Annotated in this window: 180 protein-coding genes, 1 pseudogene and 1 riboswitch (1 of these 182 running past the window's edge); of the genes and pseudogenes, 82 read left to right on the top strand and 99 right to left on the bottom strand. The window is 43.4% G+C overall.

Annotated features, from left to right (window positions below; genetic code table 11):
• The first annotated feature begins 530 nt into the window (after window positions 1–530).
• Entirely contained in the window at window positions 531–1,928 is a 1,398-nt protein-coding gene (locus L4C38_RS08805; protein WP_428797165.1) for a glycoside hydrolase family 1 protein, read from the top strand.
• Between the two features lie 82 nt (window positions 1,929–2,010).
• Here L4C38_RS08805 and L4C38_RS08800 read toward each other — a convergent pair whose 3' ends face one another.
• Genes L4C38_RS08800 through L4C38_RS08775 form a run of 6 tightly spaced genes read right to left on the bottom strand, consistent with a single transcriptional unit; the run spans window position 2,011 to window position 6,704 of the window.
• Window positions 2,011–3,177 carry a hypothetical protein gene (locus L4C38_RS08800; protein WP_428797164.1) on the bottom strand — a complete coding sequence of 389 codons (1,167 nt, stop codon included), beginning with the start codon at window positions 3,175–3,177 and terminating at the stop codon, window positions 2,011–2,013.
• Window positions 3,161–3,841 (bottom strand): energy transducer TonB, encoded by a 681-nt coding sequence (locus L4C38_RS08795; protein ID WP_428797163.1) that lies wholly within the window; start codon window positions 3,839–3,841, stop codon window positions 3,161–3,163. Before L4C38_RS08795 ends, L4C38_RS08800 begins: the two co-directional genes overlap by 17 nt.
• On the bottom strand, window positions 3,816–4,217 hold the full coding sequence (locus tag L4C38_RS08790) for an ExbD/TolR family protein (protein WP_428797162.1): 402 nt from the start codon (window positions 4,215–4,217) through the stop codon (window positions 3,816–3,818). Before L4C38_RS08790 ends, L4C38_RS08795 begins: the two co-directional genes overlap by 26 nt.
• Window positions 4,201–4,704, bottom strand: a complete 504-nt coding sequence (locus L4C38_RS08785; protein ID WP_428797161.1) for a MotA/TolQ/ExbB proton channel family protein — start codon at window positions 4,702–4,704, stop codon at window positions 4,201–4,203. Before L4C38_RS08785 ends, L4C38_RS08790 begins: the two co-directional genes overlap by 17 nt.
• Window positions 4,705–5,994: a MotA/TolQ/ExbB proton channel family protein gene (locus tag L4C38_RS08780; protein ID WP_428797160.1), complete on the bottom strand. Its 1,290-nt coding sequence runs from the start codon at window positions 5,992–5,994 to the stop codon at window positions 4,705–4,707.
• Complete coding sequence (locus L4C38_RS08775; protein ID WP_428797159.1) at window positions 5,991–6,704, bottom strand: DUF3450 domain-containing protein; 714 nt, start codon at window positions 6,702–6,704, stop codon at window positions 5,991–5,993. Before L4C38_RS08775 ends, L4C38_RS08780 begins: the two co-directional genes overlap by 4 nt.
• Before the next feature lie 300 nt (window positions 6,705–7,004).
• Here L4C38_RS08775 and L4C38_RS08770 point away from each other — a divergent pair, with 300 nt between their 5' ends.
• The 3 genes from L4C38_RS08770 (at window position 7,005) to L4C38_RS08760 (ending at window position 14,066) form a co-directional block, all read left to right on the top strand.
• Entirely contained in the window at window positions 7,005–9,479 is a 2,475-nt protein-coding gene (locus tag L4C38_RS08770) for a TonB-dependent receptor plug domain-containing protein (RefSeq protein WP_428797158.1), read from the top strand.
• Between the two features lie 68 nt (window positions 9,480–9,547).
• On the top strand, window positions 9,548–11,230 hold the full coding sequence (locus L4C38_RS08765; protein WP_428797157.1) for an ABC transporter ATP-binding protein/permease: 1,683 nt from the start codon (window positions 9,548–9,550) through the stop codon (window positions 11,228–11,230).
• A 4-nt stretch (window positions 11,231–11,234) separates the two neighbouring features.
• Window positions 11,235–14,066 carry a M16 family metallopeptidase gene (locus tag L4C38_RS08760; RefSeq protein WP_428797156.1) on the top strand — a complete coding sequence of 944 codons (2,832 nt, stop codon included), beginning with the start codon at window positions 11,235–11,237 and terminating at the stop codon, window positions 14,064–14,066.
• 76 nt (window positions 14,067–14,142) lie between these two features.
• Here the strand turns inward: L4C38_RS08760 and L4C38_RS08755 are convergent, their stop codons facing one another.
• From L4C38_RS08755 to L4C38_RS08735, 5 genes are all read right to left on the bottom strand, one after another.
• Window positions 14,143–15,777 (bottom strand): FGGY-family carbohydrate kinase, encoded by a 1,635-nt coding sequence (locus L4C38_RS08755; protein ID WP_428797155.1) that lies wholly within the window; start codon window positions 15,775–15,777, stop codon window positions 14,143–14,145.
• A gap of 11 nt (window positions 15,778–15,788) precedes the next feature.
• Window positions 15,789–16,748: an ABC transporter permease gene (locus L4C38_RS08750; RefSeq protein ID WP_428797154.1), complete on the bottom strand. Its 960-nt coding sequence runs from the start codon at window positions 16,746–16,748 to the stop codon at window positions 15,789–15,791.
• Window positions 16,748–17,746 carry an ABC transporter permease gene (locus tag L4C38_RS08745; protein ID WP_428797153.1) on the bottom strand — a complete coding sequence of 333 codons (999 nt, stop codon included), beginning with the start codon at window positions 17,744–17,746 and terminating at the stop codon, window positions 16,748–16,750. The genes L4C38_RS08750 and L4C38_RS08745 overlap by 1 nt, the downstream gene beginning before the upstream one ends.
• Window positions 17,739–19,232 (bottom strand): sugar ABC transporter ATP-binding protein, encoded by a 1,494-nt coding sequence (locus L4C38_RS08740; protein WP_428797152.1) that lies wholly within the window; start codon window positions 19,230–19,232, stop codon window positions 17,739–17,741. Before L4C38_RS08740 ends, L4C38_RS08745 begins: the two co-directional genes overlap by 8 nt.
• 71 nt (window positions 19,233–19,303) lie before the next feature.
• On the bottom strand, window positions 19,304–20,278 hold the full coding sequence (locus L4C38_RS08735; RefSeq protein WP_428797151.1) for an autoinducer 2 ABC transporter substrate-binding protein: 975 nt from the start codon (window positions 20,276–20,278) through the stop codon (window positions 19,304–19,306).
• Between the two features lie 545 nt (window positions 20,279–20,823).
• Between L4C38_RS08735 and L4C38_RS08730 the strand changes: the two genes are divergently transcribed.
• Window positions 20,824–22,140: a ferredoxin reductase family protein gene (locus L4C38_RS08730; RefSeq protein WP_428797150.1), complete on the top strand. Its 1,317-nt coding sequence runs from the start codon at window positions 20,824–20,826 to the stop codon at window positions 22,138–22,140.
• Between the two features lie 50 nt (window positions 22,141–22,190).
• Here L4C38_RS08730 and L4C38_RS08725 read toward each other — a convergent pair whose 3' ends face one another.
• The 3 genes from L4C38_RS08725 to L4C38_RS08715 all read right to left on the bottom strand — a co-directional run bounded on the left by L4C38_RS08725 (window position 22,191) and on the right by L4C38_RS08715 (window position 25,473).
• A complete protein-coding gene (locus tag L4C38_RS08725; protein WP_428797149.1) occupies window positions 22,191–23,177 on the bottom strand; it encodes a cytochrome-c peroxidase in 987 nt (328 codons plus the stop codon).
• Window positions 23,178–23,712: 535 nt separating this feature from the next.
• Entirely contained in the window at window positions 23,713–24,252 is a 540-nt protein-coding gene (locus L4C38_RS08720; RefSeq protein WP_428797148.1) for a GNAT family N-acetyltransferase, read from the bottom strand.
• 57 nt (window positions 24,253–24,309) lie between these two features.
• Complete coding sequence (locus L4C38_RS08715) at window positions 24,310–25,473, bottom strand: MerR family transcriptional regulator (RefSeq protein ID WP_428797147.1); 1,164 nt, start codon at window positions 25,471–25,473, stop codon at window positions 24,310–24,312.
• Between the two features lie 222 nt (window positions 25,474–25,695).
• Here L4C38_RS08715 and sodC point away from each other — a divergent pair, with 222 nt between their 5' ends.
• Window positions 25,696–26,208 (top strand): superoxide dismutase [Cu-Zn] SodC, encoded by a 513-nt coding sequence (gene sodC / locus L4C38_RS08710; RefSeq protein ID WP_428797146.1) that lies wholly within the window; start codon window positions 25,696–25,698, stop codon window positions 26,206–26,208.
• A gap of 68 nt (window positions 26,209–26,276) precedes the next feature.
• Here sodC and L4C38_RS08705 read toward each other — a convergent pair whose 3' ends face one another.
• On the bottom strand, window positions 26,277–27,755 hold the full coding sequence (locus L4C38_RS08705; protein WP_428797145.1) for a glutathione synthase: 1,479 nt from the start codon (window positions 27,753–27,755) through the stop codon (window positions 26,277–26,279).
• Between the two features lie 389 nt (window positions 27,756–28,144).
• Between L4C38_RS08705 and L4C38_RS08700 the strand changes: the two genes are divergently transcribed.
• Window positions 28,145–28,891: a phosphatase gene (locus tag L4C38_RS08700; RefSeq protein ID WP_428797144.1), complete on the top strand. Its 747-nt coding sequence runs from the start codon at window positions 28,145–28,147 to the stop codon at window positions 28,889–28,891.
• Window positions 28,892–28,991: 100 nt separating this feature from the next.
• Here the strand turns inward: L4C38_RS08700 and L4C38_RS08695 are convergent, their stop codons facing one another.
• Genes L4C38_RS08695 through L4C38_RS08685 form a run of 3 tightly spaced genes read right to left on the bottom strand, consistent with a single transcriptional unit; the run spans window position 28,992 to window position 32,015 of the window.
• Window positions 28,992–30,053 (bottom strand): DUF4056 domain-containing protein, encoded by a 1,062-nt coding sequence (locus L4C38_RS08695; protein ID WP_428797143.1) that lies wholly within the window; start codon window positions 30,051–30,053, stop codon window positions 28,992–28,994.
• A gap of 9 nt (window positions 30,054–30,062) precedes the next feature.
• On the bottom strand, window positions 30,063–31,187 hold the full coding sequence (locus L4C38_RS08690) for a BamA/TamA family outer membrane protein (RefSeq protein WP_428797142.1): 1,125 nt from the start codon (window positions 31,185–31,187) through the stop codon (window positions 30,063–30,065).
• Between the two features lie 12 nt (window positions 31,188–31,199).
• Window positions 31,200–32,015, bottom strand: a complete 816-nt coding sequence (locus L4C38_RS08685; protein ID WP_428797141.1) for a TonB-dependent receptor — start codon at window positions 32,013–32,015, stop codon at window positions 31,200–31,202.
• Between the two features lie 603 nt (window positions 32,016–32,618).
• Between L4C38_RS08685 and L4C38_RS08680 the strand changes: the two are divergent.
• The 3 genes and pseudogenes from L4C38_RS08680 to L4C38_RS08670 all read left to right on the top strand — a co-directional run.
• A pseudogene (locus L4C38_RS08680) lies at window positions 32,619–33,281 on the top strand (CDP-alcohol phosphatidyltransferase family protein); the annotation flags it as partial.
• 118 nt (window positions 33,282–33,399) lie between these two features.
• Window positions 33,400–34,332 (top strand): phosphatidate cytidylyltransferase, encoded by a 933-nt coding sequence (locus L4C38_RS08675; protein WP_428797140.1) that lies wholly within the window; start codon window positions 33,400–33,402, stop codon window positions 34,330–34,332.
• Window positions 34,333–34,341: 9 nt separating this feature from the next.
• Window positions 34,342–34,986, top strand: coding sequence for a lysophospholipid acyltransferase family protein (locus L4C38_RS08670; RefSeq protein ID WP_428797139.1), 645 nt, complete (start codon window positions 34,342–34,344; stop codon window positions 34,984–34,986).
• Window positions 34,987–35,090: 104 nt separating this feature from the next.
• On the opposite strand, the gene L4C38_RS08665 is transcribed toward L4C38_RS08670, so the two are convergent.
• From L4C38_RS08665 to L4C38_RS08650, 4 genes are all read right to left on the bottom strand, one after another.
• Window positions 35,091–35,567, bottom strand: a complete 477-nt coding sequence (locus tag L4C38_RS08665; protein ID WP_428797138.1) for a GNAT family N-acetyltransferase — start codon at window positions 35,565–35,567, stop codon at window positions 35,091–35,093.
• 52 nt (window positions 35,568–35,619) lie between these two features.
• Window positions 35,620–36,249, bottom strand: coding sequence for a LysE family translocator (locus L4C38_RS08660; RefSeq protein WP_428797137.1), 630 nt, complete (start codon window positions 36,247–36,249; stop codon window positions 35,620–35,622).
• 106 nt (window positions 36,250–36,355) lie between these two features.
• Window positions 36,356–36,781: a lipoprotein gene (locus tag L4C38_RS08655; RefSeq protein WP_428797136.1), complete on the bottom strand. Its 426-nt coding sequence runs from the start codon at window positions 36,779–36,781 to the stop codon at window positions 36,356–36,358.
• A 258-nt stretch (window positions 36,782–37,039) separates the two neighbouring features.
• Window positions 37,040–37,519, bottom strand: a complete 480-nt coding sequence (locus L4C38_RS08650) for a YehS family protein (RefSeq protein WP_428797135.1) — start codon at window positions 37,517–37,519, stop codon at window positions 37,040–37,042.
• A gap of 137 nt (window positions 37,520–37,656) precedes the next feature.
• Here L4C38_RS08650 and L4C38_RS08645 point away from each other — a divergent pair, with 137 nt between their 5' ends.
• Window positions 37,657–38,043, top strand: coding sequence for a universal stress protein (locus L4C38_RS08645; protein ID WP_428797134.1), 387 nt, complete (start codon window positions 37,657–37,659; stop codon window positions 38,041–38,043).
• A gap of 79 nt (window positions 38,044–38,122) precedes the next feature.
• On the opposite strand, the gene L4C38_RS08640 is transcribed toward L4C38_RS08645, so the two are convergent.
• The 5 genes from L4C38_RS08640 to L4C38_RS08620 form a co-directional block, all read right to left on the bottom strand.
• Window positions 38,123–38,497, bottom strand: coding sequence for a SpoIIAA family protein (locus tag L4C38_RS08640; protein WP_428797133.1), 375 nt, complete (start codon window positions 38,495–38,497; stop codon window positions 38,123–38,125).
• A gap of 145 nt (window positions 38,498–38,642) precedes the next feature.
• Window positions 38,643–39,452 (bottom strand): sugar-phosphatase, encoded by an 810-nt coding sequence (yidA, locus tag L4C38_RS08635; protein ID WP_428797132.1) that lies wholly within the window; start codon window positions 39,450–39,452, stop codon window positions 38,643–38,645.
• A 131-nt stretch (window positions 39,453–39,583) separates the two neighbouring features.
• On the bottom strand, window positions 39,584–41,788 hold the full coding sequence (locus tag L4C38_RS08630; RefSeq protein WP_428797131.1) for an FUSC family protein: 2,205 nt from the start codon (window positions 41,786–41,788) through the stop codon (window positions 39,584–39,586).
• An 8-nt stretch (window positions 41,789–41,796) separates the two neighbouring features.
• Window positions 41,797–42,702 (bottom strand): HlyD family secretion protein, encoded by a 906-nt coding sequence (locus L4C38_RS08625; RefSeq protein ID WP_428797130.1) that lies wholly within the window; start codon window positions 42,700–42,702, stop codon window positions 41,797–41,799.
• 17 nt (window positions 42,703–42,719) lie between these two features.
• A complete protein-coding gene (locus L4C38_RS08620; protein ID WP_428797129.1) occupies window positions 42,720–42,935 on the bottom strand; it encodes a DUF1656 domain-containing protein in 216 nt (71 codons plus the stop codon).
• Window positions 42,936–43,109: 174 nt separating this feature from the next.
• On the opposite strand from L4C38_RS08620, the gene L4C38_RS08615 reads away from it, so the two are divergent.
• Window positions 43,110–44,000 (top strand): LysR family transcriptional regulator, encoded by an 891-nt coding sequence (locus L4C38_RS08615; RefSeq protein WP_428797128.1) that lies wholly within the window; start codon window positions 43,110–43,112, stop codon window positions 43,998–44,000.
• Between the two features lie 141 nt (window positions 44,001–44,141).
• Window positions 44,142–44,798: a CatA-like O-acetyltransferase gene (locus L4C38_RS08610; RefSeq protein ID WP_428797127.1), complete on the top strand. Its 657-nt coding sequence runs from the start codon at window positions 44,142–44,144 to the stop codon at window positions 44,796–44,798.
• A 40-nt stretch (window positions 44,799–44,838) separates the two neighbouring features.
• On the opposite strand, the gene L4C38_RS08605 is transcribed toward L4C38_RS08610, so the two are convergent.
• Window positions 44,839–45,345 carry a GNAT family N-acetyltransferase gene (locus L4C38_RS08605; RefSeq protein ID WP_428797126.1) on the bottom strand — a complete coding sequence of 169 codons (507 nt, stop codon included), beginning with the start codon at window positions 45,343–45,345 and terminating at the stop codon, window positions 44,839–44,841.
• A gap of 132 nt (window positions 45,346–45,477) precedes the next feature.
• On the opposite strand from L4C38_RS08605, the gene L4C38_RS08600 reads away from it, so the two are divergent.
• The 3 genes from L4C38_RS08600 (at window position 45,478) to L4C38_RS08590 (ending at window position 47,823) form a co-directional block, all read left to right on the top strand.
• Window positions 45,478–46,062 carry a TetR/AcrR family transcriptional regulator gene (locus tag L4C38_RS08600; RefSeq protein WP_428797125.1) on the top strand — a complete coding sequence of 195 codons (585 nt, stop codon included), beginning with the start codon at window positions 45,478–45,480 and terminating at the stop codon, window positions 46,060–46,062.
• Between the two features lie 99 nt (window positions 46,063–46,161).
• Window positions 46,162–47,193: an NADP-dependent oxidoreductase gene (locus tag L4C38_RS08595; RefSeq protein ID WP_428797124.1), complete on the top strand. Its 1,032-nt coding sequence runs from the start codon at window positions 46,162–46,164 to the stop codon at window positions 47,191–47,193.
• A gap of 9 nt (window positions 47,194–47,202) precedes the next feature.
• Window positions 47,203–47,823 carry a glutathione S-transferase family protein gene (locus L4C38_RS08590; protein ID WP_428797123.1) on the top strand — a complete coding sequence of 207 codons (621 nt, stop codon included), beginning with the start codon at window positions 47,203–47,205 and terminating at the stop codon, window positions 47,821–47,823.
• An 86-nt stretch (window positions 47,824–47,909) separates the two neighbouring features.
• On the opposite strand, the gene L4C38_RS08585 is transcribed toward L4C38_RS08590, so the two are convergent.
• The 11 genes from L4C38_RS08585 to L4C38_RS08535 all read right to left on the bottom strand — a co-directional run bounded on the left by L4C38_RS08585 (window position 47,910) and on the right by L4C38_RS08535 (window position 63,654).
• On the bottom strand, window positions 47,910–51,056 hold the full coding sequence (locus tag L4C38_RS08585; protein ID WP_428797122.1) for an efflux RND transporter permease subunit: 3,147 nt from the start codon (window positions 51,054–51,056) through the stop codon (window positions 47,910–47,912).
• A 12-nt stretch (window positions 51,057–51,068) separates the two neighbouring features.
• On the bottom strand, window positions 51,069–52,214 hold the full coding sequence (locus tag L4C38_RS08580) for an efflux RND transporter periplasmic adaptor subunit (RefSeq protein ID WP_428797121.1): 1,146 nt from the start codon (window positions 52,212–52,214) through the stop codon (window positions 51,069–51,071).
• A gap of 800 nt (window positions 52,215–53,014) precedes the next feature.
• A complete protein-coding gene (locus L4C38_RS08575; protein ID WP_428797120.1) occupies window positions 53,015–54,892 on the bottom strand; it encodes a propionyl-CoA synthetase in 1,878 nt (625 codons plus the stop codon).
• Window positions 54,893–55,013: 121 nt separating this feature from the next.
• Window positions 55,014–56,213, bottom strand: coding sequence for a 2-methylaconitate cis-trans isomerase PrpF (prpF, locus tag L4C38_RS08570; protein WP_428797119.1), 1,200 nt, complete (start codon window positions 56,211–56,213; stop codon window positions 55,014–55,016).
• Window positions 56,214–56,225: 12 nt separating this feature from the next.
• Window positions 56,226–58,835 carry a Fe/S-dependent 2-methylisocitrate dehydratase AcnD gene (acnD, locus tag L4C38_RS08565; protein ID WP_428797118.1) on the bottom strand — a complete coding sequence of 870 codons (2,610 nt, stop codon included), beginning with the start codon at window positions 58,833–58,835 and terminating at the stop codon, window positions 56,226–56,228.
• Window positions 58,836–58,970: 135 nt separating this feature from the next.
• On the bottom strand, window positions 58,971–60,098 hold the full coding sequence (prpC, locus tag L4C38_RS08560; RefSeq protein ID WP_428797117.1) for a bifunctional 2-methylcitrate synthase/citrate synthase: 1,128 nt from the start codon (window positions 60,096–60,098) through the stop codon (window positions 58,971–58,973).
• Window positions 60,099–60,217: 119 nt separating this feature from the next.
• Complete coding sequence (prpB, locus tag L4C38_RS08555; RefSeq protein WP_428797116.1) at window positions 60,218–61,114, bottom strand: methylisocitrate lyase; 897 nt, start codon at window positions 61,112–61,114, stop codon at window positions 60,218–60,220.
• Between the two features lie 12 nt (window positions 61,115–61,126).
• On the bottom strand, window positions 61,127–61,831 hold the full coding sequence (locus L4C38_RS08550) for a GntR family transcriptional regulator (RefSeq protein WP_428797115.1): 705 nt from the start codon (window positions 61,829–61,831) through the stop codon (window positions 61,127–61,129).
• A gap of 251 nt (window positions 61,832–62,082) precedes the next feature.
• Window positions 62,083–62,652 (bottom strand): SOS response-associated peptidase, encoded by a 570-nt coding sequence (locus tag L4C38_RS08545; RefSeq protein ID WP_428797114.1) that lies wholly within the window; start codon window positions 62,650–62,652, stop codon window positions 62,083–62,085.
• Between the two features lie 149 nt (window positions 62,653–62,801).
• Window positions 62,802–63,179 carry a hypothetical protein gene (locus L4C38_RS08540; protein ID WP_428797113.1) on the bottom strand — a complete coding sequence of 126 codons (378 nt, stop codon included), beginning with the start codon at window positions 63,177–63,179 and terminating at the stop codon, window positions 62,802–62,804.
• 169 nt (window positions 63,180–63,348) lie between these two features.
• On the bottom strand, window positions 63,349–63,654 hold the full coding sequence (locus L4C38_RS08535; RefSeq protein WP_428797112.1) for a monooxygenase: 306 nt from the start codon (window positions 63,652–63,654) through the stop codon (window positions 63,349–63,351).
• 138 nt (window positions 63,655–63,792) lie between these two features.
• Here L4C38_RS08535 and L4C38_RS08530 point away from each other — a divergent pair, with 138 nt between their 5' ends.
• A complete protein-coding gene (locus L4C38_RS08530; protein ID WP_428797111.1) occupies window positions 63,793–64,698 on the top strand; it encodes a LysR family transcriptional regulator in 906 nt (301 codons plus the stop codon).
• Window positions 64,699–64,858: 160 nt separating this feature from the next.
• Here the strand turns inward: L4C38_RS08530 and katE2 are convergent, their stop codons facing one another.
• On the bottom strand, window positions 64,859–66,295 hold the full coding sequence (gene katE2, locus L4C38_RS08525; RefSeq protein WP_428797110.1) for a catalase KatE2: 1,437 nt from the start codon (window positions 66,293–66,295) through the stop codon (window positions 64,859–64,861).
• A gap of 468 nt (window positions 66,296–66,763) precedes the next feature.
• On the opposite strand from katE2, the gene L4C38_RS08520 reads away from it, so the two are divergent.
• Together L4C38_RS08520 and L4C38_RS08515 are read left to right on the top strand one after the other, a co-directional pair.
• Window positions 66,764–67,933 (top strand): amino acid permease, encoded by a 1,170-nt coding sequence (locus L4C38_RS08520; protein WP_428797109.1) that lies wholly within the window; start codon window positions 66,764–66,766, stop codon window positions 67,931–67,933.
• Between the two features lie 328 nt (window positions 67,934–68,261).
• Window positions 68,262–69,257 carry a transporter gene (locus L4C38_RS08515; protein WP_428797108.1) on the top strand — a complete coding sequence of 332 codons (996 nt, stop codon included), beginning with the start codon at window positions 68,262–68,264 and terminating at the stop codon, window positions 69,255–69,257.
• Window positions 69,258–69,461: 204 nt separating this feature from the next.
• Here the strand turns inward: L4C38_RS08515 and L4C38_RS08510 are convergent, their stop codons facing one another.
• The 4 genes from L4C38_RS08510 to L4C38_RS08495 are packed head-to-tail and all read right to left on the bottom strand — an operon-like array spanning window position 69,462 to window position 71,695.
• A complete protein-coding gene (locus L4C38_RS08510) occupies window positions 69,462–70,019 on the bottom strand; it encodes a hypothetical protein (RefSeq protein ID WP_428797107.1) in 558 nt (185 codons plus the stop codon).
• A 2-nt stretch (window positions 70,020–70,021) separates the two neighbouring features.
• Window positions 70,022–70,669, bottom strand: coding sequence for a C39 family peptidase (locus L4C38_RS08505; RefSeq protein ID WP_428797176.1), 648 nt, complete (start codon window positions 70,667–70,669; stop codon window positions 70,022–70,024).
• A gap of 31 nt (window positions 70,670–70,700) precedes the next feature.
• Window positions 70,701–71,051, bottom strand: a complete 351-nt coding sequence (locus L4C38_RS08500) for a carbon storage regulator (protein WP_428797106.1) — start codon at window positions 71,049–71,051, stop codon at window positions 70,701–70,703.
• A gap of 14 nt (window positions 71,052–71,065) precedes the next feature.
• Window positions 71,066–71,695, bottom strand: coding sequence for a hypothetical protein (locus L4C38_RS08495; protein WP_428797105.1), 630 nt, complete (start codon window positions 71,693–71,695; stop codon window positions 71,066–71,068).
• 558 nt (window positions 71,696–72,253) lie between these two features.
• Between L4C38_RS08495 and L4C38_RS08490 the strand changes: the two genes are divergently transcribed.
• Entirely contained in the window at window positions 72,254–72,889 is a 636-nt protein-coding gene (locus L4C38_RS08490) for a helix-turn-helix transcriptional regulator (RefSeq protein ID WP_428797104.1), read from the top strand.
• A gap of 98 nt (window positions 72,890–72,987) precedes the next feature.
• On the opposite strand, the gene L4C38_RS08485 is transcribed toward L4C38_RS08490, so the two are convergent.
• A complete protein-coding gene (locus L4C38_RS08485) occupies window positions 72,988–73,344 on the bottom strand; it encodes a YibL family ribosome-associated protein (protein ID WP_428797103.1) in 357 nt (118 codons plus the stop codon).
• Between the two features lie 325 nt (window positions 73,345–73,669).
• Here L4C38_RS08485 and L4C38_RS08480 point away from each other — a divergent pair, with 325 nt between their 5' ends.
• Entirely contained in the window at window positions 73,670–74,455 is a 786-nt protein-coding gene (locus tag L4C38_RS08480; RefSeq protein ID WP_428797102.1) for a DUF4344 domain-containing metallopeptidase, read from the top strand.
• A 204-nt stretch (window positions 74,456–74,659) separates the two neighbouring features.
• The gene (locus L4C38_RS08475) at window positions 74,660–76,321 is read left to right on the top strand and encodes a methyl-accepting chemotaxis protein (protein WP_428797101.1); all 1,662 of its coding nucleotides are present in this window, start codon (window positions 74,660–74,662) and stop codon (window positions 76,319–76,321) included.
• Window positions 76,322–76,417: 96 nt separating this feature from the next.
• Here L4C38_RS08475 and L4C38_RS08470 read toward each other — a convergent pair whose 3' ends face one another.
• Window positions 76,418–76,987, bottom strand: coding sequence for a copper resistance protein NlpE (locus L4C38_RS08470; RefSeq protein WP_428797100.1), 570 nt, complete (start codon window positions 76,985–76,987; stop codon window positions 76,418–76,420).
• 264 nt (window positions 76,988–77,251) lie between these two features.
• Window positions 77,252–78,424: a p-hydroxyphenylacetate 3-hydroxylase oxygenase component gene (locus L4C38_RS08465; protein WP_428797099.1), complete on the bottom strand. Its 1,173-nt coding sequence runs from the start codon at window positions 78,422–78,424 to the stop codon at window positions 77,252–77,254.
• 192 nt (window positions 78,425–78,616) lie between these two features.
• On the opposite strand from L4C38_RS08465, the gene hpaA reads away from it, so the two are divergent.
• On the top strand, window positions 78,617–79,498 hold the full coding sequence (gene hpaA, locus L4C38_RS08460; RefSeq protein ID WP_428797098.1) for a 4-hydroxyphenylacetate catabolism regulatory protein HpaA: 882 nt from the start codon (window positions 78,617–78,619) through the stop codon (window positions 79,496–79,498).
• A gap of 42 nt (window positions 79,499–79,540) precedes the next feature.
• On the opposite strand, the gene L4C38_RS08455 is transcribed toward hpaA, so the two are convergent.
• From L4C38_RS08455 to hpaH, 9 genes are all read right to left on the bottom strand, one after another.
• Window positions 79,541–80,989 (bottom strand): NAD-dependent succinate-semialdehyde dehydrogenase, encoded by a 1,449-nt coding sequence (locus L4C38_RS08455; protein WP_428797097.1) that lies wholly within the window; start codon window positions 80,987–80,989, stop codon window positions 79,541–79,543.
• A 3-nt stretch (window positions 80,990–80,992) separates the two neighbouring features.
• Window positions 80,993–81,850 carry a 3,4-dihydroxyphenylacetate 2,3-dioxygenase gene (hpaD, locus tag L4C38_RS08450; protein WP_428797096.1) on the bottom strand — a complete coding sequence of 286 codons (858 nt, stop codon included), beginning with the start codon at window positions 81,848–81,850 and terminating at the stop codon, window positions 80,993–80,995.
• Between the two features lie 134 nt (window positions 81,851–81,984).
• A complete protein-coding gene (locus L4C38_RS08445) occupies window positions 81,985–82,947 on the bottom strand; it encodes an AEC family transporter (RefSeq protein WP_428797095.1) in 963 nt (320 codons plus the stop codon).
• A gap of 42 nt (window positions 82,948–82,989) precedes the next feature.
• Complete coding sequence (locus L4C38_RS08440; protein WP_428797094.1) at window positions 82,990–83,388, bottom strand: 5-carboxymethyl-2-hydroxymuconate Delta-isomerase; 399 nt, start codon at window positions 83,386–83,388, stop codon at window positions 82,990–82,992.
• Window positions 83,389–83,482: 94 nt separating this feature from the next.
• A complete protein-coding gene (gene hpaE, locus L4C38_RS08435) occupies window positions 83,483–85,003 on the bottom strand; it encodes a 5-carboxymethyl-2-hydroxymuconate semialdehyde dehydrogenase (protein ID WP_428797093.1) in 1,521 nt (506 codons plus the stop codon).
• A 19-nt stretch (window positions 85,004–85,022) separates the two neighbouring features.
• A complete protein-coding gene (locus L4C38_RS08430; RefSeq protein ID WP_428797092.1) occupies window positions 85,023–85,790 on the bottom strand; it encodes a fumarylacetoacetate hydrolase family protein in 768 nt (255 codons plus the stop codon).
• Window positions 85,787–86,434 (bottom strand): fumarylacetoacetate hydrolase family protein, encoded by a 648-nt coding sequence (locus L4C38_RS08425; protein WP_428797091.1) that lies wholly within the window; start codon window positions 86,432–86,434, stop codon window positions 85,787–85,789. Before L4C38_RS08425 ends, L4C38_RS08430 begins: the two co-directional genes overlap by 4 nt.
• A 33-nt stretch (window positions 86,435–86,467) precedes the next feature.
• On the bottom strand, window positions 86,468–87,271 hold the full coding sequence (gene hpaI / locus L4C38_RS08420) for a 4-hydroxy-2-oxoheptanedioate aldolase (protein WP_428797090.1): 804 nt from the start codon (window positions 87,269–87,271) through the stop codon (window positions 86,468–86,470).
• Between the two features lie 9 nt (window positions 87,272–87,280).
• Complete coding sequence (gene hpaH / locus L4C38_RS08415; protein ID WP_428797089.1) at window positions 87,281–88,084, bottom strand: 2-oxo-hept-4-ene-1,7-dioate hydratase; 804 nt, start codon at window positions 88,082–88,084, stop codon at window positions 87,281–87,283.
• 479 nt (window positions 88,085–88,563) lie between these two features.
• On the opposite strand from hpaH, the gene L4C38_RS08410 reads away from it, so the two are divergent.
• The 4 genes from L4C38_RS08410 (at window position 88,564) to hpaR (ending at window position 92,024) form a co-directional block, all read left to right on the top strand.
• Window positions 88,564–89,589, top strand: coding sequence for a TRAP transporter substrate-binding protein (locus L4C38_RS08410; RefSeq protein ID WP_428797088.1), 1,026 nt, complete (start codon window positions 88,564–88,566; stop codon window positions 89,587–89,589).
• Window positions 89,590–89,594: 5 nt separating this feature from the next.
• Window positions 89,595–90,122, top strand: coding sequence for a TRAP transporter small permease (locus tag L4C38_RS08405; RefSeq protein ID WP_428797087.1), 528 nt, complete (start codon window positions 89,595–89,597; stop codon window positions 90,120–90,122).
• Window positions 90,123–91,421 (top strand): TRAP transporter large permease, encoded by a 1,299-nt coding sequence (locus L4C38_RS08400; protein WP_428797086.1) that lies wholly within the window; start codon window positions 90,123–90,125, stop codon window positions 91,419–91,421.
• Between the two features lie 177 nt (window positions 91,422–91,598).
• A complete protein-coding gene (gene hpaR / locus L4C38_RS08395) occupies window positions 91,599–92,024 on the top strand; it encodes a homoprotocatechuate degradation operon regulator HpaR (protein ID WP_428797085.1) in 426 nt (141 codons plus the stop codon).
• Window positions 92,025–92,145: 121 nt separating this feature from the next.
• On the opposite strand, the gene hpaC is transcribed toward hpaR, so the two are convergent.
• Window positions 92,146–92,652: a 4-hydroxyphenylacetate 3-monooxygenase, reductase component gene (hpaC, locus tag L4C38_RS08390; RefSeq protein ID WP_428797084.1), complete on the bottom strand. Its 507-nt coding sequence runs from the start codon at window positions 92,650–92,652 to the stop codon at window positions 92,146–92,148.
• Between the two features lie 658 nt (window positions 92,653–93,310).
• On the opposite strand from hpaC, the gene L4C38_RS08385 reads away from it, so the two are divergent.
• Window positions 93,311–93,907: a chromosome partitioning protein ParA gene (locus L4C38_RS08385; RefSeq protein ID WP_428797083.1), complete on the top strand. Its 597-nt coding sequence runs from the start codon at window positions 93,311–93,313 to the stop codon at window positions 93,905–93,907.
• Window positions 93,900–95,411 carry a hypothetical protein gene (locus tag L4C38_RS08380; protein WP_428797082.1) on the top strand — a complete coding sequence of 504 codons (1,512 nt, stop codon included), beginning with the start codon at window positions 93,900–93,902 and terminating at the stop codon, window positions 95,409–95,411. Before L4C38_RS08385 ends, L4C38_RS08380 begins: the two co-directional genes overlap by 8 nt.
• 124 nt (window positions 95,412–95,535) lie before the next feature.
• Here the strand turns inward: L4C38_RS08380 and L4C38_RS08375 are convergent, their stop codons facing one another.
• The 3 genes from L4C38_RS08375 to L4C38_RS08365 all read right to left on the bottom strand — a co-directional run bounded on the left by L4C38_RS08375 (window position 95,536) and on the right by L4C38_RS08365 (window position 96,892).
• Complete coding sequence (locus L4C38_RS08375; protein WP_428797081.1) at window positions 95,536–96,252, bottom strand: YebC/PmpR family DNA-binding transcriptional regulator; 717 nt, start codon at window positions 96,250–96,252, stop codon at window positions 95,536–95,538.
• 84 nt (window positions 96,253–96,336) lie between these two features.
• Window positions 96,337–96,546 (bottom strand): DUF3283 family protein, encoded by a 210-nt coding sequence (locus tag L4C38_RS08370; RefSeq protein ID WP_428797080.1) that lies wholly within the window; start codon window positions 96,544–96,546, stop codon window positions 96,337–96,339.
• Window positions 96,547–96,694: 148 nt separating this feature from the next.
• Window positions 96,695–96,892: a PA3496 family putative envelope integrity protein gene (locus L4C38_RS08365; protein ID WP_428797079.1), complete on the bottom strand. Its 198-nt coding sequence runs from the start codon at window positions 96,890–96,892 to the stop codon at window positions 96,695–96,697.
• Window positions 96,893–97,261: 369 nt separating this feature from the next.
• Between L4C38_RS08365 and L4C38_RS08360 the strand changes: the two genes are divergently transcribed.
• The 3 genes from L4C38_RS08360 to L4C38_RS08350 are packed head-to-tail and all read left to right on the top strand — an operon-like array spanning window position 97,262 to window position 99,509.
• Complete coding sequence (locus L4C38_RS08360; RefSeq protein ID WP_428797078.1) at window positions 97,262–98,110, top strand: ABC transporter ATP-binding protein; 849 nt, start codon at window positions 97,262–97,264, stop codon at window positions 98,108–98,110.
• Window positions 98,107–99,039: an ATP-binding cassette domain-containing protein gene (locus L4C38_RS08355; RefSeq protein WP_428797077.1), complete on the top strand. Its 933-nt coding sequence runs from the start codon at window positions 98,107–98,109 to the stop codon at window positions 99,037–99,039. Before L4C38_RS08360 ends, L4C38_RS08355 begins: the two co-directional genes overlap by 4 nt.
• Window positions 99,036–99,509, top strand: coding sequence for a transcriptional regulator (locus tag L4C38_RS08350; RefSeq protein WP_428797076.1), 474 nt, complete (start codon window positions 99,036–99,038; stop codon window positions 99,507–99,509). The genes L4C38_RS08355 and L4C38_RS08350 overlap by 4 nt, the downstream gene beginning before the upstream one ends.
• Before the next feature lie 369 nt (window positions 99,510–99,878).
• Here L4C38_RS08350 and L4C38_RS08345 read toward each other — a convergent pair whose 3' ends face one another.
• Window positions 99,879–101,849 (bottom strand): replication initiator protein RctB domain-containing protein, encoded by a 1,971-nt coding sequence (locus L4C38_RS08345; protein ID WP_428797075.1) that lies wholly within the window; start codon window positions 101,847–101,849, stop codon window positions 99,879–99,881.
• Window positions 101,850–103,109: 1,260 nt separating this feature from the next.
• Between L4C38_RS08345 and L4C38_RS08340 the strand changes: the two genes are divergently transcribed.
• The 8 genes from L4C38_RS08340 (at window position 103,110) to L4C38_RS08305 (ending at window position 111,653) form a co-directional block, all read left to right on the top strand.
• A complete protein-coding gene (locus L4C38_RS08340) occupies window positions 103,110–104,327 on the top strand; it encodes a ParA family protein (protein WP_428797074.1) in 1,218 nt (405 codons plus the stop codon).
• Between the two features lie 7 nt (window positions 104,328–104,334).
• Window positions 104,335–105,306 (top strand): ParB/RepB/Spo0J family partition protein, encoded by a 972-nt coding sequence (locus L4C38_RS08335; RefSeq protein ID WP_428797073.1) that lies wholly within the window; start codon window positions 104,335–104,337, stop codon window positions 105,304–105,306.
• Window positions 105,307–105,493: 187 nt separating this feature from the next.
• A complete protein-coding gene (locus tag L4C38_RS08330) occupies window positions 105,494–107,473 on the top strand; it encodes a tRNA(Met) cytidine acetyltransferase TmcA (protein WP_428797072.1) in 1,980 nt (659 codons plus the stop codon).
• A gap of 313 nt (window positions 107,474–107,786) precedes the next feature.
• Window positions 107,787–108,086, top strand: coding sequence for an STAS domain-containing protein (locus L4C38_RS08325; RefSeq protein WP_428797071.1), 300 nt, complete (start codon window positions 107,787–107,789; stop codon window positions 108,084–108,086).
• A gap of 9 nt (window positions 108,087–108,095) precedes the next feature.
• Entirely contained in the window at window positions 108,096–109,793 is a 1,698-nt protein-coding gene (locus L4C38_RS08320) for an ATP-binding SpoIIE family protein phosphatase (RefSeq protein WP_428797070.1), read from the top strand.
• Window positions 109,794–110,079: 286 nt separating this feature from the next.
• The gene (locus L4C38_RS08315) at window positions 110,080–110,619 is read left to right on the top strand and encodes a GNAT family N-acetyltransferase (RefSeq protein WP_428797069.1); all 540 of its coding nucleotides are present in this window, start codon (window positions 110,080–110,082) and stop codon (window positions 110,617–110,619) included.
• A gap of 58 nt (window positions 110,620–110,677) precedes the next feature.
• Window positions 110,678–111,292, top strand: coding sequence for a LysE family translocator (locus tag L4C38_RS08310; RefSeq protein WP_428797068.1), 615 nt, complete (start codon window positions 110,678–110,680; stop codon window positions 111,290–111,292).
• Window positions 111,293–111,359: 67 nt separating this feature from the next.
• The gene (locus L4C38_RS08305) at window positions 111,360–111,653 is read left to right on the top strand and encodes an antibiotic biosynthesis monooxygenase family protein (protein WP_428797067.1); all 294 of its coding nucleotides are present in this window, start codon (window positions 111,360–111,362) and stop codon (window positions 111,651–111,653) included.
• 89 nt (window positions 111,654–111,742) lie between these two features.
• Here the strand turns inward: L4C38_RS08305 and L4C38_RS08300 are convergent, their stop codons facing one another.
• Window positions 111,743–111,913 carry a hypothetical protein gene (locus L4C38_RS08300; protein WP_428797066.1) on the bottom strand — a complete coding sequence of 57 codons (171 nt, stop codon included), beginning with the start codon at window positions 111,911–111,913 and terminating at the stop codon, window positions 111,743–111,745.
• A 97-nt stretch (window positions 111,914–112,010) separates the two neighbouring features.
• Here L4C38_RS08300 and L4C38_RS08295 point away from each other — a divergent pair, with 97 nt between their 5' ends.
• From L4C38_RS08295 to L4C38_RS08265, 7 genes are all read left to right on the top strand, one after another.
• Entirely contained in the window at window positions 112,011–112,883 is an 873-nt protein-coding gene (locus tag L4C38_RS08295; RefSeq protein WP_428797065.1) for a LysR family transcriptional regulator, read from the top strand.
• Window positions 112,884–113,018: 135 nt separating this feature from the next.
• Complete coding sequence (locus L4C38_RS08290) at window positions 113,019–113,552, top strand: dihydrofolate reductase family protein (RefSeq protein ID WP_428797064.1); 534 nt, start codon at window positions 113,019–113,021, stop codon at window positions 113,550–113,552.
• A 93-nt stretch (window positions 113,553–113,645) separates the two neighbouring features.
• Entirely contained in the window at window positions 113,646–114,434 is a 789-nt protein-coding gene (locus tag L4C38_RS08285) for a phosphotransferase enzyme family protein (RefSeq protein WP_428797063.1), read from the top strand.
• Between the two features lie 280 nt (window positions 114,435–114,714).
• A complete protein-coding gene (locus L4C38_RS08280; protein WP_428797062.1) occupies window positions 114,715–116,391 on the top strand; it encodes a flagellar assembly protein A in 1,677 nt (558 codons plus the stop codon).
• Between the two features lie 336 nt (window positions 116,392–116,727).
• Window positions 116,728–117,453 carry an IclR family transcriptional regulator gene (locus L4C38_RS08275; protein WP_428797061.1) on the top strand — a complete coding sequence of 242 codons (726 nt, stop codon included), beginning with the start codon at window positions 116,728–116,730 and terminating at the stop codon, window positions 117,451–117,453.
• 5 nt (window positions 117,454–117,458) lie between these two features.
• Window positions 117,459–118,289 carry an arginase family protein gene (locus L4C38_RS08270; RefSeq protein ID WP_428797060.1) on the top strand — a complete coding sequence of 277 codons (831 nt, stop codon included), beginning with the start codon at window positions 117,459–117,461 and terminating at the stop codon, window positions 118,287–118,289.
• Window positions 118,290–119,036: 747 nt separating this feature from the next.
• Window positions 119,037–119,189 carry a hypothetical protein gene (locus L4C38_RS08265; protein ID WP_428797059.1) on the top strand — a complete coding sequence of 51 codons (153 nt, stop codon included), beginning with the start codon at window positions 119,037–119,039 and terminating at the stop codon, window positions 119,187–119,189.
• A gap of 74 nt (window positions 119,190–119,263) precedes the next feature.
• On the opposite strand, the gene L4C38_RS08260 is transcribed toward L4C38_RS08265, so the two are convergent.
• Window positions 119,264–120,175, bottom strand: a complete 912-nt coding sequence (locus tag L4C38_RS08260; RefSeq protein WP_428797058.1) for a LysR family transcriptional regulator — start codon at window positions 120,173–120,175, stop codon at window positions 119,264–119,266.
• A gap of 215 nt (window positions 120,176–120,390) precedes the next feature.
• On the opposite strand from L4C38_RS08260, the gene L4C38_RS08255 reads away from it, so the two are divergent.
• A complete protein-coding gene (locus L4C38_RS08255) occupies window positions 120,391–120,810 on the top strand; it encodes a hypothetical protein (protein ID WP_428797057.1) in 420 nt (139 codons plus the stop codon).
• 8 nt (window positions 120,811–120,818) lie between these two features.
• On the opposite strand, the gene L4C38_RS08250 is transcribed toward L4C38_RS08255, so the two are convergent.
• Window positions 120,819–121,178 (bottom strand): HMA2 domain-containing protein, encoded by a 360-nt coding sequence (locus L4C38_RS08250; protein WP_428797056.1) that lies wholly within the window; start codon window positions 121,176–121,178, stop codon window positions 120,819–120,821.
• Window positions 121,179–121,319: 141 nt separating this feature from the next.
• On the opposite strand from L4C38_RS08250, the gene L4C38_RS08245 reads away from it, so the two are divergent.
• The 7 genes from L4C38_RS08245 (at window position 121,320) to L4C38_RS08215 (ending at window position 127,421) form a co-directional block, all read left to right on the top strand.
• Complete coding sequence (locus L4C38_RS08245; protein ID WP_428797055.1) at window positions 121,320–121,652, top strand: HMA2 domain-containing protein; 333 nt, start codon at window positions 121,320–121,322, stop codon at window positions 121,650–121,652.
• Window positions 121,649–122,419: a YtxH domain-containing protein gene (locus tag L4C38_RS08240; protein WP_428797054.1), complete on the top strand. Its 771-nt coding sequence runs from the start codon at window positions 121,649–121,651 to the stop codon at window positions 122,417–122,419. The genes L4C38_RS08245 and L4C38_RS08240 overlap by 4 nt, the downstream gene beginning before the upstream one ends.
• Window positions 122,416–122,727 (top strand): magnetosome protein MamC family protein, encoded by a 312-nt coding sequence (locus L4C38_RS08235; RefSeq protein ID WP_428797053.1) that lies wholly within the window; start codon window positions 122,416–122,418, stop codon window positions 122,725–122,727. Before L4C38_RS08240 ends, L4C38_RS08235 begins: the two co-directional genes overlap by 4 nt.
• On the top strand, window positions 122,714–123,013 hold the full coding sequence (locus L4C38_RS08230) for a YtxH domain-containing protein (RefSeq protein WP_428797052.1): 300 nt from the start codon (window positions 122,714–122,716) through the stop codon (window positions 123,011–123,013). The genes L4C38_RS08235 and L4C38_RS08230 overlap by 14 nt, the downstream gene beginning before the upstream one ends.
• A complete protein-coding gene (locus tag L4C38_RS08225) occupies window positions 123,010–125,073 on the top strand; it encodes a heavy metal translocating P-type ATPase (protein ID WP_428797051.1) in 2,064 nt (687 codons plus the stop codon). The genes L4C38_RS08230 and L4C38_RS08225 overlap by 4 nt, the downstream gene beginning before the upstream one ends.
• 94 nt (window positions 125,074–125,167) lie before the next feature.
• Window positions 125,168–125,265: riboswitch (TPP riboswitch) on the top strand.
• Between the two features lie 93 nt (window positions 125,266–125,358).
• Window positions 125,359–126,183, top strand: coding sequence for a bifunctional hydroxymethylpyrimidine kinase/phosphomethylpyrimidine kinase (thiD, locus tag L4C38_RS08220; protein WP_428797050.1), 825 nt, complete (start codon window positions 125,359–125,361; stop codon window positions 126,181–126,183).
• Between the two features lie 485 nt (window positions 126,184–126,668).
• Window positions 126,669–127,421 carry a phosphatase PAP2 family protein gene (locus L4C38_RS08215; protein WP_428797049.1) on the top strand — a complete coding sequence of 251 codons (753 nt, stop codon included), beginning with the start codon at window positions 126,669–126,671 and terminating at the stop codon, window positions 127,419–127,421.
• 77 nt (window positions 127,422–127,498) lie between these two features.
• On the opposite strand, the gene L4C38_RS08210 is transcribed toward L4C38_RS08215, so the two are convergent.
• On the bottom strand, window positions 127,499–128,533 hold the full coding sequence (locus L4C38_RS08210; RefSeq protein WP_428797048.1) for a permease: 1,035 nt from the start codon (window positions 128,531–128,533) through the stop codon (window positions 127,499–127,501).
• 201 nt (window positions 128,534–128,734) lie between these two features.
• Between L4C38_RS08210 and L4C38_RS08205 the strand changes: the two genes are divergently transcribed.
• Together L4C38_RS08205 and sigZ are read left to right on the top strand one after the other, a co-directional pair.
• Window positions 128,735–129,031 carry an ArsR/SmtB family transcription factor gene (locus L4C38_RS08205; protein ID WP_428797047.1) on the top strand — a complete coding sequence of 99 codons (297 nt, stop codon included), beginning with the start codon at window positions 128,735–128,737 and terminating at the stop codon, window positions 129,029–129,031.
• Complete coding sequence (sigZ, locus tag L4C38_RS08200; protein ID WP_428797046.1) at window positions 129,015–129,587, top strand: RNA polymerase sigma factor SigZ; 573 nt, start codon at window positions 129,015–129,017, stop codon at window positions 129,585–129,587. Before L4C38_RS08205 ends, sigZ begins: the two co-directional genes overlap by 17 nt.
• A 78-nt stretch (window positions 129,588–129,665) precedes the next feature.
• On the opposite strand, the gene L4C38_RS08195 is transcribed toward sigZ, so the two are convergent.
• Entirely contained in the window at window positions 129,666–129,968 is a 303-nt protein-coding gene (locus L4C38_RS08195; protein WP_428797045.1) for a hypothetical protein, read from the bottom strand.
• Window positions 129,969–130,109: 141 nt separating this feature from the next.
• Here L4C38_RS08195 and L4C38_RS08190 point away from each other — a divergent pair, with 141 nt between their 5' ends.
• The 3 genes from L4C38_RS08190 (at window position 130,110) to L4C38_RS08180 (ending at window position 131,320) form a co-directional block, all read left to right on the top strand.
• A complete protein-coding gene (locus L4C38_RS08190) occupies window positions 130,110–130,418 on the top strand; it encodes a helix-turn-helix transcriptional regulator (RefSeq protein ID WP_428797175.1) in 309 nt (102 codons plus the stop codon).
• A 202-nt stretch (window positions 130,419–130,620) separates the two neighbouring features.
• Entirely contained in the window at window positions 130,621–130,860 is a 240-nt protein-coding gene (locus tag L4C38_RS08185; protein ID WP_428797044.1) for a hypothetical protein, read from the top strand.
• 46 nt (window positions 130,861–130,906) lie between these two features.
• Entirely contained in the window at window positions 130,907–131,320 is a 414-nt protein-coding gene (locus tag L4C38_RS08180; protein ID WP_428797043.1) for a GFA family protein, read from the top strand.
• 159 nt (window positions 131,321–131,479) lie between these two features.
• Here L4C38_RS08180 and L4C38_RS08175 read toward each other — a convergent pair whose 3' ends face one another.
• The gene (locus tag L4C38_RS08175; protein WP_428797042.1) at window positions 131,480–133,573 is read right to left on the bottom strand and encodes a methyl-accepting chemotaxis protein; all 2,094 of its coding nucleotides are present in this window, start codon (window positions 133,571–133,573) and stop codon (window positions 131,480–131,482) included.
• Window positions 133,574–134,098: 525 nt separating this feature from the next.
• Here L4C38_RS08175 and L4C38_RS08170 point away from each other — a divergent pair.
• The 3 genes from L4C38_RS08170 to nqrM all read left to right on the top strand — a co-directional run bounded on the left by L4C38_RS08170 (window position 134,099) and on the right by nqrM (window position 135,774).
• Complete coding sequence (locus L4C38_RS08170) at window positions 134,099–134,734, top strand: 3'-5' exonuclease (protein WP_428797041.1); 636 nt, start codon at window positions 134,099–134,101, stop codon at window positions 134,732–134,734.
• Window positions 134,735–135,103: 369 nt separating this feature from the next.
• A complete protein-coding gene (locus L4C38_RS08165) occupies window positions 135,104–135,574 on the top strand; it encodes a NifB/NifX family molybdenum-iron cluster-binding protein (protein WP_428797040.1) in 471 nt (156 codons plus the stop codon).
• The gene (gene nqrM / locus L4C38_RS08160; RefSeq protein ID WP_428797039.1) at window positions 135,571–135,774 is read left to right on the top strand and encodes a (Na+)-NQR maturation NqrM; all 204 of its coding nucleotides are present in this window, start codon (window positions 135,571–135,573) and stop codon (window positions 135,772–135,774) included. The genes L4C38_RS08165 and nqrM overlap by 4 nt, the downstream gene beginning before the upstream one ends.
• Window positions 135,775–135,820: 46 nt before the next feature.
• On the opposite strand, the gene L4C38_RS08155 is transcribed toward nqrM, so the two are convergent.
• The gene (locus L4C38_RS08155) at window positions 135,821–136,096 is read right to left on the bottom strand and encodes a DUF134 domain-containing protein (protein ID WP_428797038.1); all 276 of its coding nucleotides are present in this window, start codon (window positions 136,094–136,096) and stop codon (window positions 135,821–135,823) included.
• A gap of 31 nt (window positions 136,097–136,127) precedes the next feature.
• Between L4C38_RS08155 and L4C38_RS08150 the strand changes: the two genes are divergently transcribed.
• The 4 genes from L4C38_RS08150 to L4C38_RS08135 all read left to right on the top strand — a co-directional run bounded on the left by L4C38_RS08150 (window position 136,128) and on the right by L4C38_RS08135 (window position 138,392).
• Window positions 136,128–136,529, top strand: a complete 402-nt coding sequence (locus L4C38_RS08150; protein WP_428797037.1) for a PaaI family thioesterase — start codon at window positions 136,128–136,130, stop codon at window positions 136,527–136,529.
• A 65-nt stretch (window positions 136,530–136,594) separates the two neighbouring features.
• Entirely contained in the window at window positions 136,595–137,278 is a 684-nt protein-coding gene (locus tag L4C38_RS08145) for an MOSC domain-containing protein (RefSeq protein WP_428797174.1), read from the top strand.
• A gap of 90 nt (window positions 137,279–137,368) precedes the next feature.
• On the top strand, window positions 137,369–137,878 hold the full coding sequence (locus tag L4C38_RS08140) for a MerR family transcriptional regulator (protein WP_428797036.1): 510 nt from the start codon (window positions 137,369–137,371) through the stop codon (window positions 137,876–137,878).
• 127 nt (window positions 137,879–138,005) lie between these two features.
• On the top strand, window positions 138,006–138,392 hold the full coding sequence (locus tag L4C38_RS08135; protein WP_428797035.1) for a VOC family protein: 387 nt from the start codon (window positions 138,006–138,008) through the stop codon (window positions 138,390–138,392).
• On the opposite strand, the gene L4C38_RS08130 is transcribed toward L4C38_RS08135, so the two are convergent.
• Together L4C38_RS08130 and L4C38_RS08125 are read right to left on the bottom strand one after the other, a co-directional pair.
• Complete coding sequence (locus tag L4C38_RS08130) at window positions 138,386–139,024, bottom strand: helix-turn-helix transcriptional regulator (protein WP_428797034.1); 639 nt, start codon at window positions 139,022–139,024, stop codon at window positions 138,386–138,388. The two genes, L4C38_RS08135 and L4C38_RS08130, sit on opposite strands and share 7 nt — an antisense overlap.
• Window positions 139,025–139,218: 194 nt before the next feature.
• Window positions 139,219–139,785: a MarR family winged helix-turn-helix transcriptional regulator gene (locus L4C38_RS08125; RefSeq protein ID WP_428797033.1), complete on the bottom strand. Its 567-nt coding sequence runs from the start codon at window positions 139,783–139,785 to the stop codon at window positions 139,219–139,221.
• A 153-nt stretch (window positions 139,786–139,938) separates the two neighbouring features.
• Here L4C38_RS08125 and L4C38_RS08120 point away from each other — a divergent pair, with 153 nt between their 5' ends.
• From L4C38_RS08120 to L4C38_RS08100, 5 genes are all read left to right on the top strand, one after another.
• Entirely contained in the window at window positions 139,939–140,691 is a 753-nt protein-coding gene (locus L4C38_RS08120) for a hypothetical protein (protein WP_428797032.1), read from the top strand.
• Window positions 140,692–141,530: 839 nt separating this feature from the next.
• A complete protein-coding gene (gene megL / locus L4C38_RS08115) occupies window positions 141,531–142,724 on the top strand; it encodes a methionine gamma-lyase (protein ID WP_428797031.1) in 1,194 nt (397 codons plus the stop codon).
• Window positions 142,725–142,831: 107 nt separating this feature from the next.
• The gene (locus L4C38_RS08110; RefSeq protein ID WP_428797030.1) at window positions 142,832–144,118 is read left to right on the top strand and encodes an SLC5/6 family protein; all 1,287 of its coding nucleotides are present in this window, start codon (window positions 142,832–142,834) and stop codon (window positions 144,116–144,118) included.
• Between the two features lie 312 nt (window positions 144,119–144,430).
• Complete coding sequence (locus L4C38_RS08105; protein WP_428797029.1) at window positions 144,431–146,311, top strand: methyl-accepting chemotaxis protein; 1,881 nt, start codon at window positions 144,431–144,433, stop codon at window positions 146,309–146,311.
• Window positions 146,312–146,766: 455 nt separating this feature from the next.
• Window positions 146,767–148,329, top strand: a complete 1,563-nt coding sequence (locus tag L4C38_RS08100; protein ID WP_428797028.1) for a sigma-54 interaction domain-containing protein — start codon at window positions 146,767–146,769, stop codon at window positions 148,327–148,329.
• 207 nt (window positions 148,330–148,536) lie between these two features.
• Here L4C38_RS08100 and pflB read toward each other — a convergent pair whose 3' ends face one another.
• The 12 genes from pflB to L4C38_RS08040 form a co-directional block, all read right to left on the bottom strand.
• Window positions 148,537–150,846 carry a formate C-acetyltransferase gene (gene pflB / locus L4C38_RS08095; protein ID WP_428797027.1) on the bottom strand — a complete coding sequence of 770 codons (2,310 nt, stop codon included), beginning with the start codon at window positions 150,844–150,846 and terminating at the stop codon, window positions 148,537–148,539.
• A 15-nt stretch (window positions 150,847–150,861) separates the two neighbouring features.
• Window positions 150,862–152,058 (bottom strand): propionate kinase, encoded by a 1,197-nt coding sequence (gene tdcD / locus L4C38_RS08090; protein WP_428797026.1) that lies wholly within the window; start codon window positions 152,056–152,058, stop codon window positions 150,862–150,864.
• Window positions 152,059–152,515: 457 nt separating this feature from the next.
• Entirely contained in the window at window positions 152,516–153,760 is a 1,245-nt protein-coding gene (locus L4C38_RS08085; protein ID WP_428797025.1) for a phosphopentomutase, read from the bottom strand.
• Window positions 153,753–154,934 carry a YhfX family PLP-dependent enzyme gene (locus L4C38_RS08080; RefSeq protein ID WP_428797024.1) on the bottom strand — a complete coding sequence of 394 codons (1,182 nt, stop codon included), beginning with the start codon at window positions 154,932–154,934 and terminating at the stop codon, window positions 153,753–153,755. Before L4C38_RS08080 ends, L4C38_RS08085 begins: the two co-directional genes overlap by 8 nt.
• Window positions 154,935–155,061: 127 nt before the next feature.
• Window positions 155,062–156,363, bottom strand: coding sequence for a YhfT family protein (locus tag L4C38_RS08075; RefSeq protein WP_428797023.1), 1,302 nt, complete (start codon window positions 156,361–156,363; stop codon window positions 155,062–155,064).
• Window positions 156,364–156,373: 10 nt separating this feature from the next.
• Window positions 156,374–156,733 (bottom strand): DUF2620 domain-containing protein, encoded by a 360-nt coding sequence (locus L4C38_RS08070; protein WP_428797022.1) that lies wholly within the window; start codon window positions 156,731–156,733, stop codon window positions 156,374–156,376.
• A gap of 33 nt (window positions 156,734–156,766) precedes the next feature.
• Entirely contained in the window at window positions 156,767–157,642 is an 876-nt protein-coding gene (locus L4C38_RS08065; protein WP_428797021.1) for a phosphotriesterase family protein, read from the bottom strand.
• Window positions 157,643–157,645: 3 nt separating this feature from the next.
• Window positions 157,646–158,011: a hypothetical protein gene (locus L4C38_RS08060; protein WP_428797020.1), complete on the bottom strand. Its 366-nt coding sequence runs from the start codon at window positions 158,009–158,011 to the stop codon at window positions 157,646–157,648.
• 9 nt (window positions 158,012–158,020) lie between these two features.
• Window positions 158,021–158,917: a GntR family transcriptional regulator YhfZ gene (yhfZ, locus tag L4C38_RS08055; RefSeq protein WP_428797019.1), complete on the bottom strand. Its 897-nt coding sequence runs from the start codon at window positions 158,915–158,917 to the stop codon at window positions 158,021–158,023.
• Between the two features lie 136 nt (window positions 158,918–159,053).
• A complete protein-coding gene (locus L4C38_RS08050; RefSeq protein WP_428797018.1) occupies window positions 159,054–159,944 on the bottom strand; it encodes a LysR family transcriptional regulator in 891 nt (296 codons plus the stop codon).
• Window positions 159,945–159,980: 36 nt separating this feature from the next.
• Window positions 159,981–160,601 (bottom strand): SGNH/GDSL hydrolase family protein, encoded by a 621-nt coding sequence (locus tag L4C38_RS08045; protein ID WP_428797017.1) that lies wholly within the window; start codon window positions 160,599–160,601, stop codon window positions 159,981–159,983.
• A gap of 267 nt (window positions 160,602–160,868) precedes the next feature.
• Window positions 160,869–161,621, bottom strand: a complete 753-nt coding sequence (locus L4C38_RS08040; protein WP_428797173.1) for a class I SAM-dependent DNA methyltransferase — start codon at window positions 161,619–161,621, stop codon at window positions 160,869–160,871.
• A 263-nt stretch (window positions 161,622–161,884) separates the two neighbouring features.
• On the opposite strand from L4C38_RS08040, the gene L4C38_RS08035 reads away from it, so the two are divergent.
• Window positions 161,885–163,276 (top strand): MATE family efflux transporter, encoded by a 1,392-nt coding sequence (locus L4C38_RS08035; RefSeq protein WP_428797016.1) that lies wholly within the window; start codon window positions 161,885–161,887, stop codon window positions 163,274–163,276.
• A gap of 311 nt (window positions 163,277–163,587) precedes the next feature.
• Complete coding sequence (locus L4C38_RS08030; protein ID WP_428797015.1) at window positions 163,588–164,214, top strand: LysE family translocator; 627 nt, start codon at window positions 163,588–163,590, stop codon at window positions 164,212–164,214.
• 113 nt (window positions 164,215–164,327) lie between these two features.
• On the opposite strand, the gene L4C38_RS08025 is transcribed toward L4C38_RS08030, so the two are convergent.
• The 10 genes from L4C38_RS08025 to L4C38_RS07980 all read right to left on the bottom strand — a co-directional run bounded on the left by L4C38_RS08025 (window position 164,328) and on the right by L4C38_RS07980 (window position 170,946).
• On the bottom strand, window positions 164,328–165,467 hold the full coding sequence (locus L4C38_RS08025) for an iron-containing alcohol dehydrogenase (protein ID WP_428797014.1): 1,140 nt from the start codon (window positions 165,465–165,467) through the stop codon (window positions 164,328–164,330).
• A 294-nt stretch (window positions 165,468–165,761) separates the two neighbouring features.
• Entirely contained in the window at window positions 165,762–166,103 is a 342-nt protein-coding gene (locus tag L4C38_RS08020; protein ID WP_428797013.1) for a hypothetical protein, read from the bottom strand.
• 37 nt (window positions 166,104–166,140) lie between these two features.
• Complete coding sequence (locus L4C38_RS08015; protein WP_428797012.1) at window positions 166,141–166,944, bottom strand: hypothetical protein; 804 nt, start codon at window positions 166,942–166,944, stop codon at window positions 166,141–166,143.
• 137 nt (window positions 166,945–167,081) lie between these two features.
• On the bottom strand, window positions 167,082–167,399 hold the full coding sequence (locus tag L4C38_RS08010) for a cupin domain-containing protein (protein ID WP_428797011.1): 318 nt from the start codon (window positions 167,397–167,399) through the stop codon (window positions 167,082–167,084).
• 24 nt (window positions 167,400–167,423) lie between these two features.
• Complete coding sequence (locus L4C38_RS08005) at window positions 167,424–168,038, bottom strand: HAD family hydrolase (protein WP_428797010.1); 615 nt, start codon at window positions 168,036–168,038, stop codon at window positions 167,424–167,426.
• Window positions 168,039–168,050: 12 nt separating this feature from the next.
• Entirely contained in the window at window positions 168,051–168,428 is a 378-nt protein-coding gene (locus L4C38_RS08000; RefSeq protein WP_428797009.1) for a hypothetical protein, read from the bottom strand.
• A 12-nt stretch (window positions 168,429–168,440) separates the two neighbouring features.
• The gene (locus L4C38_RS07995; RefSeq protein ID WP_428797008.1) at window positions 168,441–168,761 is read right to left on the bottom strand and encodes a MazG nucleotide pyrophosphohydrolase domain-containing protein; all 321 of its coding nucleotides are present in this window, start codon (window positions 168,759–168,761) and stop codon (window positions 168,441–168,443) included.
• Window positions 168,762–168,845: 84 nt separating this feature from the next.
• A complete protein-coding gene (locus L4C38_RS07990; RefSeq protein ID WP_428797007.1) occupies window positions 168,846–169,664 on the bottom strand; it encodes an arylamine N-acetyltransferase family protein in 819 nt (272 codons plus the stop codon).
• Window positions 169,651–170,208, bottom strand: coding sequence for a flavodoxin family protein (locus L4C38_RS07985; protein ID WP_428797006.1), 558 nt, complete (start codon window positions 170,206–170,208; stop codon window positions 169,651–169,653). The genes L4C38_RS07990 and L4C38_RS07985 overlap by 14 nt, the downstream gene beginning before the upstream one ends.
• Before the next feature lie 111 nt (window positions 170,209–170,319).
• The gene (locus L4C38_RS07980) at window positions 170,320–170,946 is read right to left on the bottom strand and encodes an HAD family hydrolase (RefSeq protein WP_428797005.1); all 627 of its coding nucleotides are present in this window, start codon (window positions 170,944–170,946) and stop codon (window positions 170,320–170,322) included.
• 442 nt (window positions 170,947–171,388) lie between these two features.
• Here L4C38_RS07980 and L4C38_RS07975 point away from each other — a divergent pair, with 442 nt between their 5' ends.
• On the top strand, window positions 171,389–172,093 hold the full coding sequence (locus tag L4C38_RS07975; RefSeq protein WP_428797004.1) for a lipoate--protein ligase family protein: 705 nt from the start codon (window positions 171,389–171,391) through the stop codon (window positions 172,091–172,093).
• 33 nt (window positions 172,094–172,126) lie between these two features.
• On the opposite strand, the gene L4C38_RS07970 is transcribed toward L4C38_RS07975, so the two are convergent.
• The 5 genes from L4C38_RS07970 to L4C38_RS07950 all read right to left on the bottom strand — a co-directional run bounded on the left by L4C38_RS07970 (window position 172,127) and on the right by L4C38_RS07950 (window position 178,255).
• Window positions 172,127–173,371, bottom strand: a complete 1,245-nt coding sequence (locus tag L4C38_RS07970) for a quaternary amine ABC transporter ATP-binding protein (RefSeq protein WP_428797003.1) — start codon at window positions 173,369–173,371, stop codon at window positions 172,127–172,129.
• Entirely contained in the window at window positions 173,364–174,263 is a 900-nt protein-coding gene (locus L4C38_RS07965) for an ABC transporter permease (protein WP_428797002.1), read from the bottom strand. The genes L4C38_RS07970 and L4C38_RS07965 overlap by 8 nt, the downstream gene beginning before the upstream one ends.
• Window positions 174,264–174,362: 99 nt before the next feature.
• Window positions 174,363–175,352, bottom strand: coding sequence for an ABC transporter substrate-binding protein (locus L4C38_RS07960; protein WP_428797001.1), 990 nt, complete (start codon window positions 175,350–175,352; stop codon window positions 174,363–174,365).
• Window positions 175,353–175,615: 263 nt separating this feature from the next.
• Window positions 175,616–177,364: an SgrR family transcriptional regulator gene (locus tag L4C38_RS07955; protein WP_428797000.1), complete on the bottom strand. Its 1,749-nt coding sequence runs from the start codon at window positions 177,362–177,364 to the stop codon at window positions 175,616–175,618.
• 288 nt (window positions 177,365–177,652) lie between these two features.
• Window positions 177,653–178,255, bottom strand: coding sequence for a DedA family protein (locus tag L4C38_RS07950; protein WP_428796999.1), 603 nt, complete (start codon window positions 178,253–178,255; stop codon window positions 177,653–177,655).
• A 394-nt stretch (window positions 178,256–178,649) separates the two neighbouring features.
• Here L4C38_RS07950 and potE point away from each other — a divergent pair, with 394 nt between their 5' ends.
• The 6 genes from potE to L4C38_RS07920 all read left to right on the top strand — a co-directional run bounded on the left by potE (window position 178,650) and on the right by L4C38_RS07920 (window position 187,854).
• Complete coding sequence (gene potE, locus L4C38_RS07945; RefSeq protein ID WP_428796998.1) at window positions 178,650–179,972, top strand: putrescine-ornithine antiporter; 1,323 nt, start codon at window positions 178,650–178,652, stop codon at window positions 179,970–179,972.
• 54 nt (window positions 179,973–180,026) lie between these two features.
• A complete protein-coding gene (adiA, locus tag L4C38_RS07940; protein ID WP_428796997.1) occupies window positions 180,027–182,318 on the top strand; it encodes an arginine decarboxylase in 2,292 nt (763 codons plus the stop codon).
• An 860-nt stretch (window positions 182,319–183,178) separates the two neighbouring features.
• Complete coding sequence (gene gadC, locus L4C38_RS07935) at window positions 183,179–184,699, top strand: glutamine/gamma-aminobutyrate antiporter GadC (protein ID WP_428796996.1); 1,521 nt, start codon at window positions 183,179–183,181, stop codon at window positions 184,697–184,699.
• 16 nt (window positions 184,700–184,715) lie between these two features.
• On the top strand, window positions 184,716–185,690 hold the full coding sequence (gene glsA / locus L4C38_RS07930) for a glutaminase A (protein ID WP_428796995.1): 975 nt from the start codon (window positions 184,716–184,718) through the stop codon (window positions 185,688–185,690).
• Between the two features lie 15 nt (window positions 185,691–185,705).
• Window positions 185,706–187,100, top strand: a complete 1,395-nt coding sequence (gad, locus tag L4C38_RS07925) for a glutamate decarboxylase (RefSeq protein ID WP_428796994.1) — start codon at window positions 185,706–185,708, stop codon at window positions 187,098–187,100.
• 139 nt (window positions 187,101–187,239) lie between these two features.
• Window positions 187,240–187,854: a trimeric intracellular cation channel family protein gene (locus tag L4C38_RS07920; RefSeq protein WP_428796993.1), complete on the top strand. Its 615-nt coding sequence runs from the start codon at window positions 187,240–187,242 to the stop codon at window positions 187,852–187,854.
• Between the two features lie 62 nt (window positions 187,855–187,916).
• Here L4C38_RS07920 and L4C38_RS07915 read toward each other — a convergent pair whose 3' ends face one another.
• Window positions 187,917–188,438, bottom strand: coding sequence for an NADPH-dependent FMN reductase (locus L4C38_RS07915; RefSeq protein WP_428796992.1), 522 nt, complete (start codon window positions 188,436–188,438; stop codon window positions 187,917–187,919).
• 123 nt (window positions 188,439–188,561) lie between these two features.
• Between L4C38_RS07915 and L4C38_RS07910 the strand changes: the two genes are divergently transcribed.
• Window positions 188,562–189,473: a LysR family transcriptional regulator gene (locus L4C38_RS07910; protein ID WP_428796991.1), complete on the top strand. Its 912-nt coding sequence runs from the start codon at window positions 188,562–188,564 to the stop codon at window positions 189,471–189,473.
• A 95-nt stretch (window positions 189,474–189,568) separates the two neighbouring features.
• Here the strand turns inward: L4C38_RS07910 and L4C38_RS07905 are convergent, their stop codons facing one another.
• A protein-coding gene (locus L4C38_RS07905) for a PTS fructose transporter subunit IIABC (protein ID WP_428796990.1) crosses the window boundary here: on the bottom strand, window positions 189,569–189,960 show its final stretch. The gene runs 1,528 nt beyond the window's last position; the window shows 392 of its 1,920 coding nt (coding positions 1,529–1,920); the start codon falls outside the window, past its right edge — the gene reads right to left on this strand; its stop codon occupies window positions 189,569–189,571.

Here is a 189,960-nt window from a genome sequence, read left to right as displayed (position 1 = left end):
GCGCTCACTTTCTTCCAACGCTTGTAATCGCTCTTGTTGCGCTTGTTCAATTTCATTTTTTGCGTTGGGCGAAATAGGCGCAGCATTGGTGGGCATTGAGAATACGAAAACCAACAACAACCAGATCGAGTAGCTTACATAGTGCATAAATACAATAATTAATTATGTAATTATTGCGAACGTGTCAAATTCAAGACTTACGTGCAACAACAGTACTATGCTTTGCGACTCACAGCTGAGTTATATGTAACTTACAGAATTGGTTGTATTTCATAAAATTTAGTGGTTTTAGGTAGAGACAAGAATGGGTGCTGCTACTGCCGGAATTTCTAATGGGTGACCCTTTGGGTTTTGCCATTTGCAATAAACCCAAGCATTTCATGAATTATCACCCTAGTTCACTTTCTCGCCATTTCGCACTGTATCTTGGGGTTAGCAGGCGCATAATCAAAATTGCGTCAAGATAAAGAGAGTCACAACGTGGTGGGTCACCACCGAAATTTTCGTATTCAAACAATCGGGAATTACCAATGACAAACACAAGATTTCCAAATGATTTTTTATGGGGCGGCGCCATTGCTGCAAATCAAGTTGAAGGGGCTCACACGCTCGGTGGCAAAGGGCTATCTACTTCAGATATGCAGCCTAACGGCATCTTAAGCCCGCACCAAACTCGCGAAGAACGCACGCCTGGCATCAAAGACGTGGCGATCGATTTTTACCATCGCTACCCAGAAGACATCGCGTTATTTAAAGAGATGGGCTTCACTTGTTTACGCCTGTCGATTGCATGGACACGCATATTCCCCAATGGTGATGAGCTAGAGCCAAACCAAGCTGGCTTGGAATACTACGACAAGCTCTTTGCCGAACTCGCCGCCCATGATATCACCCCATTTGTCACGCTTTCCCACTACGAAATGCCGTATGCTCTGGTCGAAAACTATAATGGTTGGGGAAGTCGCCAACTGATTGAGTTCTTTACCCGCTATGCTCGTACTGTTTTTGAACGCTACAAAGACAGCGTAAAACTATGGTTAACGTTTAACGAAGTTAACATGTCACTGCACGCGCCGTTTACTGGTGTTGGCTTAGCAGAAGACGCCAGCGAGCAAGACATTTTCCAAGCCATTCACCATCAGCTTGTCGCCAGTGCTCAAGCCGTTCAGCTATGTCACCAAATCATTCCTGATGCGAAAATAGGAAACATGCTTCTCGGTGCAATAACCTACCCACACACCTGTCATCCTGATGATGTTATCGCCACTATGCATGAGAACAACCAATGGCTATTCTTTGGCGATGTGCAAACTCGTGGTCGTTATCCGGGATATATGTTGCGTTATCTGCGCGAAAACAACATTACCATCGAGATGGCGGAAGGTGATGTTGAAACATTAGCGGCTGCAAGTGTCGATTTTATCTCGTTCAGCTATTACGCTTCGGGCTGTGCTAGCGCACGCGAGCAAGAAAAGGAAGTTGGTAATATTTTGGCAGGCGTACCAAACCCATACCTTGAGAAAAGCCAATGGGGCTGGTTAATCGATCCCCAAGGTCTGCGTGTTTTACTCAACTTCCTGCACGATCGTTACCAAAAGCCGCTATTTATTGTAGAAAATGGCTTAGGAGCGCGTGATGAGATAACCGCTGACGGTGAGATTATTGACGATTACCGCATTGCTTACTTAAATGATCACTTAGTACAAGCACGTGAAGCTATTGAAGATGGCGTAGAACTCATGGGTTATACCACATGGGGACCAATCGACCTCGTCGCAAACTCAACCGCTGAGATGACAAAACGTTACGGCTTTATTCATGTTAACCGCGACAACGAGGGCAACGGTGACTTAACGCGTATGCGTAAGAAGAGCTTCTATTGGTACCAAGAAGTGATCCGAACTCAAGGGGCGAGCTTGAAAAAATAAACCGATAAGGGTTAGCAAAAGCTAACCCTTTTTACCTCTATCAAAGCATGCACATCCCAATCACAGTTTGATGCTTGCGAGCCTACCCACGCGTTAAATATTCAATTTGGCTTAACCACTGCTTAGATAAAGCATCATATTCCGTTCCGGATAAACGCTTAAATGCACTTCTAGCCTCTGCCCAACGTTTCAATTCAAATTCACTAATTGCAGACAACAAAAACCAATAGTGGTTGCTTCTTTTATTGGTATCTAAGTGGCTAAATTGCGCAATTGCTTGTTGCCAATGACCTTGCTGATAGGCAATCAAACCCTGCGTTATCTGGCTGTCCTTTTTACCCGATTTAGCCAGCCATTCCGCGGCTTTTACCCTATCTTTTGACAGTAAGTAACCTTGTGCCAATAACGCGGCATAACTTGGAGTCGATAACAATTCAGGATGAGCTTCTAATACTTGCACTGCACGGTTTGGAGCTTGAAAACGCATTAGCATTTGAACATATAAAATAATACTTCTCTGTGGTAATCGATGAGATTTATACGCACTTCCCAATACATTTAATGCTTGATGATCTCGTTCTAACTTAAGAAATGAATAGGCGTATTTTTCCCAATAATCGGCATTATTTGCATAACCAGTAACAAGCATGGCAAGCACCCGGTTTACGTTTACCCAATCATCAAGCTGTTGATACACGCCCATCATAAAACGTTGGCGTTGCTCAGTTGCTTGGTGGTTCACCGCGCGCTCCATTTCATTAACAGCCAAACGGAGATGTTGTTGATTGTACAAGCTGTAGGCTTTTAAAGAATATAACTCAGCGTATATCCCAGCCTCAGGTTTCACCTCCGCCGCACGACTAACCGCAAGCCATTGATCAACCCGATCAATCACCACTTGATGATTTTGGATCTGATAATGTAATTGCGCAGACAATTTCAGTAGTTCCGACTGCCTATCTGCCTGTTGGTTAAGCAATATCAACGCATCAGCGGCGCGCGCTGCACAAGCATAGCGATTAAGCGCAATACAGGCTTGTAAGTGTAAATAAGCAGCCATCTGCTTTGATTGAGGTTGTGCCGATTGCACTTGTTTCTCAAACAATTCAATTGCTTCTAACGCAGCCAATGGGTCTTTTTGCAGTTGCATCTGCAACCGCTGGTAGGTTTGATGGTGTCTTGCATCTGTACTAGCCCACGTGACCGAGGAGATCAACCACAGAACAATAAGACTATTTTTCCAGTTCATATCGAATTGTTATCCTTTGCCATTGGTTTTCTTTAGGGGCAATAAATCTCCAGCGAATAACGGCGCGTTTGGCCGAGCGGGAAAAGACCCCTTCCGGGCTTTCCGCAACCACTTTTATCTCCTCCGCTTTACCCTCGGCATTAATATTGAGTTCCAAAGTCACGTACCCTTCCACGCCATTTTGTTTGGCTCTAAAAGGGTATTGAGGTGGAATTTGAAACACTGGTTTCGCTTGCGCCATTGCACTACTCATTACACTACCCGGTCCGGTACCTTCAGGGCTAAACGTCAAACTCACCATTTGCAAATTTGGCTTAGAACGATCCAAGGGTATTTTGATATTCGGTATTGAGACCGAGGAATCAAAATCCAATGCTGATAGTGCTACCACCATTGGTGGAGGCGGCATAGAGGCGCTTTTTGGCGCTTGGCTCAACTCAAACAATTGCTCTATTTCAGGCTCAATATTCTCCTCTTGATGGGCATGAAATACCGTCGATAAACTCACCGGTTTAACTCGCGCTACTGTCTGGTTACCAACCGTTAGCCAATACATCAACCAAACCAACAACAGGTTAATCATCACGGCAATCAACAACGGTTGTTGATACCACCGAGAGCGAATTGCGTTATTTGAACTAAGATTCTGTTGCAACAGCGACATTATTCACTCCGGCAATACGCACCTTGTCGATCACTTGAATTAAGCGACCACTATCTACGGATTTATCTACATCAATCACCACCGAGACATTGCTTGCTTGAGCCGATTTTTGCTTAACTCGAGTCGTTAACATCGCTACTTCAATGGCTTGATTATCTAGCCAAATCTGCCCTTGATCATCCACTGAAACCGTAATCGAAACGCTTGAGATCGAATCGGTTACTTGGCTACTCGGTCGCTCGACTCGAATTTGATTTTGCTGTTGAAATGAAGCCGACAAGATAAAGAAAATCAGCAATATAAACACCACATCAATCAATGGTGTCATATCTACGCTCGCTTGCTCCGCCGAGGCATCATTATGACGAAAACGCATGATTTACCTCCAATTGGCTGCGAAAAGTGGCGTAATAGCGACGCTTTCTCTGATTCAAATTATGCACAAAGTACAAACCAGATAATGAAGTAACTAGACCTGATAGAGTGGTTAATAACGCTTGTGAAATTCCGCCAGAAAGCTGACGTTGAATATCTAATTGATCAAGCTGTTGAAAGCTATCAATCATGCCATCAACTGTGCCCAGCAAGCCAAGTAGCGGCAGCAGTTTGACCAGCACCGTAATCCACTCAATGCCTTGGTTGAGTTGCTGTTCGGCTTGGTTTAACCACGCTCGACAAATGTGTTGGTAGGCTTTCATTGAAACGCGCTCATGCTGTTCACGTTGTGAATTCAAAGAGGACTCGAAACTGATGCGGCATCGTGTTTGATTCTGATACGCACGCGCAATCAACCACCACATCACCATAGAAAACCCAATAATGCCCCACACCAAAGGACCTGCCGCATGCAAGAAATCAAACATTTACGGATTCCTATGTTGTGCTTGTTGACGAAGCACGATCAAACCGGCGCTTTGCTGTTCCAAGACCTCAATCAAATGGGTACTTTGGGCCTTCAAACCACAATGTAACAACAATAATGGCACCGCGACCATTAAGCCTAATTCGGTGGTCAAAAGTGCTTGTGAAATTCCTCCAGAAAGAAGTTGGCTATCGGCACTGCCATGTTCAGTAATAACCCTAAATGTTTCTATCATGCCGCCAACGGTACCCAACAAGCCGAGAAGAGGAGGAATGCTCGCAAATACGGCTAGACTACCTACGCCCATTTTGAAGCGTGGGACTTCTTTCAACACCGCCTCATCGATAACGGCTTCAAGCTGTGCATTTTGGCAAGATTGTGTGGCAAGAATCACGCGCCCCAACCCATTGTCCATATGCGCCTGTTTGTCGTTCATTTGCGCGTAAATTTTACGTTTTTCCTTGCGCAAGACGATGCTCCGCACCAACGCAATACCCAGCCCGATTAAGCCAATTAAACCAATCAATACCCCCACAATACCGGCAGGTGCTAAGCGCTCGAACCAACTTGGTGTTTGCGCTTGTTTTTGCAGTAATACGCCAAAAGCAGGGTCAATAATGGTTTCAACTGCACCAATCTCTAGTGTTGGCTGAGGAGCCATTACCATCCATGATTTCTCACCGGGAAGGTAAGTCATCCAAGTGGGCATATCGAGTTGAGCATAAGCATTAAAAGGGCCAAACTGAGTCACCGTTGCTGTTAATGGCTCACCATTCGCCAATACAATGGACTGCTCACTTCGTAAGGTTTTACCACTGACGATAGTTTGCTCAAGTAACGCAACCCAAAGCTTTTTAATATGAGCAATATCGACGGATTGTTCATCGCTTGATACAAAACCTGATTGGTCAAACGCCCAAAGACCATGTGGCGATACACGTTGCAGCATTAAATCACCATGCTCGACAACATGCCTGAATACACTAGTCATCGCCTCACGCTGAGATTGGTATTGTTGCCTTCTGAGCTTCAGCTTCTCTTGTAAGACTAAGATTCGGTCTTCCAATTCAATATTCATTGTATTGGTCTTAGCCAACTTTTCCTGTACTAAAACTAACGTCTTCGTTGCCTGTTTTAGATCCTTTTTTGCGTTTTTTACATTCAAGTCCGCTTGTTGTTTTTCGATCAAAGAACCTTGTATTACTTGCTGTAAAACCTTGTCTAACTCTGATGCAAAAACACCGCTGTGCCAGCTCAACGCTAACACCAAAATACACCACACAGATTTCATTGCTTCGTCTCGATAGCCATTGGAGGAAGAGTAATAAGGCTAGGCAGTTGTTTACCCGCTGACATTTCTGCCGCTTGCTTAAGTGGCGCAACCCAATCTACCGCGAGCGGTTGCCAACTCTGCACCCACATGCCCGCTTTCATTTCATCTGGGGTGAAATAGTAAAAACCTAATCGCCCAACACGAACATAAGTAACCAAGACGCCATCCAACTTGCCTTGCCAGCTTTCTGTTGTGTAGCCGTAGCTCAACTCCACTTGATAAGCATCAAGAATTGAGAGGATTTTGTCACTCTCAGAAAGACTCGCATCCACCATCCTCTGCTGCAAATTAGCAACCCGCGCGCGGCGCTCTTCAATCAAAAATGGCGCATCTGCTTCAACCAGCATAGTCAACGATTGCACCATCTCATCCATGAGCGGACCAAGCATCATTCGCGTGGTTCGTAATTGGGACTGCTTCGCTTCAATTGCTCCCATTGCGACTTCCAACTGTGCGATTTGCTTAGTAAGCAATTGATTATATTTGTCTGCTAATTGCTGTTCCCTAAGTACCTGTCGATACTGCTCGACAACGTCTAAATTTCTATCGTCGAGTGCTTCAACTTTAATTTGAGATTGCTGACTTGCTTTTAAACCTGATAGATCCGCTTTGTTAATTTCACTTATTTCATTCGACAACGCTCTGTTCGAGAAAAATAGAAAACACATTACCAAACCCAACAGGTAAGTATATTTCCCTCGATTTATAATTATTAAGAACAACCTTAAATCTCCAATATCACCATTATTTTTCACAATTTAACAACACAAGAACACCTTCTCTTATTGCTATACAAGAGCCGCTTCGCATCGTGAAAATCGTAGTGAGGATATTATCATCAACCACTAATGATAACAATTGCCATTTAGATTCGCATTGTGATATTGTGCCGCCAAATGGTTGATTCAACCATTTAAAATAAAAATAACAGAACAATTAAAGTAACTTAACAACATGGACAGAATGAAATGAAACCCGCTACTGCTCTCCTATTAGGGCTCTTTTCGACTTCCAGCGTCTATTCAAATGACGAATTACCCGAACAAGAAGTCATCGTTAGAGATAAAATTGAAGCACCTTTAACCAGTAAAGAAACATTAACTTCAGAAGATATTAAAAAAAGACCAACCGGCGACGGTAATATCACGGATTTATTAAAAACAAACCCTGCGGTGCAGTTCTCAAATAGTGGAAATAATGGCTTGAGCCAAGGTGAAATAAAACCATCTGATATTTCCATTCACGGTTCTACTGCTTATCAAAACTCATTCACACTCGATGGAATGAGTATAAATAACGATATAGATCCCGCTGATAATGGTTTGGGTGTGACCAATTCCAATTTATCTTCGGATGAACAAGGGTTTTATCTTGATAGCCGTTTGATTGAAAGCGTCACCGTTTATGATGCCAACGTCCCTGTTGAATTTGGCGGTTTTACTGGCGGTGTGGTTGAAACAACAAGTCGCAGTTGGCAAGGTGCCACATCAGCGAACGTCTATTACCGTCAAACCGATTCTTCATGGAATAAAACCCATGTCGATGACAAATTAGAATTCAATTCCAGCAACAATGATGTCAGCAACCCAGCACGCTTTCAGCCCGATTACGTTAAACGTAGTTACGGCGTCACATTTGAAACAGGTATTACTGACGACTTAGGCTTTGTTGCTTCGATATCGCGCCGTACTTCATCGATTCCTATGGCCCAAGTAGGTGGTCGTAGCATTGTTCTGGAAGGCGATAAACTCGCTGGCTTTGAATACGACGATAGCATTAAAGATCAAACCCGCCTCTCCGATAATGCCTTTGCCAAATTTACTTGGTATGCATCAGCTCGTACGACCGCAAACTTAAGTATTGCGCTATCACAATACGAATCCGAACTTTTCATGAACGGGGTCGCGAACTCAGATTACACCGAAGAACACAATGGTTTAGCCACCACTCTACAAATTGAACATATGCTTGATGCCGGTACGCTTGACGTATCACTAGGGCATCAGGCGATGGAAGATATTCGAACCGGAGAACAAAATTACTTTGTTCAGCTGGAAGACTTTACCGATTGGCAAAACCCCGTCACGTTTGCTTCTGGTGGTCCGGGTAACCTACGTACAGAACAAAACAACACGTCACTTAAAGGCAAAATGTCGTTCAATCCTGAACGAGTCGGCAAAACCACGCATCAGTTTGTCGTCGGTGGCGAAGCGACTCACACCAATGCCAAATACATTCGTGAAGAGACCTACTTTAGAAACGGTTATCGTGGTATGTGGGATTTTATGGCGAGTGCAAATTATGCCAATCAGGTCGATGCGTTCTTCGCTGGAACCTATACCACCAAATACACCAACGCCGCTCTATTCGCTGAAGATACGATTAAAGTAGATGACTTCACAATCCGCCTTGGTTTGCGTGCCGAGCGGGATGATTTTGTTGAAAACAACAACTTTGCCCCTCGCTTCACCGCTAGTTGGGATGTGTTAAGTAATGGCAATACTGTACTGACAGCCGGTGCTAATCGTTACTATGGTCGTTCAATGCTGACTTACGCTCTATATGAAGGTCAAAATGCCGGATTGAAGCACTGTTACATGATGTGTGATCCCAACAGTGAACAGCAAGACAGTTGGACATCGACCTCAGATTACGAGGGTATGTCTGATCTGAAAACCCCCTACAACGATGAGCTGTCTCTCGGGTTACAGCAAATGTGGCGCAATAGTATTTGGTCGCTCAACTATGTGCATCGTTTAGGGCGTGACGAAGTACGAAGCCGTCCTAAATACCCAGGCACTTCTGATCCAAATGAAGCACGTATCCGCACCTTTGACAGTGGTGGTGAGACTAAGCACGACTCGGTATCACTAACGGTGCGCAACCGCCTACCTGTGATGATTGAAAACGTACGTAACCAACTCAGCGCCTCGCTGGTTTGGCAACAGACTCAAAGCAATACCCCAAGCGATATGGGCTACGCGTTCTTCGACCCCAATACCAACCTTGACTACGACAAGGTGTGGTATGACGGCAAGATCATTAATGCGGCAGATCTTCCAAGTACCGATTTCAACTCGCCATTACGCGCTAACGTCGAATGGATTGCCGAGCTACCACAATATGGCACGACACTTTACAACCTATGGCAATGGCAAGACGGACGTGCTCAAGCAACTCGTCATGAGAATGACTACGCCGTCGACCCTTCGACTGGTAAACAAGTGCTCAAATACCAACGCGTTGATTTTGAAGACACCTTCCGTTGGGATTTAAAAGCGGAATGGAAACCAAGCTTTGCAAAAGGTGCGGCGGTGTCAGCTGAGATCACCAATCTACTCGACAACAAAAACGCCACCGATTCATTCGTGCACGAAGCTGAGGTTTACCGCATCTACGAAGCCGGTCGTCAATTCTGGTTACAAGCCAGCTACGACTATTAATGTACTCGGTTGGTTCTTTTCTATAAGGGCAGGCTCACCTGCCCTTTGATCTTATAGCAATAATAATTATGAATTTTCTCTCTCAATACTGGCAACTAGTGAAACCATTCTGGGTTTCAAAACAGCGCCTACCGTCCGTGGGGCTTTTGCTGATCATCATCAGCATGACTTTTGGTTCGGTTTGGCTAAGTGTGCAATTTAACCAATGGAACGGTGATTTTTACAATGCACTGCAACAATTGGATGGCTCGACGATTTACCGATTGCTCGGGCAATTCTGTTTACTCATTGGCTCGTTAATTTTAGTCAGTGTCTACAGCAGCTATCTGCAAAAACAATTACTTATCGACTGGCGCACTTGGATGACAAGCCAACTCACCGCGAAATGGCTATCTGACGACCATCATCATTTGCATATGAAATTAGCGCAAACAGAGCCAGACAACCCTGATCAACGCATCGCAGAAGACATTTACCTATTGATCGATCTGTCTCTTGATTTATTGCTCTCTTTCTTACGTTCGGTGCTTACTCTGGGGTCATTTCTCACCATTTTGTGGAATCTTTCCGGTGAGATGAGTTTTAACTGGTTAGGTGAGCAGTGGGATATTCCCGGCTATATGGTTTGGATGTGTATCGCTTATACCCTTGTTGGTACAGCCATTACGCATTGGATCGGTAAACCACTTCAACGCCTAAACTTCAACCAGCAAAAACGTGAAGCTGATTTTCGTTCAGCACTGATTGAACGACGTGAAAACAGTGAAATGATTGGTGCTCAAAACGGTGAAAGCATCGAACGAAGTGTGTTGGGAGACAAATTCAGTTGCGTCGCTAAAAACTGGTACAAACTCATGGTTAAAGAGCGGAATCTGGGCTTCTTTACTGTTGGTTATGCTCAAGTTTCTAGCTTGGCACCAATCTTTTTTGCTCTGCCGCAGTTCCTTTCAGGGGTAATTCAACTTGGTGGTCTTATGCAAATTAAGATGGCCTTCATGCAAGTTTCAGGATCGTTAAGCTGGTTTATCTACTCATACCGTGATTTAGCCAAATTAAGCGCAACCGTTGAGCGTTTGACCACGTTTACCCAGAAGTTGGCTGATATAGAACCACCAAACGCTGCGGAAAAGCCAATGTCGCCAAACGCGTTAAGCGCTAACATTCGCGTATTGCTCAGCGAAGACCAACCACTCTTGGCAATCGAAAATTTGAGCGTGGCGCAAGGTCAATTGGTGATGCTTAAAGGGCGTTCAGGGCTTGGTAAATCGAGCCTACTACGAGCATTAAGCGGTTTTTGGCCACACTATATTGGTGAATACCAACGCAGTGATTCCATTTGGATTCCGCAAAAACTCTATCTAACAACCACCAGTATCAAAGCCTTGATTTGCTACCCGAAATCGGCTGAAAACATTGATGACCTAGCATGTACTCAGGCGCTACTTCAAGTTGGGCTCACTTCACTAACCGATCAACTCGATCGTATTGAATCTTGGTCAACACAACTCTCAGGCGGCGAACAACAACGCTTGATGTTTGCACGCCTATTAATCAATAAGCCAGAGCTGATTTTGTTGGATGAAACGACATCTTCGCTTGATCAGACCGCCGCATCCGACATGGTTCGTACGTTAAAACAATCGCTCCCTGACAGCGCGATTTTGATGGTTACCCATCAATCCCAGCTTTGGTCCTTAGCGGACACATTGATCGATCTAGACCACACATCACCCGTTACAACAGGAGCTTAATGACATGCTAAAACCCACTTTCCTTTCCATCGCCATGGCATTGGCGATTGGCTTGACGGGTTGTCAATCTACCGCCTTTAATCAGCCGACAGCGGCTGAGACCAGCCAATATCAACCACTACCAATACGTGATGATATTTTCCGCTACTGGTTGGACAATGGTATGCAAGTGATTTTGCAACCCCGTAAAACACCGGGAGTAGAAATGCGACTCGTGGTTCATTCGGGATCGTTGCAAGAAGAAGAACAGCAACGAGGTTTAGCGCACTTCGTGGAACATATGGCATTTAAAGGCACAACCCATTTTCCTGATAGCCAAAGCTTCAAGGCGTTAGAATCACAAGGGATTAATTTAGGTTCTCACATCAATGCCGTAACGAGTTACAACAGCACAATCTATAAGTTGTCGCTACCGAACTCCTCAAGCAACACCACCGACTTAGGTCTGCGTATCCTGTCCGATTGGGCAAGCGAAATAAGCTTTGATCCACAAGCGTTTGAGCGCGAGCGTGAAGTCATCGTTGAAGAAAAGCGGCTACGCCAAGGTGTCGGATCTCGCATCAACGATCAACTGGAAGCCCTACGCTATCAAGGTAGCCGCCTTGCGGAGCGAAATGCGATTGGCACCATCGATGTTATTCGTCAAGCACCCGTAGAAGAAGCGATAGCGTATTATGAAAAATGGTATCAACCTCAGCGCATGACCATCATCGTTAACGGATCTTTCGATAACTTTACCGTACGAAGCCAAATTGAAGCACTTTTTAGCATCAAACAAAAGGGCACAACGCCTGTTGATCCTAGGGAATGGCAGCAATTCGAATCACACCAGAACCTGCGTATAGCGACTGTTTTTGACGCCGAGAATAGCCGCAGATTCATGCAGCTATTATTGCAAACCAATACCGAAGTTCCACTCAATACAGTAGAGGGGCAATGGCTTGAAACCCTCGATAGCATTTGGCTATCGGTATTGAACCAACGCCTGTCAATATTAGTTGCAAATGGCAAATTGAAAGCAGCCACCGCTGCTCCACAAAGCAATCTACTTAGCAACCAACGTGCACAGTTTTTACTAATTGCTCATCCATTCCGTCACCAATACGATGAGGCATTCACCCAACTCGCGACTGAGCTGCAACGTCTTGCTACACAACCAGTGAGCAAATCTGAGCTACAACAAGCGAAGCAAAGCATGCTGAGTAAAGTTTCACAGCAGGCGAAGCATCGAGCCGGATACTCAAACCAATATCTAGCCGATCAATTAGTTCAATCTGATAGCTACCAACTACCAATGATGGACAAAGCTCAACAGTTAGAAATAGTTGAAACATTCTTAAGCTCTTTGTCTGCACAAGATCTGCAACAACATGTTGCTAGCATTCTCGCTTCCGCTTCACCAAAACTCGCGCTTGTTGGTCCTGACAATGACAAAGCGAAAGTTGAGCTAGCGGAAATCCCTCTACAATGGCAAAGCATACGAGCTTCAAATCCACAGCCATTCACCTTAACCAAACCTGAAATCAATTTGACGGTAAAACCACAAGCCAGTGGTGAAATCATCGCGAAACATTCAACCGTTAATTTTGGTGAGCGACCAGTTTACGAATATCAATTAAGCAATGGCATGAAGGTTGTGGTCGTCAGCAAATCCGATCTAAAAGGCGGAACTCAAGTTAATCTCAGATTACTAGGAGGTCGCTCACTGGAGAACCACGGTCAGCTCGGTATTGTTGATTGGGCGGGTAAGTTAGCCGAGCAATGTGGCTATGGTGATTACACCGCACACCAACTGGCGCAATGGAGCAAACAGCACAGTACCAATGTATCACCATACAGTGAACTGCTGCATCATGGCTTTAGCGTAACTACTGATACCGAAAAAATGGATGATGCGCTCGCTTTACTCCACTTAAAACTCACTCAAGCAAACAGCTGCGAAAACAAACTGATTGAGATGAAACAATCAACCTTAGAGAACTTAAGCAAAGTGCCCGCTGAACGTATCTTTATGGACCAGATCAGTATCAGCGCTTTCGATCATGGTGAACGTTTAGTGGCGGCAGTTGATGGTGATTGGAACCAATTTACCCTAGAACAATTAACGGATTGGCGCCAAAAGTTAGTCGGCGACCCAGCGCAGATGATTACCACGATAGTAACCAATGCTACGGCAGAGAGCATTGAGCCAAGTATCGAGCGTTGGTTAGCATCACTGGCGAAGAATCCTCAACCAAAACTAGAAGCTATCGATAGAAACGTACGCCCTAAATCAATAGAAGAACAGCAGGTTTTTGCCATCGGTTCGAGTGATAAAGCCATGGTTCAGATTCAGTACAGTGAGATCCATCCATGGTCACTAGCAGAGCAAATGCAAATTCAATTACTTGAGCAAATCACTAACAACCGCCTGCGTGAAGCAGCTCGTGTACAAGCATCCGGTGTGTACGTGATCAACATGTCACAAATGCTAGCTCGAGATCCTTCACCGTATTACTTAGCTAGGCTGAACTTTACAACAGCCCCTGATCGAGCAGATGAGATAGCAGAGATCGCCAAGCGAGTGGTACAAAAAATCAAGCACAATGGTGTTACCCAAGCGGAATTAAACCAAGCGAAAAAAGCATGGGCAGTGAACCAAAGTCAGCAACAGCAATACAGTGATTATTGGGTTACCGCCTTCAGCCAAGATAGCTTCTCTGCGCATCCATACCAAGCCGTAACGCGGAGTAACGATGTTCTTCAAGCTGCCACTTTAGTTGACATCAATAAGCTGGCAAAAGAACTTCTCGGCAAGAATCAAAAAACCTTTTATTTGCTACCTAAGGCAACATAATTATTAGCGACAAATACAACAAAGGCCTCGAATGAGGCCTTTTTACTGATTGAATCTTGTTAGCGAAATAACAAGGTTAAAACTCTTTCATCAAGCGTTTGTATTCAACATCGTCTTGATACATTTTATGGAAGATTTTGTACTTCACATCATAGAAATGTTTAATCTTCTCGGTTTGCGGCATCACACTTTTGCTGATACGGCTCATGGCATTCATCGCATCAGGAATATCACTGTAGAAACCCGCAGCAACTGAACCTAGCATAGCCGAACCTAAAATCACCGCTTCACTCTCTTCTGGTAAGACGATCACACAGCTGGTCGCATTAGCATGTTCTTGTAGGAACACCGTATTCTTGGTGCCACCACCACACGCCATAATGGTATCAATTTCATAACCGGCATCGTTCATTACTTCGATGATATGGCGAGTACCCAAGGCGATACCTTGAATGGTGGCTAAGTATTGCAACGCCATATCATCCAAGGTTTTCGACATCTTCAGCCCTGACATCGTACCGGTTAAGTGCGCGTTAGCACGTGGAGAACGGTTGCCATGGAAGTAAGGCAATACGTGAATATCTTTGGTCAAAAATGCGATGTCTTCTTTACTGCCCGCCAACTGCAATAGTCGGTTGTTTAGCAACTCATACACCGTTTGCCCAAGCTTACTCGCCTGCTCTTTGGCACTTTCATATAGTGGATGAGAAGTGATGATATGGTCGATCAACGCCCCCGTTGCCGATTGCCCACCTTCATTGAGCCAATAATCAGGGATCATTGCGCCGTAGTAAGCGCCCCACACACCATCAATGAAACGAGCAGTTTTTGATGCCGCCATGTGGCAAGACGATGTGCCACCAATCAGCGCTAAACGCTTGTTGAAGTCGGCTTTTTCGCCCGTCATTCCTGCTGCGCCCAACACACCGATACCACCTGCGTGTGCATCAATAATTGAGGTGCCGACTGCAGTACCAGGCATCAAGCCCAGATCGTCCGCCGCATGAACCGTTAAACCATCACCCACTGGCTGACCCATAGGCAAAATGCGATCACCGATGGTTTTAGCGTTGTCTTCTAACAGGTCTTCAAGACCAATTAATTCAAAGAAGCTCTTGTCCCATTTGTTCTCATGTCCAAGGTAGGTCCACTTACAAACGGTTGAGCACAACGAGCGGCTATCATCAAACGTCGCTTTCCAAGTCAGAAAGTCTGGCAAATCAAAGAAGTAGCCTGCTTTTGACCAAGTATTGGGCATATTCTGCTTTAGCCACAACAACTTAGGCGTCTGCATTTCAGGAGAAATACGATTGCCAACATACGCCAATACAGGGTGCTCAGTTTTGTTGATGCGATCCGCTTGCGCAATAGCGCGGTGATCCATCCACATCACGATATTTTGCTCGCTACGACCGGTTGGGCTAACCGTTAACGGTTGACCATTTCTATCCAAAACGACCAATGAACAGGTTGCATCAAAACCGATACCTTTGACTTGAATCGGCTCGATGTTGGCTTGCGAGACTGCATCTTTGACAGCCAAACAAACACATTGCCAAATATCATCAGAAGATTGCTCAACGAAGTCAGCTTGAGGTTTAAACATCAATGTATCGCGTTTGGCTTCGCCGACTTTACGCCCAAGAGCATCGAAAACTCCCGCTCGTGCGCTGCCACTGCCTACATCAACGCCGATAAAATAAATACTCATATACTACCCCGTTAAGCCTTATTTTTTTGTAAGAAGATAAATAGGATCAAGATGGCACCCCAAAGTGCCATAGTGAGATAGCTGCTCACTCCCAGCAAGTTAAGACCACTTTCCAGTGTTTGTAGCACTACCAACGCAAGACCAATACCGATGATGCGACCAAAGCCTCCATCAGGGTTAATACCACCTAATACCGAAGCCAAAATCGCAATCAGTAAGTAAGATTCACCATAACCCGCTTTAGCTGAGTTAAATTTAGCCATCATAACGATTGCGGCTACCCAACAAAGCATTGAAGAAATAATGTAGACATACAGCGTGGCTTTTTGCGTGTTAATGCCTGAGAAGCGCGTGGCTTTCTCATTCGAACCCATTAGATATATGGTACGTCCAAGGCTTGTGTGTTCAAGTAACCCCCATAGACCAATGGCAAAAGCAACGAACAGGATCAGTGGCATTGGGATGCCCAGCACCGAACCGTTACCCAGTACCAGAATCGCCTCTGGGAAACCAGAGATAACACTACCGCCGGATATCAAGACATTTAGACCGTTGATCAGCGTCATCATACCTAACGTAGCAAGGATGGGAGAAACACCCACATAAGCGATTAACGCGCCATTAAGCAACCCAATAATAACCGCAGTAACCAAACCACCCGCTAACGCCATCACTAACATTGCCGAACTATCTGGCGCTATGGTGATAATACTCGCCATCACCAAGCCACATGCGTTAGTCGTGGCTATGATTGAGAGGTTAATACCACCTGTCAGCATACAGACAGCCATTGCTAGAGCTAGCAAGCCCAGTAGCGGCATTTGCGATGACATTGATTGTAAGTTGTCGATGGAGAAGAACGCTTGTCCGCTAGAAAATCCCATCACCGCCAAAATGCCAGTTAAGATCACCAACAAGTAACGAATGTTCTTATCGGTTGGCAATTTCAAACTATTAAGTATCTGTTCCATTATGCCCCCTGCGCCGCTTGTTTTTTCTCATTAATCGCTGTCATGCTGATACTGCAAACAATAATCAAGCCGGTCACGACCGTGTGCCAGTACGAAGGTACGCCAAGTAACGTCAAACCATTTTTCACTATCGCTAGCAAAATCACGCCGAGCACGACGCCAAACAGAGTACCTTTACCACCGCTCATGCTGGTGCCTCCGAGTACTACTGCGGCTAGAACCGTTAGTTCAAAGCCCATTAAAGAGTTAGGCGCAACAGACTGAGTGATTTGAGTTTGCACCACTGAAGCGATGCCCGCTAATGCCCCCATGTAGCCATAAACAAACAGGTTGATGCCAAACAAGTTGATGCCAATACGGCTCGCTGCGTCAGCGTTGCCACCCACAGCGTAAATCTGACGACCTAAGCGTGTTTTTAACATCAAAAAGGAAGTCAGAGCAATCATGGCAAGTAGCGTTAAAATGGGTAAAGACAGACCATAGTCATAGCCATCACTGCCAGTGAAAGTAAACAGCTCTACCCCATCCATAAACCAATCCGGGAAGCCGTATAACCACTCACCATTGCTAAAGTAAATCAGCAAACCAAAGAACAAGTTAAGAGTAGAAATGGTGATGATGATTGCCGGCACTTTGAGTTTGTACACTAGCGTAGCGTTAATCATACCCAGCAGCACACCCACAACTGTGGCGATACCGAAGGCAATCATAAAGTTGCCACCGACACTCAAAATGTAAGTCGCCGCCACATATTGGGCTATCGCTGCCGTCGCAGGAAACGAGATATCGATGCCACCAGCAATCAATACCACAAACAAACCACATGCCATTATGCCCAGTATTGCCGAACTGACTGACATATCGAACACATTGCCTAGGGTAAGGAAATCTTCTGATGTGAAGGCTAATACGCCCACAATCAAAACAATCATCATCGAAAGATAAAACTCGTGTCGCTTGGCAAACGAAGACAGAGCACAACGAAATTGACTAAGCATTGACTGCCTCCATAATTTCTTGCTCTGTACATTGAGTTGGCTGGAAGTCATGAGTAAAACGTCCTTCTTTCATCACAATCACACGGTGACTGTTATAAAACACTTCTGGGATTTCATCGCTAACCATGATGATCGCGATGCCTTGTGCGGCAAGGTCTTTGGCAATGTTGTAAATTGCCTCTTTGTTGGCAACATCAACACCGACGGTAGGTGAATCCAAAATCAACACGTCTGGTTCTGCGGCAATCCATTTAGCAATCGAAATACGCTGCGCGTTACCACCCGAAAGGCTGGTAACAGGCAATTTTGGATCCGCTACCTTAATCGACAATGATGAAATGAGTGTCGCGACCAATTTGTTGGCGCGGATGTGGTCAAGAAAGCCAGACGGCTTTTTCAATCGAGTCAGAACCGACGCGGTAATATTGTCTTGAATAGCTTGTTCCATCACAAGCCCTGTCGACATGCGATCTTCTGATACATAACCAATACCTTGGGCAATCGCATCACGATTTGATGCAAATGAAGTCACTTGGTTGTTAACCAAAATCTCACCACTATCTGGCTTCGTCATACCAAACAGTGCCATACACAATTCTGTTCGACCCGCGCCTAACAAACCTGTGATAGAAACAATTTCCCCTTTACGTACAGAGAAAGAAATATCGTTGAACTGACCTTTTTTAGTCAGGTTTTTAACTTCTAGTTTTACGTCGCCTTGCAGTTGATAAGGTGCCAGCGGAGCAAACTCAAAACGCTGCCCTGTCATTAAAAATGCCAGCTCATCACTATCAACTTCGTCAGCTTGATAAGTGCCGACGGTGCGACCATCACGGATAACAGTAATGCGATCTGAGATCTCCATTACTTCATCCAGTTTGTGGCTAACAAACACCACAGTAACGCCTTTCGATTTCAGATCCGCCACCACTCCAATCAGGTGGTTTACTTCGGTGCGAGTAAGTGATGCCGTTGGCTCATCCATGATCATTAGTTTTGCATCTGATGCCATAGCACGGCAGATTGCCACCAATTGACACTCGGCGATGGAAAGTTGCTCAACACGTTTTTCTAGTGGTAATTTTACGCCCACTTTTGCCATGGCTTTGATTGCAATTTCTTGAATACGTTTTTGCTGAACTAATCCTTTTGTCCACTCAACATGATCTTGAATTGCAATGTTCTCTGCGACGGTCAGGTTAGGAAATAGCGAGAGATCTTGATAGATAACCTGAATGCCGTGCTCAATCGATTGCTGAGGGTTTAAACGTTGGTAGCTCTTGCCACCAAGAATGATTTCTGCGCCTTTCTCAGGAGCATGAACACCAGAGATCACTTTAAAAAGCGTGCTCTTACCGCAACCGTTCTTACCGGCTAAACAGTGAACTTCGCCTTGATTGAAAGTGAGGTTTACGCCATCCAGTGCTTTCACAGAGCCAAAGTGTTTCGACACCTGCTTGAGTGTAATAAAAGGAGTACCAGACATGAGAATTTCCAGAAGTCAGGGGGCGGCGTTGCACCGCCCCAAAATTAGAACAAGAGTAGAGCGTCTATAGATTAAAAACCTAGCTCGCGAGCATTGCTTTTATCTACTTCTAAGATTTTGTTGAACTTGATAACACGATTTTCAGTATCAATTTCCGCATCACCCAAACCTTTAACGTTAACACCTTTAGTTACGTCTTGACCTTCTAGCATCTGCTTAGCAACTGCTACCATTGCGTAACCAGCATCGGCAGGGTTCCAAAGGAAGCCTTTATCAATTTCGCCACGCATTAAGTAAGGTGCAGCTTGGCTTGGCATCATAATACCAACAACACTCATCTTATCTTTTGCACGCTTCTTCTTGATTGCTTCACCCGCACCAATACCGCCCAAAGAACCGTAAGAAACAATACCAACCATATCAGAGTGGGCTTTCATCAGATCGTTTGTCGCCGCGTAAGATTGGTCGATACTTTCTGCAACAGGCATACGGCTGGTTACTTCATACATACCTGGGTATGTGTTCTTTTGATAATCAATCGCAAGATTTGCCCAGTTATTGTGTAGTGGTACGGTTAGCGAGCCAACGTATACTGCGTAACCACCTTTCTCACCCATGTTTTTCGCCAATTCATCCATGGTCGCTTTTGCGTATGCTTGGTTATCGATCGTTTCGATATCCCAATCTGCGCCATGACCATCTGGTGATTCGTGAGTCAGTACGATGATGCCTTTCTCACGTGCTTTTTTAAACACAGGCTCTAGAACCGTTACATCATTAGGTACCACTGTAATCGCATCCACACCTTTTGCGATCAAGTCTTCAATGATTTTCACTTGTTGTGCTGGATCTGGTGTTGAAGGACCAAGCTGACGCGCGTTAACGCCAAAATCAGTCGCCGCTTGCTCAATACCTTTATTCATTTGGTTAAACCAAGGAATGCCCGATACTTTAACAACGTTAACGATTTCATAATCTTTAGCTTGTACACCGGCAGCAGCAAGCGCAAGCGTTAAAGCCGCAGCTTTCAGTAAGACCTTTTTCATCTTCATCAATCCTTTTATCTATGTATTAGTTATGTGTAGGGTTAAGGTGAGTCGATGAGGAGATGGTAAGCCCCAACAGAAGCAACTTACGGGAGATGTCGCAAAAAACGTGATCAAGGCACGTTAGTGATAAATTACATAGTAAACGCCGTTATCAGAACGTTAACATGGAAGTGTTACGTAATTTTTAGATCAACAGGGAGAGATTAAAGGCACTAAAATGGAACAATTAAGGATCAATTCAATAACAAGTTTTTATGCCATTTCGGCATGCAAACGATTTCCTCATCCATTTACGACTTACATCGCGTCTTGAATTAATAATAATCGGATTTTGATCACTTTTTACGTGTAACAGAATGCCCTTTAAATAATGGATGAGAGTGGAAAATTCAATTTTCGCGATAATAACTGATAGGTGTGGCAAATTTGTTTGTCGTTAAGTTACATCTTTAGTCATCCAGATTAGCTTTACACTGCTTTACGTAGCTTGACCGCAGCTTACAGTAGAACAACTAAAGTATAAGCTCTATAGGAGCTTAACCATGAACCGACTTTATCGTTACATTCTACTTTTGGTGGCAGCTTGCTGCTTTATCTGGTTTCAAGCTGAGCCTAACTTTTTTAGCTACGACAATTTTATGCAGTGGCGCAGTGCGCTCATCCAAGCGACTGGAATCATCTCGCTACTATTGCTAACCATAACAATGCTACTCGCACTTCGTCTGCCGTTTGTCGAAAAGCTCACCGCTGGGCTCGACAAATCTTATCGGCTGCATAAATGGACGGCAATCTATGGTGTAGTCATTGGCGCTGTACATTGGTTGCTAGCAATTGTACCGAAAAAGTTGGTTGAACTTGGCATACTAGAGCGTGCTGGACGCAATCGTCCTCAGTTTGATGCTGACTCTTTGCAAGCCATCGTCATGAGCCTACGAGGTGGTGCAGAATCCGTGGGAGAGTTAAGCCTGTACCTATTTATCGCACTAACACTCATCGCCCTATTTGCACCGATTAAATACAAGAGATTTCGTATTACCCACAAACTGATGGCTTTGATGTTCATCGTTATTGCCTATCACTCTGCGGTATTAGTTAAACCTGCTTATTGGGATAACCTAATCACGCCATTGGTGATAAGCTTAGCCATGGCTGGCACAATCAGTGCTGTTATGAGCCTATTGGGGCTAATTGGTAAACGCCGAACTTTTCAAGGAAGTGTTAAGAACGTTGAGCATGACGAGCTTAACCAGACCACCAAAGTACAAATAGCTCTCCCACGTTGGCAAGGGCATAAAGCGGGACAATTCGCTTTTCTGAAAGTCGCAGGAGAAGAGCCACACCCATTTACCATCACCTCTTCAAGCCAAGCACCTTTGGTTGAATTTACCATCAAAGCACTCGGTGACTTTACCTCGATCTTGCACCAACAATTGAAAGTGGGTGACCAAGTAGAAATTGAAGGACCTTATGGTGACTTTAAATTTGATGATAACAAGCCACAAATATGGATTGCCGGAGGCATTGGTTGCGCGGCGTTTAAAGCGCGTTTGGCAGAGCTAAAACTGAACAACGACCATTCACCAGTGACTTTTTACTACTGTACTCAAGCACCCTCGCCCTCTCTTATCAGAGAATTTGAACGGGCAGCTGCCGAGGCTAATATAGAATTTCATGTGATTGATAACCGCCTGATGAGCTTTCTCACCATTGATGAAATTAAACAGCGCAAAGGTGATTTGAGTAATTCAAGTATCTGGTTTTGCGGACCCACTGGATTTGGTGAGTCACTGAAAAATCAGCTTAAATTGCAACGATTTAACCTTGCCCACTTCCATAACGAACTGTTTAACTTTAGATAAAAAAAGGAGCTCATTGAGCTCCTTAGCACCTCAAGTTTAAGTCAATATAATTAAATATTTGGACGTGCTGTCTCTATACTAGACGGCGGCAAGTGAGGCAATGTTACTTCAGGCAAATCACCGGTTAGAGAGCGTAAGAACTCGGTGATTTTTGCCGACTCTTCTTTACTTAGCTTCTGCCCAAGTTGCAAATCAGCCATCATTGAAACGGCTTCTTCGAGATCCCACACTGAGCCATCATGGAAGTACGGGTAGGTCAGGTCGATATTGCGCAGTGTCGGCACTTTAAACACGAACTTATCGAAATCATTACCAGTAATAGCTTTGCGCCCAATATCTGGATTATCGGTGGCAAATGGTTTCACTAAGCCCATTTTTTGATACATCTGCCCACCAGCAAGCGGACCTGCGTGACACGCGGTACATCCTTTTTCTTTAAACAGCTTATAACCTTCAACTTGCACGACGGTCAAAGCACTGTCATCACCTTTTAGCCACTTATCAAACGGCGCGTTCGGGGTGCGAAGTGTTTTCTCAAAAATGGCGATGGCGTCGGTTACTTCATCAATCGTAATGGTTTCAACGCCATAAGAGTCTTTAAACCACTGACGATATTGAGGGATAGACTGAAGCGTATCAATGGCTAGATCATGGGTAAATGCCATCTCTAATGGGTTAGCAATCGGACCTGCGGCTTGCTCTTGTAGATCTTTTGCTCGCCCATTCCAAAACTGAACAAAGTTGAGATCCGAGTTAAATACCGTTGGTGAGTTGATAGGACCAATCGCCCACTTGTGACCAATTGAGGTTGGTAGGTTATCTACTCCACCTTTGGCAATATTGTGGCATGAGTTACATGAAATGGTGTTTGATGCCGAAAGACGCGGTTCAAACCATAAGGTTTTTCCCAGTTCTACTTTCTTTGCATCTAAGCCGATTATAGGCTCGATTGCTTTAATGGGTTCTTGGTTTTGACGTTCGGCATACGCGCCAAACGAAAGAGCCGACAATACACAAACTGCTACTATTGTTTTCATTGAGACTTCCTCTCTCAGAGATTCAACAAACCTCACTAACGTGGCGCTTTTCTTACTTGAAGCGCTCTCTACCCAAGTGCCTTCGAGATACGAAGTTACTTAAGCCAAATTCAAACTAAAGCAAACGTTAAACTGGTTAAAATGTAAAAAATCGATAGAGGTGATGGTAATAATCGATGTTAAAAGTGATTAATATTTGAACACCTTGCTGTGTCTATCCTTATGGTCTTATTGTTACTTTTCGTTTACAAATTCATCAAAAATCTGATCGGTCAATTGATTGATTTAGGTCAATTCCACTTTTTCTATACCCAAGAAACTTGAAGGTGCAGGTAGGCGGCAAGTAAGAAAGCCCCCTGAGCATAGGTGAACTATGTGATTGGGGCGCACGAACACAGCCAACACCGCTGCAACTTCAAGTATGACGGGTATAGCAACATAAAAAAAGAATGGAATATATCCATCCTTCACTCACATTAGTCACATCAAGCTGGCGAATTTATCACTACTCAACGAGAACTTGCTAAACCCACCATTACCAATATTTCTGATGATCAAGCGCAGCGACGCAAGATGTCCCACCTGCAATAGCGGCAAATTTTAAACCATCTAACTTTTGACCTAACCATCCAAAAGGGTGGCTTAATACTAATGGCGCTTTAACTTGCTCTTCAGTAATTTGCTCAAAACCCACTTTGGCATAGAAGTTGGGATCGCCATAGGTCAAAACCATTTCAACGCCATTCTCTTTCAGCGCCTCTATACCAAACTGAATCAACTTTTGTCCAACACCCTCACCTTGCGACGCGGTTGCTACCGCTGCTGGCGAAAGAATATAAGCACTCACAGCGCTTTCAGCGAATTTGAATTTACTGAAAATAACACACCCGACCATGATTTCATTTTGGCTTGCTGCAACAATCAATAGATCTTCATTGGGTGTTGTGTTCACTAATTCATACGCCAGAGAGCCGACCATTTCACCTTCTTCAACACTTTCAGACGCAGTAAATGTGTTGAGAAATAACGCTTTGATTTCGTCTTTTTGAGAGTAATCTACAATTGAATATTTCATGTTATTCATCGTTTTCCTATTCTTCTACTTTGCTTAAACAACCACTTAAACCGCAGCTTAAGCCTTAATTAAAATAAACATCTGGTAATCAAACTGATGGTTACGCTGTCCATAGGCATGCAATTCACGCTCTATATCTTTTATTGCTTGCGAACCTGGCAATTGATCTTTTAACTGAGCAACTTGCTCAGCTAAGGGTTGGTAATAGGCTTCCCATGCAGCATCGCTAATTGGGAAGGTATCAATCACTTGATAGCCTGCCGCTTTGGCTTGCGCTACTCGTGCTTCTGCCGTGGTCATATCTGGGTATTCACTGCCCCAAAATGCTTTGTTGATCTCGCTTGGCTCATTCGTCGACCACACCAAATCACTCAGTACCAGCACCCCGCCGTCGCTTAACAATGGTCGCCACTGTTTAAAAGCATTGTTTACGCCCATGATGTAAGCGCTGCCTTCTGACCAAATCAAATCGAAAGACTCAGCAGCGTAAGGCAAGTCCGTCATGCTGGCACATTCAAAATGCACCTTATCGGCATAGGCTTGATTGTTTGCCTGCAAATCTTTGATTGCCTCTTCATCATTATCGATAGCAATGATTTGTGCATCGCACTGATCGGCTAACAATCGAGTGGCAATCCCTAACCCACAGCCAATTTCTAGAATATTGCGCGCGTCATGGGGCATTTTTGCCAATGCCGCCAATGTATCGGCTTCACTACCTGGACCACGCCTTTCAAGCACATCGAAGATGCGATAAAAGTCAGCCATATAGGCGTCATGAGTATTCATATCTTTAGATAACCACCGTAATCTCTGTGCGTCAGTCTCACTAAAACCTTGTTTGATTAACCAATCAATATGAGCATCTGGTGCAACTCTATCTAGCATTTCATGCCAATCATTGAGTGATTTTTCACCCAATAGTGCCGCCAATAAATCACGTGATTGCTGTTTCTGCGCGATCTCTTGATCAAGCTGATCAAGCCGCTCAACCAACAACGACCTCTCTACTTTGGCTTCAAGACAAGCTTTACACTCTTTGAGCGTTAAGCCTCCACTTTGCAGTTGCTGGATCAACCTTAGGCGTTGCAGGTCCATCTCACTGTATGCCCTGTAGCCATTGCTCATACGCTTACCATTTATCAAGCCTAGCTTCTCGTAATACAAAAGCGTGGTACGCGAGAGACCTACCTGTTCACCCAGCTCTGATATTCGGTACATATTGGCAACCTCGTTAATCCATTGTCATTGTAGAAGCGATCCTAAACTGTAGAGCCATAGACAGGTCAATCAATTTTTTTCAAAGTAGCAAAAATTTGTGTTGCTATGCTTCAGTCTATTTCACTAACGAGAAATACGAGCAAATTTCGAACAAACATAAATTTCATCACCATACTTACGGGGCGTATTAGGACTTGTATTCGAACAACAAAGGAAAGAGCAATGAAACAAAAACTGCTATTTGTTGCGCTATGCTTAGCATCCGCTAACGCTGTCGCAGCAAATCTACAAGTAGAGATGATTGATCTAAACAGTGGACAATCAGCGGGGACCATTACTGTAATGGAAAACCGATATGGCACTGTATTTACACCACAGCTCAAAGGATTGACTAGCGGACTCCATGGATTTCATGTTCACACCAACCCTTCATGTGATAGTGCGAAAAAAGGCGATAAAACAGTACTTGGCGGTGCCGCTGGCGGGCATTATGACCCAGAAAAAACGGGGAAGCATGGCACGCCATGGAGCAATGATAACCATCTAGGGGATTTACCGGCACTGTTTGTCGACGCTGATGGGACTGCGAGCCAAGCAGTATTGGCACCAAAAGTAAAACTCGCTGATCTAGATGGTCGTGCTTTAATGATTCACGCCGGAGGCGATAACCACTCAGATCATCCTTCGCCACTGGGTGGTGGCGGTGCACGCGTAGTATGTGGTGTGATTAAATAACGTATGTGTCATCATGCATTCAAAGCCGAGCGACTCTTCTGCTCGGCTTTTTTTGGGGGGGGATCGTTCTAATTTACTAGCACCAACGAATCTAAGATCCCCTTACCACTGTGGATGCCACCTTCATTTTCACTCGCTGGTTTACTGCGAATTAAATACCCAGCATACCCTTCAAAATCCGTCACCGGCTGACCTTGATAATGGGCGGTGAACAAACCAATTTCGCTAATCAAATCGTGAATAATACTTTGTTTACCATCGCGTATCGCTAGCGTTGGCTTTTCTCGCTCATGTGGATACAAACGCTGCATCAATGCCCAAGCATCGTATTCTTGTGGCTCTAACGTTTGTAGTTTTTCACTGATTTCCTCACCAAAAATACAGTGACCGCCACCCTCACCTTGATTTTTTAATACCCAGCCACGTTTATTAGCTTCACGGTTAAACCACTCAATCGTATTAGTGTTTACAGGCTTCATTTCAGCTAAAACGCTTTTCACCAACTCCGCTTCTTCAACAGAAAGCCCCCAGCGAAGATACTCTTGCGCGGGCAACATGGTTAAGACCATCTGCATGGTTTTACTGGTTGCGAGTTGCTGGCTGATTGTCGCATTCATAGCAACGTAGTGTTGCTCGATGAAAACCCGAGTTTGGCTCAATGTATGGCAACAAACCGCCTCGTTAAGCTCTGGTGCACAGTAATCTGAATATTGATAACCAGCGCGTAAGTACACCGCATCAATAGCACCAACACCATCAAGCATGAGGCGTTGATTACTACCACTAGAAAGCTGATGACTAAGTTGTGCAAAAGTACGTCTTACCGTGCGTATCCCTAATTTTTGCAGTTCAACTTCTAAAAGATGCTGGTCATACACATTGTCTTCATTTGGCTGAACCACCATCAAAAACGTCGCTTTGCCACCATCAGAGAATTGTTGTTTGATCTTGTTGGCTGCGGTAGCAATCCCCAAAGCGAGTTGCTCCATTCCATGGTTCTCCGCGGCTGTAGCCGTTAGCTCAACTGACCATTGCTGGTAATCCTCGCTCCACTGATCTTTGAGATAACGATGCAGTTGAGTTGCACGCTGACCAAAGGGAGCCATGCCCGCGGCAATGCCATTGAATTCGATCACCTTTGCTCCTAGATCTCGGTCATCCATAAAGTCGGTACGCATTAATAACAATGGCTTACGGGTGGATTTCAATCTATGTTCATCATCGCCATGAACTTGTTTATGCATCGACATAAGCAACCCAAAGAAGGGATCAGCCTTAGACATGTCATTTAACGATTGTTGCAAAAATTCATGATCTTCCGACGCGTTGCTAATCAACTTAGCAATCAACGGCGTCACTTTTAGTAAGTGCTGATACATATGACGTTCAAGTGTCGTCGGTGCAATACTAAATGGGCAATGCCTTGCGGTGTTGTCTGCTTGCTTAAAAGCAACACCATGCATGAGCGCCCACTCACAGGCATCTTCAATCACTTGCTGGGAAAGCAAAGGCTTAATTAAATCCAAGGTTTCTGGGGTGTTTTTCATTAATTCAATTCACACAATATTGATCGATGTCTTATCTACTAAGACGAACCTAGTTTGGAAAAGACGGCGCGAGTGTAAGGATTTTTTCATCCGCTTGATATAAAAATTTCCCGCAGCTGATTTCCTAGGAATTGGCTCCATTAAAGGGGAAACACCCAATCCAATAATTGACCGCTTTTTGAACAGGGGAATGGCTTGCAACTGCGTGAGTTAAGTCGCAATATATGGTCATATTATACCCAAACGATTGGAAGGTGCTGGTAGGCTACGCTGCTGCAACTTTAAGTCAGGCAGGTATATCATCCGTTATTCTCAGCAACTGATAACGAGCACTAGCGACATCCGCTCATCCATTTTAATCAGTTGCCTTGCATTTTCCGGAGGGAAAAATGGAAATCGTGGTTGATACTCACACCCATACTCTTGCCAGCGGGCATGCCTACAGCACTATTACTGAAAACGCAGCCGCCGCTCAACGTAAAGGGCTTAAGATTCTTTGCACTACCGATCATGCGCCTAAAATGCCCGGAGCGCCACACTACTGGTTTTTCCACAATCAGATTGTACTGCCACGCTTTCTCAGCGACGTGGGCATTATTCGTGGCGTGGAAGCAAATACGCTCAACATTCAAGGCGAGATCGATCTCTTTGATGAATCTCACCAGTATTTAGATTGGATAATGACAAGTTTCCACGAGCCGGTTTTTCGACCTGCTACTGAAGCTGAGCACACTGAAGCGCTAGTTAATGTGATTAACAGTGGTAAGGTTGATGCGCTTGGGCACTTGGGTAACCCTAATTTTAAGTTTGATATTGATACTGTATTGCGCTGTGCCAAACAACACAATGTCGCGATTGAAGTGAACAACTCATCTTTGACCGGTAGAAGCCGAATTGGTAGTGATGTTAACTGCGACGAAATTGTGCGAATTGGTAAAGAGATCGGCGTCTATTTCACTACCGGATCAGATGCGCATTTTAGTGAAGATATCGCGAATCTCGATCATGCCATCGAGTTACTCGATAAATACGAAGTGGACCCAGAGATGGTAATCACCTCCAGCCCTAGCCGCTTCTTAAACTTTTTACTTCTACGAGGTAAAAAGCGTATTGCTGAATTTGAACATTTGTATTAGTTAAAATCCGTTAGAGACACTAAAAAGCCCTTAGCGTTTAACTAAGGGCTTTTTAGTTGATGTGGGTAACATCAATAAACGAATCTAGTAATAATCAAATCTAGTTATGAGGATGAATACGAGTATCCCAAGCTTGGGCAAAATCCGCTAGCAACTGAAACTGCGCTGAGCGCCAAACCGGCATCGATTTTAACGATTCTGGTAACTCGCTAAACGACTTCTCTTTATCACTTACGTGAAGCTCTAACTGTACCCAATCTTCAATACTCTGCTGGTCAGAAAAACGTTCGTCGATATTAAGCCTAGTGGTTGATTCCGGAAAATTAGGGGTAAGATTCAGTGCTAGGTGATAGTCGCGAAACAACACCACCCATTTATCTGGTAAACGACGACTGCTATCCCACCATTTACCATCCAATTGTTTCATCTTCTCTCTTGTTACTGATTTTGGTTGAACCTTTAGCTGCATGAGGGCCTGTTGAAAAGAAACATCCATCGCCTTAGAAAAACCATCTTGGCAAATATCAGGTTGCTCCAATAAAATCGCCTCAGCTAGCAAGGCACCCAACATATTTGAATAAAGATCTTCCGAAGAAAATGCCGAGGCAAACTCTTTAAAACCACTGACAGACACCATGCCAAACCATTGCGCTATTTCATGCCATTGCGCCATTCGATATGCAATAAGAGCAGCGGCTTGAGCACTGCGCTGTATACGCTCTTGGCCTGTAAATGGCATATCTTGTTCAAACCACTCAACTCGACGGACACGAAGCTCTGAGGGAAAATCTACGGTTGTGCTTTTACCCAGATTGTCACGATTTAACTGAAATAAGTAATAGGTATTGTCGGCGGTATCACGCACATGCGCTGTATCAATAAAGCCACCTTGTTGGGTAAAAATGATGCCATTCATCTCATCATTAAACCCCAATAGGCTACCCGACACAGACTCACTGCCATCATTGTAGTGATGAGTACCAATATCACTGCTGTCTAAGACATTTTCGAGTGAGAAAAAAGGCACAGGTACACTACCCAATTGTGCTTTTAAATCCATACCAAATGCGCAGCACGGTCTCACGCCAATCGGAGCTTTTAGCTCTTGTGAGTGAACCCAACTACTACATAGACTCAACACTAACAATACGGTTTTTTTCACTCTCCACTCCTAGAACGCTTCGTTAATCTGGAAGTAAAAACCGGTGCTGTCTTTACCAACACCTAAATCAACTCGCACGTTTATGCGAGCCTTAAATGCAAAGCGATAGCCAACCCCAACGGTGGGTAACCAATCACTTTCAAACAGTTCACTGTAGCTTGGCGCTACGTTCCCTGTCCCCAACCAAGCTACCACACCATGACGGTTAGATAAGGAGTGTCGGGCTTCAATTTGAGTTGAGAGTTGATGTTTGTCGCGGTACTGACCTTGGTAGTAACCTCGCATTCGCTGATCATCACCCAATTGGGCATAGTCAAACCAAGGCGCGTCACCAATAATCGATTGCGAGTATATCTCCATCGCGATAATGGTAGAGTCCGACCATGGTTGGTAGTGGCGAATATTAGCGATCACATTGTCGTAATTGCTGTCACTGCCAACACTCTCTCGGTTGGCAATCCATTCAATATCAATAAATTGACCTTGCATTGGGTTGGGCTCGAAATCTCGCGTGTCGTACTCAAAACCCAGTACGACTCCGCTTGCTGTTGCATCTTGCATTTCAGAGGGAAGAATATCGCCATCAACACCTTTGACTTCACGGTACGATTGCCATTGCCAACCAAATTTAAGGTAAGTATCGGGCAGCACTTCTAGCGCGATTTTAGGGTTAATCTGTAAACGCTGAGCCTCATATTGTACTTTGTTACTGTCATTTTCTGCAGCGGATGCACCTATCCCCCAGTAATAACCCGGTGTGTGGCTGATCCACGCTTCGCCTAATAGGCGTACTTTGTCACTGTTTAGGTAAGTGCGGTTATTAACGCCAAGACCATAAGAGCCTGAAGTAGAACCGTAAGACGTAACCGTCAGGGTTGAATAAGGATCGTTTTTTTGCCAATCGTACGGCGTATAAAGACCAACCGCTGCCACGCCAATACCAAAACCTTGCTCTGGGTTAACGAATGGTCCCGGAAGTACCCCCCAATCAATCAGCTTCGACTCATCAACCGTTTCACTTGACCCTAATTGGGTAAGCAGATTGTCCAGCCAATTTGACTGCTCGTCTTGAGCCAATACAACCGGAGATGATAGTAACGCTACTATCATAGTTGCAGTGCCTATGCGCTTCATCGTTACACCCCTTTAGAAACGACGATCAATCGAGAAGAACAAACTTTCGCGCTCGCCAAAGCCCATCTCACCCAATAAGTACCAATTTTTATTTATCTCGTATTGCAAACCCGCGATGGTGTTCCACTCAGAGGCTAAACTCTGCTTAACCTCAAAATCACCGTCAAGTGGAATGCCTAGATCGCGAATTGAACCTGAAAGTTCTTGCTCAACATTTTGGTACATCGCGCCAACCCAAAACCTTAAGGGGACACCGTGGGTATGGAAGTCATAACCGATACGTGGTGAAACAACGATTGCATCTATCGCCCCATCAATAACCGTCAGCTCTGTTTGGATATAGCTCGCATCGACCAAAGCAAACCACTGCTCATAACCACCAGCAAGCACGAAACCTGCGCCCTTAATGTCACCATCAAGATCAAGACGAAAATCTTCGATTTTTGTTGTGATAGGTCCTATAGGTCCTAGTTTAACGCTAACATTTACGTCCGTTTCTGAGTAACCTTCAAGCTTACCCACCAAGGCATACAGGTTGAGGAAAGGAAACAGCCAAACATCTGCGCGCAGCGTGATTACGTCTGTCACTTGTTTACCCGGCTCGGCTTCCATTTTTAAATCGAGTGGATCTAATCCTTGCAGCGCGATGGAATCTACATTGATCCCTTGCTCCAAAGTCATGTAGCTAAGATTAAGACCAAATGCTTTTGGCAGATCGTAGCCGAGCGCTTCCGCTTCTTTTTTCCAAATTGGTAAAGAGAAGGATTCAGCATTCGCCGCACTGGCAAAAATATAAGATGTAGCAAGCAGCAAAAAACGTAATTTCATTAGTTAATTTCGTTGAGCGTGGCGATCAAAAATTCACCCAGTGAATGGTTTCATCTGAGGAATAGGAACCACAATTAATACAAGCTTCATCATGAAGATAAAGCACTACTGTATACGGTGAGGCAGGTAAGAATTGTTGTTATATTGGGTGCTCTCACTGAAGTGATTGGCATAATATCTTGTCAATCACCAATAGTAAACTCAAGAGTTTACTATTGGCATGTAACCCATAAACGAAGAAGAACTATTAGAGAAAGAAAACAGCGCAATACTCTGCATCAACGGCTGCACGAGCGTAAGTTTCCACTAACTTATGAGCGTATAACACTCGCATTTTTATTAGCAATAGCTCAAAAAACGACCTCACAATTACGCTGTAAATCGATCGCAGGCGTTTTAAATCACGTATTCGATGTTTGCCCTATATGTCTAACTTCAAGTATGACGGGTATATTGCTAGGCGAATAGAAGATGACGGAAGAATACTAAGTTTGATCAGATACACGCAGATTTACGACGTATACATCAAACTGTTACTACATTATTTCTTATTGGTGTGGAGCAGTTATAATGCAACCAAATTCATTTAAGGATATTGGCTGCATGGAACATCAAGAAGAGTCGAATCGTCGTCCTCTCGCTGTGCGTAATATTTCAGTAACCAAACGCATTGCCGTTTGGCTTAGCCAGAAAAATATTACCCCCAATCAAATCTCACTGATGAGCATGGTTTTTGCGGCGTTTGGCTTAGCCTGTGCTGCTGCTTACCATTTCTGGCCTTCGCCGATTTGGTTGCTGTTGTTCGCCGTGGCGATTCAACTACGTTTGTTGTGTAACTTATTTGATGGCATGGTCGCCGTGGAAGGAGGCAAGAAAACCCCAGCCGGTGAATTGTTTAACGACGTGCCTGATAGAATTGCTGATCCATTACTGATTGTGGCAGCAGGTATGGTGACTTACTCCGAATTTGGCATGCCACTCGCTTGGATTGCAGCTTTGCTGGCTGTGTTCAGTGCCTATATTCGTGTACTGGGTGTCAGTATGACATGCCCAGCGGATTTTCGCGGACCAATGGCGAAACAACATCGCATGGCACTGTTAACCTTTACATTATTGGTCATTGCCTTCAACCAATGGTTTGAATTTCTACCTAGTTTTAGTCTCTACCTGATGGACTCGGCTTTGGCGCTGATGGTACTAGGCTGCGCATTAACCTGTTGGCGTCGTCTGGTGTTTATTTATAATTACAAAGCGCAACAAGCGACACAAATCTGCAAGAACACCAACGAGGCTACCAGCGCAAATCAACCACAAAACCAAACTCACACAGAGACAGATCCCGCTCCTAGCGAGCAAGTGTCAAACGTAGCCCGCGAGACAACACATGACTAACATTCCCATTCATTCACTACATATGATGGCGGCGATCACTTTAGTACTGATTGTCGGTACCTTGGTCTATCTGTATTTGTCGCGCCGCCACCCAGACAAAGACTACCACGAGTTAAAACTGCGCATCCGCTCTTGGTGGTGGATGATTGGCGTGGTATTTGTCGTGCTTTATCTACCAACGCAATACACGCTAGTTTTTGTCGCCTTCTTAAGTTTTATGGCGCTGAAAGAGTTTCTTTCGATCGTGCCAACGCGCATGACCGACCGAAGAGTGATCTTCTGGGCTTACCTTTCCATCCCGTTCCAATATTATTGGCTGTCGATCGGTTGGTATGGCATGTACATCATCTTTATTCCGGTCTTCATGTTCCTATACTTGCCGATGGTGGCAGTATTAATTGGTGACACTAAAGGTTTTATTCGTTCCGCGGGGATCATTCATTGGGCGCTAATGCTGACCGTATTCTGCGTCAGCCACATGGCTTACTTACTCGTACTGCCAAGCAAGAACCCGGATGCAGGATCGATGGGCATGCTACTGTTCTTGTTGGTCTTCACCCAATTTAATGATGTATGCCAATACGTCTGGGGTAAAAGCTTTGGCAAACACAAAATTGTGCCAAAAGTCAGCCCTAACAAAACTTGGCAAGGCTTTATTGGCGGCGCAGCTACCATCATTATTACCAGCTATTTTGTTGCCCCTTACCTCACGCCCCTCACCTCACTTCAAGGCTTAGTTGCTGGCATGATCATCGCCTTTAGTGGCTTTATTGGTGACTTGGTAATTTCATCGGTCAAACGCGATTTGCAAATCAAAGACACCAGTCAGTTCATCCCTGGGCATGGTGGCATTCTTGATCGTATCGACAGCCTGATGTTCACTGCACCTCTATTCTTCCACTACATTTATTACCTTTACTACTAAGAGGACTGCATGAAGATACTCAAAGTTTTGTTCGTGTTGTTGTTTGTAAAACCACTGGTATTTATTGGCTTAGGAATCAACATCATCAATCGGCAAAACCTGCCGCTTAATGGTCCTATGGTTGTCGCCGCCAATCACAACAGCCATTTAGATACCTTGGTGCTGTTGGCACTATTCCCCATCAGCATGGTGCATAAGGTACGCCCGGTAGCCGCTGCCGATTATTTCTTAAAAAATAAACTATCATCATGGTTATCACTCAATGTACTGGGCATTATCCCCATCCATCGCTCACCGAGTAAAAGTAACCGTCACATGGTGTTTGATGAGTGCCATAAGGCGCTCGAGCAAGGTGATATTTTAATTATCTTCCCTGAGGGTAGCCGTGGTGAACCAGAAACCATGAGCGGATTAAAAAAAGGCATTTATCACTTAGTGGATGAGCATAATTCCTGCCCTGTCATCCCGGTAGTAATGCGAGGATTAGGTCGTGCATTACCGAAAGGTACTGCGATGTTTGTGCCATTTAACTGTGATGTGATATTGGGCGCACCCATTGATAAGTTTACTGACTCAGATGATTTTCTTGTCACCATGCAAACGAGCTATCAGCACCTAGCTCAAGCCTGCATTGTGACTCAATACGAAGAGTAACCACTCGCACTCGAGCGTATCACTGCCATTGAGCAACGTTAAAAAGCGAAAGTGAGACGAGCTTATTCGACTCATGACCTTAAAAAATTAACTGTTCCTGCTGGTTAGTCCCTGCTGGTTGGATGAGAAAATGCTTGTCTTGTGACCATCCCCCATTTTTCATCTTGGTAGCTGTCTTCACAGTAGCTACCATTGGTATAATCTCCAATAACATCTCGCCAAAAATTCACAGCGTGCTCAGCACCGGCAACTTGTTTGATTTCCCAGCTTCCGCCAAGCTTTTTGAATAGCTGAGTAATAAAACGTTTACCGACTTTGTTCTTGCGAAAATAAGGCACTACATAGAAATCACACACTTCAAAGAGATCGTTTTCTTGCTTGGCGATAGCAGTATGCCCCGCTGGCGCACCATCCACATAAAGAAGGTATCCGCTGACATTACCGCCTAACACGGTATCTAGCGGAAATAGACCATTTTCATCTGGTTTCTTCTGCATTATTTTTGAAAACTCGGCTTCATAAGCTTGCGCCAAATTCATGTAGATATGTTGGTTGCTAGGGTCAACTTTAATAATTTGCATAGTCTATCTCGTCTTTAGAGGTTATCTCTAGCTTAGTTTGTTTCTCTACTGTCTAGCTTTTAGCGGCTAAAACCACGCCACATAAGGCGAGAAAACTGCCCGACAATTTGTTTAGCCACTGGCGAGCCTTGCGCCCTTTAAAAACAAAACGACTTTTCGATGCCAAACAAGCATAAAAGCCTAATACCCCACCCACGGCAACTGTCGAGATCAGCAAAATAGTAATAACGCCCTGAGCAGTCACAGAGGTAACATCAACGAAAGCTGGGAAAAAACCCATATAGAACAAAATCGCTTTAGGGTTAGCGAGTGTCACCAAGGTTCCAGTCAACAAACTGGATGCTTTATCTCTGCCTTGCGCTGCTTTGCCATGCATAGCTTGTTCATCCAAATTCATCACTGGTGAATTCCAAGTTTGATAAGCGAGCCAGAAGAGATACGCAATACCGATATATTTAATAATCGCAGCAAACTCACCCATGATCACCGACACAGCCGATAGTCCAGAAAGCGCTAGGAAAATAAAAATATAATCAGCTGTTAACACACCAAGCACCACTAACAAGCCTTGCTGCCAACCATGGGATATTGACCGAGACACTACAGTTAAAACACTGGGACCGGGTATAGCAGAAGATAGTACCAGCGCAAAAAATAGCGCAATTGCCGAAGTCGTCGTCATCGTTCCTCCTTGAATCTAACGTCTTTTATCTCTAAACATCTGCCCTTTAGACACCTTAGTGGGGAAAAAGCCTGCTAGCTTATGCTCGCAAGCCGCATAGATATAATTACATCACACACTTTTGTGCCGATTTAGCTTTCTCAATGCCTTTTTCCACAAGAGACTGAGCTTCTTGATTACTGATGGTCGCGAGTACTTTATCCAACAATTTTTCCGCGGTCGATTCTGACGTTGCATCAACTAAACAAGCATAAGTATTGGCAATGTTTTCTTTCATTTGCGTCAACGCTTCTGGGTTAGTGAAATCGGCGTTTAATGCCTCTTCAACAGACAGTGCAAATTCTTTTGCCGACTCTGTCGCGTCACCAAATTGATCGAGGTTCAACTTGCTTAGATCAACTGATTCCATTTGTTCTTGAATGGTGTCGACGGCTTTGTTTGCCGCTTCTTGCGCTTGATCTATTGCTTTAGTTGCATCTTCACAACCTGCAAGAGCGGCGACAAGTACTAATGCTGTTACGTATCTTTTCATTGTTAACCCTTCAAAAAAATCTGTTCATGCACACGCTAAAGTGTATTAAGCCCACGTATACCCAAGTGACTTCAAGATGCAGGATTCAGAGCCTTGAGGTTACTTGGGGATATAATAAATCAACACTGGCAGGTTAAAGAACAGAAATATCGTCACTTCATGTGAATATACCCAAGTGACTTCAATATGCAAAAACGCCCAAAGTAATTAGCTTTGGGCGTTTCTTCTAAATTACCGCTTTAGCGTACTTGCGATGATTTAAGCTTCTAAATCGCTGTCATTTGGGCGAAGCTGACGCTGAACACCCAATAAAAAGTTGCGTAAGATTTGAGATTTACACTCACGGTAATGCTTGTTGTCCGGCTTGCGGAAAAACGCACTTAACTCATGCTTACTTAGGCTAAAATCAACAAGTTGTAGGATTTCAATGATGTCTTCAGCCTTCAGGTTCAAAGCAATACGTAACTTCTGGAATACCATATTGTTATTCAAAAATTCTTCTGGCTTTGGCTGCTCGCCTTCACGCTTACCGCGTTTTAAATTAATAAATCCATTTAGAAACGCCGCCAATTCGGTACCGCTAAGTTCAATAAAAGCTTGGTCGTCTTCTTTCTTCAACCAACCTGCAACTTGTTGTTCAGTTGCGTTGAAATCCGCTAAAGCGAAAATTTCAACCATTGCATTATCTTTTAAATCAAACGTATAACGTACACGGCGCAAAATATCATTATTAGTCAAAATAGATCCTAGTCTTAGGTAAACCCAGCGCTATCAACACGATTGCTGGAGAGCTACGATTTTACCAGACTTACGACCTAACCCCTATCAAATGCTAGACTTAAAGTAAGCTTTCAAAAAATCATTAGGAGAACATAATGAGTTATAAGCATATATTAGTGGCTGTTGATTTATCTCAATCGAGCCAAGTGGTGATTGATAAAGCCGTCTCGTTAGCTAAAGGCGATAATTGTAAACTGTCATTTGTTTTTGTGGATGTTGATAAAGTTGTTTTAGCGCCAAAGGAAGAGCAAACATTAAAGGGTGAATTACACACGCTGGCAGATCAGACTGATTATCCAATTACAGATCTCTTAGTCGTAATCGGTGATTTACATATAAAACTTGCGGGAATAGTCAAAGACATGCATGCCGATCTCGTGGTTTGTGGCCATCACCATAAGTTTATAAGTCGTTTATTCTCATCGGTCCCCAAATTGGTCAATGCTGTTGAGGTCGATTTATTAGTGGTCTATCTTGATTAGGAAATAAACGCGCTAAATCACTTCAACGCGAGTTAACGGGACTTAAGAAGGCTAATGCGAATTATATGCCTTACTCGCATTATTCAATCAACCATGCTAATGCCTCATCATAGTTATCAAAAGATTGGATTTCACCGCTAATAAACCAACTGCCAACCTTAGCAGCCCACACTTGCCACTCATGAGGACCATACAGAGCAACGCGACCAAAATGGGAACCATGGCTTAAGCCGAGTTTGAGATCATCCCATGCCGCTCTTAATTCCCAACCTTTAAACTCTGTCGCATCAAATAGTACGTTAATTTTAGGTTCGTTCACCTTTGCTAATGCGGAATCCAGCACTGGAACGATGCGCAGATAGTCTTCGTGGGTTAGCTTGCCTGAAGCCTTAATCGAAACAAACAGCGTATCATTAACTCGCTCAAGACCAATAGAAATGCCGTGTCTACTCATTGTTCATCCCTCAATCAGATCGAAAACCTCATTCAGTATAGTGCAGCCTGCTCAGGACCCACCGGTCATAACCCAGAGTTGCTACTTTTAGCCATAAAAAAACACCCAGCGAAATCACTGGGTGCTTTTAAAAAATGGTATGGCATTACGCGTTGAGAATGAATTGCTCTATAACAACGGCTACGCCATCTTCGTCGTTACTTAGAGTGGTGTGATCAGCCAATGCTTTAGTTTCTTCTGTCGCATTACCCATTGCCACACCAAGACCTGCGTACTTGATCATGTGGTGATCATTACCAGCATCGCCCATGCAAATAACTTCACTAGCATCAATACCCAAATACTCAGCAAGCATTGCAACGCCAGTGCCTTTATTGCTGGTTGGGTTCATTAGCTCAAGGAAGAACGGCGCACTTTGAACAACCGTATAGTTGCGGTGTAACTCTTCTGGAAGTTGAGCAATCGCCGCACTCAAGATTTCAGCTTCTGCCACCATCATTACTTTGATGATCTCTTCTTCATCTGATAGCTCGGAAAAATCTACCACACTGCTCTCTACACCGTTGATGTCAGCTTCATGTTTGGTGTACGGATTATCTTCTGGGGTAATCAAGCCACGCTCTGGCGAAAACGCATGAACATACGTACCCAAATCACGCGCTAAACTGGCAATATTTTTAGCATCCACACCGGTTAAAATCTGTTTGCGAATCACGGTTTTGCTCGCCACTCGTTGTACCAACGAGGCATTGTAGCTCAATACATAATCTTGCTCTGAATCCATACCTAACTCTTCTAGCGAGTTGAGCATTCCTTCCAGAGGTCGACCTGATGCAAGAACAACGTAAATGCCCTTATCACGAGCGGCTTGAATCGCTTGCTTGGTACGCGGGCTTATGGATTTCTGCGAGTTCAGTAACGTGCCATCCATATCTAATGCAACCAGTTTGTACATGTGAAATTCCGTGGGTAACCAATCATAGTGTGTGTATCTTAAAGAATTTTTGTGACTAACTCGACAATATTTACTGTTAACTTCATGTGATTTCATTTCAAATTGATACTTATCAACTCTGCCTTTTGCACTTAAATAGCAAATGGCGACAAGCGCAAAGTATAAAAATCTTTCAAATTAGTATCTTGCTGTAATTGCTGTAATGACTCGATCAATATCTGCAATGAGATCAACAATTGATAACTCTGATCTGCTTGTTGTTGGCTGAAAGTAAACTGCAATAATGAATGATGTTCAAAGCCATACAGATAAGCTTGTAAATGCTGTTGAAGTTGCTGCAACTCTTCCCCGTGAACCGCAGTCACTCCGCTGATCATGCTTTTATCAAGTAATCTAACCATATCGCTAATTGAGCGTTGGATTTGCTTATCTATCGCGCTGCAATAATTGGTTTTTAACCATTGTTGATAGTTATCAATAAACGCTTTGTAATGCAGGCACAGGCTATAACCTCTGCTGATCAACTGCTGCGCATCGGCTTGTGTTAGATCAGGAAAGGCACGCCAGTCTATCACTGCGCATGCAGTTTCTGCCGTGGCAATATTTCGTATAAATGAAGGTCGTACAAAAGAGACGATTTGCTTGGATCGATGATCTAACAAGCTTTGCAAGCTAAGCTGAAGACTGCGGCGGAAATGGTCAAAATTACGCAAGAAAACACGTTCCGGATTAGCGGAAAAAACACCGTAATTCACAAAGAAAATAACCAACATCGCAATCGACATCAGCATTAAAACCAATATCGCCGAACGAATATCGTAGGTGGGTGACAACTGCATCACGCTTTTGGTCATTAACACCAAGCTCATCGTGCCAATCAAGCGGTGGAAAATATCTTGCGGCTTACAGTAAACAAACCAGATAGCAAAGGTATTTAAGAAGTAAAACGCACCTAACTGCCATACTTCGCTTAAGTGAGGCAACATAAATGTGTATTGCACTAGTATCAAACTCGCCCAACCAATCACATACAGCGAAAGTGAGCGCATGTTTGCGAATGGCATGGAAAGTACTACAGCACCTAAATTGGCACCAAATACCACGATCATCGCGCCACTTGGCATTGGCACATATAGCCACAGTGCAATTGAAATCCCAATGATGATACTCGCTTTAAAGGCATGAATGACACGTTCAGGATCAAGCGTAATTCGTAGCGACCATCGACTTTTCCCACTGACAGTGTGCGCTGTTTGAGAGGTTGTGCTCTCTGTTTTCACACCCACTGCCATCAACAAGGATTCATGCATTGCATAGTGGAGAGCATCCATCTGGCTCAAGATATTCTCAAGCAATCGCAGTGCACCATGAGGTTGAGCACCGCTCTCGCGACTCAAAACGGTTGGTAGCAGTAACATAATACGCTCAGCGATTGGGTTCTCTAGCCAATACTCATTGTCTTGAAATTTATCGTAAGAATTTGTCTTAAGGCATTGATTAAACAATGCCACCGAATGGTTTGCTCGTTGCTTGAGGTGCATCAGCATTGAACGAATTTGCTCACGTTGTGATGCCGTAAAAGAGGCATCAAGAAGGCGTGTAGCTTCATATAAGTGCCCGCACAATAACGCCCACTCATTTTGTTGACGCAGCCATTGCTGCCATAGAGGGTAAGCACTACTTACTTCGTAGCTATCCGCATTTGCAGCTTGGATCAGATCATCAAGGCGAGTTAATCGCCCAACGCTATTGCCTAGCGAGTAGTCACGCTTGAAACTGTTTACTTGATCCAGATCGTTCAAGATCGCTTCTACTTGGTGTCCTTGCTTTTCATAGTAACTTTTCAGCGTGGTAAGCAATACCACACGGCTTGAAGCGGGCCAAAACAATGATAAAACCACTGAAAAACAGATTACACCCAGCAAAGTCTCTTGAATACGCAGTATCGCTACTTCAAATGTTTGGGTGCCAGATAAGCCCCCCATAACTAACACTATGGTGGTGATCATAATACTGATGGACCAAGCGTAACCATTACGTCGATTGGTTTGTTGATAGACACAGATCGCCGCATACAAGGTGTAGCTCAGCAACATCAACGACGGTTCTTGAGCAAAGTGTCCAGCTAATATAAATGCAACCAACACGCCGCTGACCGTGCCGATAATTCGATGGCGACCTTTTTTTAGTGAATGACCAGTGGTTTCGGTTACCGCCATTACGAGTACAGAAAATGCCGCCCAATAAGGTCTATCCCAACCGAGCCAAAGCGCAGTAACAATAGCAAGTGTTAACGCGAGCGCCACTTTAAGAGGCAACTGATAACGTGTGCTCATGGTTAAACTCACTCCAAGTGGCTGGTCAACAGTGCATCAATATTGATGTCGCTTTTCTTGTGAATAATGATTGAAGCCGTTGAGCCGACACGTAATTGGATATTTTTTGGCAAGGAGTCCAATTTGATGCGTACTGGTATACGCTGCGCTAAACGGATCCACTGAAACGTCGGGCTAACATTTGGTAGCAACGAAACTCCCGTGCTGCCATCTTTGTGTGCAATACCATAGCCAATGCTTTCAACATGACCAGACAATGGTTGGCTACCATACGCCATCAGTGTAACAGCAGCTGGTGTGCCTGATGTCACATCACTGATGTCAGTTTCTTTGAAGAATCCTTCTATCCAAAAACTACTTTTATCAATCAAGGCAACCATTGGCTGATTAGCCACCACTTGGCTACCAATACGCAAATTCAGGTTGGTAATATAACCATCCACAGGGGCGCTGATTTTGGTGAAGCTCAAATTAAGTGTTGCCTCTTCCACCGCTGCTTTTGCCACCATGACGCCTGCTTTAGCCGATTCCACCGCATTAGTCTGTTGAGTTAAAATCAATTGTGAAATAGCCCCTGGCTGACGACGAGCTAATCTTTGACCGCGATGGGCTTCATCACGAGCACGCTGCAATACGGTTTCTGCTTGTGCCAAACTTGCCGCCGCCTTTTCAAGCGCAGCTTGATAAGTTCGGGGATCCACTTCAAACAATGCCTGACCCGCCTTAACTTCAATATTGTCTACCACATGAATAGCAACTATTGGTCCTGTTACTCGTGGGGTAACCTGCAAAACTTGAGCGCGGATTTGACCGTCTCGTGTCCAAGGGTTTGTGATGTATTGCTGGTACTTCCAACCTACGGACCCTAACGCCAAGATCACAATAATACTGGTAACATAAACTCGCTTAATCACTTCAAAACTCTCAACGTTTAACTCGGTAAAACAAAAGTACCAATCAGGACGGTATAAATAACGACCATTGACAACTCAACCAACGGCGGGCTTACAACATATCGATGCCAGCGCAACGTATTTAGCAGCCTAGCAGTAAGCGAAGTGCAAATGACGCCTAGGAAACCTGCTACCAATAGCGGTGGCAAATAGATATCTCCTATCGCTATTTCTTTAGGGATAACACTGAACAAAGTGATGGCTCTCTTTGGCTAGATAGAACAGGCTCTACGCGCCTAACAATGAATGCAGCGTGATGTTAATCGCATTTTTTTGTGGGATAAATGCACCTAAAGGGAATACACTCAAAACTGAAAGTTTCGAATAAATGAAAAATTTAAATCTGATTAGTTTTTAATGAGGATGAAATGGATCGAATTACTAGCATGGAGATTTTTATCAGGGCGGTAGAGCTGGGTTCATATGCGGCTGTCGCCGATGAGCGTGGCATCAGTGCACAGATGGTTGGCAAGCATGTGCGGGGATTAGAGAATAGTCTTGGTACGAAATTGTTAGATAAATCGACCCGTTTCCAAAGCTTAACGGCGGCAGGTGAGCAATATCACCAACGCTGCCTTACGATCCTTGCAGAAATTAAGGCGGCAGAAGAAGATATTTACCGCCACATCAATGAGCCGAGAGGAACACTAAAAATCTCGACAGGAGTGAATTTTGGTATCAAAGTCCTCGCGCCTAACCTCGCTCGATTCATGCAGTTATACCCAAAACTTGAGATTGATCTTGTGGTCGACAACAAGTTGCCTGATATCAAAAAAGAAGGCTTTGAGATCATTTTTCGCGATAAAATCGATGGCTATGAAAACCTCATTGCACACCGGCTACAAAGCTACAAAATGGTGGTCTGCGCTTCTCCAGAATACCTTGCTTTACACGGCACACCTTCTCACCCGAGTGAGCTTTGCCATCATCAATGCTTACAATCTGGCACGCATTATTTAAACCACAATTGGAGCTTTTTTGATGGCAAACAGCAGGTCAAACCGGAGGTCTCATCAAGGCTCACAATCAATAGTGGTCAAGCGATGATGGCTGCGGCTATGGAAGGTGTGGGGATCACAATGCAACCAATATTTCAGGTGCGAGAGGCACTAAAAGAAGGTCGCCTTGTACCGCTGCTCTCGAATTACAGCTTACCAGAGGTAGACCTATACATGCTCTACCTTCCGACATTACGTAATACTGCGCGACTGACATTGCTCAAAGAGTATCTACAACAACAATTAAACCCAAGTACATAACACTGATACCCAAATGAGTTGAAGTTGCAGCTTGACGACAAACGGCAAAGCCTCACCGCTTAGATGTTCTATGCAATGAAATTTGCCAGAAATCGTTTCCCTGCAAGTTCAAGTGGTGTGGGGATAGAAAAGGAACAAAGAATGGCATATACAGTGCTAAATGTAGACCAATGGTCACGAGCAGAACACTTTAAGTTCTATCAGGGATTTAGCCATCCTTGGTACAACATCTGCTCTCATATTGATATCACGGCGGTATATCAATACTGTAAGCAATATAATCATCGCTTTTTCCATGCTTACCTCTACCTTACCCAGCAAGCGCTAAATCAATGTCAGCCTATGGCGATTCGTCTAGTAGAAGAAGAAGTCCGAATCTATTCACCGATATGTGTCAGCGTGGCGCTATTGGCAGAGGATGAAACAGTACGTTTTTGCGATTTGCCCTACGCAGGGAGCTTTTCCGCCTTTTGTCATAGTGCCACAGAGACGGAAGAGCGAATTAAAAATACGCCATTTATTTTGGAGCAGTTTATCGGTCAAGAGATGCGCCAAGACACGATTCATCTAACCGTTCTACCTTGGGTTGATTTCACCAGTATGAGCCATGCCCGCGATACCAACTTCCCCGATAGCGTGCCAAAAATGGCGTATGGAAAACTAACCCAACAAGGTGAAAGCTGGCGCATGCCATTATCAATTGAAGTACATCACGGTTTAGTGGATGGCTTGCATGTGGGACAGTTTATTCAAACACTACAAACCCTATTCAATCATCCAGAGTTGCTTGATAGTTAGAATCGATACTCCCGCCACACAAGATAATTTGGTGGGAGTCTTACAGTGCTTTCTCCATCAATTCCAGATCCCATGATTCCCCTTTAAAAATTCGAGTCCCCTTTTCTACCGATATGAGCTGGAAGCCTAATGCTTGGTAACAGCGCTTTGCGGCATGATTATGAGCAAACACTGCTAAGGTAATGAGCTGGGCATTAAATTCTTTTTGAGCTTTTTCAATCAATAATTCAAGCATAGGCATCGACAGTTTTTGCCCGCGATAATCATCAGAGATAAACACTCGACAGATACGAAAACAAGAAGCGGATTGCCGATACAATTCCACATACCCTGCATTACACTCATCAACAGTAAACAGATAAGCAAAAACTTCTGGTTGTATGCAGTGCGCTTGAATTTGCGCCTGATCGAGTGGGAAATTAAACTTGGGACCACCCCACAAATAGTTAAGCATTTCTGAATCAACCCACTCAATAAGCTGCTCATAATCCTGTGGTTCAAATGCCTTCAACTTCCAGTGTTCACTGTCCCATTTCCTTAATTGCATTGTATTCCTTACCTGTACAAATACGGTCTGTTGCTAAATATAAGGTGCCTTCTTTCACAGTAGATAGCAACCCGTATGCGTTTGCTACAAAGCAACTAGACGACTGGTCTAATTTAATTTATAGTGCATTCTATGAATACAAAAACCAATGACACTCGCCAGCACATTTTGGATGTTGGCTACCAGCTTATCGTCAACAAAGGCTTCACGGCAGTTGGGTTGTCTGAACTGCTAAAAGTAGCTGACGTGCCTAAAGGATCGTTCTATCACTACTTCAAATCCAAAGAACAATTTGGTGAAGCTTTGATAGAAGACTATTTCCACGGCTATTTACAACGCATTGATAGCCTATTTTCTCAGCCCGATTTGTCTGGTTATGAACGCTTAATAAAATATTTCTCGCTGTGGCTAGAGCAAAGCAATGGCGTATGCAATGCCAATAAATGCTTAGTAGTAAAACTAAGTGCCGAAGTTTCTGATCTCTCTGACTCTATGCGCCTGTCATTGGCGAAAGGCGCACAACAGATCATCACTGCAATAGAAAAATGTCTCGAGCAAGGGATCCAAGACGGAACTATTCACGTACAAGATAGTAATCGCATTGCTTCCCAGCTGTATCAGCAGTGGTTAGGTGCTAGCCTGCTTAACAAACTGTTGCAAGATCAAACGCCCCTTGAGCAAAGTTTGATTGTTACCAAGCAGCTTTTAACAGCTTAAAAGTCTCCCGCCATATGCTTAAATTATGTGGCGGGATTTTTTTGAAACCAAAACTAGACGACTGGTCTATTTTACAGTTTATGACAAGGAGTACACTAAATGACTGATTCAGTTAACCGCCGTATCGTATTGGCTTCACGCCCAGTAGGTGCACCAACAGGCGAAAATTTTCGCCTAGAAAACAGCGCAATGCCAACACCTAATGATGGTGAAATACTACTGAGAAGCGTCTATTTATCTCTTGACCCATACATGCGCGGCAGAATGAGTGATGCTAAATCGTATGCCGATCCAGTCGCGATTGATGAATCCATGGTAGGTGGCACAGTTTGTCAGGTTATCGAATCAAAAAATCCTAACTTCGACGCTGGAGAATGGGTGCTCGCATTCACAGGTTGGCAAGATTACGGTATTTCGGATGGCGAAGGCTTAATTAAAATGGGCACCAATCCCGTTCACCCTTCCTACGCATTGGGTGTAATGGGCATGCCGGGCTTTACCGCTTATATGGGACTACTTGATATCGGGCAGCCAAAACAAGGCGATATTCTGGTCGTCGCTGCTGCAACTGGCGCTGTCGGTTCGATGGTAGGTCAAATTGGTAAACTAAAAGGTTGCCACGTGATTGGTATTGCGGGTGGCGAAGAAAAATGCCGCTACGCTATAGAACAACTCGGTTTTGACGCCTGTATTGATCACAAAGCAGAAGACTTTGCTGAGCAACTTGCCGCAGCTTGTGACAACGGCATTGATATTTACTACGAGAACGTGGGCGGTAAAGTGTTTGATGCCGTTATGCCACTGCTCAACACGGGTGCTCGTATTCCTCTATGTGGCTTGATTTCACAATACAACGCGACCGCGCTGCCTGAAGGTCCTGACCGCATGTCAATGCTGATGGCTCAGCTTTTGATTAAACGTATCAAGATGCAAGGCTTCATCATTTTTGATGACTATGCACACCGCTATGGTGAGTTTGCCGCTGAGATGTCGAAATGGCTGACTGAAGGCAAAATCCACTACCGTGAACACCTAATTGAAGGGCTGGAGAACGCCCCTGAAGCTTTTATTGGTCTGCTTGAAGGTAAGAACTTTGGCAAACTTATCATCCAAACTAACCAACCAATATAGGATGCGTTAATGATCAAACTACATCACTTAAACCAATCCCGTTCAAAACGTATTATTTGGCTACTAGAAGAGCTAGAGCTTGCTTATGAGATAGTGCCTTATCAAAGAGATAGCCTAACCTTTTTAGCCCCACCAGAGCTAAAGAGCGTACATCCACTGGGTAAATCTCCGCTGATAGAAGAAGATGGTAAAGTGATTGCGGAGTCTGGCGCGATTACCGAATACCTGATTGACAAATACGCAGCCGGAAAGCTCGCTCCCGAATGCGGCAGTGATGATTACACGGATTACTTACAATGGCTGCACTTTGCTGAAAGCTCAGCTGCACTACCAGTGCTATTGAAAGTTTTTGTGGCGAAAGATGGCGCCAAAACTAACTTTCTTGCTGACTATGCCGAGGCAGAATTAGACAAGGTAATGAGTTATGTTGATGCGCGTTTACAAGGTAAGCAATACTTGGTAGCAGACAAACTAACCGGCGCCGACATTATGATGTCATTCATTGTCGATATCTTGGCGAAGTTTGCTTTGTTAGCGAAATATCCAAATATTGCCCGCTATGCTGATCAACTCGCAAGCCACCCTGCATTTCAAAAATCAGAACAGTTAGAAGTACAATTTAACACTTAACTATCTATGGCTTTTAGCCTGTTCTACAGGCATTAAAAAAGGGTCGACTAAGTCGACCCTTTTCAATTTCTCATCACTAAATCAGATTATTTCGTTTCTAGTGATAATTTGCGTTGGCGATGTTCGTCACGCTCACGCTTACTGAAGAACCGCTCTACTACTACGAAGAATAGTGGAACAAAGAAGATGCCTAGGAAGGTAGAACCCACCATGCCACCTAGTACGCCAGTACCGATTGCGTTTTGCGCACCAGAACCAACACCAGAGCTGATAGCTAGTGGCACAACACCCAGACCAAATGCTAGTGATGTCATTAGGATAGGACGCAGACGAACACGTACCGCGTGCAATGTCGCTTCCTTCAGACTTGCGCCTTTTTCATAGTACTCTTTAGCAAACTCAACGATCAGAATCGCGTTCTTAGTTGCTAGACCAACGGTAGTCAGAAGACCAACTTGGAAGAATACATCGTTAGGTAAGCCGCGTAGGTTCATTGCGACAATCGCACCAACCACACCCAAAGGCACGACTAATACAACCGCAATTGGTACAGACCAACTTTCATACAGCGCTGCCAATACTAGGAATACGACTAGGATAGACAGTGCGTAAAGTGCCGGAGCCTGGTTGCCTGACAAACGCTCTTCATAAGAAAGACCATTCCACTCGATACCAAAGCCAGGTGGCAATTTTGCCGCCAAGTCTTCAACGATATCCATCGCTGCACCTGTACTGTAACCTTGTACCGCTGCACCTTGAATGTTCACTGCTGGCAAGCCGTTGAAACGCTCTAGACGAGGTGGACCGTACACCCAACTACCTGTTGCGAATGCTGAGAATGGTACCATTTCGCCTTTATTGTTACGTACGAACCATTTATCAAGATCTTCTGGCTGCATACGGTATTGGCTTTCACCTTGTAGCATTACCTTTTTAATACGGCCACGGTCGATAAAGTCATTGACGTACGAACCGCCCCAAGCAGAAGACAACACTGAGTTAACTTCTGCAATGTTAAGGTTAAGTGCACGCAGTTTAGAGTGATCAATATGCACTTGATAGATAGGCGCATCTTCTTGTCCATTTGGACGCACACCCACTAGGTTTGGATTTTGCCCAGCCATACCAAGTAGTTGGTTACGCGCTGCGATTAGTGCATCGTGCCCTTGACCACTACGATCTTGTAGGTAAAAGTCAAAACCACCCGCTGTACCCAATTCAATTACCGCTGGTGGCACGAATGCAAACACCATCGCTTCTTTGAACTGCATAAACGCACCCATTGCGCGACCCGCAACAGAGTGAACGTCGGTACCCGGTTCTGTGCGCTCATCCCATGGTTTTAGGTTGATAAACGCCATACCCATGTTCTGGCCCATACCAGCGAAACTAAAGCCTGCTACGGAGAAGACTGATTGTATTGATTCAGATTCTTCTTCGATCAAGTATTTCTCTAATTTCTCTAATACTTTAACCGTACTTTCTTGCGAAGAGTTTGCTGGCAAAATTGCTTGAGCAAACATAATACCTTGGTCTTCTTCTGGTAGGAATGCCGTTGGCATACGCAAGAACAAGAAAGCCGTACCTGCAGTGATGGCAAGGAAAATCATAAACATACGACCTGTACGTTTAATGATACTTGCTACACCTGACTCATAACGGTTAGTACAGCTATCGAACCAACGGTTAAATGCGCCAAAGAAGCCTTTGTCTGTATAGGCGTGACCTTTCTCTACTTGCTTAAGCATAGTGGCACAAAGTGCTGGTGTTAGAACCATCGCTACCAATACAGACAGAGCCATCGCAGATACGATGGTGATCGAGAACTGGCGGTAAATAACCCCTGTAGAACCTGACATAAATGCCATCGGTACGAATACCGCTGAAAGCGTTAAACCAATACCAATCAATGCGCCAGTAATTTGCCCCATCGATTTACGCGTCGCTTCTAAAGGCGTACAGCCTTCTTCCGACATAATACGTTCAACGTTTTCTACCACAACGATAGCATCATCCACCAGCAAACCGATGGCGAGTACCATTGCAAACATCGTTAGCATGTTTACCGAGAAGCCCGCTACCGCCAAAATGCCGAAGGTACCTAAAAGTACGACAGGCACAGCAATCATTGGAATCAAGGTTGCGCGGAAATTCTGTAGGAATAGGTACATGATAACAAATACCAGTACAATCGCTTCTAACAGTGTTTTTACTACGCCTTCAATCGAATTGCTGACAAATGGGGTGGTATCGAATGGTATAACCATTTGAAGACCGGCAGGGAAAAATGGTTCAAGTTCAGCAATTCTGGCTAGTACCCCTTCCTTAGTTGCCAGCGCATTACCACCTGCTGTTAATTGAATAGCAATACCTGACGCCGCTTTACCGTTATAGAAACCACGGGTCATGTAGCTTTCAGCACCAATCTCTACTTTCGCCACATCGCTCAGTAATACTTTTGCACCGGTTGAATCCGATTTTAGTACAATGCCACCAAACTCTTGAGGTGTTTGAAGTAAGGATTGAGACGAAATCGTTGCATTGAGCTGCTGCCCTTGCACCGATGGTGTACCACCAAGTTGACCAGCAGAAACCTGAGCATTTTGCTCACGAATCGCACCCATGACGTCATTGGTGGTTAGGTTGTACTGGTTGAGTTTTAACGGATCTAACCAAATACGCATCGCGTATTGAGAACCAAACAACTGGATATCACCTACACCAGCAACCCGGCTCAATGGTTCTTGAATATTAGCTGCAACATAGTCACCTATATCCGCTTCATCCATCGAACCATCTTCAGATACAAAGCCAAGTACCATCAAGAAACCACTACCGGCTTTACTGACACTTACACCCTGTGCCTGTACAACTTGAGGCAGCATTGGCATCGCCAACTGTAGCTTGTTCTGTACTTGTACTTGCGCAATATCAATATCCGCTTCGGAATTGAAAGTCAGTGTAATTGTTGCATTACCAAAACTGTCACTCTGCGCTGAAATGTAACGTAAGTGGTCAAGACCAGTCATACGTTGTTCAATGACCTGAGTAACCGAGTCCTCTACCGTTTTTGCAGAGGCGCCTGGATAGTTTGCATTGATAACCACCGTAGGTGGTGCGATGCTCGGGTATTGTGATACCGGTAGACTGGTAATCGCAAATACACCCGCAAGCATGATGATGATCGCAATTACCCAAGCAAAGATAGGGCGATCAATAAAATAACGAGCCATGTTTATTTCCTATTAACTTGCTTGAGCATCAGTCAACACTGAAGGAGCAACGACTGCACCCGGACGAATTTTCTGTAGCCCTTCGACAACGATTTTGTCACCCTCTTTCAGACCCGAAGTAACCAACCATTGGTGATCGATTGCTTCAGCTGTAGTAACAATACGCGCTTCTACTTTGTTCTCTACATCGACAACCATCGCGATCGCTTCACCACGAGGGTTACGGCTGATGGCTTTTTGTGGAACCAGAATTGCCGAAGGTGATGTACCCACGGTCACAATAGTGCGTACGAACATACCTGGTAGCAAAATGCCGTGTGGATTCGGGAATTCAGCACGCAGTGTTACTGCACCAGTCGTCTCGTTAACGGTTACTTCCGCAAATTTCATTGAGCCTTTGTGGTTGTATACATTGCCATCTTCTAGAACCAATAGAACTTCCGCTGATTCTGGTTGGTGAAGTTGACCACTAGCGATGCGCTGTTTAAGACGTAGCATCTGTGTGCTTGATTGCGCGATATCAACATTGATAGGGTCAAGCTGAGAAATCTTAGCAAGTGCTTGAGCCTGGTTCGCTGTAACAAGAGCACCCGGCGTAACGCTAGATTTGCTGATTTGGCCAGAAATCGGCGCAGCCACTTTAGTGTACGCTAAGTTAATCTCAGCATTGTTGATTGCTGCTTTCGCAACCGCAACACTAGCTTTTGCTTCTAAGTATGCCGCTTGCGCTTGATCAAAATCTTGTTGGCTGATCGCCTTAGTTTTTAAAAGTTCTTGGAAACGTTTCGCTGTAGCGCCTGTTGATGCCAATGCCGCTTGCGCACGTTGTAGTTCCGCTTTAGTGCTGATCAGTGCCGCTGTATAAGTTGCATCATCAATTTGGTACAGAGATTGACCTTGCTCAACATAACCGCCTTCGGTAAAGCTACGCGCAAGCACGATACCATTTACCTGTGGGCGAACTTCAGCTTCCACGTACGCTCGGCTGCGACCAGGCAATTCCATTGTAATTGCTTGTGGTTGGCTCTTAAGTTCAATAATGCTGACAGGAACAGCCGGTGGTGTTTGGTTTTCAGATGCTGCGTGTGACGACATATCACAGCCAGACAACCACAATGCGAGTGAAATTGCAGAAGCAATCCTAAGTTTATTGTTCATTTAATCTCCATTGAAAAATTTTCAACTTAAACGCGGAATCTTGCCGCTTACTTGGTTAATAAAAATCACCAAAGTAGCGTGCTTTTTATTAGATATATGCTTCCATCTTCGAGTAAAAAAACACTTTTACTATCCAGATGGTAAATAAGATATGCAATATGCCACAAATAGTGGCAGCAATGTAGATAAAAATACTGAATTAATAAATAAAAATCGATTCAATAAGTAACTAAGCCTATTCATTACAATATTCTTTGATATCGATTAAAATAATCTACTTATACAATTCGCCAATTAAAACCAATAAATTTAACATATAGATACAAACTACACCTTCAGCATATCAATCACTGGGTACGCGAACCCATTTAAAGCCGGACATAATTGCCAATTTAAAACAAAGCCTTACGACCAATACCCCAACTTAAGCATATTGATTTATATTTGCAATTAGCTAATAACAAATGAGGTTTTTAGATAATACTGGAATAATAAACGTAAAATAAATGTTATTACCCGCAAAATTAAAAGTTTGCAATTTAGATGAAAACATGAACACTCAATCATACTACTAGTGCAATTCCCAATATTGATAATGGTCCGTTTAGTAATTAAATTCCTTCCTTTGTGTCGCACGACTTTTACTAGTTGAAAGCAAAAACTTGGCTGCAAAATTTCTATATAGATCGGCTAGGAAGATGATCAATCGGACAAATACCCATCAATTAACGGGCAAAAAAAGAGCAGCTTTCGCTGCTCTATCATTTCAATTTTAATCAACTGCTGTTAACCACAAAACACTAACTACGCAGCACTCGTTCTATCTCATTAATGCTCGTAGGGTCATCAATAGTAGAAGGTACTGTGTAAGACTCGCCATCCGCTATTTGGCGAATTGTTCGACGTAAAATCTTACCCGAACGTGTTTTTGGTAAACGTTCTACTACCAGCGCATGTTTAAAGCAGGCAACGGCACCTATTGAATCTCGCACTTTACTGACTAGTTCACCTTCTAGAGTCAAATCATCAATGCTGACACCGTCTTTTAGAACCACAAAGCCAAGTGGCAACTGACCTTTGAGATCATCATGAATACCGACAACCGCACATTCGGCAATCGCTGGATGTGCACCTACTATTTCTTCCATTTCACCGGTGGAAAGCCTGTGACCAGCAACGTTAATCACATCGTCGATACGCCCCATGATGAATAGGTATCCATCGTCATCGAAGTAACCACCATCACCTGAAATATAATAGCCCGGAAATTGGCTCAAATAGCCAGTTTCAAATCGATCATGATTACGCCACACAGTGGGTAAACAGCTGGGTGGTAGTGGACGCTTAAGAGCAATAAATCCTTGCTGGTTGGCAGCTACTGGTTCACCTAACTCATTGAGAATTTCTACTTGATAGCCCGGGATAGGCTTGGTTGAGGAGCCCGCTTTTACTGGCATCATTTCAATACCCATTGGATTCCCTGCAATGGCCCAGCCCGTCTCGGTTTGCCACCAATGATCAATAACTGGCTTGCCAGTATGTTCTTCTACCCACTCTAATGTTGGTGGGTCCAACCTTTCACCCGCCATAAAAATAGTTTTCAAGTTAGAAAGGTCGTATGACTTCAAACATTCGCCTTGAGGATCTTCTTTTTTTATCGCGCGAAAAGCAGTAGGTGCGGAGAATAGTGCGTCGACTTTATATTCTTCACACACACGCCAAAAGGCACCGGGATCTGGAGTGCGTACCGGCTTACCCTCATAAAATAGCGAGGTACAGCCATGAATAAGCGGACCATAGACAATGTATGCATGCCCCACAACCCAACCCACATCGGAAGCCGCCCAAAAGACACCATCTTGTGCAACGTTATAGATGGCTTCCATCGAGTACTTCATCGCAACAGCATGCCCGCCATTATCGCGCACTACTCCTTTAGGTTTACCTGTCGTGCCCGACGTATAGAGGATATAGAGTGGATCGGTTGCTAACACAGGTACGCAAGCATGCGGCTGTGCATATTGATACGCTTCCCGCCAATCTATATCTCGCTCTTGATTTAGATCCGCTTCACACTGAGGTCTTTGCCAAACAAACACTTTTTCTGGTTTCCAGCGACTGTCCATAATCGCTTTATCAACCAGTGGCTTATAGGGGATGACCTTGTTCACTTCAATACCGCAAGACGCCGTCATGACAACTTTTGGCTCCGCATCTTCAATTCTCACCGCTAGTTCGTTAGGTGCAAAACCACCAAATACCACCGAGTGAATGGCACCCAAGCGTGCGCAAGCCAGCATCGCCATTGCCGCTTCAGGGATCATCGGCATATAGATAACCACGCGATCACCTTTGGAAACGCCTTGCCCCGCTAGCATACCCGCAATGGTCGCCACCTTTTCAAGCATCTCCTGATAGCTGTAACTCTGCTTAACCCCAGTTACTGGTGAGTCATAAATCAACGCCGTTTTGTCACCGCGACCTTGCTCACAATGGTAATCCAAAGCCAACCAACAGGTGTTAAGGATCCCATCAGGAAACCAACGTTCAATGCCATTTTCATCATTGGCGATGATGGTTTTCGGTGCTTCAAACCAATCAATATGCTTGGCTTGCTCTTGCCAAAACAGTTCCGGTTGGGTCTGCGCCCATTGATATTCTTTTTGATATGCAGACATATTGCTTCCTCCAGTATGTCCTGACATTGCACCGTTCAGCGTTAACTAAAGGCAATGCCATCGATTTAGATCTTGCGCTTACTTAACCGAATGGAATAAGCAAACTCATTCATTCCGTTATTTAGGCGAAGACACCGGAGGGGACTCGAACAAAGCCCTCCATCAGAACCCTTGCACTACGACTCATCGAGACTTTCTTTATCACCCAATCACCACTCATTAAGCTGGCTTGAGCCCCCACTGTCAACGTACCGGACGGGTGACCAAAGGTGACGCAGCTTTTCTCACCGCCTCCTGCAGCAAGGTTGACCAAAGTCCCCGGGACACTTGCCGCTGAAGCAATCGCGACAGCCGCTGTCCCCATCATCGCGTGGTGTAATTTCCCCATCGACAACGCTCGAACCAACAGATCAATCTCTTCCTCTTTGATGGTTTTCCCACTAGAAGAGACACACTCTTTCGGTGGTGAGACAAATGCCACTTTGGGTGTATGCTGGCGATTTTTAGCTTGCTCAAGATCATCAATTAAGCCCATTTTCAATGCACCATATGCTCGAATGGTTTCAAACATTGCAAGGGCTTTCTCATCGCTATTAATCGCTTCTTGTAACTCAGTGCCTTGATAACCTAGTGACTCAGCATCAATAAAGATGGTAGGAATACCGGCGGTAATTAAGGTGGCGTTAAACCTACCCACACCGGGCACTTCTAAATCGTCAATCAGGTTACCTGTTGGGAACAAGCTGCTATTGCTAGCGGCTGGGTCAACAAAATCCACTAAGATCTCGGCAGCAGGGAATGTGACACCATCTAGCTCAAAATCTCCGGTTTCTTGCACGCGCCCACCAACCATTGGTACATGCACAATAATGGTTTTCTTGATGTTGGCTTGCCACACTCGCACTTCAGCAATGCCATCACGTGGGACGCGCTCTGAGTCAACCAAACCAGCTTGAATAGCAAATGGCCCTACCGCAGCAGAAAGATTGCCGCAGTTACCACTCCAATCAACAAATGGTTGATCGATTGACACCTGTCCAAATAGATAATCAACATCGTGACCATCCCGACGGCTTTGCGCCACAATCACCGTTTTACTGGTACTGGATGTCGCCCCCCCCATACCATCGATTTGCTTGCCGTAGGGATCGGGGCTACCAATCACCCGCATTAGCAAATTGTCACGCGCTTTACCAGCAGCTTGCGCCTCTGGCGGAAGATCGTTGAGGCTAAAGAATACGCCTTTGCTGGTACCGCCACGTATGTAAGTAGCTGGTACTCTTAGCTGCGGTTTTAACTGGTTCAAAGAAGCATTTGTCATACTTATCACCTCCTATTGTGCTAAGAAATCTTGCGCGAAACGTTGCAATACGCCGCCAGCTTGATAAACCTGAACTTCGTCAGCTGTATCTAATCGACAAGTCACCGCTACATCGACTTTTTCACCGTTAGTTCGAGTGATCACCAACGCCAGATCAGCCCCCGCAGCAATGTCACCGATGACGTCATAGAGTTCCGTACCATCTAGCTCAAGTGTTTCACGGTTAGTCCCAGCTTTAAATTGCAGCGGTAAAACCCCCATACCAACTAAATTGGTGCGGTGGATACGCTCAAAACCTTCAGCCGCAATCGCTTCTACACCCGCAAGGCGTACACCTTTTGCCGCCCAATCACGTGATGAGCCTTGCCCATAGTCAGCACCTGCGACAATAATCAATGGCTGCTTGCGGTTCATGTAGGTTTCAATCGCTTCCCACATACGAGTCACTTTGCCTTCCGGCTCAATGCGCGTCATTGAACCCTGGACGACTTCTCCATTTTCCTTAACCATTTCATTAAACAGCTTAGGGTTAGCAAAAGTGGCGCGCTGCGCAGTTAGGTGGTCACCTCTGTGGGTTGCGTAGGAGTTGAAGTCTTCTTCTGGCAAGCCCATTTTGGCAAGATATTCGCCTGCCGCGCTGCTTGCCATAATTGCATTGGAAGGCGAAAGGTGATCAGTGGTGATGTTGTCACCTAATATCGCCAATGGGCGCATGCCTGACAGAGTTCTCTCACCAGCAAGCGCACCCTCCCCCTCTTTTTGCCAATAGGGAGGACGGCGAATGTAAGTACTCATTTCGCGCCAATCATAAAGTGGGCTTGGGCTGCGTTCGCTATCATCAAGTTTAAACATCTGAATGTAGACTTGTTTAAACTGTTCAGGTTTAACCGATTTGCCCACCACTTCATCAATCTCTTCATCACTTGGCCACAAATCATTTAAGTAGATCAGTTCACCTTGTGCATTGGTGCCTAACGCATCGCGTTCAATGTCAAAGCGAATTGTGCCTGCCAATGCATAGGCAACCACTAAAGGCGGCGAAGCAAGAAACGCTTGTTTAGCATACGGGTGAATTCGACCATCGAAGTTTCGGTTACCCGAAAGCACTGCGGTTGCGTAAAGATCGCGATCAATGATCTCTTGTTGAATGTCTGGATCCAAAGCACCACTCATGCCATTACAGGTAGTGCATGCATAAGCAACGATACCAAAGCCTAGCTTTTCCATCTCGCTTAACAAACCCGCTTCTTCTAAGTAAAGCTTGGCCACTTTTGAACCTGGAGCAAATGAAGATTTCACCCAAGGTTTGCGAACTAAACCGAGTTCATTGGCTTTTTTCGCCAACAAGCCGGCCGCCACGACGTTACGTGGGTTACTGGTGTTGGTGCATGACGTAATAGCAGCAATAATGACTGCGCCATCGGGGAGTTCATCAGGATTTTGTGAATCGGTTTGTTGCCATTCACCAGCAATGCCGCGCTCTGCCAGTTCTGAAGTTGGTAAGCGGCGATGTGGATTAGAAGGACCGGCCATATTGCGAGTTACGCTTGATAGATCAAATTCTAGTACCCGTTCATATTCGGCAGCTTCCAGATCATCCGCCCACAAACCTGTTTGTTTAGCGTAATTCTCTACCAGTGCAACTTGCTCATCATCTCGACCGGTTAACTTAAGGTAATTTATGGTTTGCTCATCGATATAGAACATACCCGCAGTGGCGCCATATTCCGGCGTCATGTTTGAGATGGTCGCTCTATCACCAATGGTTAAAGCTCGTGCTCCTTCACCATAAAACTCAAGGTAACTAGAGACCACTCGTTCATTACGTAAGAATTCGGTAATCGATAACACAATGTCAGTGGCGGTAATGCCCGGCTGACGTTTACCCGTCAGTTTCACGCCAACGATATCTGGTAGGCGCATCATTGATGGACGACCAAGCATGACCGTTTCTGCTTCGAGCCCACCAACTCCAATCGCTATCACGCCCAACGAATCTACGTGCGGTGTATGACTATCAGTACCAACGCAGGTGTCTGGATACGCTATACCTTGCTTGGACTGAACCACCGGTGACATTTTTTCGAGATTTATCTGATGCATTATGCCGTTGCCAGCAGGGATCACGCTGACGTTTTCAAACGCAGTTTTACACCATTCGATAAAATGAAAACGATCTTCATTACGACGATCTTCAATCGCACGGTTTTTTTCAAAAGCATCAGGGTCAAACCCACCATGTTCAACGGCAAGAGAATGATCGACAATCAGTTGTGTTTCGACTACTGGGTTTACTTTTGCCGGATCGCCACCTTGGTCAGCAATTGCATCGCGCAGACCCGCTAAATCAACCAACGCGGTTTGACCAAGAATGTCATGGCACACTACTCGTGCTGGGTACCAAGGAAAATCGAGATCACGTTTGCGATCAATCAACTGTTTAAGGCTCGCTTCCAGCATATGTGGCTCGCAGCGGCGAACCAACTGCTCAGCAAGTACGCGTGAGGTGTAAGGCAGTTTTCTATAGGAATCTGGGGTAATCGCATCTACCGCTTCACGCGCATCAAAAAAATCAAGCACAGTACCCGGTAGAGGTTTACGATGTTGGCTGTTAATACTCATGGGCTTACTTCCAATATTGTTGTGTTTTTACCCGAAGATAGTCTTTTCATCAAAGCAATAAGGGGTTGTTCCCAACTTCAATGATTTAGATATCACTGCCTCTCAAAATGTGATTAAGAGGCAGCCTGAGCGAATTTATCGCTGCTCGATCGGTACCCACTCTTGATGCTCGGGGCCGGTATAATCAGCACTTGGACGAATAATGCGGTTATTTTCACGCTGTTCGAATACATGTGCAGCCCAACCGGTTAGTCGACTCATAACGAAAATTGGTGTAAACAGCTTGGTTGGAATATCCATAAAGTGATAAGCCGATGCATGAAAGAAATCGGCATTACAGAACAAGCCCTTCTCGCGCTTCATCACTGCTTCAACACGATCAGAAACAGCATATAGGTGAGTGTCACCCACCGCCGCTGCCAACTCTTTGGACCAACGTTTAATTAACGCGTTGCGTGGATCACTTTCACGATAAACAGCATGACCAAATCCCATTATCTTGTCTTTGTTCTCCAGCATTTGCATGATGTTGGCTTCTGCTTCATCCGGCGTTTGCCAGTTTTCGATCATCTCCATCGCAGCCTCATTCGCACCACCATGCAAAGGACCTCGCAAGGTACCAATGGCACCGGTAATACAAGAGTGAAGATCCGACAAAGTTGAGGCACAGACACGCGCAGAAAACGTAGAGGCATTGAATTCATGCTCTGCATATAAGATTAATGAGCAATGCATAACTTGCTTATGCAACTCACTTGGCTCTTTATCAGTTAACAGCTTAAGAAAGTAGCCACCAAGGCAGTCTTGTGAGTGATCTTCAGTATCAACTCGCACACCATCATGGCTGAATCGGTACCAGTAGCAGATAATCGCAGGGAAAAGAGCTAACAAACGTTCTGTCGCGTTTAGCTGCTGAGAAAAGTCATTCTCTTGCTCTAAGTTACCTAAAAACGAACACCCGGTGCGCATCACATCCATTGGGTGCGCATCAGCAGGAATCAGCTCTAACGCATGCTTAAGCGGTTGTGGTAACCCACGTAAATTCAGTAGATGTGTTTTATAACTATCGAGCTCTTGTTGATTAGGAAGATGCCCACGCAACAAAAGATGCGCGACTTCTTCAAACTGAGCATTATTGGCTAAGTCAGTAATATCATAACCACGATAAGTTAGACCTGTGCCCGATTGACCGACAGTGCATAATGCAGTGCTACCAGCGCTTTGGCCACGTAGACCTGCGCCACCTAATTCTTTCGACGGCATGTTGAACTCCTTTTCTGTCTGACTGCTTGCTCTCTTGTGAAGCGATTTTTTGCAGTGATGACTTTTTCACGTTAGTTAAGATTAATTAGATAAAATATCTCTTAGGCTTCCTGAGGTTATTACTTCCCTTGCGAAAACAGCTTATCTAGCTTGTTTTCGTAATCGTGATAATTCAGATGTGCGTAAAGCTCGTTGCGAGTTTGCATCGAGTCTATTAGCGCTTCTTGATTTCCTTCTTGAAGCAGATGCTTATAGACCATCTCCGCGGCTTTATTCATCGCGCGGAAGGCACTCAGTGGATAGAGCACCATATCCACATTCACTGCCGCCAACTCTTCACTTCCATAAAGAGGTGTTTGACCAAATTCGGTGATGTTGGCGAGAATAGGCACATGCTTTCCTGTCGCTTTTGCCAGTGCGTTTGAGAATTGAGCATATTGTCCAAGCTCAATCATTGCTTCAGGGAATATCATATCAGCACCCGCTTCCACGCAAGCAATTGCACGTTCAATGGCTTGGTCCATACCTTCAACCGCTAGCGCATCTGTACGCGCCATGATGACAAAGCTGTCATCGTTGCGAGCATCAACCGCAGCTTTAACGCGATCAGCCATCTCTTGCTGGCTAACAATCGCTTTGTTTGGGCGGTGACCACAGCGTTTCTGCGCAACTTGATCTTCAATATGTACCGCAGCTGCACCGGCTTTCTCCATTGCTTTAATGGTGCGAGCAATATTAAATGCTCCACCAAAGCCAGTATCGATGTCGACCAATAGCGGTAAGTCACAGGCGTTTGAAATACGGTCAACATCCACCAAAACATCGTTTAGTGTCGTAATACCTAAATCGGGTAAACCGTAAGAAGCATTGGCGATACCACCACCAGAGAGGTAAACGGCTTGGTGACCGACATTTTTCGCCATCATGGCGCAATATGGATTGACCGTACCGACAATTTGTAGCGGGTTATTGTTTTCTACAGCGAGTCGAAACTTCGCCCCCGGAGATAAACTCATGACGATTTCCTTCTAGTCATTTTCAACAAGTAAGATTTGTTGCTCGATAAGTTTGCGGCTGCCTGAAATGTGGCGACGCATTAGCATTTCTGCTAATTCTTCATCGCGATTACGTATCGCCTGAAGAATATATTTGTGCTCATTTAGCGCCTCTTTGGGGCGAGATTGAGCGCGAGGTGATTGGTAACGGTACATACGCAGCAAGTGGTATAACTCATCACACAACAGTGAAATGAGTTTTTGATTACGGCTGGCTTTGATAATTCGATAGTGAAAGTCGAAATCACCTTCTTGATGAAAGTAAGAAGCCCCTTCAACTTGATCGATATGGTTGGAATGCTTAGCAAGCAGAATTTCTAATGTGAGGATCTCATCTTGACTAATATGGCGAGCGGCAAGACGAGCGGCCATTCCCTCTAACGATTCGCGCACCGCATATAGCTCAATCAGTTTCTCCGGCGATAAAGAAATAACGCGTGCACCAACGTGAGCAATACGCTCAATCAGGCCAAGACCTTCTAAACGCATCATGGCTTCACGCAAAGGACCGCGGCTTACTTGATACCGTTTGGCTAACTCTGGCTCTGATATTTTACTACCTGAAACCAACTCACCGCTGACTATGGCTTCGACCAATACTTCTGCAAGAGTGACTGACTTGGTGCTTTCCTTGTCGTTAAGTCGATTTTTCAATTCGAATTTGGCTTCACTATTCATATTTAGTTCTCGATTGGCACACGGTAATGCGACATCCTCTCGCATACAACATGTCAACAATTTATTAACTTAAATATAAAATAGACCATGATATTGTCGACAATCAAGTAGATTGTCGACAATTTAGACTAAGGTATAATACCTAAAAAGGCGGATGGCAGGATGAAAACCAAGCTTGTTCTCGCCAATTACAACAAGCCGATTGATAGTCGAGAACCGCTAGATAGAAAAGAAAAAAACCAACAGGACAATTAGCCTTGCAACTCAATTCTTACAAGGGATTGATGCGGAATTGATAGGTAGTTCATTGCCTCTTCTTCAGCCGCTGTCAACCATTGGTAAATTCCGATCTCCGGTACTAAAAATGGCATGCGATGGTGGTACTGAGCACATTGTAAGTTGGGTTTTGTTGTTAAGGTTACTAAGTTGTTACTGTTGACAATCACACCTGCAATATACAAAGGCGAATTATCCGGATTGCGGAATAAATATTTTTCTTTGATGCCAGAGCCTGCTCTTTCTCGCCATTCATACCAGCCAGAACAAGGCACAACCACTCTTTGATGAGCAAAGCCGTACTTAAAAGTCGCCTTATTCGCCACACTCTCAACTTGAGCATTGATGATCAACCTTTTCGCCCAACTGGGTTTGATTCCCCATGGCACATCCCATTGCTGATAACCGCCATTTTGGAAAATAATGGTTGAAACGGTTTCACTGGGCTTTAAGTCTGCACTCAGGTGAGGGACAAAATGAATACCTAACAACTGCGACACCAGTCGAGTGAGAGGATCATCGGTGATATTAAGCCGTCCACACATATTGCCTCCCACTTTGTCTTCAGTGATTAAGCCTAATTAAGAATTCAACATATAAAATCAGTGTAGTGCTCAATAATCTCGGGGTATAAAAAAGCCTCAATACATTGAGGCTTAAAATGCAAAATCGTGAATAGGTCGATAATCGTTTATCAGTTCGTCTGCTTTTTCAGTTGTAAAAACGTAATCACACTCAACAACAAAAAGAATGCAGGGTCACTCCAACCCAATCCAACAAAAATTCCTGTTACACCGGCATAAGTTGTGATCACCACACCAAGCACGTTGGTAATTAACAATGCTTTGATTATCTGCGTCATAGCTTGACCGGATTCGATACCACGCATCATCAAGCTCACAGCCGCCACACCACCAAGGAATATAGAGGTGTGTTGTGAGAGGAAATACGCATACTTATCGTTAATTTCCACACCATACACAGGCCACATCAGGCTAGGAACGAAAAAAAGTGCCAATGCAAACACGGTGTAGATAGCACCATGTATGGTTAAGAATGTTTGGTTGTTCATAATTTTAAATCCATACCCAAGAAACTTGAATATGCAGGTAGGCGGCAAGTAAGAAAGTCCCCTGAGCATAGGTAAACTATGTGATTGGGACGCACGAACACAGGCAACACCGCTGCAACTTCAAGTATGACGGAGATAGTAATTTACACTGTTAATTGAGAATACTACTTTATTGTAGTGGGGCTTGGTTAATTGCGCTTAGTGGCTGATTAATATCAAAAATCACACCACGAATATTGCTGATACCCATCTGAGTTAAGCGCTCGGTATGCATTGCCAAATACGCAGTCGCTGTTGCTTCGTCTTCGAACAAATAAATCCCTCCACCAAGCTTGTCTTTCTCACTCAACGTCCAAATTTTCCAGATGACTCCCGGCTCTTGATTGATTGACTCAGCCAAGCCTGTCATTGCTTGTGTCATCTCTTCGCCGAACGGTCCTTGAAAATCAAAATCAACTTGTAATAGTTTTACCATGGTCGTTATTCCTCAATTTGTCTAATACGCCTTAACAACGAATGCCAACTGGCTTGTTGTCGATGAGATGATTATCACCTTTATATTTTCGACAAAAAAGTTCATAATTTTGCCATTAACTGTCAAGAAAACTGACCAATGAGACTTAAAACGACTTTAGAACAGTGGCAAACGCTGCATTACATCGACCAAGCTGGCAGCATACAAGCTGCCGCTCAGGCGCTGAATAAAAGCCACACCACGCTGATCTATTCGGTTAAAAAGCTCGAACAGCAACTAGGCATTGAGCTGATCGCGATACAAGGAAGACGCGCAGTATTGACTGAGCACGGTAAAACTTTGTTGCGACGCGCCGATTCAATGCTTGAACAAGCCCATGAGTTGGAGATGATCAGCACACAACTAAGCAGTGGTATTGAATCGCAAATTACCATCTCCATTGACCACTTATGCAACCCCTGCTGGCTTTACCAACCAATGCAGTGCTTCTTAGCCGATAATAGTGCAACTTCCATTCAGATAGTTGAAACGTCGTTGAGTAAAACCACCGATATGGTGGTGAGTGAGCAAGCCGATATTGCCATCATCAACTTACCGATCACCAATTACCCAGCGGAAGCTTTTGGCACAACAACCATGGTCCCGGTGGTGGCTAGCCACCACCCTCTCGCTGGAAAAGAATCACTGTGCTTGGCTGATTTTGCGACTACTTGCCAAATTGTGGTACGTGACTTGGGCAACTCAGCCACCAACAAACGCGATGTGGGTTGGTTGAAATCAAGACAACGTATAACGGTGGATAATTTTGATCATGCCCTTCGTGCTGTTGAGCAAGGTGTTGGATATTGCCGCTTACCAATGCACATGATAAATGAGCGGAAAAATCCCAATATAACCGTAGTGAACATCGAACAATCAGAGCGTTATCAAGTCTCGTTGCACCTCACTCTCCCTAAAGGTGCCAACACTGGCCCAGCAGCCCATGCGTTTTATCAATTGTTGCGTACTAACGCTCAACAAAGAATATATACTCGTCATACTTGAAGTTGCAGCGGTGCTGGCTGTATTCGTGCGCCCCAATCACATGGTTCTACCTATGCTAAGAGGGCTTTCTTACTTACCGCCTACCTGCACCTTCAAGTATCTTGGGTATAAACCGTAAAAAAGGCGCATAAAGCGCCTTTTTGAGTGCTGTCACTCGGCATTATTTTTTAATGCCCAGAGCTTTCTCTAAACCTTTTCCGTAGGCTTCATCCGCTTGGTAAGCATGAGTTATATGGCGTTGTATAATAAACTCTGGCACACCATTTAATGAGCTAGCCGTATTACTAAATAACTGTTGGCGCTGATCTTCACTCATAAGGCGGAATAGATCGCCTGCTTGGCTAAAGTAATCTTCATCGACACTATGGTCGTAGTGATCTGCATTGCCTGAAATACGCATTGGTGGCTCAGAGTAATCAGGTTGCTCTGCCCATTCTTGTTGGTAGTTCGGCTCGTAGCCAATGGTTGAACCATGGTTATTGTCGACACGCATGGCACCATCACGATGGTAACTATGTACCGGACAACGTGGTGCATTAACTGGAATTTGATGATGGTTGACGCCCAAGCGGTAACGTTGTGCATCACCGTAGGCAAAGAGACGACCTTGCAGCATTTTATCCGGTGAGAAACTGATACCAGGAACGACGGCGGCTGGATTAAATGCTGATTGCTCCACTTCCGCATAGAAGTTTTCAGGGTTTCGATTTAACTCAAATTCACCGACAGGAATTAATGGATAGGTTTTTTGCGACCACACTTTGGTCAAATCAAATGGATTGAAGCTAACCTCATCGGCTTCCAACTCTGGCATGATTTGTACGTACATTTTCCATTTAGGGAAATCTTGACGCTCAATCGCTTCATATAGATCACGGTGATGGCTTTCACGATCTTGACCTACTATCTTTTCTGCTTCTTGGTCAGTCAGGTTTTTGATTCCTTGCTGAGTTTTGAAGTGGAACTTAACCCAGTAACGCTCATTGTCAGCATTAATCAAGCTGAATGTATGGCTACCAAAGCCATGCATGTGGCGATAAGAAGCCGGAATACCACGATCACTCATTACGATTGTTACTTGGTGGAAAGCCTCTGGTAGCGATGTCCAGAAATCCCAGTTATTGGTTGCGCTACGCATGTTAGTACGAGGGTCTCGTTTTACTGCGTGATTCAGATCGGGGAATTTTAATGGGTCGCGAAGGAAGAAAACTGGCGTATTGTTACCAACTAAATCCCAATTACCCTCTTCGGTATAGAACTTCAGTGCAAAACCACGAATGTCACGTTCAGCATCGGCTGCACCACGCTCACCAGCAACGGTAGTAAAGCGAGCGAACATTTGAGTTTTTTTCCCTATTGCAGAGAAAATTTTCGCTTTTGTATACTGGGTGATGTCTTCAGTAACTGTAAAAGTACCATAAGCGCCCGAGCCCTTGGCATGCATACGGCGCTCAGGTATAACTTCACGATCAAAATGCGCTAGTTTTTCCAAAAACCACACATCTTGTAGTAATTGTGGTCCTCGAGGACCGGCAGTCATCACATTTTGGTTGTGTGCAACAGGACAGCCAGCAGCAGTAGTCAGTTTCTTACTCATCGCTTTATTCCTTCCAGAGAGATTATTGGGTATTTTTTTGGCAATCGCCTTATCTACCTCTGAAGATTAGACCCACTTGAACAATTTATATAATCACTTATGCGTATTGTTACAATAGGTTTTTACGATGGTTTTAATTCATTTAAAAACAAAGGGGTAAGCTAATTTTCGGTATTTGTCTAACCAATCTATTACATAAAACAAGCACATACTGGTGATGACTTTTTTAACAGATTAACCGTTAAATTTACCAAAACAACAACGGGAAATAATTAACTGATTGATTTAACACTAGTTAAGTACTTTTAGGTTGAATTTAATCCCGAATTGCTCATAATGCATTAGAAAATTTATCTCCAAAGATAAAATTTTTTTATGCGGTTTTTAGAGAATTATTTGCTAGTCTTGGCAACAAATTTTTACACGTTGTTCTGGAATTATTTTCAGTAAGGGTCTTTTCTTTTGAACATGAAGTTGTTCGGCAGCTCGCTGATTTTGTCAGGAACTGCATTGGGTGCAGGTATGTTGGCGATTCCGATGGTGTTGGCTCAGTTTGGCTTTTTTGTCAGTGCTGGGTTGATGTTCGTGATCTTCTTCGGCACCACTTATGCGGCTTTACTATTAGCCGAAGCGTGTACAAAAACCAAACAAAGTACCGGCATGAGCAGCATTGCTTATTTCACTCTAGGGCGTAAAGGCATGCACTTTATGAACCTACTCTTTTATTTGCTGCTAGCTTGCTTGATGATCGCTTACATAATCGGGATTGGTGACTTACTCCATAGCATGTTGCTTGAGGTAGGGATCAATCTATCCCCCTTTGCAGGCTACACAGTCTTTAGCCTAGTTATGGGCTTAGTCGTGGTTGCGGGCAAATCCTACATCGATAAGCTCAATCGCGGTCTATTTATCTTGATGGTCGCAATGTTATTTGTGGTTATTTTTTCTCTGTTTAACCATATTGAGTGGGCAAATTTAAACCAAGAAAGCGACTTCACAGCCAATGATGTAGTGCAATACAGCGCCGTAATATTTACCAGTTTTGCCTCAATGGTCGTGATCCCATCATTGGTTAGCTATAACCAAGACGCCACGACCAAGCAAATCCGCAACATGGTACTACTCGGCTCGATTATTCCTCTAATTTGTTATTTGACTTGGCTATTTGCTGTCATCGGCAACTTAGGTGTTGATGCCGTCAGCCAGTTTGAAAATATCTCGCAACTCATTGCGGCTTTTGACGCTGAGACAACGATGCTTAAAAGTGTCGTTGCTATATTCTCTGCGCTTGCCCTGATCACCTCATACTTGGGGGTATCAATGGCGCTATACGATCAAAACAAAGACGCTGTAACCAATAACTCAGCACTGGCATACGTACTGACATTTATCCTGCCATTGATACTAGCAACACTATTTGCCAATCAGTTTATTAGCATGCTGGATTACGCAGGTATGGTATTGGTCTTCCTCGCGATATGGGGACCACTTGCAATGGTCATTAAGGTGCGTAGACCCGATTTTGCCCATGCTCACCATAGCGAGGAGCAAACTTACACCGCAAGTGGTGGGCAGCCTGCATTAGTTGCCACCTTTATGTTTGGTGCACTAATATTTGTTTCTTGGTTTATGGGTTAACCAGAATCAAACTTTGCTTTATTAAGAGAGCCTTATGGCTCTCTTTTTTTATCAAACATTTAGCTATACGCGAACATATTTAAAAAACCAATATATGCTAACAATTAGTCTCACTAATAAGACGCACAATAAATAGAACTCTTCCTAAATTTGAGCGAACTGACTGTTCAATACTTCTCTGTATAGAATCTTCTTTTTTATCAGTCACAAGCGAGTAATCCTCAAAAAAAACATATGCACTCATGAAAAATAACCTTACAACCAAGGTGGCAAGAGTGATATTCCTGAACTAATTAAAAGAGGGGCCAAAGAAAAAAAGGACGATAAAATGGCAAAACCTCTACTCTACTCGCTTCCACTTCTGTTACTTGCTCAGCCACTTTTTGCAGAAACGCAAGACCCTGCAACTGATGCAAAAAGAGCACAAACAGTCGCCGATGTTATTGACAGACCAGGTGTATTAACTCCAGCGGGTCAATTTGGTGTAGAAGCATCACTCAATTACTCACAGAACTCATCCAATAAAGTCAGCATTGTGGGTTATACCGTATTGCCCGCACTTGTAATTGGACTTATCGAGGTGAGTGATTCAGACCGAACAACCATTACTGCAGGCTTTACTGGTCGCTATGGCTTAACCAATGCAACAGAACTGGAAGTGCGGATACCCTTTGTGTATCGAAATGACCAAATTTCAGCACGTCCAATCAGTAGTGGCGCATCAGATGAAACCATCAACAAGGATTTGGATGGCGGTGGTATCGGTGATGTTGAGCTCGCTATCAGGCATCAATTTAACTTCGAAACCGCCCCCTACTGGATAGGTAGCTTGCGAGTTAAATCTGATACGGGTAAATCACCTTATGAGATTGATGTTGACCCACTTACAAACGTGTTGAACAAGGCGCCGACAGGTTCTGGCTTTTGGAGCGTTGAACCCGGTGTATCAATGATTTACCCTACCGACCCAGCAGTTTTGTTCGCCAGTCTTTCTTATATTTATAATTTTGAAAACGATTTTGATATAAGCGGTGAAAATGCAAAAATCGATTTAGGTGATACTATTTCTCTAGGTGCAGGCTTAGGTTTCGCCATCAATCGGGATCTGTCGCTTTCTATTGGTCTAAGCCATCAAACTATCCTCAAAAGTAAGGTTAATGGAAGGACAGATGATGAGGCGAAGTTGCTGCAACTTGATTCTCTAACCTTTGGTATTAACTATGCACTTTCACCTACTACCGCTCTAAACATCAGTGCACAAGCAGGGTTAACCGAAGATACTCCTGACTTCCAACTAAACGTTCGTATCCCATTTAGCTTCTAACTTCTAGTATACCCAAGGAACTTGAAGATGCAGGTAGGCGGCAAGTAAGAAAGTCCCCTGAGCATAGGTGAACTATGTGATGGGGCGCACGAACACAGCCAACACCGCTGCAACTTCAAGTATGACGGGTATTGAGCTTGCGTAGCTGTGCCAGCGGTTATCGAATCGCTGGCACATGTCATATTGAGGGGTTATGTTTAAGGATTAGTTAAAGTTAAATTGAAGCGATTGCTGAAGTTTATTGCTTCTCTCCAAACGTCTTAAAGTACCATTCACTTGAGCATCAATGTTGATCATTGTTTCAAAGCCAATGACAGTATCATCCAACGAATTTTGAATAACACGGTTGATTGCCGTTTGAGTAATGCTTGGTAAGGGTACCGTTATTTGACTTACATTGATCTGAGGTTGCGTTGTCTCAGGGGTTTGAACCAGAGTACTGTTTGGTAGAGAGACTGAGTTCCCTCCCCCTACCTGAACAATTGTAGTCGTCGGTTCTACTACCTCAGGCTGGGTCGCAACTAATCGTCCATTTTGAAAAAACAGATTGGCTATGCGGTTATTAAACAGCGTTTCACCATTGATTGAGGTTGCTATATCTAGCCCAATATTGACCATGAAGTCATCACCTAAAAAACCAGCTCGATAGCTCGATAGTTCTTGGTTCTCAAGTGGCTTAAGACTATCTAGCTGATAAGAGGCGTACGCCGGAGCGGTTAAGCACGCGCATACAGCGCTTATCACCCATGTTTGTCTGAACATGTCTAATACTCCCCACGTTCGGGTAGTGTTGTACTAAATACCCCCAAAGAGTCCCGTACTACACCAGATTCAACAGGAGAGGGGGCATATAGTGAGTAATTGTCGTCAGATACGTAGCTGTTTCTGGCAACTTTTACGTGGCTACGAATCAAAAGTACAATGCCTGAATAGTACTGCTCAAATTCAGCAAACTTCATCTGAATGGTTCCCCGAGAAGGGTCGCCTAATATAACTGAGTGACTATTCATCCCTTTGATAACCACGAAGTGCATATAGCCATCAAAGTTAACTAATGTAATGCCGGGTACGCCCAATTGCTGCATTTTTGCCAATGGTACTTTAAACCCATCCGCTTTGAAGCCTTGTGTTTCCAAATACTCTTTCATATCGAGCAGCGAGAAGCCGCTTTTTTTGATCTTTTCTTGGTCACCAAGATCGTACATAACTTTGAAAATAGTATCTTCGTTTGCTGGGTGTTCATAGTGGTAGGTAAGCAAAGACGCAACAGCCGCCGAGCCACAGCTAAAATCATATTGCTGGCGGATAACATCTCCGAACAATACTTCTATATAGCTTTTAACCGGAACGTTGAACGCACCTCGGCTAGGCATGTAAGTTAATGCATTAGAGGATGCTGATATAATCAGCATCCACATTGCTAAGATTCGCAAAAAAACCATATCATTTTAGTGTCAGGTTAACGACTGTAGAGTTTTGAATCAGTACATTGTTACCCGTGTTTTGTATCACATTGGTAACACCAGAAGTGGAGGCTAATGCACCAGCGCCAATATGGTTGTTACCGTTTATGGTATTGGTAGCAACATTGCCTTGGCTTAAACCATTCACTTCCGAAGATGCGGAAATACTATCGAGATCGATATTATATTGGTCACCTTCAATTATATACTGACCACCTCGTGAGCTATCCATGGAATCCATAGATAGCTCATAGTCGTCTGCCAGCACCAGATCTTCAGCATAAGCATTAACAACGAGTAAGCTGCTTATTACTATTAGTGCTAAGCGCATGACATTCTCCAGAGTTAGTTAGTTTGCACAGTCGCGTTGGTAACAACAGATTGTTGAACCATTGAGTTTGCACCTGCAGATTGACCAACAGTCGTAATACCAGCGGCATTATTGAAGCCTTTCATAGTGTTAGTGTTATTCACTTTCACACCCGCACCAGCGCATTTATTGCAACCTCTGTGGTGGTAACCCGAACTTGCTGATTCACCATATTTAACAGATGTATTTGAAATATGACCGTCTAGATCAGACTTAGCCAAAACCATATCAACTTCGAAGCTTAAATTATGACTAGCATCGAGCATGTTGTTACTGTTTCTCCAAGTATTATCATCGTTACCGTTATTAGAAGTAAATTGGTTGTCATCATTACCGTCATTAGACTTTTTGATCACAACAAAAGTGTTATCATCATTACCATTGTTGGTATCGATATCATTATCATCATTACCGTTATTGGTTGTGATATCGTTATTATCATGACCAGGACCATTACCAAGATCATTGTTGCTCAATACATCAATATCCGTATCAGTACCACCACCGCCGTGACCACCACCGTAACCACCGCCACCAGCCAATACCGCACCGCTCATCATCATTGCTGCCATTGCAATCGCAATACCTGTTTTTTTAAGATTCATAACATTCACTCCGTTGTGTATCCGTGTCTGAATTAGTTTTTAATGCTCTTTAAACGCCCTTGAGCAACTCGATTATAGGTAGGCATCCAGAAGCACAAGTCTCAAAATTGAGACAAGCTTTAGGAAACAGATTGAGGTTTGAAAAATGAACATAAACACAAGATATTTATCTTGCTATTAAACATGCAGTTACAGATGAAATAAGGCGTTTAGATGAGTAAAGTATGAAGCTCATATCGGTATTCGTATTACATAAAGCTCCATCCTTTATGGAGCCTAAACCAGACTTTTTCACGCAGCAAAAAACTGCAAAAAATATCTAAGATATAAAAATAACTATAACTCAAGAGATTAGTTAAATAGTAATGAAACTATGTTTAGCACACTCTGTAACAAACTAAACCAAATGCTTAGGCTTTATTGATATTTAAGTAAGTAAATCTTATGAAATGGCTAACTAAACCGTAAATCTTGAATATACTTTACGTGTTCTATGCTCGAACCTCGTTCAGTTATGGGCTGAGATACTATGTGTAATTACTCTCGGAGGCAGTGGTAATGTCGAATGAACACGTCGTGATTTTGTCTGAAAAAACATTGCAAACAAGTTTGATGGAACAGCAACTTACTCAAAATCTCGACATTCATCTCGACGTTGTTTCAGTATTACAATCTGAAAAATCTACCATTGCTCTGGTATTAGTCGATTTTGAGCAGTTGCAGCCAATGATCGCCAGTAATACTTTACCTAATTTCGACCTTCTCAAGCTTGATATTTTGATTTACAACATGCCACCGGAGTCAACCCAATGCGAATTTGCCTACTGGCAATCTCTCAGAGGAATATTATTGAATAGTGCCCCTATCGAACATCTCTACAAGAGCGTTAGATACATACTAAATGGGGGATTATGGCTACCAAGAAAATGCTTAGAAAATTTGGTGATGCTAAGAAGGAACCCAAATCTTGAAAGATGTCAGTTGTACAAAACGCTCACATCAAGAGAAAGGCAGATACTGGATCATGTCGCATCAGGAGAATCAAATAAACAAATCGCAAACTCACTCTATCTTTCCGAAAGTACAGTAAAGTCACATGTTTACAAGATATTCAAAAAGCTTGATGTGCATAAACGCAAAGATGCAATGCACATAACCAAAGCTATGCATAACAATAACTCGCCGTCAGAATAATTTGCTCTTTGCAGGGGAAATCAGCAGTTCTTTAGAAGATTAGGGGTGAAACAAAGCGATAACACCATTGCCTCGCTCTGCATCAGTAACCGATAGATTTAGAATTTCTTAGGAGCAAAACCCGTCATTGCGTCTAGGCGCAATTGCTTACCTATTTTTGTCATTGGATGAACAATGACTAAGCCTTTGACTGATTTTTTCAGTTTGCCTAGATCCGCTTGCTCTTCTTTGGTGATTTCACGTGAAAATGGCATATCTTGCAGAGTACGACGCTCTTTGTTGTCGCTGTAATCTTGCTTACCACGTAGTGAATTTAATTTCTTCGAGAGTGTATCTACATCATTAGTAAACTTAGTAATCATGCTTTGATCACCACGACCTTTAGCTGCCTCAAGTTTGTGCTGTGCAGCATCAAGACGGTTGTGAAGTTGTTGAAGTTCCTGCTTTAGGCTCATAGCGATTTGTCTCTCTCGAATATTGAAGGGCGGCGAGTGTACCACACCCAATTGTACCACCCTAATTATAATCTAACGCCCTATTTTTGAGCTAGTTTGTCACCTCGCAAACACAACATTCAATATACTCAAGAAACTTGAAGGTGCAGGTAGACGGCAAGTAAGAAAGTCCCCTGAGCATAGGTGAACTATGTGATTGGGCCGCACGAACACAGCCAACACCGCTGCAACTTCAAGTATGACGGGTATAGATGTTGTTCCTCAGCTAAACTGGCATGGTTAGATATCGCAAATTATATTCTTGTTAGATAAAGAAGGCCAGACTATGAATAAGTGTTTGCTTGCATTTAAGCAGGTCATCGTCGCTTGGTGTTTGTTCGGTGTGTTCTCCGTCAGTGCCGCTGTACACGTTACCTACCTACCTGCAGATTCAAAAAATGATGCTCACGCAAAGCAGGCTATCGTTGATAGTGAAATCAATTCGCTGATCATCGAACTTGCTAAAGAGCATTTTCCATTCAAAAACAATCTCACTATTCAATATGGCGGCGAAGAAGGACCCTTGTATGATCCTGAAATCCACACGGTGCTCATACCCTACAGCTTCTATACCGAAGCTTTTAATTACTTTAAGAAAAACAACTATGAAGACAAATTCAGTCGCACTGCTGAATTAGGAGCGATCGATACAATTCTGCACACGCTACTTCATGAGACCGGACATGCGTATATAGAAGATCAAGCCATCCCTGTATTAGGTAAAGAGGAAGATGCCGTCGATAATTTCGCAGCCATAATCATGATTGAGTATGTCGACAATGGCGATGACTCGACCATTAGTGCCGCAGATATGTTCGCGTTTGAATCTCAAGACAGACCTGATTATTACCAAGCGGATGAATACATTGATGAACACAGCTTTGATTTGCAACGCTACTTTTCAACACTTTGCTTGGTTTATGGTAGCAACCCTGAAAAATACGCCGAGTTACTCGATGAAATTGAACCAGAACAACTAATCGAACGAAAAGAATTTTGCGTGTATCACTTTCAAACCATTAGTAAAAATTGGCATCACTATTTAACAAGTGAAAATGCATCATATTTTTAACAAAGCACTTTCTGTGATACTTGTTTTATTTAAACACCACTCATAGCCAAGCCCTACAACAAAAGGTTTCTTAAGATAAAATTTAAAGTTTAAGCCTTAAGCTTCACAGTTCTCTGCCGATAAAACACTTAACATAATAGAAAAGATAACAATACATATGCGCAATGTATGTACTGAGTAGAATAACTAACCGCAGAGAGTAATATGAGCCTAACTATAAAAACTCGTCTTTATATATTGTCATTTGTACCTTTGCTTTTGATTGCTATTGGAGTAATGGGGGTCTCTTATGTGAAGACGACCAAGCTAACTACTCAGCAAGTAGAAGTCACAAGCAGTACGATGATGTTACAGAAAAAATCTGAACTAAAAACTTACGTGCAGATGGCAAAATCAGCCGTACAACCCTTTCTTGATCGTGGGGCATCTCTAGAAGAAGCACTTCCTACGCTAAGAGAACTAGAATATGGCGACAATGGCTATATCTTCGGTTATGACTCTAAAGGTATTCGTATTGTCATCGGAAAAAACACGAAAGGTATTGGTGAGAACTTCTTTGGCTTGCAAGATAAACAAGGCAATTACATTATTCGTGAACTTATTGCCAATGCCAAAACAGGTGACTACACCACTTACTACTTTCCAAAACCCGGTGAGACCAAAGCCCTACCGAAACTCAGCTACTCTGTCTACATTCCTGAGTGGGATTTAATGCTAGGTACCGGATTTTATACCGATGATGTTGATGCCGTCATCGCCGACATGCATACCAATGCCAACAAAGCCTTAGAAAACACATTGATAGCAATTGCAGTTTTCTGCTTTGCCATTTCACTAATTGTTGCAATGTTCGCCATCACGGTTAACCGTTCAATAATGAAGCCGTTGGAACAGTTTGATCTATCCATTCAGTCCTTTGCTGATGGTGATGCCGATTTAACCGCACGCATGGAGCCATTCAAAGCGCCTGAATACGCGCGACTAAGTAGAAACTTCAACACTTTTGTTGAAAGCCTACAAAATATTATTAGCAACGTCAGTAGTGTTGGACAACAAGTGGTCTCGGAGACCAGCAATATGTCAAGCCGCGCTGCACAAGTCGATGAATTGGCGACTGGTCAACGTGAAGAGACAGAGCAAGTGGCAACCGCGATGACGGAAATGACCACCACCGCACAAGAAATATCCAACAACGCATGCCAAGCAGCGGACTCGGCGAAGGAAGCTGATGACAATGCACTTGAAGCACAGCAGATCGTTAACTCTGCTGCCAACTCCGTAGGCGCGCTGGCTGACGAAGTACAAAAAGCAACTGATGTTATCTCCCGCTTAGAAGGTGATGTGCAAAATATTTCATCTTCACTTGAGGTGATTCAAGACATCGCAGAGCAAACCAATCTATTGGCGCTTAATGCCGCGATTGAAGCCGCACGCGCTGGTGAACAGGGTCGTGGTTTTGCGGTTGTTGCAGATGAAGTTCGTAAATTGGCTAGCCGTACCCAAGAAAGTACTGGTGAAATTCATCAAATGATTCAGCAGTTGAAATCAGCCTCAGATGATGCAGTAAAAGCAATGGAAAGCAGTCAGTCCCGCAGCTCTGATACTGTAAATGAGGCCAATGCAGCCGCGGAAGCACTGATTAAAATCCAACACTCGATTGCCACTATCATGGATATGAACTCATTGATTGCAACAGCAACGGAAGAACAAAGCTTAGTTGGACAGGAAATATCTCAACGAATCGTGATAATTTCCGATCAAAGTTCTCAATCTGCCGCATTGGCCAACGAGAACCGCTCTGGTAGCCAAGAGTTAAATAGCCGAGCGAATGAGCTGTATACCTTGGTCAATCGCTTTACAGTGTAAAATGTATAGGGAATGGAGCTATATCGCCAACGGCATACTGCTTCAATCCAAATAAAAAAAGTGACCGATGGTCACTTTTTTTATTTTTGAGAACAACTACTCCTGTTGCACCAAGTTGTAGTTCTGCGCCATTTCACCTTGCACTTTATTACCGTCAACATCGAGCATCATTAATACATTTTCACCGACAAAAAATTGTTGCGAATCATCTTGTTTAGACAGCATCACCGTATCGCCTTTGCTGTTCCAAATATACTCTCCGGTGGATTTGTATTCGCCTTCTTTGCCTTTACCCAAATAATTTTGCTCATAAACATAAGTACCATCAAAATTCAGTGTTAATGACGTAGCAATGCCTGAACAATCTGCGCATGGCAACGTTCCCATGTAGAGACCTTCCCAATCTAATGAGTTGCGGGCACTATGCTCCAAACGTTGTTGATCTGACTCTTGCGGGGTATCAACTCGCACCTCAGTGCTACTTGCCGCTGAAATAGTTGCCACCGCTTGAGACTCAACCGTTTCTATACCTTCTGTAATTTTAACAGTTTCACTCTCCGTTACCTGTTCAGGTGGTGTTTGAGAAAGAGGTTTATCTGGTGCTTCATCCTGGCAACCCGCTAATACGAATACGGTACTGGTGAGTATTAATAGCGTTTTATTCATCTTCATTCCTTAGTCAACTAATCAGATATTGTTTCTCAATATTAGAATCGTTTTGGACTTTTACGTCAGAATAAACACAAGTTACTGATCTGCACTTGTCAGGAAACTTAAAACGAGTGAAATATTTGTCTTTAATTAATAGGTAATTAGCGGCTCGAACTCTGCTACTCATTTCGACTTTAGCTACTGAAACAAAAAAACCAACAGTCGCTCAGTGTCATAACTGTTGGTTCTCTCTAATTCAAACACGAGGTTTTCGTTTATTTACACCATGCTTGGGTCAGGTTCTAACCCCATCAACTGACGACCGAGAATCTGTGCACATACATCATAATCAGTGTACGCATGTGCACCTGTCATATGTGAATCTCGGAATAAACGCTGCCCTTCGTTATCACTAAACCAAGCCATACCACCCATAGCTTCAAACAATCGGTCCACCGCTGCAATACACATCTTCACAGCGTAGGCTTGATTGGTGCGCCAATTAGTTAATGTCTCTGCATTCGGGTACTCTTTACGCTCACCATGCTCTTTGTGGTCTTGCCAAGTCTTCTCTAGCAAGGCACGCGCTGCCGCAACTTGGTGGGCAGACTCAGCTAAACGCATTAATGCTGGTGTTGAAACTCCCACATTCGCCCCCGTATAGGCACGTACACGATTTCTCTGCTTCTCTTTGAAAACTTCTAACATGCGCTCAGCAATACCTAAACTAATGGCAGCAAAGCCACACGCGAAGTATGGGCGATAAGGTGTATAGAAAATATCACTCCCAGGGTACAGATCAAAACCGGCAGAATGCCCTTCCATCATACCTTTTGCGGTTTCTATGCGGTGTTCTGGAATAAAGATATCTCTCAACTCCAGAGTCTTAGTACCGCTTGATTTCATCCCAGCAGAATGCCAATCATCAATTATTTTATATTCATGACGCGGCACAACACCGAAGCAGTAGACTTTATTACCCTCGTTATCAAAACGGTTGAAACCAAGAATCGACCAATCTGCATGGTCACAACCACTACTCCAACGCATGTCACCATTAAAAATCACACCACCTTCGGTTTCTTCTGTTTTACCAAATGGGGCAATACTGCTGCTGGCGGTTGCCTCTGGGTTAGTCCCCCAAAATTCTTCTTGAGCTTGTTTTGAGAACATCGCCATCTGGTGGCTATGCGTTGCTAACAGACTTGCGCCCCAAGCAGTACCGCCACATGCACCAGCCAACGCAGCAACACAATCCGTAAACTCAGGTAATGAAATTTCTAATCCACCGTAAGCTTTAGGCTGAAAGGCACGGAAAAAGCCAATTTCACGCAGCAAGCGGATGTTTTCTTCTGGTGGTGTTCGGTCTTGTTCTGCCTGTGCAGCGTTGCTGGCAATTATTGGCAATAGAGGCTGTAGCTTTTCAAGTAGAGGATTATGTTGTTTCATCATCGATTCCTTTTGACGGTAAGCCCTGTTGTAGTTTTCTAATTGGGCGATGAACTCATTATTACCACTCTGCTCTTAGTGTTAAATGGATGTTACTTACATTCACTTGCACTTTTCATGGGTATAGCTAATATGTTAACTATAATTTAGTTAGATCATTGTTGAGATGCTTATCGTCATGGAGGAAATGTTCTAATGGAAGCGGCTCCCATTCCCAACTTAGATATCGGTAAGGTCTATGACTCTCGCTATGACAATAGTGAGTTCCACATTGAAAGGTTAGATAGTTTAGCGCTGTTTTTTGGGCGCAACATGCCCACCCACTACCATGACCGTTACTACCAAATTCATTGTATTTTAGAAGGCACAACCCACGTATTACTGGATGAAGCACACTACTTTAAAACCGGTACGACGCTATTTTTCACCCCACCGACAGTCCCTCATTCCTTTGTTACTGATGATCATGCCAATGGCTTTGTGATCACAGCGAGCCAGCCGTTAGTTTGGCGTTTACTGGATATAGAAATAGGGCGTAATGACGTTGCATCAACCGCGCTACAACCGTTTTGTACTCAGCTAGATAAAGGCTCGCCATTGATTAGTCAGCTAGAAATGTTAGTTAGCGAGCAACACAACCCACAGTTTATGAGTGACGTCGCCAGCCAAGCATTGCTACAGCTCGCGTTAATCGAAGTGCTACGCCATGCCAACACTCAACCGGTTACTGCAGCATTTCGCAATAATGATGTCCACGTATTCAACCGTTTTAACCAACTGATTGAAGCCCATTACAAGCAACATTTAACCCTACCGGAATACGCAAAAACGTTAGGGCTAACCACAGCAAGGCTGAATGATATCTGTCGAAGAATCAGTGGATTATCGTCAAAAAGACTCGTAGCCGAGCGGGTAATGCAAGAGACACGACGTTTGTTACTACTCACCTCGATGCCGGTTTCAAAAGTGGCGTATGAATTGGGCTATCACGACCCAGCCTACTTCGCTCGATTCTTTAAAAAACAAACTGGCGAAACCGCTTCAGAATTTCGTGAGCGTAAAAAAAGAGACAGCTAATGCTGTCTCTAGATTAAGGGAAATACGCCAGCAAAGGCGCGTCTATTGGTCAAGACCACCCATAAACATGTACTTCATCTCTAGGTACTCTTCCATGCCATGACGCGAGCCCTCGCGACCTAGCCCTGACTCTTTAACACCACCAAAAGGCGCAGCCGCGGTTGAAATCAGCCCTTCATTAATTCCGACCATCCCCACTTCAAGTGCATCGCCAACACGCCAAGCTCGGCCAAGTGAACGAGTATAGAGATAAGCCGCCAAACCTGATTCGGTATCATTCGCACGCTCAATCACTTCGGCTTCATCATAAAAACGGAACAGCGGTGCCAACGGACCAAAGGTCTCTTCTTGTGCCACCAGCATGTCATCGGTCATTTGCGTTAAAACGAATGGGTCAACAAACAGCCCACCATCCTTAGCAAAAGCACCACATAAAACCTCAGCCCCCTTAGCGACGGCATCTTCAACATGCGCTTGCACTTTTGCTACCGCACCCGCGTTGATAAGCGGTCCAATTACAACATTGTCAGCAAAGCCGTCACCAACTTTCAGTGCTTTAACCTTTTGCGCCAGTTTTTGCGCAAACTGATCATAAACAGCGTCATGAACAAATAAGCGATTAGCACACACGCAGGTTTGCCCAGCATTACGGAATTTAGCAATCATTGCGCCTTCAACAGCGGCATCAATATCCGCATCGTCAAAGACAATAAATGGTGCATTGCCGCCCAGCTCCAGCGCCATTTTTTTGATCGTCGATGCCGACTGATTCATCAAAATTTTACCGACATTGGTAGAGCCAGTAAAAGAGACTTTGCGCACCCGTTTATCTGCGGTAAACACACCACCAATGGCAATAGCGTCACCAGTTACCACATTAAACAAGCCTTTCGGTAACCCAGCATCTTCTGCCAATTTGGCTAACGCTAAGGCAGTAAATGGAGTCTCCGGCGCAGGTTTTAACACCATCGCACAACCCGCCGCAAAGGCAGGGGCACATTTACGGGTGATCATTGCCGCAGGAAAGTTCCAAGGCGTAATCGCCGCTACCACACCAATTGGCTCTTTAGTCACTACGATTTTGCCATTGGGTCTATGGCTAGGGATCATCTCGCCGTAAGCACGGCGAGCTTCTTCGCTATACCACTGCACAAAACTGGCGGCATAAGCAATTTCACCTTTGGCTTCAGAAAATGGCTTACCTTGCTCAAGGGTTAAAATAGTGGCTAAATCATCGCTATGCTCAACCATAAGCTCATACCATTTGCGTAGAACATTGGCACGATGATCAGCCGTGGTCAGCTTCCACTCGCTAAAGGCTTTATGTGCTGCATCCACGCACTGCTCGGCTTCATTTTGCCCCATAGTGGGCACATGACCAATAACTTCACCATTCGATGGGTTAGTGATTGCTTCTACTTCACCACCCGTTAGCCATTGCCCATTGATGTAGCATTGCTGTTGAAACAATGCAGGATACTTTAGCTGCATACTTTACTCCGTAACTTCAAAAACCACGTTAACTTGCCCAGTACCTGAGCTTGGGAAGTATTCAGTTACCACGGTACTTTCACCTTGGTATTCATCCCAACCTAACGCACCGAACAGCATTGCAGTATCGTGCATGCCACCTTCCCCAGAACACAGCGCAGCATAATCTGGCAACATCTCAAGGAACGTTTTGTAATCACGATTTTTCCACAGTTCAAGCACTCGCAAATCAACCTGACGGTTAAACTCTTTCGAAATAGTGAAGGTGCCATTGTTGGCTTCATACTCGTCATTATCCCAAATACGGTGCGATAATGACCCTGATGCCAACAACATTACACGGCTATCGCTCTGCTCTACCGCTTCGCGGATCGCTTTGCCAAGAATACGAGATGATTCGATACTATGAACTGTACACCAAGCGGCTACCGATACTACTTTGAAGTGCTTATCTTCATTCATAAATCGCATCGGTACCAAGGTGCCATATTCAAGATCAAGAGAATCTACTTGATGTGAGAGAGTAAATACTCCCTTCTCAGTGGCTTTTTCTGCAATCAAATCACCTACAGCGCGATTACCCGTGTATTGGTATTCTAAATTTTGAATAAAATGTGGGAATTCATGGCTGGTGTATTTCCCGGTAAACGCATCGTTTGAGTTAACGTGGTAACCGGCATTAACCAGCCAATGAGTGTCCAATACGATAATCGTATCAACATCCATTTCTTTCGCCATCTTGGCGATTTCCTTGTGCCCATCAATCGCGGCTTGTCGGCAGCCAAACAAACGCCCAGGCTGCTGCGACATGATCATGGTCGGGACATGCGTAATTTTCGCTGCGATACAAAGTTTACCCATTTTCATTTCCTTTTGAGTTCTGCATTCTTATTTTGTGTTGCTTCCTAGAGGCTAATTTTGTCCTTGAAGCTATGTTATTGCTTGAATGCATGGTTATTGGTTAGTAATTACTCACTTTGCTTGCAAAGATTGAATCAGTGGCTAAATATCATCAGTGTTAAGGTTGTCACTAAGCTTACGGTTAACATGGCAATTATCGTGGTCGGCAACAAAACCGCAGCGCACATTGCGCCAAGATCGTATTTTTGACCTATCACCGCATACACACCAAACATCGGCATACTGGCTAAAATCACCGCCACCGCGCTCATGGTTGGGTCCAGTTCAAACCAGCCCAGCATCAGCAATAAAACCATCAGCGGGTGCAGCAATAATTTAGACAGCATCACCAAGCTAATTTCTTGCCGCATACCAGATAACTTAACCCCAACCAATCCGCCACCAATGGTAAACAGCGCTACACCAGTGACTGTGCTAGCCAGCATATCGATAATACGCGTTGCGGTATCGGGGGTGGTGATACCCAAACCAGAACAAGCCATCCCCAGCACTATCGACAATACAATCGGATTTTTGGTTAAGTTACGTAGTGTCTCAGTCAACTTGGCCCAGACATTAATGTGGGTTTGACGATTTGAGACATCCGCTAGCGTTAGCAATAGCGGAAGCATGATCAAGTTCTCCACCACCAATGTCAGTGAAAATGGGATCAAGGCTTTGTTGCCAAATAGAAAGTAAATGATTGGAAATCCAATCAGTAAACTGTTGGAAAAACTGCCACCCAGACCTAAAATCGTCGCATGCGCGGCGGTTTTTTTCAGCTTCAGCATCGCATAGAGCGCCACCAGCGCAAAGGCGAGCAGAGAGCCCAAGGTATACGCGATCACGTAATCCGCATGCCAAATTTCATTGAGAGATTTACTGCTCAGTGCACTAAAAATGGCTGCTGGCAGACCAAAATTAAACACAAACGCCGCCAGAGCTTTATGTCCATTTTGCGGGATGATTTGACGCTTAAACGCAAGGTAGCCAACACCAATCACCACAAATACTGGCAATATGGTCATGACGACATAGCTAAGCTGATCAACCGACATCCGCGTTCCTCTTATGAGCGAAAAATAACATCACAAATACTGCTATGAACCCGACGCTTGTTGCGCCAGCTTTTGATGAATATTATTTTTCTTAAAATTCAATTGCGGATGAAGCTCGATCATCTCAAAGCCAATACTTAGATAGTGTTTTTCAAACGTTGGCTTGAGAAATTCACAATAGACATCAAATACCCGTTGCGCAGCTTGTTTGAGCGTATCCATATCCCGCCCCACACCGACTTTAGCGGTCAGGTGAATAAAGCGGTTATCCGGATCTTCATCAGCGACTAGATAGTAATCACACTTGACTGCGCGAGTACGAATCCCCCCTTTAGGGAACACGCCAGTGGCGATCGCTTCGCGATGGATCACTTGCATCAATGCTGGAATGTCTACGTCAGGCTCGACGTTAGGTGAGTATTCCATAATAAAATGTGGCATGGTTTGGCTCCTTTTCGGGCTCAAGACTAACAGCCCGAATTGTTCCTCTACCCGTATCGTAACGAATAGATATCAACGTGATTGTCTAACTCTATTACTTACCGAGGCTCGGGACTTGGTGAATGTCATGAGCAATACAAACGTTCTTCGTTTCCATATAGAAATCAAAGCTCCAATCACCACCATCACGGCCAACACCCGACATTTTCACCCCACCAAACGGCGAAGGTAGGTTACGGTTATTTTCGGAGTTCACCCATATCATTCCCGCTTCCACTTTGGTTGCCATGCGCATTGCACGCCCAGTATTTGAAGTCCAAATGTAACCAGATAAGCCATACTCTGTATCGTTAGCGATTTCTAGCGCCTCTTCTTCACTGTCAAAGCCAATACAAGTCAGCACAGGGCCAAAGATCTCTTCACGAGCTACGCGCATGGTGTTATCTGCGTCAGTAAACAGGGTTGGCGTTAGGTAGTTACCATTACCTTTCTCAGGCAATGCTCTACCACCAACGGCGATGGTCGCGCCATCTTCTTGTGCCGCAGTCATGTAGCTCAATACCTTGTTGTAGTGAGATTGATGGACCAGCGGGCCCACTTCCGTCTCAGGATCCAATGGATGACCAACTTGCAGAGATTCAACACGCTGCTTTAACGCTTCGATAAATTTAGGCTTGATACCGTTTTGGATCAGCAAACGGCTTGAGCTAGTACAACGCTGACCATTTAAGCTGTAAATCATAAACACCACTGCATCTAACGCGCGCTCAAAGTCCGCATCATCAAATACGATTACTGGGTTTTTACCGCCCAGTTCAAAGTGAACACGTTTCAGAGTCGGTGCGCCTTGCGCTTGGATCATTGAACCAGTCACCGTCTCGCCAACAAATGCGACCGCTTTAATCGCTTTGTGCTCGGTCAGTGCTTTACCTGCCACTTCGCCAAAACCATTGACCATGTTCCATACGCCATTAGGCAGCCCTGCTTCTTCAGCACATTCCGCCAAAATAGCCGCAGTTAATGGGCTAAATTCAGCGGGTTTGTGCACCACGGTACAGCCCGCAGCCAAAGCAGGAGCAATCTTCCATGTTGAAAGCATGAAGGGTGTATTCCATGGTGTGATAACCCCAACCGGACCAATTGGGGTACGAATGGTGTAGTTAGTGTGTGTATCTTGATGCAGTGACAAGCCATTTTTCGCTTCTGGTGACTTATCAGCAAAAAAACGGAAGTTCGCCGCACCACGGATCGCAGCTTGACGCATAAAACGCAGTGGCTGACCACAATCCATCGACTCAACTAACGCAATTTCTTCTGCACGCGCTTCAATCTTATCCGCTAATTTATGCAGGATTTTTTTACGCTCAGCACCTGAAATGTCAGCCCAAGCTTGGAAAGCGTTTTGCGCCGCATTACAAGCAACATCAACGTCTGCCACTGAGGCTTTGACCACTTTACCCAGCGAGGTATTGTCGGTTGGAGTGAGGTTATCAAATGTGTCACCTTGTGAGCCAAGCGTCCACTCACCATTAATAAAGTGACCTAAAGTGTTATCGCGAAAGCGTGCCAAATACTGCTCTGCGGTTTTTTGATTAAGTTCTAACTGTTGAGCCATGATCATTTCCTTCTAATGCTTAGCGACGCGCGTAAAATTCATTTTCTGATAACACTGGGTTTTCCAAGCTACCAATGCCTTCAATTGAGCAGCGAACTACATCACCCGGGTGAATGTCTTTCAGCCCTTTTGGTGTGCCTGTCGCGATCAAATCACCCGGTTTAAGCGTCATGAAACTGCTGAGGTACTCAATCAAAAATGGCACATCAAAAATCATGTCAGAGGTATTGCCTTCTTGAGTTAGCTCGCCATTCACATGAGTGGTCAGCTTGAGGTTATCGAGTTCTTTAATATCAGCGGTATCGACAATCCAAGGACCCAAAGGGCATAGTGAATCTCGGCTTTTCACGCGTAGATTTGGGCGATAGTAGTTCTCTAAGTAGTCGCGAATCGCGTAGTCATTACAGATGGTAAAACCGTCGACATACTCAAGGGCTTGTTCACGTTTGATATTCTTAGCTTCTTTGCCAATCACCGCCACCAGCTCGCATTCATAGTGCATAAACTCAATATCATTCGGGCGGTAAGAAGGCTGCTGATGAGCGGTTAAAGTATTACTACCTTTTAGGAAAACCAGTGGCTCTTTGGGTGGCTCAAACGCCAGCTCTGAAGCATGATCCGCATAGTTCAAACCCAAAGCGAAAATGGTGCCTGGGTTTTCGATTGGAGATAGCCAAGTAAATTGCCCTTGAGGGATCTCTTGATTATCTTGTGTTAGCGCATTGCCACCATCGTTAATAACAACGGACAACACATCTCCCATGTATTCAATACGTGCGCGTTTCATGCAGTTGCTCCTTCAACGTTATTGTGCAGTTTGATTGATTCACCCAATTGAGAGCGAACTTCATCACCCTGTGATAGCGGGGTACGTTCCCCAGCAAAACCGATCGCAATCACATCGCCTTGTTCTAAGGTCATAATGTGTGAAATGCTTTCGATAAGTTGCTCGGCAGAGCGTTGAAGGTTTGCTAATGGCAGAGATTGCGCTAGTCGGTCATTAACAAACGTTTGTAAGGTTTGTTGCTGCAATTGACCAATATCAGACACCATCACCGCGTCACTGAGCGTGGCAGAGTTATCAAGGCACTTACCTTTGATATCTGGGCGGTAGTAGCTGTTCTCAGGTAGCGAAAAGTCGTGTAGTAGCGCGATACCCGCCACATAGTCCATTGCGCTTGCTGCATTGACGCGGCAGCACTGTTTACCCATCACTAAGGCAACACTGGCACCGACAACAAGTTCATCATCTGTTGGATAGGCGATAGCAGCCTGAGTATGGTTCCAAGTATTGTGCGGCTTGAAATAGAGTACCGGTTGAGTTGGCATCGCTTTATATGGTGCCTGTTCAAAAGTAGACTGCATCGCGTCAAGTTGCTGCGAATCATTCAGTGCTACGCACACCACTTTTCCTTGTAGTTGTGTATTCATTTTTACTCTCTACTTATCAGTAGTTAATTGAATTTAATAAACGTTATCAACGAATTTCGCTGGCTCGGCTTGCGGTTGTTTTAGCTGGTTGGCTAACGACTCCGCCCCGGCTCTAAGCAGCAAGGTATCCACTCCGGCACCTATAAATTTCACCCCACGCTTGGCGTACTGCTGCGCTTGTTGCGGATCCAAACTTAAAATGCCGGCCGCTTTACCTGATGCTTGAATGACATCAATCGCGTGATCGATCGCTGCGACCACTTCTGGATGAGAAGGATTACCGATATGCCCCATTGAACCAGACAGATCCGATGGACCAATAAAAATGCCATCAATGCCTTCAACAGAGGCTATTTGCTCGATGTTTTCAATGGCTTGTTTGGTTTCAACTTGCACCAATACGCACACCTCTTCATTGGCACGCTGTAGATATTGCGGAATTCGGTTCCACTGTGATGCGCGCGCTAAAGCAGCACCGATACCACGTTGACCAATCGGTGGATAAAACGCCGCTTGTACCGCCAATTCAGCTTCTTGCTGGGTGTTGATCATCGGCAGCAACAAAGTTTGGGCACCGATATCCAATAGGCGTTTAATTAAGGTCGGATTCGCTTCTTCAGCTCGTACAATAGGCGAAGCCGAATGGGCAGCGAGCGCTTGAAGATGAAGCTTAATACTGGTGAGATCAAACGAGGCATGCTCGCCATCAATAAGCACCCAGTCAAAACCGGCACTACCGCAGATTTCTGCGCAGCTGGTATCGGGCAGCCCTAACCACAGTCCCCAAAGCGGCGCGGGTTGGTTGAGCTGTTGTTTGAATTGATTGATTGGTAGCATCATTTTCCCCTAGACGAAATTAACCGAAACGCCACCCAGTGGCCCAAAATCAGCGTGAATCGTATCGCCTGCTTTCACCGCGACAGGGCGAGTAAAGGAGCCTGCAAGGATCACCTGCCCCGGCTCTAAAGAAACACCATGCGGGGCAAAGCGTTTACATACCCAGCAAATCCCGTTGGCAGGGTGCCCTAATACGCCCGCCGCTAAACCCGTCTCTTCAATTTGACCGTTGAGGTAGAGCATCGCCCCAGCCCAACGCAGATCCATTTCGGTCGGTTTGATTGGGCGGCCCCCAAGAATGATGCCGCCATTCGCCGCGTTATCGGCAATGGTGTCATACACTTTGCGTGTATAACCGGTCGTTGGGTCAGTACGGTGACAACGCGCCGCAATCAACTCTAGCGCAGGGATAACGTAATCTGTTGCGTTAAGTACATCAAAAATAGTGACATTGTCACCTTCCAGTTTGTCTTTTAGTACAAACGCCAGTTCGACTTCAATTCTTGGGTCAAGAAAGTCATCCGCTTTGATCTGGGCGCCATCTGGAAAAAACATCTCATCAAGTAACACGCCATAGTCTGGCTGATCAATATTGACTGCCATTTGCATCGCTCGCGAAGTTAACCCTATCTTGTAACCTTTTACTTCAGCACCTTCGCTAACTTTACGCCCTACCCACTCACTCTGAATGTTATATGCGTCATCCATGGTCATTTCTGGAAATTCCAGAGTTAAAGCGGAGATTTGCTCGCGCTGTTTCTCTGCGTGGTACAGCCTTTCAGCGGCATTCTGCAACTGTTCCTTTGTTAGCATTATGTATTCCTTTTGTTTTGTACCGACATGACGCGAGCTATTTTTGCTTTATTTATCGCGCTCTAATCTGAGCAGTCTCTCGCAACATTTAATTAATATGTTAAATACTTTATTTAATATGTTAACTATTGTCCAGCTTTGCAAAACAAGTGAAATTAATCATACAAAACAAATAGATATATAGATAAGTAGCTTTTTAAATGAAAGGAGACTTAGATAGTTACACAAATACAGTGACCAGCATCACTAAAACAAGCCTGTCTAGTGAGCGTTTAGATAGTAAAAACCATGAAAACTGCGAGGAATTAGAGAAATTAATTGCCAATTATTGATCTAATTAACATATTAAGTATTTGCAACACACGTTATTAACAATTCGCGTTGCATTTCTTCGTGATTAGTTAATATATTAAGTAAATATTCAAACGACTCACTCAGTGAGCAATCCAATCTAACGTGAACGAAAAAGGACTAGCGTTATGCGACTAAATAAAATCGCCGCCATTACGACATCCGCTCTGCTACTCATGGGATCAATGTCAGCCAATGCAGCACCAGAGAAAGTAATTAAAGTCAGCACTTGGGGCTCGCCAAACCATGGCATCAACAAAGTAGTATGGCCAACTTGGGGCGAGTGGATTGAAGAAGCAACAGAAGGTCGTGTGACTTTAAAAGTGGAATACGATCTTGCACCTCCACATACTCAAATCGATGTGGTTACCGATGGCATAGGCGATGTAACTTGGATTTTTCATGGGCATAAAGCCGGTCGTTTCAAATTGACTCAACTACCAGAAATTCCAACATTTATCGAGGGAACCAGCTCTGAGTTAATGTCACAGGCTTACTGGCGCACATTTGATAAGTACCTAAAAAATGGTCGCGAACACCGTGGAGTTGAAGTAATGGGCTTGAGTGTTCATGGTCCGGGTCAACTAATCACCAAAATGCCTGTTGATTCACTCGATGACATTGAAGGTAAGAAAATTCGTGTTGGCGGTGGGGTTATCTCTACCATGGCAAAAGACATGAAGGTCACGCCCGTTTTTATCCCTACCACCAAGGTGTATGAATCTCTATCACAAGGTGTTGTAGAAGGAGCTTACTTACCATTTGAGGCACTTAGCTCATTTCGTTTAGCGGAAGTAGCGGATAACACGCTCGTTATTCCTGGGGGTTTATACCGCGGTAGCTTCGCGATCATCATGAACCGCGATACGTTTGCTGATCTTTCCAAACAAGATCAAGAGGCAATCCGCGCAGTGTCGGGTGAAAAGCTATCACGCCTATTTGGCCAAATGTGGGACAACGCCGATCAAAATGCTTACCAACAAGCACTTGAATCTGGTCACACCTTCACACCTGCATCTAAAGAGATGCTGGCACAGCTTAAACAAGCAAGCGAGCCGTTGGTTGCCGATTGGTACAAAGTTGCTGAGAAGCGCAAAGTGGATGGTCCGGAAGCTTATCAATACTTTAATGCTCAACTAGAGCAAGGGATGTAAAGCCTATGACTGGTTTTAGTTTCGCTAAGACCATAGAGCGAGGGCTTGGCTCCCTCGCTGCTTTGAGTCTATTCCTGATGATGGTCATCACCTTTGCTGATGTAACGGCGCGAAACCTATTCAATGCCCCTATTATGGGCTCAACTGAAATGGTTGAAGTGCTATTAGCAATAATGGTGTTCATGGCATTTCCTTTGGTCTCTTGGCAAGAAGAAAACATCTGCGTTGACCTTTTAGACAACTACTTCCCCAGTAAATGGGTAGGTATACGTCAAATAGTGATTAACCTGATCTGTTCTTGCTCACTGATCTTAGTCGCTGCAACAAACTGGAAGCTCGCAGGTCGCTCAATGGAATATGAAGAAGTGACAGAGATACTTGAATTACCACTTGGGTTTGTTACTTACCTCATCGCTATTACTGGCTTTATTGGTGGTGCGCTGACTTTGTTTAATGCTGGCTACTACACCAAAAAACTTTTCTCTCGTACTGACTCTTCTTCAGACGTAAGCATCAAAAGCAAGGAGGCTTAGATGATTGAGTCAATTATTGGTTTTACAGTATTGATCACACTGATCTTGCTGCGCTTGCCCCTCGCGTTTGCTATGGGTGTCGTGGGGTTTGTTGGATTTTGGTATATCAATGATTACAACTGGACAGCCGCGATGTCGATGGCGGCGCGACGTATCATTGATACCGGTCAAGACTACGGACTCTCGGTCATTCCACTCTTTATCCTGATGGGGAACTTTGTCACCAAAGCGGGCATCTCTAACGAGCTTTATCGGGCCTGTAATGCCTTTGTCGGGCATCGCCGCGGTGGTCTTTCTATGTCAACCATATTAGCCTGTGGTGGCTTCTCCGCCATTTGTGGATCAAGCCTTGCAACATCTGCAACCATGTCTAAAGTTGCAATGCCACCGATGCGAAAATATGGCTATTCAGATGGCTTAGCCTCTGCGTCTATCGCGGCTGGTGGTACTCTTGGGATTTTGATCCCACCCAGCGTGATGCTGGTGATCTACGGTCTATTGACTGAAAGTAGCATCCGAGAGCTATTCGCTGCTGGCTTCTTACCTGGCTTACTCGGTATTGGTCTCTATCTCGCGGCGGTACAATGGGTTGTGATGCGCAAACCAGAAAGTGCGCCACCGGGCGAAAGAGTGAGTTGGAAAGATCGCCTAGTGGCTCTGAAAGGGATTTTTTCAACCTTGCTGCTGTTCGTCATCGTTATGGGTGGCATCTACATAGGCGCATTTACGCCTACTGAAGCGGCAGGTATTGGTGCTTGTGGTGCATTTGCATTGGCAGCAGTTCGCGGCAAGATAAACTACACCGTGTTGCGCGAAATTTTGATTGATACCGCGAAAACATCAGCGTCTCTCTTCGCGGTGGTTATTTCCGCGCTGATTTTGTCTAACTTCGTTAACCGAGCAGGCTTACCGACCGCGCTGGTTGATTTGATCCAAACTGCCAATGTCACGCCAATGATGGCTCTCGGCATTATCTTGCTAATATACATCATCCTTGGCTGTGTCTTTGAAAGCATGTCGATGATGCTACTCACGGTACCGATTTTCTTCCCTGTTGTGGTAGAGCTAGGTTTTGACCCAATTTGGTTCGGCATTATCGTGGTGGTGGTCACTGAAATCAGTTTAATTACACCGCCTGTCGGTTTGAATGTTTTTGTCCTTTCCGGGCTAATAAAAGACATCAATACCGCAACCATTTTTAAAGGCGTCCTTCCTTTTTGGGTCGCTGATATGGTTCGTTTAGCACTGATTGTGATGATACCCGCGATTGCGCTGTATTTGCCAAACATGCTCTATTAACTGCCTTTTAGGCTCCTTAGAACATTTAGGAGCCTTTTTTATCTATTCATCATAAGACGAAACAAATTACTATAAGACGTAGCCATGTTTTGTAGTAGCCTATAGCTAGGGATGCCCAACGGATGAGTCGCATGATCCTGCAATATTATTGGCTTAATAATAAACAAGGTTAGCTCAATGACTAAATACGAAAATTCTCTGCCAATTCAGCTAATTAAGGCTAGAGATGTTGCAATGCAATACTTTCGTCCTGTTCTTGCAGAGAATGATCTCACAGAGCAACAATGGCGAGTGTTGCGTGTGCTTGAATCGAAAGGTCCAACCGATTTTTCAACCCTTTCTCAAGAGACGTGTATTTTGAGCCCAAGTTTAACGGGTATTATTAGCCGCCTAGAGAAACAAGGTTTTGTAACCAAGCAAAAATCACCGCATGATGGTCGTCAATTCTATATCCATATCACTGATAAGACCCAAGCGCTAGTCGAGCAGTTAAGACCACAAATAGAACAACAATACACAGCGCTTAAGAAAGCGTTAGGTGAGAAAAAATATCAGCAGCTTTCGCAATTACTCAATGAATTGATCGAACTGCCGACCAAATAGGCAAGTTTCTAGAGATATAAAAACACCCACTCTCGTGGGTGTTTTTATATCTAATGATTAACTGATGTCATAGCGCCATTTACAGCGGAAACGCCGATGAGCTATCACTTAGCCACTCCAACTAAGCCACTTCGGCAATTGGAGCCTTCGCGTCTACAGACTTAAACTCGCGATCAAAGTAGATCAAACCATCTTTATCTTCAGTGCGAATAGTATGCAATTCAACGAAAAACACCGAGTGAGTGCCTACTTCTTCTATAAAAGCTACCTTGCCTTCTAATGTTGCCAGTGCTCCTTTCAAAACAGGTACTGTATCTGCGTTTTTCTGCCAGCCTTTTAGTTGGAATCGCTCTTCCATTGAAAGCCCTGTCATACCCGCAAAGTGCATCGACATTTCTTGATGTTCACTAGCACAAACGTTAATGCATACATTGCCATTCTTCTTGATGATCTCGTTAGAAGCGCTATTGCGATTGACACACACAAGCACTGTAGCCGGTGTATCCGTCACTGAGCATACGGCTGTCGCAGTAATGCCTATAGTGCCAGCTTCGCCACCTGTGGTGACAATACTAACCGCAGCAGCGAGTTTAGACATAGCGTTACGAAAATCCTGTTGTAGAGACATGTTATCTTCCTTATGAGCTGACTTATGCGAGGGCTTCTTTGGTATGGTTTTTTTAAAGCCTCATCAATTTACGTCACTATAGTGACTGACTCTCACGGTCGAAAACATAGACTCTTCTTTTAATCGCTTGTACTTTTCGTGGCTTAATTAACCAATACCTGCTGGCTAGCAATGAGAAGAAATTGGATGTTTTTGTACCACCTCGTTCTCCGTTACCTATTCAGCTAGTGTCTGAGACAGTGGTTTATCTGGTGCTGCATCCTAGTAAGCCGATAATTCAAATACAGCACTAGAAGGCACTAACTCACAGCATTAAATCCATTAATTAATATGCCGTTATTTGGGGAGTTATATTCAATAGCATCCTTGGTTTCTTACAAACAAGAATTTTTTCCCTATTTAATCTTGAGTTTTATTAGCTCACTCTATCTTCACTTAAAAAGAAAACGCCAATCAACACATCCCATTGATTAACCATCATTTCACGCATAATTTCGATGCTATCTATTACCCAAGAAACTTGAAGATGCAGGTAGGCGGCAAGTAAGAAAGTTCCCTGAGCATAGGTGAACTATGTGATTGGGGCGCACGAACACAGCCAACACCGCTGCAACTTCAAGTATGACGGGTATAATGACAAACACCTAGGATACGCATCATGAATAAACTCTGTTTGGTTTTTATACTGCTCCTCGCGGGGTGTAAAACCTCATCTGAAGACAAGACGTCTTCCCCTCCCCCGAGCCCAATCGCCCCTGTCGTCATAGAAAAAACACCCGAGCTGATCCAAGAGCTAAAAGCTCAACCCACAATTGATGACCAATTTGGAGTTATCTATGAAAACTTCGAGCATCTGCTTGACCGAAGTGAGTCATTAACTGGTCCTGATGGAAACAACAATGGGATACGTGATGACATTGAAGCCTTTATTGACGCTTTGGAAATCACAGAGCCGGTTCGTAATGTGCTTAAACAAAATGCCCATTATCAACAAGAAAACTTAAATTATGACTTCAGTGATAAGAGCGATGCAAACGCCAGAATAGCTTTGGAAATTAGCCGAAAATATGACAAAGTTATCGCCTGTAAAGCGTTTCTAGGAATTTCAGTTGATGACATAATTGATACCTCAAGAACAATCGTAGCGTTAACCTACAATACTAAAGCGCGCACCATGGCATATTTGGCTTACAACCGCATTCTTGATGGAACAATATCTACTGCTCTCGCGCATGAGGAGCAATATTGTGAATAGTATTAAAGTATTTATTATTCCATTTTTTCTTTTATTCTTTCCACCTAAAATCAATGCCAACTCATGTGAAATAAAAGGCTATACGATTGGTTTTTTTAATGGTGTCGCAACCACAATTGATGACGCAAGAAATGGTAGGTATAAACTTAAATCGACTATTAATATTGATAGCTATAATGGGGAGCACGTCGAATATCAACTTTTCTACAACGATTCTTATATTGATGAAGGCATGATTAATGTACTTGGCGACTTCGCAGAAACCTTTGATCAACGAACTAAAGAAATGCAAAGTGAACAGTTTAATCGCTGGGAGGGATTCTGGTATATTATAAGTGGACAAAAAAACCACAGCATTATTAAAAAGATAGAAAGTATATATGCTGGTTTTTTTGTGTTTCTTCATGAAGAATTTAGTCAGTATATGAACTTCACCATCAGTAGTTTTTTAGAATTATTAGCAACTCTCTCTGGTAGCACACCAAATACTGCAGAAGTTCGTATGAAGCACAATTTAATCAACGACACTAAAACATGGAAAGGAAAGAAACTGATTTATATTGCGCATTCGCAGGGAAATTTATGGATGAATGAGTCTTTTGACTATGTTTTATCTCAACGGGGTTATGATACTTCCAATATAGAGGTAATTCACATAGCCCCAGCATCATATATTACCAATGGCGACTACATATTATCAAACAATGACCATGTTATTAATGGGCTTCGATTGACTGGCATCGTTTCCGTACCATTTTCTAACTTTGTGGCAGCAATAACAGAAAAAGACATGACTGGACATGGATTAATTGAAATTTATCTTTCATCCAGTAAATCCATCAGTATGCTTAAAACATCCGTGGGAAAATCATTTTCTAACTTACAAAAGCCAGATATGGAAGATTTCTTATTTCAAATTGAATATGAGTATAGCCCGAATTTTAGGTCTCAACATGACACACCTCAATATTCTTTTGTTGATAGTAAAGAAGACTTACACTTAAAATATGATCGACCAGATGAATATGCTCAATACCGACCTAATAGTTTACGTCGATTGTCGCGCTACCTAGTTCCGAAAAAAAATATTCAAACACTCCCTTTTTCACTCAAAGATGATGAGGTTAATATTGATGAGGTAACTATTAATTCTTGCTATAGTTTGCATGAAAATGAAGCTAAAACAAGTACGATTCCAAGCAATACCTCTTTCTTGTTTGCAGATTATTCAAATATAAAAAGACTTAGGTCACCATTGGATATGACAGTCACTAAGAAAGTAATTGATCGTTATGGTGAAACTTGGGTCAATCATGAATACGATGCCAGCCCTGAATACGATGATGGATATGCTAGTTGCCTTGGATTCGGAACCTTTATCGACCTAGTTGCCGACCAAAAAATATATTCCAAACAAGAACAAGATTATTTAGGCAACTCGGAATTGTCTGGAACATTTATACTTAGTTCTTTTTTGGATAGCAAATATTGCGAGGGTCATTAGGAATAAATATCTAACTCATTGTTTTGAAAATAGTCTCCATTGCATAAGCCTATTTCAGGACTGGACATCTTACAAAAAAAGGGCCTCGCCATAGCGAAGCCCTTCTTATCTTTTAACGCCGAAATTATTCTTCAGCGTTATGGTATACCTGTTGAACGTCATCACAGTCATCTAGAAGATCAAGGAACTTCTGGAACTTCTCAGCATCATCCGCTGGGATTTCAGTATAAGTCTGTGGAACAAACGTGATTTCTTCAACGTCTAGAGTCAAGTCTGCGTACTCTGCATGTAGAGCCGTTTTCACTTTGAAGAATTCTGTGTGAGGCGCGTAAACAGTGATCACACCGTCTTCAAGCTCAATATCAGCTACGTCACAGTCAGCCATCATTAACGCTTCTAGCACTGCTTCTTCGTCGTCACCTTTGAACTGGAATACAGCTTGGTGATCAAACATATGAGACACAGTACCCGGACCGCCGATCTTCGCACCCGTTTTCACGAAGCACTGACGAACATCTTGGAATGTACGGTTACCGTTATCAGTTAGACAGTCAACAATAACGCTTGCGCCACCAGGAGTGAAGCCTTCGTAACGCGCTGGTTGGTAATCTTCACCGCCACCGCCAGTTGCTTTATCAATCGCTTTTTCAATTACGTGCGCAGGAACTTGGTCCTTCTTCGCCTTCGTGATCAGGTGACGCAGAGACAAGTTCATGTCTGGATCTGGACCACCATTTTTTGCACTCATGTAAATTTCTTTACCGTACTTGGAATAAACTTTAATTTTTGCGCCTGCTGTTTTCGCCATTGAGGCTTTGCGCACTTCAAAACTTCTTCCCATTGGGACGTTCTCTCTAATTTCAATTTAATGCGAGGGATTTTAGCAAAAAATGAGGGCTTTTCAATTTTGCCTCATCGCTTTGGGTCACGCGATGCCCATCATTCGTTTGTATTTATCAACACTTTGCATGAACCAAGTGCGTTCGGCTTCATCGACTAATTGGTTAGCTTGTTGAACAATTACTTCAGGACCTGATTTCGCCTCTTTAAGCTTCCACACCAAAAATGAGGCTTGCTTATCTAGCTCAACCTTATTCTTCTCGCTTGCGGGTAGCAACGACAAATTCACCGACATAGTAAGATCTCGAACCAAAAAAATACAAAGCGGAAATATACCACACCAAAAGGAAATGTAGGGAGAAGAAAACAGGGGTTAGATCAAAAACAGCAAAGGGTGGCTTACAGAATAGCCACCCTACGTGCAAGTATTTACAGCCTACTTCTCAATGAAGAAGACCAAGTTCCTTCGCTTCTTCAATCGTTAAGCCACTTTCACGAATCTCACGCAACGCTTCAATGCGACGGCGAGCTTCAGCGGATTTAACCATTGATGTGGGATTATGTGATTCAACTTCTTCCGTGAAATCCCACTTGTTTGCAATACTTGTCATTTCATCATGGTCGAGTGAATTGATGGACATAAAAACCTCCGAGAAAACCATGCAAGGGACAGGTCCATTCTTAGCAAATCATCCCCTACCTTGTTAAGTACATTCAGTCGAGAATGTGATGGCGATAATAGTTCAAAAAGCTTGTTAAAATTTGCGCTCAATTTCCTTTGCACCACGGTGAAATGCGGATTACATTTAAAAATTATCCTCGAAAAACCTACCTTGCTCTAGATCACTTAAAGTTCATTATGTCACCACTTAGATCCCTAGCGACTCGTCTTCTTCATTGAGACACAGAGACTATTTCTCGAGCAGGTTCACCTTTTTCTCTTAGACTTCTTTTCTCATTCGAATTAAGGGTTAATGATAATCATTATCCTTTACTAATTGAGTGTCGTTATGAGTGAAAATTTCTTGCAGCATGCCTTTCATGCACAACCGATAATTCAAATACGCGATTTATGTGTTGATTACATCACCGACCATGGGGATTTCAATGCGGTTAAGTCGGTCAGTTTTGATATCGGCAAAGGGGAGATGTTTGGATTAGCCGGTGAGTCCGGCTGTGGGAAGAGCACCCTTGCCTTCGCTATCAACCGCTTACATAAGCCGCCCGCGCTCATATCAGGTGGACAAATTCACTTTGAAGACCGCAACCTACTCAAGCTATCGGAAAATGATTTTAATACCATTCGCTGGAGCGAAATCGCGATGGTGTTTCAAAGTGCAATGAATTCATTGAACCCTGTCCTTCCGATCAAAGAACAATTTTTGGATGTACTACGCCACCATAAAGGCATGACTAACCAGCAAGCAACAAAGCGGGCGGAACAATTGCTTGATTTGGTCAATATTCCACGGGAAAGATTGAATGAATACCCTCACCAATTTAGTGGTGGTATGCGTCAGCGTCTGGTTATTGCTATAGCGTTGTCTCTTAATCCAAAACTGATCATCATGGATGAGCCCACTACCGCACTTGATGTGGTGGTACAGCGAGAGATTTTGCAGCAGATCTACCAACTGCGTGAAGAATTCGGTTTTTCGGTATTGTTTATTACTCATGATCTGGCGCTGATGAGCCAACTCTGCGACCGCATTGCCATCATGCGCCATGGAGAAATTGTTGAAGTAAATACCGCTAAACAAATCCGCTCTAACCCACAACACCCTTACACACAAAAACTATGGGCCTCTTTCCCTAATATTCACCAAGGAAAACACCAAGCAGAAGGAGTCTTGGCATGAGCGAAGTGATTATCGAACTGAATAATATTGTTAAAGAGTTCACTATCGGCGGAGGTTTCTCCTCTGTAGAGCGCTTTAAAGCGTTACAAGGCGTCAGCTTTAGTCTGCGCAAAGGTCGCACTTTGGCGTTAGTGGGTGAATCGGGTTGTGGCAAAAGTACCTGCGCTCGATTGATCACCAAGGTTTACCCTTCAACGAGTGGTGAGATCTTTTTTAAAGGCAGAAACATTCAAGAGATCCAAAGCCGCAAAGATCTGCTTGATTACCGTAGTAAAGTACAAATGGTGTTCCAAGATCCCTTCGGCTCGCTTAATCCCACCCATACCATTGAACATCACCTGACTCGCCCGCTTAAGATCCACAAACAAGTGGAAAACAAGCACGAGATCCCAGCAAAATTGCAAGAGTTGTTAAAGATGGTGGAGTTGGATCCGGATACATTGCAAAAATTCCCCCACGAGCTCAGTGGCGGACAACGCCAACGCGTTAACTTAGCCCGTGCCCTTGCGGTCGGTGCGGAAGTGATTCTTGCGGATGAACCAACATCAATGCTTGATGTTTCTATTCGTCTAGGTGTGCTGAACTTGATGCAAAGAATGAAAAAGGAGCTGGGCATTGGTTTTCTCTACATCACACATGACTTAGCAACCGCTCATTACATCGCAGAGGAAACAGCAGTGATGTACAAAGGTCAGATAGTAGAATGGGGAGATACCCAGGCAATCTTAACCAACCCACAGCACCCTTATACTAAATTGCTCATCTCCGCGGTGCCTGATCCGGATCTACCATTTGGTCATTTAGTTGAAAGTGAACCAAACTATTCACAACAAGCCGACCAGATTCGCTCTACTAGTGCAGTTGTTCACCATAACGTAGAGCAGGTAGGTCCTAATCATTTCGTAAAACAATGGGATAACGCAGCATGATCCAACTAGAATCGTGGGTGGAAGAGATCAGTCATTGGTATCAAAACCGAAAGCATGATCAAGACGAATCATTGCGTAACTTGATCCTTTCCGTTCCCGATTCTGTTTGGGGTCCAAAAGTGACTGACTTGCAAAGCAAAGCGATCGCTTGCTGGCTTGATGGATGCTTGCGAGTCTTTCATGGGTTGCGCTACAAAGATCCAGTGACAGCGTATCAATATCTACACCTGGCAAGCGGAAAATTGCAAGCCAGCGCAATCCAGCCTGTCGCGGATATTGAATTGAAAGATTGGTCAATGAAGCGTTTACAACACCTGACCGTACTCGCACTTGAGTTTTGCAATCAGCAAGAACAAAGGCGATGGGAGAAAGAATCCCACAAACTGATCGAGTCTCATGTTCAGTTTATGGCAGCACTAAGATGGAACGAACCACGAAAGCATGATCAAGGTAGCGCGACTTTTCATTGATCCAGTCATGATAACTTAGCCCTCACCTTGATCATCTTTCCGTATTTCGAATCATGTGTCCGATGCTTTAAAGGCGTAGCGCGCTATTATCAACGCGGCAAATTAAAGATTAGTCCACTCAAAGAAGCTTAAAACTAGTTCAATTTTCGGACAATTGATAAAAAAAAAGCGAGTTCCGAAGAACTCGCAAAAAATTCAGAATGAATCTAACAATATGAGCCAATCTCTAGGATAGGGCGTATCCTAATTTCATCAGAAAGGACAAAACCTTGTCTATTCAGGAATAATAATAGCCTTTGCCCTGTGAGTATTGTCAGTGCTTTGTCAGCTTACGGTAGTAAAACTGTCTGTTTATTGAGCAGTCATATCTTAGATAGCAACTTCATCGAGTGCCCTAAACACCATCTCATCTAAATGACCATCCATCACTTGTTTACACACCTTACGGCGTACAGCTAAGCCGGCTATCAAGCGTTCAATCGATAGATGCTTATTGATACTTTGGCTATTGTAGAGCTCGATCATCTTACTTAATGTTTCATATGGGATCGGTGTTTGATCAACACGGAGCCAATCAAGCTTGTCAACGAGCTCCTGACACTCTTCTCGGATTGATCCTTGGGAATGCCCTGTCATTGCTGCTAAAGCCGCTATACTGCGCTCTAGAGCCTCTTCAGAGGTATATTTAGATAGCGTTATGGTAATTTCGTCCGCATTAATCTCAACTAGATGCTTGCGCTGCTTAACACGACGACCTAAGTGCCCTTTTGGCGAGCGCTCTTTACGCTGTATTGGTTCAAATTCACCATCAATAATTTGAGATAGCTCATCAAGCTGCTGACGAGTCACCATTTCATTGCGTAATGGATTTGGCAACGTTGGCGCCATATTGCGTTTTCCCGCATTGGTAGTGCGAGCGCGCGAGTAACGTAGAACTTCTTCCACGTCGCACTTAATATCTACCTGATAATCTTTGATCTTATCTTTTTCGCTGACGGTGGTGATCGTCAGATGATAACCCCACAAATTCACCACAAACAACTCATCTGCTCCTTTACCGTCTGATAGACGCTTTAATTCACGGATCAGATCCATTGAGAAACGACGCCACTCAATGTTACGTGCCAATTTTTGGTTCAACTCGCTCAATAGCATCACATCAGTATGACGACGGGACATCCTGCTACGAAAGTAACTGTAAAGTTGGAAGACTAAGGTATGTTGCTTCAGAATTTCTGGCGGAAATAGGAAGAAATAATCACGCGTTAATAGCTCTTCATAGAATGACGGCTCCCAGACCAAGATATATAGGTTCGGTTTAATGCGTATTTCGCCGTCAGCGCCCTCTGTAGGTGCCTCTTCCGATGCAGTAATGGTTCTGGCTATAAAACGGAAACGATCGCTCTTAAAGCCTTCTGGCATGTTCTCACTGAGCCAACGCCCTGTCAGTTCATGTAATTGGAAATCGGTGAATTCGATTCGATCGATACTGTCTCGTATTGAGTCACGTGCTGGTCCACTATCCTTTTTGCCACGCAATGACAAAATATCAGTGATATACAACGGTGTTTTGTTAGGAACGTGTTTCGCATCAAGTTGGTATTGGTGCTGATGATGATCGTGATATTGCACTGTTAGTGTGAACAGGGCGAATAACGTCATAAGATCATCAACTGTCATGATATTTTTCGATGATCGAGTTTCGATCACTGCTCGTGTGCCCGAGATCGAAACCATAGATTTTTGATAACTTTTTCGAGTACGTGGTGGGGCTAATGCTTGGTCGATAATACCTGCCCAGTTTGTTGGCGATACCACAAATTGATCCGCTTCATCCTTCATCGCTGGTGGCGTATTTAAACCATATTCGTTTAATAAACGTTTGTTTACTTGCGTTTGAGCCAACGCTTTAGAGCGTTTCTTTTTCTCTGTTTGCTTGACGCTTTCAGTCACTAAACTGGTCGCACCAAGTGCTGAGATCAATTTGCTTGGGTTAACAAACTTATGCAGCATGGTTTTACCAGCTAACCCCTCTTCAAACTTCACTGGAATTTGGTCGAATAAACCAACACTTACAGCTGCGCGTAAACGCTGTTGAATTGCTGCACGTGTAATTTGTCCATCGGTCGCTTCGATTAACTCTGTTGTTGAAACAAGACCATCTTTGCTGCGAAAACCACGTAATGAAATTAAATTCAGAAGTTCTACTATGCTTTTCGTCACACCTTTGAAGTGCTGGTATTGTTCGATCCAGTCAACTGCTGCTTCAGAGACTTCAAACAGATGTCCATCTTTGTGACTGCGTGGGTTGTTGATCAGTATTTTTTGTTCTGAATTCATTTTTGGATCCGTATCACAGAAGCCGTAATATCGTCATAGTTCCTGAAGAATAAAGAAAAAAAGATCAGAAAGAAAGAAAAAAATTACTGCTCTTTTAAACTGATCTTTCTGATTAAGATGATCTATATTGATAATATGATCTATTGATCTGAAGGTGAAATTGCCTGTAAGGCACTGAAAGTAAACATGTATTTTTTTACATCGCTGAAAGCATGATCATGACTTTAACGAAACGATGATCATTGCATTAATGAAAGCATGATCAAATTTATGAGAAACGATGATCATCATAACTTCGAATGAATGATCATTGCTTTTCGAGAAGCATGATCAACGTTGCTACACATCTTATCCACAAGACGGAGTATGATGTTGATAAGTCATTAGCTAAATTTTGAACAACGTTAAGCGATATTTCATTTTTACCCGCAACGATGATCAAGGATATCCTCCAGTTTTAGATATTCGATCATTATCTCAGCACTTATTGAATCGAAAATCACGATGACGTTATATTAATTGTCGATATTCATTCAATCTGGCTATGGTGAAAGCATGATCAAGGTTTTTCCGTTTTTTGCCCCCAAAGCCTCATGTTTCCTCAATTTGACTCAATTTTATTGATAATCCTCCGTTAGGCTAGTGTTCATCTGCATTGCGCCGTAATCCAGACAACAATTTACATGCTTCCGACAGTTCTAATTCCTTGATCATTGATCCAAGTTTTGATCATCTAAGTGGTGGAAATTAAAAGGTAGTTTATTTATTGATTTTACCTTGATCATTTTTCCATACAGGGGGAATTACATTGAAAGCATGATCAAGGAAAACATCATGATCATGCTTTCGAGAGCGCTCTGTTTATTTGGGAGCTGTTGTAAAGATGTTTTCATTTTGCCATTGTAAAAATAGTATCAGTGAGTATTGAAACTGGTGTTCTTCAAAATCCATTTGACACCACCCGTAGTTTAACGGTGAAAACTAATCGTTCCGTGTAAACTGAGCCAAATTCAGCTGATTTGAAGTTTTTTACAATGTAAATTGGTGACGTGGTAACATTTGAAATCTATCTTAGTTTGTCATGTGTTAGTTGAAAGAAGAGAGTCTAAAAATTAAGCTGGTTTTCTCATATTTCACTAAATTGGTTATTATGTATCATTTTATTGTGATGCTTATCGATTGGTTTGGGTTCACCTTTTTATTGTGAAAGGCATTAAATGCTGTACAATAATTGCAGGTTACTAATTACGGAATTTGGCAATGAAAAGAGAACAGACGATCGAGAATCTCATTCGGCTAGCGGAGCAAACAGCACAGGTTCAAGCAGACCGTATTGAGATTGTGTTGGAAGAGCGAAGTGATGAACATTTTCCTCCAATGTCTAAAGCATTGATGGAAACTCGTTCTGGTTTGACTCGTCGTAAATTAGACGATGCAATCAGCAAAATTGAAGCTGATGGACATCAATTTACTAAGAACAATGCTAACCACTATTCTATTTCGTTACAAGAAGCGCATATGCTAATGGATGCGGCGGGTGTCCCGAAGTTTTTTGAACGCAAGCAGCCAGCAGTGAGCAAGCCTTGGATTATCAATGTGCAAAACCAAAAAGGTGGCACAGGGAAATCGATGACAGCAGTACATCTTGCTGCTTGTATGGCTCTAAATCTCGATAAGCGTTACCGCATTTGTCTTATCGACTTGGACCCACAAGGGTCGTTACGTCTGTTTCTCAATCCACAAATCAGTTTGACTGACCATGACAACATTTATTCTGCTGTTGATATCATGCTTGAGAATGTGCCGGAAGGGGTTGAAATTACATCTGAATTCCTACACAAAAATGTATTATTACCAACGCAATACCCAAATTTAAAGACCGTTTCAGCTTTTCCTGAAGATGCGATGTTTAATGCGGAAGCCTGGCAGAACTTATCTCAGAATCAATCACTTGATATCGTTAAGTTACTCAAAGAAAAGTTGATTGATAAAATTGCTGATGATTTTGATGTGATTATGATAGACACAGGTCCACACGTCGATCCATTGGTGTGGAACGCTATGTATGCTTCAAATGCTTTGCTGATCCCTTGTGCTGCTAAGCGCTTGGATTGGGCATCGACTGTTAACTTTTTCCAGCACTTACCAACGGTTTACGAAATGTTTCCCGACGATTGGAAAGGGCTTGAGTTTGTGCGCCTGATGCCAACGATGTTTGAAGACGACAACAAGAAGCAAGTATCTGTTCTTACTGAAATGAACTATCTGCTTGGTGATCAAGTCACAATGGCGACAATTCCGCGTAGCCGGGCATTTGAAACTTGTGCAGATACTTACAGTACCGTATTTGATCTAACAACCAGTGACTTTGAAGGTGGTAAAAAGACCCTTGCAACGGCACAAGACGCAATACAAAAGGGCGCACTCGAGCTAGAACGTGTATTGCACAGTCATTGGAATTCACTAAACCAAGGGTAAACAACTCATGGCAATTAAAACTTCAGATTTGAACGCTAGATTATTTGGAAAAACCAATAAGCGCCGCGCGACCACGCCGCAAGAAGCGCAACAAGCAGCGAAAGAACAAGCGCAAGTGATTGAGCTCGCCGTTGCTGGTGAAGAGATGGTTGCGTTTGAATTGATACGTATTGAAGCGGAACAAGTTGAAAACGAAACAGTGGTGTTTGCTGAGAATGCTCGTGAGCAATCCTTTTTAAATCAGCATGCTTTGTCAGACGTTCTCGTCACACTTCGTGAACGTGGTCAGCAATATCCGGCTGTCGGACGTATGCGTGAAGATGGCAAGATTGAAGTACTCGACGGTAGCCGTCGTCGTATGTCTTGTATTCTGGCAGGTAAACCATTTCTGATTTATGTGGCGCAGAACATAAATGCAGAACATGCTAAATTTTTGTCTGATGTTGCAAACGCACACAAGCCTTTATCTCTTTATGAAAAGGGTAAAGAGATGCAAGCCAAACTTGAGAGCGGTGAAGCAGAAGATCAAAAAGCGCTAGCAAAACTGTTTCAGTGCAGTGAAGCACTAGTCAGCGGGGCTTTAAAAGCGGCAGATTTGCCACTTGAGTTGTTGCAAGCGTACCCAAATGTTGCTGATCTTGGTCGTCCTACAATAGTTAAGCTGCACAAGCAATTTAGTCAGTTGAGCCATGCTGATAAAGGAATGCTTCTAAAGAATTGTCGTGATAGCGATGGTTTTGCTTGGCAACGTAGTGAAGCACAAGGTGTTGCGCGCATAACTAAAGATGTCTCAGAGATGATTGAAGGATGGGTCGAAGAGCTTTCACCAAGTAAACGCAAGGTTAGTAATAAAGTAGATTTGGTCAAAGGGCGAGTTAGTTATAGCCGAAAAGGAACGAATCTAGCGTTAACCATGAAAAAAGTTGACGACGAAGTTATGAAAGATATTCTTGATTATATCGAGAATATTTTGAAATAATCCCTTAATAGACTGTACCAAATTCATAAGCCGCTTTCCGCGGCTTTTTTATTGTCTACATAACTCCAGCCGAAATCTCACCAACCTAAGCATATTTTTTCCAACGATGGCAGTTTTCATTCATAACACAGTATACTAGTTGGAAATTACTATTCGTTTCTAAGTTATGTTATCAAATCAGAAATTTTTGACCCAATTATTCAAACTAGCCCTTTTGCGCAAGCATCGCTTTGGCATCGTTCTTCAAGGTGAGGACAATTGGCAAGACCAGTTTTGTCAAATGGCTGCAGAACTGTCTTCTGGCGAATGTTTCAAGCTTGGCGGTGTTGATTGCCACTATTCAACTCAATGGCGCGCAATGGGTAAAGGACAACAGTTACTGGGGCAAGAATGTGGTCTATTGGTGATAGATCTTCGCAATGACGTCGATGCCAATAGTTTAACGGCTTTGATTGGTACATTGCGCGGTGGTGGATTGGCTATTTTCCTACAAGGAAAATACCAGCAAGCTAACTTAGCTAACCAGTGGCTCTCTCGTGCTCTAGGTTATTTGCTGGTAGTAAAGCAGCATCATGCGTTACCTGAACTACCATCACTATTTGATGGGGGCAGTGCTGCGTCTCCTTTTGAGATGCAGAACAAAGCGATTGAGCATATCCACAAAGTAGTGACAGGACACCGTCGACGTCCTTTGGTTTTAACAGCGGACCGCGGTCGAGGGAAAACCAGTGCATTGGGTATTGCAGCTGCTGAGTTAATGATGCAAAGGAAAATGAGAATTTTGGTCACTGCGCCAAACGTGGGTAATGTAACTCCTTTGTTTGATCATGCTCAACAACGTCTAGTAGGCTCAGAAAGAACTAAGTTTAGAATAGATTGGAATGGCTCCTCTATTGAGTTTGTTGCACCTGACGAGTTAGTGCGAGGTTCTTTAGAGTGTGACCTTGTATTAGTTGATGAGGCTGCTGCAATGCCTTTGCCTATCTTGATTAAGATAGTAGAACGCTATCACCGCGCTGTTTTCTCGACAACTATTCATGGCTATGAAGGTTGTGGACGAGGTTTTACGCTAAAGTTTCAAACGTGGTTATCAGACAATCGACCAGGTACTCGTTTCTATCATATGGAAACCCCTATTCGTTGGTCAGCTAATGATCCGTTGGAGCTTTGGCAGTATCAGACCTTTTTGCTTGAATGCGAATTAGCTCAGTTCGATAGTGTTGCTGAAGCGTCGGTGGAGCTAATTAAATTAAATCAAGCCACGTTGTTTGAATCACCTGAGATTCTGACTCAATGTTTCGCGTTGCTGGTCAATGCTCATTATCAAACAACGCCAAATGATCTGTTCTTGTTACTTAGCGATTCAGCGATGAAATTCTTTGCTGTATTCGATGGAATTAACTGCATAGGGTGTATTGTTGGCGTTGAAGAAGGGGGACTAGACAAGGATACTGCTGAGCAAGTTTTGCTTGGTAAACGGCGACCAAAAGGTCACTTGGTCGCTTCATCACTTGTCAGTCATTTAGCTGTTGAACAAGCAGCAACGGATTCAAGCCTTCGAGTAATGCGGATTGCAGTCCATCCTCAGTGGCAAGGACAAGGTATAGGGACTCAAATGTTGAGTCGGTTGAAAGAGCTAACCAACTATTGTTTCTATTCGACTAGTTTTGGTGTGACAACGGATCTTCTTAACTTTTGGCTAAAAAATCGATATCAAGCAATTAAGCTGGGTAGTACGAGAGATCAAGCCAGTGGTTGTCACTCATTGATTATGGTTGATGGTGATGCAGACTGGATTGAGCGTGGGGTTAATCTATTGTCTTCAGGTTTGAATTATCATTCTAAACAGATTTTTCGAGATCTCGACATAGATTTGATGTGTTGTCTAGCTGACTCGGTCAAAGGGACACAGCAAAAGATGCAACCAATTGAAATACGACTATTGAGCAGTTATTCCCTTGGCGGGACAAACTATGAGAATGTGGCGCCGATTATTGAAAGAGCGGTTTGGCTAGTCGGGCTGAATAAAGATTTTGCATTGCTGTTTAGAAAAGCTGTGCAGCAATGGAGTTGGAGCGAATGTGCTAGTGAGTTTGGTTTAACCGGTCGTAAACAGCTAGAAGTTGTAATGCGTAAACAGGTGTCCCAAGTTCTTGAACGGTTATAATGTCAATTTACAGTGTAAACACAGTGAGAGTTTACACTGTAAATTTTAAAACAAATTACCGACTATCCTATCTATCAGGACGTCTCTGTCCTCAAATGATTCAGTGCAACGTGGTCGCTTTCTTAAATTGCCCTTGTGAATTTTGACATGTCATAACAAGCGTCTACCGTACGGCATATTCTTGTATTGAAGGTTTGCGTAATAGTAATTTCTTCCTACACTCATCAATAAGCAATTAATTTCACTTGGTTAGGTTTGATGAAACCAACCTTCAAGTACTTGCCGTTTTGGCAGCCTAAAGGGGGGAAGAGTCATGTCTGTAAGGGCCGAAGTTAATACGGAGTCGAAGCAAATAATCATCTTTGTAAAAGGAGCCTTTGGCTTCAATTTAATTCACGAGTTTAAACGCTGCTATTCCGACAAGCGTGACTATCAATTTACTATAGATTTACGCAAAGTTGATTACATTGACAGTGCTGGCTTAGGCATATTAATTAATATGCAGAACTATTTGGAACACAATGACGGAGCGATAAAATTAGTTAACACTCTGCCGCAGGTACGTAAGATTCTCGCGATCTCTCGATTCGATAAAAAGTTCAGGATTGAATAAGGCTCTAGTATGCGAATCATGATTATTGACGACCAAGCAACAAATAGAGAATTGTGTCGATTGATGCTCAGTCATATCACATCTCGAATCGATACTTTTGAGAGTGGTAGAGATGCTGTTAGAGCGATGAGTAAAATGCAGAACCTACCTGACATTGTATTGTTGGATGTCATGATGCCGGAGCAAAATGGCTTCATGACGGCGCAGCAAATCCGGCAATCTTTTCCTGAACAGCATATTGCAATCATCTTCCTTACTGTGTTGGACGATCACGATTCGTTTGAGCGCTGCCTTGCATTGGGCGATGATTTCGTCCTTAAACCAGTCGAAAGCAGCGTGCTGCTTGCTAAAGTCCAAGCGCACCATCGTATTGTTACCATGCACAATGAAGTGATGGCACAACGCGATGAATTAAGTTTGTTTCATGAACAAGTAAGATATGACTATGCCATAGCCGAATCGATTTTTTCAAACTTGAAAGATGAGATGAGCGACCAAGTGAAACATGTCTACGGTATTGATTATATATCGACACCATCGACCATTTTTAATGGCGATCTTATTGTTGTTGCAAATCGACCACATGGCGGCGTCTATGTGATGATAGCGGACGCTACGGGGCATGGTTTGCCTGCCGCTATTTCGGCAATTCCAGCAACTCGCGCTTTCTTTTCGATGGCAGTGAAAGGTTTGGCTGTCGGTGAGATAGTGGCAGAGATCAACGAAGTCCTGAATCGTTTTCTTCCTACGGGGATGATGCTAGCTGCAAGTATTTTCGAGATTCGAGCCAATGGACTTGAAGTGTCTTGGTGGGGCGGTGGGTTACCGGATGCGTATATTCTCGACCCAGATGGGACAATTTCGCAAAGGCTTGAATCGAAGCATATGCCTTTAGGGGTATTAGGCCCTAAAGAATTTGAAGCAAACTTAATGCATTTAAAACTTGAGCCTCATCAGAGGATTATTGCTTATACAGATGGTCTAATCGAAGCTGTCAATGAGCTCGGAGAATCATTTGGGCAGTCTCGCTTAGAAGCGGTATTACAGGCAGGTAAATTTGCGATACCGACGTTGTATCAATCTGTACGTGAGTATGCCTATAAGAATGCCGATGATGACCTATCTATACTGGCAATGGAGTTTCCAATTTCAAGCGATAAAAGTGCAGTTGAAGTAAAACTAGAGGATTTTGTGAGTACTTTACCGATACAATCTAGGTTGCACTTTCAAGCTGATGTGATTCGCAAAGCTAGTTTGTTGAGTGATATCCGTCGCTATCTGGCAGGGATTATTTTTGGCAGCCCACATCTGGATCTGGTTTGTTCAATTCTATCGGAGCTGGTGACTAATGCTATCGATCATGGTTTATTAGGCATGGATAGCGCGATCAAAGAACAGCCTGAAGGTTTCTTTTTGTTTTATCAAAAAAGGGAAGAAAGGCTGGCTCAATTGAACAACGAAGCATGGTTAAAGCTAGATATTGATTACATACCTTTGGAACAGCGTTTAATAATGACATTAGAGCATAATGGTGAGGGGTTTGATTATCGCTCTCATCCCAAAGAAAAATCTAATGGTTTAACCTACGGTCGAGGTATCGTTCTTGCCACGGAACTTTGTGATTCGCTTCACTATTCAAAACAGGGTAAGCAAGCTACGGCAACTTACCGGTTTGATGCCCCTCATCGCTTCCCAAGCTCTCGTTAATATTTACATTGTAAATTGGTCGCCGTAAGTGAAAGCGGTGTTCCAATTTATCCATAACAGCATTTTTGTCCCCCCGCCAATATTACACTGTAAAATTAAAGCAGCATACATATCGCTTTTTCCATCATAAGAATGGGCCATTTTATGCTGCTTAACTTTTGTTGGCTCAATTGCGACGTAGTTGAAAAGCTGGCATAGTTTCAATAGACACGCTGAGAAGGCGTGGTACTTTTGGGGCAGTTTTACTTTCAAGCAGTTTAATGTGCCAATCTGAATAGGGGAGTGGATGTTTAAGATAGAAACCAAGCATCTCATCTTGCGTGATATGCAAATGGAAGATCAAACGGCATTTGTCGAGTTGTCTCAAGATGCAAAGTATCAACGCTTCTATAGCGAAGAGGATTGCGACGCCGAAAAATATCGCCATCTGACACAACTCTTTATCCATCAAGCAAACGAAAAACCAAGACGTAACTATCAATTAGCCATTGAGCATAAAGTAACTGAGAAATTTATAGGTACGGTTTGTTTACGTTTGGAAAATGACAAGCAAGCTTCAATCGGGTGCGGTCTGTCTCGTGCATACCAGGGAAGAGGGCTTATTTTTGAAGCGGCTCGCGCATTGGCTGATTACGGATTTATGGATCTTGGTGTACATAGGATGTATGCGGAAACCATCAGTAAGAATAGACCAGCCATCAGACTGTGTGAGTCATTAGGTATGAAGCAAGAAGGATATTTTTGCCAGCATAGATACTTCAAAAACAAATGGTGGGATACCGTTGTGCTCGCCGTGTTGAGGGACAATTGGCGAATGACCACTTAGGTCGTTTGTCTTAAGGTATACGATTTACAATGTAAAATCAGACAACAAGGAAGTTGGTTTGGAATTTTGGACGTTATTATTTTTTATACCGGCGTGTTTTGCTTTAAATATGACTCCGGGACCCAATAATTTATTGGCGATGAACAATGCGCGTTGTTATGGATTTAAAGTGGCACTGCTGGCTGGAATGGGGAGAATCGCTGCGTTTAGCGTAATGATATCGTTGACCGCTTCAGGCTTAGCCATGGTTCTATATGCCTCTGAAACCTTATTCTTGGCAATAAAACTATGTGGTGCAATTTATCTTATATGGATCGCTTTTAACCTTTGGCGCTCGGCAGCAAGTCCGATCTCTTCTGTTCTCCAGTCTTTAAGCCTATTTGCCCTCGTTCGACAGGAATTTACTTTGGCGGCAGGAAATCCCAAAGCAATTCTTATTTTTACGGCATTTCTTCCGCAATTTATCGACCCTGCAATTGATATCGACAAGCAGTTTTTTGCACTGGGTACTACATTTTTACTGCTTGAAACACTGACGATCAGCATTTACGCCATTTTTGGTCTGTATTTAAGGCATTGGTTTTCCAAGCCAAAAATGGCCAAAATATTCAATAAAGCATGTGCAATTTTTCTCACAGCTTCCGGAGTTAATCTGTTGCTGAGCCGGCAGTGATTTACTATCTTATGATAAAGCTAAATGTGGTCTTGAATTTAATGGAATCAATGACAAGGAGGAGTGTGTGTTTGCTGTGATTTTTAGGGCAAAAACTGGCGAGCAAGATGCTGAATATGGCAACATGGTCGGTACTATGCGCGAATTAGCTTTCGATAAATACCATTGCCAAGACTTTATAGCGGTAACAGAGGGAGAGCAAGAAATCGCAATATCCTATTGGAATAACGAAGAGGATATTCGTAATTGGCACAACGACAGTAAACATGCTACTGCGCAACAACTTGGCAGAGAAAAATGGTATCAGTCCTATTTGGTTCAAGTTGTAGAGATAAAACGACAGTATAGCTTTGGTGAATAAAACACAGTAAGACAACCGTCTTGCACTGTTGGTCTTACTGCGGTGTTCTAAATCAGCAACGCCAAGATTGTTTCAAGAACATCTCAGGGTTAGTTTTTCTCGAAAGTAGCGGTACTTTTAATAACTAACGACAACAATTCCTGTGAACTCGCTTTGGATGCAGATGTTTGCATCGTTTGGCTGTTTTGACGTAAGCGCTCTCTAAGTGCTTTCAATTCTGCTTGGGTATCACTGGATTGATTAGATGCACTATTTTTCATGGTAGTAACCTTTACTGCTATTGGTTTGAGGTAGCTAGTATCATCTGAGTTTTGGATAAGTTACAGTTAGTTACTATCTGATTATTTGATACTTTGTATGTTCAACCTTCAACAACTTGAAACACTTATACTGTGCGTCGAATGTGGTTCATTCTCTAGCGCCGCTAGGAGGCTAGGTAAAGCTCAATCGGCCGTCAGCACAACTATTGCGAATTTAGAGGTCGATACAGGAATTGACATTTTTGATCGATCTACACGCGCACCTACACTCACGGCTAATGGTAAGTTGCTGTACTCACATGCGCAGGATCTGCTTTCCCACGCTAACAATGTTAAGGCAATGGTAAATGCGCTAAATGCAGGTGTTGAAGACTGCGTGACAATAGTGATCTGTGACTTATTGCTAACATCCAATTTTTACAATGTCATCAATCAGTTCTATCAGCGTTTTCCTCACACTGAACTGATTATTCAAGTAGTGGAAAATAAATATGTCGCTCAACTAGTATCGGATAATGAAGCGTCGATAGGGCTTAAAATATGGGATAGTTTTAACCTTACTGAGGTTGAATTAGGATTGGTTGGCTACTTACCGATGTCGATTGCTGTAAGAAACTCACATCCATTGCTTTGTAAAGAGTCGGTAAAACCAAGCGACTTGTCGACCTATATGCAAGTATCTTTGCTAGAAAATTCTGGTCTGCTCGATATCAAATTGACCTCAAACATTACTAAGACTAATCAAATCAATGTGCTGTTGAGTATCCTTGAATTACAGCATTGTTGGGGTATTGTGCCTAATCACCTTATTGCAGGGCGAGATTCGCTAGAAGTGATCAAGCTTGATGCTGAAGAGAAAAACTTTTTGCTTCACGTTGATCGAGTGACGCGTAAAAATCAGCAGTTGGGACCAGCGATTTCTTGGTTCTATAAGCAATGTGTCGAGATTTATGATGTTGGCCCGCTATAGTTTTGAATATATCCCGATTGCACGACAATCGAGTGCTGTTACTATTTTTATACCTAAAGCGTCACTAGTGCTATTGAATCAATATTTCAAGCAGTACCCATTTTAAAGAAACAGGGTATTAACTGGAGAAATCTCATGTCAAATATCGTCTATATTGCAACAAGTCTCGATGGCTATATTGCAGATAAAAATAATCAAATTGACTGGCTGCACAGCATTCCGAATCCTGAAGGTTCCGATTTCGGCTTTGCTGACTTTATGAGTGATATCGATGCTTTAGTCATGGGAAGGAACACATTTGAAATGGTCGTGAGTTTTGATTGTGAATGGCCCTATACCAAACCAGTCTACGTATTGAGCAATACAATGAAATCAGTACCGGAAGGATACCAAGAAAAGGCTTTTTTGATTAACGGAGAGATTGAAGATATCGTTGAGCAGCTAAACAGGCGAGGGCTTAATCGCTTGTATATTGATGGAGGAAAGACGATCCAAGGTTTCTTAAAAAAAGATCTTATTGACGAATTGATCATCACCACTATTCCCATCGTTCTTGGTGGCGGAATCCCATTGTTTGCTGATCTTGTCGCTCCGTTACAATTCAAACATCTATCTTCAACGCGATATGTAGACAGTTTGGTTAAAAACCATTTTATCCGTCAGAAATAGAAATGCACACGGTCGTTGCAACAAGACCCTACAGCTTTACATTGTAAATCTAGATAAATTGTCTATTGTTGGAATGCTTTAATAGGAATAAAAATGGAAAACCTGTCAGGTGGACGTGAAGGTGTCATTTTCAAAAGGGGTGAATTTGTCGTTAGACCTTTAAATCCTTGGTCTAATTCGGTTCATCAATTATTGGACCACTATAAAAATAATGGTGTGATAGGCTGCCCTCAATTTATCGCGATCGAAGATGGTGATAAAGAAGTGCTGACCTTTGTGAAAGGGGATACTTACAACTATCCGTTGCGAGGAGCAATTGCGAGTGATGTAGCTTTACTTTCTGCGGCAAAGATTTTGCGCGTATTACATGATGTATCGAGCGACTTTCTGGCTGAAAATCGGTTTCAAGCATTGCTATGGATGCTGCCTGAAAGAGAGCCACAAGAAGTTATATGCCATGGTGATTTTACGCCTTATAACGTTACCCTTGATGGTGAAGTTGTGACAGGAGTATTCGATTTTGATACTGCGCATCCAGCGCCAAGAATATGGGATTTAGCTTATTCGATTTATTGTTGGGCGCCATTCAAAACGGATTCAATCGATGCATTGGGTGATCTTCACCAGCAAACGGACAGGGCCATAAAATTTTGTGACGCTTATGGTGCAACTGCCGAGCAACGATGTCAACTCGTTACAAATATGGTCGAAAGATTGAATGCTCTGGTTGACTATATGCAGCAACAATCGAAGCAAGGAAATGAAAAATTCATTAGCGATATAGAGAATGGACATCATTTAAGTTATTTGGCGGATATCGATTACTTACTTAAGAACCAGAAATTTATAACGTCAGGTTTGCTAAACGGTGCCCAATTCTAGTCTTTTAATTGTCGCTGACGTGATCGCTTCAGCGGTAAATATAGTTATTTGGGTGTTCAATAATTCCTCGCATAAAGCAAAGAAACACACTGCAACTAGGGTGATATTAATTCCATCATTTCATTGTAATATGTACAACATTCGCACATTTGATACACATTTTGTTGCTTAATTGAGAGAAAATTACTCGACATAAGCCGGAAAATGCTAGCGCTTTCATACTTATATCAGGTGAACTTAGATACACTGCTTACAAGGTTAATTCCAAAGTAGGTGAAGCATGTGGAAAGAGATCGTATCTCTGTCTGATGATAAGAAACAAGTGATTGCTATACTTCCTAACGAAATGTTGCTGCCGCGAGATTTTGATTATGACGGGCTGACTGAGGCTATTGCGGCTCTCGAGGCTGAACTTTACTTTGTTTATGAAGAGGAAGTACTGCGTTTTATCACCCTTGGAAAAGAAGGTAAATCCGAATCTTTTCAGGGTATTGTGATTGCCGAGAAATTGGATGCGACAGTAGAACTCGTCATATCAGAAAACGATATGTTAGCCAGTATGGTGGTGACTGGTGCCTACGGCGGAAAACCACTGAGTGGTCCCCAGCTTGTACATGCTTTGGCTAGTGGTTCCATTACCAAAGGTATTAACAAACTCGCGTTAAAAAAAGTATTAGTAGTGAGCGCTCAGCTCAAACCGGGTAAACAATTTACTCAACCAATCGCCACCGGAAGACGACCTGTGGAAGGCAAAGATGCCCAATTCATTCCCCTCGTAAAAGATATAACTAAACAAGTACTTGCCCCAGTAGAAGATGAAACCGGTAAAGTGGATATGCTTAACCTTGGTGATACCGTGAGTGTTGCCAAAGGGCAACCTTTGATGCGTCGAATACCACCAACACTTGGAGAGCCCGGCTTGACTGTGCAAGGAAAAGAGATTCCTGCAGGTGACGGAAAAGATCTGCTTCTTAAAGAGGGTAAGGGATCCGCTATATCCGAGAAAGATCCTAATGTTCTTATCGCGACATTAACCGGAATGCCAATTTTACATGAGTTCAGTGTCGATGTGGATGATGTACTTGTTTTGGATTCAATCGGTGTCGCCACTGGGCATGTAAAGTTCAAAGGTAATGTACTGGTTAAAGGTAATGTTGAGTCTGATATGATGGTGCGAGCCACAGGCAATATCACTATCGGTGGTTTTGTTGAATCGGCGAACATTCAGGCACAAGGTGATATTGAAGTAGCCAAAGGTATTATTGGTCATAACGTTTCTGACAACCAAAAAAAGTCTTGCGTACTTAAAGCTGGCGGAACGATTAAAGCAAATTACGCGCAGTTTGCTGAACTGCAAGCTGGACATAATATCGAACTCGCGATTCATTGTATGAACAATGAAATTCGCTGTGGTAACAATCTCACTATCTCAGACAAAACGGGTCGACAAGGCACCTTAAGTGGTGGTCATGCTAAAGTTGGCGGTAAGGTTGCCTGTGTTAACTTGGGAGTGGAAGGTGACACCGCAACCTATGTGCATGGTTTTGCTCGTTATAAAATGCATAAAGATCGTCAAAGTAAGTATCGTGAACATTATCAACTGGCTCAAGAAGCCACTATGAATGTCGTGAGGCAAGAACTTGAATTTAAGAAACGACCTAAAGCTGATCGCACAGAAGAAGAAGAAGACCTAATCGGGCATAGTAAAGTCGCGGCGAGTGCTAATTTAGAGAGAATCAAACTAGCGCGAGATGCACATGTTGAAGAGTTCGATCGTTTATTGCGTGAAAATACCATCCAAGCGAGCAAAAAAGTATACACGCGAGTAATAATCCAATATGGAGAAGACAAAGTTACAACTAAACGCGTTCATGGCGCCGCCGTTTTTTCTTACGATCAGTACAATATTAACTGTACTTCAATGCTTGATGAGGAAATGCTGGAGGAAGATTTCTAGCCAGTGAAATTGTACGTCAATTTTTTTGAAAGAAAGAACACAGCTTTCTCGCTAATCAAGAATTATGTCATTACTCGGATGAGAATGTCGCCTAGATAGAACATCGTACAGCCTTTCTGTCATTTCATGCTGTGCAAACCTAGCATTACAGCATGCTCACCTTTAAACCTACATCGCTTTTTAAACCAATTTTACCTAACTTATTGTGAGACAATAAAAAACCAATTATTCTTACCATGTGAGAATGAATGGTTCTTTGTGTTTATAAATTCCCACCTTTTAGGAATACAATTTGGTCAATCTAACTAGAGGCGTTAAAACGTCAGTGTGAATTCGATGAAGCAGAACTCCGGTCAGGTCAACGAAAAATTACTACAACTGCTTATGCAAGTTGCGGTGAACGATGAGCCTGTAACAGCTAAGACACTCAGCGATCTATTAGGGACGCCGATAAGCAGTCTTTATCGTCACCTAAAGTTACTGAAAGAATGGAATTTGATTGAAGAGAGTCCAAGCGACAAGACTTTGATCATCGGTCCGGCTGCTTTGCTACTAATGCGCAGTTACGAGACGAGCCAACATGAATTGGATGCGGTTGATGCCGTACTTAACCGCCTTCAAAAACAGACTGGCGAAATGGCCGCCTACATGGTACCGGTGGGCTATCGAGCACTATGTGTAAGCAGGAAAGAGAGTATGCAAGCACTGCGCTGTAGTTATGTACAAGGACAAAGCCAACCACTATTGAGAGGAGCTTCGTCAAAAGTGATGTTGGCATTCATGCCAAATCAACGCCGAGACAAGATTTTGCGTTATTTTGGTGAAGCACACCGAATCAATGAGTGGCACGAGAATCTTGATGTGATTCGTGCGCAAGGCTATGCATTTAGTACATCTGAGATTGACCCTGGTGTATCTGGTATCAGTGCACCAGTAATGAAAGGGTCAAAACTCGTTGGTGCAATCTCCGTAATGGCACCGGCACATCGTGTTCAACAAAATCAACAACGGATAATCCTTCACGTTCTTCAAGCGGCTAGGGCTCTGCCCCCAGAAAGGTAATGCATATGTTCGGCTTATTTCGACGTAACAAAACTCGCAATAGTATCAGTTCTTCTGCTTTTTCAATGGTATTGATGAGTATTGCTCAATCAATCAAGCCAATGAAGCAGGTTGAGTTCGAAATGGCTGATCAAAGCTTACAGGATGTCTTCGATTGGCTGGCTGAACAAGAACATAGCCGTTGGTTAAATGGCGGTCACTATATGCTGTCAGAACAGATGATAGGGCACTACCAGCTAAATCTAAATCGTTACCTTGGTTCGAACACGCTTCCCGTCGTGTTTAGCAATTGTACAGAAGGGGTACTCCACGCATTACCATTGCTTAATAGCGGCAAAGCGTTGGGCATTATTCATATAGGTAGTCAATTTGAAATCAGTCCAACATTGGAGCCAGAACTGGGCTCGGCGTATCACTTTGCTTTAGCGCGGTTTAGTGAATTGCACTTATTCTGTATGGGCATTAATGGTGCTCGTCAGAATGACAAAACTCTAGAGTATGCCGAAGATCTGGGTTGTGACTGGTTGACGCTGTCTGAATGTCAGTTTGAACATCGCTTTTATGTCAAAGAACAGCTTACCAGTTACCTTGCGCATTGTGATCAGGTGGTACTGAATATTGATCTCGCTTCATTATGCCCTCAGTCATATTTAGGCTCTGAGCGTCATTTGGAGGTGCACATGGTCAGCCGAATTATTCGTCAAAGTTTAATGTCAGGTAAAGTGGCTATGGTTCAGCTAGTGGGGTGGAAAGACAAGCATATATTTGCTAAGTCAACGTTAAGCATTTTGCAAGAATTGGCAGGAATAGTCCCGACGAACGACAAAGTGGCGTAACTAAAAAATTAGAAGATTATCGAGCTAAGTGGTTCATCGCTTGAAGCATAAACTCTGTCGGACTATATAGGGGGAAATTATAGTTCTCCAAAAAGAACTAAAGCTGGCTAAAGAGCCAGCTTAGACGTTGCAAATTTGCACTTTACTGTGTTTTCGTTTCTTGTTTACTTACTTCTTTCCAGTATTGAACACGAATACGGTGTAATTGTGCTTTTCTCATTTTCTTCATGACATTTCCTCACTTAATTCTTACTCGGATATGAGCATATGTGAATACAGTTCCTCATGAACTATTCGAATGTAGCCTCGTTTTGTTTGTATAGCTAGGACTTTGATCACATTTTTGTGCCGAAATTCTGTTGTCTTTAACTCTTAATATGGCTGACATCTCACTATAATCTTAGTGACAAAAAAACGTAAAGAAAATACCACTAAAATTAAATGTAAATAAAACATATATTTAACGTGCTTCTTTCCTGTTTATTGTATAAGGCATGTTTAATGCCAAGTTATTCTATCTGCCACGTCAATGATGACGGGCATTGATGCGTGATGAATGTCATGTTTATGTAGGGAAATGTGATTCGTTTCTAAGCCTATAGAATTGAATGAATAACCATCGCAGAGCGGATTGGTTTTTGGCATGTATTTTGTGACCTTGTATCGATTTTGTTATTCACCTGATTGACTAGTGTTTAGGCTGGGCGTAAATTGGTGTTATCTACAGAGCCAATGAGAGGTAACGCAATGTTAGTTTTAGCATTTATAGCAATCGCTATAGGCGTGTTTTTTTGCTCTTGGGTATGTCACCATGGGTTACCCATGATGGGGCTTCATGTCGATACCTATGACGCATTACTTCTTTCAGAGGTAACAGGACAAGACGTGCTAGAAGCATAATTGCCAGTGTGTATGAAAAGAGAGCCTAACGGCTCTTTTTCATTTTTTGGACGTAGAATATTTTGCAGGTAATGTTAGCTGTTTGTTTGGCTATCTTGACGTAACAATACGCACTTAATCTGTTCAATGATAGTTGTAAATCTCAGTGGCATACTCGCTCGTTGTTTGGTGATTAAATAGAGCATTTCAGATACTTCATTCTTTGCTTGGTAAACAGTAATATTTTCCTTATCAGGAAAATTTTGTAACGCACTCAACGGTAAAACTGTAAAGCCCAACCCTTTGGATACAGGTAACAAAATCTGACTTAACTGATTCACATACCCCGAGACGGGTAGTTTGTCGAAACGAATGTCTGCAAGCCAATCCTCATCACAGTTATCGCAATACAAAGCCCAACAATTCCCCACATCTGGATGAGTGATTATCCCAAGCTGCTGCAATTTTTCTAGATTAATATTGGCAACATTAACCGAGGCGGGGAGCATCAGACATAAAGGCTCAATACTAAGCTTTTGAACTAACAGGCGTTTATCTGAAGGTTTGCTAGCGACGATGCCTATGTCAGCTTCTCCTGTGAGAATATCAGCGAGCACTTTTCGCTTAGGTGCAGCTTCGATGTGAGTAACTAGGTCGCGATGTTTACATTGTAAATCTAGTAAAGGAGGGTAGAGAAGTAACGCTAATGACCCCGAACAGGCTAGTTTAACCGTCCCTTTAAATGGAGAATCGGGTTGTAAGCTGCCAATAAGGTGAGATTCGCGTAGCTGCAATTCTTTTGCATAATCGTAAATGATTTGACCTTGGGGGGTAATATCGAAGCTTTTGTTATTGCGTTCTATTAGTGGATAACCACAGACATTCTCAAGTTTTTTGACGTGCTGGCTGACGCCAGGCTGTGTCATAAACAGCTTTTCTGCAGTGCGAGTAAAGTGTCCCGTTTCAATGAGAGTGACAAATGTTTTGAGCCATAAAGGGTTTAGCATACATAAACTAGCTTAGATAACGAATAATTATGAAAATAAGCATAGAGCATAACGTTACATGCTCAAAGCTCGGGTTGACGATTTAATTATAAAAGCATGATTTATTTTATTAATAAAAGCTAGTAATTCAAATGTAAATAAGATGTATTTTTAATCGCATTACTGGTAGTCTCGCTATTCATTATCCAATTCTGCTAATGGTAAAAGAGCACTATATGGGCGCAAAGCACGCTTTAAAGAAGTTGAAAAAAAACGTATCTAAGGCTCCGTCTAAATCCTTAAAGCAATTGCAAGCATTACCACTAGCCAGAGCCGAAGAAGAACAGCAAAACAATCCTAGATCGTCTTATTGGAAATCTGAGTTTAAGCAAATATCTCAACAAACACTTGTTAATGTCGCTAGTGAACTCGCAGCACCCTTCAACCCAGTTTTATCTTGGTTTGACGGAGGGGAGACGGCTTCGGTTATTCGCCCTTCAGCCAAAAGTGCAGATATAAAAAAGGACGCAAATATGCGACCTAGTGTTAAATCTATTGTTCATCTTCCATTTAAGTCCCCACCTTGCAAGCGCTGCCCCGCATTAAGTCATGGGGTATGTAAGTGTGCGGCGAAAAAACTGAAAATGTCAGCTTAGCGGTCCGATTATAAGCTCATTATTACCCTGCTGATTGAAGGACCAACTAGACGAGATAGGGCAACTCCTGCCATGCCTTTCGCAAATGTCTTGGTTCCACTTACGACGGCGTTCTCAATAAAAGACGGTTTTGGATTACTGCGTAGCCACCCATGACCTTCTAAAATTTCTAATACACTATCGCTATCCAGTTCGTTTTCATCGAAGGTAATCGCAACCGAGCCTGCGTATTTTTTATATTTCACACTTGTAATAGCATCTATTTTCTCAAGTTGAGATATCAATAACGACACTTCATTATCATTCTCTTTTATAAAATCAGAACGAACTCTAACTCTTTGATTTGTAGTGTGAATGTAAGTGTTCATAACAATCCCAATGAAAATGATAATAATTACTATTTTCAAAAGATAGCATTCTATAAGGTTGATCGCAAAAAAACTTAACGCAGTCCGCAATATCACCATATTTAACGTGGTGATATTGAGGAAGTTCGATATATTTTTTGTATGAAACAACACATATCTACGGCCTTAAAACTTAGAAAATGGGTAGTGATTGGCCATCATATTCCTGGGCGTGTTCGGCTGAAATATAAAATGGGTATTGTGGCTCATTTGGCTAAATACAAAGTGCAAGATATTGAGTGTGCCCTCGCATCAATTCCGGCATTCAAAAACTGTAAGCTGAACCATGTTACTGGCAGTATTTTAATTGAGTACGACGCATCGTTAGTATGCCCTCAAAGGGTTGAAGAGCTGTTCTCCGATTCAGAGCAACAGGCGGAACAAGCTTGTCATGCTATTGCTGAGAGCTTGAACTTAAATGGAGTGAACGGATGAGTGAAAATAACCCACAAGGTTATGGTAATGCAGAGCAAGCAAATACTGCTTCTGCTCAAAGCGCGCAAGATAATCCCCAACAAGCACCTTATGGTGGTTTTTATGGCTACCCACCTCATATGGTACCGCCACAATTTTCTCATCACGCTCAATCGATGGGACAAGCGCACTTTCCTCCTCACATGGGACACATGCCACCGCCAATGTGGCACCACCCAATGTGGATGAATCATCCTGGATACTGCCATCCATCAATGATGCCACCACCTCATTGGCAATCACATCCACATATGCATCCCTCTATGCACCCACCAGCGCAAGAGCAAAGCCAGGGGCAAGAAGAAGTAAACGATGCACTATTTGAACAAGCTCAAGCGATGTTAGAAGGCGCATTGGGTGAAGACGCAGGTATGTTTAAAGAATTATTAGGGAGTTTTGGAATGAACGATAAAGAATTTTGGAAAGGCGCAATGGTTGGCGCTGCAGCTGCATTATTGTTAAGTAATGAGAATGTACGCGGTAAATTGATGGGCATGGTTTCTGGTGCTGGCGATATGCTGAAAACGGGCGGTTGTGCAGTGAAAGATGGTGCAACCAGTACAGCAAAGAACGTCAAAGAGAATGTGTCCACTAGTGGTGAGATTTTCCGCGACACTTATGAAGCAGGTAAGCAAGGATTTCATGATTCAGTTGAACGCCATCAACAAGAAACCCAAGAGCCAGAACAAGTTGAACCTTTAGAAAATGATGCTGTAAAACCGGCGTGAGTAATTCATCTGACAAACTAAGCGCAGCCAGCCGAGCGATGATTATTGGCGCCATGGCTGGTGGTAGTGCCTCTTTGGTAAGTAACTGGCAGCGTCATCAACAGGGTGATTTAGCGACTAATGATTTAGTGGCTCAAGCATCACTTTCTGCTTTGAAAGCTGGAGCCGTCAGCGGTGCATCGACCTATGCGGCAGAAAAAATGGCCGGTCGACCAGTGCTTTCTTTATTAACAATTTTAAGTGTTGGTGCTGCAGGGGTTTACCTTGTGGATCAGCTATCGGAAGAGTCTAACGATGAACAACAATAACCCGTATTACTATGGTTATCCGCATTACGGTCAGCAAGCTCAGGCTGGCAACCAAGAACAACCATACAAAAAGCAAAACACTAAAACACATTTTGCCATGGGCTTAGTCGCTGGCGCGGCTGTTGCTTACGTTATTAGCAATAAAAAGTTTCAGCAGGGTGTGACGGCAACAGGTGAGAAAGCTTGGTCTACTGTGCGTGGTGAAGTGGAAGAGTTGAAAGAACGTTTGGAAGATACCCAAGCAGAGCTAGAGTATTACCGCAATCTACATAAAGGCGAAGAATGATTGGCTTGCAGGTCAAACATCACTTTCCAGGACGGGTTCGTTTTAAGGTTACTGCGTTAAAAGAACATCAAGCTATCGGTGAATGGATCAAGCACAGTTTGCTTGCGATTCAAGGTATTCGAGATGTAAGAGTCAACGAGGTGGCTTGTTCAGTTGTGATTGAGTACGACCAAACGATATTGAGTCGAAAAGTGCTCGAATCGCGCTTAGCGCAGCTTGATTTCTCTCACGCAGAAACCCATGACAGTGAGCATCAATACACGCGTGGTGATATTGCCATGAATGTTATTGGAACGTTAGCTGCGGTATTCCTCCCTAACAAATGGGGGGCAGTAACGACGGCAACTTTAATCGCACCGACATTGTTAGAAGGTGTCAGTGAGCTAAAAGATAAGCGTGTATCTGTTGAAGTGTTAGATGCTATTGCTGTGGGTTTATCTGCTTGGCGTGGCGATTACCGCACTGCGATGATGACACAAAGCCTAATTAGTCTTGGCGAATATATGGAGCAGAAAACCAGCCGCAATAGCGATCAATTGTTGGCAGATTTAATGCACCCACAAGACTGCTTAGTTTGGGTCGTGAAGGCTGATGGCTCTAAGCTGCAAGTAAACTCTAATGAACTAGTACCAAATGACATCATTGAGTTAACACCGGGTAGTGCCATTCCAATTGATGGTGTGGTAATCGAAGGTGCTGCATTGATCAATCAATCTACGCTCACTGGTGAAAATGTACCAGTGAGGCGTGAGCTTGATGCTGTTGTCTATTCTGGTACTAGCGTCCACGATGGAAGCATTAAGGTTCGCGTAGACAAAATTGGCAGTGAAGCAACAACCGCTAAAATCGCAAAATTGATTTACGACTCTTTAAGTGAGAAAAGTGAAACTCAGCAAGTTACTCAAGATATGGCGGATCGCAGAGTCAAGATCACTTTGGGGATTGGCGCAGCGGTATTTGCTTTAACGCAAGACCTTAATCGAGTTGCGTCTGTTTTTTTGGTGGATTATTCATGTGCGCTAAAACTCAGTACGCCAGTCACTTTTAAGTCAATTATGTATCGCGCTGCGCAACAAGGAATCTTGTTTAAAGGCGGTAGTGCGATTGAAAAGTTGGCAAAAATTGATACTTGCGTGTTCGACAAAACAGGTACGCTTACTTATGGGGATATGGAAGTCACTGATGTGATACCGCTATGCCCAAAAAATAGCGCACGTGATTTACTCGCAATGGCGGCTTCAGTAGAAGAGCACAGTAATCATCCACTATCACAAGCGGTGGTTGATGCGGCGCAAAATCATCAGTTACCACATATTGAGCACGGTGAAGTGGAATATGTGATTGCTCACGGCTTAAGAAGCACGTTGAATGGCCACTGTTTGGTGATGGGTAGCCGACATTTCTTAGAAGTACATGAGCAGGTTGACTTTACTGAAGTTGAAGAAGATATCCGCCATTATGAAGAGATCGGTCGTCACTTGATCTTTATATCATCAAAGAAAAAACTCATTGGCATGATTGGTCTACGTGATCATTTGCGTGAAGATGTTCATCAAACCTTGGCTGATTTGCGTCATTTGGGGATCAAGCATTTAGTGATGATCTCTGGTGATAGCGCATACAAAGCTCATATGTTGGGAGATGAATTGCAACTTGATCGAGTCTTTGCTGAGGCGTCACCAAAAAGCAAATCAGCGATCATTGAAGAGCTTCAGCAAAATGGTCACAACGTCATGTTTGTTGGTGATGGAGTGAATGATGCTCCAGCCCTAACAAAAGCGGATGTTGGTGTTGCCATGTGTCGTGGTACAGAGCTTGCTCGTCAGGCTGCGGATGTGGTTCTGCTGCAAGATAAGTTGTTAGGTGTCTCCCATACTGTGCAACTTGCTAATATCGCGATGAAGATGATTAATCAGAACATCAAGATAGCAGAATATGTCAACAGTGGAATCATGTTAGCAGCAGCGTTGGGCATGTTGAATCCAACGATGAGTGCGTTACTCCATAATGGCACGACCTTGGGTATTCTAGGGCGTTCCGTTGCGCTTAAGAATGCTTAGCCTTGCTTAACTAAGCTTCCATGCTAGAAATGCCTGCTTTCACAAAGCAGGCATTTTTTCATCCCATCGGACAACAATTGTTGTTACTATTCCCGCTACATAGTCGGGGGGCCATGAGGCTGAGATCGCTACGCGAGACCCGTTGAACCTGATTCAGTTAACACTGACGTAGGGAACTATAATTGCTGGTATCGATTGATCCTTTCCAGTAATACTCACCTTACTGCGAAGTTGGTTTTCCTAGGTTGAGTCAGTTCCTTACGTTGCGAGTAGGAGTGACACAACATGATTTATCAACCTTCACATGCAACTCCCATTATTTTGACCATCGCCGGTTCAGACAGTGGCGGCGGCGCAGGCATTCAAGCCGACATCAAAACAATCTCTGCTACTGGTGGATACGCTTGTTCTGCCATTACGGCTATTACGGCACAAAACACACTCGGTGTTTCAGCTATTTTCCCTATTCCTGTTGAGCACATAGCCAAGCAACTTGATGCTGTTTTTAGCGATCTCAATGTGGTTGCGGTTAAAGTCGGTATGTTGGCGGACAGTGGCATTATCAATGTAGTCGCGGACAAAATTGAGCAGTATCGACCGAAGTTTTTGGTGGTTGATCCTGTGATGGTTGCAACCAGCGGCGATATGCTGCTTAAGGCAGAGGCAATTGCGACCATGAAAGAGCGTTTGTTGCCATTGGCTGATCTGATTACCCCCAACTTGTCTGAAGGTGCAGCGCTTATTCAATGCAATGTTCCAATAATCGAAGCGCAGATGGGATTTATGATTGCTGATTTGCGCGCTCTGGGCGCCAAAGCTGTATTGCTCAAAGGTGGTCACTTGGAAGGCAATCCATTTAGCAATGATTTGTTAATAGAAGAAAAATCGATTCAGGTCATACGAGCCAAACGAGTGAATACCAATAATACGCATGGCACGGGTTGCACTTTATCTTCTGCTATTGCTTCGTATCTTGCTCAAGGTGAGCCGTTACTAGCTGCGGTTGAAAAAGCCAAAGTGTATATCTCATCGGCAATAGAGCACGCTGATCAATTGAATATTGGTTCGGGGCATGGTCCTGTTCATCATTTCTATGCGTTAACTCAGTAAGAATAAATTGAGTTAACACGGCAGGAACTAAGAAAAAAGCTGCTTTTCTAGCTTTCCTTTGGAGTATGGGGATGAGTTTTAAGCGCTTACAACCCAAGACTTCGTCTTGGAAGTTATATACCCGTCATACTTGAAGTTGCAGCGGTGTTGGCTGTATTCGTGCGCCCCAATCACATAGTTCACTTATACTCAGGGGACTTTCTCACTTGCCGCCAACCTGCATCTTCAAGTTTCTTGGGTATACTTCTGTATTTTTTGCGATACAGAGGAACATTTTTTCACCAAATTGACATCAACTTGATAATGTTAATAGTCACGGTCGGTTAGTATTAGCAGTCTCAGGTGACAAAGGTACTCCTCCTTTGCCTACATTTCTTTGTCAAGCAGCCTGTTGATTATTAACAGGTTTAGCCTTTTGCGTGCCTTAACTTTTTGAACAACAGTCTAGGCACCGCATGATAGCCTTATTGAATGAGATGATGGTTATGAAAAATTCCCTACAAGCCAAACGTAATGGGTTAGTGTTGTTGGTGCTATTGTTATTGGGTATTGCGCCAATGACGCTGCTGGTTAGCCACATTGAACTATTGGCATCAGTGTCAGATTTTGAAGGCGCTATGTTTACTTTGCTGACAAACTCGGCTGGTAGTAGTGGTTTTTTGGTTACGCTTGCTATTTTAGTGGCTGCTGGCACTACTCTGAAAATGACACCAAAGCAACAATTGGGCAAACTCATTCAACTCGCGTTAATTTTAATGATAGGTTTTGCTGCAAAAACAGGATTGAAGCATTTAACGGAAAGCCCTCGCCCTTACACGGCTCTTTTGTCACATCAACTACTGATACCAACCCCCGATCACTTCTATCAACTCTCTAGTGAGCAGCGAGAGAGTGTGATTACGACTGTGTCTGAGAATGTGAGTCACTGGCGCACGCAGCATTGGATGGGGGAAACAGATTATTCATTTCCTTCAGGGCATACTATCTTTGCTGCAATATGTGTGGCATTTTTTGGTGGTCTATTTATTGAACAGAAACGCTATGCAATGACGGCTGTCTTAATGTGTTGGGCATTAGGTGTTGCCTACAGTCGTCTATGGTTGGGAATGCATCGCCCAGTTGATCTGCTTGGTTCAATCTTTTTCATTATGGCGGTATACGCAATGATACCGAGTATGGAAGGCTTATCGGCAAAGATTGGTAGCAGGTTGAATCTTAGCAAACGTTGCTTTTATTGAATCCTCTTGAACAGGCTAAGGTAAAAAGCAACAACTCAGCACCTGTAGTACGAGTTGTTGCTTTTTACCTGGTTTGATTAACCAAAAATCACGCTATATAGGAAGCCAGCTCCGATAGCCATACTCAAAATTACCACGAGAAATGCTGCAATCATCTGATTTTTGAAGATTGATTTTAGCAGGATAACCTCAGTCAAACTTGCCCCAGCGCTACCAATGATCAATGCCATTACTGAACCTAGCGCCATTCCTTTTTGAACCAAAGCTGCACTTAGTGGTATGACCGCTTCAGCGCGAATATACAATGGAATACCAATCACAGCCGCCACAGGGATTGCGTACCATTTACCTGCGCCAGCGTATTCAGCTATCAAATCCGTTGGAATAAAACCGTAGATAAATGATCCAATTGCGATACCCAACATTAAGTAAGGCAATACTTGCTTGAAATCTTTCCAAGTGGATATCCATATTCTCATCCAGCGGCTTGGTTGTTTGGTTGCAACAATCGTCGCTGTTGCTGTTCCGTCTGTTGAGCAGCAAGATACCTTTACTTCTGGTTCAGGCTTAGTGCAGCAAGCGCTAGGAGCTTCTACTGCTGGTTGAGCACTGTCACCACAGCTTGTTTTGGTTGAGCAGCTTGAAGGTGTTGTTGATTGATAAGCTTCAGCTTTTACGTAGCGTTCAAAGCCCAATTTTTCTAGTACAAATCCAGAGATGACGGATACGGTCATTGCAATAGCAAAGTAGAACAGCGCGACTTGCCAACCAAATGTCACGACAAATAAACCAATAATTATTGGGTTAAGCAATGGGCTTGCGAATAAGAAGACCATCATCGGACCAAACCCTGCTCTTGCTCGTAGTAAACCTTTTAAGAAAGGGATGGTCGAGCATGAACAAAACGGTGTAATGGAGCCAAGTAAGGCTGCTATAAAATACCCTTTGCCGTTACGTGAGCTTAAGATCGATTGAATTTTTTCTGGAGTCAAAAATTCTTGAAGTACACCGACGATGTAGCTAATAGCCAAGAACAGTATGATTAACTCAACTGCCAAGAAAGCGAACATGTCGAGCGCGTTGCGTGCCATAGTTATTAATTCATTACTCATGTGAGCCTCAAATATCATTTAATTTCGAATATTCTCGAATTATAGAAATAAAAATAGAATGATCAAGCTTTATTTCCACAGTTGTCGAAATGAGATTGGTCATTATCTTTAGCGTGATTGTTGCGTTACTAAGGAGAGAGATGATTGCTTTTTTATGATATTTCGATTATTTTGGAAATATATCATGAGTTGGAGAAAACAATGGAACTTGAAGCCGTTGCGAAAGCGTTGAAAGAATTAGGTCATACAACTCGATTGTCGATCTATAAAAGTGTAGTAAAAGCCGGTTATCAAGGTATTGCAGTGGGGGGCTTACAAGAGCAGTTGGACATTCCAGGCTCAACGTTATCACACCACATTGCCAGCTTGGCTTCGGCTGGTTTGATTAGCCAACGTCGTGAAGGTCGTACCCTTTATTGTGTGGCTGAATACCAGTGTTTAGAAGGTGTGATCGGTTTCCTTCAAGCTGAGTGTTGTGCTGATGAAAAGTGCCAATAACACACTTAATCTTGATGAGGTTTGGCGTCGTTATCAACAATCTCTAAAAGCATTTCTTCGCAGTAAAGTTTCGAATGAAGATGATGTTGAGGATTTACAGCAAGATATATTGCTCAAGACTTATCAAAATCTCGGACAAATTCAGAATCAGTCCAGCGTAAAAGCTTGGTTATTTCAGCTTGCTCAACGCACCATTATTGATTTTTATCGTAAGCGTGGGCGTATCCAACGCGATAGCCAGTTACAAGCTGAGGACCTATGGTTTGAGCAACCATTGGAGACAATAGAGCAAGAGTTGTCCCAATGCATTACCCCTTTTATTCAGACATTGCCACATGAAAGCGCAGTATTACTTGGTTCTATAGAGCTAGAAGGAATGAGCCAAAAAGCATTGGCTGAGCAGCAAGGGATAAGTTATTCAACCCTTAAATCTCGAGTGAAAAAGAGCCGCAGTGAACTAAAAAAACTGTTTGAAGAGTGTTGTGAGCTTACTTTGGATAAGCACGGTAACGTGATCGATTTTCAACGAAAATTTGCGGGCTGCTCGCGCTGTTAAACCTCGAGCTTGAAGCTAAGATCATTGGCAATGAAGCCCTGCGATAGCAGGGCTTTGTGCTTTGAGAGCTGTTAGTACTTACTCCAGCGCATCAATGGTGATTGATAATGCTTGCACCCCAAGCTTAGCAATAGACTTTTCAATTTTTGAAAGCTCTATATAGCTAAGGAGTAACTCACTTTCTTCAATATGCGATTCATGCAGTAATAGCTCTTTGTATTTGAGAAGACGCAGTTGCGATTGACGCAATGCGGTTGCCCTATCGAGCCCTTTACCCTTCGCTTTTACTTCTACATACCCAATCAAATCTGCAATCATTTGTTGCAGATTGCGAAGATAACTTTCGCAATCTGCATCGGTGTTGTTTTTTTCTCTGTCCATGTTTCGCCAACGACTCAATGTTAAGTGATTAAAATGCTGGGCTATTTTTGGGCGGCTGTAGGGTGGCGTAAATATGACCTAGTTAACATGGTCTACTTATTGCCTTATTTAGGTCAAATGTGTCCAATTAAGGTGGTGGCTATGATTGATCCTATCGTTCAAGTGATTATGGATAGACGTAAATTAGCGAAGCTGACAAGGCAGCAAGTCGCCGAAATAGCCGGAATGAGTTTAAAAACTTATCAACGTATTGAGCGAGGGGAATCTGATATGAAGATATCTCAATATCGTTCAATTATTCGAGCCTTGCATGTGACCGATCTTGATATTGTGCTAGACGTTAAAAATATTCAGCCTGTTACGAATGCAGATTTAGCGGCGGCAGCGAGATTACTTAGCCCGGAAGCTCAGGCAATGTTGGTACGTTTTATTATACATGTGACCAAGTAACTCTTGATGTCAGTCATCTAACGCGAATGCTGCAACTCAATCAAAAATCCGATCATTAACATTAACGGCGCTTCCTATTTGACCAAGGTCACTTAAATTTGTAGGCTGGCTGTTACATAAGCTATTGAAACTAGATAGCGTTCAAGAATTTGGGCGGTGAATGCTCATGTTTATCCTGTTGTATTGAGTTATGGAGTCATCCATGTCGGATAGTTTTTGCTCAAATTGTGGTCAAACCTGTGAACACCGAGAGATCATCAAACAGAAAAAATCCCCATATGGCAAAAGCCGTAAGGAACAGTTTAAAGCTTTCTTATCGGGCTTTTTTTCTGGTGTGATGGTAGGTGGGGCTTTAGCCTCTTTAGAGTTGATTGATCGTTATGTGCAGTGCACAAATTGCGGACATAAAACCTTAGATAATAAAGGCGAAGAGTTTCAATGATGCTGTGAGCGAAGGAAGCTTTCAGTGGTATAACAAGGAGAAAGCAATGAGTTACCCATTAGAAGGGAAGTGCCAATGTGGGCAAGTTTCTTATCAGCTAAAAGCCGCGCCGCAGATGGTTGCCGCGTGTCATTGTACTGAGTGTCAGAAGCTTGCTACAGCGCCGTTTAGTGTGACAGCAATCGTTAAAGCGGAAGATATTGATTTTAGTGGTGAGATGAATGAATGGAGCCGCCCAGCTGAAAGCGGTAATGTGAACGCTGCTAAATTTTGCCGAGGTTGCGGTAACCGTATCTATCATTTTGACCCTAAACAACCTGATCTTATCAAGCTTAAACTCAAGCCTGTTGATCTAGAAGATGATGCGATCTTTGAGCCGAAAGCGCACGTGTGGGTAAAAGAAAAAGTCTCTTGGTATGCCCTTCCTCAAGGTGTAAAAGTGTTTGACGGTCAACCGTGATAGCGAGCTAGTTGATTATGCAGAATAGAAACTAAGCCATGACTTAATAGAAGTTGATTTTAGGCAATGAGTTACCTTGAAACGATAGATGTTAGTGATGTTCTTGATAAAAAAAACAGCGCCCAATTGGACGCTGTTTGCAGATCATATCAGTAGCACTTAGATTTTGAATTTATTCAGCTCATGATGTAGGTCTGTGGCACTGCCTGATAACTCATGGCTGATGTTGACCGACTGCGTCATGGTCTCCATTACGTCGACTGCGGTATCATTGATGATGACGACGTTTCGGTTGATTTCTTCGGTCACTAAGCTCTGTTCTTCTGCGGCAGAGGCAATCTGGTTATTCATGTCATTTATTACTTCAATTGCCTTATTAATCTCGGTCAAAGCATGTTGCGCGGCTTCGGTTTCATCTTTGGTCTCTGCAGCTTGTTGTTGGCTTCTTTGCATTAGATTAACGATTGATTGAGTGTCTTGCTCAAGACGCGCTAACCGTGCACGAATTTCTTCGGTTGAACTCTGGGTTCGGTTCGCTAGGTTACGCACTTCATCAGCTACAACAGCGAAACCTCGCCCTGCTTGACCAGCGCGCGCCGCTTCAATCGCCGCATTAAGTGCGAGCAAGTTGGTTTGCTCAGCAATGCCGCCAATTTCGGACAAAATACCTTGGATATTGGTACTTGATTCAGCAAGGCACAGGGTCTGAGCTTGAGCGTCGTTGACTTGATGCGCTAATGTTTCCATTGCTAGCGCCGCATTATCCATACGTTTCATTCCACTGAGGCTGCTTACTTGTACTTGCCCCGCAGCCGTTGCGGCTTGAACAGCAGAGCCAGCAACTTCTTGCGCCGCTGCCGACATTTCATTGATTGCAGTCGCGAGTGAGTTCACTTCATTTAGTTGTGAGTTGAGTTTATCTTTAGATATTTGAGCGCTTTTTTGACCGGCTCCGGCATGAGTTTCGACTTGTAGCGCCGTTTCTTTTGCCGTGGTTAGCATTTCTTGCATACGGGTTAAGAAGGCGTTAAACCAATGGGCGAGTTGTGCTGATTCATCTTTACCTTTTACTTCAAGGCGGTAAGTCAGATCACCATCACCTTGAGCTACATCTTTAAAGCGTTCGACTAAGTTACTTAATATGCGTCCTAAAGATGTTGCGATAACACCCATAGCAAATATGCCAGCGAGCATAGCGATAACACCTGCCAGTACACCTTGCTCAATTGCTTGGCGATTCATTGTGGTGTTCCAATCGATGAAATTGGTAATGTCTTTCTGCAGTACATGCGTCGGGACAGATACAATCACAACCCAAGGAGTACCAGAGGTTGCAACAGAAGTGATCGCATACTCTTGACCCTTGTGTGTCATCATGCCGATGTCTGACCGAGTTGCTAGCTGTTGGACTTTTGACCATTGCAGATAGAGTTCACTCGGTACCTTTTTACCTACGGTTGCAGGTTGGTGACTGTTAGCAAGGGTTGCTCCTTTCCAAGAAGCAATAATGATATTGCCCTGATCATCAAAGAGGTTTCGCGCAAGTACTTCGCTTTGACCTTGAAGCTCTTCAAGCGAAAGATCTAAACCAAGAGAACCAATGATTTTACCATTAACTTTGATTGGTTGGCTGATGGTAGTGATCAGCTCTTGCTTGCCCCTAACTGGGTACATGTAAGGTTCCATAACGAATGGACGCCCAGTTTCGTAAGGCGCTAAATGCCATTCGTCTTTACGTTCACCGTTGTTGTTAATTTGGCTACTGGAGAAGCTCTCCATGCCTAAAGCATCAAAGCCACCGTTGTTGTTTGGTGAAAAGAAAGGCGCAAGATAACCGTCTTGGTTAAAAGCATTCGTCACCGTTGCCTCACTCTCTAAGGGCCAAGTATTTTCTTCAAACACCATATAGCCTGCAAATACCGCTTCGTCTTGGGATTTTAACGCTGCGATGAAGTTGTTAACTAACGCATCTGCACCTGCTTGGCTATCGGCGCTTTGTTCTAAAATTGAGCGCAATTGACTCAAGCTTTGAGTGACAGGTGAAACTTGATTGGCAATGGTTTTGCTTTGCTCAGAAGCGGTAAAACGTAAGTGAGAGGTGCTGGCTTCGGTAAGCTGAGTCGTGACTCTATCGGAAATCTGCTGATTGACATCAGTAAATGCATTGGTAGTTATGCCCATGGCTATTAATAAGGTAAAACCCATGGCCGCGCCTGCGGTGACTGCAATTCGCGTACGAATACTATTAAACATACTTAGTTGACCCTCATGGAGTGTAATTATTATTCTGGTTATACCCGTCATACTTGAAGTTGCAGCGGTGTTGGCTGTGTTCGTACGCCCCAATTACATAGTTCACCTATGCTCAGGGGACTTCCTTACTTGCCGCCTACCTGCATCTTCAAGTTTCTTGGGTATATATGAAATTGGCGGCGATTATAGCCAGAAGGTTTGAACACAATGCTTTGTGTTATGAAAGGTTATTAATGAATGATTTCTCTATGTGAACAGGGGGCGATTAATGTCTAAAAATTGGCAGGGTGGCTATGTCGGTAACAGATTGGATAACGTATTTAACGCTTTGTTTTATTATGTCTATGTTTGGTCGCTGGATGAATGATGGCGGAAAGTTGACAGTTTTGTCATCGAAATGATTGTTGAGAATTAATTTTATAATTAATTCGTCAGGTCATTTTTTTACCGAACTTAACTCTTACTTTGATCCTTCTGGCTTCCATAGTTACACTCTCCACTTTGTTGCTTTATATTAGGTGTTTTGTGTCTATTCCATCTTCCGCTGACTCGATTATTGTTCTCGACTTTGAAACTACGGGTCTTTCACCACAACAAGGTGACAGAGCAATTGAAATTGGTGCAGTAAAACTGCATCAAGGTGAAGTCGTTGACCGCTTTCAAAGCCTGATGAATCCAGGGTTCCGCGTAAGCGGTTTTATTGAAAGCTATACTGGGATCACCAATAGTATGTTGCTTAATGCGCCCAGTTGCGATGAAGTGATGGATCAGTTTGCTGATTTTATTGAGGGATGCAATTTACTTGCGCACAATGCTTCATTTGATCAGCGCTTTTTAGATGCAGAATTGCGTCGGATAGATCGCTACTATTCTGGTCAGTTTGCATGTTCTTTGCTTGTTTCGCGAAGAATTCATCAAGAGTCGAGTTCTCACAAATTAGGCGATTTGGTTCAGTATCACCAAATTGAAAATGATGGTGTGTTTCACCGTGCCTTAGCTGATGCCGAAATGACGGCTCGTTTATGGCAAGTCCAACTGAGTGCTATAAAGGACAAGTTTGATATCCAACAACCAAGCTTTGAGTTGATGCTTAAAATTGCGAAAACACCTAAAGCCTCAGTAGAGCAAATGTTGAGAAAAGAAGCTTCTATACCCAAGTAACCTCAAGATGCTTAGTTCAGCGAGAGTTGTTAGGTTTACAGGCAAGGCTTCGATTTGAAAATCTAGTCGATCTAAATTAAGAATCGATAACGTAGTCTGCGAACCTAACAAACTCGCCCTTTGGGAGTCTGTCACTGGAACCATTTTTACGTCAAACAACTAGGAAATAGATGGCTATTCCACGTCGTTGTTTTCCTTGAACTGGTACTAGTGACAAGACTCTGAATCCTGCATCTTGAAGTCAGTTGGGTATAAGTAGGCACACTCTTAGGCATTTAGATCGAAATCTAAGATCTCGCTGCTAGTTATTGGCATATGCCAGTAACTAGACATATAGTGTGGTGGTTACTCACAACTTATTGAGCCATCATGATATACGCAATTCCTAGCAGCAACTTTCAAGTTGCCAATCACTTTTCTCGTTCACCTCAAGTGACGATTGTCGATGACAAACTCAACACCCAACACCATATCGTTTTAGTTGAAACTCCCTCCCAATGCGGCAAAAAAAAACAGTGGATGGAAATCATTGAAGCCCACAATGTTGAGGCGGTCGTTGTACGTTCTATCGGCAAAAAAATGCTTAAGCGCTTGTTTGATCATAAGTTAAAGGTGTTGGCATCGCCGGCAAAAGCGATAGTGAAAGAGTTGAACTTCGCTTCTCTTACAGTGGTTGAGAGTATTGAATATGGCAGAGAGCCTAAGAATAAAAGCACTTGTTGCAGCAGTAAAAAAGCGACAAAAACACCATCTGTTCTTCTCAGCCAGCCACAACCAATCTGTGATCCAACAAAAAGCGATACGATCAAAATCGGTTCGATAAAGAGGATTGGCCAATGACATTGGTTTTAACTCTAGCGGTATTTATTGGTTTTATTGCGTTGATGGCTATAGGCGTGATGTTTTCGCGTAAACCGATAGAAGGCAGTTGCGGAGGCTTGGCTCTGCTTGATATAGAGCGTGAGTGCAATTGCGAAGAGGTTTGCGCCGAGCACAGTAAAGTGCTCTATCAAATTCAAGAACCAGCACGACCTATTTGATGTGGTTGTATTTGCGACATTATTTTTTGAATTTAGCTTTGAAGTGTTATTTGAGCAGTAACAGCGCATGCCCGTTTATCAAACATTGCGCGACTTTACTTCGTGCTCGCTTAACAATGTTACCGAACGTCTGGCGAGATACTTGCATTTGGGCTGCGGCATCGAGCTGACTCAATCCTTCCTGATCAGCCAGTCGCAGCGCTTCTAATTCTTCAGGCAGCAACTCAATCTGTTGCAACTCGGGCATTGGTACACCATTTGGCTTAAAACAAGAATAAGGTGCTCGAGAACAGATTTGTCGATGAATTTTTGGGCGAGCCATAACATTATTCCAATCAGGCGAGAGTTTATCTATGCCAATTATTATTCCACACAATCACACTCGATGTGTCATTTGCCAACAGCCATTTTTTAATGATCAACCGCTACAGTTTGAAATGCTCGATACTGGGGCTGTACGTGCCGAGATTGTAGCAACTCAACGCACGCAGGGCTACGATGAAGTAATGCAAGGCGGGTTAGTGGCTGCGCTACATGATACTGCCATGCTTCATTGCTTATTTGGGCAAGGCATAAAGGCGATGACTGTAAAACTTGAAATGCGTTACCATTTTCCGGTTGTTCTCGAAAAGCTGTTGGTTATTGATGCTGCGCTCCTAAAATCAAAACATGGTGTCTATTTTCTGGAAAGCCAAGTTTCCATTGATGGCGTTATTTGCTCATCGGCCAAAAGCCAATTTATGTCAATTGCTTGAAACCAAAGCTGACAAAGATTTAGTATTGAGCAGATTATATGCAAACTCAGATGGCAGGATTAGTAATGACTCAGCAGTATTCTTTGAAAGGCGTATTTATAGGTAAGGTAGCCGAGCGCTATGGCATGACAACGGCAATGGACAAATCGCCAGTTGAAAAGCCTATATACCTATCAGCAATGGGTTTGGAAGGCGATGAATGTGCAGAAACCCGTTTTCATGGTGGAGTAGAGCGAGCGTTGCACCAATATCCAGCGGAGCATTATGAGTACTGGGCGAGCAAATATCGTAGTGACTCGGAGTGGATAGCACCTGGTATGGGGGAAAATATCAGTACTGTTGGCATGAGCGAATCAAATGTGTGTATTGGAGATCGTTATCAATGGGGCGAGGCGATCATTGAAGTCAGCCAACCACGCTCTCCATGTATGAAGCTTAGCCAACGGTGGGGTGTTGAAGGTTTTTCGATTGATATGCAAGACGTCAGTCGTTGTGGTTGGCTCTACCGGGTGATCCAGCCGGGGTTGGTGAGTGTGAATGAGCCCTTGGAATTGATTGAGCGTGTTGAGCAGCCCCTATCGATTCTTTCGGTTTGTGAACGATATTTTGGTGATCCATTAAACACACAAGGTCTTGAGCAATTATTCGCCCAGCAGCGTCTTTCAAAAAGTTGGCGTTCGAATGTTGAAAAGCGTTTAGATACTGGTGAAGTTGAAAACTGGAATTTCCGGCTTTTAGGACATGCGTAAATCGGAATAGATTGAATAATTAATATCAATTGTTGACCCGTCTATCAGTTAAGGGTTGAAGATGGTCTCGAACAGCAAAGAGGCAAGTAGATGTTAACAGTTACCCAATTGGCGAGAGAGTGCGGTATTTCACGTACCACGGTCCTATATTACGAGCGAGAGCAGCTATTAGTGCCCGCCTATCGTTCGGATAATGGATATCGCTGGTATGGAGAGATCGAAATGGAGCGGCTTAAAGCCATTTCATCGTATCGTTCATATGGGTTGCCAATAACAAGTATTCGCATTTTGTTGGATCGAAAAGATCAATCTCAAGCTCAAATCTTGAAAGAACATTTTGAGGACTTAGAGCGAGAGATTCAAACATTGCGATCGCAGCAAAAAGCCATCGTGGTGCTCCTTCAAGAACCAAACTTAATAGAGGATACGATTGTGACTAAACAGCGTTGGGTAGAAATTATGCAAGCGGCCGGTTTCACTGAATCAGACATGATTAAATGGCACCAAAAATTTGAGGAGATAGAACCGCAAGAGCATCAAAAATTCTTAGAATCTTTAGGCATTGAAGCTCAAGAGATCGACCAGATTCGCAAAATTTAGTAGAGAAGCCAGCCTTAGGGTTGGCTTTTTTAATGTTGGGAATTCAGGTATCTATGTCGCAAATCTTCAAGACTGCCACAGAGTCGCAAAGTAGGCTTGAGGCACAAGCAACTTTAAAGGAATCGATATGAAACTGAAATACACCATTATGTACGTTGAAAATGTGGCTGAGACATTAGAGTTCTACCGAGATGCGTTTGGCTTTGAGATCAAATTCTTGCATGAGAGTGGGGATTATGGCGAACTGAAAACCGGTGAAACGACGCTTTCATTTAGCTCGTTAGAGTTGATGAATCAGCTTGGTAAAGGAGCGGTAAAGCCGATGTCTTCAGCACCAACATTTGAGATTGCGTTTGAAACCGAACACGTTGAACTGCATTTGAAGCAAGCATTGGAGGCAGGAGCTAAATTAGTTCAAACAGTGGAAGAGATGCCTTGGGGTCAAACCACCGCTTATGTGCACGATCTTAATGGTTACCTTGTTGAGATATGCTCGCCTGTTCGAGTTCAGTAACCGGGGCTAAGTAGTTGGCTAGCGATATCTAAACGTTGATGCAGTTGTTTTGGCGTCACACCTAGCCAATGCCTGATTTCACGACTCATGTGTGCTTGATCTGAGTAATGGCATTGGTAGGCAACCTGACCTAATGATTGTTGAGCTAGTATCATTCTTGCCGCGCGTCGAACACGAGCTAAACGAAGCCAAAACATAGGCGAGTAACCAGTTTGAGATTTGAGCAATCTTTGTAACGTTCGGCTCGAAACACCTAATGTTATAGCAGCACTTTGAATACTGAGTGGCTCAGATTGCAAACAAGACAACACTTCTTCAACTTGATGAGTCTCTTGATGGGCTGAAGATTCAATCGCAGCGACCAACTCGCTAGTATTATGAATATGATGGTGGAGTTGACCTATGTTGAGTGAGTTGGTATTGAATCCTGCCGTTAGCCTAAGCCCCATCATCTGCTCGTTAGGTTGAAGTATAACGGGTGTCGCACAGGTATGTAGTGATGAGATCACTATACTCGGGGGAGCTTTTTCGTTAAATGTCACGATGACGTCTTGGCACCCGTCGGGCATTACCCACGTCGTGCGGAGCTGATCACTGTCACTATGCCAGATATCAATAACTACGTTATTCACACTCAGTCTCCTTCGACAATAATTCTACCCCAGTAACGTAATATATACCCAAGTGACTTCAAGATGCAGGATTCACAGTGTAAATTAGTGTGGCTTAAGGCAATAGAGCAAGCTGCGTTACTCAAGTCGCTTGCCACCGAGCTAAACTTATTTCTACTCAATATGATTGATAAATAGTATTTAATATCAATTCCTTACATTTTTCCGTCATGCTCTCTACAAATCAATTCACCGAAATCGCGTGTTAGCGTCATTTGCGTCAACTGACAGAAAAACTCTTTATCAGAGCGAATGTCGTGATGTCGACAAGTCTTACATACCCCAAAACTGACTTTATCGTTATCTTGTTGCATGTCGCTCAGTAGTTGTTTGAGCGTGGTTATCAGCTCTGGAGACTTGGTTTCAATGCCCTTTAACAACGGCACAAAGTGCGCTGGTGGACAAACCTGATGCACTAAGGTTTGACCCTGATCAGTTAGCTTAAGGTGTGAAATGCGTTTATCTCGCAGATCTTTGCTCTTGGTTATGAAGCCTTTATTTTCCAATAGCGTGATGGATTGAGAGGTTGTCCCTTTAGTGATCCCTAGAAACTCAGTCACTGCTGCGGGGGTATCACTGAATAAGTTGCAACGTTGTAGATAGTGTAGGATCTCAATATGTACAGGGTGCAAGCCATACTCGTTTCCCATTTGACGAGCTTCATTTCGAAGTAAGTTGCCAATTCTTTCTAGCAATTCATAGGTTTCGAATTGACTGACCATGTGTCCTCCCTTGTGATTATTCAAAAGCAGAATAGATTAAATTAGTTTTTAGTCGAAACTATGTTGACAACTATAGCTGATAGACTAATTTAAATATAGTTTCGACACAAAACTATATTGTGGAAAGAAGAATTTCAATACAAGGAGACAGTGATGAAAATGTCTATTCGGATCCTTAATAGCGTAGTTCTATGCATCAGCACAGGGCTAATGGGCAATGTTGCATTGGCTCATGAAAAAGAGCACCTAGTCGCTGATAGCAATAATGATATCGTAGCCAGCTTTGATGTGGTTCATGCCAAGGTAGTGAAAAAAAAGAACCACCTGATTTTTCAAACCGCAGTGCGCGATTCAATTGGTAAAGTGAAACCGCAAGCTATTGGTCAATTAGCCGGGGCGGAAGTGTTTAGCTATGTTTGGCCTACCACACTAAATTCAGCGGATATTGGATTTGATTCTGATAAAGGCATTGTGGCTTTGGCTGTTACTTCTCACCCTGATTTTGATGACACACCAAAGTACGATGAAAACGGCGATGGCGATTTATCAAACGATGGGGCGCAGTGGCATTCACACTGGGTGGTTTTGACTGAAGATGCTCAGTGTCCCGCTGGATTAACAGTGCGTGATATTCCAGCGGGTACAACAGTAAAAGTCCCTGCGACTTGGCCTGAGCTACCAATTTACATTGATAGCCCAGACTATGTGCCTAAATTTACTTCGACAGAACTGCGTGTGGAAGTACCTAAGGCGGATATCGGTTTAAACGATGCGTTTAATTTTGATGCGCTTACTGCGGTGTTGAAGGTCAATGAAAGTATTCATGCGCCGTTACTGTGCGTGACAGGTGTGTATGACATTGCTTCAGGCGATTTGTCTCTACCAGGTAACGTTAGTACCAAATAGCGACTAGAACGCAAATGAAAGAAAAGCCTCAAAGCGAAAAGGGGGCTTTTCTTCTCGGGATGTGTTCCGCAGCTGGTTGATCTTGTTAGTTAGGCGTGGCAACCCGTTGGTGCTTGGTGGTAGTGACGCTGTAACCAAGCCTGAGGTTGGTCATATGGTAAATATGATGAACAGCCTGTCTGTTGGCAGACTGTTTATAGACGCGATCGTATTCAGCGTATCAACAGTATTACATCCATTTTGAGAGTAGTTAAACCGTGCATATTCCCTCTTGTTTGCGCAACCCCTTCAATGATGCGTTTTAAGGTAGATTGAGTCGCATCCATCTATTTATTAGTGCCGAGGTTGCAGTCAATAACCTCACCGAACTTATCAATTGCACGGTAATATCAAAACCATCCCTTTTCCCTTCTGATTTTCCGCCGGTTGATGGTTGCTTGGTTGACTTTGACTCGGCGCTTCAATTGTTCCCCTTCAATTTCACGATACCTGAGTTTGTAAGCAAGGTAGTAGTAAGCAGTTTCGAGAATAAATTCGTAGGAAAGTGGCAGCCTTTAAATAAGAGAAAACGTGTGAATAAAAAGCAGTGTTGAGATTAATAGAAGCAGTTAAATATAGCGATAACCCTTCTTTTATCTTTAATGTGATATAGCGCATTTTTTTGATAGAGCCTGTCAACTTTATTTCCACTTTTGGTGCTATTATTTACAAAAAATTTTATGCAATTCTATATATTTCAATGACTTACAAGTTGGCACGGCTGTTGCTATATTATGGATGAATAATTAATTTTTTAATTAATAAAACTAATAAACAATATACTAATAGGAAACAAAACTATGAACCTACATGATAAAGGCTACAACACTAAAATCATCCACGCTGGCCAACACCCTGATGAAACGACTGGTGCACTTGCTACCCCTATCACTCAAACTTCTACGTTTGTTTTTGAAAGCGCTCAACAAGGTGCAGCTCGATTCGCACTTGAAGAGCCTGGCTATATTTACACTCGTATCGGAAACCCGACTCAAGCAGCGCTAGAAGAAAAACTTGCAGTGTTAGAAGGTGGCGAAGCGGCACTCGCGACAGCATCAGGCATCTCTGCTATTTCTACCACTTTATTGACTCTATGTGGGCAAGGCGATCACATTGTCTCTTCAGGTGCAATCTACGGTTGTACGCATGCTTTGTTATCACACAGCCTGCCTAAATTTGGTATTGACGTTGATTTCGTTGATGCGTCAAATGTCGACAATATTAAAGAAGCGATCAAACCAAATACCAAAATTGTTTACATCGAAACTCCAGCTAACCCAACACTAGCTATCATGGATGTTGAAGCATGTGCGAAACTAGCCCACGAAAATGGTGCCTTGTTGGTTGTTGATAATACCTTTATGTCGCCTTATTGCCAAAACCCACTTAAATTGGGTGCTGACATCGTAGTACATAGCTTGACTAAATACATCAATGGTCACGGCGATGTTGTTGCTGGTGCAATTATCGGTAAGCAAGACTTCATCAATCAAGCTCGCTTTGTTGGTGTAAAAGACATTACTGGTGGTGTTATCAGCCCATTCAACGCATGGCTAACATTACGTGGTATGAAAACTCTAGCAGTACGTATGGAGCGCCACTGTTCAAACGCGATGAAAGTTGCTGAATACCTAGAACAGCATCCAGCAATTTCAAAAGTTAACTACCCTGGTTTGCTTTCACATCCAAACCATGAATTAGCTAAAAAACAGATGTCAGATTTTGGCGGTGTGATCAGTTTTGAAATCCATGGCGGAGTAAAAGAAGGTCAAACCATCATGAACTCGGTTGAGCTTTGTTTACTAGCCGTAAGTCTTGGTGACACTGAAACATTGATTCAACACCCAGCTTCAATGACTCACTCTCCACTAACTCCAGAGCAAAGAATGGCTGCCGGTATTCCTGACGGATTAATCCGTATCTCTGTTGGTCTTGAAGATGCTGAAGATATTATCGCTGACCTTGATCAAGCATTCAAAAAAGCTATTGCTTAACTTTAATTAGTGTCCCCTATCAGTGCATGCGTGTCTGATAGGGGTACAGCTGGATACTCAAAAAATAAAAAAGACAATTTTCTAATATTGTTTATACGGAGTAGTTCATGTCCACGATTACAGCTACAAACGAAATAGATAAACATCAATACAAAAAAACTCCCCTGACCGCCTATGATGCAGGCTGGATTCTCTTAAATATCGGTATGGCCATTGGTGCTGGCACGGTGGTTGTTCCAGTGCAAATTGGTTTAAAAGGGCTCTGGGTTTTTGTTGCAGCTTTCTTAATTGCTTACCCTGCGACCTATATGTTGCAGAACCTCTACATGAAAACGTTATCCGAAAGTGATATATGCGAGGATTACTCGAATATCATCTCCCAGTATCTTGGGAAAAACTGGGGGATGATGCTGGGGATACTGTATTTCATCATGCTTGTTCATGGCATGTTTATTTATTCCACTGCAATTATTTATGATAGCGCCTCTTATTTAAACACTTTTGGGGTAACAGAAAGCGTATTATCCGATTCAGTCGCTTACACATTAATTGTTTTGACAGCGTTAATATTTGTTGCGTCCAGAGGTGAGAAGCTGCTCTTTAAAGTTTCAGGTCCATTGGTTGTGCTTAAAGTCAGTATTATTGTGGCGCTGGGTGTGATTATGGTTCCGCATTGGGATTTTAATAACATTAAGGCATTCCCTGGTATTGGTGATTTTACACGTGACGTATTGTTAACAATACCGTTTGCATTTTTCTCTGCGGTGTTTATCCAAATATTGAACCCAATGAACATTGCCTACAGAAAAAGAGAAGAGAATAAGGAGATTGCCACTTATAAAGCTATTCGTGTACATCGCATTGCTTATATTACACTAATAAGCATTATTCTATTTTTCTCATTTTCATTCTCACTTTCAATTACCTACGAACAAGCACTTGAAGCATTTAACCTGAATATTTCCGCCCTTGCTATGGCCGCGAAAGTTATTCCTGGAGAGCTCGTTAACGTCATGACGGTACTGCTAAATGTATCGGCTGTAGTAACGGCATTCTTTGGTATCTATTTAGGTTTCCAAGAAGCAGTGAAAGGTATTTTGGTTAATATCATTCAACGTTTTATTCCAGAAGAGAAAATCAACCACAAGGTGCTAGGTGCTAGTGTCTATGTATTTATTGTTCTGTTGCTGACTTTCTGGGTATCGCTAGGCTTCTCTGTGGTTATCTTCTTCCACATTGCCAGTCCACTTTATGGGATTGTGTCTTGTATTATCCCGTGCTATCTCATTTATCGAGTGCAGAAACTGCACAAGTTCAAAGGACTGCAAGCGCAGTGCGTGCTTTTCTTTGGTCTGTTGTTGGTTATTTCCCCGTTCTTCAAGTTCTTTGAATAGGGGAGCTTATGTCGCGGTGTAGTGATTGTACTATACTATACGGCGCTGTCCGGTAGGTTGCCTTTCCTGCCGGACAAAACATTGTTCATGTGGCACTCAACGTTATGAATTTAATGATTAATTCGAGTGCCCATGGATTCTCCAGTTAGCATTACCCATCTGATATCACTCTTCAAATATCCAAATATCCAAATATCCAAATATTAAAGTAACCAAATATTAAAATATTAAAATATTCAAGTAACCAGTCACGACTTAATGGAACGACGTCTGGTATATTTAAGGATAATTACAAATATCGAGCAGAGGCACATGGCAAACTTATCAATAAAAGCAAAACTAACCATCGCGTTCATTGTGGTCATAGCCATAATGACCGCCGTGCAGACCACTATTACCGGGAATCAGATCTCAGAAGAAACAACGCGTTCAATAACTCAACATGCTAATACCATTTTAGAAAGCAACGCGAATCGTATGTCGTACTGGATAAGCGATAAAATCAATATTGCCAGTGTATCTACCGAAGCTTTTAAGCATCCGGGAAATGAAGAGTCCTATTTGGCGACCACCACCAAAGCTGGTCAATTTAGAGTAGTTTACGCATCCGTAGATGATGGTCGGTACCTACTCGGCGCTAAGGTTGATGTACCCGAAGGATTCAACCCTAAAACGCGATCTTGGTACATAGAAGCTAAGAAAAAGAACACGGCACACTTAACGCAACCGTATCTTGATGCATCATCAAAGCAACTTGTGGTGACGATTTCAAAAGCCTTTTCAGTCGAAGGTGTGTCTGGTGTCTTAGCTGCTGATGTTGAGATAAGCGCTCTAGTAAACAACGCGGTCGACCTCAACGAGGAAGGGGTTATGGCGTTCATTACAAATAGCGATGGCGTGGTTGTCGCTCATCAAGACCAAAACCTAGCATTAAAAAGCATTAACAATATTACAGATGATCTAACCGCAGCAACAATAGAAGAGTTGGCGCGTAGCAAGGAACTTGTCGAAGCGACAGTCGCAAATAGAGAAGTATTATTGACTTCGCAAAGAGTCGCGAATACAGACTGGTTTTACACCGTTTTGATAGACAAAGAGTATGCGTTCACAGCTCACAGCAAGCTAATTGCTCAGTCGGTGACTATGGGCATTATCCAAGTGTTAATCATCGCTACGATCGCACTCGTGATTGTTAAAAAAGCACTTTTACCACTAACACGCCTAACCGAGTCTATGAAAGATCTTGCGGAGGGGAACGGTGACCTAACTAAACGTATCGAGGTGAAAACTAACGATGAAATTGGTCAATTGGCGAGTCAGGTCAACGCATTCATCAGTAAGCTGCAAGAAATAGTCAATGATATAGCCGGTTCATCACAAAATCTAGGTAACCAATCAGAGGTCAGTACGGATTTAACCGTGCAATTAAGTGACGCGTTAACAGCACAGCAAAATGAGGTTTCACAAATCGCTACCGCGGTTCACGAAATGTCAGCAGCGGCAGAAGAGGTGGCGACAAACGCTAGACATACAGCCGATTCAGCATTGAGTTCAAAGGAGCATTGTGACGAAGGTAAGCGCGTCATTAATCGAAACCAAGACTCCATCACCAACCTAGCACAGCAGCTTGATAATGCAGCGAAAACAGTTGGCGATCTGGAGCAAAATGCTCAAGACATCGATACCATCATATCAACCATTAGTAATATATCTGAGCAAACCAATCTGTTGGCTCTAAATGCTGCGATTGAAGCGGCTAGGGCTGGGGAGCAAGGACGCGGTTTTGCAGTCGTTGCGGATGAAGTCCGAGTGCTTTCACAGCGTACACACAGCTCTACGGTTGAAATTCGAGACATGATTGAAAGTCTTCAGCAAAATAGTACAGAAGCGGTTGAGTCTATGACGAGAAGTCGTGATCTTGCGTCATCAAGTGTGGATGATGCAAATGATGCAACTGCCGCGTTGGAAAAAATTACCCTCTCGATACAAGAGATTTCGGACATGGCATCGCAGATATCGAATGCCGCCTCCGAACAAAGAACGGTTACTGAGGAGGTAAGCGTAAACATCCAGCAAGTTAGTGATATCTCAACGTATCTAACAGATGAAGCGTCAAAATCAAGAACACTGTCAGAAGATTTAAGGAAAATTGCGGTGTGTCTCAACGAACAAGTCAATCAGTTTAAGCACTAGGCAAAAGGGCGCATTTAATGCGCCTTTTTTATTACTTCAAGTAATGACAAATTACGAAAGTGGTACTGTTATTATATGTTATATAAATTGTTTCCAAATTATGTCCAATTTGTTGGGTGTGGAAATCGTTTCATTGGCATGCTCCGAAAAGATTAGTTGTCTTGGGTCACATATTTCGTTAACCATTTTCGATTTATAACCACTATATTTTTAGACTATTGTCTGGTTTGCCGGTAATTAATTTATTATTAACCTTGGGCTCATTACTTTCTCGCCATATTTACATCTGAAATCAGCATATTTGCATCGACCAGTAAATTTGCGACAGAGCCCTCAAAGTACACCGAAAATTAAGGCAAAAGTTTCGCACATTCAGCGTATTTACCAAATTTCGATTTAACTCAAACAATTACTATTTTATGTTCGATTATTATAATTTAATTATAGTGGTTATCATGCTTGTTGTTGAATGGAATATAGAAACTATTGATCGTACTGCGATGATTTCTGATATCATCGAGGAATTTATAAAATTTGATATTTATATTGATACCTTGCGTGTATCACCCTGTAACATCTTTATCCGATTTAACATTACTCCTGAGTTTAAATTGGAATGCTTACTTTATAAACTTCTGAGCTTTCATGATATTCTAAGTGTGTGCCCTACTAAAGATGCAATGTCGACGCTATCTCCCTCTGATTGTGGACACATTATTATAACAAATCAAGGTGTTATCACTCAATTTAATCACATAGCAGAAGAAAATTTTAACTTATCAAGTTGTGACATTATAGGGGAAAACATCTCATCAATTTTAGTTTGGGATGAAATTAAAGATTTTCTCGCTGGGGATATATATCGAAAAGAGATAAAGAATAAAACCAGTCATACTCAACTTAACTGTACTATTCGCCCTATTTTACAGCGGAGAAAAGTTACAGGTGCGATTGTTATTATTAATAATAAAACTATCAATTCCAACTGTAATAAAAAATGTTCACCAAAGCTACAAAATGGAAAATCAGGTTCACCAATAGACGACATCATCTATTCTAGTCTTAATATGTCAACCTGCCTGACTTCTGCTAGAAAGATAGCAAAAAGCAAATATGCGGTTCTCATCCGTGGAGAGACGGGAACAGGGAAAGAATTAATTGCTAGAGAAGTTCATAATGCTAGCGATCGAAAAGACTGCGCATTTGAAGCAATAAATTGTGCTGCAATCCCTGAGCCATTGGTTGAAAGTGAGCTCTTCGGCTATGAAGGCGGTGCTTTTAGTGGCGCACTTAAAGGCGGCAAGATGGGGCTGTTTGAAAGCGCTAACCATGGCACTATTTTTCTTGATGAATTTGGTGAGCTCTCACTTTCATTGCAAAGTAAATTATTACGAGTGCTGCAAGACGGTATGATTAAACGAGTTGGAGGACTGACTGATCGATACGTGGACGTACGAATCATCGCTGCCACCAACCAAAACCTAGAGTATTTAATAGAGCAAAAACAATTTCGTGAAGATCTCTACTATCGCGTGAATATTCTTCCCATCAATATTCCGCCATTGAGAGAACGCCCAGATGATATTATTCCGCTAGTGAACTACTTTACCCAAAAATACTCTCTCGAGTTGAACAAAAAAATCATACTGTTGCCAAGTGCTCTTGAGGTATTGTCGGCTTATTCATGGCCAGGAAACATACGAGAGCTAAAAAATGTTTTGCTCAGAACGATGCTATTAACTGAAAACTCTGAGATCTCGGGTACAGATATTTTCCTTCCAGCGGATAAATGTACTGGCGCTATTAAGAAAGATGGCAGTATTAAGAAAGATGGTAGTATTAAAGTGATGATCGAAAATCAAGAGCGAGAAATGATCAAGCAATCTCTGATCTCACTGGGCTCTGCAAGAAAGGTCGCTAATCAAGTCGGGTTGTCACACACCACGGTACTCAATAAAATTAAGCAATATGATTTGGAGTATCTTCTATCAAGTAAAAAGAAAGCAGTAGTCGCTTAGGAATCAATGAAAGGGTACAACTACGCGTTTGCTGCCTAATTGTATCTGAACTTTTTGTATCTAAAAGTTAGCGAAGAGCGGATTTCAGCCACCAATGCGACTGAAATCCGAGTGGTTTATTTTGCTATCTCAACGTCCATTTAAATAAACGTTGAGATAACTCTAGCAGCAACGTTGTTAGTACCGATGACCATTACGGCTAAAACGTTACAGCTGGTTAGTAAAGGTACGGCTTATTACCTCTTGTTGTTGTTCACTCGTTAGTGAATTAAAGCGAACAGCGTAACCCGAAACACGAATAGTCAGCTGAGGGTATTTCTCTGGGTGATCAATCGCATCAAGCAGCATTTCGCGGTCAAGTACATTCACGTTAAGGTGCTGACCACCTTCAACCTCATGCGCTGAACCTTCGCCTTCATAATGGAAATAACCATCAATCAAACCAACTAGGTTTTTCTTCTGACCATCATTATCTTTTCCTAATGCATTCGGTACGATAGAAAATGTGTATGAAATTCCATCTTTCGCATACGCAAAAGGCAGTTTGGATACTGATGTTAATGACGCTACAGCGCCTTTTTGATCGCGACCATGCATTGGGTTTGCACCTGGTGCAAATGGAGTTCCCGCACTACGACCATCTGGCGTGTTACCGGTTTTCTTACCATATACTACATTGGAAGTGATGGTTAAGATTGACTGAGTTGGTACCGCATTGCGATAAGTTGGTAGCACTTTAAGCTTTTTCATAAAGCGTTCAACTAAATCACTGGCAATGTCGTCAACTCGCGCATCATTATTACCAAATTTAGGGTAATCACCTTCAATAATAAAATCAGTCGCAAGACCAGATTCATCTCGAATTGGGCGCACTTTCGCATATTTAATGGCTGACAATGAGTCAGCTACTACTGATAAACCGGCTAAGCCACACGCCATGGTACGAGAAACATCACGATCATGAAGAGCCATCAATGACGCTTCGTAGCTGTATTTATCGTGCATGAAGTGGATTAAATTCAATGCACTCATGTATTGAACAGACAACCAGTCCATGAATTGATCTAGGCTTGTCATCACGGTGTCATAGTCTAGTACTTCGTCCATTAGTGGTGCTGTTTTAGGACCCACTTGGATTTTTAGCTTTTCATCGACGCCGCCGTTGATGGAGTAAAGTAGTGTTTTCGCTAGGTTGGCACGAGCACCAAAGAACTGCATATGTTTACCCAGCACCATTGGGCTAACACAACAAGCAATACCGTAATCATCACTGTCGAAGTCGGTACGCATTAGATCATCATTTTCGTATTGCAAAGAAGAAGTGACGATAGACATTTGTGCCGCATAATTTTTAAAGCAGATCGGTAATTGTTCAGACCAAAGAATAGTTAAGTTTGGCTCTGGTGATGACCCCATCGTATGCAGTGTATGGATATAACGGAAAGAGTTTTTACTAACAAGCGTACGACCATCAAGACCTGTACCGCCAATAACTTCCGTTGCCCAAATAGGATCACCAGAGAACAGATCATCAAACTCAGGTGTACGTAGGAAGCGTACCATACGAATTTTCATGATGAAGTGATCAATGAGTTCTTGAGCTTGAATTTCTGTTAAACGACCGGCTTTCAAATCTCGTTCGATGTATATATCTAAGAACGTTGCTGTTCGTCCTAATGACATAGCGCCGCCATTTTGTGATTTAACCGCAGCAAGGTAAGCAAAGTACAGCCACTGCACCGCTTCTTGTGCATTCATCGCTGGACGTGAAATATCAAAACCGTACTTAGCAGCCATTTCTTGAATTTGCAGCAAGGCACGTTTCTGCTCTGCTAGTTCTTCACGTGAACGAATAATATTTTCAAGGTCAATACCAGCTTCTAAATCCGCTTGAAGAGAGGCAAATTGCAATTTACGCTCTTCTACGAGGTAATCCATACCATACAAAGCAACACGACGGTAATCGCCAATAATACGACCACGACCATAGCCATCGGGTAAACCGGTTAATACGCCTGATTTACGGCAACGTAAAATATCAGGTGTATAAACATCAAATACCCCTTGGTTGTGCGTTTTACGTATATCGGTAAATAGGTGCTCAAACTCTGGGTCCATTTCTTTGCCGTAAGCTTCAAACGAGCTGCGGATCATCTTGATACCGCCGTAAGCATGAAGCGCACGCTTTAATGGTTGATCCGTCTGTAGACCAACAATGGTTTCTAATCCTTGATCAATATAACCAGGTCCGTGAGCCGTAATGGTTGTGGCTACATTGATATCAAAATCAACAGGGGCGTGAGTGGCATTTTCTTGCTTGATGCCGACCATGACTTTTTCCCACAGCGTTTTTGTTGCTGGAGTTGCCTCTGCTAAGAAACTTTCATCGCCTTCATAAGGTGTATAGTTTTGTTGAATAAAGTCACGTACGTTGATGGAGCTTTTCCATTCTGTGCCTTTGAATTCACTCCATGCATCACTGTACGGTGATGCTTGTGTATTTATTGATAATTTCATGAATATTTTCCTAAATTAAACATTGAACGTCGCAAGGTTTATATCGCTTAAACGAATTGCATCGAGTGCTATCATTTTTTCTTCATTTGTCGGGATCACTGCGCAGGTTACGCAAGAGCTTTCTGTGCTGATGATCCGCTCTCCAAAGCGGTTAGATAGATCGTTCTTTTCTTCGTCTATTTCTAACTTAAATACTTGTAAGTGCTCGAGAACTAAGCGGCGAATAAGTGATGAGTTTTCGCCAATACCGCCAGTAAATATAATTCCATCTAGGCGTGATAAAGACGCGGCATGACCAGCAATATGGCGAGCAATACGATGAACAAACGTTTTGATTGTCAAAATCGCACGTTCATTACCTTTATGCCATTCTTGTTCTAGATCGCGTAAATCTGATGAAATTCCTGATAACCCTAAGAGACCGGATTCTTCGTTCACAACGCGCTCTAATTCATCAAGTGACTGGTTTGTTTGTTTCGCAATCCGGACCATGGCACCAAAATCGACATCGCCACAACGGGTACCCATCATTAGCCCTTCAAGTGGTGTCATCCCCATGGACGTATCGACACTTTTTCCGTTGCTAACCGCACAAATGGATGAGCCATTACCTAGGTGGGCGATAACAATGCCGCTATCTTGTTTAGGCTTTTTCACCAATCCATATGCCTGATTAGAGACATAGCGGTGTGAGGAGCCATGGAAACCATAACGGCGAACATGATGCTTCTCGTAGTACTCCCAAGGCAGCGCATACAGATATGCTTCAGGAGCAAGCGTTTGGTGAAAGCTGGTATCAAATGCAGCAACTTGTTGCGCTGAAGGAAATAACTTCTGAGTCATTTCGATACCCATTAGATTGGCTTTGTTATGTAAAGGGGCAAGGTCGGAGACAGAACGGATTTCTTCAATCACTCTATCTGTAATTAAGGTTGAATCTTTGAAGATATTTCCCCCGTGAGCCACGCGGTGACCAACGGCAACAACACTATTAGTGAGATCTCTTTGTTCTAATTCCAATGCAATGGCGTTGAATGCAGCTTCATAGCCTTTATGAAGCAGCACCGTTTTAGGACCGCCATTAACAGAGAAACAAGCACTATCGCTATTGATGTTCTCAATAACACCCAATAGTAATTCATCGCTGCTTTCCACATCGATGACAGAAAACTTCACCGAAGAAGAACCACAATTAATCACCAATACAATCATTTATATACTCGCTTATTTCATTAAAATAGTTTGTAAACTATATTTAAGATGGTTCCATAATTTTGTTTATATATGATAACCATCAAAAATGAATGGTATTTCTCTACCTAGATAGCAAACTTTAAGCCAACTTTTATCTTGTTGAAATATATGGTTTTTGTTTTATCTCCATCGCATTATGGAAAGATATAACACGGAAAGTGGAAATAAAATTTACAATAATTGAATGAGGAGTGATGTCATTGAGCCATATTTCATGGCATCACTTGGATATAATATCCTGAGCTTGTTCTGGAAAGGTCTAATAAAATTAGATGGATTAAAAGAATGCTCTATGGCTATAGAAACACAGAGTACTTCTTTTTAGATTAAAGCGGCTATCGCTGGAAAAAACTCACTGAACCATAAAAAAGCCTCTTAGCGTAAGGGGGATTTGCTAAGAGGCGGTGCGCTATCGCTAAGCTAACAAGGATTTGATCGAAGTACCGTGTTCAGGTGGTTCGGCGTTGAAAAAAGTGCAAACACTCGCGCCCACATCAGACATCGTTGCTCGCTGCCCAATGTCGATAGAGGTTTTATCTATTTGATAAGCCAGCAGTGGTACCTGTTCGCGGGTGTGTTTTGTATGACCGATAAATGGGTCGTTACCGTGATCGGCCATGACAATGAGCACGTCATCAGGGGCCATGTTGGCCATTACTTGGCTTAAACCCACATCAGCACGCTCGAGTACTCGCCAATACTGTTTTGGATCTTGCTGATGACCTGAAAGATCAGTTTCTTGTACATTGGCACAGAAGAAGCCTTGTGAATTTCGTTTTAAATCTTGGTTCAATAGGCGGAACACTTCATCAGTATCAACAATCGAAAGATAAGACTGCCCGTGGGGATTTTGTACGATGTCGGCCACTTTGCCATACAGCCATGTTTTGATGTTTTGTTGATGGATTAGCCATGGTACTTGGGTGTCAGGATTCACTCCGTAACCTAAGTGAGCCACTTGGAAACCTTTGTCATAAGCGCCACTATCTGGGGCATTAACGCCAATATAAGCCGCTTTGCCGTCGGCATTCACTTTGACTTCGATTGCGTTAAGAACACGCTGCATACTGTGTGAATCACCGGCAAAATCAATATCACCACCAAAGGCAATGTTTCGACTTACAGGGTTTGATCCACGTACGACCGCTGCAATTTCAAGTAATCTTTTGAAAGAGACCAAATTGAAGTTACATGTCAGGTTATAGACTTGCCCTAAATCGGCTTCTAAGTTATCACCGATTACCACGCCCTTTTCAACCACCAGTAAAGTCAAGCCTTGCTGAGTGAAGCGTTCTACTTGGTAGCCATGTTCTAACAATGCCGCTTCAATCTTTGGCAATGCTTGTTGGAAGGGCTGTACCAAAGGTGGCTTTGGTTGCGTCCCCATGATCTCTTGGTGACCCATAAATGTATCACCACCCTCATGAGCAAGCCATGCAAAGCCAGTGTTGGCTTTCGGGTTGGGGTGCATAATCGAACTAGGGTTGTTGACCACATTTTGTAAGCCGAGCTTCTCTAGGGTTGGCAGACGTTTGAGTGGAAAATGACTCAGCAGTTTGTACGCCGTATTTGCCCCAGAATCTTGTGGACGAACGTTAATGACATCAGGCATTTCACCCACGCCAAAGCCATCCAAAACCACAACAATAAATCTAGCCATGAAATACCTCGCTTGAGGTTAACCTATTACCAAGTGAGTCATAAATTGCTATTACTTGTGGGTTATTACTTGATACTCCTTTCACCAACGCTACATCACTGCGAGTCGCGAAAACTTGCGTACGATAAGCCATAATAACGGGAGCCCCAATAGGATGTAACCCGGCAATGCGTAGGTGGTAGTCAATACTGTCGTGATCATCATTGTATATACTGACGGTTTGGTATTGAACGCCTTGATACACTAGCCCATTCTCTAGTGCCCCCCTCCGATAATACCCACCAGCAAAGCAATAACTGTCTTTGCCATAATGGTGAGAAACTTCGCTTAAATACAGCATGGCGATACGTTCAGCTTGTGGTGCTGCTGCATTGGACGGCATTGTGCCGGTTAATGCGTGTCCGGGTTCACCATGTGTGCAACCGTATTCCGCCAACAATGGTAGTGTCTCGATACAGGTAGCGGAAGGAGCGTTGATTTGATTACACGTAATGCCTAAGGCTTGTAGACTATTTTTAGCTTCAATTAGGGTGGTTAGATTTGAAGTAGGAAGTGTCGATCCTGTTTCGCTGTCGAACAAAAAGCATGGAAAATGTGTCACACCTTCGATATACACGTTAGGCATGGCTTGGATTTCTGTCACTACTTTTTCAATCTCCTCAATTGGAAAGCCTGACTCCTGATTGATATAGAGCTGATCTCGTGAATGGAAAAATTTCAGTAGCAATGCTTGCTTACGGTTAGCCTGTTGCGCGGCATCTGAAATTTGCTTCACCTTATCTAAGCTATAAACCGTAATGACTTGAGGTTTAATCGAAGTGACCAACTGTTTTATCATATGGCTTGGCGGTTGAACTAAGTGACCGACATTGGCTATGGGTAACCCATGAGCAGCCATGATGCGTGCTTCTTTAAAATCAACGCACACTACTCCGTCAAAACCACATTGTTCAATCAACATTTTTGCCAATATTGGATTGCGACCAAACTGTTTGGTCATAGCAAATAATTTAATCCCAAATTGGTTGGCGCTTTTTTTCAACAAATGCGCGTTTTCAATCAGTTGGTCTACATCAATGACCGTCGAGTCTGGTAGTAATTCCCCTTGTTCAAATAAGCTAAGCGCGGCTTTAATTAAGTCGGGATTTTGCTTTTGTAACGCTTCTAAAAACATATTCTCCCCTTTTCAGGAATGAGCTGATCCTGCACATACTTTTTGTGATGCGCGGTTAATAACAATCAACAGTGTCTCGTTTGGTGAGTGGTATTAAGCTGAAGATCAGCTCTTATCGTTTATTTAACTAAAGTGCGAATAACCCAACAACATGAAGGAGATTTAGAATCACACCCGTTAAGATTGCTGCTACAGCAGGTGCGGCGATCTTAAGTATTGGACGTCCCATGATTTCGTTGAGATAGAACAGCATCGCAAATATGGTAAAGCCAGTAGTTGACCCCATTTTCATTACCGCAAGTACACCACCGATTAATAGGGCGAACTCCATTAAGGTGTTCATAGAGTTACGGATATTGTCAGATGCGTTACGAATAGAAGGGAACTGTTCTAAGAAACGTCCAATACCACGCAGTAAATACACTTCGAAACAAATGGTGACGGCACCCAATACGGCAGCAACGGCAATGTTAGGGGACAAGTAACCGACCACAAAGACAAAGGTCATCCCCACCACGCCATAAACGCCAGTCGCTAGTGCGGTCGTTGCAATCAGCGGAATAAAACCAAGACCGCGCATGAATTCAGATAGCGCCACTTGTTTCATTGCCGCATCTTGTGCTTCGGGATCGGTAATTTTAAGTGCATCAGCCAGTGAGTATATGGAGACTTCTGAACCTGCGAAGATACCAGCATTAGATACAGCAGCAATCAATGCACCAGTAACAGCAAGGAAAGGTAAGTGTTTTACAATTCGCTTAGTTCGCTCGTCAAAGATGCTGTGCAGCCCTGACATATCAGGAGCTTGTATACCTGCTTTTCGGTCTGCTAAATCTTTGCGTACCGCAAAAAGTACCAGCATCATCATACCAACGAAGATTTGGATTGATTCAGGATAGATGCCCGTGTGCTTAATGATCATTAGACGTGAAGCCAAAATAACCACTGAAGCAATGGCCCCAGATCTCCAACCAAATTGGTAGAAAATAGCCAGTAGTGGGAACAAGGCGAATGCTGACATAACAGGAGTGCCGAGTTCACCTAGCGCGCCGAGAGCATCAATTGGAAGACCAGTTAGTACTGCATTAACCCCTGCAAGAGAGGTAACAACTAGTACGCCCCAAAGACCGCCAGCCAAAGCGGCAAGTACGCGGCTACCAATCATTACGCCGAGAATATCTGTCGGCAAGAATAGCAACCATGGGTTCAGCAGACCCGTTGAAAGGGTAAAAGAAATACCAACTGAAGCAACGAAGCCAATCGATAAACCAAAGGCGACAGAGCCTGCGTCACGTCTTGTCATATTGCCTTCAAAGAGTTGCGGCAATACAGGGCGAATACCATCATGGAAAACGGCTGCGCTCATGTTAGCGATCAATGCGGTCATTGCGCATAATGCCGCAACGAGTCCAATGTGCATAATATCCATATTACTGTCCTTACTTCACTGCGAGCAGTTTAGTGAGCATGGGTATTGCGTGCTCAATATGTTCGATAGATAAGCCAAACGCGACGTAGCCTTTATCTATAAATTGTTCGACTTGATCGTGTTTTGCTTGGATGGCAGGTTTTGCAATGGTACAGCTTTGCCCATAGCCGATGATGGCGATCGCCATGGCAAGCGCTCCCCCAGCTCCGGTGTTGCAGCAGCCAATGAAATAATCCATTTCACCTGATTTTACTTTCATTGCAGCATCCATATCTGTGAGGATGTGGCATTCAAAGGTATCGGGCATTGTTGCCTCGATCTGTTGCTTGATTTGTTCTCGCTGCAAACCAGCAATGGCAATTTTTTTCATGTTCTATCCTTATATTTCTGAGCGTTGGGCTCATTAGCCAAATAAGCGTGTAGGGTTGGCTTGTAATATTGTGCTTATTTGGTGATCAGTGATCCCATGCTGTTTGAGCAAAGGAACAAATTCGTCGATTAGGTAGCTAAACCCTAATCCGCCGTTGGCTTTTAAATGTGAACGACGAGTGATGTCCATCGACAGCATAATTTGCTGTTCATATCCACGCTCGCAAAGCAAAGCAAGGGTCAAAGCGCGCTTGTCGTCTGGGTAGTAACTATTTTTTCCGATGGTATCAAACTGGATATAGCAGCCTTGATCGAGCATCCAAAGGAGGTGATCAAGGTTATCGCGTAAATCGCAATGCCCTACGGTTACTTGATTCATGGCAACACCACACTGTTTAAGTAGTTCTAGTTGTTGCCTACCCATCGTGCTCATTGACTGATGGGTTGAAATTGGACGACCCGTTTCCAAATGAGCTATAGCCGCCGCTTTGAATACTTTTTGTTCGGTTGGGCTGAAGTGATCTTCGCTACTGCCTATTTCACCAATGACACTGGCTTTTAGACGTGAGCCATCAATGCCACCTTCAATTTCTCGGATCATACCGCGAGCAACCTGCTGTACGTCCATGGTGTACAACTTGTCGGGGAAAAATCCTTCGATGTAGTATCCCGTCGAAAGTAAGATATTGATTCCACTGTCATCTATTAAATTTTCAATAAATTGAGGATTTCTACCCATAAAAGAATTAGTGACTTCTACGATGTTGCGTACGCCACGTTTTTGCACTTCGCGCATTTCATCACACAGCAATTCGTACTGGTCCAAACGGCAGTCGAGATCGTGTTTTTGTGGCGATAGATCAATGTGCAAATGTTCATGGCAGTATGTGTAACCCGTATCGTCAATCATGTTTCAATCCTCGTTTGAGATTTGCATTAGTGAGTAGACATTGAGCAACATGAAACTTTCTTCAGTTGCAGGTAAAGTGGTTAACCCCATGGCTTGCAATAATTGCTGATGAAGTGCTAATACTGCAGGAAATTGTTCATCAGCTTCAATCTCTTCCAAAATATCTGGGTCAAGACCTTCCTCAACCGCTTCTTGTTGCCAAATTCGGTCTGCCGCCCTTGCTAGATGAGTCATTGCCATTTGATATTGTTCGTTGTTATGGCAAAGCGCCAATTGCTCATCAATCACTGCGATAGCGCTTAAACACCCATTATGCGCTTGCTGTGTAATGACGTTGGCTTGCAGTAGTACATCAAGTCTCTCTTTCATGGATTACCTTTAGTAGCTTGGTGTTAATTCGCCTTTCACTACCGCTTGTTGGTGCGCCAGTAGTGATGAGAGTTTGAGTAACTTACGCAGTAATACGGTTATATGGTTTTCATTGCCATTGACGAGCATTACCGCTTCAGATGCTTCCTGACAAGCGGGTAAATGACTTAAGGATTGTTCATCGAGACCATATTTTTCCATATCTATCGCTTCCGGTAGCCAAACGACGGCATCAATCTCGCCGTTGGTTAAGTGGGTTAAACTTTCGCCATAGTGAATCTCAACGATCTCAATGTCTTTGTCTTCAAATGCCTGACTGGTCAGAATTTTTTGGTCGGGAGAATCGGGATCGACACCAACGCGGCGAATCTGATCATACTGACCTTGGCGATAAATTAGGCGATGCTCGTGAGAATAGGTTCGTGGGCCAAGATCAATAGCGGTGACCAAACCCGAAGTGAGCTCTTTCGCTGCTAACTTTGACATTATCGCGACATCATAGGTACCATTTTTCAAGCATTCGGCACGTACACTTGCGCCACGCATATGAGCAAAATAAAGTGGTAAGCCACCCAACTGCTCTTTTAAGCCACTGGCTAAGCCTTCATAGTGTCGGGTGTAAGGCAAAGGCATTGCGCAAACAACATTGCTTATACCAGCACAAGACACAAGTTCGTGGTAATGCAACTTAGTGATAAAGGTTCCGTTACGACCTTGTCGGGATAAAACGACGGCGCCACTTTGTTCAATGGTCGTTAACGCTTTTTGAATAAATCCAACCGATACAGAAAACTCATCTGATAGTGAATCGATTGTTCGCAAACGATCACCTTCAGAGGTTGTCATCAGGTACTGAGCGATATTCATGATCGCGGTACCTTCTTTGCTAATATATTGAACGGACATAATATTATATCTTCATTATTTTGAAGATAATTTAACAGACGAGTGAAATGTTAAAAAGCACAGTGGGTATATTTTGTGAGCTATTTCGATAAAAATCGATCGATTTACGATTAGAGCGGGTGGCTTATCGCTTTGATTATGTATTCAACCGATCTAATAAAAACTCTCGTAATGCGTGTAATGCAGGGGTGAGTTGGCGTTTATCGGTGACGACTAAATAGAGTGGAATGCTGTCACCTTGCCAGTCTTCAAAAAGTGGCACTAGGCTACCGTCATCAATGTCAGGTTGAGAGTCTAAACGGGATTTATAGCCAATCCCTTTACCTGCTATCATCCAGCGTCTGACCACATCACCATCATTGGCGAAGCGGTTGCCCGTGGCAATAACTTCGCACTTTTCGCCTTGTTTTGAAAAGCGCCATTTAGTGTGGTATTTGACCAAGGTAATAAAGTTTAGACAGTTGTGATTGACCAGTTCTGACGGATGGGTAGGTTTGCCAAATTCGGCAATATAATCTGGAGAAGCACAAGCAATGCGATCATTTTTGGGGCTAATTGGCAATGCTACCATGCTGGAATCTGGCGGTGTGCCATAGCGGATTGAAGCGTCGAGAGGGTGCGTGTATAGGTCAACAATGTTGTCACAAAGTTGTGTTGATAGAATGAGTTTAGGGTGTAAATCAAGAAACTCATCGAGCAAAGGTACAAGAATATTGCGCCCTAAATCAGAGGGCATGGCAAGCCGAAGGTGACCTGTGATCTGGTTTGGGTCGTGTTTAACCGATTCTACCCCGGATTCAATTGCCTGCACCGCTTGCTGGCATTTTTCTAGCATCAACTGCCCTTCAGAGGTAAGGCGGATACTGCGTGTTGAGCGAACAAACAAAGCACAATCAAACTGATTCTCTAAGCGCTTAATAGTGGCGCTTACCGCAGCAGGGGTAACATTAAGTATGTTGGCTGCGTGAGTAATGCTGCCTTGGCGAGCCGTTTCAATAAACACACTAAAGTCTTGTAGTACTTTCATTTGCTTCTCTGCGGTGATGATTTAATAGCAAACTCTCTAAAGAAAGAGGTGTTTGATGTGTTGGTAAAGCCCTTGGGTAAAGTGAGCTGGTTGGGCTTCATTCCAGTGAACCCCTTCAACTTGGCTAGATGATACAAACTCACCGGCATTGAAATAACAGCAGCCGAGCTCTGCGGCTCTGGCTTTGTAGTGGGTATCAAATTGTTGTGATTTTTCTGCCGCCCCTTCAAAGCCCGTAGCAGCAAAACCCACTTCGTGGATGGGAGCAGGGCAAACTAATACTACATCAATCGGATATCCTTGATGGCTCGCAAAGTGTTGAGCCTGTTTAACCAAGTGCGCTGCGCCTGATGAAATCTCTGCTGCCGATAGTTCAAGGTGGCTTTGCAGATCGTTAGTGCCAAGCATAATCACCACCACATTTGGTTGGTGTTTTTCTAAACATGGCAGAAAGTAACCTAGCCCTGAATGTGGGCTATGGATTGATTCGTGAAAACCGGTTGTCCTACCGGGTAACCCTTCGTTAATTACTCGCCAACCGTCGGGTAGTGCTTGCTCTAACAGCGTCGTCCAACGTAAATCGTTTGGGTAACGCCCACCTTTTAAAGGAATGTAACCCCAAGTATTGGAGTCACCAAAACATAGAACTGATTTCATTATCTATCCTTGCTAACGGCTCCAATCTATATATTTGTTTGTCCGTTATGAACGATGTCGTATCACTACCAGCGTGAAGCTGTCATCGCGAGATTTGAAGCCGTTTCGACTGAATTTAAAATTGTATCATCGACGAAGTGACTGCGCGTGAGTTTTTCAATAATTGGTCGAGTGGGCTCGAGGTTAAATACTTAACTCGAGTTTGAATAGCCCGCCTTTTTGGGCGGGTGTTTTTAATTCGTCAATTGCTTAGAGCCATAGCTGGCATCATGAATGTTGACGTTTCACGCAAGCAAAGAAAGCGTTACCCGAGTTGATATCCCAAGGAATGATTTTTTCGTAGTCGTGTTCAAAGATATGCACTTCAAAGTATGGCTTAAGTAAGGCCGTCAGCTCTTCGTAATTAACCGCCACCATTGGGTGTTCATCATTCCAAAGTTGTTTGTCTTCTACTGAATGCTTCTCGATGCTTAGCGTTAAAAATTGCTGTTCACCTTCGCCGCTGTATTTCCAGCCCGAGCTAAATACAAAATCGCTCTCTTCATGTTTTGCGCTATGGCGAACAAAAGATCGGTTATCAATTTTGTTTCTGTTTACTGAGTTAAAGCAGAACATGCCACCTGGCGCTAAAGCCGCATGGGCAGCTGCGATACACTTTTTCAAATTCTCAATACCATCACTGTAGTGAATCGAGTACAGAAAACAGGTGATCAGATCGAGCGGTTGTTCCACCGTAAAGTCACACATATTGTGCAAAATAAACTCGGCTTCAGGGCAGCGCACTTTTGCCAAATCAAGCATTGGTTGATTGAGATCTAAGCCACTGCTTTGGTAACCAAAGTCAATTAAGTGGCGGATATGCGGACCGGTACCACACGCCAAATCCAAATGCCTTGTGCCTGCATTACCAAAGAGTTGGTGCAGTCGGCAAACATAATGACTTTGGGCGTGATAATCGATGTCGGCACACATTAAATCGTAGTAACCAGAAAGGTCGGTATAGAGGGCGTTTGAAGGAATGATTCCCACAGTGGTAATGCTCGTCAATAATTAGGCTGCGCATCCTATATCAAGCCAGCCGAATTACGAAGCAAAATAATCGCCCGCTTTTTCCCTCATAGATAGCATCTCAAACCATCTTCTTCTTGTATCATCTACTTAGCTTAAACTTGACCGTATGGGACAAGCTGTTTATATTATCGCCGCCTACTGGGCACACCCTAAAATGCACACTCGCTATCCTGCCATCATTGGTGCATTTATATTGGTGTTTAAGAACCTCCATGCAAACTACACTTCGTCCTTTTTCTCGTTTTACCCGTGAATCGGGTGCTTTGATGCATCTGTCGATTCCTATTATTTTGACTCAAATTGCCACTCAAGCCATGGGCTTTGTCGATACGACAATGGCAGGCCAAGTAAGCCCTGCTGATTTAGCCGCAATTGCACTTGGTGCCAGCCTCTGGATCCCAGTTTTATTACTCCTTCGTGGTGTGATTATGGCGCTAACTCCGGTCGTCGCTTATCACCGTGGTGCACGAGACTTTGCCAGTATTTCTGTAGAGTTTTTTCAAATGGTTTGGCTGGCGTTGATCTCTAGTGTGTTACTCATCGTTTATTTGATGAGTGCGAAACCGATATTGGAATGGATTGGCGTCGCTGCAGAAATTATCCCTATCGCCAGCGACTATGCTTTCGCACTCGCATTTGGTGTGCCGGGCATCGCTTTGTTCTATACCCTAAATGGCTTTTGTGAGGGGATGAACAACACAAAAGTGCCGATGATTATTTCGGTGATTGGGCTATTAGTGAATATCCCAGTCAACTACATACTGATTTACGGTAAACTTGGCTTCCCTGAAATGGGGGCTGTAGGCTGTGGTTGGGCAACCAGTTTGGTCTATTGGCTGATGTCGGGCTTGTTGTACTCGTACATCAAAGGCCATCACCATTACAAAAAAATTATCTCTTTTTCTGATGCCAAACCAAGAGCAAAAGAAATGGTCCACCTACTGAGATTAGGCTTGCCTATCGGTATGAACATCGCGGTGTGTGGCAGTATTTTTGCCGTAATTGCGTTGTTGATTGGTCGCATTGGCGCAGAGAATGTTGCAGCTGCGCAGATAGCACTGAATATCTCAAGTTTGACCTATGTGATCCCAATGAGTATCTCGTTTGGTATTACTATTCGTGTCGGGCACGCATTAGGTGAGCGTGATGAGCAAAGTGCGGTTGATCGCAGTAAAATCGGTATTGTTGTTGCGGCGTTAGTCTCACTCATTTCGGTGGCGATTTTCTTGCTGTTCCCTGAGTGGATTATTCGTCTTTACACCACTGATCCTGCTATCAGTGCAACAGCGGCAACACTACTGGTGTTTACCGCGATGTACCAATTTAGCGATGCGCTACAAACCTCAGCCAATGGCGCACTGCGCGGCTATAAAGACACTAAGATGCCGATGTTCTTGGCGATAGCTTCTTATTGGGGGCTAGCGCTGCCATTGGGTGTCGTATTGGGGCTAACTGATCACATTGTGCCAGCCATGGGCGAGAAGGGTTTTTGGATCGGTATCCTCACCGGGTTAACCACCGCTGCTATTCTAATGTTGCTGCGCTTGCGATATGTAATCAAAAGCCGCGATTCAGTGCCTGTGAGTGGTGCGGTAGCTAGCTAAATCGCTCTAGTAAGTACAAACGAGAAGCGCGTTACTGCTAGTTGGAAGTAACGTGCTTTTTTTTGAATAAGCATGGAATTATTGCTGTTCTTGATTCCTTCAGACACGAATTCTAACTCGCCTTTTGGCAGTTTCTGTTTCGTGATTGATTATCGGAGTCCAACAAAAAGTGACACAGCTTATGCTTAAACAGGCGAAAATTCGGTCGATTATCGCTCGAATTTCTTAAGTGAAGCTGGGATAGTGAAATAGAGTTTTAGCAGGAAGCTAAAACAACCACTTAACCTAATGCGTGCTGACAAGGAGTCGCTATGTTCCCGCTTGAAGTATTTATTCCCTATACCTTAGCCTGCCTGTTGTTGGTCATTTCTCCGGGACCCGATAATTTACTCGCTATCGCACGCGGCTTAAGCCAAGGCAAGTTAGCCGCTTGGGTTTCTGGCTGCGCCTCAGGCTCTGGGATTCTATTTCATATAATGGCTGCCACCTTTGGCTTAACCTTGCTGATCCAGACCTCTGAAGTCGCGTTTTACGTTGTAAAGTTGGTGGGGGCGGGCTACTTGATTTGGCTTGGTATTAAAGCACTGCGCTCACGCAGTTTATTTAACCTAGAACAGACCAAACCGCAGTCTCTTTTTACTATCTATAGTACTGGTTTTCTTTCCGCGGCATTAAACCCTAAACCTGGGCTATTTGTACTGGCGTTTATTCCTCAATTTGTTAACCCGCAGTTAGGCTCAGTCACCTTGCAGATGGTGGGGTACGGGGTTTGGTTTGCACTGCTGACCGCCGTAGGCTTTAGTTTGATGGGCGTGTTTTCATCTCAGTTGTCTGCGTGGCTTAAACAAAAACCTAAGGTCGTTTCCGCACTTAATATTGGCGGCGGGCTAACCTTTATTGGTTCCGGCTTGGCGGTGGCTCTGATGCGCCAAAAATAAGTCTGTTAGAAATAAGTACATTAAAAATAAACGACAGATCATAAATAGAAAAGCCCCGAAATAACGGGGCTTGATTACTACATAATGTAGGAAGTTTGGAAAATAGTAATCACTTACTGACCATAGTAAGCGCGGCGGTAAATCTCTTTCACGTCGGCTGGGCTTGGAGTACCCGGGTTAGTGAGTGTGCATGGGTCGTCAAACGCGTTTTGGCTCATGCGGTCTAGCACAGCTAAGTAATCGGCTTCACTAATATCGACCTCGGTGATTTCTTTAAATGTTAGTGGGATATCCAGTTTCGCGTTCAAAGCGCGCAGTTCGTTCTCGATAGACTCTAGACCTAAGTAGCGCTCAACTTCTGCGTACTTATCGGTAGAAAGCTTGTTATATTCGATGATATAAGGCATCAAGATCGAGTTAGCAAGACCATGAGTTACACCAAATTCGCCGCCAATCTTATGCGCAAGAGAGTGAACTAAGCCCAGTGATACGTTAGAGAACGCCATGCCCGCCAAGGTTGATGCGTTGTGCATGTTATCGCGAGCAGGCATATTATCGCCTTGCTTGTAAGCGGTTTCGATGTTTTCAAAGACCAGTTTAATCGCACGCATGGCTAGTGGATCGGAGTAATCGTTAGCAACCGTTGAAACAAACGCTTCTAATGCGTGTGCCATCACATCCATACCAGTATTGGCAGTAATGTGTGGCGGCATTTTTGCTGGTAATGCTGGGTCAATGATCGCGACATCAGGCACGATGTGTGGCGATACAATCGGATATTTAATGTGATTTTCCATATCAGTTATCACAGAAAACGCAGTGATCTCTGATGCAGTACCACTGGTCGAAGGAATGGCAACAAACTTAGCTTTGTTGCGCAGAGCAGGCATTGACCCCACTGGGATAATATCTTCAAAGCTCAATTGTGGGTGCTCATAGAAACACCACATGATTTTGGCTGCGTCTAATGCTGAGCCGCCACCAATGGCGATGATCCAATCGGGTTCAAAGTCACGCATTGCTTGCGCGCCTTTTACTACGGTTTGTACTGATGGGTTTGGTTCAACGCCATCAAATACGATGGAATCAATACCTGCAGCGCCCAATAACTCTTGAGTTTGAGCGATAAAGCCAAATTTTTTCATTGAGCTACCACCAGTAACGATGATCGCTTTGCGTCCTTGTAGGGCTTTGAGAGCGTCCATGGCGTTTTCGCCAAAATAGATGCTTTCAGGGATCTTAAACATATTCATGTTCTTTTCCTTCAGTCAAATTTAAAAATAAACTGCAGGAATAGTACCCTTGTACGGATGGGCAAATTTGATCCGAATCATGTAGGGTAACTGAGGAATCGCGTGACTTAAATTGACTTTAAATTTTAGGAGCCTGTTATCAAATTGGCTGTAAATTCGCTGCAAAAAATAACTTGTATTAACTATTATGTTCTTTGTTTTCAGCGTTTTGCTGGCTGTAAGTCAATGAGATTTAGTCTTTGTTTCGGCTTGGATCTCAAAAGGAGAACGGCAACTTTCCCCAAAAATACGTGACTAATTAAGAGAGTGATTAAGGTTCTTTATGATGGCTCTTACTGGTCGGCTTCTAGTCTCAGTTAGTAAAATGGTGGAAAAACCTAATAGAGAAATGGTCGCTAATGAAAATGCAATGAAAGGACCGGAATAGATATAACTATGGACGCTATTAAACATTAAAACGGAGTAAGCGATGGTAAGTAGTAACCAATTGGTTTTTATCCTGTAGCGTCCTTTATCGACCGTATAGATCACGGTGACATTGTTGGTGAATTTACCCAGCGGAACACGCAGTGAATAACGAGTCAGTTCTTTATGTTCAATTCCGGCTAGGTCTAATTGTGCTTTAATTTGGTCCATCATTCTCTCCTGTGTCTGATTTGGCTTTGTACATTAATTAAAGCGCCGGCATTTGTTCTGCTATTCGGTGAGCTTGCTCGATAAGCATTCTCGCATTGTTGCCGTTTTCTGCATCGCCACACACTTTGCCTCGGTAGTAACTATCTGGATTGGAATAGATAGGAAGTATTTCATCTTCATAGCTCATCACAGTGCCACCAGTACCGCATTTATAGGCGCGAGCATAAGGTTTTAAGAAGTGGTGGAATTCGGGAAGAATGGTTGATTCTAACCATTTTTGTAGGTTGAAAGGGTGGCCTTCAGCGTGCTGCGCCCAAGCGAGGTGGCCCAACTCATGTTCAATTAACGTCAATCCATTATTGTGTGTGATGGCGAAGAACTTACGGCTCAAATTAAACTCAACTTGACCTGCGTAACCAAGCATATCGCTGTATTTTTTAGCCAGTACAAAGCCATAAAACTGGTTGGCTTGTGGATATTGGTTACCTAGATCCCCTGAGTTGAGCTGGGTTTCAAGTTGCTTGTGTAAGGTGTAGATATCATGGACGTCATTTTTGTCCAAATCGATATAACGAACGGTGCCAAGTGAGCGTGTCATTGGAATGCAGGAGTTGCGCAAAATTATATTGGATTGCTTAATCGATTGGGTGAAATAAGCTTCAACTTGCTGTTGGTTGCTTGCGTCCAATACTTCTTGATCGACAATGAAATTAATTTCGGTATCAACGATGGCTGTCGCATCACAATCAGGGAGTTCTAGTCCTTCAGAACTGGGTTTGGTCGCGATCATTATTGCAACTACAATGACCAAGCTGCTGATGACTAACCATTTGGGCTGCATAGATACTCTCCACGATTTAGCTTGCCATAAAGGCTGAGTGGTGAGTCTGTCTAAATCACTTTGTACTAACAAGGACGCCATTAATTAGTGCGACGAGAGTCATATTTTGTAAGCTATATCTTGTTGTTATATAAGACTTATGTAGGAAAAAATATGGCTAACCAAATTGTGGCTTCGGTTGGCGAGGTTGACTTTACGCGGTGTTTTTGATGCGCAGGAATGGAGAGATAGTCGCCTTGCTTGAGTGTCACTGCGTTACCATCTGGATATTCGATGATGCCAAATCCAGACAGGACTAATACCCACTCATTGTCTGCTTGATCATACCAACCGTGCTCGGGTGACCCTTGCCCATATGAGACAATACGTTCAATTCGCACATGCTCGTTTTTTACAATATCTTCAAATAGTTCATGCTCTAGAGATTGGGGGATGTGTGAAAACAAGTTATTCATTGGTATTCCATCTGTCGCGAGTGGTTAGTTTGCTACTTGGTCGATACTGTCGACTTTCGACCAGCGATAATACTTTTCATCGGCAATATCAAGCATAGGGAGATCTTCATAGGTATCGCCATAGGCGTATATTTTGCTGTATTGGCTAATATCGAGTTGCTCTTTGAGTAAGCGTACTTTGTTTTCAAGGCTGCAATCACCTTTTAGGTAGTGCCCTGTATAGCGCTGGTTGTGTTGGCTTAATCGACTACACACCACTTTAATACCTTGTTGCTGACACCAAATATCGAGGTAAGGGCTTAGCGATGCCGACACGACATAAATTTCGTCACCACGTTGTTTATGCCACTCGATTTTCTCTAATGCATTTGTTCTCATTACCTTGGGCAAGTATTCACTAACAAACTGCTGAGCTTTTGATTCTACTTGCTGCGTATTTCGTCGCCAGAAGGCCACTTTGGACAATATCGGACGAGTTTTACTCGCGGGTAGTAAGCCGATTTTGTAAAACAAAATAACCGGCGAAACGGCAACGCAACCAACAATCATCCTAGGTCTTGGCGTGGCAAAGAATAGAAATGCAGTATAGGCATCTTGATTGGTGATCGTGCCGTCAAAATCAAATAGTGCGAGGTCCATTCGTTCACCATCCTATAAGTAAGTGGCGAGTAGGCACAAAGCCATTGGCGGTATACCAGAGATAAACAACTTAATGAACATCTGGCTGTTTTCCTCTTCACGCAGCGCATCCACTTTATCACTGCTGCTTCTGTCAACGAGTGAATCTGCAACGCGTTCTGCTTTATTACTTAATGAGCCAAACCCTGCCGCAGGAGGGTACATGTAAAGTAGCGCCGCTATCCCCCACAGGATAAGAGCGGTAAAGAAGGCGTAGTCGGAGACAAAACGGATGCCGAATAATCCCGTTGTGGAATCAATCAATACTATGGTACTCGCGGTAGCAATATTACTGATCAGGATAAATTTTATAAGTTGGAACATAGGTTGACGACCACTTAAGAGGGACATGAATTTGCCAGCTTATTTCTGCCAACATCTGAGTTTATTTTTTTCTTCTTTCGCTACAAAGGCTTGTTCTAAGTCGATTTCATAGCGATTGGCGATAGAGCATAGATAAATGAAAATATCAGCTAATTCATCGCCAATTTCACCGACTTTAGAGTTCGGATCAATGGCAATGCCTTGCGCTTTTCGCACCGCTTTGAATAGCTCGCCAGTTTCTTCGCCAAGCAGCAAACATTTTTCTAATACAGGTTGCTCGGCAAAGCCGCGCTCCACTTCCAACTGGGCGACATAATGCTGAAAATCAGCCAATGTTGGGGTTTGTTTTAACTCTGGCATTATTACTCCGTTACCCTGATTCAATTCGAACTAGGGTAACCAGTTAGAGTAGAAAATGCCAATCAATCAAAACAGTAGCGACGTCTAGCGTGCTCTTTGCATTTGGTGTTCGAATAAGAAGCAAGCTTCTTCCACACTGATATTGAGAGTGAGTTGCTGACTAAGAATTTCATGAAGTTGTTTAGCTGATTCTATAGCGGATGATCGCTCTGTTCCTGCTTGGTCATCATATTCAAATAGCTCTAATCGTTTAACTAGTTCACGCGTATTAGAGTGAATTTTTGATACCACGAGATTGTTAACAAAATTACTTTGCGGATGCTTGTGAGTATAGAAATGGCTGGCATCACAATCTGCTTCAGTGGTTTCACTGAGATCAAAACGGTAAAGCGTCTGCCAATTATCATCATTAAGTTGCTCAACGCGATAGTCTTGGTTCTTAGTCGCTGATAAACGCACTTGTTGGGTATGCCAAGAGTATTGCTGGCTTTGTAATATTAAAGCTTCTTGAGGAGTTGCGATACCGAAGCCAACATCAACCAGATGGTGTTGATCATTTAGTTTCAATAGCATGACTCGGTGTGAACGACGATTGAACTCATTACCATCAAGCAAGACTCGAGCTAAGACTGGTCGCACATCGTAGCCTAGATGTGTCAGCGCGTTTTGCAATAGCTTGTTGTGTTCAAAGCAATAGCCCCCCTGCTTGCTAACGACAACTCGTTCAACAATTGCATCAATATTTAAGCTTAAATCCCGATCTAAGATGACATTGACACTGCTAAAAGCAAACAAGCTAAGGTGCCTTTTAATCATATAATTAACGCGTTCGATACCATGTAATGACGCGGGAATATCGAGCTCAGTGAGATAGTGTTCTATTGGGTTGTTAATTACTAACATTTGAATCCGTACTTAGATGAGTGATCGAACGTTCGAGAGGCTTGGCAAGCAAAGCTGAGATAAAAGTATCCAACTCTCTTGGGTTAATAGTAATGTTTTCACGGCAATCTGCATGCAATTTGCCAGCGTATTGCATATTAAAATAGCCGAATATTTTGCTAAACATCTGATCAAATACTGGGCATATTACAGCGTTTGCGGAACTAGTGAGCACGAATGCCCTCTTGCTTGCTAAAGCGCGAGCTTTGGGTTTAAGTGCCGCAACACCGGTTAATTCAGTGATACGGTCAATAAAGGCTTTCATCGCTGCGGTCGGAGCATGCCAATAGACCGGCGATGCAAAAATCACGTTGTTTGTTTGAAGAATCTTCTCCACTAATGGATAGAAATCGTCATTAGGGTATTGATTCTCATAGTTGTATGCGGAGATAGAGAGTTGATCAATATTGATTATTTCCATATCAATATGCTGCGAAACACGCTCAATCACTTGAGCTGTATTGCCTTGATGGTTGGCACTAGAAAACAGAACCAGTGTTTTCATCATATTCCTTAATGGTCGAATGAAGACTGGTTCTGACTATAAAACCTCTAGTTAGGTTGAGGTAAAGTGTTTTTTGTTGTGTTAGCAATTTAAATGTTAATCGCACTTTGCTTATTCTTCGTCGACTAAAATACCAAGCATTTTTAGCTCCCGTTCGCATTGTTCTGCATTTTGGAATTGAATTCCCGCCATACCAATAGCTTGAGCGCCTTCAACGTTGTTGGGCATATCATCTATAAACAAGCACTCTTGTGCGTCTAACTGATATTGCTCAAGCAGCGTTTGATAAATCTCTGGGCTAGGCTTTAAGTAACCCACATCCGCTGAGATAACCACACCATCAAACAAAGACCAAAAATCATATTGCTGTTTTAGATGGGTAACGATTTCATGCACATTATCTGAGAGGGCGTATACGTTGTAGCCCGCCTCTTTTACTCGGTTTAGCAAGTCAATTGAGCCGAACAATACCAACTGAGTATGTTTAACGTAATAGCAGATCTTTTCCGCTTGAATGGCAGATAAGCCAAATTCTCTTTGCAGTGCCGTTTGTACTTCGGCTTCAGTTAATTCGCCACGGTTAGCTGCCAGCCAAATGGGTGACTGGAATATTTGCTTAGTGAGTGTGTTGACTCGTTCTGAGTCGCCAAAGGTAAGACGAATCACTTCAACGGGTGACCAGCGTACGATGACGTTGCCAAGGTCGAATATGATATTTTTAATGCTCTTTGATGACATCCTGTTCTCCCAAAAAACAACTTAAGTGGGTTTGCGCCAAACAACGGCTAACTGTTCTTTTTACTCTAAGCTATAGAGATATGCTGTTAAGTAACATGTTGTTATCAAATAACTTACTTTTCTTTCATAAGTTTAGTGCTTAGGTTTTCATCTGTATATATTGAAAAGTGTGGAATTTGTAACTTGATCTAAATTCTATTCGATTTTAGCGCTTGCTTGATGCAATAACTTGGCAACGATTTTGTGAAAGGATGGATTATTATCAGTTAGCTCTATTGCCCACTGATTTTTCGGTCGTTTGAATATACGAAGTTTTCTATACCTAGAGTACAGTGTCAAGGCACTCGCTTTTATCAACTCAAGGTATGCTGTGGTAAATGCTAATGCTTTCGCTTACCTTTGGGTGAGTGCTGAGCACATATTTGTAACGTTGGAGCGCATTATGGCAAGTAAGAACAAGTTAATCCGTTATCCTTCGATTGAGGTGCACGCATTGTTTGAGAAAGAGCGTGCATTGATAGAACAAGTAAAAGCAAGTCAGTTAGATCAAGTGCTTCTGTTATGGCAAGCCAAAGCGCCGACGTTAGTGCTTCCCGCGGGGAACAAATGGCCAGCGAGTGATGAGTTGACTCAATCACTGGCAAATACAGGTTGGCAATTGACAGCTCGCAAAACGGGCGGCGCACCTGTGCCACAGTTGCCGGGTATCATTAACTTATCGCATATCTATCATTGGCCAGATGAGCAGCCTTACGACATCAAAACCGCCTACATGAATCTGTGCCAAGTACTAATGGCATTTTTTACATCGTTAGGTGTGAAAGTAGAAGTGCATGCCACACCTGGTTCATACTGTGATGGCGATTATAATCTTAATGTTGCGGGTCAGAAAATCGTCGGCACAGCGCAACGCGTGTTATTAAAGAAGCAGGGTGGGAAAGTGGTGCTGTCACAGGCTTGCATCATTATTGATGCTGAAGCGAATAAGATGGTTGAGCCAGTTAAACTGTGTAATCAAATTTGCCAACATCCTGCAAAGATTGACGCCAATGTGCACACCGACCTCTTTACTCATTTGAATGAGCGCCCGAGCATTGAATGGTTATTCCAGCAGTTGACGGATGCATTTTTGTATCATTCAAAATAAAATCCCCCACGTTGTTGTGGGGGATAAAGTGGTTTAGCTGACCGCTTCTAACTGTTTGGAGTCATCCGTTTTTTTCTCTTCCTCTGGCTCATCAGAGCTTGATTCGGAGAAAATTTCGGCTACAGCGCTACGCTCTAGCTCACCTTGCAAGTTACCTTCGTCATCAACTACCGGTAGTGAGAAATCTGAAGACATAGTGTCAGTTAATATTTCTTCAATGGCTGAATCAGGTGACACAGATGGTACTTGCTCGTACATTTCTTCATGCCAATCGTCACTTGCTGGATCTTCAACGGCATCAATCAGACTCTCTTGGGTGACGAGTCCTTGATAACCATCTTCCGTTACGTGGTAACCGTAATCATGTTTCGACAGTCTCATTTGCGCCAGTGCTTCATCGATGGTAGAAGCCGTAATGCGTAGCGCTGGTGGCTGCATCACTGTTTCAACCGTCAGTGCGCGAGCTCGGTTTACGTCTTTCACGAAGGCTTCTACGTAATCATCTGCAGGTGTAAGCAAGATCTCATCAGGGGTACCTTGTTGTACTAAGACACCATCTTTTAAAATCGCAATTCGATCGCCAATTCGCAGCGCTTCATCAAGATCGTGGGTAATGAAGATAATGGTTTTATGCAGTTTTTCTTGTAGCTCGATCAACTGATCTTGCATCTCACTGCGGATCAATGGATCCAATGCCGAGAAGGCTTCATCCATCAATAGGATTTCAGCATCAGTCGCGAGTGCACGGGCAAGACCTACACGCTGTTGTTGACCACCAGATAGTTGCGCAGGATATTGTTTTTCATAACCTTTTAGTCCTACAGTATCGAGCCAGTTTTGTGCTCGCTTGTAGCGCTCAGTTTTCTCTATGCCTTGAATTTCAAGACCATAAGCGACGTTGTCAATGACTGTTCGGTGAGGTAGTAGACCAAAGCGTTGGAATACCATCGACATTTTATGACGGCGGAACTCTTCCAACTCTTGGTTTGAAAGCTCCATTACATCAATACCTTCAACCATGATCTTGCCTTCAGTTGGGTCGATCAAGCGATTAAAGTGGCGGATCATGGTTGATTTACCCGAGCCGGATAAGCCCATGATCACGAAGATCTCACCTTGGTTAATGTTTAAGTTAATGTCTTTCAAACCGACAGTGTGCCCAGTTTCAGCCAGTACCTGATCTTTACTGTCACCGCGTTTTACTCGCTCCATTACTGTACGTGGAGCATGACCAAATACCTTATATAGGCCAGTGATCTCAATCAGTGGTTTAGTCATGCTTTAGATCTCCAAGGTGTGCTTGAGTACGCTTTGCGTATGCTTGTGATGCGCGGTCAAATAAAATAGCGAGTGCAACAATTGCAAATCCGTTAAGAAGACCTAGAGTGAAGTACTGGTTGGTAATTGATTTGAGTACCGGTTGTCCCAAGCCTTTTACACCAATCATTGAAGCAATTACGACCATTGATAGCGCCATCATGATGGTCTGGTTGATGCCAGCCATAATGGTTGGCATAGCCAGCGGTAACTGTACACCAAATAAACGCTGTTTATTGCTGGCACCAAATGCGGTGGCGGCTTCCAACACCTCTTTGTCAACAAGGCGTATACCAAGGTTGGTTAGTCGAATCACTGGTGGAATAGCGTAAATGATGACGGCGATCAGCCCAGGAATCTTACCAATACCAAGTAGCATAACCACTGGGATCAAGTATACGAATGCTGGCATTGTCTGCATGATATCAAGCATTGGTGTAACCACGGATTGAACACGGTCTGAGCGAGCCATGGCAATACCAATGGGGATACCAAGCACAATTGCGAGCATTGTACATACGGTGATAATACTGAGGGTACGCATGGTATCGTCCCACATACCAAAGTAGCCGATCAGTAATAGCGATACAGCACAGCCAACCACTAATTTCCATGAACGGCTAGCGGCATAGACGAGACCACAACAACAGGCTAAAACGATGAACCATGGTGTGGAGAGCAGTAGTTTTTCAAACCAGACCAAAAATGAGAGAAGTGGGTCAAAAATTGACTCGATAAGTTCGCCGTATTCACGTGAAAAATCACGGTAAAGACCATCTAAACTTTTGCGAATGGCTCTTAGATCTGCGCGTTCCATTGCGGGAAACTCGCTGAGCCAGCTCTTGTCAGACATATTATATTCCTTATCAGAACTGGCGCAGCGTTGCCGCGCCAGTTCTGTAGATGTGAGTTCTAAATTAGTACTTAGTTAACGATTTGGAGTGATGGGGGATTAAAGTGCGCTAGCAACTTTGTCGGCAACCTCTTTTGGTAGCCATTGTTTCCAAGTCTCTGGGTAGTTTTCTAAGAAGTAGAACATCGCATCTTCACCACTTGCTTGGTTATCTTCCATCCAAGCGAGTAGTTGGTTCATTTCAGTATTTGTAAAGCCGCGTTTGTTTAAGTACCCTAAAAGTTCAGGCTCGCGGTTAGCAAATTTCTCTGTTACCACAGTGCTTACAGGTGAAGGTGGGTACATGGTCGCTTTTGGTTCGTCACATTCTTCTAGGCTGATACAGTTGAGGAACTCATCGACGTCAATACCTGTGCCAAAGTCAACTTTGACCATTTCATATTTTCCGAGGATGGCTGTTGGCGCCCAGAAGTAACCAAACCAAGCTTGCTCACGTGTGTACGCTTTAGCAATCGAGCCAGAAAGACCAGCACTTGAGCCTGGGTCAACAATTGTGAAACCAGCATCACTTAAATTCAACGCTTTGAATAAATTACCAGCACTAATTTGACAGTTCCAACCGGCCGGACAGGTGTAGAAAGCACTGGTGTCTGAATCTTCAGGGTGTGGGAAAAGTTTGACGTGTTTTTTCAAGCCTTCAATCGTTGCAAGCTCAGGGTATTTCTCAACCATGTAAGATGGAACCCAGAAGCCCTCTTCACCACCATCAACCAAAGCTTGACCTGCGTAACGTAGGCGTTTTTCTGCAACACCACGATCTAATGAATCTTTCAGCGCATTGGTCCACATTTCTGGCGCGATATCTGGTTGAGCTTTTTCAATCATTGAAGCGCCAGTTGGCATCGTATCACCAGGAACTATTTCCGCGGTACAACCGTAACCTTCGTTGAGAATAAATTGGTCTAAGTTGGCCATTAAACTGGCTGAATTCCAGTTCATTTCAGCAATGGTGACATCACCACACTCGTCGGCAAAAGCTTGTGTTGTTGCTAGACCAGCGATCAACAATGTCGCGAGTTTGAGTTTCATTTTGATATCCTATTCTAAATAGTACTCTATAAGGTTACCGAAATATTCATTAGAGTTCAAACTATTGATAGGGGTGACATTAGCAGCGTTATATTGTATATCGCGCTATGTAAGGCTTTATATTACTCTGATTTATACCATTTTTAAGGCATCCGTTGCTCTACAGAGCAGACCAGTATTAGGCTGAAAGAGAATCTAATGAAATATTTTTCATTAGAATACTAATGATTTGATGCAGCTCACAAATCGTTGCGCAATTACAACTAGTCTGCTGACCACACATTGCGAATATCTGGCCAACCCCAATTTGTGAGTGCAACATCCTTCAATACACCGTGAAAACGCAATGTTTGCCTGTGGTGAAAAATCGGCAAAAGGAGATATTGGTTGATTAGGGAAGACGCGATAGGCTCTAGTGCATCAAGGTATAGGTGAAGTGGTGTTTCTTTGCGTAGGTGCTTTAGAGATTCACATAACCACCCTTGTGCTTTGCTGCCAATACTCGTTTGTAATATAGGATTGTGGAATAAGCTACTGAATGCAGAAGAATGACGATTATCATCAAGATTAATATTGTGCATTATGAGTGTTTCGCGCAATTGGTGTGTCTCTGACAGGCTATTAAGTTCGCGAAATGAGTAAATGTTTACCGTGACTTTTATACCAAATGATTTCAACTGTTGCGCAATAGCGTTAGCACAATTAACCAGTGCATTGTAATCGTATACGGCAATAGAAATATCATTAGGTAGGAAGGCCATTTCAGGCTCTGGACGAAGCACTTTATGCCAATGAGGCAGTAAATTGTAAGCGTGCTCACTGCCAAATGTATGACCATTTTTACTCAATTGTTGATAGACGCTGTCTGGCGTCACAATCCCTGACAAATACCGCTGCTGTTCAGAGTTTAGTGGCTCGGTACTTCTTTGATTAAACAGTAGGTACATGCACCCATCTTCGATACGTGTATGCTGCACTGAATCGGCTTCGCTTTCTAACTCAGAGGTTAAATAATAGTGACATGCGTCCCTTGTTTGCTTCTCAGGGTGGTTGGTCTCAATCTGTTTTTTCTTAAGCTCTCTTTCATCCAATTGCCAGATCGTGACTAAATCTGTCAGCGCACGACAAGCGTAATAGTGCTCAAAAGCTTGTAAGCAGAGTTTGTTGCTTGAGTGTTCGATTACTTCAAAAACCCCGCTACCTATCACCGAACCTTGGTAGTTATCTTGCAGTTGTTGCAGAGGCTGAATAGAGAATTTAATTCCCGAGAGTAGACCACCAAAGCCTTTGTCAGGTTGTGAAAGTTGGAATACAACTTTGTTTTCCATTGGTGAAGATACGCTTATCAGATGATCTAAGTCTGGGTGGTAATGCTCTAATTCCGCCAATCGTGTGAATAAATTGGCGATGCTATGTGCATTAATCGGAGTGCCATTATGGAAGGTTAGCCCAGGTCTTAAATAGAAGGTCCATTCAAGGGCTTGATCATCATGTTGCCAGTGGTGGGCGAGTTGTGGTTGCAATTGACCATTAAAATCACTGCTGACTAAACAGCAGTATATCTGCCTGATCAAATAACGCTCGCTCGAACGATGCAATTGGTGAGGTACTAACTTTTCAAAAGGGCGTTTATAGGTCAACTGAATATGTAATCGACCTTCACGAATAAACGCACCTGAAGTGCTCTGTAGAAGTTGACCAAATGTGCGTTCATCGTTATCTAATATAGAGAGGGCTTTTTCGTACTTGCCTTGCTCGATGCGTTTGGTTGCAAGCCTTGATTTTAAATCATTTAACTCTAGATTAAGCCGCAGGGTTGAGCGTTGATTTCTGCCTACTTTTGGTTGCCAACTTAGCCACTCCAACTTGTGCATTTCGCCAAGTAAATTGCGAGCATGGCGCGTACTAGTAAATAGAGTGCTGGCGACGTCGGCTAAAGCGGTTTTGATCTCTTGATCAACACCCATTGAGGTTAGACGCGTATAGTAACGAAGTAGGTTTAAATCAGACATGCAATTCCACTCTTATTATGGCTAATGGAGCAAAAAATTTACTGGGTAGTTCCTTATTTTGTGGGGTTATGACCTATTGTGTTTGGTTGTTGGTCAAAAAACCTTAATTGAGGAACAATAAATAAAAATTTTCTCACTATTTCTTTTCCTTATAGTAGAGGACAATAACACCATAAAGAAAGTACAGAAAGCAGTAGTCGATAGTCGCTCGCTCCTGACCCCCAGAAAGGCTATTTACTGCTGCTCTTTGTACTTTCTTATGTTCATATCAGCATTAGTATCTCTATGTTATGCGCGTTGTCGACGACGTAGTATCAGCAATATCAATCCAACAAATAAAATGGCTGCGGTTAACCACACGCCAAATTGATGTGTGGTGTAGAAGGTACTCAGATGATGAAGGTGAGAAAAAGCGACGTTGCTGAGTAGGCTAAAGACCGCCACCCAAATCGTGGTTGCGAGGGCGTTGCCAAGTAAAAACTCACGTTTTGGCATCTTGGCGATACCACATGCTAACGGCATAAACTGCTTCATACCTTCAATAAAGCGACTCACTATTAAGCAAGCAGGACCATATTTTTGAATGACATGTTGCAACTTCTGCATTTTTTTGCCGGAAATATAACCTTTCTTATCAAGCCACCCTTCGAAGTGATAACCCAATAAATAGCCGCATGTATTGCCAATAAAGCAAGCAAGCCAAGACGTTAGCATTACCATGCTTAGGTTCATTACTCCCCGTGTTGCGAGTATCGAAGCCGCAATCATTAAGGACTGTCCCGGCATCGGTATGCCAATGCCTTCAAAAAAGATGCTGATGACCAGAGCAAAATAGCCATAGTGTTCGAGCACAGGCGACATAGCATTGATCAGTTCATTGATGTGTTCCAAAAGCAGCTCCCGTCGTGCACTAAAGCGTAGTCATACCCTTATTCTATGGTGGAATCTATGGTCAGTTACTGTGGATGTGAAAAATCGCCAATCGCCTGATAGCTTTTATGACGAAGATTCAATAATTCGTCTTCAGTAAATACAGATTTATCGCTGCCGTTAAAGCAGCATAGCGCGTGGGTTGGAGGTACTCAATGCTAGAAGAGTTTGACGTTCATAGCACTAAAAGTTGTTAGAACAAAATTTACATAACTATGCTTAGAGGCATTAACGGTTCAATTGCCGCCCCTAAGATTGGTTTGGATGGTCATCATCGTAGTCGGAGTAATCTCGTTACCATTGCGGCATTCATAGCACTACGGCTTTGCGGTAGTGCCTGAGACGAGGTGCATTTATGAGCAGTAATAAGATGGGGCTGATGGGTCTCACCACGATAGTCACAGTTAATATGATGGGCTCGGGGATTATATTACTCCCATCAAGTTTGGCTCAAACCGGTGGTATCGCACTGATGGCATGGGGGATAACGGCGATAGGGGCTTTGTGTATCGCATATACGTTTTCCAAGTGTGGTATGTATTGTCTTGAAGATGGGGGGATGTCTGCTTATGCGCAAAAAGCTCATGGTAAATCCAGTTTCTTTGTTGCTTCTTATACCTACTATGTTTGCTTAGTCATCAGTGCGGTGGCCATCGCCGTTACATCTGTTGGGTATCTTGAATCTTTTATTCCTTGGCTTAAGCAATCTTCGATACACACATTTGTTGGTGTGGTTGTCGTCTTGGTCATCACCCTTCTAGCTAATATGCGTGGTGCTAAAATTACAGGTCAAATCTCTTCGGTCACGGTTTGGGGCGTGATTGTTCCCGTACTTGGCGTATCGATAATTGGCTGGTTTTGGTTTGATAGTAAGGTCTTTATGGATGCATGGAACCCACATGATATCTCGGTCTCCAAAGCGATGTCGTCTGGTATTGCGCTGACGTTATGGGCCTTTTTAGGTATTGAGTCGGCTGGGGTGAACTCAGGAGCGGTGGAAAACCCGAAACGCAATGTGCCGCTTGCTTGCATGCTTGCAACCGTCTTTTCTGCAATCACCTATGTAGCTTCAACAACCGTAATTCAGGGGATTGTGCCTAATGATATGTTGGCAAATTCTGATGCGCCTTTTGGTTTGGTGTTTGCTCAAATGTTTAACCCATTGGTTGGTCAAGTGATCACCGCAATGGCAGTCGTGGCCTGTGTAGGTTCATTGTTGGGGTGGCAATTTACAAATGCTCAGGTTTCTAAAGCGGCAGCAGATATGCGCTTGTTCCCTAAAATGTTTAGTGAAACAAACCGCTTTGACGCTCCGGTAAAAGGTATGTTGGTTATGCTGGCATTAGAAATAGTACTGGCGATCATGACCATCTCCCCAACTCTTATTAAACAGTTTAATGTCTTGGTCGACCTCGCTGTGTTTATCAACATGGTGCCTTATATTCTTTCTCTTACAGCTCTTGGCGTGATTTTACGTTCTGCCAACGTTGGCGAGTCAGAGTACAAAAAGTCCATTTTTATTGGTGCAATTGCAGTGTTGTACAGCATTTATGGTGCTTATGCCACAGGTCAAGAGTCTGTCTTTTACGGCACGCTCATCATGCTATTGGGTTACTTTTTCTATGGTTTTATTGCCAGCCGAGATGCCATTCAGCCCTCTGCTGGAGGGGGCGAATAATGATGAATCAATGTTCGTTAATTTCAATTACCAAACCACAAGGGACGCTGGATTATGAGTAGCTATGATAAGAAAAAGCACGCGTTAATTTTTAATGACACGGTCAAGGAGGGAGTCATTGAGAACGCGCTCAATCGTTTGATTGATGAGTTTGTGAGTGATAACGTCGAGGTCACGGTCGCGACATCTTTTGATGACTGCTATTCCATCTTTAATGCCAATATTGCGGTAGATTGCTTTTTGTTAACCTCGCAAATGACAGGACGGCAAGTGGAGGAGAATGAAAAATTCTTCAAATTGATTGATAAACTGAATCGTCGCCAGCAAGGTGTCCCTGTTTTTCTTTTAGCGGAACGTAAAAAAACCACCTTGTCAGTGAGCCGAGATTTAATGTCTCGTGTCGATGAGTTTGCTTGGCTGATTGAAGACACTGCTGACTTTATTGTTGGTCGAGCGATTGCGGCGATGGATCGTTATCGTGAGCAATTATTGCCACCTTTGATGAAAGCGATGATCAAATATGATGATGTGCATGAATACTCTTGGGCTGCCCCGGGTCACCAAGGTGGGGTTGGCTTTACTAAAACTCCGGCAGGTCAGAGATTTTACCATCATTATGGCGAAGCTCTATTTCGTTCTGATATGGGGATTGAACGCGGTTCCCTCGGCTCGTTACTCGATCACACGGGTTACTTTGGTGACAGTGAAGAGTTTGCCGCTAAGGTATTTGGCGCGGACAAATCCTACTCATTGGTTACCGGAACATCAGGGGCTAACCGCACGATCATGCAAGTGTGTATGAAAGAAAACAGCTTGGCTATTTGTGACCGTAATTGTCATAAATCAATCGAACAAGGGTTGATGCTTACAGGCGCTCGCCCAATCTACATGTTACCGACTCGAAATCGTTACGGGATTATCGGTCCTATTTATCCGCAACAGATGGAGCAAGCCTCGCTCAAGCAAAGAGCCACTGAAAGTTCACTAACTCAAGATTTCGCTGAGCAAGAAGCAGTGTATGCGGTTATTACTAACTGTACTTACGATGGTTTGTGCTACAACGCGAAACGTGTACAGGAAATCTTAAGTAAGAGCAGCAATCGTATCCATTTTGATGAAGCTTGGTATGGGTACGCGCGTTTTAATCCTATCTACCATGATCACTTTGCCATGCGCGGCTCTCCGGCTGAGGATGAAAATGAGCCGACAGTGTTTGCTACTCACTCGACACACAAACTACTCAATGCCTTATCTCAGGCTTCCTACATACATGTGCGTCATGGTAAAGATGCCATCGATTTTCAACGTTTCAATCAAGCCTATATGATGCACGCCACCACGTCTCCGCTGTATGCGATCAGTGCCTCAAATGATATTGCTATTTCACAAATGTCAGGCAACCGAGGTTACTCGCTCACTCAAGAGGTGATCCATGAAGCGGTTGACTATCGTCAAGCCATGGGACGTTTGTACCGTGAGTTTGAACAAGATGGAGATTGGTTCTTTAAACCGTGGAATGCAGAAACGTTTACTGATCCGGAAACGGGGCAAGAAATGCCTTTTGAAGAGGCTGACCCACAATTGTTAGCCTCGACCCAAGAATTCTGGGTGATGAAGCCGGATGATAGATGGCATGGCTTTAAAGATATGCCAGAAGATTGGTGCATGCTCGACCCCATTAAAGTGAGTATTTTGGCTCCGGGGATGGGGGAAGATGGTCAATTGCTGGATACCGGAGTACCAGCGGCGTTAGTGACCCAATATTTAGGTCGCTTTGGGATTGTGCCTACGCGAACCACTGATTTTCAAATTATGTTCTTGTTCTCCATGGGGATAACGAAAGGTAAGTGGGCAACGTTAGTGAACACCTTGCTGCACTTTAAAAAGCATCATGATAGTAACTCGCCATTGAAGTTGGTGCTTCCAGAACTGGCCGAAAGTTACCCTGATGTGTATGGTGAAATGGGACTAAAAGAGCTCAGTGAAGAGATGTTTGCCTACCTGAAACAGCATACACCTTCGGATAAACTCAATGCTGCTTATTCAACACTACCTGAAGCGATAATGACACCGCGAGCGGCGTTTGAATCGATTGTTGATAATAATGTTGAGATGGTGCCTTCTAATCAACTGAAAGATCGCATCGCAGCCAATGCTGTGATCCCATACCCACCGGGTATTCCAATGTTGATGTCGGGTGAGAGCTTTGGTGAGAGCGCGAGTCCGCAAATCACCTATCTTCGTAGTTTAGAAGTATGGGATAAGCAGTTCCCGGGTTTTGAGCATGAAACAGAAGGAACGGAAGTGATTGATGGGGTATATCACGTGATGTGTGTGAAGAAGTAATCATTCAGTCTTGGTTTAACTGAAAGGCGAGTTGTTATGCGGCTCGCTTTTTTGCATTCAGCAGTAATAAATCGGCAGTAATAGCTTCATATCCGTTGCGGCAAAACGCCGTTATCTTTGGAAAAATGATAAGAGACACTGAGTGGAAAACCATCAACTCTAAAGATGGGTGAAAATAATCGACATTTTTTTAAAAAAAAACGTTCAAATAATTAGTGAAATATCAGTCATTTTAGAGAGTTAAGTGAGTGAAATGGCGCAACGGTTTGAGCGGAGGAAAACATAGAGTTTTCGATCGGGCGTAAAATGATTTGAGTTTCTCTGATTCAGTAGAGCTTTAGCTCTCAAGTAAACTCTGCTGGGCGTTTATCAATAACACCGATATAAAATGAGATTTGTGTCGCAATTATTTTGTGGTGAAAACTGGGTTTTCGTCGGTGGGTTACTAAAAAAAAGCTTAAATCGCTAAAAGTCATACCTAACTTCTATTTACCTAGCGTTATTGATCCAATTATTCTCGAACAAGTTGAGTGTTCTCCTCGCTATAAAACAAATCAAGCAGCATCATTTCTACTTTTGCGTGTTACACGGAAAAAAAGTGTATTGAGGTATTTTGTCCAATTTTTCATTAATGCCGTGTGTATCATCTCCTAATCTCACTTAATTAAGCGTTTAACAACCATTAAATTTGCAATTATAAAGACTGATTTTGCTAATGTTCAGCCTTGTTTCATGGTGGTATTTTCCCTGCATTAGGTTTCTCCTGTCTCCATATAACACGCCAAAATCAGACGTTTATACGCCCACTCGCAGTACCTAACCCACTTAGTTTATATCTTGTAAATGTAAGGTTGGTTAACATGGCAAATACCGAAAAAATCCAAAAAGGGCGGATCGGTGTATTCGCTCTCGCTATGCTAAATATTGTGGCTGTTGTCAGTTTGAGAGGTCTTCCCGCTGAAGCTGAATATGGTCTTAGTTCTATTTTCTACTACATCTTTGCTGCCATTGTGTTCCTCATTCCCGTCTCTCTCGTCGCTGCTGAGTTGGCGACCGGCTGGTCAGAAAAAGGCGGTATTTTCCGCTGGGTTGGTGAGGCCTTTGGTCCCCGTCTCGCGCTTGTCGCCATTTTTATGTTGTGGATTGAAGTAACGGTTTGGTTCCCAACGGCATTAACGTTTGGTTCTGTTTCTTTAGCCTTTGTTGGACCTGATCAAACATGGGACCAAGCTCTATCACAAAACAAATTCTTTGTACTTGGTGTGGTACTCGCTATCTACTGGATAGCAACAATTATTGCACTACGCGGTACAGAAGCGTTTTCTAAAGTTGCTAAATGGGGCGGCTTAATCGGTACGGTTATTCCGGGTATCGTGCTTATCGTGCTTGGTTTTTCTTATTTACTATTCTCAGGTAATACCCCTCAAATTGACTTGTCGTGGAGCAAAGTAATCCCTGACTTTTCAAACTTCAATAACGTGGTTCTCGCGGCGAGTATTTTCTTGTTTTATGCCGGTATGGAAATGAACGCACTGCACGTCAAAGAAGTGGATAACGCGCCGCGGAACTACCCATTAGCGATCATGATTGCAGCAGCCGGTACAGTCGGTGTATTTGTGCTCGGAACGCTGGCGATTGCTTTCATCATCCCACAACAAGATATCAGCTTAACTCAAAGCCTACTTGTGACTTATAACAAAGTGTTTGCTTGGGCTGGTATTGGTTGGGCTGCACCCATCATGGCGGCTTGTTTAGCTCTTGGTGTATTAGCGGGTGTGGTTGGCTGGGTTGCGGGTCCATCATCAGGCTTACTTGTGGTGGCAAAAGGTGGCTTCCTTCCTCGTTTTTGGCAACAGACAAACAAACACGGTATGGCGACACACATAATGATGGCACAAGCTTTGTTAGTGACCATGATTTCTACTGTCTTTGTGGTACTGCCTTCGGTACAAGCGGCTTATCAGATCCTTAGCCAGCTGACTGTTGTATTGTACTTAATCATGTATTTATTGATGTTTGCTGCGGCCATTCATCTACGTTACACCCAACCTAATCGCCCTCGTCCATACAAAATTCCGGGCGGCAATATGGGTATGTGGTTGATTGCCGGTTTAGGTTTCATCGGTTCACTTACCGCATTTATCTTCTCATTCATCCCACCAAGTCAAATTGCTGTCGGCAGCCCACAAGCCTACGTCGGTATTCTCGTTGCACTGACTATTATTTTTGTCTCCGTGCCATTCGTTATCTATAAAGCTCGCAAACCACATTGGAAAGATCCATCGGTAACAGACTTTGCGCCTTTCACATGGGAAATCGAAGCGGTTCACCCTGGTGTTATCAACCCATCCGATAAAGTAACCCACACATTAAACTCTTAATGTAAGGACGTGCGTAATGTCATCTATTCCTAGTTCTACACTATCAAATTCAATTATCAATGAAGAGCTTGCTGTAGTTATGCAGCAAGCATTGGAAAACAGTGCCAGAAATACTAAGGGTGAAAATGCTTCATACATTCCGTTTTTGGCTTCGGTACCGTCAGAGCTGGCAGGTCTAGCATTTGTCTCTGTACATGGCGAAGTTATTCAATTCCAAGATGCGGATTACAAATTTGCAATTGAGTCTATCTCAAAAATTATGACCTTAGGCTTGGTTCTTGAGCAATCTGGCGCTGACGAGTTGCACAACAAAATCGGCGCAGAACCAACAGGCATGCCATTTAACTCGGTTATGGCGCTTGAACTTCATCAAGGTAAACCGCTAACACCGCTGGTGAATGCGGGTGCTATGGCGACAGTCAGTATGGTAAAAGCCAGCGATGTAGAAGATCGTTGGCAGCAAATATTGGCGTTTCAATCAGAGCTTGCCAATAGTCAAATTGAGCTTTCAGATGAAGTAAATCAATCGGAACAAACTACCAATACTCACAATCGAGCCATCGCTTTGTTGCTTGAATCATCTGGCTGTATTTACTCCGATTCGATGCAAGCGTGTGATGTGTACACCCGTCAATGTTCAACCTTGTTTAATACCATAGAGCTTGCAACTGTTGGGGCAACCCTTGCCAACGGCGGTAAAAACCCTTGCTCAGGAAAACAACTTGTTCAGCCAGAAAACATCCCTCATATTCTGGCCGAAATGACGATGGAGGGTCTTTATGATACGTCCGGTGACTGGGCGTATGATGTAGGTCTTCCTGGTAAAAGTGGGGTAGGCGGCGGCTTGCTTGCGGTGATCCCAAACATTGGGGCGCTGGCAGCATTCTCTCCACGCTTAGATCCAATTGGTAATAGCGTGCGCGGCCAACAAATGATCAAACAAATCGCCCAAACCATGGGCTGGAATTTGTTTAGTAGTCAGCAACACTAAGGTAGGACGAAAATTATGGCACTTCATACTGTCACTCGAAATAACGACCCAATCTTTGGCTCAGAAAGTATTCACAACGTAGCGGCAGCTAACATGCTTCCGCAACATGAACAGTCACCAAGCGTTATCTACCAGATGATTCGTGACGAGCTCTATTTAGATGGTAATGCTCGTCAGAACTTAGCCACCTTCTGCCAAACATGGGAAGAAGACGAAGTTCATAAGTTAATGGATCTTTCTATCGATAAGAACATGATCGATAAAGATGAGTACCCACAATCGGCAGCCATTGAAGGACGTTGCGTTCATATGTTGGCAAACTTATGGTATGCACCAGACTCTACCACCACAGTTGGCACCTCGACTACGGGCTCGAGCGAGGCTTGCATGCTCGGTGGGTTAGCCGCTTTATGGCGTTGGTTTGAGAAACGTGGGGAAAAAGGTCTATCAATAGATAAACCCAATATGGTATGTGGTCCTGTTCAGGTGTGTTGGGAAAAATTTGCCCGTTACTGGGGGGTAGAGCTCCGTCAGATGGAGATGGCTGAAAACCACTACTGTTTGACCGCAGAAGATATGCTGAGCATGGTGGATGAAAATACCATCATGGTCGTGCCAACCTTTGGACAGACATTTACTGGTTTATATGAATCGGTAAAACCATTGGCAGATGCGCTCGATGTGTATCAGCGTGACACTGGCATCTCAATTGATATCCACGTTGATGGCGCAAGTGGCGCAATGCTCGCTCCGTTCTGTGCCACTGAAATCGATGCTTGGGATTTCCGCTTAGAGCGCGTCAAATCAATCAGCACTTCTGGTCACAAATTCGGTTTGTCACCAGTGGGTGTGGGCTGGGTTATCTGGCGTAGTAAAGAAGACTTACCAGAAGGTTTAGTCTTCCACGTTAACTACCTAGGTGGTGATATGCCGACCTTTGCGTTGAACTTCTCACGCCCTGCGGGTCAAATCATCGCGCAGTACTATAACTTCCTGCGTTTAGGCTACGAAGGCTACCAGCGCATTCATTCAGCTTCTTACGATGTTTGTGAATACTTGGTGCAACAACTAAACAAATTTGAGCTATTTGAGTTCTTATTTGATGGTAATCGAGAAAAAGGCATTCCGGCGATTGCATGGCGCTTAAAACCCGGCGTAAAAGCGGATTTCTCTCTCTATGACTTAGCCGATCGCCTACGTACTCGTGGTTGGTTGGTGCCTGCATACAGCCTACCTGGTAACGCAGAACATATTGTTGTGCAACGTATCTTGGCGAAACAAGGTTTAACGATCGACTTGGCCAACTTATTGATTGAAGACTTCAAACGGTCAATCGAATTCTTAGAGAAAAACGGTTCAACCAACTGCACAGCTGAGGATTCAAGATCGTTTGACCATAGTGGTCACTAGTTAGATATCAGCGATGAATTGCTCTATTAACAATGATTCCCAGCGGTATTAAGCCGTATTAAAAACTAGAGAAGATCTCAATACAAAGGTCAATTGTGTAAGCAGTTGACCTTTGTTTTTTTACAAAGAAATAAACCGTATGTTTGTTCATATCATTGAAATTATTTGTATTTGCGCCTTTGCACTGAGTGCGGTGATCAGCGAAGTGAACAAAGGTAAAGACATCATTAGCATATTGGTGCTTGGCTGGGTAACTGCGTTAGGTGGGGGGACGGTGCGAGACGTGATTCTCTCAACTGATCAAGTTTTCTGGATTCAATACCCTTCTTATTTTTGGGCGGCATTGTTCAGTTCTTTGGTTGGTTTTTTTATTGCGCCACAGTTAAGAAAGCTCAAAGCAGAACGACTTATCTTAGTGCTGGATGCCATCGGTATTTCAATTTTCTCGATACTGGTGACCAAGAAAATGATCCATCAAGACTATGCCGCTTATGTTGCCATTACCATGGGGACAATCACCGCCGTATTTGGCGGGGTTGTGCGCGATATCATCGTTAGCCGCCCGACTATGTTTAACAATACGGAGTTCTACGCAACGCCAGTGATATTGGGTTGTGCGTTGTTTGTTGGCTTATCGCATTTAGGCATGAATGCCGACGTGAATACGATTATCTGCATTGCTTTTATCATCATATTTAGGATGTACATTGTGGTGACGAAGAAAAGCTTCCCCAAATACTTATTGCTGAGATAAGCAAAGCCAGTGACTCGTCATCACTGGCTTTTTCGCTCACATCAGGGATGTGGCGTTTGAACTTATAGTGTTTCAATCGCATCTAGCAGCTGACGGTTGAACTCTTCAGAAGTAACTTGCGCTGTTTCCATATCAAAATTATCGTAGAAACTTGGTAAAGAGATACTTACTTTTACATCGGCTGCAAAGTATGGCGCAGAGCCTGATGCTGCCGCGAGTACGCTACCTGCACCACCAGGACCCGGAGACGTTGCTAACATAAATACCGGTTTGCCTTGGAATACTTTCATGTCAATGCGTGAAGTCCAATCAAAGACATTTTTGTATGCAGCAGTGTAAGAGCCATTGTGCTCTGCAAATGAGATTATGACCAAATCTGCTTCACCAATTGCTTTGAAAAGCTGTTGTGCTTGCTCTGGTTGACCGAGTTCTTTTTCACGCTCATTACTAAAGATAGGCATCTCTAGTTGGTTCATGTCCAACGTAGTGATCTCAGCGTTTGGTACTTGCTTTGCTGCGTAGTGAGCCAGTTGTTGGTTGATTGAGTTCTTACTGTTGCTTGCGCCAAATGCTAAAACTTTCATCTTGTTTTCCTCAGAGCTGTTGCTGAATTCGTTTGATGGAGAGAGTTTAGTTTGATTCCATATCTTGATTAATAGGGTAAATGTGCAATTATTATTTCCATATGGCTCTTAATAGGCGTACTTATGGCGGTTTCACAAACTAATTTGTTGGATGGCATGGTGATTTTTACCACCGTGGTAGATCAAGGAAGCTTTACTAATGCAGCGAATGTGACGGGTCACTCCACCTCATTTATCAGTAAAGAAATCAATAAACTTGAAGATCGCTTGGGTGTGCGCTTATTGCACAGAACAACAAGAACACAGAGCCTTACTCCGGAAGGCGAGCATTACTATCGCCAAAGTCAGCAGTTGATTGAGAGTGCGCAAGAACTTGAGCAGGCGATCAGCGGCAAGCAAGAAGAACCCAAAGGTGTATTGAAAATTAGTTGTCCGGTTCATTTTGGTGCAGATCAACTCAGCCCGGTTTTAGCCAAGTACATGCAGTTGTACCCCAAGGTGAAAATTGAAGTACTTGCCAGTGATCATAAGGTTGATTTGATTGGTGAAGGTTACGATGTGGTACTGAGATCATCGGCAAATGCAGAAGATTCCAGTTTAATAAGCCGCCTCGTGCAGCGTTCTTGCACTCGAACTGTGGCGTCACCAAGCTACCTAAAACAGTTTGGAATACCAAAGCACCCTAGTGAATTAACACGACATAAGTTGCTTTGCTACAGCAACCACAAGCAACCCTATGTCTGGAACTACGTCGATAGTGATGGCTCACTTCTGCGAATCGATGTGACAGGGGTTTTTACCACCAATAGCCCAGAGATGGAGCTTAGCTTGTGTAAATTAGGGCAGGGTATTTGCCGCTTACCGGAAGCATTGTTGTTAGATGGAATTGAAAATGGTGAGTTGGTTGAGCTATTTGCTGATTTTCCGGTACACAAAATTGAGATGTGCTTGGTCTATCCAAGCCGTAAACACATGTCGACCAAAGTGCGCCGCTTTATTGACCTAGTAGTGGAAGAATTAAGGTTGTTTTCTTAATTATCCCAAGTGGTAAATAGAAAAAAGCCAGAGGGGGGATCTGGCTTTGATTTTTCAAGCGCAATTTAATTATTTGCGTTTAAGGTGGGCTGAGCTTAGTTCGTTGCGAGTGAAGCGGCTTGTGCCTTTATCTCTTTGTTGTAGCGCATTTTTTTAAGTGCAATTGCTACCGCCGCAGTTGTGATAACACCGATTGCCATCGCAAGCAGTGCTAGCAGAGGTTTGTTGAATGCACCAAGTAGTACAACAATTGGACCACCGTGAGCAACGCTACAAGTCAGCCCGAACATAAAGCCAAGTACACACGCAACCGCTGAGCCAATCATGTTAGCTGGGATAACAGTAAACGGGTCACGAGCTGCGAATGGAATAGCACCTTCAGAGATACCAACCATACCCATTGCTGTTGCTGCTTTTGCGTTTTCTACTTCTTCACGTTCAAACAGGTTCATGCGGCTGCCAATGAATGCAGCCAGTGCCATGCCTA

This window comes from Vibrio kasasachensis (genome assembly GCF_050337565.1).
In the GTDB taxonomy this organism is placed as follows: Bacteria; Pseudomonadota; Gammaproteobacteria; order Enterobacterales; family Vibrionaceae; genus Vibrio; species Vibrio kasasachensis.
Note: the sequence above shows the minus strand (reverse complement) of the source record. Positions and strands in the feature narration are given on the sequence as shown.

Excerpts from the sequence above, each read along its gene's own strand:
- sigZ (WP_428797046.1), top strand. The coding sequence starts at position 129,015 with ATGAAAAGTGCCAATAACACACTTAATCTTGATGAGGTTTGGCGTCGT.
- katE2 (WP_428797110.1), bottom strand. The coding sequence starts at position 66,295 with ATGAGTAAGAAACTGACTACTGCTGCTGGCTGTCCTGTTGCACACAAC.
- L4C38_RS08510 (WP_428797107.1), bottom strand. The coding sequence starts at position 70,019 with ATGTTCAGACAAACATGGGTGATAAGCGCTGTATGCGCGTGCTTAACC.
- L4C38_RS08345 (WP_428797075.1), bottom strand. The coding sequence starts at position 101,849 with ATGAATTCAGAACAAAAAATACTGATCAACAACCCACGCAGTCACAAA.
- L4C38_RS08445 (WP_428797095.1), bottom strand. The coding sequence starts at position 82,947 with ATGTCGGTTGATCAGCTTAGCTATGTCGTCATGACCATATTGCCAGTA.
- L4C38_RS08780 (WP_428797160.1), bottom strand. The coding sequence starts at position 5,994 with ATGAAATCTGTGTGGTGTATTTTGGTGTTAGCGTTGAGCTGGCACAGC.
- L4C38_RS08285 (WP_428797063.1), top strand. The coding sequence starts at position 113,646 with ATGGAAAACCTGTCAGGTGGACGTGAAGGTGTCATTTTCAAAAGGGGT.
- L4C38_RS08545 (WP_428797114.1), bottom strand. The coding sequence starts at position 62,652 with ATGTGTGGACGGCTTAATATCACCGATGATCCTCTCACTCGACTGGTG.
- L4C38_RS08150 (WP_428797037.1), top strand. The coding sequence starts at position 136,128 with ATGCCAATTATTATTCCACACAATCACACTCGATGTGTCATTTGCCAA.
- L4C38_RS08605 (WP_428797126.1), bottom strand. The coding sequence starts at position 45,345 with ATGCAATTAAGGAAATGGGACAGTGAACACTGGAAGTTGAAGGCATTT.
- L4C38_RS08180 (WP_428797043.1), top strand. The coding sequence starts at position 130,907 with ATGAGTTACCCATTAGAAGGGAAGTGCCAATGTGGGCAAGTTTCTTAT.
- L4C38_RS08025 (WP_428797014.1), bottom strand. The coding sequence starts at position 165,467 with ATGAATATGTTTAAGATCCCTGAAAGCATCTATTTTGGCGAAAACGCC.
- thiD (WP_428797050.1), top strand. The coding sequence starts at position 125,359 with ATGATTTATCAACCTTCACATGCAACTCCCATTATTTTGACCATCGCC.
- L4C38_RS08075 (WP_428797023.1), bottom strand. The coding sequence starts at position 156,363 with ATGGATATTATGCACATTGGACTCGTTGCGGCATTATGCGCAATGACC.
- L4C38_RS08405 (WP_428797087.1), top strand. The coding sequence starts at position 89,595 with ATGACTGGTTTTAGTTTCGCTAAGACCATAGAGCGAGGGCTTGGCTCC.
- pflB (WP_428797027.1), bottom strand. The coding sequence starts at position 150,846 with ATGAAATTATCAATAAATACACAAGCATCACCGTACAGTGATGCATGG.
- L4C38_RS07995 (WP_428797008.1), bottom strand. The coding sequence starts at position 168,761 with ATGCCAGAGTTAAAACAAACCCCAACATTGGCTGATTTTCAGCATTAT.
- L4C38_RS08440 (WP_428797094.1), bottom strand. The coding sequence starts at position 83,388 with ATGCCACATTTTATTATGGAATACTCACCTAACGTCGAGCCTGACGTA.
- yidA (WP_428797132.1), bottom strand. The coding sequence starts at position 39,452 with ATGTACAAACTGGTTGCATTAGATATGGATGGCACGTTACTGAACTCG.
- L4C38_RS08765 (WP_428797157.1), top strand. The coding sequence starts at position 9,548 with ATGAATTTTCTCTCTCAATACTGGCAACTAGTGAAACCATTCTGGGTT.
- L4C38_RS08725 (WP_428797149.1), bottom strand. The coding sequence starts at position 23,177 with ATGAAAACAATAGTAGCAGTTTGTGTATTGTCGGCTCTTTCGTTTGGC.
- L4C38_RS08190 (WP_428797175.1), top strand. The coding sequence starts at position 130,110 with ATGATTGATCCTATCGTTCAAGTGATTATGGATAGACGTAAATTAGCG.
- hpaH (WP_428797089.1), bottom strand. The coding sequence starts at position 88,084 with ATGCTAACAAAGGAACAGTTGCAGAATGCCGCTGAAAGGCTGTACCAC.
- L4C38_RS08610 (WP_428797127.1), top strand. The coding sequence starts at position 44,142 with ATGGCATATACAGTGCTAAATGTAGACCAATGGTCACGAGCAGAACAC.
- L4C38_RS08065 (WP_428797021.1), bottom strand. The coding sequence starts at position 157,642 with ATGATTGACGATACGGGTTACACATACTGCCATGAACATTTGCACATT.
- L4C38_RS08030 (WP_428797015.1), top strand. The coding sequence starts at position 163,588 with ATGTTCCCGCTTGAAGTATTTATTCCCTATACCTTAGCCTGCCTGTTG.
- L4C38_RS08505 (WP_428797176.1), bottom strand. The coding sequence starts at position 70,669 with ATGCTGATTATATCAGCATCCTCTAATGCATTAACTTACATGCCTAGC.
- L4C38_RS08375 (WP_428797081.1), bottom strand. The coding sequence starts at position 96,252 with ATGGGAAGAAGTTTTGAAGTGCGCAAAGCCTCAATGGCGAAAACAGCA.
- L4C38_RS07980 (WP_428797005.1), bottom strand. The coding sequence starts at position 170,946 with ATGTCATCAAAGAGCATTAAAAATATCATATTCGACCTTGGCAACGTC.
- L4C38_RS08320 (WP_428797070.1), top strand. The coding sequence starts at position 108,096 with ATGCGAATCATGATTATTGACGACCAAGCAACAAATAGAGAATTGTGT.
- L4C38_RS08110 (WP_428797030.1), top strand. The coding sequence starts at position 142,832 with ATGTCCACGATTACAGCTACAAACGAAATAGATAAACATCAATACAAA.
- L4C38_RS08540 (WP_428797113.1), bottom strand. The coding sequence starts at position 63,179 with ATGAACAACCAAACATTCTTAACCATACATGGTGCTATCTACACCGTG.
- L4C38_RS08580 (WP_428797121.1), bottom strand. The coding sequence starts at position 52,214 with ATGAACAATAAACTTAGGATTGCTTCTGCAATTTCACTCGCATTGTGG.
- L4C38_RS08400 (WP_428797086.1), top strand. The coding sequence starts at position 90,123 with ATGATTGAGTCAATTATTGGTTTTACAGTATTGATCACACTGATCTTG.
- L4C38_RS08575 (WP_428797120.1), bottom strand. The coding sequence starts at position 54,892 with ATGTCTGCATATCAAAAAGAATATCAATGGGCGCAGACCCAACCGGAA.
- L4C38_RS08735 (WP_428797151.1), bottom strand. The coding sequence starts at position 20,278 with ATGAAAAAGGTCTTACTGAAAGCTGCGGCTTTAACGCTTGCGCTTGCT.
- L4C38_RS08370 (WP_428797080.1), bottom strand. The coding sequence starts at position 96,546 with ATGTCGGTGAATTTGTCGTTGCTACCCGCAAGCGAGAAGAATAAGGTT.
- L4C38_RS08060 (WP_428797020.1), bottom strand. The coding sequence starts at position 158,011 with ATGAAAGAGAGACTTGATGTACTACTGCAAGCCAACGTCATTACACAG.
- sodC (WP_428797146.1), top strand. The coding sequence starts at position 25,696 with ATGAAACAAAAACTGCTATTTGTTGCGCTATGCTTAGCATCCGCTAAC.
- L4C38_RS08730 (WP_428797150.1), top strand. The coding sequence starts at position 20,824 with ATGAACCGACTTTATCGTTACATTCTACTTTTGGTGGCAGCTTGCTGC.
- glsA (WP_428796995.1), top strand. The coding sequence starts at position 184,716 with ATGTCATCTATTCCTAGTTCTACACTATCAAATTCAATTATCAATGAA.
- L4C38_RS08195 (WP_428797045.1), bottom strand. The coding sequence starts at position 129,968 with ATGGACAGAGAAAAAAACAACACCGATGCAGATTGCGAAAGTTATCTT.
- L4C38_RS08470 (WP_428797100.1), bottom strand. The coding sequence starts at position 76,987 with ATGAATAAAACGCTATTAATACTCACCAGTACCGTATTCGTATTAGCG.
- L4C38_RS08335 (WP_428797073.1), top strand. The coding sequence starts at position 104,335 with ATGGCAATTAAAACTTCAGATTTGAACGCTAGATTATTTGGAAAAACC.
- L4C38_RS08240 (WP_428797054.1), top strand. The coding sequence starts at position 121,649 with ATGAGTGAAAATAACCCACAAGGTTATGGTAATGCAGAGCAAGCAAAT.
- L4C38_RS08260 (WP_428797058.1), bottom strand. The coding sequence starts at position 120,175 with ATGCTAAACCCTTTATGGCTCAAAACATTTGTCACTCTCATTGAAACG.
- L4C38_RS07955 (WP_428797000.1), bottom strand. The coding sequence starts at position 177,364 with ATGTCTGATTTAAACCTACTTCGTTACTATACGCGTCTAACCTCAATG.
- L4C38_RS08210 (WP_428797048.1), bottom strand. The coding sequence starts at position 128,533 with ATGAGTAATGAATTAATAACTATGGCACGCAACGCGCTCGACATGTTC.
- L4C38_RS08640 (WP_428797133.1), bottom strand. The coding sequence starts at position 38,497 with ATGAGTAGACACGGCATTTCTATTGGTCTTGAGCGAGTTAATGATACG.
- L4C38_RS08005 (WP_428797010.1), bottom strand. The coding sequence starts at position 168,038 with ATGGACCTCGCACTATTTGATTTTGACGGCACGATCACCAATCAAGAT.
- L4C38_RS08295 (WP_428797065.1), top strand. The coding sequence starts at position 112,011 with ATGTTCAACCTTCAACAACTTGAAACACTTATACTGTGCGTCGAATGT.
- L4C38_RS08585 (WP_428797122.1), bottom strand. The coding sequence starts at position 51,056 with ATGGCTCGTTATTTTATTGATCGCCCTATCTTTGCTTGGGTAATTGCG.
- hpaR (WP_428797085.1), top strand. The coding sequence starts at position 91,599 with ATGACTAAATACGAAAATTCTCTGCCAATTCAGCTAATTAAGGCTAGA.
- L4C38_RS08300 (WP_428797066.1), bottom strand. The coding sequence starts at position 111,913 with ATGAAAAATAGTGCATCTAATCAATCCAGTGATACCCAAGCAGAATTG.
- L4C38_RS08385 (WP_428797083.1), top strand. The coding sequence starts at position 93,311 with ATGAATAAACTCTGTTTGGTTTTTATACTGCTCCTCGCGGGGTGTAAA.
- L4C38_RS08175 (WP_428797042.1), bottom strand. The coding sequence starts at position 133,573 with ATGTTTAATAGTATTCGTACGCGAATTGCAGTCACCGCAGGCGCGGCC.
- L4C38_RS08785 (WP_428797161.1), bottom strand. The coding sequence starts at position 4,704 with ATGTTTGATTTCTTGCATGCGGCAGGTCCTTTGGTGTGGGGCATTATT.
- L4C38_RS08015 (WP_428797012.1), bottom strand. The coding sequence starts at position 166,944 with ATGCAGCCCAAATGGTTAGTCATCAGCAGCTTGGTCATTGTAGTTGCA.
- L4C38_RS08500 (WP_428797106.1), bottom strand. The coding sequence starts at position 71,051 with ATGCGCTTAGCACTAATAGTAATAAGCAGCTTACTCGTTGTTAATGCT.
- L4C38_RS08685 (WP_428797141.1), bottom strand. The coding sequence starts at position 32,015 with ATGAAATTACGTTTTTTGCTGCTTGCTACATCTTATATTTTTGCCAGT.
- L4C38_RS08675 (WP_428797140.1), top strand. The coding sequence starts at position 33,400 with ATGACTAACATTCCCATTCATTCACTACATATGATGGCGGCGATCACT.
- L4C38_RS08715 (WP_428797147.1), bottom strand. The coding sequence starts at position 25,473 with ATGTACCGAATATCAGAGCTGGGTGAACAGGTAGGTCTCTCGCGTACC.
- L4C38_RS08105 (WP_428797029.1), top strand. The coding sequence starts at position 144,431 with ATGGCAAACTTATCAATAAAAGCAAAACTAACCATCGCGTTCATTGTG.
- L4C38_RS08665 (WP_428797138.1), bottom strand. The coding sequence starts at position 35,567 with ATGCAAATTATTAAAGTTGACCCTAGCAACCAACATATCTACATGAAT.
- L4C38_RS08660 (WP_428797137.1), bottom strand. The coding sequence starts at position 36,249 with ATGACGACGACTTCGGCAATTGCGCTATTTTTTGCGCTGGTACTATCT.
- L4C38_RS08520 (WP_428797109.1), top strand. The coding sequence starts at position 66,764 with ATGAAGTTGTTCGGCAGCTCGCTGATTTTGTCAGGAACTGCATTGGGT.
- acnD (WP_428797118.1), bottom strand. The coding sequence starts at position 58,835 with ATGAGTATTAACAGCCAACATCGTAAACCTCTACCGGGTACTGTGCTT.
- L4C38_RS08595 (WP_428797124.1), top strand. The coding sequence starts at position 46,162 with ATGACTGATTCAGTTAACCGCCGTATCGTATTGGCTTCACGCCCAGTA.
- L4C38_RS08600 (WP_428797125.1), top strand. The coding sequence starts at position 45,478 with ATGAATACAAAAACCAATGACACTCGCCAGCACATTTTGGATGTTGGC.
- hpaI (WP_428797090.1), bottom strand. The coding sequence starts at position 87,271 with ATGCTACCAATCAATCAATTCAAACAACAGCTCAACCAACCCGCGCCG.
- L4C38_RS08245 (WP_428797055.1), top strand. The coding sequence starts at position 121,320 with ATGAAACAACACATATCTACGGCCTTAAAACTTAGAAAATGGGTAGTG.
- L4C38_RS08350 (WP_428797076.1), top strand. The coding sequence starts at position 99,036 with ATGATCCAACTAGAATCGTGGGTGGAAGAGATCAGTCATTGGTATCAA.
- L4C38_RS08655 (WP_428797136.1), bottom strand. The coding sequence starts at position 36,781 with ATGAAAAGATACGTAACAGCATTAGTACTTGTCGCCGCTCTTGCAGGT.
- L4C38_RS08690 (WP_428797142.1), bottom strand. The coding sequence starts at position 31,187 with ATGAAGCGCATAGGCACTGCAACTATGATAGTAGCGTTACTATCATCT.
- potE (WP_428796998.1), top strand. The coding sequence starts at position 178,650 with ATGAGCAGTAATAAGATGGGGCTGATGGGTCTCACCACGATAGTCACA.
- L4C38_RS08080 (WP_428797024.1), bottom strand. The coding sequence starts at position 154,934 with ATGTTTTTAGAAGCGTTACAAAAGCAAAATCCCGACTTAATTAAAGCC.
- L4C38_RS08155 (WP_428797038.1), bottom strand. The coding sequence starts at position 136,096 with ATGGCTCGCCCAAAAATTCATCGACAAATCTGTTCTCGAGCACCTTAT.
- L4C38_RS08480 (WP_428797102.1), top strand. The coding sequence starts at position 73,670 with ATGAATAAGTGTTTGCTTGCATTTAAGCAGGTCATCGTCGCTTGGTGT.
- L4C38_RS08355 (WP_428797077.1), top strand. The coding sequence starts at position 98,107 with ATGAGCGAAGTGATTATCGAACTGAATAATATTGTTAAAGAGTTCACT.
- L4C38_RS08425 (WP_428797091.1), bottom strand. The coding sequence starts at position 86,434 with ATGAATACACAACTACAAGGAAAAGTGGTGTGCGTAGCACTGAATGAT.
- L4C38_RS08670 (WP_428797139.1), top strand. The coding sequence starts at position 34,342 with ATGAAGATACTCAAAGTTTTGTTCGTGTTGTTGTTTGTAAAACCACTG.
- L4C38_RS08790 (WP_428797162.1), bottom strand. The coding sequence starts at position 4,217 with ATGCGTTTTCGTCATAATGATGCCTCGGCGGAGCAAGCGAGCGTAGAT.
- L4C38_RS08225 (WP_428797051.1), top strand. The coding sequence starts at position 123,010 with ATGATTGGCTTGCAGGTCAAACATCACTTTCCAGGACGGGTTCGTTTT.
- L4C38_RS08265 (WP_428797059.1), top strand. The coding sequence starts at position 119,037 with ATGTTAGTTTTAGCATTTATAGCAATCGCTATAGGCGTGTTTTTTTGC.
- L4C38_RS08365 (WP_428797079.1), bottom strand. The coding sequence starts at position 96,892 with ATGTCCATCAATTCACTCGACCATGATGAAATGACAAGTATTGCAAAC.
- L4C38_RS08315 (WP_428797069.1), top strand. The coding sequence starts at position 110,080 with ATGTTTAAGATAGAAACCAAGCATCTCATCTTGCGTGATATGCAAATG.
- L4C38_RS08750 (WP_428797154.1), bottom strand. The coding sequence starts at position 16,748 with ATGGAACAGATACTTAATAGTTTGAAATTGCCAACCGATAAGAACATT.
- L4C38_RS08255 (WP_428797057.1), top strand. The coding sequence starts at position 120,391 with ATGGGCGCAAAGCACGCTTTAAAGAAGTTGAAAAAAAACGTATCTAAG.
- L4C38_RS08120 (WP_428797032.1), top strand. The coding sequence starts at position 139,939 with ATGAAAATGTCTATTCGGATCCTTAATAGCGTAGTTCTATGCATCAGC.
- prpC (WP_428797117.1), bottom strand. The coding sequence starts at position 60,098 with ATGCCGTCGAAAGAATTAGGTGGCGCAGGTCTACGTGGCCAAAGCGCT.
- L4C38_RS08340 (WP_428797074.1), top strand. The coding sequence starts at position 103,110 with ATGAAAAGAGAACAGACGATCGAGAATCTCATTCGGCTAGCGGAGCAA.
- L4C38_RS08590 (WP_428797123.1), top strand. The coding sequence starts at position 47,203 with ATGATCAAACTACATCACTTAAACCAATCCCGTTCAAAACGTATTATT.
- L4C38_RS08185 (WP_428797044.1), top strand. The coding sequence starts at position 130,621 with ATGTCGGATAGTTTTTGCTCAAATTGTGGTCAAACCTGTGAACACCGA.
- L4C38_RS08740 (WP_428797152.1), bottom strand. The coding sequence starts at position 19,232 with ATGTCTGGTACTCCTTTTATTACACTCAAGCAGGTGTCGAAACACTTT.
- L4C38_RS08530 (WP_428797111.1), top strand. The coding sequence starts at position 63,793 with ATGAGACTTAAAACGACTTTAGAACAGTGGCAAACGCTGCATTACATC.
- L4C38_RS07970 (WP_428797003.1), bottom strand. The coding sequence starts at position 173,371 with ATGACTAAACCACTGATTGAGATCACTGGCCTATATAAGGTATTTGGT.
- L4C38_RS08020 (WP_428797013.1), bottom strand. The coding sequence starts at position 166,103 with ATGGACCAAATTAAAGCACAATTAGACCTAGCCGGAATTGAACATAAA.
- L4C38_RS08010 (WP_428797011.1), bottom strand. The coding sequence starts at position 167,399 with ATGAATAACTTGTTTTCACACATCCCCCAATCTCTAGAGCATGAACTA.
- L4C38_RS07965 (WP_428797002.1), bottom strand. The coding sequence starts at position 174,263 with ATGTCTGACAAGAGCTGGCTCAGCGAGTTTCCCGCAATGGAACGCGCA.
- L4C38_RS08280 (WP_428797062.1), top strand. The coding sequence starts at position 114,715 with ATGTGGAAAGAGATCGTATCTCTGTCTGATGATAAGAAACAAGTGATT.
- L4C38_RS07975 (WP_428797004.1), top strand. The coding sequence starts at position 171,389 with ATGGCAAGTAAGAACAAGTTAATCCGTTATCCTTCGATTGAGGTGCAC.
- L4C38_RS07915 (WP_428796992.1), bottom strand. The coding sequence starts at position 188,438 with ATGAAAGTTTTAGCATTTGGCGCAAGCAACAGTAAGAACTCAATCAAC.
- L4C38_RS07910 (WP_428796991.1), top strand. The coding sequence starts at position 188,562 with ATGGCGGTTTCACAAACTAATTTGTTGGATGGCATGGTGATTTTTACC.
- L4C38_RS08100 (WP_428797028.1), top strand. The coding sequence starts at position 146,767 with ATGCTTGTTGTTGAATGGAATATAGAAACTATTGATCGTACTGCGATG.
- L4C38_RS08775 (WP_428797159.1), bottom strand. The coding sequence starts at position 6,704 with ATGTGTTTTCTATTTTTCTCGAACAGAGCGTTGTCGAATGAAATAAGT.
- L4C38_RS07920 (WP_428796993.1), top strand. The coding sequence starts at position 187,240 with ATGTTTGTTCATATCATTGAAATTATTTGTATTTGCGCCTTTGCACTG.
- gad (WP_428796994.1), top strand. The coding sequence starts at position 185,706 with ATGGCACTTCATACTGTCACTCGAAATAACGACCCAATCTTTGGCTCA.
- L4C38_RS08760 (WP_428797156.1), top strand. The coding sequence starts at position 11,235 with ATGCTAAAACCCACTTTCCTTTCCATCGCCATGGCATTGGCGATTGGC.
- L4C38_RS08205 (WP_428797047.1), top strand. The coding sequence starts at position 128,735 with ATGGAACTTGAAGCCGTTGCGAAAGCGTTGAAAGAATTAGGTCATACA.
- gadC (WP_428796996.1), top strand. The coding sequence starts at position 183,179 with ATGGCAAATACCGAAAAAATCCAAAAAGGGCGGATCGGTGTATTCGCT.
- L4C38_RS08515 (WP_428797108.1), top strand. The coding sequence starts at position 68,262 with ATGGCAAAACCTCTACTCTACTCGCTTCCACTTCTGTTACTTGCTCAG.
- hpaC (WP_428797084.1), bottom strand. The coding sequence starts at position 92,652 with ATGTCTCTACAACAGGATTTTCGTAACGCTATGTCTAAACTCGCTGCT.
- prpF (WP_428797119.1), bottom strand. The coding sequence starts at position 56,213 with ATGACAAATGCTTCTTTGAACCAGTTAAAACCGCAGCTAAGAGTACCA.
- L4C38_RS08275 (WP_428797061.1), top strand. The coding sequence starts at position 116,728 with ATGAAGCAGAACTCCGGTCAGGTCAACGAAAAATTACTACAACTGCTT.
- L4C38_RS08325 (WP_428797071.1), top strand. The coding sequence starts at position 107,787 with ATGTCTGTAAGGGCCGAAGTTAATACGGAGTCGAAGCAAATAATCATC.
- L4C38_RS08495 (WP_428797105.1), bottom strand. The coding sequence starts at position 71,695 with ATGAATCTTAAAAAAACAGGTATTGCGATTGCAATGGCAGCAATGATG.
- L4C38_RS08745 (WP_428797153.1), bottom strand. The coding sequence starts at position 17,746 with ATGCTTAGTCAATTTCGTTGTGCTCTGTCTTCGTTTGCCAAGCGACAC.
- L4C38_RS07990 (WP_428797007.1), bottom strand. The coding sequence starts at position 169,664 with ATGTTAGTAATTAACAACCCAATAGAACACTATCTCACTGAGCTCGAT.
- L4C38_RS08755 (WP_428797155.1), bottom strand. The coding sequence starts at position 15,777 with ATGAGTATTTATTTTATCGGCGTTGATGTAGGCAGTGGCAGCGCACGA.
- L4C38_RS08410 (WP_428797088.1), top strand. The coding sequence starts at position 88,564 with ATGCGACTAAATAAAATCGCCGCCATTACGACATCCGCTCTGCTACTC.
- L4C38_RS08270 (WP_428797060.1), top strand. The coding sequence starts at position 117,459 with ATGTTCGGCTTATTTCGACGTAACAAAACTCGCAATAGTATCAGTTCT.
- L4C38_RS08700 (WP_428797144.1), top strand. The coding sequence starts at position 28,145 with ATGGAAATCGTGGTTGATACTCACACCCATACTCTTGCCAGCGGGCAT.
- hpaA (WP_428797098.1), top strand. The coding sequence starts at position 78,617 with ATGGAAGCGGCTCCCATTCCCAACTTAGATATCGGTAAGGTCTATGAC.
- L4C38_RS08800 (WP_428797164.1), bottom strand. The coding sequence starts at position 3,177 with ATGAACTGGAAAAATAGTCTTATTGTTCTGTGGTTGATCTCCTCGGTC.
- L4C38_RS08615 (WP_428797128.1), top strand. The coding sequence starts at position 43,110 with ATGGATCGAATTACTAGCATGGAGATTTTTATCAGGGCGGTAGAGCTG.
- hpaE (WP_428797093.1), bottom strand. The coding sequence starts at position 85,003 with ATGGCTCAACAGTTAGAACTTAATCAAAAAACCGCAGAGCAGTATTTG.
- L4C38_RS08795 (WP_428797163.1), bottom strand. The coding sequence starts at position 3,841 with ATGTCGCTGTTGCAACAGAATCTTAGTTCAAATAACGCAATTCGCTCT.
- L4C38_RS08550 (WP_428797115.1), bottom strand. The coding sequence starts at position 61,831 with ATGAATAGTGAAGCCAAATTCGAATTGAAAAATCGACTTAACGACAAG.
- hpaD (WP_428797096.1), bottom strand. The coding sequence starts at position 81,850 with ATGGGTAAACTTTGTATCGCAGCGAAAATTACGCATGTCCCGACCATG.
- L4C38_RS08465 (WP_428797099.1), bottom strand. The coding sequence starts at position 78,424 with ATGATGAAACAACATAATCCTCTACTTGAAAAGCTACAGCCTCTATTG.
- L4C38_RS08290 (WP_428797064.1), top strand. The coding sequence starts at position 113,019 with ATGTCAAATATCGTCTATATTGCAACAAGTCTCGATGGCTATATTGCA.
- L4C38_RS08535 (WP_428797112.1), bottom strand. The coding sequence starts at position 63,654 with ATGGTAAAACTATTACAAGTTGATTTTGATTTTCAAGGACCGTTCGGC.
- L4C38_RS08360 (WP_428797078.1), top strand. The coding sequence starts at position 97,262 with ATGAGTGAAAATTTCTTGCAGCATGCCTTTCATGCACAACCGATAATT.
- L4C38_RS08475 (WP_428797101.1), top strand. The coding sequence starts at position 74,660 with ATGAGCCTAACTATAAAAACTCGTCTTTATATATTGTCATTTGTACCT.
- nqrM (WP_428797039.1), top strand. The coding sequence starts at position 135,571 with ATGACATTGGTTTTAACTCTAGCGGTATTTATTGGTTTTATTGCGTTG.
- L4C38_RS08215 (WP_428797049.1), top strand. The coding sequence starts at position 126,669 with ATGAAAAATTCCCTACAAGCCAAACGTAATGGGTTAGTGTTGTTGGTG.
- L4C38_RS08140 (WP_428797036.1), top strand. The coding sequence starts at position 137,369 with ATGTTAACAGTTACCCAATTGGCGAGAGAGTGCGGTATTTCACGTACC.
- L4C38_RS08070 (WP_428797022.1), bottom strand. The coding sequence starts at position 156,733 with ATGAAAAAAATTGCCATTGCTGGTTTGCAGCGAGAACAAATCAAGCAA.
- L4C38_RS08035 (WP_428797016.1), top strand. The coding sequence starts at position 161,885 with ATGCAAACTACACTTCGTCCTTTTTCTCGTTTTACCCGTGAATCGGGT.
- L4C38_RS08770 (WP_428797158.1), top strand. The coding sequence starts at position 7,005 with ATGAAACCCGCTACTGCTCTCCTATTAGGGCTCTTTTCGACTTCCAGC.
- L4C38_RS08250 (WP_428797056.1), bottom strand. The coding sequence starts at position 121,178 with ATGAACACTTACATTCACACTACAAATCAAAGAGTTAGAGTTCGTTCT.
- L4C38_RS08455 (WP_428797097.1), bottom strand. The coding sequence starts at position 80,989 with ATGCAGCTAAAGTATCCTGCATTGTTTCAACAGCAATGCTACATCAAT.
- L4C38_RS08630 (WP_428797131.1), bottom strand. The coding sequence starts at position 41,788 with ATGAGCACACGTTATCAGTTGCCTCTTAAAGTGGCGCTCGCGTTAACA.
- L4C38_RS08645 (WP_428797134.1), top strand. The coding sequence starts at position 37,657 with ATGAGTTATAAGCATATATTAGTGGCTGTTGATTTATCTCAATCGAGC.
- L4C38_RS08135 (WP_428797035.1), top strand. The coding sequence starts at position 138,006 with ATGAAACTGAAATACACCATTATGTACGTTGAAAATGTGGCTGAGACA.
- L4C38_RS07960 (WP_428797001.1), bottom strand. The coding sequence starts at position 175,352 with ATGAAACTCAAACTCGCGACATTGTTGATCGCTGGTCTAGCAACAACA.
- L4C38_RS08125 (WP_428797033.1), bottom strand. The coding sequence starts at position 139,785 with ATGGTCAGTCAATTCGAAACCTATGAATTGCTAGAAAGAATTGGCAAC.
- L4C38_RS08230 (WP_428797052.1), top strand. The coding sequence starts at position 122,714 with ATGAACAACAATAACCCGTATTACTATGGTTATCCGCATTACGGTCAG.
- L4C38_RS08485 (WP_428797103.1), bottom strand. The coding sequence starts at position 73,344 with ATGAGCCTAAAGCAGGAACTTCAACAACTTCACAACCGTCTTGATGCT.
- L4C38_RS08045 (WP_428797017.1), bottom strand. The coding sequence starts at position 160,601 with ATGAAATCAGTTCTATGTTTTGGTGACTCCAATACTTGGGGTTACATT.
- prpB (WP_428797116.1), bottom strand. The coding sequence starts at position 61,114 with ATGAGTTTATCTCCGGGGGCGAAGTTTCGACTCGCTGTAGAAAACAAT.
- megL (WP_428797031.1), top strand. The coding sequence starts at position 141,531 with ATGAACCTACATGATAAAGGCTACAACACTAAAATCATCCACGCTGGC.
- L4C38_RS08000 (WP_428797009.1), bottom strand. The coding sequence starts at position 168,428 with ATGTCCCTCTTAAGTGGTCGTCAACCTATGTTCCAACTTATAAAATTT.
- L4C38_RS08490 (WP_428797104.1), top strand. The coding sequence starts at position 72,254 with ATGTCGAATGAACACGTCGTGATTTTGTCTGAAAAAACATTGCAAACA.
- L4C38_RS08050 (WP_428797018.1), bottom strand. The coding sequence starts at position 159,944 with ATGAAAGTACTACAAGACTTTAGTGTGTTTATTGAAACGGCTCGCCAA.
- L4C38_RS07985 (WP_428797006.1), bottom strand. The coding sequence starts at position 170,208 with ATGAAAACACTGGTTCTGTTTTCTAGTGCCAACCATCAAGGCAATACA.
- yhfZ (WP_428797019.1), bottom strand. The coding sequence starts at position 158,917 with ATGTCCGTTCAATATATTAGCAAAGAAGGTACCGCGATCATGAATATC.
- L4C38_RS08145 (WP_428797174.1), top strand. The coding sequence starts at position 136,595 with ATGACTCAGCAGTATTCTTTGAAAGGCGTATTTATAGGTAAGGTAGCC.
- adiA (WP_428796997.1), top strand. The coding sequence starts at position 180,027 with ATGAGTAGCTATGATAAGAAAAAGCACGCGTTAATTTTTAATGACACG.
- tdcD (WP_428797026.1), bottom strand. The coding sequence starts at position 152,058 with ATGATTGTATTGGTGATTAATTGTGGTTCTTCTTCGGTGAAGTTTTCT.
- L4C38_RS08705 (WP_428797145.1), bottom strand. The coding sequence starts at position 27,755 with ATGAAAAACACCCCAGAAACCTTGGATTTAATTAAGCCTTTGCTTTCC.
- L4C38_RS08430 (WP_428797092.1), bottom strand. The coding sequence starts at position 85,790 with ATGAAACGCGCACGTATTGAATACATGGGAGATGTGTTGTCCGTTGTT.
- L4C38_RS08085 (WP_428797025.1), bottom strand. The coding sequence starts at position 153,760 with ATGGCTAGATTTATTGTTGTGGTTTTGGATGGCTTTGGCGTGGGTGAA.
- L4C38_RS08165 (WP_428797040.1), top strand. The coding sequence starts at position 135,104 with ATGATATACGCAATTCCTAGCAGCAACTTTCAAGTTGCCAATCACTTT.
- L4C38_RS08805 (WP_428797165.1), top strand. The coding sequence starts at position 531 with ATGACAAACACAAGATTTCCAAATGATTTTTTATGGGGCGGCGCCATT.
- L4C38_RS08720 (WP_428797148.1), bottom strand. The coding sequence starts at position 24,252 with ATGAAATATTCAATTGTAGATTACTCTCAAAAAGACGAAATCAAAGCG.